Origin of the sequence: Caulobacter sp. S45 (assembly GCF_009765965.1) — a bacterium.
Lineage (GTDB): Bacteria > Pseudomonadota > Alphaproteobacteria > Caulobacterales > Caulobacteraceae > CAHJWH01.
The window spans coordinates 1,540,859-1,704,819 of sequence record NZ_LMUL01000014.1 but is presented as its reverse complement, the minus strand read 5'-3'; the positions used below and the strand labels follow the sequence as shown (position 1 = coordinate 1,704,819).

Here is a 163,961-nt window from a genome sequence, read left to right as displayed (position 1 = left end):
CCAGTATCGATGGCGTCGGTTCGATCAGGTCGGGATCGGCGGGCAGGAAGGCGCGCATCCGGTCGGCGACCAGGCCGACCACGGCCCCGCCGATGGCGACGACCAGCACCCTCGGGGCCGCCTGGGCATCGGCCGGGAAACCCAGCAGTCCCCTCAACGAGAACAGCGGCAGCAGGGTGTCGCGATAGCTGGCGACGCCGAGCACCAGGGCTTCGCTGTGGGGGACGAACGCCAGGTCGGCGGGAGCGGAGATGATCTCCCGCACCGCTTCCAGGTCCATCGCGTATTCCTGGCCGGCGACCTCGAAGGTGACGAGCTTGGCGTGGTTGGCGTCCCTCGCCTCGACCGTCGCTTCCATTCCGAGGGCTGTGGCGCTGGCGGCGCGAACCGGGCGGGCGCGCTGGGCGAAGGCCGAGGCCAGCAGCGCCTGGATGTCCAGTATCCTGGCGACGGGCTCGTCGCCCACGCCGCCGAAGGCGCCCCGCAGCTGCTCCCCCGTCTCGGCGCCGAGCCTGGCCTGAACAGTCTCCACCCGCTCGGGGTCGACCGAGACCAGGGCGTCCACGCCGTCAACGGCCAGAGCGATGGTCGTCGCCCCCGCCAGCACCAGCGTGCGCGACGCGGCGGTGGTCTCGACCTGGGGCCGTCCCAGCAGGCCGCGCAGGCTGGCCACCGGCGCCGCCAAGCCGCGCAGGTTGGCCATCCCCAGCAGGCCGGCCGGCCCCTGCGGCACGCGCGCCACCGCCGGCGTGCGGATCACCTCGATCACCTCTTCGGCCGGCAGGGCGTAGAGCCGCTGGTCCACGCGGAAGGTCAGGAACCGCCGCATCGGGCCGCCGCCGGACGCCATCCCCGGATCGGGCTCAGCCATTCCGCTGCTGTTTAAGTTCGTCGGCCAGGGCGGCGATCTCCTCGACCGCCGCGGCCAGGTCGTCGGCCCCGCGCGCCTGCTGGGAGGCGGCGGTCGCCGCCTGCCGCGCCGCCGCGCTGGCCTCTTCCGCCGCCGCCGCGATCTGGCGCGCCCCGTCCGCCGACTGTCCGGTCGCGCGCATGATCGCGTCCGCGCCTTGCAGGATGGCGACGTTGGCCGCCTTCATGGCGGCGACGTCGGCGTCGAGTTTCTCCAGCGCCGTGAAGATACTTCGGTTTGTTTCGACCTCGGCTTCGCTGGCCAGGAGCACCCGTTCGCAGTCGCGCCGCAGCGAGGCGATCTGATCCAGGACGCCGCGCACCGTATCCTTGATCCGGTCCGCACTCTCCGACGCCTCGCGCGCCAGGCTGCGGATGTCGCCGGACACGAGGGCGAAACCCCGCCCGGCGGAGCCTGCGCGCGCGGCCTCCACCGAGCCGCTCACCGCCAGCATGGTGGTCTGCACCGCCACCAAGGCGATGCCGTCGACGATCTTCTCGATCCGCCGGCCAATCCCTTCGAGGCGGACGATGGTGGCCAGGCTGATCCGGGTGACGTCGATCGCGGTGGTCACGCCGGCCAGCAGGCCTTCGACCGAGGCGCGGGTGGTGTTCAGCGCGCCCTCCATGCCGATGACCCGCTCGCCGGCGGAAACGGCGTTCGCTTGGGCGGCCTTGGCGCCGGTCTCGATCTGGGCGAGGGCGGCGGAGGTCTGCTGGGTCGCCGCCGCCTGCTGTTGCGAGCCGCGATTGATCTGTTCGACGGCGGCCATGATCTGGACGGCGGCGGCGGAAAGTTCCTGGACGGTGGCCGACAGCTCCTCGGCGGTGGCGGAGATCTGCTCCGCGGCCGAGGCGTCGGCCACGTCGCCGCCAAGTTCGTCGGTCGAGGCCGCCAGGGCCCGGGCGGCGACCTGGCCCTGCTCCAGGGACTGGGCCTGTTGCTGGATCGCGCTCTGGGCCTCGCCCGCAGCGGCCGCCTGCTCCTCGGCGGCGCTGGCGACCTCTTCGGCCCCACGCTGGGCCTCGGTAGCTGCGCGTTCGGCCTCCAGCGCTGTGGTCAAGGTGTCCTCGGCGCCTTGGGCCAGGCGCGCCATGTCGTCCCTCAGGGCGTCCAAGGTCTCGACCGCCGAGGCTCCAGTCCTGGCCTCGCCCGAGGCGGTTTCGGCGGCGGTGCGGATCGCGGTGGTCACGCCGCGCACATCGGTCTGGATCGAGTCGGCCAGGCCCTGCACGTCCTTGGCGCTTCGTTCCGAGGTCTCGGCTAGGGCGCGCACCTCTTCGGCGACCACGGCGAAGCCCAGCCCTTGATCGCCTGCCCGCGCCGCCTCGATCGCGGCGTTGAGGGCCAGCAGGTTGGTCTGGTCGGAAATCCGGCTGACGGTCTGGGTGATCTCGCCGATGTCCTGGGCCCGGCGTTCGAGCTCCGCGATGATCTCCACTGAGGCGGTCTGGCGTTCGGCGCTGCGTTCGATGGAGCGAACCGAGGTGGCGATCTGGACCGAGGTCTCGGCCAGGACGAGCTGGACGGCCTCGGTGCGCCGGCGCGACCCCTCGGCCTGGACGCGGGCGGCGGCGAGATCGGCGACGACGCTCCTGATGGCGGCAAGCTGTTCCTGGGAGCCGCCGGCCGCTTCTTCCGCGCCGGCGGCGATCTGCTCCATCGACCGGCGCAGCTCCTCGGCCGCGGCCGAGGCTTCGGCCAGCCCGCCGGCCAATTGCTCAGTGGCCGCCGCTACGCGCTCGGCGACCTTGTCGCGGCGCGGCGCCGTGGCGCTGCTGCGAGAGCGAGGGGGGCGTTTGACGAGCGGCGTCGGCGCCAGCGGTTGGCTCTTGTCCGCGCCGGCCGCGATCTTGGAGGTCTTAACCAGGGCCATGCCGTTCCCGAGATGCTGGACGCCGGACAAACCCTGGCGCGACAGGCCGCCATCTTCCAACGGGGAGCAGCCATTGGCCAGTCATGTTCGCCACGCCAGGCGATGGCGGCCGCGTCCGGGGCGGTAGAACGAGGCCGCCGGACACGCTCCGCGCCTACTCGCGCAAATAGACGATCTTGCGGCTGCGGGCGAGCATCAGGCCGAGCGCCAGACCGACGGCGACGCCGATCCCGAGCGCCACATGGGGCTGGTCGCGGACGAACTGCTCGAGATCGCTGTAGGCGTCCTGCGCCCGGTCGCGGGCCTGATCGACGACGTCCTGGGCCTGGTCGCGGGCCTTGCCGTAAGCATTCTGGACCGAGCCGGTCACTTCGTTCAGCTTGCCCTTGGCCTGGATCGCGCTATCGCCTGACAGACCGCCAACGGCGTCCTGGACGTGGCCGACGCCCTTCTTGAGCGCGCCTTCGATACGATCTTCCGACATGGTGGTATCCTTCAGAATATTGGGGTGAGAGCGGCCGATCGGTCGCGGTGCATTGGCTTTTATTGGGTGGCGGACACGATCCCCGTCGCTTCGCCGGCGTTCCACAGCACTCAACCCTATCGACGAGAGAGCGTTCCGCTTGGACACGCCCCTTCAGCCGAATAAATTGCAGCCCTCAACCGAGGACATGCACCGTCGATCAGATCGCGTGGTCGTCTGCCGCGCTGAAGGCTTCGACCTGGATCGCCGTTTCAGAGGAAAGCTCCGCTTTTCTTCGCCGACTACTCGTGGGTCTTGATGATGCGGTCGAGCACGTGGCGTGGGTCGGCGGATTCGGCCATGTCGTTCGCCTCTCGGTCCTCTCGTGTGCGCAGGATCGGGCTCTCGCGTCGCTGTTCCTCCAGCAGGCTGATCACCTTGGCGATCTTCTGCTCGCTCAGGACCGAGAGTTGCAGGGTCAGTTGCGAGCGGCGGCGGGCGAGGTGTTCCTCGCGCCGCTGGGTGGCCAGGATCAGCAGGGTGGTGAACAGGGCGACCACGGTGGCCGCCATCTCGAGCAGGGCGAAGGGCGGCGGGTCGAAGGCGTGCAGCCCCAGCGCTGGGGCTGCCATGTTGAAGGCGATCCAGGCCACGACGAACAGCAGGGCCAGGGCGAGCACCGAAGGCCGGCTGAGCGTGGTGGTGATCCAGAGGACCAGGTGCTGGAGCGGGGTGGTGTCGCGCACGTTGTCCGCATGCAGCTCCGCCATCTGCTGGACCGCCGCCTCGATGTGATCGGCCGGCGGACGGGTCGTCGGGTCCATTGTCGCGTCCTTCCGAACCGTCCTTGAACGCACCAACTCACGCGGCGTCCCATTCGGCGGCGAGAAAGACCGCTCAGGAGGGGGGCGACTGGCTCTCCGCTTTCGACCCAGCCTGGGCCAACTTCGGTTCGAGGCGGTCGAACATGTCCTTCAGGCCCTGGCCGGGCTCGATGGCCATCGTGGGCATGCCGCCGCCGGGGAACATGATCTCTTCCTTCAGCATCCGGCGGATCATCTCGAAGAACAGGTCGCTGCGGATGCGGTAGACGTCGCGGGGATTGTGGACGAAGGCGAAGCACTTGAAGTTCACCGCGCCGGGATCGACGGAGTCGATGAACACGTTGGACTTGGGCTCGGACAGCACCTCGGGATTGTCCGCGAACGTGGCCAGAATCAGCGCCTTGGCCCGGTCGGCGTCCTGGACCCGGCTGATCGCGATCAGGATCTGCACCCGGCCGCGCGCATTGCCGAGGGTCTTGTTCTGCACCGTCTTGGTGATGAAGTCGGAGTTGGGCACGATCAGGGTGGTGCGGTCGGCGGTGACGATCTCGGTCGCGCGCACCCGGATGTTCTTGATGTCGCCCTCCTGGCCGCCGAGGTTGACCCAGTCGCCGACCTTGACCGGCCGCTCGACCAGCAGGATCAGGCCGGAGACGAAGTTCTGCACCACCTGCTGCAGGCCGAAGCCGATGCCGACCGACAAGGCGCTGGCCACCAGGGCGATCTGCTGGAAGCCGAGCCCGGCGATGGCGAAGCCCCACACGATCGCCAGGCCGACGCCGATATAGCCGATGCCCTTGCTGACCGAGTTGCGGACCCCGGAGTCCCAGTCGGTCACGGGCAGGAACCGCTGGTTCAGCCAGCCCTGGACGAAGCGCACGAGGGCTATGCCCACCGCCAGGCTGGCCAGGCCGGCGGCGATCGCGGAGGGCGAGATGCTGAGCGAGCCGATGCGCAGGGGGCGACCCAGGCCGCCCAGATGCGCGAACAGGGTCTGGCCGGTATGGCCGAACGGGGTCAGGGCCAGCGTCAGGACGCTGACCAGCAGCAGCACGCTCAACCCGGCCGACAGCAGCACGCCCAGCTGGGCGATCACCGAGGCCCGCAGGTTGAAGATCCGAAACAGCGCGCGCGCCGCCCAGCCATGTGGCGAGAACAGCTCCCCACAGACCTCGTCGATGAAGCGCAGCAGCAGGTAGGTGATGGCCGCCAGCACGCCGAGCCAGAAGACCTGACCGGAAATGCGCTCGCCCAGGGTGGTGTAGCCGGCCAGCACCGCTCCCAAGGCCACCAGGATGGCGATGGTCAGGCCGAGCGACACCAGGGTCAGCCCCGAGGAACTCGCCGCGTCGGTCGAGCTTTCGCTCTCGTCCAAGGGTTTGCGACCCTGCCCCAAGGCCACCAGGATCATGCCGGCCACCGCCACATAACCCACGGTAATGACGCAATTGGCCGCCACCGTGGCGGCGATGCTGGCGCCGATGATGGTGTTGAGGTGGGTCAGCAGCAGGCCGGCGCCGGTGACCACCGCCACGATCCAGGGGAAGGCTTGGAGTCTTTTCGCCGCGTCCTCGTCGATCGGCAGCATGCGCCGGTCCGGATCGCCCGGCGCGATCAGCACCCGGCCAAGCGCGACCACTGTCGCGCCCCAGATCGCCGCCGTCACGAAGGCCTGCGCGAGGCTGTCGGCTTCACTGGACAGCACGCCCGCCCAGCGCGCCGTCAGCAACAGCACGGTCGCGGCCAGCGCCGGCAGGGCGATGTCCACCACCGTCATCCAGAGTGCATAGGCGGATCGGCGGAAGGCCTGGGCCGCCGCCCTGTGTTTCGCCCGCCTGCGCCCCAGCCCCTCCAGCAGGTGGCGCAGTGGGAACAGCAGGGCCGCCGCCAAGGCCGCCGCGACCACCAGCCCGATGGCGGCCTGCGGCTCGGGCGCGTTCCACGCCGTGGAGACTGCCTGCATCCCGCTGTTCTGCAGCCGGTCGAGATCGGGCTGGAGGGCGCTGCCGAGCGAGGTCCAGAAGTCCGGCGAGAGGGGCGAGGCGGTCTGCTCGAACAGGTTGGAGTCGAAGGTCGCGCGCCGCTTCTCCGCCGCCGCCGCATAGGCCCTGGCGGCGTTGGTCGACACCAGCCTGTCCTGTTTGACTTGGGCCTGGAGCGTGGAGCGTTGCGCCTCGAGCTCGCGTTTCTGGTGCGGGGTGGCCCGCTTGCCGGCCGTCGTCCGCGCCGGCGGGGCGAGGCGGGCGTTGAGCTTGGCGAGGTCGGCGGCCTGGTTCGCGGCGAGCCCGTCCGCCGTCTTCTGCAACGTGGCCGCCTGGACGCCGAAGGCGATCAACTGGTCGTCGCCGTCGGTGGCGGCGATCTGGGCCTGCAGGCGGGACAGCTGCTGTTGCAGGGTCTGCGCGGTGGGCGGCGGCGCAGGGGCGGGCGGTTTCGCTGGGACGGCCGCCGGTGTGGCGACCGGGGGCGGAGAGGCCTGAGCGGACGGTGGAGACGCGAGCTGGACCGCCATCGCAGCCGCAACGGGCGGGGCGGGTGTCGGGGTCGGTGTCGCAGCGGTCGCCGTCACGGGCGCTTGAATGGCGGACTGGGCCGCCAAGGGCGCGAAGAGCGAAAGGATCAGCGTCGTCGCCAGCAGCAGGCCCCGAGCCGGAAACGACCCAAAGCCCAAGCGGAGGCGTCCGTTCTTCTCTATCATCGAGTGTTCCTGCGACCGCGCCCCATGTCCAAACCGATACACCCGCCGTGAGGTTGCGGCGCCGCGAGCAACCGCAGCCTTTAAGGGGCGTTGCTGATGCGGCCGACGGCGGACCACAGATCGCCGCGGGCTGGCTGGGGCCGTCGAGATGAAGTTGAAATTCCGCACCTCCAAGGCGGGGGAAGGGCCACGCGCCGCGCCGGACAAACCCTTGCGGGTGCAACGTTCTCCCGAGCCGGCGCGGGGCTCCGGTTTCAGCGGCGGGATCACCGCCTTCGCGCTCGGCGTCCTTGTCGGCCTTGGCGCATTGTTGGCGGACTCTCTTTCGCGATCCGCAGGGGCGGGGCTGGGCCCTGCGGTAGGAAGCCATGCACCGGGACACGCCGCGACCAGACCGTCCGAGATACCGCTCAAGGGCTGGTGGCGGATTTTTGAACGCGCCTTCAAGGAGTTCAACAACGACCAGATTCCCGCCGTGGCGGCCGGGATCACCTTCTACGGCCTGTTGGCCATGTTCCCCGCCGTGGGCGCGTTCGTCTCGCTGTACGGCCTATTCGCCAATGTCGACGACGCCCGCCGCCAGGTCGTCGGCCTCTCGGGCATTCTGCCGACCGGCGCGGTCTCGGTCATCGGCGACCAGATGACCCGGCTGGCCAGCGCCAGCCACGGACGCTTGGGCGCGGCCTTCCTGGTCAGCCTGTTGCTGTCGATCTGGAGCTCCAATGCCGGGATCAAGGCGTTGTTCGCCGGCTTGAACGTGGCCTACGAGGAGACCGAACGGCGCAAGTTCTTCCTGCTCAACGCGGTGTCGCTGACGTTCACGGTCGGGGTCACGGTCTTCGCCATCATCGCGGTCTCCGCCGTGGTCGCCGTTCCCGCAGCCCTGAGCATGCTCGGGGTGAGCGGCGTCTCGGGAGTGAGCCTGTTGCGTTGGCCGGTCCTGCTGCTGGTCGTGGCCGGTCTGGTGTCGCTGCTCTACCGCTACGGCCCATGCCGCGGCCGCGCCAGGTGGCGCTGGATCACGCCCGGCGGCCTGGTGGCGGCGCTGGGTTGGATGATCATGTCCTTCCTGTTCTCCTGGTATGTCAGCAACTTCGGCAATTACGACCGGACCTACGGGCCGCTCGGCGCGGTGATCGGCTTCATGACCTGGATATGGCTGTCGATGATCGTGGTGCTGTTCGGCGCCGAGCTGAACTCGGAATTGGAGTTGCAGATCGGGGTCGCCACCGGGACGGAGCCCTAGTTCGCGCCGCGCCGCCGGTGCACGCCCTCAAGCGGCGTGCTCCAGGGCGTAGCGGCGGCAGTGCTCCAGGTAGGCCTGCTCGTGTCGCCCGGATAGCGCGACGATCCCCGACCACATCCAGGTCGGCGCGTTCAGGTCGGACGGGTTGCGCTCCAACTCCTTGAGCCAGAGTTTCCGCGTGGTCTTGTCCATCTGGCGTCCATGGGCGCGACCGACCACGTAGGCGAGATAGCGCGCGGCCTGTACGGCCTGGCTGCGGCTGAACTGGTCGAGTTCGAGCTTGAGGTCCTGGGGCATCAGTTCGCGCAGGACGACGGGGCGGCCCAGCAGATCGACCGCCATCATCCGGTCGCCCAGATTGGGGGAAAGCGCGCGGGCCCCGGCCACCACGCGTTCGCCGAAATGAGCCGTCATCTGGGCGCCCGGGGCCACGGGCGCGGCGGTGGCCACGGCCTCCTTGAGGTCGACCAGGGCGAACCTGTTCTTGTTTTCCGCACTCTTGATCTCGACCAGCACGGCGTAGCGCAGCTTGCCCAGCGAGCTGCATCCCTTCATCCAGTAGGCGGCGTCGACCACTTTCAGTTCGCTGTCGTCGGAGCGGGTGTTCAGGGTCAGGACCAGGCGGCGCACCGCCTCGACCTCGAACAGGGCGTCGATCGCCTTGCGCTCCTCGCGCGAGATGGCCCAGAACTTACGGCCGAGCGGGATTTCGGGTCTGACGTCCTCGATCCGCTCGCGGGCGAGGTGGCGCCAACGACGGCCGAGCGCGCGACGGCGCACGCTTTCGACCGCATCGGGTTCCGGCACGGAGTCGTCCGCCCCCGGTCCACGCATGGCGATGCCGTAGCCGCTGATCATTTCCTCGACCATCCGCGCGGTGGTGACGCCGGGCAGGTCCGACCCACGCGCGGCTGTCGCCAGCGACAGGCCAAGCCTCAGGAGATCATGCGCCGGATTGCCGATGACGGTCTGGTCGAGGTCGCGGATCTGGACGTCGACCCGTCCGTCCCCGTCCGCGAGCGGACCCAGGTTGCCGACATGGCAGTCGCCGCAAATCCAGATAGGCGGTCCCATCGGGATGATGGCCGCGCCGTCGGTCTCCAGCCAGGCGTAGAAGTTGTCCACGCTGCCACGCACATAGGCGTGGGCCGAGCGGGCCATCTTGAGCGTGCGCTGCTGCTCCAGCACCCGCGCACGCTTCTGGTTGCTGATCAGTTTGACGATGTCGGCCATGGAGGCGAACTCCTGAACATTGGAAGGAAGCAACGCGCGTGCGCCGGAATCGTCCGCCTCCGGAGCGGAAATCGGCGCCTGCGGTCAAGCTTTGGGTGAAGATGAGGCGTTTCGACCACGCCACTAGTGCGCGCGCCGGGCTTTCGGCTTGGTGTGGGCGGCGGCCTTCGCGGTTCTGGCCGGCTTGCGCGGGGCGGCTTCGGCCTTGGCGTCCTTGCCCTTCAGGCTGGCGCGAAGGGCGGCCATCAGGTCGATGACATTGGTGTCCTCGGGCTCTTCCGAGGCGACGGGCTTGTGGCCCTTCTGCTTCTCCGCGATCAGCGCCTTCAGCGCCTGCTCGTAGCGGTCGACGAACTTGCTGGGATCGAAGGGCCCTTCGCGCTGCTCGATGATCTTCTCGGCGATGGCGATCATGCCGGCGTCGGGCTTGGCGTCGCTGATCGGGTCGAAGATCTCGTCGGCGCTGCGCACCTCGTCCTCGGTGCGCAGCGAATAGGCCAGGATGCCCTTGCCGCGCGGCTCCAGCGCCAGGATGCGTTCGCGGGTCGACAGCACGATGCGTCCCAGCGCGATCTGGCCGGACTGTTTCAGCGCCTCGCGGATCACCCCGAACGCCTCCTGCGCCAGCTTGCCGTCGGGCGCCAGATAGTAGGGGTTGTCCCAATAGATGCGGTCGATATCGGCCTCGGGCACGAAGCGTTCGATATCGATAGTCTTGGTGCTTTCCAGCTTGACCGACTTGATCTCGTCGTCGGTGAGCAGGATGTATTTGCCTTTCTCGACCTCGTAGCCCTTGACCAGATTCGACCGCTCGACCGGCCCGGTGTCCGGGTCGGTGGTGATCATCTTGATGCGATTGTTGGTCTTGGGGTTGATCAGGTTGAAGTGGACATCCCCGCCGGCGTTGGTCGCGGTGTAGAGATGCACGGGGCATGTCACCAGCGACAGCTTCAGGTGGCCTTGCCACGTCGGACGGTACGCCATCTGACCCTCTCCCGGCGCGCCCTCATCGGCCCGCGAAGACTCGACTCAACGGCTCCGTCGTCGATTCGTTCTCTTCAGTTGCAGGGCGCGGTCTCGCCGGTCTCCAGATCGACGCGGAAGCAGTGCTCGCGGCCGCTTTCCAGGTCCCGCACGACGACGCTGAGCGCCTCGTCCCCGTCGGTCGCGAGAGGGAAGTCCTCGACGTAGGCCACCGCCGCCGCCTCGAAGCTGAGCTCGGCGACGATGCGGGCGTGATGTCGCTCGACATGGCGGGCGTGGACGCTGAAGCGGCGGGTGTCGGTCATCTCAGGTCTCCTTGGCTTACCCTTCCCCCTCGAAGGGGGAAGGGCAGGGATGGGGGTGAGCGCAGAACATGTGAGGGTGGCCGCCAGAGGCCCCCGCCTCCAAGGGCTCCGAGATAGCGCAGCGGCCACACCCTCACCCCAGCCCTCTCCCTTCGAGGGAGAGGGAGCCGCTCATCAAGGTGGCCGCTTGTGAACGCACTGCGGCCGGAAAGGATTCCGCCGAACTGGATCGTGCAACCACGTCGTTCGTTCAGGCTGTTTGGCGCTCGACCGGGGGCTGGACGGACATGGCCACGAAACTCGCCCGCTACCAGCAGATGCGGGACTTCGACCAGACAGCCGAGCCGTCGGGCAGGGACGCCAAGGTCGTGACGTCGCCGCGTCTGCGCTACGTGATCCAGAAACACGCCGCCACCCGCCTGCACTTCGACCTGAGGCTGGAGCACGACGGGGTGTTCAAGTCCTGGGCGGTGACGCGCGGGCCCTCGCTCGATCCGCACGACAAGCGGCTGGCGGTCGAGGTCGAGGACCATCCGCTCGACTATGGCGACTTCGAGGGGACCATCCCCAAGGGCCAGTACGGCGGGGGTGTGGTGCAGCTGTGGGATCGCGGCTTCTGGGCGCCGGACGCCGGGTTCGAGGACGTCGATGCGGCGCTCAGGAAGGGCGAGCTGAAGTTCGTCATGGAGGGCGAGCGGCTGCACGGCTCCTGGGTGATCGTGCGCCTGCGCGACGACGCCAAGTCCAAGCGTCACAACTGGCTGCTGATCAAGCACCGCGACGCGGCGGCGGTGGAGGGGGATGGCGGCGCGCTCGCAGCCGAGGACCGCTCCATCGCTTCGGGCCGCAGCCTGGCCGAGATCGCGGCGGGCGAGGGAAAGGGCGCGACCCCGTTCATGACCGCCGCCAAGGGGGCGTCCGACGCGGTCTGGCAAAGTCGCGACAACGCCGCTTCCACCGCCGCCGCTTCGCCAAAGCTCGCCAAGGCGCCGGCGAAGAAGATCGCTAAACCCAAGTCGGCCGCCGGCCTGCCGAAGTTCGTCGAGCCCCAGCTGTGTCGCTCTGAGGCGAAGCCGCCGACCGGAACCGGCTGGGCGCATGAAATCAAGTTCGACGGCTATCGGATGCAACTGCGCACCGCCGGTGGAAAGGCGACGCTGCTGACCCGCAAAGGGCTGGACTGGTCGGATCGGTTCCCCGCCATCGTCGCGGCCGGCGCCAGGCTCGGCGACGGTATAATCGACGGCGAGGTGGTGGCGCTGGACCATACCGGCGCACCGGACTTCGCGGCTTTGCAGGCGGCGATCTCGGAGGAACGCACCGACGACCTGATCTTCTTCGTGTTCGACCTGTTGTTCGCCGGGACGGAGGACCTGCGCCCCCTGCCGTTATCGGAGCGCAAGGCGCGGCTGGAAAAGGCGGTGGACGGGGTGTCGCCCAACCTCCGCTATGTCGATCACTTCATCACCGCCGGCGACGCGGTGCTGCGTTCGGCGTGCCGGATGGACCTGGAAGGCGTGGTCTCCAAGCGACTGGACGCGCCCTACGTTTCGGGCCGCAGCGACACCTGGATCAAATCCAAGTGCCGCCAGGGCCACGAGGTGGTGATCGGCGCCTGGACCACCACGGGCGAGGCGTTTCGCTCGCTGATCGCCGGGGTCAACCGCGACGGCGAGCTGGTCCATGTCGGGCGCATCGGCACCGGCTTCGGGCGTGACAAGGTCGAAAAGCTGCTGCCGAAGCTCAAGGCGCTGGAGACCGACGTCAGTCCATTCAAGGGAAAGGGCGCGCCGCGCAAGACCGCCAGCATCCACTGGGTGAAGCCCGAGCTGGTGGCCGAGATCGAATACGCCGGCTTCACCGGCGAGGGCGCCATCCGCCAGGCAGCCTTCAAGGGCTTGCGCGAGGACAAGCCCGCCCGCGAGGTCGCGGCCGAAACGCCTGCGCCGGCCACCGCCGAACTGAGCGAGCCGACCCCCAAGGCGGTGCGCACCGTGGCGCCGCGCGGCTCGGTTCCGGTCATGGGCGTGACCATCTCCCACGCCGACAAGACGCTGTGGCCGCACGCGAATGACGGCCAGCCCGTGACCAAGCTGGACCTCGCCAACTATTACGAGGCGGTGGGCGAGTGGATGATCGCCCACGTCCGGGGACGGCCCTGCTCGCTGATCCGCATGCCGGACGGGGTGGACGGCGAGCGGTTCTTCCAGCGCCACGCCTCACGCGGCTCGTCCTCGCTGTTCACCGAGGTCACGGTGTTCGGCGACAAGACGCCCTACCTGCAGCTCGACCGGGTCGAGGCCCTGATCGCGGCGGCCCAGTTCGGCGCGGTGGAGCTGCATCCCTGGAACAGCGAGCCGTTCAAGCCGGAACAGCCCGGCCGGTTGGTGTTCGACCTCGACCCCGCGCCCGATGTCGCCTTCACAGATGTGATCGCCGCCGCGCGCGAGATCCGCGACCGTCTTGAAGAGTTGGGCCTGGTCGGCTTCTGCAAGACCACCGGCGGCAAGGGCCTGCACGTGGTCACGCCGCTGAAGGCCGAGGGCGTCGACTGGTCCACCGCCAAGGCCTTCGCCCGCGACGTTTGCAAGGCGATGGCGGCCGACGCGCCCGACCGCTTCCTGATCACTATGGCCAAGAAGGAGCGCACCGGGCGCATCTTCCTCGACTACCTGCGCAACGACCGGATGGCGACCGCCGTCGCTCCCTTGTCGCCGCGCGGGCGGGACGGCGCGCCGGTGTCCATGCCCGTGACCTGGAGCCAAGTGAAGACGGGGCTCGATCCCGCGAAGTTCACCATCCGCACCGTACCCGCGCTCGTGCGTAAGCTGGTCGCCTGGGAGGGTTACTGCGACGGCGAACGCCCGCTGGCGCCGGCGATCAAGCGGCTGGGCAAAGTGTAGGCGACGAACGCCCGCCGCCGTTTGGGTGTGGCCGCTGTCATGACCGACACTCGGCTGGGTCGCTCTGCGTGCTTCGAGACGCGGCTATCGCCGCCCTCAGCATGACGAAGGTTATTGAACACCAAGGCTCGTCATCCTGAGGAGCCCCGAAGGGGCGTCTCGAAGGACGCAGCACGCCCTACCGCCCTATTTCGTCCCCACCACCGGCAGCCACACCGCGCTCGCCTGGGCGCCGGCGCGGAACACCCGCTCGGTCGCCGGCGCGTAGTCGGACGGCTTGGCCAGGAAGATGTTGTCCACATAGGTCTGCGGGTTGCGGTCGTAGAGCGGGAACCAGCTCGACTGAATCTGCACCATGATCCGGTGACCCGGCAGGAAGACGTGGTCGCTGTTGGGCAGGGCGAAGCGGTAGCGCTGTACTTGGTTGGCGGGGATCGGGGTCGGGTGCTCGAAGCTGTCGCGATAGCGGCCGCGGAAGATGTCCATGGCGATAGGCAGCTCGTAGCCGCCCATCTCCGGCTTGGACGGGACCTCGTCGGGATAGACGTCGATCAGCTTGACCACCCAGTCGCCGTCGGTCCCGCTGGTGGCGGCGTAGATGTCGGCGATGGTCGCGCCGCTGATGCGCACCGGGGCGGTCAGGGCGGGGGTCTGGTAGGTCAGCACGTCGGGGCGGTCGGCGACGGAGCGCTGGTCGCTGGTCAGCCAGGCCTTCCACCGGTCGCCATCGGCGAAGCGGACCGGGCGAGGCAGGTAGGGCACGGGCTTGGCGGGGTCGGAGACGTAAGAGTCAGAAGTCGTCGCCCCCGCTGCCGGGGCCTGGAACGCCAGGCCAAAATCCGCCTGCAGATAGAGCGGCGTCAGCGGGGTCGCGCAGCCGGTCTGGCAGGCCAGCGGCCAGTGGTCGAACCGGTCCCAGTGGTTCTCGCCGGTGTTGTATACCAGCACGCGCGGCGTATCGGCCTTGGGCGCGCCGGTCTTCAGGTACTGGTCGAAGAAGGGCTTGAGCACGTCGCGCCGCCACTGCAGCGCGGTGTCGCCCTCGAACGCCAGCGGCCCGAGCGTGGAGCCGTCGTAGTTGGCCCCGCTATGCCGCCACGGCCCCATCACCAGGTAGTTGGTGTCGCCGTAGCCCTTGGCGGTGAGCGCTGCGAAGGTGTGGTTGGCGCCCCACATGTCCTCCTGGTCCCAGAGGCCCTGCTCCCACATGGTCGGCACCTTGGACGGATGTTCCGCCAACAGATGATCCAGGGCCTGCCCCTGCCAGAAGCCGTCGTAGGCGGGGTGCTGCTCCATGTGCTGCAGCCAGGGGTACTCGGCGACGCCGTGGGTGCGGGCGTAGCCGTCGACCGAGCCGGCGCGGCGGAACCCCTCATAGTCGTCATAGGTCTCGCGCGGCACCGGGTCGGCCTCGCCGCGCTTGGTGGTCTGGTCGGCGATGTAGTCGAGGTTGGTCTGGCGGAAGGCGCCGTAATGGAACCAGTCGTCGCCCATCCAGCCATCGACCATCGGGCTTTCCGGCGCGGCGACCTTCAGCGCCGGGTGCGGGTCGAGCAGGGCCATCACCACGGTGTAGCCTTCGTAGGACGAGCCCAGCATGCCGACCCGGCCGTTGCTCTCGGGCGTATGTTTGACCAACCAGTCCACCGTATCCCAGGCGTCGGTGGTCTCGTCGGTCTTGGTCGGATTCAGCGGGCCGCGCGGAGGGCGGGTCATCACGTAGGCGCCTTCGGAGCCGTACTTGCCGCGGATGTCCTGGAACACCCGGATGTAGCCGTCCTTGGCGAACACCTCGTCGCCCTGAGGCAGGGCCGCCAGCAGCGACGGGCCGGGGATGCGCTCGACGCGCTTGGCGGCGTTGTAGGGGGTGCGGGTCATGATCATCGGCGCGTCGTGGGCGCCCTTGGGGATCATGATCACGGTGTAGAGCTTCACCCCGTCGCGCATCGGGATCATCACCACGCGCTTTTCGTAGTCGTAGCCCGCCGTCGGCTTGGCGAGCTTGGCTGGAATGTCGTCCAGGTACGGACCGGCGTCCTTGGCGGCGGTTTGCGCCCAAGCAGTGGACGCGAGCATGCAAAGCGCGAGCGCAGCCACGCCGCTCTTCAAGCCTAGTTTCGACACAGGTGGACCCCCGACGCTCTTCGAACGTCGCCGACCTTATAGGTTGGATGGCCGACTCCAAGTCCCTTGGGATGTAATTCCATATCGTCGCCGACCGTCCGGCCGCCCCATCTTCCGCCCTGGCCTGGGGAAGCGGCGAAGGCGGAGGAATTCAAGCGCTTCGTCCAGGACCTGGCCCCGGTTTCCACGCCGCTCCGAAGGCCAGCCAGGTCAAAGTTCGGGTTCCCGCATGCGTGACGCTTTGCCGCGTTCAAACGATGATGTACCGAGTTCGCCGGCTCGGTGGGAGATTCGTATGGCGGCGGCGGACGGCTCGGGGAGTTCGCACGACGTATTCCAGGGCGGCGGTGAACTGGGCGCGCTGATGCGCAGCCACGACTGGACGTCCACGCCTCTTGGGCCGACCCAGGACTGGCCCCGCAGCCTGCAGTCCATCGTGCGGATGATGCTGACCTCGCGCTACCAGATGTGGATGGCGTGGGGCCCCGAACTGACCTTCTTCTGCAACGACGCCTACAGTCCGACCCTGGGCGTCAAGCATCCCTGGGCGCTTGGCAAGCCCGCCAAGGCGGTCTGGGCCGAGATCTGGCCCGATATCGGGCCGCTGATCGACCATGTGCTGAAGGCGGGTGAAGCCACCTATTCCGAGGGGATGCTGCTGTTCCTGGAACGCAGCGGCTTTCCCGAAGAGACCTACCACACCTTCTCCTACAGCCCCCTGTTCGACGACGCGGGGGCCATCGCCGGCATGTTCTGCGTGGTGGTCGAGGAGACCGAGCGGGTCATCACCGAACGGCGCATGGGCACGCTGCGCGAACTGGCCTCCTCGGCGAGCCTGACCAAGACCGAGGACGAGCTGTTCCAAGCGGTGACCGAGCGACTATCCCAAAACCTCACCGACCTGCCGTTCACGCTCACCTACCTGTTCGACGAGGATGGAACGACCGCCCGCCTGGTGGCGCAGAGCGGCATAGAACCCGATCATCCGGCCGCACCGGTGCTGACCCCGCGTGATGGCCTCTGGCCCCTGCAGGGTGGTGGCGCGCGCGTCGAGGCCATCCTCGTCGGGGACCTGGCCGCGCGATTCGGCGCATTGCCGTCCGGGACGTGGGACCGGCCTCCGGAGCAGGCCCTGCTCGCGCCCATCCCCCAGCAGGCCAAGGACCAGGACCCCGCCGGCTTCCTGGTGGTGGGGCTCAACCCGTTCCGTTCGCGCGACCAGGGCTACCAGGGGTTTGTGGAATTGCTGGCCGGCCAGATCGCCGCCGCCCTGGCCGCCGCGCGCGCCTACGAGGCCGAACGCAGGCGGGCCGAAGCCCTGGCCGAGATCGACCGCGCCAAGACCGCCTTCTTCTCCAACGTCAGCCACGAATTCCGCACCCCCCTGACCCTGATGCTGGGGCCGTTGGAGGATGTGCTCGCCGGAGATGACGTCGAGACGGGCGGGACCCGGGCCCAGCTCGAGGTGGCGCATCGAAACGCCCAGCGGTTGCTGCACCTGGTCAACAGCCTGTTGGACTTCTCCCGCATCGAGGCGGGCCGGATGCAGGCGAGCTTCACGCCCACCGATCTTGCGGCGTTCAGCGCCGAGATCGCCTCCGGCTTCCGTTCAGCCATGGAGCGGGTCGGCCTCAACTTCACGATCGAGGCCGAGCCTTTGGCCCAGCCGGTCCTGGTGGATCGGGTCATGTGGGAAAAGGTCCTGCTCAACCTGCTCTCCAACGCCTTCAAGTTCACCTTCGAGGGGGGCGTCTCCATCCGCATCGCCTCCACGCCGGATGGGCGATGCGCCCAGGTGCAGGTGCAAGACACCGGCGTCGGCGTGCCCCAGCACGAGCTGACGCGCCTATTCGAACGCTTCCACCGGGTCGAGGGAACGCGGGGGCGCACCTTCGAGGGCAGCGGTATCGGCCTGGCCCTGGTTCAGGAGTTGGTCAAGCTGCACGGGGGGACGATCTCGGCTCAGAGCGCCGAGGGCGAAGGCGCGACCTTCACCATCCTGATCCCCTTCGGTGAAAATCATCTGCCTAAGGATCAAATCCAGGCGCAAGCGCCTGCGATGCCTCTGGCGAACGCCCACGTATTCGTGGAGGAGGCGCTGCGCTGGGGCCCCGTCTCCGACGATGCCGCCGCCGGGGCCGTCCAGGGCCCCCTGCCGGGCGCGGGAAAGCGCATCCTGCTGGCTGACGACAACGCAGACATGCGCGAATATGTCCGTCGCCTGCTGAACGGCCAGGGCTACGAGGTCGACGTGGTGGGCGACGGGGAGGCGGCGCTAGCCGCAGCCCAGCGGCGGGCGCCCGATCTGATGCTGTCGGACGTGATGATGCCGAAGCTCGACGGTTTCGGCCTATTGCGCGCCATCCGCAGCGAGCCCGGGCTGACCGCCCTGCCGGTGATCCTGCTGTCGGCCCGCGCCGGCGAGGAGGCGAAGGTCCAGGGTCTGGGGGCCGGCGCGGACGACTACCTGACCAAGCCCTTCACCGCGCGCGAACTGCTGGCGCGCGTCGCCGCCAACATCAAGCTGTCGGAAATCCGCAGCGAGGCCGAGAAGGCGCTGCGCGAACAGACCCGTGCGCTGACGGTGCTGAACCGGGCCGGATCGGCCGTGGCGGCGGACCTGGACCTCGGCCGGGTGGTGCAGACCGTGACCGATGCGGGGGTCGAGCTGACCGGCGCGGAGTTTGGAGCCTTCTTCTACAACGTGCTGAACGAGGCGGGCGAGCATCTGATGCTCTACTGCCTTTCCGGCGCGCCAAAGGAGGCGTTCGCCAGCTTCCCCATGCCCCGCAACACGGCGATCTTCGCGCCGACCTTCGGCGGTGAGCGGGTCATCCGCTCCGACGACATCACCCGGGACCCGCTGTACGGGCTCAACACGCCGCACAAGGGGATGCCCGAAGGCCACCTGCCGGTTCGCTCCTATCTGGCGGTGCCGGTGAAGTCGCGCAGCGGGGAGGTGCTGGGCGGCCTGTTCTTCGGCCATTCCAAGCCTTCGGTGTTCGGCGCCCAGGCCGAGGACATCATGTCCGGCCTTGCGGCGCAGGCGGCCATCTCCATCGACAACGCCCGCCTGTTCCAGGCCGCCCAGCAGGAGATATCCCAGCGCCGCGCCGCGGAAGAGGAGCTGCAATCGCTCAACCTGAGCCTGGAGGCGCGGGTGGCCGACGAGGTGGCCGAGCGGATGAAGGCGGAGGACGCGCTCCGCCAGGCCCAGAAGATGGAGGCGCTCGGCCAGCTGACCGGCGGGGTCGCGCACGACTTCAACAACCTGCTGACGGTGATCATCGGTGGGCTGGACACCATCCGCCGCATCGGGGTCCAGGATAGCGTGCGGCTCACCCGCAGCCTGGATATGGCCACCCAGAGCGCTCAGCGGGCCGCGACCCTGACCGCCCGGCTGCTTGCCTTTTCCCGCCGCCAGCCGCTGAAGCCGACCCCGCTCGACCTGAACGCGGTGGTGCGCGACAGCACCGAGCTGCTTCACCGCACGCTGGGCGAGACGATCGAGTTGGAGGGGGTGCTGGCGCCTCGCCTCTGGCCGGTGGAGCTCGACCAGAACCAGCTGGAAAGCGCCATTCTCAACCTAGCGGTCAACGCTCGCGACGCCATGCCCGAAGGCGGCAAGCTGACCATCGAGACCGGCAACACCATGCTGGACGAGAGCTACACCGCCACCGACACCGAGGTGGTGCCAGGCCAGTACGCGGTGCTGTCGATCAGCGACAACGGCGAGGGCATGTCGCGAGACATCCTGAACCGGGTGTTCGAGCCGTTCTACACCACCAAGGACGTCGGCAAGGGCACCGGGCTCGGCCTCAGCATGGTCTATGGCTTCGTCAAGCAGTCCGGCGGCCACGTCACCGTCTACAGCGAGACGGGCGAGGGCACGACGGTCAAGCTCTACTTCCCGCGTTTCCGGGGCGACCTCCCGTCCACCGAGATCGTCCAGGACCTGCGCGCGCCGGAGGGCCTCAAGGAGGAGGTCATCCTAGTGGTCGAGGACAACGAGGATGTGCGCGCCTACAGCGTGATGATCCTCAACGAGCTCGGCTACGCCGTGTTGGAGGCGGGCGACGCGGACGCCGCGCTGACCATCCTGAACCGATCCGGCAGGATCGACCTGCTGTTCACCGACGTGGTGCTGCCTGGAAGGAACGGCCGTGTGCTGGCGGATGCGGCGCGTTCAGTGCGCCCGGACCTACGGGTGCTGTTCACCACCGGCTATTCCCGCAACGCCATCGTCCACCAGGGTCGCCTGGACGCAGGCGTGCAGCTGGTCACCAAGCCGTTCACCTTCGAGCAGCTCGCGTCGCGTGTCCGCGATGTGCTGGACGGCTGAGAACGACGCGTCGGGCGTTTTTCGCCAAACGCTCCAAGCGCCGGCGGCCAGGTTATCGCCGGTCGCGGCGGAACTTGGTCGCGGCGGCCTGCAGCGAAGCGCCCCAGGCGTTGGGAATGCCCTCGTCGTCGGCCGGGGCGAAGGGCAGTTGCCCCGCGACGCCGCGCACGGCCAGCCAGAGCTGGAGATTGAAATGCTCCAGCATCCGCAGTGGTCGCCGCCGGCTGTCGGTGACGTCCCATCCCGCCAGTTCGAACGCTTCGATCTGCTCGCGGATGGGTTTGCGTTCGATCTGGTCCCAATCGGCGGGGCGCGCGACCTGTGCGGCGGCGTCCGCCGTCAGCCCGAAATTAGCCGTCGAGCATTGATCGATCTCGGCGTAGTGGGTCCGCGCATCGGGCTCCGCATACCGCGGGTTCATCAGCGCCTTCTGTTCCAAGGCCGCGATCCCCGGCAGATCGATGAGTTTTCTGGGCATGTTGCCTGTGTTCCGAAAGGGTGGGCCGGCGTTGTCGCTCGCCGCGGAGCTGTCGTTTCAAGGGAGTGAGGGCAGTCGCAGCGGGAGACGTCCTGCTCCTGCCTTCGACTCGATGGATATCACGCTTTGGGTTTGAGGTCGGGTCGCGATGCAAGGAACGCCGTGCGCTCCGCCGCCGTCAGGACCTTGGCCTTCTTCAGGCGCGACACCCTGGGGGTCGGCGGGGCGAACAGGCGGCTCGGCGGCTCGGAGCCTTGAAGCTCGGAGAGGCGCTTGGTGGGAGGCTTCATCCGTCGCTCGCGGGTTTTACGACCCGCCTTGTATCCGCGGGCTCCCCTTCATCGCAGATTCCCGTGACGTTCGCTGCAATTGCAGCGCTTGCGCCGGATCGTAGGCGCCGGGGCGAGCCTGGGGCGGCAGGTCAAGCAGGTGCGAGCCTCGCCTATCAGGCATGGCGGCGGTGCTGATCGAATTCCAGGACACGCGAATGATGTGTCACGCGACGCCGCGAACGGGCGCATTCGTGGATCTCATCGGCGAGTTCGCGGAGTGCATCCACGTTGAGCCGCTTGCAGCCGGCCAAGACGTAAACTCGAAATTCGGCCGCCTCGCGACTGTCGAACCCCATGTGCGCGTTAAGAACTGGTCCCATTGTGTCACCTCAATCAGTAGTAGAAGCAATCACAGGTCGAATGGTTGCGTTTCCTCGTCTCTAAACGTGAGCTGGTGGAGGGTTTACTATGATGAGCCCATCGATTTCGGATCGAGGCTGGCTTGATCGCGATGCTGGCGGGGACGCGCGGACGGGGCGTTGGAGCGGGCAGCGGGAATCGAACCCGCACGAGCAGCTTGGGAAGCTGCCAGGCTACCACTACATCATGCCCGCGCTCTGCGGAGGTTCTAGCGTGACGGGGCCGCCGCTGTCACCCCTTCCATCGCGACGATGGGGTGGGGGACGTCCGACTTCGTAGCTGCTAAGCGTCGCAGACGCCCGTCAGACTTGGCATGACCATGCACGATCATTCCCACGACCATGCCCATGATCACACCGATGATCACGAGGAGCACGACCACTCCGGCGGCTCGGCGCACGACCATGGGTCGCACCATGGCCACAGCCATGGCGGCGGCCATCATCACCATAGCCACGCGCCCGCCGACTTCGGGACCGCCTTCGCCATCGGCGCCATGCTGAACATCGGCTTCGTGGGCGCGGAGGCGGTGTTCGGGGTGCTCGCCCACTCGATGGCCCTGCTGGCGGATGCGGGCCACAACCTCGGCGACGTGATGGGCCTGCTGGCGGCCTGGGCGGCCAACCGGCTGGCCAAGCGCCAGCCCAGCGAGCGGTTCACCTACGGCCTGGGCTCGACCTCGGTCCTGGCCGCCCTGTCCAATGCGGTGGTGCTGCTGGTGGTCACAGGCGCGGTGGCGTGGGAGGCGGTGCGGCGGCTGGTCTCGCCGGAACAGGTGGTTGGCGGTACCGTGATGGCGGTGGCCGCGCTCGGCATGCTGGTCAACGGGGCCACCGCCATGCTGTTCGCTCGTGGCCGCAAGGGCGACCTCAATGTGCGCGCCGCCTTCATGCACCAGCTGTCCGACGCCCTGGTCGCGGCGGGGGTGGTGGTCGCGGGCGGGGTGATCCTGTTCACCCGCTGGACCTGGATCGACCCGGTGGTCAGCCTGGTCATCTCTGGCGTGATCGTCTGGGGCACCTGGGGCCTGCTGAAAGAATCGCTGAACATGGCGCTGGACGCCGTGCCGCCGGGGATCGACCCGATGCAGGTGCGCGCCTACCTGCTGGGCCTGCCGGGGGTGGAGGGCCTGCACGACCTGCACATCTGGGCCATGTCCACGACCGAGACGGCGATGACCTGCCATCTGCTGATGCCGGGCGGCCAGCCCAAGGACGCGGTGCTGGCCCAGGCCTGCGATGTGCTGAACCACCGCTTCCGCATCGGCCACGCGACGATCCAGGTCGAGACGGATGCGGCCTACGGCTGCCGGTTGGAACCGGAACACGTGGTGTAGGGCTCTCCTTGTCCCCTTGCGGGAGAAGGAAGGGGCCCGCGTGTCGATAGACGCGTGGGAAGGTTGAGGGGTCTTGCTGCGATATCAACGGCGAGCGTCCGTCGACCCCCCACCCTCCCAGCAAAGCTGGGCCCCTCCCTCTCCCGCAAGGGGAGAGGGGGAAGTCCGTTCACCCCGCCAACGCAGCTCGCACCGCATCCACGCCGGCCTGGGCCTGCGCGCCATCCGGGGCGCCGCCCTGGGCGAAGTCGGGCTTGCCGCCGCCACCCTGGCCGCCCATGGCCGGCACCGCCAGCTTGATCAGGTCCGAGGCGCTGACGCGGCCGATCAGATCGGCGGTCACGGCGATGGCGATGGCGGCCTTGCCCTCGCTGACGCCGACCACGACCACCACGCCCGAGCCGACCTGCTTGCGGAAGTCCTCGATCACCGGGCGCAGGCCCTTGCCATCGACCCCGTCGAGCACCCGGCCGATAAACTTGATCCCGCCGATGTCCTCCACCGCCGAGGTCTCGCCGCCGCTGCCGCCGCCGAGCGCCAGCTTACGCTTGGCGTCGGCCAGTTCGCGCTCCAGCCGCTTGCGCTCGGCCGTCAGGGCCTCGATGCGGGCCGGAACCTCGGCCGGCGGAACCTTGAACTGATAGGCCAGCCCCTCGGCCACGCCTGCTCGATCGAGCAGGAAGCGGCGCGCGGCCTCGCCGGTCAGGGCCTCGACCCGGCGCACGCCGGCGGCGACCCCGGTCTCGGAGACGATCTTGAACAGGGCGATGTCGCCGGTGCGCGCCACATGGGTGCCGCCGCACAGCTCCACCGAATAGGCGCCTTCGCCCGCGAGCGCGCGGCCGAGGGTGAGCACGCGCACCTCCTCGCCGTACTTCTCGCCGAACAGGGCGACCGCGCCGGCCTCGATGGCCTGCTGCGGGGCCATGCTCTCGGTCTTGGCCGGCAGGTTCTGGCGGATCACTGCGTTCACCTCGGCCTCGACCCGATCCAGTTCCTCGGGCGACAGGGCCTGGCCGTGGCTGAAGTCGAAGCGCATGCGCTCGGCGTCGACCATCTGGCCCTTCTGCGCCACGTGGCCGCCGAGCACGTTCTTCAACGCGGCATGGGCGAGGTGGGCGGCGGAGTGGTTGGCGCGGGTGCGGGTGCGGGCGTCGGCGTCGATGGCCAGCCGCACCCGGTCGCCCACCGCCAGCTTGCCGCGCTGGATGGTGAGGGTGTGGACGTAGAGATCGCCCGCCTGCTTGGCGACGGCGTCGAGCTTGCCCGCGCCGCCCGGCCACTCGATCTCGCCGACATCGGAGGCCTGGCCGCCGCTCTCGGCGTAGAAGGGCGTGCGGTCGAACAGCACCTCGACGGTCAGGGCGTCGGCGGCGCCGGCGATCTGGGCGCTATCGGCCACATCGATCTCGGCGGCCTCGCGCACCAGGGCGATCACTTCGCCTATCACCTCGGACTGTTCGTAGCCGACGAAGTCGGTCGGGCCGAGGCGGTCGCGCAGCTTGAACCATTCGGCGGTCTGGGCGCGGTCGCCTGATCCCGCCCAGTTCTCCCGCGAGCTGGCCTTCTGCTGGGCCATGGCGGCGTCGAAGCCCGTCAGGTCCACGGTCAGGCCCATGCCGCGCACCGCGTCCTGGGTCAGGTCGAGCGGGAAGCCGTAGGTGTCGTAGAGCTTGAACGCGGTCTCGCCCGACAGCACCCCGCCAGCTTCGAGCCCACGAGTCGCATCTTCAAGAAGCCCCATGCCGCGGCCGAGCGTGGTGCGGAACCGGACCTCTTCCTGGCGCAGGGTCTCGGTGATCAGCGCCTGAGCGCGCACCAGTTCGGGATAGGCCTGGCCCATCTGCTCGACCAGGGCGGGGACCAGCCGGTGCATCAGCGGGTCCTGCGCGCCCAGGATGTGGGCGTGGCGCATGGCCCGGCGCATGATCCGGCGCAGCACATAGCCCCGGCCCTCGTTGGAGGGGCTGACCCCGTCGGCGACCAGGAAGGAGGTCGAGCGCAGGTGGTCGGCGATCACCCGGTGCGACGGCAGAGCCTCGCCCTCCGCCTTCACCCCGGTCAGCTCGACCGAGGCCGCGATCAGCGCCTGGAACAGGTCGATGTCGTAGTTGTTGTGCACGCCCTGGAGCACGGCGGCCATCCGCTCCAGCCCCATTCCGGTGTCGATGGAGGGCTTGGGCAGCGGCTGGCGGGGACGGCCGTCGGCGAACTGCTCGTACTGCATGAACACCAGGTTCCAGATCTCGATGAACCGGTCCCCGTCCTCGTCCGGCGAGCCTGGCGGGCCGCCGGGGATGCCCTCGCCGTGGTCGTAGAAGATTTCCGAGCAGGGGCCGCACGGGCCGCTGTCGCCCATGGACCAGAAGTTGTCGGAGGTGGCGATGCGGATGATCCGGCTGTCGTCCAGCCCGGCGATCTTCTTCCACAGGCCGTGGGCCTCGTCGTCCTCGGCGTAGACGGTGACCAGCAGCTTGTCGGCGGGCAGGCCGAACTCCTTGGTGACCAGGTTCCAGGCCAGCTCGATCGCGCGTTCCTTGAAATAGTCGCCGAACGAGAAGTTGCCGAGCATCTCGAAGAAGGTGTGGTGGCGCGCGGTGTAGCCGACATTGTCCAGGTCGTTGTGCTTGCCGCCGGCGCGCACGGACTTCTGGGACGAGGTGGCGCGGGGGGCCGGGGGCTGTTCGGCGCCGGTGAAGTTGTTCTTGAACGGCACCATGCCCGCATTGACGAACAGCAGGGTCGGATCGTTCTGCGGCACCAGCGGCGCGGATGGGACCACCAGGTGCCCGTTAGCCTGGAAGTAGTCCAGATAGGCGCTGCGGATGTCGTTTAGGCTCTGCATGTCGTTTCCGGCTGAAGCGCGAGTTGCGCCTGATATAGAAAGGCTTAGCTGGAGAGGCCAGTGGCGCTTACGCGCAGGTGAAGGGGCGAGGGAATATGGGCGCGGGGGACCCGTCAGGCCGGCCGAGGGCGACCCACCCGCAGATGCTGAGCGCCGGCCGCCCGCAGGTGAAGGTGGTCGGGCTTCATCGGGGCCGGTTTGAGGACGTCTACCATCGGCTGCTGACGCTGAGCTGGTGGCGGTTCTTCCTGCTCTGGGTGGGTATCTACCTCGGGGTCAACTTCGTTTTCGCCGTGCTCTATTGGGTGCAGCCGGGCGGGCTGATCAATGCGCGGCCCTGGTCGTTCGAGGACGCCTTCTTCTTCAGCGTCCAAACCCTGGGCACCATCGGCTATGGGACCATGTCGCCCCACAGCACTTTCGCCAACCTGCTGGTGACGGCGGAGGCCTTCTTCAGCCTGGCGCTGACGGCGGTGGGGACCGGGCTGATCTTCGCGCGGATCTCCAGGCCCACGGCGCGGGTGATGTTCAGCCGTATCGCCGTGGTCACGCCGCGCGACGGCGTGCGGACCCTGATGTTCCGAGCTGCCAATACGCGGGTGAACCAGATCTTGGAGGCGGAGGTGAGCATCAGCCTGGCGCGCACCGTGACCACGCTGGAAGGGATCAGCTATCGCGGCTTCTACGCGTTGCAGCCGCTCCGTTCCCGTTCGCCCCTGTTCGCCCTGAGCTGGACGGTGATGCACGTGATCGATGAGACCAGCCCGCTCTACGGGGTCGACGATGCGGCCCTGCTGGCCGAGAACGCGGAACTGATCGTGGTGATTTCCGGCGTCGACGAGACCTTCGCCCAGCGCATTCACACTAGGCATTCCTATCTACCGCACGAGATACGATGGGATCGCGGCTTCGCCGACATTCTGACCATGGACGAACACGGCCACCGCGTGATTGATTACGGCCGCTTCCACGACCTCGCGCCCGAGGAAGCTCAGCGGGGGCCATCCGCTGCAGGTCTCGAAGCCGGGGCCGTCATTTCAACGAACCGACGAGACACATGACCACGTTCGACGACCGCGAGCACGCATTCGAAGCCCATTTCGCCTTCGAGCAGGAACTGGAGTTCAAGGTCCACGCCCGGCGCGACCGGCTGGTCGGGCTATGGGCCGGCGGCTTGATGGGGCTCCAGGACGGCGAGCTGGAGACCTACATCCTCAGTCTAGTGCGCGCCGACCTGCGCGATCCGGGCGACGAGGACGTCTACCGGAAGGTCCTGACCGATCTGGCCGCCAACAATGTCGACATCCACCCGCATGCGGTGCGCGAACACCTCGACCAGTGCCTGGCCCAGGCGCGCGCCGATGTCGGCGCCAACTGAGGGACCGCGCTTTCCGCGAAGTGACCGGCGGAACGATTCCGCCTAAACCCATCCAGCTTTGGAAAGCCCTTCGGGGCGTTTGCCGGCCGCGCACGGGCGCGGCTGAAAGGTAGGGACGCCGATGCGCGTAGCGATGATCGGGACGGGCTATGTGGGCCTGGTGTCGGGCGCCTGTTTCGCCGACTTCGGCCATACGGTCACCTGCATCGACAAGGATGCGGACAAGATCGCGCGCTTGGAGCGCGGCGAGATCCCGATCTTCGAGCCGGGCCTTGAGCAACTGGTGGCCTCCAACATGCGCGAGGGGCGGTTGTCGTTCGCCACCGACGCGACCCAGGCGGTGCGCGAGGCGGACGCGGTGTTCATCGCGGTGGGCACCCCTTCGCGGCGCGGCGACGGCTATGCGGACCTGTCCTATGTCCATGCGGCGGCGGAGGAGGTGGCGGGGCTGCTCGAAGGCTTCACCGTGGTGATCACCAAGTCCACCGTGCCGGTCGGCACCGGGGACGAGATCGAGGCCATCATCCGCCGCGTGCGGCCCGACGCCGACGTGGCGGTGGTCTCCAACCCGGAGTTCCTGCGCGAGGGCGCGGCGATCTCGGACTTCAAGCGGCCGGACCGGGTGGTGGTGGGCACGCTGGACGAGCGGGCCCAGGAGGTGATGCGCGGCCTGTATCGCCCGCTGTATCTGAACGAGACCCCGATCGTGTTCACCGAGCGGCGGACCTCTGAGCTGATCAAGTATGCGGCCAACGCCTTCCTGGCGATGAAGATCACCTTCATCAACGAGATCGCCGACCTGTGCGAGGCGGTGGGCGCGGACGTGCAGCAGGTCTCGCGCGGGATCGGGCTGGACGGGCGGATCGGGTCGAAATTCCTGCACGCGGGGCCGGGCTATGGCGGCTCATGCTTTCCCAAGGACACGCTCGCCCTGGTGCGCACGGCGGCCGACGCCGGCGCGCCGATCCGGCTGGTGGAGACAACAGTCGAGGTCAACGACGCGCGCAAGCTGCGCATGGCCGACAAGGTGGCCAAGGCCCTGGGCGATCAGGTGGGGGGCAAGACCGTCGCCCTGCTGGGCCTGACCTTCAAGCCGAACACCGACGATATGCGCGACGCGCCTTCGCTGGCCATCGTCCCGGCGCTGCAGGCCAAGGGTGCGCGCGTCCGCGCCTTCGATCCCGAGGGCATGAAAGAGGCTGGAAAGTTGCTGCAGGACGTGGCGTTCACGACCAACGCCTACGAGGCGGCCGAGGGCGCCGACGCGGTGGTGATCGTCACCGAGTGGGACCAGTTCCGCGCGCTCGACCTGGCGCGGCTCAAGGCCGCGATGCGGACGCCCATCCTGGTGGACCTGCGCAACATCTATCAACCCGCCGAGGTCCGCGCCGCCGGCTTCAGCTATGTCGGGGTCGGCCGAAAGGCGGACTGAGCGCGTCTTCCCAAACGGCGTTCAGGGCGTTTCCGGCGGGCCTGCGGAATCGATCAGCGCCTTCTGGCAGGCGCCGACCTCCTCGCCCTGGCCCTGATCGACACAGGTGACATAGGCCTTCACTGTCTCGCCGCCCGTTGGGCGCGGGTCGGCGGTAGGGGCGTTGGGGGGCGGTGGCGGCCCGTCGGACGTGTCGAACGCCAGATCGTATCCCACCGCTTCCCGTCCCGACAGGCCGACGAAGCCGGAGCCTTCGTGCTTGCGGAAGTGGAAGACGTAACGGGTCTTGGGCTCCAGGGTGCAACGCGTGACGAAGGTCCGGCGCCCGGGCAGCGCCCATGCACCCGCCTTGGCGCAGGGGTCGTTCTCGCCGCCCTCGATGTTCAGCTCCCAGTCGCAGGCCATGGCCGCATCGAAGCTCACCCGCACCAGCAGCGGCCCGGGGGGCGAGGTCGCGCCCTGGGCCGGAAAGCTGTCCACCACGGCGGGATCGTGATCGGCCGGATAACGGGTTTCATCGGGCTTCGGACACCAGCCGGCGGCGGTCACCGTCACGCCTGACACCGTGGTCGGCCTGTGGCCGGTGACGGTCACTCCTGGGATCGCCGTGGAGGCGCGGGTCGGCGCGTCGGCGGGCGGCGGCGGGATAAAGGGCGCATCGCCCTGCGCCGACGCAGGCCCACCGCTGGCGAGACCTATCGTCAACAGGATGCAGAGCGGCAAGGTGGGGGAGCGGATAGGCGGCATGATGCGATCGAAGCGCGGCGCTGACGCCGCATCCGAGGCCTTAACGCGTATGGAAGGTTCGAGGTTCAGCCCGCGCGCGCGCGGGCGGCGCCGGACAGCGGGCCGCCCCGTCGCCGCAGGCGGCTGCGAAGCGGGCGCAGGTGAAAAACAAGGGTCGGGATGGCCACGCTGAACAGTTCGCCGGCGAACAGCAGGTTCAGGATCAACTTGTACTGGTAGAATGAACTCCGAGACTCCGGCAGGAACATGATCGTGATGTGGGTCAGCAGTTCGCACCCGAAGCACAGCGCCAAGCTGGCCTTCCACCATCGGAAATTCCGGAAGCCGGCGTTGATCGCCAGCGACATGCCGATCGCGTCCATCAGGGCGCTGATCTCGACTCCGTCGGTGACGTTCATCCGGTGATCGACCAGGTTGAAGATCGCCCAGTACAACAACAGCATCAGTGAAAACGGCCGCACGCCTCGCCGAGGACTGGTGCGGGATAGAACGGCCACGAGGAGGGCGGCCAAGCCATAGACCGCCCCCCAACTCATTCAGGCAGCCTGCTTGGCCTGCGGTCCAACGCCTTCGGCGAAGTCGACCTGCTTGTCGCCGCCGCCGGAATCGGGAACGACCTTGCTGGTGATGCCCGGAACCGCATCTTCTGCCAGGATCAGGCAGGCGTAGAGGCGGGCGTGCAGGCGGCGGTGGGCGGCGATGAGGGCCCGGCGTTGCGGACCCTCTGGCAGGGCTTGAGCAGCGGCTTCGGCCTCGATCAGGGCCGCGCGCGCGAAGATCGCCTGTTGGACTTTATCGTTCATGGGCATCTCCTTGGCCAATATCGGCCAAGGCCGCCTATACCACAACACTATTTGGGTAGAATGATTAACGCGATTGCAACGATAGGTTTTGGGTCAAGAAGAGGTGACCGGCGCCTGTTCCGAACGCAAACCGCCTTCCATTCGCGCCACGGCGCCCGCCGCCACGGCGTTGCCGATCACGTTGGTGGCGCTGCGGCCCATGTCCATGAAGTGATCCACCCCCAGGATCAGGGCCAGTCCCGCCTCGGGAATGTGGAAGGTGTTCAGGGTCGCGGCGACCACCACCAGCACCGCGCGCGGCACCCCGGCCAGCCCCTTGCTGGTGACCATCAGCACCAGCAGCATGATCACCTGCTGCCCGAGGCTGAGATGGATGTCGTAGACCTGGGCGATGAACAGGACCGCGAATGTGCAGTAGATCATCGATCCGCACAGGTTGAACGAATAGCCCAAGGGCAGCACGAAGGCGGCGATGCGGTTGGGCACGCCGAACTCTTCCAGCACCTCCAGGGTCTGTGGAAAGGCGGCTTCGGAGGTGGAGGTGGAGAAGGCCAGCAGCACCGGCGAGCGCAGTTTGCGATACAGCTGCCCCGCCCGAGGCCCGATCACCAGCCGTCCGGCCAGCAGCAGGATCGCCCACAGCACGATCAGTCCCAGATAGAAGCTGCCGATCAGGGCGGCGTAGGTCTTCAGTATGCCCAGGCCCTGCACGGTGACGGTGGCGGCCACCGAGGCGAACACCGCCAGCGGCGCCAGCACCATGACGTAGCCGACCATCCGCAGCATGACCTGGCCGCCCTGCTCCAGGACCTTGGCGACCAGCTCCGCTCGGGGGCCCAGCGCCGCGACCGAGCAGCCGACGAACACGGCGAACACCACCACTTGCAGGATTTCGTTGTCCGCCATCGCCCGGATGCCGGAGTCGGGAACGGCGTGGTGGATGAAGTCGGCCAGGCTGGTCTGGGCGGGCTTGATCGCCGCCGCGCCCTCCACGACTAGGTGCAGCCCGGCGCCGGGGTGCAGCACGCCGGCGAACACCATTCCCAGCACCAGCGAGATCAGCGAGGCGCCCAGGAACCAGAGCAAGGTCTTGGCTCCCACCCGTCCCACCGTCGCCGGATCGCCCATGTGCGCCACGCCCGAGGCCAGGGTGGTGAACACCAGCGGCGCCATCAGCATCTTGATCAGCCGCAGGAACACGTCGGTGATCAGCGACAGGTTGGCCGCCACCGCCTTCGCCGCCGTCGGGTCGGGGATGTAGGCGTGGCAGGCGGCGCCCACCGCCAGCCCGAGCGCCAGGCCGAACAGGATGAACAGGGTGAAGTGCTTATTCATGTGTGACGATCCCTGAACGCCCGCCGCGACGGCTAGGCGTTCGCTCCGGCCGACGCCGCAATGGCGGCCGGCAGCGCCCCCTGGGCCAGGCGCATCAACAGCAGGGCCGACAGGCGCGCGCGCTCCACCAGGCTGTCCACCAGCAGATACTCCTCATCCGAATGGATCGCCCCGCCCCGCACGCCCAGGGTATCCACCACCGGCAGGCCGCAGGCGGCCAGGTTGTTGCCATCGCACACCCCGCCCGTGTCGCGCCAGCCGATGTCGAGGCCCAGGTCCGCGCCGCACGCCTTCACCAGGTCGAACAGGCGGCGCTGGTTGGCGTCGAGCGGCTTGGGCGGGCGGCCGAACCCGCCCTTCAGCGTGATCTCCACCTCGTGCTCGGCGGCGACGGCGGCGATGACCTCGGCCATGGCGGCCTCGGCCCAGCGCTGGTCCTCCACCGTGGTCGGGCGCAGGTTGAAGCGCAGGATGGCCAGGTCGGGGACGATGTTGTTCGGACCGCCGCCGTCGATGCGCGCGGGATTGGCCGACAGGGTGGGACGGCGCTTGGCGAAGGCGGCGACGCCCAGCGCCAGGTCGCCGGCGGCGACGATGGCGTTGCGGCCGTCCTGCGGGTTGCGGCCCGCGTGGGCGGCGCGGCCCTTGATCACCGCCGAGAAGTTGCCGCTGCCCTTGCGGGCGCCGGCGAGCGCGCCGTCCGGCATCGAGGGCTCGTAGGTCAGCCCGGCCTGCACGCGCCTGGCGGCCTCGACCAGCAGCGGCGCGGAGCCGGGAGACGACACCTCTTCGTCGCTGTTGAGAACCACTTCGTAGCCGAGCGCGGCTGCGAACGGCGAGGCCTCGACCGCCCGCAGGGCCGCCAGCATCACCGCGATCCCGCCCTTCATGTCGGCCATGCCGGGACCGTTGACGGTGTTGTCGTCCAGCCGGTGCACGGCCTGGAACGGATGGTCGGCGGCGAACACCGTGTCCATGTGGCCGGTCAGCAGCACGCGGATCGGCGCCTCGGGCCGCTGGATCAGGTGCAGGTTACGGCCGTGCAGCAGCGGCGTCTCGCGGCCCTGGGCGTCCACCGCCGTGGCGACCGCCGGATCGCGCAGGCTGAGATTTCCACCGAGCGGGCCGAACGCCTCGCCCAGCACCTTGGCCATGTGGGCCAGGCCTTCGAGATTGCGGCTGCCGGAGTTGATGGCGGACCAGCCCTCGACCTGCGCGAGCAAGGCGGGGCCCTGGTTGTCCAGGCTCGCCAGGACGGCGGCTTCCTCGGTGGACGGCGCGCTCACGCGGCGGGCTCCTCAGGCGGGTGGGCGGAATCGAAGACGGCTTCCGGCCTTGCTTTGGGCCAGATGCGTCCCCGTCTTTCTACAGAAATTCTAAAGGATGCGGATAGGCGGGTCATGTCAACGCGCGGGCTTGAGCGTCAGGGGCAGACCCGCGACGACCAGCACGACGGCGTCCGCCACTTCGGCGATGCGCTGGTGCAGGCGGCCCGCTTCGTCGCGATAGCGACGGCCCAGCGGGTTGTCCGGCACGATCCCCCAGCCGACCTCGTTGCTGACCAGCCACAGGTCCGCGCGGCAGGCCGCGATCGCCGCCGGCAGCGCCAGGGTGCGTTCGGGGTGGCCGGTCTCGGCCAGCATGGAGTTGGACAGCCACAGGGTCAGGCAGTCCACCACCGCCACGTCCTCCGGCCCAAGCAGGGACAGGGCGGCGGCGAGCTCGAGCGGCGCTTCGACCGTGCGCCAGAGCTCGGCGCGTTCCGAACGATGGCTGGCGATGCGCTCGGCCATCTCCGCATCGTGGGCCTGGCCTGTGGCGATGAATATGGGCGTGCAGCCACGGGCCTCCGCCGCCGCCTCGGCCGCGCGCTGGGCGTAGCCGCTCTTGCCCGAGCGTGCGCCGCCCAGCACCAATGTCGAAGCCACCGTCCCTCCGTTGACCGCCTGTAACCTTGGCTGTAGTTCTCGCTCCGCGTCAGGTTCCCCGAAAGGGGATGAATAGGGAACGAGGTTCAAAACCTCGGCTGTCCCCGCAACTGTGAGCGGCGAGCCCGCCCGTCATACGCCACTGGAGCCCTCGGGTCCTGGGAAGGCGACGGGCAAGGCTAGGACCCGCGAGCCAGGAGACCTGCCCGGCGCAGTCGTCCTTCGTCCAGCCGGGTGAGCTGTGCGATACGGGTTTTCCCGAGAGGCGGCGTTAACCGCTGCGCGTGCGCGGCTGGTTCATGCTGCGCGGAGCTTTCCGCCTCCATGGGTCGGTCACGGCGTGCGGCACGTCGTTGTCGAGGAGGCCCTGTTGCGTCGCAAGCTGTTGATCTGCCTTTCTGTTTCCGCTGCCGCCCTGGTCGCGCCCGCCGCCGTCTGGGCGCAGGCTAGCGGCCAGGCGTCCGCGCCCGATGCGGCAGGCGCCGCCGCCGCCAACGCCGTGCAGGAGGTGGTGGTCACCGCCAACCGTTCGCCCATGCCGATCGATCAGGTCGGCCAATCGGTGACGGTGCTGACCGCGCCCCAGATCAAGGCCGACCAGGAGACCATCGTCTCCGACATCCTGGCCCGCACGCCGGGCGTTAGCTTCTCGCGCAACGGCGGACCCGGCGGGACCACCTCGGTGTATATCCGAGGCGCGGAGTCCGACCAGACCGTGGTGCTGATCGACGGGGTGAAGGTCAACGACCCCTCCGACGTCGGCGCCGGCTACGACTTCTCCAACCTGCTGGCCGGCGACATCTCGCGCATCGAGATCCTGCGCGGGCCGCAATCGGCGCTCTACGGCAGCGAGGCCATCGGCGGGGTGGTCAACATCATCACCGCCGAACCGACCAAGCCGCTGGAGGGCGATGTGCAGGCCGAGGGCGGTTCGTACGGCACGGCCTATGTCCGTGGCGGGATCGGCGGCAAGGAAGACCATTACGATTGGCGGCTGGGCGCCTACTACCAATCCACCGACGGCGTGTCGGATTTTGACAAGGCGTTCGGCGGCAAGGAGGACGACGGTTTCCACACCGCCGGCGTCTCGGGCCGCTTCCGCTACGACCTCACCCCTGACCTGCAGTTCGACCAGCGCGCCTACTACACCTGGAGCCGCAACGAGTTCGACGGCTTCGACACCCCGACCTTCACCTTCGGCGACGACGCGGAGTTCGGCCGCACCCAGCAGTTGGTGGACTATACCGGGCTGAACCTGTCGCTGTTCGACGGGCGGCTGAAGAACCGACTGGCCTATGAGTACAACGGCCTGGACCGCAGGAACGAGGACCCCGACCAGGTCGGCACCAAGTTCACCTTCATCGCCCAGGGGCGCGCCAACACCATCGAATACGAGGGGACCTTCGCTATCGCCCCCGGCTATCAATTGGTGTTCGGAGCCCAGAGCGAACGCTCGACCATGAACGAGGAATCGCCCGCCTTCGACCCCGGCCCGACCAAGGCCCACGCCACTATCAACAGCGGCTACGGCCAGATCGTCGGCGAGGTGCTGCGCGGCCTGACCCTGACCGGCGGGATACGCTACGACGACCACTCCACCTTCGGCGACCATGTCACCGGCCAAGCTTCGGCGGCCTGGAAGCTGAACGAGGGGAACACCATACTGCGCGCCAGCTTCGGCCAGGGCTTCAAGGCGCCCTCGCTGTTCCAGCTCTACAGCGAGTTCGGCAACACCACGCTGCGACCGGAAGAGTCCAATGGCTGGGACGCCGGGGTCGAACAGCACTTCTTCGACGGCCGCGTCGTGGTCCAAGCCACCTATTTCGGGCGCGAGACCAAGAACCTGATCGAGTTCGTCGACTGCACCGGGATAGGCGATCCGGCCATCTGCGCCGGCCATGACGCGGCGGGCGGCGTCTACCAGAACGTGGACAAGTCCTCCGCTGAGGGCGTGGAGCTGCAGGCCGACTGGAAGGCCTCCGAGGCGTTGGATTTCAGCGCCAACTACACCTTCGACGACGCCGAGGACCGCTCGCCGGACTCGCCCACCCGTGGCGACCAATTGGCGCGGCGGCCAAAGAACACCGGCAATTTCAGCGCCACCTACCTCTGGCCGGTCAAGTTGAAGACCACCGCGGCGGTGCGCTACGCCGGGCAGAGCTTCGACGACGACGCGGACACCGTTCCGCTGAAGAGCTATACCCTGCTGGATCTGCGCGCCTCGTATCCCTTGCGCGACAACCTGGAGCTCTACGCCCGCGTGGAGAACCTCACCGACGCCCATTACGAGACCACCTTCCAGTACGGAACGCTGGGGCGGGCGGGCTATGCCGGCGTGCGGCTCAGCTTCTGAGCCGATGACGCCCCTCGCTATCCACGGGGGGCGTCTGGCGGCGGCGAGAGCGGCGTTTCCCGACGCCCCGTCGCCCTGGCTCGATCTGTCGACCGGAGTGAACCCAAGGCCCTATCCGGCCCAGCGGGCCAGCCGCGCCGCCCGCGCGCGTCTGCCTGATCTGGCGGAGACACGGGCGCTGGAGGTCGCGGCCGCCCACGCCTTCGGATGCGCGCCAGAACGGGTGCTGGCCACGCCGGGGGCCGAGGCCGCCATCCGCCTGCTGGCCTCGACGCTCGAGGTCCGTTCGGCCGCCATCGCCGGGCCGACCTATAGCGGTCACGCCGAGGCCTGGGTGGCGGCGGGCGTCGCCATAGAGATGGTCGAGCGCGTGCGGCTCGGTGAAACGGCGGCCGGGATGCTGGTCCTGGTCAACCCGAACAACCCGGATGGCGCCTCCACGCCGCGGGCCGAGGTCGCCGATCTGGCCGGGCGACGCGGAGGCTGGCTGATCGTGGACGAATCCTTCGTCGAGACCGCGCCGGACCTCAGCGTCGCCGGGATGGAGATGGAGCGGCTGGTGGTGCTGCGGTCTTTCGGGAAGTTCTACGGCCTGGCCGGTCTACGCCTGGGGTTCGTGGTGGGCGATCCGGCTTTGATCGACCGATTGCGGTCCCGGCAAGGCGAGTGGCCGGTGTCCGCCGACGCTATCGCGGCCGGTCTGGCCGCCTATCCCGATACGGCCTGGGCGGCGCGCACGCGGACGCGGCTGACGCGCGATGCGGGGCGGCTCGATCGGTTGCTGGCCGAGACGGGCTTCGAGTTGGTCGGGGGTACAACCCTGTTCCGCCTTGTCCGTGCGCCGGACGCCTCGCGCCGGTTCGAGCGGCTGGCGCGTACAGGCGTGTTGGTCCGCCCCTTCGCCTACGCCGCCGATTGGATACGCTTCGGCTTGCCGCCGGCCTGGGGGTGGCGGCGCCTTGAAACCGCATTGATGGAGAGCGCCGCATGAGCGACGACGACCGCAACGCCGAGCACACCCGCGCCATGCACGCGCTCAAGGCCGAGCGCGACGCGCTGATGGCCGAGAAGCGCGAGGGCCACGGCCTGCTGATGGTCCACACCGGCGAGGGGAAGGGCAAGTCCACCGCCGCTTTCGGCATGATCGCCCGCGCGCTCGGCTGGGGCTACAAGGTTGGCGTGGTCCAGTACATCAAGGGCAAGTGGATCACCGGCGAGCGTCAGTTCTTCGCCCGCTTCCCCGATCAGGTCCGCTATGCGGTGATGGGCGAGGGCTTCACCTGGGACGTGGCCGACCGGGAGCGCGATATCGCCGCCGCCCGCGCCGCCTGGGCGATCAGTCTGGAAATGATCGCCGATCCAGACCTGCACCTGGTGGTGCTGGACGAGTTGAACATCGCGCTGCGCTACCAATACCTGGACGTGGCCGAGGTGGTCGCCGGCCTGACCGCGCGGCCGGCCGGAAAGCATATCTGCGTCACCGGCCGCAACGCCCCGCCCGAGCTGCTGGCGGCGGCCGATCTGGTGACGGAGTTCCAGGCCGTGCGCCACCCCTTCGAGCAGGGCTTCAAGGCCCAGCGCGGGATCGACTTTTGAACCCTGCACGCGCACTTGCGGCGATTGTGGTCGTCCTCGCCCTGGCCGCACCCGCCCAGGCGGCGACGCCGCGCCGGATCGTGTCGCTGAACCCATGCCTTGACGCCATCCTGCTCGACGTGGCCGATCCCGGCCAGATCGTGGCGCTCAGTCACTATTCGCGCGATCCGGCCCAGTCCGCAGTTGCGGTGCGGGCGAAGCGCTTCCCCTTCACCTGGGGCTCGGCCGAGGAGGTGGCGGCGCTGAAGCCCGACCTGGTGCTGATGAGCGGCATGGGCGCCTCCAGCCTGCGCGGCGTGCTGCCCCGTCTGCATATCCCCTCGGCCGAGTTCACCGTGCCCTACAGCGTGGACGAGAGCCTGGCGCAGGTGCGGCGGGTGGCCATGTTGTCGGGCCATCCCGAACGGGGCGAGGCCCTGGTCGCCCGCATCGAGGCCGCCTTGGCCGCCGCGGGGCCTGCGCCTGGAACCCCGCGCCTGAGCGCGCTGCTGTTCGAGGGCCATGGCTTAGCGTCCGGGCCCCATACCCTGATGGACGAGCTGATGCGGCGCACGGGTTTCGACAACGCCACGCGGCGCTTCGGCATGACCCATTCCATAGATTTGCCGCTGGAGCGGTTGATCGCCGATCCACCGCAGGTGCTGCTGTCGGGGCGGATGGAAGCGGGCGAGCCGACCTGGGCGGACCGGGTGCTGTCCCATCCGGCGCTGGCCGCCGTCCGGAGCCGCATGAAGCGCGAGGCCCTGCCGGAGACCCTGGTCTATTGCGCCGGACCGGTGATGATCCCGACGGTCCAGGCCCTGGCCGCCGCGCGTCGCGACGCCTTGAGGACCAAGCCATGATGAGGCGTTCGCCGCTGCTGTTGAACCTGCTGTTGGTGGTGGGTCTGGTCGTACTCTCCGTCCTGTCGCTGATCGCGGGCAAGGTGTGGGTGCCGCTCGGCCATCTCGCGGCCGCCAGCGATCCGCGCTGGGCGATCATCACCGAGCTGCGCATCCCGCGCACGATCCTGGGCCTGGCGGTTGGCGCGACGCTGGGCCTGTCGGGGGCGGTCTTGCAGGGCTATACGCGCAACCCCGTGGCCGACCCCGGCCTGCTCGGCGTGTCGTCGATGGCCTCGCTGGGTGCGGTGCTGACCATCTATCTGGGCCTGACCGGGGCCGCGCCCTGGATGATGGTCGCCTTCGCCATGAGCGGGGCGGGGATCGGCGTGCTGATCCTGCTGGCCCTGGCGGGCTCGGCCGGTGGCGCGACGACCTTTCTGCTCGCGGGCATGGTGCTGAACGTCATCGCAGAGGCGGGGCTTTCCCTGGCCCTGATGCTGTCGCCGAACGCCTGGGCGACGTCGGAGATCATCACCTGGCTGCTGGGGTCGGTCGCCGACCGCAGCATGGTCGATGTCCGTATCGCCTTGCCGTTCATCGTCGTCGGTTCCGGCCTGCTGCTGACCACCGGCCGCGCGCTCGACGCCCTGACCTTGGGCGAGGCCGGCGCGCGCTCGGTCGGCGTGTCCCTGCGCCGGACCCAGGTGGTGATCGCCATCGGCGTCGGGCTCGCCTGCGGGGCCAGCGTGGCGGTGACCGGCGTCATCGGCTTCGTCGGCCTGATCGTACCGCATCTGGTTCGGCCGCTGGTCGGTTCGCGGCCGGGAGCCCTGCTGGTCCCAAGCGCCCTGGCCGGCGCGGCCCTGCTGGTCGCAGCCGACATCCTGGTGCGCCTGACGCCGGCGGCGAGCGAGGTGCGGCTGGGCGTGGCCATGGCGGTGCTGGGCGGCCCGTTCTTCCTCTGGCTGCTGCTCTCCATGCGCCGGAGGCTGGCGTGAGGTCGGTGAGCGCCATGGCGCTGGAAGCGAGGGGGCTGGCCGTACGTCTGGGCGGTCGCGCGGTCCTCGACGGCGTGGACCTGGCCTTCCAGCCCGGCAAGGTCACTGCGGTGCTGGGGCCGAACGGGGCGGGCAAGTCCACCCTGCTGAACTGCCTGGCGGGGCTGCGCCGGCCCGACGCGGGGGAAACCCACCTGGACGGCCGGCCGATCGAAACGCTCTCGGCCAAGACGCGGGCGCGTAGCCTCGGCTACCTGCCCCAGGCCCCGGAGATCGCCTGGAGCCTGGACGTGCGCACCTACGCCCGGCTCGGCCGCACCGCCTATCTGGGGGCGTTCGGGCCCACGGCGGAGGACGAGGCGGCGGTCGAACGCGCATTGATCCGTACACAGATGACTGCCTTTGCCGACCGCGACGTCACCACCCTGTCCGGCGGCGAGCGCGCTCGCGCCCTGATCGCCCGGGTGCTGGCCGGCGAGCCCCGCTGGCTGATCGCCGATGAGCCGCTCACGGGCCTGGACCCCAGCCATCAGCTCGACGCCGCCGACCTGCTGCGCGGCTTCGCGGCCGAGGGCGGGGGCGTGGTCGTCACCCTGCACGACCTGGGTTTCGCCGCTCGGGTGGCGGATCGGGCGGTGGTGCTGGTGGAGGGCAGGGTGATCGCGGACGGGCCGCCGGCCGAGGCCCTGTCTCCCGAGGTGCTGGCGCGCGCCTACGACATCGACGCCCGCTGGACGGCGGGAGCGGTCGGACCGCTGCTCGATCTGATCGGCCGGCGGTGAAGGGCGGCCGCGCCCATTGCGTGAGCCTGGCGGCGCTCGCGCTCGGGCTGGAGGCGGCGGTCGGCTATCCCGAAACGCTCAACGCGCGCCTGCCGCATCCGGTGGTCTGGATCGGGCGCGCCATCGAAGGTTTGGAGCGGCGTTGGAATCGCCCCGAGACCGGCCCCGTCCGCCGTAAGGCGCTCGGCGTCGCGACCTTAACGCTGACGGCGGGGGCGAGCGCCGGCGCGGGCTGGCTGGTGCAGCGCGCGTGCGGACGCTCGCGCCTGGGCTGGCTGGCGGCGGCGCTGCTGGCCACGCCGGGTCTGGCCCAACGCAGCTTGCACGATCACGTCGAGGCGGTGCGCCGCCCGTTGGATGCGGGCGACCTGCCCGGCGCACGCAACGCCGTGGGCCGGATCGTCGGGCGTGACGTGGCTCGCCTGGACGCTCCGGGCGTGGCGGCCGCTGCGCTGGAGAGCCTGGCGGAGAGCTTCAACGACGGGGTGGTCGCCCCGGCCCTCTGGCTGGCGCTGGGCGGCCTGCCGGGGCTCTACGCCTACAAGGCGGTGAACACCGCCGACAGCATTATCGGCCACATGGAGCCGCGCTGGCGCGACTTCGGCTGGGCGGCGGCGCGCACAGACGACCTGATGAACCTGATCCCGGCGCGCCTCGCTGGATGGCTGATCGCCTTGGCGGCAGGGCGCGGCGCCCGGACCATGGGACGCGACGCCGGGAAGCACGCCTCGCCCAACGCCGGCTGGCCCGAGGCGGCCATGGCCGGGGCGCTGGGCGTGCGGCTGGGCGGGGCGGCGGTCTACGACGGCGAGGTCATGGCGCGCCCGACCTTCGGCGACGGGCCGCCGCCGAGGGCTTCCGACCTGGCGCGGGGATTGTCGGTCTACCGCCACGCTTGCGGCCTGCTGTTGCTTGGCTGCCTGATCGGCGGCGCGGTGGCGGGGAGGCGCAGCCGATGACGGCCACGCTGATGATCCAGGGCTGCGGTTCGGACGTGGGCAAGTCGACCCTGGTCGCGGGCCTCTGCCGCCTGTTCACCGACCGTGGGCTCAGGGTGCGGCCGTTCAAGCCGCAGAACATGAGCAACAACGCCGCCGTCACCGCCGACGGCGGTGAGATTGGGCGCGCCCAGGCGCTCCAGGCCATCGCCTGCCGCACGCCACTGAGCGTGCATATGAACCCGGTGCTGCTGAAGCCTCAGAGCGACGTCGGGGCCCAGCTAGTGGTGCGTGGGCGGATGGAGGGGAACTGGACCGCTAGCGCCTTCCAGGACCGCAAGCGAAGCCTGCTGTCGACGGTGGTGGAGAGCTTCGAGCTGCTGAAGGGCGAGGCCGACCTCGTGCTGGTGGAGGGCGCGGGCAGCCCGGCGGAGATCAACCTGCGCGCCGGCGACATCGCCAACATGGGTTTCGCAAGGGTGACGGATACGCCGGTCGCCCTGGTCGGCGATATCGACCGCGGCCACGTCATCGCCGCCTTGGTCGGGGCGCACGCCGTGCTCGATCCGGGGGACCGGGCGATGATCAAAGGTTTCCTGATCAACAAGTTTCGGGGCGACCCGGCGCTGTTCGCGGACGGCCGCGCCGAGATCGTCCGCCGCACCGGCTGGCCGGACCTGGGCATGGTCCCCTGGCGGGCGGAGGCGCGGCGATTGCCGGCGGAGGACGCGGTGGTGCTGCAGGACGCCCCGTCGAGCGCTTCGGGACGGCGCGTCAAGGTGGTGGCCCTGATGCTCCCCGCCATCGCCAACTTCGACGACTTCGATGCGCTGAAGGCCGAGCCGGAGGTGGACTTCACCTTCCTGCCGCCGGGTAGAGTGTTGCCGGGCGATGTGGACCTGGTGCTGCTGCCGGGGTCGAAGGCGGTGCTGTCCGATCTCGCCCACCTGCGCGTCCAGGGCTGGGACGTCGACATCGCCGCTCATGTCCGGCGCGGAGGGCGGATGCTGGGCCTGTGCGGCGGCTACCAGATGCTGGGCCGACGGGTGGCTGATCCCCAAGGCGTCGAAGGGGCGCCCGGCGAAGCGCCTGGGCTTGGCCTGCTCGACGTGGAGACCGTGTTGGGCGGCGAGAAGACCTTGCGGCCGGCGGGGGGCTGTCTTGTCGCGAGTGGCGCGCGTTTCAGCGGCTACGAGATGCATGTGGGCGAGACCACGGGCGTCGGCGTGGCGCGGCCTTTCCTGATTTTCGAGGACGGCGGCGTCGATGGCGCGCGCTCGGTCGACGGACGGGTCTCTGGGACCTATGTCCATGGTCTGTTCGACCATGGGGACGCCCGCAAGGCCCTGCTGGCGGAGATCGGCGCGGCTTCGCACGGAGGCCATCGCCTCGAAGCGGTCGAGGCGGACCTGGACGCCCTGGCCGCCGCGCTCGGCCAAGCCCTGGATATCGAAACCCTGTCGAGGATCGCCGGCCTATGAAATTCCTGCCGCCCGCCATCGCCCCGCTCGACCCTGCGCTCGGGGCCGAGTTGCGTGCCCGCGTCGATGGCAAGGCCAAGCCGCCCGGCGCTCTTGGTCGGCTCGAGGATTTGGCCGTGCGCATCGGCCAGATCCAGGGGCGGCTCGATCCGTGCGTCGAGCGGGTGCGGGCCCATGTGTTCGCCGGCGACCACGGGATGAATGCAGAGGGGGTCTCGGCCTACCCGTCGGCGGTGACCGGCGCGATGGTGGCGACCTTCCTGGCCGGCAAGGCGAGCGTCAACGCGCTGGCCCGCGCCTGCGATGTCGAGGTGCTGGTGGTGGACGCGGGCGTGGACGGCGACCTGCCCGCCCATCCCGCGCTTTTGGACCGCAAGGTCCGCCGGGGTTCGCGCAACGCCGCCGTCGAAGCGGCCTTGTCCGAAGACGAACTGGACGCCGCCCTGGCGGCCGGCGTCACCCTGGCGGCCGATGCGGCCGGCGAGGGGATCGACGCCCTGGTCCTCGGCGAGATGGGCATCGGCAACAGCGCCAGTGCCGCCCTGCTGATGCATCGCCTGGCGCCGGCGACCCTGGTGGACTGTATCGGCGTCGGCGCCGGCCATGACGCAGAAGGGTTGGTCCGCAAGTCCGCCGTGCTGGCCCGCGCCGCCGCCCGTTGCGATTCGGGCGAGCCGCTGGAAGTGCTACGCCAGTTCGGCGGGCTGGAGATCGCCATGATGGTCGGCGCGGTGCTGGGCGGGGCGGCGGCCAGGCGCATCGTGGTGGTGGACGGCTTCATCTCTTCGGCGGCCGCCCTGACGGCGATCCGCCTGGTTCCAGAGGTGCGCGACTACTGCGTCTTCGCCCACGCCTCGGCGGAGCGGGGACACCGGCTGATGCTGGAGGCGTTGGGCGCGGAGCCGCTGCTGAACCTCGGGCTGCGGCTCGGTGAAGGCACGGGCGGCGTGTTGGCCGCGCCCCTGCTGCGGGCGGCGGCGCGGATGCTCAGCGAGGTGGCCAGCCTGGACGACGTGCTGGCCGGACGGCTGTAGGGATGAGCGGTTGAGAGGGATGTGCGTCGTTTCTGGACTGACCCCATGAACCCCATCCAGGAATGGCGGCTGTTCCTCTGCGCCCTGCAGTTCCTCACCCGCTTGCCGACGCCGCGCCTGGACGGTTTCCAGTCCGACTGGATCGGCCGGTCGGCGCGCTACTTCCCCCTGGTGGGGCAGGTGGTGGGGCTGATCTCCGCCCTTGTGTGGCTCGGCGCGAGCCGGGTGTGGGGCGGCGGCCCGGTCGCGGCCCTGCTGGCGGTGGGCGCCGGGGTGCTGGCGACCGGCGGTTTCCACGAGGATGGGCTGGCCGACACCGCCGACGGCCTGGGCGGCGGCCAGACGCCGGCGGCCCGGCTCCTAATCATGAAGGACAGCCGCGTCGGGACCTATGGCGTGCTGGCGCTGGGGCTGGTCGGGGCGTTGCGCGTGGCGGCGCTGGCCGGCGCATCGCCGGTGAGGGGCGCGCTGGCGCTGCTGGCGGCGCATGGGGCGGCCCGGGCGGCGGCGGTCGTGGCGATGGCGCTCATGCCCTATGCCGGCGACGCCTCGACCGCCAAGGCGGAAGCCTCGCCACAGTCGGCCAGCCCTGCGAACGCGGCGATCGCGGTCGGGCTCGGGCTGTGGCCGTTCGCCCTGCTGGACTGGCGCAACGGCGCGCTCGGGCTGGCGTTCGGAGCCGTGGCGGCGCTGGCGGTGATGATCCTGGCGCGACGGCTGATCGGCGGCCGCACCGGGGATGTGCTGGGCGCGGTCGAGCAGGTGTTCGAGGCCGCGGTGATGCTGGGCGCGACGGTCATGTTCGCATGACCCTGATCGTCTGTCCGCTCGACGCCGTGGCCGACCAGATCGTCCGCCACAGTCCCGCGCGCCTGATCAGCCTGCTGTCGCCGACCGGGGTGGAGCCGCCGGTCTGGTCCGGCCCGCACCTGTCGCTGCGCTTCCACGACATCGCCGAGCCCCGCGAGGGCTTCACGCCACCCGATGCGGAGATGGTGGACCGCCTGCTGGCGTTCGGCGCGGCATGGACGGAGCCGGCGCCCCTGCTGGTCCACTGCTGGCTGGGGATCAGCCGCTCGACCGCGGCCGCCTATATCCTGGCCTGCGCCTTGGACCCGTCGCGCTCCGAGCTGGAGGTCGCGCAGGTCCTTCGGGGTGCGGCTCCGCAGGCGACGCCCAATCCCTTGCTGGTTCGTCTCGCCGATGCGCGGCTAGGGCGCGAGGGGCGGATGAACGCGGCGATCACGGAGATCGGGCGCGGATGCGACGCCGATCAGGGCGCACCATTCATGCTCAAGGCGCGGTCGCGCTGAACGCGGACGACCGCAGGTCTGCTCAGAACTGGACCGAAATCTGCTGGTCCCCGCGCTGCACCACGATACGCCAGCTCTGCACGCCGTTAACGGCGGACGCGAGATCGGCCACCGTATCGATCCGCTTCCCATTGATCGAACGCACGATGTCGCCGCCCTGGAAGCCGGCCCGACCGGCGAAACCCTCGCCGGCGGAGGTCAGCAGCACGCCGGTCAGGAATGGGTCGAGCCCGTACTGGTCCGCGACCGCCGGCGACAGGTTGACCACGGTCGCGCCCTGGAACGGATTGCGGCCGGAAATGGTGCGTTCGTCGCGCGCCGGGACGGCCGGGGGCGTGGACACCACGGCGCTCAGGGAACGGGCCGCCCCGCCTCGCCGGACCTGCAGCGTCACCGTCTCGCCCGGCCTGTGGGTGGAGACCAGGTAGTTCAGCGCCGCCTGGTCGGCTACCGCCTGGCCGTCGACCGACAGCAGCAGGTCGCCCACCTGCACGCCGGCATGGGCGGCGGCGCTAGCCGGATAGACCTCGGCGATCAGCACGCCTTCCGGCTTGGCGAGGCCCAGGCTGCGCGCGCTTTCGGCGTTGACGGCGGTCGCCCGCACGCCGAGCCAGGGCCGCTGCACCGTGTGCACGCCGCCGACCGCAGACTCCACCACCCGCCGCACCAGGGCCGCCGGGATGGCGAAGCCCACGCCGCTGGACGAGCCCGAACGCGACAGGATGAAGGTGTTCAGCCCGATCAGGTTGCCGTCCATGTCCACCAGCGGGCCGCCGGAATTGCCCGGATTGATCGCCGCGTCGGTCTGCAGATAGAAGCCGCTGTCGGACGCGCCCACATCGGTTCGGGCGAGCCCGGAGATGATGCCGTTGGTCACCGTCTGGCCGACGCCGAAGGGGTCGCCGATGGCCAGCACCAGGTCGCCGACCTCGACGGTGTCGCGGTTCTCGATCGGCAGCACCGGCAGCTTCTCGTCCTTGGCCTCGATCTTCAGCACGGCGATGTCGGAGCGGGCGTCGGCCAGCAGCACCTTGGCCGGGAACTCGCGCCGGTCGGCCAGCACCACGCGCAACTGTTGGCCGCCCTCGACCACGTGGTTGTTGGTGACGATCACCCCGTCGGCGCGCACGATCACGCCCGAACCGAGCGATCCCTCCACCCGCTCGCGCGGCACCGACAAGCCGCCGAACATGCCCCAGAACGGATCGACCTGGGTGCGCACCGTGCGGGTGGAATAGACGTTCACCACCGCCGGCGCCGCGCGCTTCACGATCGGCGAGAACGACATCTTCATGGTGGCGAAGTTGGACGGCGGGGCGCGGTTGGGCGCGGCCAGCGGCGTCTCAGGCGACAGCGCCGGCGTCTGGGCCGCGCTCTTGTCGGCCGGTTGGGAGCAGGCGGCCAGTGCGAACAGCAGCGGCAGGTAGGAGCGTCGGGTCAGGCGCATGTTCGATTTCAGCTCAAAGGATCGCGGTGAAACATTTGCCGAGCTTCACGGCGCAACGATGGCGGGTTCGCCTGTGGACCGGACGCCCGCGTCGGGTCGACTGCGGCGCAGGCTCATCGCCAATACGAACGCCAGCAGCAACAGCCCGGCCGCGACGTAGAAGGGCGTGCCGGGATGAACGTGGGCGCCCGTGATGCTGTGGTGGAAGACCTGGGTGAACATCACCGGCCCGACCAGTCCGGCCATGGCCATCACCGCCGAGTTCGCGCCTTGAAGCCGGCCCTGCTCGTTGGGGCCGACGCGCCGGGTCATCATCCCCTGCACGCCGGGCTGCACCAGCCCGATCATCGAGAACACCGGCACGCCGAGGCAGAACCACAGCCCCGACGGCGCCCAGCCCCAGATCGCCATTCCGGCCGCCGCAAACAGCAGGCCAGTATAGACCGCGCCGCGCTCCTTGAAGCGCTTGGCGAAGGGCCGCACGATCCCGCCCTGGACCACGATGTTGCAGATTCCCACTCCCGCCAGCAGGGCGCCCATCATCCAGACCGCCCAGTGGTAGCGATAGTCGGCATAGAGCACCATGGTGCTCTGCAGCACCTGATGGGCCAGGAAAAACAGGAACATCACCCCCGCCAGCCCAAGCAGTCCCGGATAGGCGGCCAGCAGGCGGAAGGAGCCGAACGGGTTGGCGTTGGCCAGGCGGAACGGCGCGCGCCTCTCCTTGGGCAGGGACTCGGGCAGGACGAACAGGCCGTACATGCCGTTGGCGAAGGCCAGGCCCGCCGAAACCCAAAAGGGTAGGCGCGGGCTGACCGAGGCGCAGAGGCCGCCCAGGGTCGGGCCGAGCACGAACCCGATCCCGAAGGCTGCGCCCATCATCCCGAAAGCGGCGGCGCGCTTGTCCGGCGGGGTGACGTCGGCGATGTAGGCGTTGGCGGTGGAGAAGCTGGCGGCGGTGATCCCTGAGATCAGCCGCCCGAGGAACAGCCAGGCCAGGCTGGGGGCCAGCGCCATCAGCACGTAGTCGGCGCCGAGCCCGAAGATGGAGATCAACAGCACCGGCCGCCGCCCAAACCGGTCCGACAGCGCGCCCTGAATCGGGGAGAAGATGAACTGCATCAGCGCCCAGGCCGCACCGAACACCCCGACATAGTCGGCCGCGCGCCCGAGGTCGCCGCCGGTGAAGCCTGCGACGAGCTTTGGCAGCACCGGGACGATCACACCGATCGCCAGGATGTCGAGCAGGGCGACGATGAAGATGAAACGCACCGCCGCCCGATGGCGCCCGGGCGCGACGGGCGGGCCGCTTGCCAGGGTGGAGCCGGGCGCGGTGTGGAGGGGATCGACGTGGGCGGGGGGCGTCTCGACCATGTTCGCCTTATAAGCCGCAGCCTGTTCGCCGCGCCAGCCACGGCTTGGGGCGCGGCGGAACGATAGTCGCGCTATGGGCGCATTGGTGGGCGGCGAGGGGTTCGAACCCCCGACCTTCTGGGTGTAAACCAGACGCTCTGACCAGCTGAGCTAGCCGCCCCTCGAAGCCCCGGCCGGCGGCCAGGACCTCGTCCTCGGTTGGAGCCCCATTAAGGACTCCAGATCCAGGTTCTTGGTTCGAAGTCCTAGTTCAGCGCGCCCTTGAGGCCTTCGCCGGGACGGAACTTCACGGTCTTGGACGCGGGACGCTTCACCTGCTCGCCGGTGCGCGGGTTGCGGGCGACGCCTTCGGGACGGTCCACCGGCACGAAATTGCCGAACCCGACGATGCGCACTTCCATGCTCGCCTTCATGGCGTCGGTGATGCTGTCGATGACGGCTTCCAGGGCGTCCTTCGCCTGGTTCTTGTTCAACCCGGACTTCTCCGCGATCGACGCAACCAGTTCGGCCTTCGTCATTGTTCTCGTCTCCCAATCAGCTCTGGCGGTGGCGCAGGCCGGCCCCGCCAGCGGCGGGAGTATGGAGCGGGCGCCCCAAGGAGGTCAAAAGGGAAAAGGCGGCGCGGAGGGGTCCGCACCGCCTTATTTTACTTGATTCCGGCGATCAATGGGTGACGACGGCGTCCTGATCCAGATCGTCGACGACCGGGATCGGGCGCGCATCGTCGTCCTCTTCGGTCCAATCGATGGGCGTCAGCGGCCCGGTGAGGGCGTGCCTCAGCACCTCGTCCATGTGGGAGACCGGGATGATCTGGAGCGCCGACTTCACATTGTCGGGCACCTCGGCCAGGTCCTTCTCGTTCTCTTCCGGGATCAAGACCGTCTTCACGCCGGAGCGCAGGGCGGCCAGCAGCTTCTCCTTCAGACCCCCGATCGCCGTCACCCGGCCGCGCAGAGTCACCTCGCCGGTCATGGCGAGTTCCTTCCGGATCGGGACCCCCGTCAGCACCGAGACGATGGCCGTGGCCATGGCCGCACCGGCGGACGGGCCGTCCTTGGGCGTGGCCCCGTCGGGCACGTGGACGTGCACGTCGGTCTTCTCGAACAGGGTCGGGCGGATGCCGAAGGCCGGGGCCCGCGAGCGGACGTAGGAGTGGGCCGCCGAGATCGACTCCTTCATCACGTCCTTCAGGTTGCCGGTCACGGTCATGCGACCCTTGCCCGGCATCTTGACGGCCTCGATGGTCAGGATGTCGCCGCCGAACTCGGTCCAGGCCAGCCCGGTGACGATGCCGCGCTGGTCCTCGGTGTCGGTCTCGCCGTAGCGGTACTTCTTCACGCCCGCATACTTGGCCAGCCGCTCGGTATCGATGGTGATCGAGGTCACGTTCTCGCGGCCCAGGTCACGCACGGTCTTGCGCGCCAGCTTGCCCAGTTCACGCTCCAGCGAGCGCACCCCGGCTTCACGGGTGTAGTAGCGGATCAGCTCGCGGATGGCCTCGTCCGGCACGATCCACTCTTCCGCCGACAGCCCATGATCCTTGGCGAGCTTGGCCAGGAGGTGGCGCTTGGCGATCTCCAGCTTCTCGTCTTCGGTGTAGCCGGCGATGCGGATCACCTCCATGCGGTCCAGCAGGGGCTGGGGCATGTTCAGGCTGTTGGCGGTGGTGACGAACATCACCTGCGACAGGTCGTAGTCGACCTCCAGGTAGTGGTCGCCGAAGGTGTTGTTCTGCGCCGGGTCCAGCACTTCGAGCAGGGCCGAGGACGGGTCGCCCCGCCAGTCGGCGCCCAGCTTGTCGATCTCGTCCAGCAGGAAGAAGGGGTTGGTCGCTTTCACCTTCTTCATCGACTGGATGATCTTGCCGGGCATCGAGCCGATATAGGTCCGGCGGTGGCCGCGGATTTCCGCCTCGTCACGCACGCCGCCCAGCGACAGGCGTGCAAACTCGCGGCCCGTGGCCTTGGCGATGGACTTGCCCAGCGAGGTCTTGCCCACGCCCGGAGGTCCGACCAGGCACAGGATCGGGCCCTTCAGGTTGCCGGTGCGCGACTGGACCGCGAGATACTCCAGGATGCGTTCCTTGACCTTCTCAAGACCGTAGTGGTCCTCGTCCAGGATGCGCTCGGCCTCGAGCATGTCGACGCTCTTGGTCTTGGCCTTGCCCCAAGGGATCGACAGCAGCCAGTCCAGGTAGTTGCGCACCACCGTGGATTCGGCCGACATCGGGCTCATATTGCGCAGCTTCTTCAGCTCGCCGTCGGCCTTGATCCGCGCTTCCTTGGACAGCTTGGTCTTCTTGATACGCTTTTCCAGGTCGATCAGCTCGTCGCGCTGATCGTCCTGTTCGCCCAGCTCGCGCTGGATCGCCTTCATCTGCTCGTTCAGGTAATACTCGCGCTGCGTCTTCTCCATCTGACGCTTGACCCGCGAGCGGATCTTCTTCTCCACCTGGAGGACGGAGATTTCACCCTCCATCAGGCCGTAGACCTTCTCCAACCGCTTGGCGACGTTGAAGATTTCCAGCAGGGCCTGCTTGTCGGCGATCTTGACCGACAGATGGGCGGCGATGGAGTCCGCAAGCTTGCCGGGCTCGGCGATCTGGGGGATCGAGGCCAGGGCCTCTGGCGGCACCTTCTTGTTCAGCTTGACGTAGTTCTCGAACTGCTCGGCCACGGCGCGGCTCAGCGCCTCGGCTTCCGGCGCGTCCTCGCCGTCCTCGTCCAGACCCGCCACCTCGGCTTCGAAGAACGAATCGGTCTGGGTGAAGCGCAGCAGCGCCGCGCGGCGCTTGCCCTCGACCAGCACCTTCACCGTGCCGTCGGGAAGCTTGAGCAGTTGCAGCACGCTGGCGACCACGCCGACGTCGTAGATGGCGCCGGGCTCGGGATCGTCGTCGGCGGAATTCTTCTGGGTGGCGAGCAGGATCTGCTTGTCGCCCTTCATCACCTCTTCGAGGGCCCGCACGGACTTCTCGCGGCCGACAAACAGCGGCACGACCATGTGGGGGAACACCACGATGTCGCGCAACGGCAACACGGGCAGGGTCTGGATCTCAGACATCAATGCACTCCTTGACCGGTGCGGAACCTCGCACCCGGCCGATCGGGGTCGCCCCCGACGCCGCGTCCTTGCGCCGGCGGGAGGAAGACCCCGTCCCGCCCCGGATAGTCCGGCGACGAGAGTCGGTCTCGACCTATGTTGGACTGTGGGCTGGGGAGTTCAAGCACTGCGTCCGTCCGGCGACAGAGCGCCGCGCCGGCGCCTAGGGGGTAGGCGCGTTTGGATCGACGCATTTCATCCTCCCCTGCGTAGCGGGGGGAGGTGGCGGCGAAGCCGGCGGAGGGGGCTCGTGGAGAACTCCCTTGTAAATTAAACTAAAAACCCGGCGGCCGGCGAGCCCCCTCCACCACGCTCCGCATGGTCCCCCTCCCCCGCTACGCAGGGGAGGACAGGACCGCTGTGGAAACAGGCGCCCTACGAGGCTTTGTCGCCCCGCTTTTCGGCGTAGATCATCAGCGGCTGGGCGCGGCCTTCGACCACCTCGGCGTTGACCACCACCTCTTCGACGCCCTGGTAGGTCGGCAGCTCGAACATGGTCTCCAGCAGGATGCCTTCCATGATCGAGCGCAGGCCCCGCGCGCCGGTCTTGCGGCCGATGGCCTTCTTGGCGATCGAGTGCAGCGCGTCGGAGGTGAAGGTCAGCCCCACATTCTCCATGTCGAACAGGCGCTGGTACTGCTTGACCAGGGCGTTCTTCGGCTCGGTGAGGATCTTCACCAGGGCCGGTTCGTCCAGGTCTTCCAGGGTGGCGATCACCGGCAGGCGGCCGATGAATTCCGGGATCAGGCCGAAGCGGAGCATATCCTCCGGCTCCACGCCGCGCAGGACCTCGCCGGTGCGGCGCTCGTCGGGGTCCTTGACCACCGCGCCGAAGCCGATGGAGGTGCCCGCGCCGCGCGCGCTGATGATCTTCTCCAGCCCCGCGAAGGCGCCGCCGCAGATGAACAGGATGTTGGTGGTGTCCACCTGCAGGAACTCCTGCTGGGGATGCTTGCGGCCACCCTGGGGCGGGACCGAGGCCACCGTGCCCTCCATGATCTTCAGCAGGGCCTGCTGAACGCCCTCGCCCGACACGTCGCGGGTGATCGAGGGGTTGTCGGACTTGCGGCTGATCTTGTCGATTTCGTCGATGTAGACGATGCCGCGCTGGGCCCGCTCGACATTGTAGTCGGCCGACTGGAGCAGCTTGAGGACGATGTTCTCCACATCCTCGCCCACGTAACCGGCTTCGGTCAGGGTGGTGGCGTCGGCCATGGTGAAGGGCACGTCGATGATGCGCGCCAGCGTCTGGGCCAGCAGCGTCTTGCCCGAGCCCGTGGGGCCCACCAACAGGATGTTGGACTTGGCCAGCTCGACGTCGTTGTTCTTCTGGGCGTGGTTGAGCCGCTTGTAGTGGTTGTGCACGGCGACCGCCAAGACCTTCTTGGCGTGGTCCTGGCCGATCACATAGTCGTCGAGGACCTCGCGGATTTCCTTGGGCGTGGGGACGCCGTCCTTCGCCTTGACGAAGGTGATCTTGTGCTCCTCACGGATGATGTCCATGCAGAGTTCGACGCACTCATCGCAGATGAACACCGTCGGGCCGGCGATCAGCTTGCGCACCTCGTGCTGGCTCTTTCCGCAGAAGGAGCAGTACAGAGTGCTTTTGGAGTCGCCGCTGGCGGCCTTGGTCATTGGTGCATCTCACTCCTGGACGACGATCCGGCGCGAAGCACCGAGGCGCCGCTAGCCCGTACGATCCGATCCGAACGGGGCCGAGGCGCCAGAAACGAGGCCTCGACCTTGCAGGAATAGGACCGTGGGGCTTACGAAACTCTGACAGTCCTCAAGCCCTTCATTCGACCACACCTTCAACGCTGCGATCAAGCGTTTCATGGCGGGGCGGTGTCGCGGCTCGGACCCTTGAACATCGGGAGAGATAAGGACGTGCCCACACCCGCGCCAGAGGCCGGCGGAATCAGGCGTGAATCCGAGAGCGGCCAAGGCGCGGCGCTGGTCGCCTTCGACTTCGACGGCACGCTGACGGTGAAGGACAGCTTCAACGCCTTCCTGCTCTGGCGCACGCCCTGGACGCGGCTCCTGCTTGGCCTGTTCAGGCTCTCGCCGGCCCTGGCGGCCTATGTGCTCCATCGCGACCGGGGACGGATCAAGGCCGATGCGGTCCGGGTCCTGCTCGGCGGGGTGTCGCGCGAGCGGTTGGCCGCGGACGCCGAAGCCTTCGCCCAGGCTTTCGCCCAGCGGCTTTTTCGCCCTGACGCCCTGGCGCGCTGGGAGGCGCACGGACGCGAAGGCCGCGAGCGGGTCATCGTCACCGCATCGCCGGAGGACGTGATCGCCCCCTTCGCCCGGCGGCTCGGCGCGGATCGGCTGATCGGGACCCGGCTGCGCTTCGACGCCCGCGATCGCGTCGCCGGGGGCTTCGAGGGCCCCAATTGTCGCGGTCCCGAAAAGGTCGTGCGGCTCGAGGCCGTCTATGGCGCGGACGTGCGCCTCGCCGCCGCCTATGGCGACACCTCCGGCGACATCGAGATGCTCGCGCGCGCCGACCGGCCGTTCATGCGGCTGTTCCAGGGACGGCCGGAACGCTGACCTTCGCCCTCAACCCCTGGCGTACAAAGGCATTTCGCCCGTTTGCAAAGGGTGTTGGGCCAGGCGCGATTCGACCGCTTGCCAAACGCCGGGGTTCAACTATGTTCCGCGCCCTCGCCGGACCCCGGTCCGCGTGCGGGTGCATAGCTCAGTTGGTAGAGCAGCTGACTCTTAATCAGCGGGTCGTAGGTTCGAATCCTACTGCACCCACCAAGGTTTCCCGGACGGTTCGCCCGTCCCTCCCAAACCCCGGTGGATCAATCAAAGCCGTAGCCACACTGGCGCGGCGTCCCTGGGGCCGCTACCTCTAGATCATGCCTGATCTGTTCGAAGCCGCGGGGCTGAAGCCCGAGGCGCCGCGTCCGTTGGCCGACCGCCTGCGGCCGGCGACCCTGCAAGAGGTGGTGGGCCAGGACCACCTACTCGGGCCGGAAGGGCCGATCGGGCGCATGACCGCCGCGCACCGGCTGTCCTCGATGATCCTGTGGGGGCCGCCCGGCGTGGGCAAGACCACCCTGGCGCGGCTGCTGGCCAAGACCGCCGGTTATGAGTTCCAGCAGCTGTCCGCCGTCTTTTCAGGCGTCGCGGACCTGAAGAAGGCGTTCGAGACCGCGCGCACGCGCCGCGCCGCCGGCCAGTCCACCCTGCTGTTCGTCGACGAGATCCACCGCTTCAACCGCGCCCAGCAGGACGGCTTCCTGCCCTTCGTCGAGGAGGGCGTGGTGACCCTGGTCGGCGCCACCACCGAGAACCCCAGCTTCGAGCTGAACGGCGCGCTGCTGTCGCGCTGCCAGGTCTATGTGCTCAAGCGGCTGGACGACGCGGCGCTGGAGATCCTGCTGGCGCGGGCCGAGGCGTTCGAGCAGCGGGCCCTGCCGCTGACGCCCCCGGCGCGCGAGGCGCTGAAGGCCATGGCCGACGGCGACGGCCGCTATGTGCTGACCCTGGCCGAGGCCCTGTTCGCGATCCTGGAGGAGGAGCCGCTCGATCCCGGGGCCCTGGCCAACGTGCTCCAGCGCCGCAGCCCGGCCTACGACAAGGATCGGGAGGAGCACTACAACCTGATCTCGGCCCTGCATAAATCCATTCGCGGTTCCGACCCGGACGCGGCGCTCTACTGGCTGGCGCGGATGCTCGAAGGCGGCGAGGAACCGTTGTTCATCGCGCGCAGGCTGGTGCGCGCGGCGATGGAGGACATCGGCGAGGCCGATCCGCTGTCGCTGCTGATCGCCAACGCCGCCAAGGACGCCTACGACTTCCTCGGCAGTCCGGAGGGCGAGATCGGCCTCGCCCAGACCGTGGTCCATCTGGCGACCGCGCCCAAGTCCAACGCCGTCTACAAGGCCATCGGCGCGGCGCGGCGCGCGGCCAAGGCCACCGGCTCGCTCATGCCGCCGGCCCATATCCGCAATGCGCCGACCAAGCTGATGAAGGACCTCGGCTACGGCAAGGGCTACGCCTACGACCATGACGCGGAGGGCGGTTTCTCGGGCCAGGACTACTTCCCCGAGGGCATGGAGCGGCAGCGGTTCTACAATCCCAAGGGCGACGGGGCGGAAGCCAAGATCAAGGCGCGGCTCGAACATTGGGCGTCGGTGCGGCGCGACCGGGGCGGGGACATGGATGGGGACGGGGGCGAATGAGCGTGCGTCCGCCGCGCAAGCTCCGCGCCATCGACAAGCCTGTCTCGCTCACCCCCGAGGAGATCGCCTTTGTCCGCAGCCTGGTCATCTATGAAGACCCGGTATTGCTGGCGCTGAACAAGCCGCCGGGCCTGTCCAGCCAGGGCGGCCGGGCCCAGGTCAACACCCTGGACGAGCTGCTCTGGGCCTTCGCCAAGTCCAACGGCAATCGCCCGCGCCTGATCCACCGGCTGGATCGCGACACCTCGGGCGTGATCCTCACCGCCAAGACCAAGCCCGCCGCTGGCTTCCTCGGCAAGGCGATGATGGCGCGCAAGTTCGCCAAGACCTACGTCGCCCTGATCCCCGGCCCGTTGAGCGCGTCCGAGGGCGTGATCGACGCCCCGATGCGCCGCGACGAGGTCGGGCGCGAGGCCTATATGCGCATCTGCCCGCCCGACCACCCGGACGCCGAGCAGGCCCTGACCCGTTACCGCATCCTCGCGGAAGGGGATGGCGCGACCCTGGTGGAGCTTCGGCCCGAGACCGGGCGGATGCACCAACTGCGGGTCCATCTCGCCCATCTCGGCCGGCCGATCCTGGGGGATGTCCGCTATGGCGGCGCACTCGCCCTTGGCGGCGCGCCCGTTCCGCGTCTGATGCTGCACGCGGCCCAGCTCAGCTTTCCGCATCCGGAGGGCGCGATGAAGACCATCGCAGCGCCTTGGCCCGAAGATTTGGCCGTGCTTGCAAGACGGGCCGGTCTCGCAGGTGTGCAGGCGGACCAGTCGTAACCCTGTCATCCCGGAAAGCGTCTTGACGCTCATCCGGGACCCAGGGGCCAGTGCGCGCCGCCCCTGGGTCCCGGCTCTCCGCTCCGCTGCGGTCGGGATGACATTGGGATCGTATACGCCCTGGTGTGGCGGCGTCGGACGAGGCAAGCTCGGGCCAGGAGGACGGACCGGAACATGGCGATTGCGACGTGGCTGCCGCTGGTCGGCGTAGCGGTGGTGGCGGTCGGGTTCCTGATCCGGCTGAACCCGATGCTGGTGGTGCTGCTGGCCGCGCTGGGGGGGGGGCTGGGCGCCGGTTTCCCCATCCTCAAGGTCGTCGCCGCCCTGGGTCATGCCTTCAACGAGAACCGTTACGTCACCCTGATCTGGCTGATCCTGCCGGTGATCGGCCTGCTCGAGCGGCATGGATTGCAGGAGCGCGCGCGCCAGCGGATCGCCCGGCTCAAGGGCGCGACCACCGGGCGATTGTTGCTGGTCTACATGATGCTGCGCCAGGCGACCGCCGCGCTCGGCTTGGTCGCGCTCGGCGGCCATCCGCAGATGGTCCGGCCGATGGTGGCGCCCATGGCGGAGGGCGCGGCGGAGGCGCGGCTGGGTGTGCTGCCGGACAAGGTGCGCCACCTGATCCGCGCGCATGCGGCGGGGGTGGACAATATCGGCGTCTTCTTCGGCGAGGATATCTTCATCGCCGTGGGCTCGATCCTGCTGATCCATGGGGTGCTGCAGGGCGCGGGGATCGAGGTCGATCCGCTGAAGCTCTCCGGATGGGCCGCGCCGTCGGCGGCGGCGGCGCTGATCGTGCACGGCGCGCGGCTGCTGCGGCTGGACCGCAAGCTCGCGCGCCAGGTCGCCGAGGCGCGCGCCGCTAACCGCACCTCCCTCGAGGCGCAGGAAGCGCCTTGATCCGTCTGGACGCCGCCTATCTGACGATGGGGCTGTTGTTGGCGGCCTACGCCCTGCTGGGGGCGCTGGATCGCGGCAAGCCCAACCGCTGGCGCAACAGCCTGTTCTTCGCCTTGCTGGCCGCGAGCTTCCTGATCGGCGACCGCCTGGGCGACCTGGTCAACGGGTTGCTGGTGATCGGGCTGGTCGCCCTGGCCGCGATCGGCCGTCGTGCGCCGACCGTGCGTGCGGCCGGCGACGAGCCGCTGAGGCTCGCGGGCGCACTTCGCTACAAGGACCGCCTGTTCCTCCTCGCCCTGATCACGCCGGCGGTGGCGCTGGGGGGCGCGGTCCTGCTCAAGGGCGCGCGGATCGGGTCTCAGCCCCTGTTCGATCCCAAGCAGATCACCGTGATCTCGCTGGCGCTCGGCGTGGTCATCGCCTTCCTGGCCTCCCTGATCGTGCTGCGCGAGCGGCCGGTGCGGGGCGTGCAGGAGGGACGCCGGCTGATGGAGTCGGTGGGCTGGGCGGCGATCCTGCCGCAGATGCTGGCGGCGCTTGGGGCGGTGTTCGCGCTGGCGGGGGTGGGCCATTCGGTGGCTGTGCTGCTGGGCCAGGTGCTGCCGGTGGACAATCGTTTCGCCGTGGTCTGCGCCTATACCTGCGGCATGGCCCTGTTCACCGTGATGGTGGGCAACGCCTTCGCCGCCTTTCCGGTGATGACCGCCGCCATCGGCCTGCCGCTGATCGTGCAGCGGTTCCATGGGGACCCGGCGATCATGGGGGCGATCGGCATGCTGTCGGGCTTCTGCGGCACCCTGCTGACCCCGATGGCGGCCAACTTCAACCTGGTGCCGGTGGCGCTGCTGGAGCTTCCCGACCGCTGGGCGGTGATCCGCGCCCAGGCGCCCACCGCGCTCGTCATGCTCGCGGTGAACACCGGCTTGATGTACGCCCTGGTCTTTCGTTTCTGAGCATCGCCTCCAATCATAAGCTCCGGTCCCCAAACCCCCGGTCAAAAGCCAATGCCACACCGTCACGACCTGACCCCCGAGATCGCCGACACCTTCGCCCGCATCGCGCTCAGCCATGTGGCGCGGGAGTATCCGAACAAGCTCGACCATGTGATGGGCGGCGAGGGGGACGCGCAGAGCCCGCGCGCCCTGCATCCGATCTTCTTCGGCAGCTACGACTGGCATTCCTGCGTGCACGGCTACTGGCTGATGGCGCGGCTCTACCGCCAGTTCCCGGACGCGGCCTTCACCGGCGACGTGGCCGCCCAGTTCGACGAAGCCATCACCGCCGACAATGTGGCCGGCGAGTTGGCCTACCTGAAGCGGCCCAACAGCACAGGCTTCGAGCGACCCTACGGCTGGGCATGGCTGCTGATGCTGGCCGCCGAGCTGAAGCGGCACGACAGCCGCGAGGCGCATCGCTGGTCCGAGATCCTGACGCCCCTGGCCGAGGCCTTCTCGGACCGGTTCAAGGCCTTCCTGCCCAAGGCCGACTATCCGATCCGCGGCGGGGCCCACCACAATACCGCCTTCGCCCTGCTGCTGGCGGCGATCTATGCCGAGATCGCCGAGGACGGAGAACTCGACGCCCTCATCCGTGGCAAGGCCAACCTCTGGTACGGTGAGGATCGCGACGCCCAGGCCTGGGAGCCGTCCGGCGACGATTTCCTCTCGGGGACCCTGATCGAGGCCCAGCTGATGCGACGGGTGCTGAAGTTCGACGCCTTCCGGGCGTGGTTCTCCCACTTCCTGCCGCACCTGGCGGAGGGACGGCCGGAAACCCTGTTCGAGCCGGTGGAGGTCAGCGACCGCAGCGACGGCAAGATCGCCCACCTGGACGGACTGAACCTCAGCCGGGCCTGGGCCTGGCGTAGCCTCGCCCCGGCGCTGGACGGCCCGTCGGCCGAGCGCGCCGTCACCGCCGCGCGCCTGCACATGGCCGCCAGTCTGCCGCATGTGACCGGCGACTATCTGGGCGAGCACTGGCTGGCCACCTACGCCTTGCTGGCGCTGGACGGGGCGGTTTGAGTGGCTGAGCTTGAGTCGGCCCGCAAGGCGGCGGGCTGGGAATTCTGGATCGATCGCGGCGGCACCTTCACCGACGTGGTCGCGCGCCGGCCGGACGGGACCTTGCTGACCGAGAAGCTGCTGTCGGAGAACCCGGAGCGCTACCGCGACGCGGCGGTGGAGGCGATCCGCCGCCTACTGGATGCGAAGACCGGCCCGATCCCCGGTGAGGCCGTCGACGCCGTCAAGATGGGCACCACGGTGGCCACCAACGCCCTACTGGAGCGCCGAGGCGAGCCGACCCTCCTGGCGATCACCGCCGGCCTGCGCGACCAGCTGCGGATCGGCTATCAGAACCGGGCGAAGATCTTCGCCCGCAAGATCGAGCGGCCGGAGCCGCTGTACGATCGCGTGATCGAAATCGAGGAACGGGTCGGCGCCGACGGATCGGTGCTGAAGCCGCTCGACCTGCAACGCGCTCGTACGGAGCTCCAGGCCGCTTATGACGCGGGCCTGCGCGCGGTCGCCATCGTGCTGATGCACGGCTACCGCTACGCCGACCACGAGCGGCAGGTGGCCGAGCTGGCGCGCGAGATCGGCTTTGCTCAGGTCTCCGTCAGCCACGAGGTCAGCGCCTTGATGAAGCTGGTGGCGCGGGGCGACACCACGGTGGTGGACGCCTACCTGTCGCCGGTGTTGCGCCGCTATGTCGACCAGGTGGCGGGCGAGCTGGGCCATGACGTGCGGCTGTTGTTCATGCAGTCCAGCGGCGGCCTGGTGGACGCCCACAGCTTCCGGGGTCGCGACGCGGTGCTGTCGGGGCCGGCCGGCGGCATCGTCGGCATGGTGAGGACGGCGGAGCAGGCGGGCTTCGAGCGGGTGATCGGCTTCGACATGGGCGGCACCTCCACCGACGTGTCCCACTATGCCGGCGAGTACGAGCGCACCTACGAGGGCGAGGTCGCGGGCGTTCGCCTGCGCGCGCCGATGATGCGCATCCATACCGTGGCGGCGGGCGGCGGCTCGATCTGCAGCTTCGACGGCGCGCGGTTCCGGGTCGGGCCGGCGTCGGCCGGGGCCAATCCGGGGCCGGCCTGTTACCGCCGCGGCGGCCCGCTGACCGTGACCGACTGCAACGTCGCGCTCGGCCGCATCCAGCCGGACGTCTTCCCCAAGGTGTTCGGCCCGAACGGCGATCAACCCATCGACGTCGAGGCCTCGCGCGCGCGCCTGAAGGCCGTGGCCGACGAGGTGGCCCGCGCCACCGGTCGGGCGACGTCGCCCCAGGAGGTGGCGGAAGGCTTCCTCACCATCGCCATCGACAACATGGCCGGGGCGATCAAGCAGATCTCGGTGCAGCGGGGCTATGACCTACAGGGCTACGTCTTGGCGTGTTTCGGCGGCGCCGGGGGGCAGCATGCCTGCCGCGTGGCCGAGGCGCTGGGGATCGAGCGGGTGATGATCCACCGCTTCGGGGGCGTGCTCTCGGCCTACGGCATGGGCCTGGCCGACCTGAGGGTGCTGCGCGAGACCACGGTGGAGGCGCGGCTCGATCCCGCGACGCACGAAGCCCTGTCTGTCCGCGCGGGCGTCTTGGCGACGGACGCCGAGACCGCCCTGCGCACCCAGGGAACCCCGCTGGCGCGCGTGGAGACCCTGCGCCGCGCCCTGCTCAAGTACGAGGGGACCGACGCCTCGCTCCAGGTCGCCTTCGGTGCGCCGGACGAGATGCACGCCGCCTTCCAGGACGCGCACCGCCAACGCTTCGGCTTCGTCGCCGACAAGGCGCTGGTGGTCGAGGCGCTGTCGGCGGAGGCGATCGGTTCAACCGACGCCGGCGCGGTTAGCGTTCCGGCGCCTGTCGGGGTGGGCGAGGTCGAGTCCCTCGCGCAGGCGCAGGTGTGGATCGATGGACAAGCCCATGCGACGCCAGTGTTCGACCGTGACGTTCTGCCTGAAGGCTGGCGCGTCGAAGGACCGGCTATCGTCGTGGACGCGGTGCAGACCGCCCTGGTCGAACCGGGCTGGTCGGTACGGGTAGACGCCGAGGCTAATTTGATCCTGGAAACCGTTTCCCTGCCCCTCGAAGGGGGAAAGGCAGGGGAGGGGGTGAGTCTACAGCTTGAGGGGGATGATCTGCAGAGGCGTCGCGCCCTCCAACACTCTTCGCCCGAGCTGTCTGCGCACACCCCCAACCCTGCCCTTCCCCCTTCGAGGGGGAAGGAAGGGGCTTGTGTCGACCCCGTGCGCCTCGAAGTCTTCGCCAACCTGTTCATGTCGGTGGCGGAGCAGATGGGCTTCGCGCTGCAGAACACCGCCTACTCGGTCAACATCAAGGAGCGGCTCGACTTCTCCTGCGCCCTGTTCGACCGCACCGGCGCCCTGATCGCCAACGCTCCGCACATTCCGGTCCACCTCGGCAGCATGGGCGAGGGGGTGAAGACCCTGATCGCCACACGGGGCGAAAGGCGCGACGGCCGGGGCATGAAGCCCGGTGACGTCTATGTGCTCAACGCCCCCTATAACGGCGGCACGCACCTGCCCGACATCACCGTGGTGATGCCGGTGTTCGGCGAGGACGACGCTGTGGGCGCGCACGGACCGCTCTACTTCGTCGCCGCGCGTGGGCACCATGCGGACATCGGCGGGATCACGCCGGGCTCCATGCCGGCTTCCAGCCGCACGGTCGAGGAGGAGGGCGTGCTGATCGACGACGTCCTGCTGGTCGACGCCGGGCGGTTCCTGGAGGACGAGATGCGGGCCCTGCTCGCCTCCGGCCGCTGGCCCGCGCGCAATCCCGACCAGAACATCGGCGACCTGAAGGCCCAGGTGGCCGCCTGCGTGCGTGGCGCACGCGAGCTGCACACGGTGGCGCGCCGTTACGGCCACGCGACGGTCGACGCCTATATGGGCCACGTCCAGGACAATGCCGAGGCGGCGGTGCGCGCGGCCATCGGCGCGCTGCAGGACGGCGCGTTCGCCTACGAGATGGACGGCGGGGCCGTGGTGCGGGTGAAGGTGTCGGTGGACCACGCGGCCCGTTCGGCGGTGGTCGATTTCACCGGCACCAGCCCCCAGCTCGACACCAACTTCAACGCGCCGTTCGCGGTGTGCCGGGCGGCGGTGCTGTATGTGTTCCGCACCCTGGTCGACAGCGATATGCCGCTGAACGACGGTTGCCTGCGCCCGATCGAGATCATCGCGCCGGAGGGCAGTATGGTCCGGCCACGTTATCCGGCGGCGGTGGTGGCGGGCAATGTCGAGACCTGCCAGGTGATCACCGACGCCCTCTACGGCGCGCTGGGGGTGCAGGCGGCCGCCCAGGGCACCATGAACAACTTCACCTTCGGCGACGAGCGCCGGCAGTACTACGAGACCATCTGCGGTGGCTCGGGCGCGGGTCCCGACTATCACGGAGTGGACGCCATTCACACCCACATGACCAACAGCCGCCTCACCGACCCCGAGGTGTTGGAGCACCGCTTCCCGGTCGTGGTGGAACAGTTCGCGATTCGCGCTGGAACGGGCGGCGCCGGCGCCCATCACGGCGGCGCGGGCGTGACCCGCAAGCTGCGCTTCCTGCAGCCGATGACCGCGAGCCTGTTGTCGAATCGCCGGCGTGTCCCGCCGTTCGGCCTCAAGGGAGGTGAATCGGGCGCGCTAGGCGCTGGACGGGTCGAGCGGGCCTCGGGCGAAGTGATCCAGCTTGGCCCGACCGAGAGCGTGGACCTGTCCGCAGGCGATGCTTTCGTGATCGACACGCCGGGCGGGGGCGGCTACGGAACGCCTAACGAATGATCAATGCTTCGTTACTGCAGTGCAGCACGGCTCGACTCGGAACGAGGTGCGGTCCAGGTTCATTTCAGCTCCATGACCGTGAGTGTAGAGGTTGAGAGGCGATGACGGACATTGTCCTGACACTGCCTATCGAGGCCGGCGAGGAAGCCCAGCTGTTCGGCAGCTTCCTGAACCGCTTCATGGAGAGCCGCTCGTCGGAGGCGGAGCGCATGGCCCAGTGGAGCGATGCGCCCTATCTGATGGTGCGTTCCGATCCCGGCGACGGGTGGGACACCAAGGTGGTCACCTTCCAACAGCGCAGCGTCGCCTCCGCCTTTTCCGCCGGCTGGGCCAAGGCGCGCAGCATCGCCCAGGGTCGCCCGCTCTCCTGACAGTCGAGGTCCGTCGCCGCCTGCGGGCGCGCGATGGCGAGGCCGCATGTCCAAGCTGAAAGGCGTCCGGATCGCCGTTGTCGGCGGTGGGGTGTTCGGTCTGATGACCGCCATCGCCGCTGCGCGACGCGGGGCCGAGGTGCGCCTCCATGAGCCGGCGCCGACGGGCCATAACGCCTCCGCCATAGCGGCCGGCATGCTGTCGCCGGCCTTCGAGGCCTTGGAAAGCGGCTCCGATCCGAGGCTGTTCGCGATCCTGAACCAAGGGCTGGACGCTTGGCGCGCCTTGGGGGCGCCGTGGGTCGACGGCGATGCGCTGGGGTCGGGCGCGATCTATGCCGGTTTCGGCGACGTGCAGGACATTTCCGATGTCGCCGACGCCCTGGAGACGCTGGGGATCGAGCATCGTATCCTGAGCGGAGAGGCGGCGCGCGCGCTCCAGCCAAGCCTTTCCCGTCGCGTCTCGTCGGCCCTGATCGTCCCCATGGAGGGTCGCGTGGACCCCGCGCAATGCCTGCCGGCGATGGCGCGGGAACTCCATCAGTTAGGGGGGCGAATCCTGCCTGAAGCGGTTCCTGTCGGCGTGGGTTTCGAGCTTTGGCGCAAACAGGCCGACGCGGTGGTGATTGCGGCCGGATATGCGTCCGCCGCCTGGGCCGGACAGGCTCCGGCCCTCGTGGGATTGCAGCCGATCAAGGGCCATATCCTGCACTTTTCCGGCGGTCCAAAAGCGGGGCCGGTTGTTCGCAACGGCGAGGATTATGTTGCGCCGCAGCGCGGAGGCGCCGTTTTTGGAGCCACCATGCAAACCGATTGCGCGGACGTCGGGATCGAGCCGGAACAGGTCCAGGCGCTGCACGCCAGAGCGGTGGAGCTGATCCCCGGACTGGCGGAGGTCCCGTTCAGCGCGCGCGCGGGGGTCCGCGCGGCCACGCGCGACGGATCACCGCTGGCGGGGGCGTTGGGCGGCGGACTGTTCGCCGCCACGGGCGCGCGGCGAAACGGCTGGCTGTTGGCGCCCCTGGTGGCGGAGACTGCGGTCGCGGCGATCGCCGGAGAGGCCACACCCCACGCCGCGGCCTTCGACCCGCTTCGGTTCGGCTAGGCCCCTATACGGCCTGCGGGCCACGCTCCCCGGTGCGGATACGGATCACGTCCTCCAGGTTGGTGACGAAAATCTTGCCGTCGCCGATCCGCCCCGTGCGGGCGGCGTTGATCAGGGCTTCGAGCACCGCCTCGACCTGGTCGTCGGTCACCACCACCTCGATCTTCATCTTCGGCAGGAAGTCCACCACGTATTCGGCCCCGCGATAGAGCTCCGTATGGCCCTTCTGCCGGCCGTAGCCCTTGGCCTCCAGCACCGTCATGCCCTGGACACCCATGTCCTGTAGCGCTTCCTTCACTTCGTCCAATTTGAAGGGCTTGATGACGGCTTCGATCTTTTTCATGTCGCTTAACCCGTAGAAGGCGCGTTTCGTCCCGGTTCGGGGTTTAGCACCCGTCAGGCGGGCGACATAGCGGGGCGCTTTGAGGAATCCGGGGGCAAGGCTGGTGGACGGTATGATCGGACGCGAAATCCTTACGGTGGCCGAGATGGGCGAGGCCGACCGGCGGGCCGAGGCGGATGGAACCCCGGTTTCGGTGCTGATGGAACGCGCGGGGCAGGCGGTGGCTGTGGCCGTGCGCGAGCGCTTCCCGGACGGGACGGTGCTGGTGCTGTGCGGGCCCGGCGACAATGGCGGCGACGGCTTTGTCGCCGCGCGCCTGCTGGCGGAGGGAGGACGGTCGGTGAGGGTCGCCGCCTCCGGCGATATCGCCCGGATGAAGGGCGCGGCGGGCGAAGCGGCCCGGGCGTGGACGGGCCCGGTCTCCCGTCTATCCGAAATAACGCTGGACGGTGTGGCGGTGGTGGTCGACGCGCTGTTTGGGGCCGGCCTGCATCGCCCGCTGACGGCCCAGCCGCTGGCTGCATTGAAGCAGGTTGAGGCGAAGGGCCTGCCGATCGTGGCGGTGGACCTGCCCTCGGGCTTGTCGGGCGACACGGCCCAGCCGCTCGGGTTCGCCCCGTGCGCAACCATGACCGTCACCTTCCACCGCAAGAAACTCGCCCACGTGCTCGATCCCGGCAAGGGCTACTGCGGCGAGGTTAGGGTCTGCGATATCGGCCTGGAACCGCCAGCGCCGGGCGCGGGACGGCTGAACGAGAACGGCCCCTCGCTGTGGCTGAAGTATTTCCCCTGGCCCAAGTCGAGCACCCACAAGGCCGAGCGCGGCCGGATGATGGTGGTCAGCGGCCATGCCTGGAACACCGGCGCGGCCCGGCTGGCGGCGCGTGGGGGCCTGCGGATCGGGGCCGGGCTGGTGACCTTGCTCTCGCCGCTGGACGCCCTGATGTCCAACGCCGCCCACCTGGAAGCGCTGATGCTCAAGCCGTTCGAGAGCGATGCGGAGCTGCACGAACTGGCCGACGACGCCGACGTGGTGGTGATCGGGCCGGCGGCCGGCGTCACGCCGGAGACGCGGCTCAACTTCATGGCCCTGGCGCGCACGGGCGCGGCCCTGGTGGTGGACGCCGACGTGTTCACCGTGTTCCGCGATTCGCCCGACGACTTCTTCGCCGCCCTGGACCGCGACGATGTGCTGACCCCCCATCCCGGCGAGTTCGAACGCGTCTTCCCCGGCCTGCTGAAGAAGAGTCCCAACCGGGTGGAGGCCGCGCGCCGAGCGGCGGAGATCGCCGGGGCCGTGGTGCTGCTCAAGGGCGACGACACCGTCATCGCCGCGCCCAACGGCCGGGCGGTGGTCAACACCAACGCCACGCCCTGGCTGGCCACGGCCGGATCGGGCGACGTGCTGGCGGGATTGACCGCGGGCCTGATCGCCCAGGGCATGGAAAGCTTCGAGGCGGCCTGCGCCGCGGCCTGGATCCATGCCGAGGCCGGGCGAGGCTTTGGACCGGGCCTGATCTCGGAGGACCTGCCCGAGCGTGCGCCCGGTGTATTGGCGGAGTTGTTGCGTATGGCGGTGGAGGGCGGGGCCCCCGATCTTCGTCGGCTGATGGCGGCCGACCAAGCCTAGCGCGAAGGGGCGCCGTGGTGCGGACGGCGGGAATCGAACCCGCACTCCCGATGGGAAACAGATTTTAAGTCTGCTGCGTCTACCGGTTTCGCCACGTCCGCGGGCGCTTTCGATCCGCCAATTTGCAACGTGAAGCCCGCAAAGGCCAGGGACGGCGCAAAAGTCTCGACGGCCTTAACCGCGTTTAAGGATTTCCGAGCGCCTTTCTCTTCCTTCGATGGGACGAATCCGGAGGGAGCTGTCCATGAGCGCACGACGTGGCGCCGCGCTCGCCGTTGGCGCGGGCTTCGCGGCCCTTACCTTTTCGGGATTGGCCTTTTCGGGAACGGCGTACGCCGCATCCTGCAATTGCGCCCCGCCGCCGCCGAGCTGCAACTGTTCGGTCCCCACCACCCATCAGATCAACGTTCCCGGCGTCACCATCACGCCGCCCTCGATCTATGTGAACGCGGCCAACATCGTCGTCGCCGCGCCGAACGTGGAGGTCCAGGCCGGTTCAGTCTCTGTGGCCAACGCCAGCGCCAGCGCTTCCAGCACGGCGACCAGTTCCGCCTCCAGCGTTTCCAGCGCCAACGCCCAGGCCAACGCGCTCGGCGCGATCTACAACGCCGGCGGAGGCGGATCGAGCTGGTCCACCTCCGACAGCGCCACCGGCTACATCCCCAACCTCCAGGTCGAGGGCGTGGAGAGCGGCGAGGCCAGGCGCATCTGCACCGAGATGCGCGCGGTGGAGACCATGGTGGCGGTCCAGGCCGTCTGCCTGGACGACAAGCAGATCCCCCATCCCGCGTCCCAGCTCAATCCCGACCGCGACGTGGCGCCCGGGTTCGAGGGCGAGGTCTACCGCTGCATCGCCGGCGCCCGGATGCAGTACACGCTGGCCGAATTCCACGGTCAGGCCAACTTCGACCATGGCCAGACCATCACCTGCCAGAAGGGCGAGGCCCTGTACCACTCCGCCGGCGCCGGTCTGGCCTGCCGGCCCCAGCGCGCCGCGCGCGACTGCAACGAACGTTCCTTGCTGCGTCGCTTCGGGGCCGGGATCAAGGTGCTGAAGCTCGCCCGCGCCCAGCAGTGCGCCGCCTACCGCACCGAGACCGCCAAGGCCTCGACCACGAGCACCATGGTGCTGGATGGCGGCGTCGGCGGCGTGGTGCACTAGGCGGCCCCACCTCCCTTTCAGGACAACTCTATGCGGCCCGCACGAACCGTGCGGCGAAGAACCCGTCCCCGTCGACACCCTGGTCCGGGCGACCGGGCAGCAGGCGTACGTCGCCCAACGCGGTGATCGCGGCCTCGCCTAGCCCGGCTTCACCGGCGGCCACCGGCAGCCGCTGGAACTCCTTGTGGCGGCGCAGGAAGTCGGAGGCCTGGGTCTCGCCCTCCTCGGGTTCGAGCGAGCAGACGCAATAGACCAGCCGCCCGCCCGGCTTCACCCTGGCCGCGGTCGCGTCCAGCAGCCGATGCTGCAACACCGACAGCTTGCCGATGTCGGTGGGACCGGCGCCCCACAGCACGTCGGGGTGGCGGCGGAAGGTGCCGGTGGCGCTGCACGGCGCGTCCAGCAGCACCGCGTCGAAGGTCCGCGTGTCGGGCCAGGCCAGGGCGTCGGCGGCGACCGCAGCCGCGGTCAGTCCCGCGCGGGCCAGGTTCTCGGTCAGGCGCACCAGGCGGACGTCGGAACGGTCCACCGCCGTCACCTTGGCGCCGGCGGCGGCGAGCTGCAGGGTCTTGCCCCCGGGCGCGGCGCAGAGGTCGAGCGCGGTTTGGCCGGGCTGGATCGCCAGCAGGCGCGCGGGCACGGCGGCGGCGGCGTCCTGCACCCACCAGCGGCCGTTGTCGTAGTCCGGCCATTCGCTCAGCTCTCCCTTGCGGCGCACGCGCACCGAGCCGCCGACGGTCTCGCCCTCCAGCGCCTCGGCCAGGGCTTTGAGGTCGGCGGGATCGCGCGGGGTGATGTCGGTCGCGGGCTCCTGGGCGATGGCGGCGGCGATCCGCAGCGCGGCCTCCTCCCCAAAGGCGGCGCGCCAGCGGGCCAGCAGCCAGGGCGGCGCCAGGGCCTCGATCGAGGTCTGCGGCGTCCCGTCGCGGATCAGCCCGCGCAGTACGGCGTTGATCAGGCCCTTGAACGGGCGGGTGGTTTGATGGAGCGCGGCCTGGTCGACGGTGGTCGAGACGGCGGCGTGGGCGGCGACGTCCATGAACAGCACCTGGGCCACGCCCAGCCGCAACAGCCAGCGCACCGCCTCGGGCGGCGGCTTCTGCAGGCGGGCGTCCAGCACCGCGTCGATCGGGCCGAGCTGGCGCAGGGTGGTGGCGGCGAGCGCCCGGGCGAAGGCGCGCTCACGCGGCGGCAGGGCGGAGAAGGGCGGACGGCCCAGCGCTTCGTCGAAGCCGCCACGACGGACCAGGGCGGCCTCGACCAGACTGAGCGCGGCGATGCGCGACGCCATGCCTTCGGCATCCTCGGACGGCGTCGTGGTTTTGGCGCTGGCGTAGCGCGGCCTGCGGGGCGGAGGCTTCGCAGATCGGGGCCGGTCGGCCTGGGATTTCGTGTCCATCACGCCTAGATCATCCACTCGAGCGTCCGCTGCAAGTCGGTCGCTGTTCCGAGGCCGCCATGACCGATCCCGATCTTCCCGATTCCGCGCCTTCCGAGGTCGAGGGCGCAGCTCCCGGCAAGGTGCTGTCCGACGCCGCCCGCCGCGCCCTGGCCGAGGCCGCCGAACGCCGCGCTCAGGCGGAAACCGCCCTTCCGGCGGAGGATGGCGGCCCTCGCGGCCTGGAGCCGACCCGCTATGGCGACTGGGAGCGCAAGGGCGTGGCGGTGGATTTCTAGACCCCGCCGCGGCGTCCGAAGCTGGCCATGCTGCTGAACACGCCGTCCTGGCGGATCAGGCCGTGCATCAAGGCGGCGGCGAGGTGGGCCAGGAAGACCGCGAACAGAGCCAGCGCCAGCCAGGTGTGGGCCTGGCGGAGCAGACCGTAGAGGAACAGGTCGTGAGGGAGGATGGGCGGCAGGTGGAAGCCGCTCGCCATCACGATCGGATAGCCCCCCGCCGACAGCATGCCCCAGCCCACCAGCGGCATGGCGATCATCAACGCGTACAGAGCCAGATGCGAACCGTGCGCGGCTAGCTTCTGGATCATGGGCAGGTCGGCCGGCAGCGGCGGCGGCTTGTTGGTGAAGCGGACCACGAGCCTGAGAATGGCGAACGCCAGGATGGCGATGCCGAGCGGGCGGTGGATGGCGATCAGGCGCGAATACAGCTCGCCGACCGTGGACACCATGCCGATGCCGATGAACAGCATGGCCAGGATCATCACCGCCATGATCCAGTGGATGACGCGCGCGGCCAGGGCGAAGCGGGGCATGGTCGGGCTCATTGGGCGGCTCCGGCGGGGACCGAGGGCGGGGCCGAGGCCTGGGCGCCGGGATGGGGCCCTTCGGCGGCGCGCCGGGCGAAGGACTTGGAATAGGCGGCCGACCGGGCAGGCAGCAGCGGATCGTCGGAGATCGCGATCCCTTTGGGCAGGATGGTCGGGTCGTAGGTGATGTCGCGGCACCCGCCGACTTCTTCCGGCTGAGTGGCGTTCAGCGTCAGGGTCCCGACCTCGACCTGCTGGTCGGCGCCGGACCACTGCTTGGTGGCGTCGTCGACCGCGTCGTTCGGGCCGGCGAGCGTGACCACCATGCGCCAGTGCAGCGGCCCCTTTGCCAGGCGGGTGCGCAGTTCGTCGAACAGCAGGTTGTCCGGGACCGTCTTGAGCTTGTCCTTGTCCAGCACCCCGCCGGTCTGCTCGGGAACCATGGCCCAGCGCACCAGCCGTGCCTGGCCCTGACCGTCGACGAAGCGAAAGGCGTTGATGCTGTAATAGTCCCCGGCTGCGAAACTGTCGGGCAGGGGCCACGCCTTCATGAACTTCAAATAGGCCGCGATCTCCGGATGGGCCGCGAGCAGCGCCTTCATCTTCGCCGGATCGGGCTTGCCGGTCTTGGGATCGGGCGTGCCGGCGATCTGCAGCTGGGTGAACGCCTGGGGGGTGGAGACCGGGAAGATCGGCGTGTGGTCCATGCCGATGCGCCAGATCTCGCCGTCGGGCTGGGTCAGGCTCAGCGCCATGCTGTGGAACACCACGCGTCCGTCGCCGGCGAAGGGGTCGCCGCCGGCGAGCGCGAAGCGGCCCACCACCGGGGTGCGCAGCTTGCCGAACGCCTGGGCGCTCGAGAGGAACCGGCCCGCGCCGTTGCCGTCGAAATAGCCAGTGACGCAGACGCCCTTGGCGTGGGCGCGTCTCCAGCCGGGGTGGCGACCGCCGGCGTTGGCCTCAAGCGCGTTGATGATGGTCTTGGACTTCAGCCGCGCCGGACCGATCCAGCCGCCGGTATAGGCGAAGGCGCCCGCCACGCCGGCGACGATCACACCGATCAGGGCGAACCGGCCCAAGGTCGAAGGGCGACCTGCGCCCGAAGCGGGGGGCGGTCTCGTCCCTGGACCCTGGTCTTCGGACACGGCGGACTCCTGGAATGATGGAACGGCGAAAGGCTTGGACATATGCCGCCGGCCGATCGGCTCGGGCCACAAAAATTTCCCGGAAGGCCAATTTCAATAATTCATCGAATTATATGGTTGATATAAGCATATCGTTGCGTTGGACCGATTGTTTCGAGCGGGGCAGGTTCTCCCTCAGGCTAGAGGAACTGCGGCTGTGTCGTCCCCAGACGTCCATTTTGAAGAGATTGCTCGGCACAGGCGGATCGCTGCGGCGGGCAATCGATCCATGGCCATGCTGGTGCGCCTGGCCCCTGGCGTCCTGCTCTGCGGGGTCGTGAGCCTCCTCGCCGTCGGGCTCCAGGCCGTCGAGATCAAGCTTGCCGGCCGGGCCTGGCTCGAAGCGCTGGTCCTGGCCATCCTGCTTGGAACGGCTGTTCGCACCGCATGGAAGCCCGGCGCCCGCTGGTGTCCGGGCATAAGCTTCAGCGCCAAGATCCTGCTCGAGGTGGCGGTCGTGCTGCTGGGCGCCTCCATCAGCGCCGCCACCCTGGCCTCGGCGGGCCTGCCCCTGCTGGCGGGCGTGGCGGTCGTCGTCGCACTGGCGATCTCGGTCAGCTATGGCCTGGGCCGCCTGATCGGCCTGCCCCACCGGATGGCGACGCTGATCGCGTGCGGCAATTCCATCTGCGGCAACTCCGCCATCGCCGCCGTCGCCCCGGTGATCGGCGCGGATGGGGACGACGTGGCGACCTCCATCGCCTTCACCGCCGTCCTGGGTGTCGGCGTGGTGCTGATCCTGCCCGTCTTGGCGGGACTGCTGCACATGCACGCCCTGCCGTTCGGCGTCCTGGCCGGCCTGACCGTCTATGCGGTGCCCCAGGTGCTGGCGGCCACCGCGCCGGTCAGCGCCCTATCAGTGCAGATGGGCACGCTGGTGAAGCTGGTGCGGGTGCTGATGCTGGGGCCGGTCTGCGTGGTCCTGGCCCTGATCACCGCCGGCCGCAACGAAGGCGGTGCAACGCGGCGCGGCCTGCCGCCGCTGCATCACCTGGTGCCCTGGTTCATCATCGGCTTCCTGGGGCTGATGGGCGCGCGTTCGGCCGGCCTGATCCCGGTCGAAGTGCTCAAGCCTGCCGCGTCGATGGCCAATATCCTGACGGTGCTGTCCATGGCGGCGCTTGGCCTGGGCGTGGACGTGAGGGTGGTCGCCCGCGCCGGCGCCAGGGTGGTCAGCGTGGTGGTGCTGTCGCTGCTGCTGCTCGGCGGGGTGGCGTTCGCGCTGATCCGCCTGATCGGGTTGTCCTAGGGATCGGCGAAAATTTGCGGCCGGGCGTAACCTTCGCGCCCTGGACGACGTATCTTCCTCTGCGGGGGCGAGGAGTTCGTAGATGGATCGCAGATCGTTGCTTCTGACGGGTGTGGCCGCGCTTGGCGGCGTCGCCCTGTTCGCCCGCCACGGCGCCCGCGCCGCGCCGGTGCATTATCCGGTCGAGTTCACGCCCGCCCAGTGGCGCGCCAAGCTCAACGCCGACCAGTTCGCCGTGCTGCGCGAGCAGGCCACCGAGCGGCCGGGATCGAGCCCGCTGCTGAACGAACATCGGCACGGCGTGTTCGCCTGCGCCGGCTGTTCGCAGAAGCTGTTCGACTCCAAGACCAAGTTCGAGAGCGGCACCGGCTGGCCCAGCTTCTACGCCCCCCTGCCGCATGCGGTGCTGACCGCGTCGGACTCCAGCCTGATCGAGCTGCGCACCGAGGTGCACTGCATCACCTGCGGCGGCCACCTCGGCCACGTGTTCGACGACGGGCCGCAACCGACCGGGCTGCGCTACTGCATGAACGGCGACGCGATGAAGTTCCTGCCAGCCTGAGCCGAGGCCTCAATCCGCTTCGTCCTCTCCGGCGGCGGCGGCTTGGCGACGGTGCAGCAGGCTGCCGGCGATGGCGACCAGGATCGTCACGCCGGTGGCCGCGCCGGACAGGACCAGCAAGGGTGTGACCAGGCTGATTGCGGCGAGTGCAACCAGTAGGGCCAGTCCTATCAGGTGCGAGGGCGCGAACCGCGGCGACAGCAGGCGGCGGAACAGGCCGTTGCCCAGCAGGTAGAGCGCCGGTCCACCCAGCACCACGGCCGCGGTCCCGAGGTCCGCGCGCGCCCAGGGATGGTCCAGCACCCGCTCGTCCGCCACCGCCGCCACGATGATCCCGCCCACCAGGGCGGCGTGGACATAGGTGTAGGCCACGCGCGCGATCCGGCCCGGGTCCTTATGGGCGGCGAACAGGCGGCTGGTGCGCTCGGCGGCGGTGTCGAAATAGATCCACCACATGGCCGTCGCCAGCAGGAAGGCGCTGAGGAAGGCTGCGACGGTTGCGTCGGTCCAGTGCAGTTCGAAGAAGGCGGCGCCGGTGACGGTGACCGACTCGCCCAGGGCGATCAGCACGAAGGCGGAGCATCGCTCGGCCAGATGGCCGCCGTCGATATCCCAGTCCTGGGTGGTTGAGCGGCCCCATCCCGGCGTCCAGAACCCCGCCGCAGGAGAGACGAGGTCGATCCCCAGCGCCAACAGCCACAGGCCGAGCCGCATCGAGCCCTCGCTGAACCCGCCCCACAGCCACAACACCCCCGTCGTCGCCAGCCAGACGGTGATGCGCTGGAAGTTGCGGTAATTTCTCGGGCTGTAATCGTGCAGCGCCCACAGCATGAACAGGCTGCGGCCCACCTGCATGGCCACATAGGCGCCCGCGAACGCCAGTCCCCGGCGCTCGAACGCATGGGGCAGGGCGGTGGACAGCACCATCGCCGCCAGCATCATCGCCAGCAACAGCAGCCGGACCGAGCGCCGTTCCGGGTCCAGCCAGTTGGTCACCCAGGACGTGTACATCCACACCCACCAGACGCCTGCGAACAGCATGGTCGTCTGCAGCACGCCCATCGGCGTGAAGTGGGCCAGCAGGGTGTGGGAGAGCTGGGTGACGGCGAAGACGAACACCAGGTCGAAGAACAGCTCGATCTGGGTGACCCGCGCCGCGACCGTCTCGTCCCTGCGCCGCAGCAGGTTGGTGCGCGCGAACAGATGCAAACCCAGGGCCTCCGAAGTCTTCGAACCGATGGTGCGTCAAGCCTGATCGATAAGAAAGGGCATGGTTAAGGTTCGCTTACGGGTTGAAGGGAGATCACGAAGCATTGAGGATATGCTTTACACCGTGTTCACCTTCTTGGGGTCGCCTGCATGTCGAAAGCCTGGACACTCCCGATCCTCGGCGCGGCCGTCCTGGCCGTGCAGGCGCCGCTGATCGCCGGGGCCCAGACCCTGGCCGGCGCGCCTCAGATGTACGATGCGCCTCCGGGCTATGGTTCCCAGTCCGACGCCGGGCCGCCGGATGTGGCTCCCACGCCCATGCACGATCATGGGCCCCGTCACGCGCTTCGCGAGGCGGCGGCCGACCATCCCAAGGAATGCTACGCCCATGTGCGGATGGGAGCCTCGTATGCGGCCCCGCCGACAGGACCCGAGTACGTCTGGCGTCTGGCGCCCGCCCCTCCGGGCGCGCCGGGCCCGGTCTGGTGCCTGGTGGTGCAGCCCTTCCCCAACACGCCCGTCATGATCGCGCCCGAGCGGATGGGCTGGATTCGCGTCCTGTGCGCGGATCAGGTCACCCCGGACCGGGTCTCGGTGATCCAGCACCGACTGCAGGCGCAGGGCATGTACGCTGGCGGTTTCGACGGCCGTTACGACATGGCGACGGCCCAGGCCGTGGCCCGTTTCCAGCACGAGCGCCACATCGCCGACGACGGCTATCTGGGGTATCGCACCGTGGCCGCCCTGGACGCCCCTACGCCGCCGCCACGTCCGGTCTACTGGCGTCGGCCCACCACCTTCGACACCGGGGTGTTGAGCTGGTCGGCCAAGGTGCAGCGCTTCTGATCGCAAACGCCTGATCGAACGCGGATCGGGAGCGGCTTTCCTCGTTCGACATCCCCGCCTAAACAGCGGCCATGAACATCCATGGCCGCCCCATGCGCACCATCTGGCCCGCCGCCGACGGCTCGGGCGAGGTGGAGATCATCGACCAGACCCGCCTGCCGTATGAGATCGCCGTCGTGCGGCTGCGCACGCTGGACGACGCGGTGCGGGCGATCGTTGACATGCAGGTGCGCGGCGCGCCGCTGATCGGTGTGGCGGCGGCCTACGGCCTTTGCCTTGCCTTGCGGGAAGATGCTTCCGACGCGGGTCTTGAGATCGCGCGGAGCCGGCTGATCGCCGCGCGCCCCACCGCCGTCAATCTCGCCTGGGCCGTTCAGGAGATGCTGGCCGTCGTGCTCAGTCATCCCCTCGGCGAACGGTTGGAAGCGGCCTGGGTCCGCGCCGCCGAGATGGCGGATGAGGATGTGGCGACCTGCCAGGCCATCGGTCGGCACGGCGCAGCCCTGATCGCGGATCGTGCGGAGCGCCGGCGTGGCGCGCGAGTGAACATCCTGACCCACTGCAACGCGGGCTGGCTGGCGACGGTGGACTGGGGCACGGCCCTGGCCCCGATCTACACCGCCCACCGCGCAGGCATCGACCTACATGTCTGGGTCGACGAGACCCGGCCGCGCAACCAGGGCGCCAGCCTCACCGCCTTCGAGCTGGGCCAGGAGGGCGTGCCCCATACCATCATCGCCGACAATGTCGGCGGCCATCTGATGCAGCATGGGCAGGTCGACCTCTGCATCGTCGGTTCCGACCGCACCACGCGCACGGGCGACGTCTGCAACAAGATCGGCACCTATCTGAAGGCCCTGGCGGCCAAGGACAACGGCGTGCCCTTCTATGCGGCGCTGCCGGCGTCCACCCTCGACTGGACCCTGACCGACGGGGTGGCCCAGATTCCGATCGAACAGCGCGACGCCCGGGAGGTCACGCACATGACCGGCCGCGGTGTATCTGGCGAGCTGATGACGGTGGAGATCGGGGCTCCCGGCAGTCCTGCCGCCAACTACGCATTCGACGTCACCCCGGCGCGCCTGATCACCGGCATCGTCACCGAGCGTGGGATGGCGCGGGCCAGCGAGGCCGGGCTGCTGGGTCTGTATCCCGAACGCGCGCCGCTGGACTGAGTGCAAAGCCCGGCGGCCAAGCGTTGCCGGCTGCCTTGCAAATCCGATCCGGACAAAAAAAGAGCCCGGCCGAAGCCGGGCTCTCCTAGACGATAGTTAGATCCGCTTACTGAGCGGGTTGGCTCGGCACGATCGTGATGGTCGTGCGACGGTTCAAGGGTTCCTTCACCCCATCCGGCGTCGGCACGGCCAGATCGGTCTTGCCGACCCAGCTCACGTTCAGCGCACCTTGCTGCACGCCCAGGCCCACCAGCGCGTCGGCCACGGCCTTCGCACGGCGCTCCGAGAGGCGCAGGTTGTACTTCACAGAGCCCGACGTGTCGGTGTGACCGACCACGGTGACCTGAGCCGTACCGCCCTGTTGAGCGTATTGAGCCGCTTGCTGCACAACCGCCTGCGCGTCGCTCGTGAGGACCGACTGATCGAAGGGGAAGTACACCACGAATTCCTTCGTCTCGGCCACCGGAGGCGGCGGGGGAGGCGGAGGAGGAGGAGGCGGGGGCGGCGGGGGAGGCGGCGGGGGCGGCGGCGGCGGGGGCGGGGGGGGAGCCGGGTCCGCACCGAGCGCGTAACGCACGCCGACGGTCACAGTCTGGTCGTGGTAGTGGCCACGGAAGGTGCCGGGCTGGAGCGAGCCGGACCCAGTGGAACCCCACTTCAGGTCGGCCGTGTCGAGCCAGGTGTACTTCAGGTCCACGTTCATGCGGTGGGTCGCATGGTAGCTCAGGCCGGCGAAGGCCTGATAGGCGAACCCAACGTCGGTGTCGTTGATCGAAAGGGTCTGGTTCGGGCCTGGAGCCGTACCACCGGAGAACTGACCGGAGTCCTTGATGTCCAGACGGGCGACGCCGACGCCGGCGCCGATGAACGGATGGACGATGAAGGTGGGGAACGCGTCGTAGATGGCGTTGCCGAAGAAGGTGGCGACGTTGGCGTGGCCATAGGTCTTCAGGCAGGTCGAGGTGCTGCCGGTTCCGCAGATGCCGATCGGCTGGGCGCGGTCGGCCGAACCGATGACGCTGCGCAGGTCGGAGTCACGATAGCCGCCTTCCAGTTCCACCCGCCAGTTGGGGGTGAACTGATAGCCGACGCGACCGAAAGCCGCCCAGCTGCCGCCCTTGGAGGGCGAATACTTCCAGCCGTAGGGCGAGCCGTCGGGTGCATTGTTGCTGGAGGAGGTGCCGATACCGCCGTTGTTGATTTCATGCCAGCCGCCGTCGACGCCGACATAGAAGCCGTTCGGCGGCGGAGCGACTTGGGCTCCCATGTTCAGGAAGTCGAACGATTGGGCGTTTGCGCCCCCCGCTGCGGCGAGGACCGCGGCCAGGGCGGCTCCCGCCATAAGTGTGGTTTTCATAATCAAGAGCCCTCTTTTGCCCTTAGCGACGGCCGGCGCACCGACCCGTTGAGTCCTATAGCAATTGCCGAACGACGACACAGTGCCGCATCGGCAACACAGCCAATGCTTTCACGCCGGACATACTCCGGTGAGCGCATTGAGGTCTGCTTAACGACCGTTACGAATCGCTGGGATTCGTTAGGCCGTAAAGTGTTTCAGAGACGCCGAAGGCCTATCCCGAAGGGCGCGGCCGCCGGCTGCCGGAATGTTTTGTTCCCGCCTCCCCTATCCCCTTACGCTCGCCAAATGCGCGGTCTAGCTTCGAAGTTCCGCGCTATCTTGGTCTGTAGGCGGCTGCGGCATTTTGGCAACGAAATTATGACGTCCAAACGTCATATTTCGCGGGCGCCTGCGGAATCACGTGTCCTTGCCCGAAGCCACAGCACGCCGAGCAAATCAAGCACCGAAGCGCGTAAGCGCCCGAAATTGGTATATTTTGATTGGCCGGTCGTTCGCGGGCGATGGCCCACATCCTCGAATTCGATGTCGAAACCTTCCCGCAGGAATAAGGCGGGGAGGAAGCGGTGCATGTGATCGAAATAAGGCAGACGTAGGAACGCGTCCCGCCGGAACGCCTTCAAGCCGCAACCGGTGTCTTCGGCCTGATCGCGCAATAGGCGACGGCGGAGTCCGTTGGCGAGCCGCGAGCCGATCCGCTTGGCGGCGCTGTCCTGCCGCTTGGCTCGGCGACCGCCAACCATCGCCAGCGCGACAGGCGCATCCATTAGCCGGCGCACCAGCCTCGGACCATCGGCGGGATCGTTCTGACCATCGCCGTCGAGCGTCATGATGATGGGCGCGCGCGCCGCCAGGACGCCGGTGCGGATGGCCCGGCTCTGTCCGGCGTTGCGGCCGTGGCTGAGGATGCGAAGCTGGGGTAGGGCCGTGCGCAGGGCCGAGAGGCGCTGGACGGTCTCGTCGCTGCTGGCGTCGTCCACGAAGACGATCTCGTGCGCCACGCCCTGGAAGGCGACGGCGATTTCGCGGGCGAGTTCGGCGGCGGCCCCCTGTTCGTTGAACACGGGGACGACCACGCTGATGTGGGGGATGGCGGAGGGTTCGGTGGCGATCACGCGCGCTCTTAGCCATTTTTCGGTGTGGGCGGGAGAGCCCCATCGCCACACGCATGCTATGTTGTGCGGGTCATGGTGAACTTGACCGGCGTGGACCGTCCCATATTGGCGCCCCCGCACGGCGAAGCGACTGGTTCGCCGGTGACGGAGGCGCTTGCTCCACGCGTCCTGGGTCCCCTGCTCGCCGCCCTGATCGTATTGCTGGCCGCCCTTCCGGGGCTGGTGCGGATGCCGACGCTGGACCGGGACGAGGCGCGGTTCGCCCAATCCACCGCCCAGATGCTGGAGAGCGGCGACGTCGTCGATCCGCGATTCCAGGACGAGGCGCGCGACAAGAAGCCGGTCGGGATCAACTGGCTCCAGGCTGGCGCGGTCAGGCTGACCTCCTCGGAGGAGGCTCGGGAAATCTGGGCCTATCGTCTGCCCTCGCTGCTGGGCGGCATGGCGGCGGCGGCGGCGTGCGCCTGGGGCGCGCGCGCCTTTTTCAAGCCCTGGCGCGCGGCGAGCGCCGGCGTGGCGCTCGGCTGCGGTTTCCTCCTGACCAGCGAAGCCTTCACCGCTAAGACCGACGCGATCCTGTGCGCGGCCGTCGCCTTGAGCATGGCCGCCTTCGCCCGAATCTACATGGCCGCACGCCGGGGGGAGACGGCGGATCGCCGGACGCGCGCGGTGTTCTGGCTCGGACTGGGCGTGGGCCTGATGGTGAAGGGCCCGGTGGCGCCCCTGGTGGTGATCCTGGCGGGGCTCGCGCTCTGGGTGGCGGATCGCGGAGCGCCCTGGATGCGGCGCATGTCGTGGCGATGGGGGCTGCTGTTCCTGTTGGCGCTCGCAGGGCCTTGGGCGGCGGCGATCACGGTGAGCGGCGATGGCGCGTTCTGGACGCGCGCGATGGGCGGCGACGTTCTCCACAAGCTGACCGGCGCCCGCGAGGGGCATCGCGGGGCGCCCGGCTATTATCTGCTGCTGGCGCCGGTGCTGATGTTTCCAGCCACCGCCCTGATCCCGGCCGCCCTGGCCTATGGCTGGGGGCGTCATAAGGCTCCGGCGGCGCGGTTCGCCCTGGCGTGGCTGGTTCCCGCGTGGCTGCTGTTCGAGGCGGCCCCGACCAAGCTCCCGCACTACGCCCTGCCGCTCTACGGCGGCTTCGCCCTGCTGGCGGCGGGCGCGCTCGGTCATCCGATGGGACGGCTGACGCGGTGGGGCGGCGCTGGGCTCAGCCTGCTGGCGTCGGCGGCCATCGCGACCCTGACCGTCACCGCCACCTCCCGTTTCGGCGGCGCCGCAGCCGCGCCGGTCGCCGCTCTTGCGGTGTTGCTGACTGTGGGCGCGGGCGTTTCGGCGGCGATCGGCGTGATCGTCGGCGGTCCGGGCTCGGACCTGGGGAGGCGGCTATCCTTCCTGTGCGCGGCGACGGGGATGGGGATCGCGGCGCATGTGACGCTGTCGGCCGGACTGCTGCCGATGCTGTCGCCCCTATGGCCCTCTCGGGCGGCGGCCGAGATGGTGTCGCGCCATGGCGTCGATCCGCGCAACGGCGTCACCCCGGGTCCGGTGGCGGTGGCGGGCTATGCCGAGCCCAGCCTGGTGTTCGCCCTGGGCACCGATACCGATCTGGGCGATGGATCGGACGCCGCCCTGGCGGTGGAGACGGGTCGGCCGGCTCTGGTCGAGGGGCGTCAGCTCCAGCCGTTCCTGGATCGGTTGCGCAGAGATCGCATCGTCGCCGATCGGCTCGGGCAGGTCGGCGGATTCGACTATTCGAACGGGAAGGCCGTTTCCCTATCGCTCTGGCTCAAGCGCCGTTAGCGCGGCGTGACTCCATCATCCTGGACAAGCGCTGACGCGCTTTCCGGGATGATGGACGAAGAGACGATCCGCCTACTGGCAGGCGAGGCATTCCTCGTAGTCGGTGCGGGCTTCGTCGCGGATGGTGATCTCCACGGTCTCGCCGCCGGCGAAGGACGCGCGCTGCACCGACTTGGAGCGCAGGTAGTAGAGCGACTTGCAGCCGCGCTCCCACGCCGTCCAGTGCAGCATGTGCAGGTCCCATTTGTCGATGTCGCCCGGCAGGAAGACGTTCACCGACTGGGACTGGCAGATTTCCGGCGTGCGGTCGGCGGCCAGCTCGATGATCCAGCGCTGATCCAGTTCGAAGGCGGTCTTGTAGATGTCTTTCTCGTCGGCGGTGAGGAACTCCAGGTGCTGGACCGAGCCCTCGTTCTCCAGGATCGAACTCCACACCGCGTCGGTGTTCTGGCCCTTCTGGTCCAGCACGCCTTCCAGGTAGGGGTTCTTGACCGCGAACGAGCCCGACAGGGTCTTGTGGGTGTAGATGTTGGCCGGGATCGGCTCGATGCCGGCGGAGGTCCCGCCGCAGATGATCGAGATCGAGGCGGTCGGGGCGATGGCCAGCTTGTGGGAGAACCGCTCCATCACGCCCTTCTCGGCGGCGTCGGGGCAGGGGCCGCGCTCCTCGGCCAGCTTGCGCGAGGCGGCGTCGGCCTGGCGGCGCAGGGTCTTGAAGATGCGCATGTTCCAGGACTTGGCCATGGCGCTTTCGAACGGCACGTTCTGGGCCTGCAGAAAGCTGTGGAAACCCATCAGCCCCAGGCCCACCGACCGCTCACGCTCGGCGGCGTAGACCGCTGCGGTCATCGCGTCGGGCGCGGACTCGATGAAGTCCTGCAGCACGTTGTCGAGGAACCGCATTACGTCCTCGATGAAGGTGGGGTGGTCGCGCCACTCCATGAACTTCTCGGCGTTGACCGAGGACAGACAGCACACCGCGGTGCGGTCCTGGCCCAGGTGGTCGCGGCCGGTGTGGAGCATGATCTCCGAGCACAGGTTGGACTGGCGCACCTTCAGGCCCAGCTCGCGCTGGTGGGCGGGCATGGCCCGGTTCACCGTGTCGGAGAAGATCAGGTAGGGCTCGCCGGTCTGCAGCCGGATCTCCAGGATCTTCTGCCACAGCGAACGGGCGTCGACCTCGCGCACCGGCTCGCCGTTCTTGGGGCTGAGCAGGGCGAACTTGGTCCCGTCGCGCACCGCCTCCATGAAGGCGTCGCTGATCGAAATGCCGTGGTGCAGGTTGAGCGACTTGCGGTTGAAGTCGCCCGACGGCTTGCGGATTTCGAGGAACTCCTCGATCTCGGGATGGTGGATGTCCAGATAGACCGCCGCCGACCCGCGGCGCAGCGAGCCCTGGCTGATCGCCAGCGTCAGGCTGTCCATCACCCGGATGAAGGGGATGATGCCCGAGGTCTGGCCCGCGCCCTTAACCTTCTCGCCGATGGAGCGCACGCCGCCCCAATAGGTGCCGATGCCGCCGCCGTTGGAGGCCAGGGCCACGTTCTCGTTCCAGACGGTGACGATGCCGTCCAGCGAGTCGGGCACCGCGTTCAGGAAGCAGGAGATCGGCAGGCCCCGGTCCGCGCCGCCGTTCGACAGCACGGGGGTGGCGGGCATGAACCAGAGGGTGGAGATGTAGTCGTAGACCCGTTGGGCGTGGTCGGCGTCGTCGGCGTAGGCGGTGGCCACCCGGGCGAACATGTCCTGGTAGCTTTCGCCCGCTAGCAGGTAGCGGTCCTGAAGCGTGGTCTTGCCGAAATCGGTCAGCAGCGAATCGCGCGAGCGGTCCACCACCACCTTGCGCACCAGGGTGAGCTTGGGGCGGGGCTTGCCACGAGCGGTCACGCCCCGGACCAGGCCCTTGCCTACAACCGCTGCTGCCGCCTCACCCATCGAGCTAACCCCTACATCTTGTGTTCGACGCTAATCACACCCCTAAACTGAGGGGAGGTCAACGTATCTTAGATGGGTGTTCGGATCGAAATTTCTGCATCTGGAGGCTTGCGGTTTACCCCCTCCTAACCCTTTCGCCGTGGCCCGGCGATTCGAGATCGGTGGCGCAAACGTTGCATGGCCGAGGGGTTTGGCTTACGGCATGGGCCGTCATTGGGGAGTAGCCGCCCGCGGATTCAGCGGGAGGCGCGTCAACAGACTTGGCGAAGGCGGGGCGACCCGCGACGCCATGGCGCGCCCAGGCCGAGAGATCGGTTTGGCGAGACCTTTGGCTTTCCACGTGCGACCGGCGGGGTCGCGAGCGTGGGACGCCATTGGTTTGCATTCGCGGCCCCGCAGTACGACCTCATGTCCACCACCTTCCTCGAAGCCGGCGCAATCTCCACCGGTCTCGTCGCCCTGGCCGAGGTCGGCGATCGCACCCAGATCCTGGGGGTGATGCTGGTGTGCCGTTTCCGGCGGCCCTGGCTGATCCTGGCCGGCGTGCTGGCCGCCAGCCTGGCCAACCACCTGCTGGCGGCGACGCTCGGCGTCGTGGCGGGCCATTGGCTTCAGGGTCCTTGGATGCGCTGGGTGCTGGGCCTGTCCTTTATCGGTTTCGCGATCTGGAGCCTGCTGCCGGAAAAGCATGAGGAAGGAGAGCCTGAGGTCCGCTCCAAGCGCGGGGTCTTCCTGACCACGGTGGTCGCCTTCTTCCTGATGGAGATGGGCGATCGCACCCAGATCGCCACCGCGGCCCTGGCGGCGCGGTTCGCGGCGGTGATCCCGGTGGCGATGGGCTCGACGCTCGGCATGATGATCGCCAACGCGCCGTCGGTGCTGCTCGGCCACGTGGCGGGCAATAGCCTGCCCATGAAGGGGCTGAAGGTCGGCGCGGCGATCCTGTCGGCGGCGGTGGGGGTGTGGACCCTGGCGGCGGGCTGAAGCTTGGGCCATATGCGGGAAATGCGTTTCAAGATCGAGCACCGCATCGGCGTCCAGCGTCCGGCCGAACAGATATGGGCGGCGATCTACGACCTGGAGGCGTGGAAGGACTGGAATCCCATGTACCCCCAGGCGTCGGGACGGCTGCTGATCAGCGCGCCCCTGACCCTGACCGAGAAGGTCGGCGAGGCGAGCGAGACCTATCAGGCGGTCGTGGGCGACTGGGTGCCCCACGCCCAGCTGGTCTGGGTGCGCAAGTCCCACAACGGCCTGCTCACCCACGTTCGCTACCTGGAGATCGAGAAGCTGAGCGAACAGGGCTGCATCTTCTCCAATGGCGTGCTGTTCCAGGGCCTGACGGCCGGCGTGCTGGTGTCCAAGGCGCGGCGGCGCGCGCTGCGGCGGGCGTTCGCAGGGCTCGGCGAGGCGGTGAAGGCCCGCACCGAGGCCGGCCACGGCGAGGACACGGAGGCGTGGCGGCGATGATCGACGATCTCTACAGCGGCCGCATCCTGGCGCTGGCCGCCAACATGCCCCGCGCGGGACGTCTCGCCCATCCGCAGGCCAGCGTGGAAAGGGTCTCGCGCCTATGCGGCAGCCGGGTGACCGTCGACGTGGTGGTCGAGGACGGCCGGGTGAGCGACTTCGCCCAGGACGTGCGCGCCTGCGCGCTCGGCCAGGCCGCCGCCGCCATCCTGGGCGACAAAGTGATCGGCGCCTCCGTCGCGGAGATCGTCCGAGGCCGCGACGCCCTGCTGGCCATGCTGAAGACGGGCGCGCCGCCGCCGGAGGGCCGTTTCGCCGACCTGGGGGTGCTGGCCCAGGTGAAGGACTTCCCTGCGCGTCACGCCTCCACCCTGCTGGCTTTCGAGGCGACGGTGGAGGCGACCGAGCGCGCTATGCGGGCGGTTTCAGCCGAGGGTTGATATCGCTGCGCCGGATAACCTCTCCGGTGGCGGCTTTTTTGTTCCCGTGTTACCCAACGCCCTCGCCGCCAACGGACGGGAGCCGTGTTTGGCCGGAGCCTACCCGCGATTGATCCGAGCCGCCCTGAGCGTCTACAAGGCGGCTGTGTCGCCCTGGCTCGGCGCGCGCTGCCGGTTCATGCCGACCTGTTCGGAATACGCTGCGGCCGTGCTGATCTCTCATGGGCCGGTGCGGGGCGGCTGGCTGGCGGCGCGGCGGGTCTGCCGTTGCCACCCCTTCGGTGGAGAGGGGTACGATCCTCCGCCGGAACCCGTCGATAAGGCCGAGCGCGCCCGGACGCGCCTGAAGTGTGAAGCATGATCCAACTGCAATTCCCCGACGGCGCCGTCAAAGACTTCCCGGAAGCGACCACCGGCCGCCAGATCGCCGAAGGACTATCCATGTCCCTGGCCAAGAAGGCGGCGCTGATCCGCCTGGACGGGGTGATGCTGGACCTGGATCGCCCGCTCGAGCATGGCGGCAAGCTGGAGATCCTGACCCGCGACCATCCCGACGTGCTGGAGACGATCCGCCACGATGCTTCCCACGTGATGGCGCAAGCCGTGCAGGAACTGTTCCCAGGAACCCAGGTCACGATCGGTCCGGCCATCGAGGACGGCTTCTACTACGATTTCGCGCGCGACGAGCCGTTCAGCCTGGACGACCTGCCCAGGATCGAAGCCAAGATGCGCGAGATCGTCGCCCGCAACGAGCCGATCAAGCGCGAGGTCTGGGACCGCGACGAGGCCATCGCCCACTTCAAGGACATCGGTGAAGCCTATAAGGCCGAGATCATCTCCGACCTGCCCGAGAGCGAGACGATCACCGTCTATCGCCAGGGCGCGTGGAAGGACCTGTGCCTGGGTCCGCACCTGCCCTCCACGGGCATGGTGGGCAAGGCGTTCAAGCTGACCAAGCTGGCCGGCGCCTACTGGCGGGGCGATCACCGCAACGCCCAGCTGCAGCGCATCTACGGCACCGCCTGGGCCAGCGAAGCGGACCTGGAGGCCTATCTCCATCGCATCGAGGAGGCGGAGCGCCGCGACCACCGCCGTGTCGGCCGCGCCATGGACCTGTTCCACATGCAGGAAGAGGGCCGGGGCATGGTGTTCTGGCACACCAAGGGCTGGACCCTGTGGCGGACGCTCGAGGCCTATATGCGTCGTCGTCTCGACGCGGCGGGCTACGGCGAGGTGAAGACGCCTCAGGTGCTGGACCGCACCTTCTGGGAGAAGTCGGGTCACTGGGAAAAATACCGACCCAACATGTTTGTCTGCGAGACTGAGGAGGGCGAGGTGCTCTCCCTCAAGCCGATGAACTGTCCCGGCCACGTGCAGATCTTCAACATGGGTCAGAAGTCCTATCGCGACCTGCCCATGCGCATGGCCGAGTTCGGCGCCTGCCACCGCTACGAGCCGTCCGGGTCGCTGCACGGGCTGATGCGGGTGCGCGGCTTCACCCAGGACGACGCCCACATCTTCTGTCGCGAGGACCAGATCGAGGAGGAGACGGAGAAGTTCGTCCGCCTGACCCATCTGATCCACGGCGATCTTGGCATGAAGACCGACCACGTGGCCCTGGCCACGCGACCGCCGATGCGTGCGGGATCGGACGCGTTCTGGGACAAGGCCGAAGGCCAGCTGCTGAGCGCCTCGCGCAAGGCGGGGGTCGAGCCGGTGATCGCCGAGGGCGACGGCGCCTTCTACGCACCCAAGCTCGACTTCATCGTGAAGGACGCGATCGGCCGCACCTGGACCTGCGGCACGCTGCAGCTCGACTATGTGCTGCCCGAGCGGCTGGGGGCCGAGTACGTGGCCGAGGATGGCTCCAAGCAGCGTCCGGTCATGCTGCATCGGGCGATCCTGGGCTCGTTCGAACGCTTCATCGGCATCCTGATCGAGAACTATGGCGGCGCCTTCCCGCTTTGGCTGGCGCCGGTGCAGGTGGTCGTGGCCACCATCACCTCGGACGCCGCCGACTATGCGCAGCGTGCGGCCGAGCGGTTGCGTTCGGCGGGCTTGCGCGTGGAAGTGGATGTTCGTAACGAGAAGATCAACTACAAGGTCCGCGAGCACAGCTTGGCCAAGGTTCCAGTGATCGCGGTGGTCGGCCGCAAGGAGGCGGAGACCGGGCAGTTGGCCCTGCGCCGCCTGGGCTCCGATCGCCAGGCGATCGTCACCCTGGACGAAGCGGCCGAGGGCCTGTCCCAGGAGGCCTTGCCGCCTGACCTGGCGCGCCCGGCGGCGCCCGCGGCTCCGGCGCTGAACCTGGAGGAGGCATGAACACCTACGTCCGTCCCCTCAATGGCGGTCTGATCAATCGCGCCCGCATCCTGGCCGCGCCGGTGGCGGTCGAGGTGTCGGTGATCATGGTGGTCTACCACACCGGTCCCGCACTCGAGGAAAGCGTGGCCACGGTGCTGGCCGACCCGGCGGTGGAGGAGTTCATCGTCATCGACAACGGCTCATCGCCCATGGAAGAGGCGGTGCTGGACGCTGCGGCCGCGCGTGACGAGCGCATGGTGCTGAGGCGCGGCCACGGCAATGTGGGTTTCGCGCGGGCCTGCAACATGGGCGCGGAGATCGCCTGCGGTCGGGTCCTGGTGATCCTCAATCCCGACGCCTTCCTGCAGCCGGGCTGTGTCGAGGGCCTGACGGCGGCGCTCGATGCGACGCCTTCGCCGCGCATCGTCGGCGCCCGGATCATGAACACCGACGGCACCGAACAGCGCGGCGCCCGGCGCGGCGAGGTGACGCCCGTCACCACGCTGCTCAGCCTGACGCGATTGGCGCACCTCGGCCTCTTCCGTGGCTTCGAGATCCACCACGAGCACGATCCCGAGCCCGGTCAGCTGCTGGCGGTCCCCACGATCTCGGGCGCCTGCTTCGCGATGACCCATGACGATTATTCCGGCATGGGCGGCTTCGACGAAGGCTATTTCCTGCATGTCGAGGACGTGGACCTGTGCTGGCGGGTGCGCCAGAGCGGTGGTCGGGTGATGTTCAATCCGGCCGCGCGGGTGATCCATCTCGGTTCCACCAGCCGCACCTCGCCGGTGAAGGTGGAGTTCTTCAAGGGCCTGGGCCTGGTGCGCTATTTCCGCAAGCGCGCCGATAACAAGCGCCGGGCGTTCCTGGCTATCGCGCTGGCGCCGTTGATCATGCTGGTCTCTGTCACGCGACCCATGTTCCGCCGCCGGCCGCATTAGGCCGCCGTCGACCGCCGTCAGCGACCTGCTGAAGCCGGCCCTTACACCGGATCGGGCAGACCGGTGCGCGGGTCGCGCGGGCGGGGATGGAAGTTGCGGCCGAGGAAAATGAACACCTCGCGTGGGTGTTTGGGATCGGTCCACACCTTCCAGGCCCCCAGCACCTGGGTCGAGCCGAAGTCGCGCATGGCTTCGTTGCGGTACTTGGCGGCGTCCTGGTGGATGGAGTCGCTGACGTCCACGAACAACACCCGGTCGCCCTGGGTCAGCGGGGCGGAGGTCTCGGCCTCGTTATGGGGCCGGCTCTCGCGCACCCACATCTTCATCGGCGTCGCATCCTCGGCCATGGCGCGGCGGCGATAATAGGCCAGCGAATTGTAGGTGAAGCGGTCGTCCACCGCGATGCTGGAGACCGGGCCCGTGCGCGCCGCCTGGGCGTCTACCAGGGCGGCGACGGCTTCCCAGCCCCGCGCGCGTTTGAAGCTGTTGGCCAGGCCGACCCGGTTGGCCAGGGCCGGCGAGGTGGCGGCGGCGAAGAACAGGATCACGATCGCGCCCTGGCTGACCACCGCGGCGCCCAGCGTCCGCCAGGCCCCCCAGCGCACCAGCCAGGCGGCGGTCAGGGCCGCGCCGGGCACATAGGCCACCGCCGCCCAGTTGGCGTTGGCCCGCGCCACCAGCGACTCGGCCAGGATGATCGTCAGCGCCGGCAGCGTCAGGATCAGCAGCATCCTGTCCGCGCGCTCTTCGGGTCGCCGGCGCACCCACAGCACCACCCCCACGACCAGGGCGATGAAGGGGATCGGCCCGAACACGCCGAGTTGCGACAGCAGGAAGCCCGGCGCCTGGCGGGGGTCGAACTTGCTGGGGCGGTGCTGGTGCGGCGGCGCGACCGCCGGCCGGTGGGCCGAGCCCGTAGCCGCTTCGTGGCTCCAGGCGGCGTCGGCGGCGGTGTGCGCCACGGTTTGGAAGCCGTGGGCCGCGTTCCAGATCAGGTTCGGCGATAGCACCAGCAGCGCCAACCCGACCAAGGCGGCCACCTCGATCGGCCGCCAGCGTCGACGTACGGACGAGATCAGGGCGGCGTGCAGGCCAAGCCCGATGACCAGGTAGAGCACCGCGTACTTGGACAGGCCCGCCAGGCCGATGCAGACGCCCAGCGCCGCGGCCCAGCGCACGCGCGCCGAGGCGCGCGGCGCGGTCAGCCATCCCGAATAGGCCCACAGTCCCAGGGCGCAGAAGGCCATCAGGGGCGCATCCGTCGCCACCACCGCAGCCGAAAGTTGCACGCCCGGCATCAGGCTGTAGAGGACCGCCGCCCAGAACCCGGTCCAGCCGCCGTAGAGCCGCGCGCAGGTTCTTTGCAGCGCGATCGCGGCGACGGCGTGGGACACCGGCGCGACCAGCCGCACGAACGCTTCACGATCGCCGCCCAGCGTGGTGGCGGCGCGGATCAGCCAGGCGATCATCGGCGGTTTGGAGAAATAGCCGAAGTCCAGGTGGCGCGACCACAGCCAGTACTGGGACTCTTCGGGGTAGAGTTCGACGGGGCTCAGAAACAGGCCGGCGATGCGGAGCGCGGTGAGCGCGCCCACGAACGCCAGGGTCCAGACGAGCACGCGCCGCTCAAGCGACGGTTCGCGAGGCGCCGCCTCCAACCTGTCCACCACACCAAATCTCCAGCGCCCTTCGAGCCAGGCAGATAGCCGGCTGTCGGTGGCGCGAGCAAGGCGACACGGCCGTCGCTGCGTGCGGCGTCATGTTCCCGGTTGTAACGAGTTTGTCGCAGGCGTGTCACGGGCGCGTTCAATTGAGTGAATATTGAGGCGGATACGAGCGGGTGCGTCTGTTTTGAAACCTGCCGGGTGCGAGGGGAAATTTTATGTCGACTATGAAACGGCTCGTCGCGGGGGCGGCGACGACGGTGCTGGCCTGCGCCTTCCTTGCTACGGCCGCCTCTGCGCAGGACATCACCGGCGGCATCAGTGGCAAGATCACCGACGACGCCGGCAAGCCGCTGGCCAATGTGCCGGTGACGATTGTCTTCAAGGGCACCAACGCCACCCTGAAGACCACCACGGGGAGCGACGGCTTCTACAGCCTGCGCAACCTCCAGGTCGGCGGACCCTACGAGGTCACCGCCGGCGACACCGCCCACCAGACCAAGACCACCGAGGTTCCGGGCATCGGCGTCGGCGACCCCTACCAGCTGAACCTGACGCTCGAGGGCGCCGGCGCCGAGGTGCAGACGGTGACGGTGCACGCCTCGCGCATCGGCGGCGCCAACATCACCCAGACGGGTCCGCGCTCGACCTTCTCCGCCAACGACATCCAGCAGCTTCCGTCCTTCACCCGCGACCTGAAGGACACCGCCCGCCTCAATCCGTTCGTCACCGTCGACCCGACCAACTCGAACGCGCTCTATATCGCAGGCAACAACAACAAGGTCAGCACCGTCTACCTGGACGGCGTGCGCCAGTCGGACAACTTCGGCCTGGGCAACAGCGGCTATCCCACCCAGCGCTCGCCCTTCTCGATCGACATCGTTCAGTCGTTCAACGTCGAGGTCGCCCCCTATGACGTGAAGTACGGCGACTTCCAGGGCGGCCTGCTGAACGTCGTCACCAAGTCGGGCACCAACGAGTTCCACGGCAGCGCCTTCTACGAGTACGACTCCAGCGAGCTGGGCGAGGGCCAGGTCATCGGCGCCAACGCCGTCCACCAGCCGGCCTGCGCCAACGGCGCGGCGAGCGGCACGGGCTGCGGCGATCGCATCGTGACGACCAAGTTCCAGGACAAGAATTACGGCGGCTACCTGAGCGGCCCGATCATCCCCGACAAGTTGTTTTTCTTTGTCGACTACGAAGAGTACCAGTCGCCGAAGCTGATCAACCTGACCCCGTCAGACGTGCAGGGCCCCAACCCGGTCAAGGGCATCACCTCGGGCAACGTCAACCAGATCTCCAGCATCCTGCAGAACGCCTACGGCTACAATGCGGGCACCTTCGGCGCTTCGACGCCGATCGACAACAAGGACTACTTCGCGCGCCTGGACGCCAACCTGACGGACACGCAGCACCTATTCGTCACCTACCAGCGCACCGACGGTTCGTCGCTGAACGCGCCGAACGGCAGCACCGCCGGCACGCTGGGTCTGTCGTCGGACTACTATCTGCTCGAGCAGAACCTCGAGACCTACACCGCCGACCTGACCTCCCACTGGACCGACAAGCTCTCGACCGAGGTCGAATACACCCACCAGACCATCGCCACGCCCAGCGTGCTCGAAGGCGGTCCCTTCGCCATGTTCCGCGTAGTGCCGAGCGGCGCCGAGAGCAGTTCCAACCAGGGTGTGGTCATCGGCCCGGACCTGTCGCGCCAGGCCAACAATCTCAGCGTAACCGACCAGCAGATCAAGGCGCGGGTCAACTACACCCTGGGCGAGCACGTGCTGACGCTCGGATATGAGCACGAGGACGTGACCTCGTCCGACCTGTTCGTGCAGAACGCCACCGGCGTCTACACCTTCGACAGCACCTGTGGCGCCGGCAACGGCATCCTGAACCTGCAGAACCACCAGGCCTGCTCGTTCACCTACGCCAACGCCTTCGACAATAACCCGCTGACCGCGGCGCAGACGGTGAAGGACACCACCGACACGCTGTACCTGCAGGACGAGTTCCACCCCTTCGCCAACCTGACCGTGAAGGGCGGCCTGCGCTTCGAGTACTACAGCACCGGCGACAAGCCGCTGCTCAACCCGACCTTCCAGCAGACCTACGGCTTCCCCAACAACGGCACCATCGATGGCGAGAACATCCTGATGCCGCGCGTGGGCTTCAACTGGAAGCCGGATCCGACCCTGACCATCTACGGCGGCGCGGGCCTGTTCTCGGGCGGCAACCCGATCGTCTACACCTACGACAGCTACAACAACCCGGGCAATCTGATCGGGACCGTCAACGTCACCTGCGGCTCGGCCACCGCGCCGGCCTCGCCGGCTGCGACGGCGCAGTGTTCTTCGCTGCTCTCCAACGTCACCGGCAAGACCATCCCGGCCGCGGCCCAGCAGTTGGTGACCCAGCAGGCCAACGCCGGCCAGGGCGTGACCAACTCGATCGACCCGAACCTGAAGCCGTTCGCCGAGTGGAAGGCTTCGATCGGCGCGATCAAGACCTTCGATCTCGACAAGTATCATCTGGGCCACGACTGGCGCCTGCACCTGGACTATCTCTACCAGAAGACCCAGTACGCCCCGAACTGGGTGGACCTGAGCGAGACCCACAACGTCATCGGCACGGCTCCCGACGGGCGCCCGGTCTACAACCCGAACCGCTTCACCACCGCGCGTCCGACCGGCTACGACATCGAACTGGTCGACACCAACAAGGGCTTCGGCCACGTGGTGGCCGTGGGCATGGGCAAGACCTTCGCCGACCTGGGCCTCGATTTCGACTACACCTTCACGTGGCAGAACGTGAAGGACGTCAGCCCGGCGACCAGCTCGGTTGCGCTGTCGAACTACAAGCAGAACGCCACGGCCGATCCGAACAACCCCTCGCTGTCTACCTCGGCCTACGAGATCAAGTGGGAAAACAAGCTCTCAGTGAGCTGGTCGCACAAGTTCTTCGGCGATTTCGCCACCAAGGCGTCTCTGTACATGGAGTACCGCGCGGGCCTGCCGTTCAGCTACACCTTCTCCAGCACCACTTCGTCCTCGGCGGCGGTCGACAACCTGTTCGGCCAGAGCGGGGCGGCGGCGAGCGGCGGCGGCCAGCTGCTCTACGTGCCGAAGGCGGACTCGTCCGGCAACATCACCGCGACTTCCGACCCGAAGGTCACTTACGGGCCGGGCTTCAACGTGGCGCAGTTCAACACCTTCCTGCACCAGAGCGGCCTGATCAAGTACGACGGCCAGATTGCGCCGCGGAACGCCTTCACCGCCAGCGCAGTGACCACGGCCGATCTTCGCATCGAGCAGGAACTGCCGGCTTTCCTGCCGCACAAGGACTCCAAGCTGATCGGCTATCTGGACATCATCAACGTCCCGAACCTGCTGAACAAGAACTGGGGCACGATCTACCAGACCAGCTTCCCGGGCTTCCAAAGCCCGATCTCGGCCCAGAACTGTCAGGCGGCCCTGTCGAAGCTGAACCATTGCACGGCCGGCGTCGGCAATTTCTACGAGTACGACACCGCCAAGGCGGTTTCGCCCTCGGTGCAGACGCCCTTCGCGCCGGCGATCCCGACCTGGGCCATCCGCCTGGGCGTCCGCTACACCTTCTGATCCTGTCCACCTTCCTGTCCTTGGGGGCGGCCTTCGGGCCGCCCTTCTTGTTTGTGGATGGCGCCGTCGTGTCGCGCGCAGCTTGACGCCCGGCCCCGACTGCCCCAACTGCGGCGCGTCCGCCGCCTTGGACTTTCCAGGAAACTCTATGATCGCCCTGCAGACCCCGGCCGAATGGTCCCCGCACCGCGCCATGTGGCTGGGCTTCCCCAGTCACCCGGAGCTGTGGGAGGACGACCTTGCGCCGGCGCAAGCCGAGGTGGCGGCTCTGGCGCGTGCGCTGGCCGGTCCCGGCGCCGAGCGGGTGCGGATGATGGTGCGGGGCGAAGAAGCCGAAGCCGCCGCCCGCGCCCTGCTGGGCAAGGGCTCGGGCGTGGAGATCGTGCGGGCCCAGTTCGGCGACATCTGGATGCGCGACACCGGCCCGATCTTCGTCAAGGACGGCGAGGAGACGGTGGCCTCCGCCTTCCGCTTCAACGGCTGGGGCGGCAAGTACCAGCTCGACGACGACGACCTGGTGGCCGAGCAGATCGCCGCCGCCTCCGGGACGCGGCGAACCGAAAACGACTTCGTGCTCGAGGGTGGGGCGGTGGACGGCGACGGGGCGGGCGCGATCCTGTCGACCCGCCAGTGCCTGCTCAACCCCAACCGCAATCCGGGCTGGACCCAGGCCAAGGCCGAAGCGGCGCTGGCCTCGGCGCTGGGCGTGAAGAAGGTGCTGTGGCTGGGCGAAGGCCTAGCCAACGACCACACCGACGGCCACGTCGACAACCTGGCCCGCTTCGTGGCGCCGGGCGTGGTCGCCAGCCCCGTCGCCTACGGCCGCGACGACCCCAACATCGACGTCTACGCCGAGACCGCCCGGTGTCTGGCCAGCATGACCGATGCGCGCGGCGTGGCGCTGCAGGTGATGCGCATTCCGTCTCCCGGCCGCATCCTGGACCTGGACGGCGACGTGGTGCCGGCCTCGCACATGAACTTCATCATCGCCAACGAGGCGGTGATCATGCCGGTCTATGAGGAACGCGCCAGCCCGCTGGCGCTCGACGCCCTGCGCGCGGCCTTCCCCGAACGCGAGGTGATCGGCCTGTCGTCGCGCGCCATCCTGACCGGCGGCGGGTCGTTCCACTGCATCACCCAGCAGGAGCCCGCCTGATGGCCCGCACGCTTTCGGTCGGCCTTATCCAGACCGCCTATGGCCTGGACATGGCCGACAACATCGCCCGCACCGTCGACTTCGTGCGGCTGGCGGCGGATCGCGGCGCCCAGGTGATCCTGCCGTCCGAGCTGTTCCAGGGGCCGTACTTCTGCGTCACCCAGGAGGAGAAGTGGTTCGCCACCGCCCATCCCTGGCGCGAGCACCCCTGTGTGCTGGCCCTGGCGCCGGTGGCGGCGGAGCTGGGGGTGGCGATCCCGGTCTCGATCTACGAGTGCGACGGGCCGCACTACTTCAACAGCCTGGTGATGCTGGACGCCGACGGCTCGCCGCTGGGCGTGTACCGCAAGAGCCACATCCCCGACGGGCCGGGCTATCAGGAGAAGTACTATTTCCGTCCGGGGGACACGGGCTTCAAGGTCTGGGACACCCGCTTCGGCCGCATCGGCACGGGCATCTGCTGGGACCAGTGGTATCCCGAGGCCGCGCGCGCCATGACCCTGATGGGCGCCGAGGTGCTGTTCTATCCGACCGCCATCGGCTCGGAGCCGCACGATTCCAGCCTGGACACCCGCGATCCCTGGCGGCGCGTGATGCAGGGGCATGCGGTCGCCAACGTCATCCCGGTGGTCGCCGGCAACCGCATCGGCACCGAGCCGGGGCCGACCGGCGGCCAGACCTTCTACGGCTCGTCCTTCATCGCCGACCATCGCGGCGACCTGCTCCAGGCGTTCGAGCGCGAGGACGAGGGCGTGCTGGTGCAGGGCTTCGACCTGGACTTCCTGCGCACCCACCGCGCCGCCTGGGGCTTCTTCCGCGACCGCCGCACCGATCTGTACGAGGCCCTAGGGCCGCGCCGCACGTTCGAAGGGGCTGGACGTTAAGGCTTCTCCTCCCCTGCGCAGCGGAGGATGAGGGCTGATCGAGTGAAAAGCGAGGAGAGGAAAGGAGCCGCGTCCGCCGTAGGCTGGGCCCACAGCGGACGCGAGGGACTTTGGACCTCCATCCAAGACCTGTAGATTGGCCCCAATCGGCACTGTGGCCTAATCACCATGGCGTGAAGCGCGGGAGACGCACTCTGTGAGAACTTTCCATCCGCCACGACGTGTCCTGCTCGGCCCCGGCCCGTCCGAGGTGTCGTCGCGGGTGCTGCTGGCGGGCGCGCGGCCGACCATCGGCCACCTCGATCCGGCCTTCATCGGCCTGATGGACGAGATCAAGGGCGGCCTCACCCGTCTGTTCCGCGCGCCGCAGCACGCCTGCCTCCCGTTGCCGGGTCCGGGCACGGCGGGCATGGAGGCGGCGATCATGAACCTGCTCGAACCCGGCCAGGCGATCGTGGTGGCGGTCAACGGCGTGTTCGGGCGTCGCATGGGCGAGATGGCCGAGCGCGCCGGGGCCGAGGTGATCCGGGTCGAGCACGCCATGGGCGAGCCGGTCGACCCTGCCCGCGTCGAGGCCGCCCTATGGGCGCGCGGGGCTAAGGCCCTGGCCTTCGTGCATGCGGAGACCTCCACCGGCGTGGTCAGCGATCCCGGCCCGCTCTGCGCCCTGGCGCGCGAGCATGGGGCGCTGAGCATCGTGGACTGCGTCACCTCGCTGGGCGGCATACCCGTCGATGCGGCGGGGTGGGGAGCCGATGTGCTCTATTCCGGCACGCAGAAGTGTCTCTCAGCCCCGCCGGGCCTGTCGCCCTTTGCGCTCGGACCGCGCGCGCGGGAGGCGGTAGCGGCGCGCAAGACCCGCGCCCGGACCTGGCTCTACGACTTCGACCTGCTGATGGGCTACTGGAGCGGGACGGGCGGGCGCAGTTACCATCACACCGCACCGATCAACGCCCTTTATAGCCTGCACGAGGCTCTGGTCGCGCTCGAGGAGGAGGGGGTGGAACAGGCTTTCGCCCGTCACCGCCGGGTGCACGAGGGGTTCGTCGCTGGGGTGGAGGCGCTCGGCCTGCGCCTGCCGGTGGCGCCGGCGGCGCGCCTGCCGCAGCTCAATGTGGTCGAGGCTCCGCTCGGGGTGGACGAAGCCCGGGCGCGCGCCTTGATGCTCGATCGTTTCGGCGTAGAGATCGGCGGCGGGCTGGGCGACTGGGCCGGCCGGGTCTGGCGGGTTGGGCTGATGGGCGCCTCCGCGACGCCGGGCCACGTGCGCCTGTTCCTGGAGGCTATGGCCAGCGCCCTCAACGCCCAGGGGCACGCGAGCAATGTGCAGGTGGCGCTGGACGCGGCGGACGCTCGATTCGGCCCCGTCTAGCGTTCAGCCGGCCGCGAGGCGAAGCAATCCCGCCACGCCGACGACGCACAGCACCGTGGAGAGCGCCGCTACGGCGGCGTAGATGGCGGGGCGCTGGGCGCGGCGTCTGAGCCTGTCGATAGCCATGCGCCGTCATAGAGCCGATCACGCGGCGTTTGAAAGGGCTTTGACAGGTTCCGTTTCCGCCCGCGGCCTGGCGGAAGGTGAGGTGACGCCAAATTTTGACTCATCTGCTAAATAGATCATCCGGATCGGCGGGCGATATCGCGACGCCTTGGCGCCCGAATATGAGAGCGGGCGCGCAAGCTTGACCTTTCCGGCCGTTTCCATCCCTGTGCTCAGCTCTTCAATGCCGGGAACGATAGGATTCACCGTGGGCGCAATCCGCAGTGCGCTCTCACTCCGGTAGGCTAAGCCCCCTATTCTGTTGCTATAATCCCACAGCGCGGGCGAGCGGCTGGTGCGAAATGGGACTAAATTGACGAAAATGGCAAAATATGGTAATTGCTTAGATGGTTTTCACGGGAAGTTGTTTTCTGGCCGTTGACTTGGCCTACGTTTTCCCCTCATGTCCTAATTGTGAAGGCAGCAAACGCCCAGACGTTTGGCCCTTCCGGCGTTTCGGGGAGGAAACGCCCCTTAATTTCAAAAGCCTTGGCCCGCCGCAAAGTCCCCTGCGGCGGGTTTCGGTTTTTCGGCTTCCAAATCAAATAAAATTGACGCGGTAGGCAAAACGAATTCATCGATGATGAACGGTCGCCGTCCGGTCGTGCGCGCCGACCCGAGCGTCCGGCGCTGAAGCTGCTCGTTAGACGCGCTTCGCCGCCAGCACGGCGTTCAGTCCCCCGAAAGCGAACGAGCTGGATATCAGCGCATCGCCGTTGAACGGGGTGGGCTCCAGCGCCAGGGGCACGTCGCAGTCGGGGTCGCGCTCCAACCAGTTCAGCACCGGCGGCGCCAGGCGGTTGCGCATCGCCATCAGTCCGATCAGGAATTCGAGCGCGCCGCCCCCGCCGATCAGGTGGCCATGGGTGGATTTGGTGGCGATGACCAGCTTGTCCCGCATCTCCGCGCCATAGGCCGCCTTCATCCCGGCGGTCTCCGCCTTGTCGTTCAGCACGGTGCCGGTGCCGTGGCTGGAGATCAGCGTCGGGGCGTCCAGCGGAATGCCCGCATCGGCATGGGCGGCGCGCAACGCCGCCTCCGAGCCGGCGGGATTGGGCATGGTCAGGTGGTGGGCGTCCGAAGACGCGCCCATCCCGGCCAGTTCGCCATAGATGGTCGCGCCGCGGGCGCGAGCGTGCTCGTAGGACTCCAGCACCAGCATGGCGGCGCCTTCGCCCAGCACCAGGCCCTTGCGTCCGGCCGAAAAGGGCCGGCAGGTGTCCGGAGCCATGGCCCGCAGCGCCGTCCAGCTCAGCCACGAACCCAGGGTCAACGCCGCCTCGCCGCCGCCGACCAGGGCCACGTCGGTGCGGCCGGCGCGGATCATGTGCATGGCCTCGCCGATGGCGTGGGCGGAGGACGAGCAGGCGCTCGATATGGTGAAGGCCAGTCCGCGCACCCCGAACATCATGGAGAGCTGGGCGGCGGGCGCGCTGATCATCGACTTGGGGATGGTCAGCGGATGCACCGAGCCGAGCTTGCGGTCGTAGATGCGGCTGAAGCCCTCCTCGAAGGTGGCGTTGCCGCCGCTGCCGGCGCCGAACAGGATGGCGGTGCGGGTGTCCAGCACCGGATCGTCGACCAGGCCCGCATCGCTCAGCGCTTCCAGCGCGGCGACGGCGGCGAAGGCGGCCAGGGGGTCGAGGCTGGCCATCGCCTTGGCGCCGAACCGCGCCGCCACGCCGGACAGGTCCAGGCCGTTCACGGGCGCGGCCGGCCCCTGGAACTGCAGCCCCGGATGATCGCCGTAGCTCTTGGAAAATGGGACGATGCCCGAGCGCCCTTCGATCAGGGCGGCCCAGGTCGGATTCACCCCCTGGCCCAGCGCGGAGACGCAGCCCAGGCCCGTGATGACGACGCGCATCCTAGGAGCCGACGGCCCCGGCGGCGGGCGGTTGGCTCTTGGCCACCACCATGTCCACGAAGTCCTGCACCGTCTTGCAGTCGGCGAAGTCGGTCTGCTCCACCACCAGCTCGAACTGGTCCTCCAGCGCGAAGGTGACGCTGATCATGTCCAGGGAGGCGATATCGAGCTGTTCCAGGGTGGCGGCAGGGTCGAGCTTCTCCCGGTCGATCGGCACCTCCTGGGAGATGACGTCCAGCACCTGATCCGCCGTTACCGTCATGGATGCGTCCTTCAGCGGCCCCGCCGGCAATGGCCGGCGGCGAGCCTTGTAGCCTGTAACATAGGCGAAATGAATCCAAGGCGGCAGGGCTGAGGACGCAGTCGTGATCGAAAGCCGCCCAGGCCCTGGGCAGGTGTGCGATGACACGAGCGCAAACGCGTTCTATGGCTTGGCCGTGAGCCCGATCGCACCCGCCCTGACCGCCGAGCCCAAAGCGTCCGTGACGCTGGCGGCGCTGAGCCTGCTGTTCTTCGTGGTCACCGCAGGCACGTTCAGCTCGCTGGGCGTGGTGCTGCCCGACATGGTGCGCACGCTGAACTGGACCTGGACCCAGGCCGGGCTGGGCTTCACCATCCTGGCGGTGGTCTGCGGGCTGGCCAGCTACGCCCCCACCCTGGTGATCCGCACGCTCGGCGTGCGCGCCACCCTGGCGCTGGGCGGCGCGGTGATGGCGGCGGGGTTCGCCTGCCTGTATTTCGCGCACGGCGTGGGGCTCTACTACCTTGGCGCGGGGCTGGAGGGCCTGGGCTTCGCGCTCACCGCCATCATCCCCGGCGCCTATGTGCTGGCGCGCAGTTTTCGGCACGTGTCGGCCGCGCTCGGGGTCTATTTCACCGTCGGCGGCCTCGGCGGCGTCGCCGGTCCCTGGCTGTATTTCCTGGTGCGCGCAGCGTCGGGCGACTGGCGCGCCTACTGGCTGACCCTGGCCATCGCCTGCCTGTTCCTAGGGCCGCTGGCGGCGCTCAGCGTGCGCGACCTGGACGTGGGCGAGAGCCAACCCTCCTCGGTCGAGGCGACGGCCGCGCCTCGACCGCCGATCTTCCGCACCGCCTATGACTGGACCGTGCGCCAGGCGCTGGGCACCTGGCAGTTCTGGGTGATCGTGGCCGCCTACACCACCAACCTGCTGGTCGAGGTCACGGTCAACAGCGCCTCGGTGGCGCACCTGACTGGGCGCGGCGTGGCGGCCGACGTGGCCGGCGCGGTGCTCAGCCTCCAGGCCCTGGTCAGCGTGGTCGCGCGTGGCATCGGCGGGGGGCTCGGCGAGCGGGTCGATCCGCGCAAGCTGACCGCCATCGCGCTGGGCCTGCTGGCGGTGGGCGTCGGCGCGCTGGCCCTGGCCCACGGCGGTGGGATGATCGGGGCCTACGCGCTCCTGGTGGGGGCGGGCTACGGGCTGAACTACCTGGCGGCGACGGTGCTGCTGCTGAACTATTTCGGGCGGGGCAAGAACCTGGAACTGTTCTCCACCATGTGCCTGATCTCCACCGTGGCCGCCTTCGGCCCGGTCCTGGCCGGCCGCATCAAGGACGCCACCGGCGACTTCGCCCCCGCCTTCTGGGTGATCGCTGGGGTGTCCGCGCTCGTGCTGGTGGCGATGGCGGCGATGCGACCGCCGAAGCCGCCGGTGGTGAGCAAGGCAGCGGTTTAGCGGCGGCTATAACAGAGTCCGGACTCGAGCGGTATAAGGCCGCTTAATCCGCCGATCCGCTTGCCGCGTTGTAAGTGGCCGTCCAAAGCCTATCGAAAGCCGGGCTCATACACTGACGTTCAGGTGCATGTCCCATGTGTCCGCCAAGTCGAACAGACAATGAAATGATGGAGTCCGCTATAGGGGGTCTCATTGCAAATCTTTGACCCTGCTTACGAGCTTGCTCGTCTTCATCATCGCAAGCCTTCGACCTAAGTCCTTCCGCCAAGCTAATCTCAATAACATTTCTTAGAGTATTTAATTCGTCCGAACCGAGCTGGCGTTTTGTTTCAACCCAATCGGGTTGCTCACCGCTTCTGACTGAACCGAATTTACTACTCCGCTTCACCGCGTCGCCGGTTTCCAGATCGATCGAAATCTCCAAACCGGCAGTCGTCAAACCACCGACGGTAAGATTTATGTAATCGCCTTGGCTTTTATGGACGACCATATTGTGCTTGCCTCAATCTTTCGGACGCACGAACAATCTCATCACATTCCTATGTTCGTCTAGATCGCGGGAGGCAAATTTCCTGTAACATCCGTTGGAGCGTCATCCCTGAGCTTCGCCTGCATTAAGCCAGAGAGGGCGTAGCAAAACCGCCGCGCGCGCCCTCCCATCCCACCATCGTTCATGAGTGATTAAAGCCGTCCCCTCATGGTGGCGCAGGGCTGTGTCGCGCCCTTAGGATCGCCGCCTTGCGTAACCTGATCGCCGCCGTCGAGCGGATCGATCCCTTGACCGTCTCCGGCCGCGTCGCGGCGGTGAACGGGCTGCTGATCGAGGCCAAGGGGGGGCTGACCCGCCTGCCCATCGGCGCGCGCGCCGACATCGAGCGCCCGCGCGACCAGTGGCTACCGGCCGAGGTCGTGGGCTTTCGCGACACCCGCGCCCTGCTGATGCCGTTCGGCCCGGTCGAGGGCGTGGCGCCGGGGGCCGAGATCCGCATCCGCCCCGAGGGCGACACCGTGCGCCCGACGCTGGCCTGGCGCGGCCGCATCATCGACGCCTTCGGCGACCCCATCGACGGCAAGGGACCGCTGCCCCAGGGCCAGGTGGCCTATTCCCTGCGCGCGCCGCCGCCGGCCGCCCATGCGCGCGGCCGGGTGGGCGAGCGGCTGGACCTGGGCGTGCGCGCCATGGACGTGTTCACCACCTGCTGCCGGGGCCAGCGGCTCGGCGTGTTCGCCGGCTCTGGCGTCGGCAAGTCGGTGCTGCTGTCGATGCTGGCGCGCGAGGCCACCTGCGATGCGGTGGTGGTCGGGCTGATCGGCGAGCGGGGCCGCGAAGTCCGCGAATTCATCGAGGAGACGCTCGGCGAGGCGGGCCTGTCGCGCGCCATCGTGGTGGTCGCCACCTCCGACGAACCGGCCCTGAAGCGCCGCCAGGCCGCCTACCTGACGCTGGCCATCGCCGAGTTCCTGCGCGACCAGGACCTGGAGGTGCTGTGCATGATGGACAGCGTCACCCGCTTCGCCATGGCCCAGCGCGAGATCGGCCTGGCCGCCGGCGAACCGCCGACCACCAAGGGCTACACCCCCACCGTCTTCACCGAACTGCCCAAGCTGTTGGAGCGCGCCGGTCCTGGACCGGTCCGCCCGGACGGCACCATGGCGGGGCCGATCACCGGCATCTTCACCGTGCTGGTGGACGGGGACGACCACAACGAGCCGATCGCCGACGCGGTGCGCGGTATCCTGGACGGTCACATCGTCATGGAACGGACGATCGCCGAACGCGGGCGCTTTCCGGCCATCAACGTGTTGAAGTCGATCAGCCGCACCATGCCCGGCTGCCAGACCCTGCCCGAGCGCGAGGTCGTCAAGGGCGCGCGCCAGGTAATGGCCGCCTACGCCAACATGGAGGAGCTGATCCGCATCGGGGCCTACCGCGCCGGCTCCGACCCGATCATCGACCGCGCCATCGTGCTCAACCCGGCGCTGGAAGCCTTCCTGACCCAGAACAAGGACGAGGCCTGTTCGCTGGCCCAGTCCTTCGCCCAGCTCCACGCCATCCTGGAAAGTTCAGCCCCCATGCCCGGTAGCCTCGCATGAGCTGGAGGGAGTCGCTGATCCGGCTGGCCGATCTCGAGATCGAGACCCTGCAGAAGCGGTTGAAGTATATCGCCGACCGCAGGTTCGCCCTCGAACTGGTGCTGGAAAGTCTGCAGGTGGAGGGCCGCCAGGAAAGCGTCCACGCCACCAACGACGCCCAGGCCGGCTGGTATCTGGTCGGCTATCGCGAGGCGCTGAAGCAGCGCCAGGCCAAGGCTCAGGCCGACCTGAACGTCTGCATCATGGAAGAGCAGGGCGCGCGCGACGCGCTGGGCCGCGCTTTCGAGGAGCAGAAGAAATACGAGAACCTGGCCGAGGCCGCGCGCAAGGCCGCCGCCGGCGTCGCCGCCAAGCGCGAGACCGCCGCCCTGGACGAGATCGCGTTGCGGCGCACAGGCACGCGGTGACCCAAGGCGCGGCGAACCGGCCGCACCGCCGCGCCCTGTTGGCGGCGGGCGGGGCGCTGGCCCTGTCGGGCTGCGGGCGCGGTCAGGCCGAGGCGTCCGGCGCCACGCTTTATGATGTTCCCCGTCCCGATCCGCCGCCGGCGCTAAAGGAGCTGGCTGGCTTTCCCCTCGGGACCTGCGTCTCCACCGGTCTGATCGACGATCCGGACTGGGCGACGCTCGCCACCCGCCAATGCTCCCAGGTCACCGCCGAGTGGGAGATGAAGATGGAGTCGATCCTCAAGGACGACGGGACCTTCGACTTCACCCGCGCCGACAGGATCGCCGCCTTCGCCCAGCGCGAGGACCTGCGCCTGTTCGGCCATACCCTGGTCTGGTACGCCCAGGACCCGCCGGCCCTGAAGCGGATCGACGGTGACAAGCGGGCCTTCGACAACGCGGTGCGCAACTACATCCTCGCCGTGGTAGGCCGCTATCGCGGGCAGGCGGTCGCCTGGGACGTGGTCAACGAGGCGGTGACCGAGCACGGCGAGGGCCTGCGCGACTGCATCTACAGCCGCAACCTCGGCCAGGAGGACTACATGCTCCTGGCCTTCCAGTACGCCCGCGAGGCCGACCCCCAGGCGGTGCTGTTGATCAACGACTACAATCTTGAGGTCACGCCGGCCAAGCGTGCGACCTTCATGCGGCTGGTCGAGCGGCTGCTTAAGCGCGGCGCCCCCATCGGCGGGATCGGCACCCAGACCCATATCGACATCCACCTGCCGCCCGGCGCCGGCCGCACCGCCATCCGCGAACTGGCGAGTTTCGGCCTGCCGATCCACGTCTCGGAGCTGGACGTGTCGCTGCGCGGCGACCGGATGGACTTACGCCCGCGCGAGCAGAAGCTGGCGGCCCAGGCCGGGCGCTACGCCGAGGTGATGGGCGCGTTCCTCGACCTGCCGCCGCGCCAGCGCTTCGCCTTCACCACCTGGGGCCTGCGCGACAAGGACAGTTGGCTGCGTCGCTCCCCGAACGCCGGCGACGGGACCGACGCGCCCCTGACCTTCGACGACCATGGTCATGCCAAGCCCGGTTTCTGGGCGCTGGCCGACGCGCTGCAAACACGTCGCTGAGCCGAGACCGGGCGTGCATCGCGCCTGCCGCCTCGTTATGCTGGCGCGAAATACAGCGATGCGGAGTCGTCATGTCGGGCAATCTGAAAGCGATGTTGGCCGGGCTGGCCCTGGCCCTCGGCCTGGGTGCGGCCGTTCCGGCGGTCGCCGCGCCGGACCAGATCACCGTGTTCGCCGCCGCGTCGCTGAAGAACAGTCTGGACGAGGCCGACGCCGCCTATACCAAGCGCACCGGCGCGGTGATCCACGCCTCCTACGCCGCCTCCTCGGTGCTCTCGCGCCAGATCGGCCAGGGCGCGCCGGCCGACGTGTTCATCTCCGCCGACAGCGACTGGATGGACGCGCTCGCCAAACAGGACCAGATCAAGCCGGCTTCGCGCCGCGATCTGCTGACCAACCACCTGGCCCTGATCGCGCCGGCCGCCTCGACGGTGAAGTTGAAGATCGGGCGCGGGATGCCGCTGGTCCAGGCGCTGGGCGACGGCAAGCTGGCCATGGCCGGGGCGGACGTGCCGGCGGGGCGCTACGGCAAGACGGCGCTGACGGCGCTGGGCGTGTGGCCCCAGGTCGAGGCCAAGGTGGTCTACGGCGAAAGCGTGCGCGCGGCCCTTACCTTCGTCGACCGGGGCGAGGCGCCACTCGGCGTCGTCTACGACACCGACGCCAAGATCGATCCGGGCGTGCGGATCGTGGGCCTGTTCCCCGAGGACACCCACCCGCTCATTCGCTACCCCATCGCCCTGACCAAGGGCGCGAACGGCGCCGCCGACGCCTATGTCCGCTTCCTGGAGGGCCCCGAAGCGGCGGCGGTGTTCCACAAGTACGGCTTCGTCTCGCTGGCGAAGTAGTGCTCGCCATCGGATGACAGCAGGCGGCCAACTGTGCGAGGTTCGGCCGCCATGACCTCCGACTCCCTGCTCTACGCCGCCCTGCAGATGCGGCGCGGCGACGACTCCCGCGTGGGCGCGGAGCGGATCGCGCTGTTGAAGGCCATCCACGAGCACGGCTCGATCTCGGCTGGCGGGCGGGCGGTGGGGATCACCTACCGTTCGGCCTGGGATGCGGTGCAGGCGCTGAACAACCTGTTCGACCGGCCATTGGTGGTGGGCCAGACCGGCGGTCGCCAGGGCGGCGGCGCCGTTCTAACCCCGGCGGGCGAGGCGGTCATCGCGGGATTCGAGCATCTGAACACCGCCCTGCAGACGGTTATGGCCCAACTTCAGTCCGCCGTTTCGGGGCATAGCGAGCCCCACCTCGACACCTTCCTTTGGAGCCTCGGCATGAAGACCAGCGCGCGCAACGCCTTTCGCGGAACGGTGTCCAGCATCACCCAGGGGGCGGTGAACTGCGAGGTGACGCTGAAGATCAGCGATACGGTCCAGATCGTTTCCCTGGTCACCAAGGCCAGCGTGGAGGAGCTGGGGCTCGAGGTCGGCAAGCCGGCGGTGGCGCTGGTGAAGTCGAGCTTCGTGATCCTGGCGCCGGGCGCCGAGCCGCTGATCACCTCCGCCCGCAACTGCCTGACCGGGGTGGTGCTGCGCCACGAGACCGGGGCGGTGAACGACGAGGTCGTGCTGGAGCTTGACGTCGGCAAGACCCTGACCGCCACCATCACCCGCGAGAGCGGCGAGAGCCTGCCGTTCAAGGTCGGCGACAAGGCCCAGGCCCTGATCAAGGCCTCCCACGTGATCCTGGCGGTGGAGTAGACTTTTTCCCCTCTCCCCTTGCGGGAGAGGGAGGGACCCATTGCCTAGCAATGGGAGGGTGAGGGGTCGCGCCGCCTAAGTCGCCGATGTTCAGAGACCCCTCATCCTTCCCAGCTTTGCTGGGTCCCCTCCTTCTCCCGCAAGGAGAGAAGGAGTTTAAGCCTACGCCTTCACCACACCCCGCCGGATCTGGTCGAGCTCGATGGACTCGAACAGGGCCTGGAAGTTGCCGTTGCCGAAGCCCTGGTTGCCCTTGCGCTGGATGATCTCGAAGAAGATCGGACCGAACAGGTTCTCGGTGAAGATCTGCAGCAGCAGCCCCTCGCCGTGCACGTCGCCGTCGATCAGGATGCGGTTCCTGCGCATCCGCTCCATGTCCTCGCCGTGGCCGGGCACGCGCTCGTCGACCAGTTCGTAATAGGTGTCGATGGTGTCCTGCAGCCGGACGCCGCGCGCGCGCAGCCGCTCGACGGTGTCGAAGATGTCGGGCGTGGTCAGGGCCAGGTGCTGGATGCCCTCGCCGTTGTATTCGCGGATGAACTCCTCGATCTGGGAGTTCTCGTCCTGGCTTTCGTTCAGCGGGATGCGGATGGCCTTGTCGGGCGCGATCATCGCCTGGCTGAACAGGGCGGTCGCCTTGCCCTTGATGTCGAAGTACTTCTGCTCCTCGAAGCCGAAGATCCGGCTGTAGAAGCCGGACCACACCCGCATCTGGCCACGCTTCACGTTGTGGGTCAGGTGGTCGAGGATATCCAGGCCGACGCTGTTCTCAGCTTCCGCCGCGGCTGCGCCCGGGACCTGCTCCCAGCCGTCGTAGATCGAGCCCTTCGCGCCGTAGCGGTCGATTAGATACAGCAGGCTGCCGCCGATCCCCTCCACGACCTTGGCGTCTGCGCCCAGGGCGCTCGACCCCGCATCCGCCGGCCTGGCCCCACGGGCGATGGCTTCGGCGTAGGCGGCTTCGGCGTCATGCACCCGGAAGGCCATGCCGTTGGCGGAGGGGCCGTGGGCGGCGCGGAAAGCGGCGGCCTGACCGGACGGCGCGCGGTTGACGAGCAGGTTGATCCCCCCCTGCTTGTAGCGGACCACATCGCGTTCAGGATGGCGCGAAGCCGCCACGAAGCCGAGCTGCTCCAACAGCGCGATCATGCGGTCGGGCTGGGGGCTGGTGAATTCGACGAACTCGAAACCGTCTAGGCCGAGGGGATTGTCGTTGTGGTCCATGCGAAGGCGTCTCCGGGGGTGTCGGCGCAGCATGAGCGCGCACGAATTTGCGCCACTATAACCCGAAGAAGCGGGGTTTATGCCCCTGTCGCAGGAAAAAACATCGTGACCTGCCCCGTCAGCCGCCCTTAGCCAACCAACCCGCCAGCCGTTCCAGCCCCTCGTCCAGCGCGGGTGCGGCGGCGGCGAAGCACCAGCGCAGCCAGCCTTCGCCTCGCGAGCCGAATGCGCCGCCGGGCGCCAGGCCCAATCCGGCCTCCGTGATCAGGCGCTTGGCCAGCGGCACGGACGGCCCTTGGCCCTCGATGCGGAAGAAGGCGTACATCGCCCCCTCAGGCGTCGGCGCCTCGATCCCCGGCAGGGTGCGCAGCCCGGCGATCAACCGGTCACGCTTGGCCAGCAGGTCGGCGCGCAGCTCGGCGATGTGGGGCTCGCCCTCGCGAAGAGCCGCCTCGCCGCCGGCCTGGACGAAGTCGGGCGCGCAGGAGGTGTTGAACTCCAGCAGCTTGCCGATATCGGTATGCAGGCTCTCCGGCGCGGCGATCCAGCCCAACCGCCAGCCGGTCATCAGCCAGGCCTTGGAGAAGCTGTTGGTGCTGATCAGCCGGTCGTCGGGCTCGGCCAGGGGCATGAAGGAGGGCGCATTCGCCGTCGTGGGGTCGAAGGTCAGCCGCTCGTAGACGTCGTCGGCCAGCAGCCAGACGCCCAGCCGGCGGCAATGCGCCAACAGCGGCGCGCGCAGCTCCGCCGGCAAGACCCAGCCGGTCGGGTTGTTGGGAGAGTTCAGCAGCACCAGCCGCGTCTCAGGCGTGATCGCCTCCAGCAGCCGGTCGAAGTCCAGCGCCCAGACGCCGTTTCGAGGTTCCAGCCCGACCTCGACCACCTCGGCGTTGAGGACGCGGGGTATCTCGAACAGGTTGGGCCAGACCGGCGTGACCACCACTACCCGGTCGCCCGGGTCCAGCACCGCCTGCATCGACACCATCAGCGCCGAGACGCCCGAGCTGGTGATCGAGAGCCGCTCGGGCGTGATCTCGCGGCCGTGAAGGCGCCCGAGATAGTCCGACAGCGCGGCGCGCAGTTCCGGTCGGCCCTGGTTGTGGGTGTAGAAGGTGCGCCCCGCCGCCAGGGCCTCGGTTGCGGCCTGGCGGATGTAGTCGGGGGTCGCGCGGTCGCTCTCGCCGAACCAGAAGCGCAGCACGCCTGCCTGGCCGAACCCGGCGTTGGCCACCTCGCGCACCTGGGAGGCGGCGAGGGCCTGGACACGGGGGCGGGCGAGGGGCGCTGACATGGGTGGCCCCATAGCGCCGTTCGCAATCAAACGCATCCCTCCCCCTCAAGAGGGAGGGTAGGGCGGGGGTGTGGCCACCATGGGTTCAGACGAAATCGAAGAGGCCTGGCCTCAACTGTCCTTCCAGATACGGCCTGCACTCACCCCCAACCCCGCCCTTCCCCCTTCGAGGGGGAAGGGAGAGCGCATGGACATCAGGCCAGCAGGTTTTCCATGCCGAGCGATTCCGCCACGGCGCGGCAGGTCAGCTTGCCGCCCTTGACGTTGAGGCCGGCGGCGAAGCCCGCATCCTCGGCGAAGGCGGCGTCCATGCCCTTGTCCGCCAACTTCATCACGTAGGGCGCGGTCGCGGCGCCCAGCGCATAGGTGGAGGTGATGGGCGCGGCGCCCGGCATGTTGGCCACGCAGTAGTGCACCACGCCGTCGACCACGAAGGTCGGCTCGGCATGGGTGGTGGCCCGGCTGGTCTCGAAACAGCCGCCCTGGTCGATGGAGATGTCCACCAGGACCGAGCCCTTCTTCATGATCGCCAGGTCCGCGCGGCGCACCAGCTTGGGGGCGGCGGCGCCGGCCACCAGCACGGCGCCGATCACCAGGTCTGCATCCTTCAGGCCAGCGAGGATGGCGTCGCGGGCGGAGAACTGGGTCTTCAGCCGGCCGCCGAACTGGGCGTCGAGCTGGGCCAGGCGTGAGGGGTTGATGTCGTACAGGGTCACGTCGGCGCCCAGGCCCACGGCCATCTGCGCCGCGTGTTCGCCCGAGACGCCCCCGCCCAGGATCATCACCTTGGCCGGAGCCACGCCCGGCACGCCGCCGAGCAGCAGGCCGCGTCCCCCGGCGGGCTGAAGCAGGGCGCCCGCGCCGACCTGGACCGACATGCGGCCGGCGACCTGGCTCATCGGCGCCAGCAGCGGCAGGCGGCCGGCCTTATCGGTGATGGTCTCATAGGCGATGCAGGTCGCGCCGGAGGCCAGCAGGCCCTTGGTCTGCTCGGGATCGGGCGCTAGGTGCAGGTAGGTGAACAGCACATGGTGCGGCTTCAGGCGGGCGATCTCGACCGGCTGGGGCTCCTTCACCTTGATGATCAGCTCGGCGGAGTCGAACACCGCCTGGGCGCTGTCGACCACCTTGGCGCCGGCGGCGCGGTAGTCCTCGTCGCTCAGGCTCACGCCCGCGCCGGCATGGGTTTCCACAAACACTTCGTGGCCGTTCTCGACCAGGGCGTGGACGACGCCGGGGGTCAGGCCCACCCGGCTCTCCTGGCTCTTGATCTCCTTGGGTACGCCGATCCTCATCGCATCCTCCTGCGGGTAGTCGTTGGCTGCAGTGTAGCTTTTCCGACGCGCCGACTTTGGTCTAAATCAAGCTTGTCGGGCCTGCGGATTCGCAGATGCTGCGATCGGAGGCGCCGATGAAGACGAAATCCACCGATGTCGAGGCTATGGCGACAAACGGCCTGGACGTGCGCGATCGCCAGCTCCTGCGCCTGCTGCAGCAGGACGGGCGCACCACCAACGCCGAACTGGCCCAGGCGGTGGGCATGTCGGACTCCGCCTGCCTGCGGCGGGTGAAGCTGCTGGAGAGCCGCGGGCTGATCGAGCGGTTCGCCGCCGTGATCGACCAGCGCGCGGCGGGTTTCCCGCTCAGCGTCTTCGTCACCGTCACCCTGGCCGCCCAGTCGGGAGACAGCCTGCAGGCGTTCGAGCGCGCCATCGCCGACATCCCCGAGGTGATGGAGTGCTACCTGATGACCGGAAGCGCGGATTATCTGCTGCGGCTCGTGGCGCGCGACATCGACGACCTGGAGCGTATCCACGCCACTCGCCTGACCCGGTTGGCCGGCGTGGTGCGGGTCAATTCCAGCATTGCGCTCCGCGCGGTGGTGAAGCGGGGCGTGCTGCCGCTGTAACCCTCGCGCTTGGCGGAAAGCCTTGCTAGCCTCGCTCCATGTCGAGCGCGCCGCCCGTTCTGCACACCGAACGCCTCGTGATGCGCATGCACACGACCGACGACTTCGAGGACAGCGCCGCCATGTGGGGCGATCCCGTAGTGGCGCGTTTCATCGGTGGGCGGCCGTTCTCGCGCGAGGAGGTCTGGTCCCGCCTGCTACGTTATGTGGGGCACTGGGCGGTGCTGGGCTTCGGCTACTGGTGCGTGCGCGAAGCCCAGGGCGGCCGGTTCGTGGGCGAGGTCGGTTTCGCGGACCTGGAGCGCACCCTGGAACCCGGCTTCGACGGCGCGCCCGAGATCGGCTGGGCGCTGGCGTCGGGCGTTCATGGCCAGGGCTATGCGCGGGAGGCGGCGGACGCAGCCATGGCCTGGGGCGACGTGCATTTCGGAAATGTGCGCACCGTCTGCATGATCGACCCGACCAATGCGCCGTCGATCCGACTGGCGGACAAGCTGGGCTATGTCCCCTACGCCCACACCACCTACAAGGACCACGCCACCATCCTGTTCGAGCGTGGCCCGCGATGACAGCGCCCATCGCCACCATCGGCTATGAGAAGGCCCCGCTGGCCGAGGTGATCGGCCGGATGAAGGCGGCGCGGGTGGGATTGCTGATCGACGTGCGGGCGGTGGCGGCCTCGCGCCGGCCGGGCTTCTCCAAGACTCTGCTGTCGGGCAGCGTCCGCGACGAGGGGATCGGCTATCTGCACCTGCGCGACCTTGGCACGCCCAAGTCCGGCCGGGTTGCGGCGCGGGCTGGGAGAGTGGCGGAGATGCAGGCCATCTTCGCTGAGCACATGCAGACGGCGACCGCGCTGGGCGCGCTGGAGGAGGCGGTGCGGCGCAGCGGCGAAGAGCGGGTCTGTCTGCTCTGCTACGAGGCTGAGGCCGCCTGCTGTCATCGCAAGATCGTGGCGGAGCTGATGGCCGAGCGCACGGGCGCCGAGATCGTGCACCTGTGATCCCTCCAGGGAATGTTCTCCCTCTCCCTCGAAGGGAGAGGGCGGGGTGAGGGTGTGGCCGCCAAGGCTTAGGATGGGCTGAGGAGGCGGCGCCTCAAAAGACCATTCCGCACCCGCCTGCACTCACCCCCATCCTGGCCTTCCCCCTTCGAGGGGGAAGGAACTCAGATTTCGCCCACCACCTCCACCACCGCCGAGGTCAGCCGGTCCAGCTCGTCCATGCCGATGTTCAACGCCGGCGTCAGGTAGACGATGTCGCCGAAGGGCCGCACCCAGACGCCACGCTCGACGAACGCCCGCTTCAGCGCCTCGCGGTCTGGCGCCGCGGTGAACTGAACCACTCCGATGGCGCCCAACGTGCGCACGTCCGCCACACCTGCCACGCCCCGGCAAGGCTCCAGCCCCGCCGCCAGCCGTTCGGAAATCGCCGCCACCTGCGCCAACCGGGGCTCGGTCTCGAACAGGTCCAGCGATGCGTTGGCCGCAGCACAGGCCAGCGGATTGGCCATGAAGGTCGGGCCGTGCATCAGGGCGAAGGCGGGGTCGTCGGACCAGAAGGCGTCGAACACCTCGTCGGTCGCCACCGTGGCCGCCAGGGCCATGGTCCCGCCGGTCAGCGCCTTGGACAGGCAGACGATGTCGGGGACCACGCCGGCCTGCTCGCAAGCGAACATCGTCCCCGTGCGCGCGAAGCCGGTGAAGATCTCGTCGGCGATCAGCGGCAGGCCGTGGCGACGCGCCGCCTCGGCGACGCGCGCCAGGGTGTCGGGCGTATGGAAACGCATCCCGCCCGCGCCCTGGACCAGCGGTTCCACGATCACCGCGGCCAGGGTGTCCCTATGAGCGGCCAGGAGGTCGTCCAGCGCCTGAATGGTTTCTGCGGTACGCGGCAGATCGGCAAAGAGCTGGGCGGGCAGGGCGGCGCCGAAGCGGGCGTGCATGCCCTCGTCCGGGTCGCAGACCGACATCGCGCCCAGCGTGTCGCCATGATAACCCTCGCGGAAGGCCAGGAAGCGGGTGCGGCCCTCCACGCCCCGATTGCGCCAGAGCTGCAGCGCCATCTTCATCGCCACCTCCACCGCCACCGACCCGCTGTCGGTGAAGAAGACGTGGTTCAGCGCGCCTGGCAGCAGGACCGCCAGCCGATGCGCCAACCGCTCGGCCGGGGCGTGGGTCAGGCCGCCGAACATCACGTGCGGCATCTCGTGGAGCTGGCGTTCGACCGCCGCGCGGATGTGGGGGTGGTTGTAGCCGTGGCAGGCGGTCCACCACGAGGCTATGCCGTCGATCAGTATTCGGCCGTCGGCCAGTTCGATCCGTGCGCCCTCGGTGCGCACCGCCTCCAGCGGTGCGGAGGCCGTCTTCATCTGGGTGTAGGGCCGCCACAGGGCCTGGTCCGGTCTCGCCATGCCTGCTCATAGCCCTGAGCGCCGCCCGGTGAAATCGTCGCGCCTCTTGTGCGGGAGGTGGGGGACGTCGCATGTGACACGCTGCACAGAAGGATTCTCCCCGTCTTGACCGCCCGCCTGCACGCCCTGCCCAACGGTATCCGCATCGTCTGCGATCCCATGGAGGGGCTACAGAGCCTGGCCCTTTCGGTGGTGATCCGGGGCGGGGCGCGCTGGGAGGCGGCTGAGCACAACGGCTGGTCGCACCTGCTGGAGCACATGGTGTTCAAGGGAGCGGGCGAGCGTTCGTCCCAGGACATCGTCGAGGCGGTCGAGGCCGAGGGCGGCCAGATCAACGCCGCCACCGGCTATGAGCGCACCAGCTTCCAGGTCCGCTGCCTCAAGGGCGGCCTGCCGCTAGCCATGGACGTGCTGAGCGACCTGGTTCGTCGCCCGACCCTGATGGAAGCCGACCTGGAGCAGGAGAAGGGCGTCATCGGCCAGGAGATCGCCGAGGCCGCCGACGCGCCCGACGACCGGGTGTTCGATCTGGCCCAGGCCCACGCCTTCGCCGGCCAGGCGCTGGGCCGCCCGATCCTGGGCTTTCCGGAGAGCATCGGGACCGCAACGCCCGAGACTCTGCGCGCCTATCACGCCGGCCTCTACGACCCCGCCCGCATCGTGGTCAGCGCGGCTGGCGCGGTGGACGAGGACGAACTGCTGGCCCTGGCCGAGGCGGCCTTCGGCGACGCCCGCTCAGTGGGGAGCGCGGCCGAGCCGAAGGCGGGCGCCTTCGCCGGCGGGGTGGAGCTGGAGACCCGCAAGCTCGAACAGGCGCATCTTGTGCTGTTGCTGGAGGGCGTCAGCGCGCGTGATCCCGACTATTTCGCCATGCGGGTGTTCGCCGAGGCGCTCGGCGGGGGCATGGCTTCGCGCCTGTTCCAGGTGGTGCGCGAGACGCGGGGCCTGGCCTACGCCATCGACGCCTATTGCGAGAACTTCGAGGATGTCGGGCTGTTCGGCGTCTACGCCGGGACCTCGGCCGCCGATGCGACCGAAGCGGCGCGGTTGAGCGCGGAGCAGATCGTCGCCCTGGCCGAGGCGCCCAGCGACAGCGAGCTTTCACGCGCCAAGGCCCAGCTCAAGTCCTCCCTGTTCATGGCCCGCGAATCCCCGCTGTCGCGCGCCGAGCAGGCCGCCGGCCAGTTGCACCTGTTCGACCGGCTGTTCGCGCCGGAAGACCTGGCCCAGGCGATCGATGCGGTGAGCGCGGAAGACCTGCGCCGGGTCGGCGGACGCCTGATCGCCAGCCGTTCGGCGGCGGCAGTGCTGGGGCCCAAGCGGGCGGGGGCTGCGGCCGAGGCGTTTCGAGCGCGGCTGCGGGGATGAGCGGCCGATAGGCGGCTCTAGCCCTTCAACGCCTCGGGCACATAGGTCTGAGCCAGAGCCAGGGATTCCGGAATGCCGATGTCGATGAAGGGCGCGTCGTAGATCCGGCCGCCGACCCGGCCCGCCGCCACCAGCCCCGGCAGCACGTCGCGCTCCAGCGACAGCGGCCCGGGCGCCAGGTTTTCGACCACCGACCGGCGTATCCAGTAGACGCCGCCGTTGATCAGCCCGGCCGTGGGCTCGGCGCTCGAAGCTTTTTCCGCAAAGCCCGTCACCCGATCCCCGTCGAGCCGCACCGAGCCGTAGCGGCCAGCGTCAGGTTCACGCCGCAGCGCCAGCCGCATCAGCGTGTCCGGGCTGTCGGGGCGCGCCAGATCGGTCAGGTCGATGCGGAACAGGCTGTCGCCGTTCAGCAGCAGGAAATCCTCGGCCAAGTGCGCGCGGGCATGGACCAGGGCGCCGGCGGTGCCGAGCGGTTCGGGCTCCACCGAATGGGTCAGGGTCATGCCCAGGTCCGCCAGCCGCGCCATCGCCGCCTCGATTTGGGCGGCGCGGTAGCCGGACAGCAGTACGATGTCGCGCACGCCCTGGCGTAGGGTCTCGTCGACCAGCCAGTCCAGGAAGGGTCGGCCGGCGACCTCGACCAGGGGCTTGGGCGTGGCGCGGGTGAGTTCGCCAAGCCGCGTTCCCAGGCCGCCGACCAGGAACACGGCCTGTCGGGGCGGCGCGCGGTCAGACGCCATAATGGGCCTTGTACCAGTGGACGAAGCGCGGGACGCCCTCCTCGAGCATCACCTTGGGCCGGTAGCCGCAGAGCGCGTTGAGCTTGGAGATGTCGGCGAAGGTGGTGGGCACGTCGCCGGGCTGCATCGGCAGCATCTCTTTTACGGCCGTGCGCCCAAGCGCCTTTTCCAGCGCCTCGATCATGTCGATCAGCACCACCGGGCGGTTGTCGCCAATGTTGAACAACCTGGCCTCGCCGGGCGCGGCGGGATGGCCGAGCACGCCCAGCACCCCGTCGACGATGTCGTCGATATAGGTGAAGTCGCGCAGCATCCGGCCGTCGTTGAACACTTGGATCGGCTCGCCCGCCAGGATGGCGCGGGTGAATAGGAAGGCGGCCATGTCCGGCCGGCCCCAAGGCCCGTAGACGGTGAAGAAGCGCAGCCCCGTCTGGGCCAGGCCGAACAGCTTGGAATAGCTGGCGCTCATCAGCTCGCCCGCACGCTTGGTGGCGGCGTAGAGCGAGACGGGATTGTCGACCGGATCGTCCTCGCGGAAACCCTGTTCGGCCCCGCGTTCGCCGTAGACTGAGCTGGAGGAGGCGTAGACCAGGTGCTTCACCGCCGGCGCGTGACGGCAGGCCTCCAGCACCGAAAGATGGCCGGCGACGTTGGCGCGCTCGTAGGCGAAGGGGTTCTCGATCGAATGCCTCACCCCCGCCTGGGCGGCGAGGTGGACGACGCGATCCGCGCCGCTGTCGCGCACCAGGGCCGCGAAAGGCTCGGCCTCGGCCACGTCCAGGCGGACCATGCGAAAGCCCGGCCGGCTCGAAAGACGCGCGGTACGGGCCTCCTTCAGGCCGACATCGTAATAGGCGTTGAAGCTGTCGACACCCGTCACCTCTTCGCCGAGGTCCAGCAGCCGCTCGGACAGAGCCGCGCCGATGAAGCCGGCCGCCCCCGTCACGATGATCATTCCACCGCTCCCGCACACCTAGTTCGCCGGGGGCTTATACCCGCAGCCGGCCCGTGCGCATCAGCGGATCGGGCCGGCGTGCGGGCTTTTCGTCGCGCGCCGGCCGAGATTTTTGGCTTAGCGGCGACGCCCGTGGCCGCCGCCGCTGCTGGAGCCGCCGCCGACTCCGCCGCAACCGCAGCCGGACTTGCCGCCGCCGCTATGGCCGCCGCCGCCGACTCCGCCGCCATGACCGCCCCAGCCGCCCATGCTCAGGCTCATGCCGCCGCCATTGCCGGCGTGGCCGCCACCGGAACCGCTGTGGCCGACGCCACCGCTCATGCCGCCGCTCCAGCCGCCGCCCATGCCGCCACCGTTGCCGGCGTGACCGCCGCCGGAACCGCTTTGGCCGCCCCAACCGCTCGTGCCGCCACTATTGCCGCCGCCGTAGCCGCCACTGGAGCCGCCCTGGCCGCCCCACCCGCTCATGCCGCCGCCATAACCGCTTCCGCCGCCGCTCTTGCCGCCGCCGCCTTCGTCGCAGCCGCAGTCGCTTCCGCCACCCTTGCCGCCGCCGCCATGTTGATAGCCGCCGCCGCCATGGCCGTGGCCATGCGAACCGCCGCCGCCGATCACGATCACCTGCGTGCTCGAAGAAGAGGTCGCGGACGCGGAAGCCGACGCCGATGCGGAAGCCCCGGCGTTCGCCCGGGCGTTGATCGAGGCGTTAACATAGGCTGCGCCGATGTTCTGGGACCAGGCGCTGACCTGGTCGAAGGCGCTCTCTCCCGAGCCACCACCGCCGCCACCGCCGCCGCCCATCGAATCAGGGCCGGCCCCACCGCCGCCGGAGAAGAAGCCTTCGCCGAATGCGGGGGCCTCTTCCTCGACGATCACAGGCGCCGGTGCAGGGGCCGGTTGGGCGCAGACGTCGCAGGGCCCCTGCGCGTCCACATAGCCCACACCGTATCCGTAGCGGTTGGCGGGTCCGTAACCGGCCGATTGCTGTGCGCGCTGATAGACCCGCGTCGGCGCCGGGCGAGCGACGTAGCGTTGGTCCTGAACGGCGTAACCCGCGGCGTAGCCGGCTTCGGTCGCTTCGGCGTATCCGGGCGCCGGGCGCATGGCGTATGCGGGCGGCGGGACGACGGCGTAACCCGAAGGCGGAACCACCGCATAGGCCGGGGACGCCGGCGTCCAGGCGCCGCATTCCTGACCGGGTTCGCAGGCGAGCGCCGAGGTTGCGGCTAGGCCAGTCAGTCCCACGGCGAGAGCCATCACGCGGAAAACCATAGAAATCGCTCCGTTTTGGCACATGACCCGGAGGCGGGCGCCTTGTTGGGGAGCGCTGTCTCAAGACCCGCGCCAGTTCGCGGTCGGCGCGAATCGGCGGTCTGCGAATCGGCGGTCTGGGGAAACTTCGGCAAACCGTGTTAAGCTTGGCGGGCTTCGACACGCCGGACTCCGGGGGAGCCGTGCGGCCAAGCGGATGAATGGAGATGCACATGAAGGCGAAGATCGCGGGCCTGGCCCTGGCGGGTATCCTGGCGAGCACGGCGGGTTCGGCTAGCGCGGGCTGCCTCGGCGGCGCCGTCGTCGGCGGCGTGGCCGGCCACGTTGCGGGCCACCACACCCTGCTGGGCGCGGCGGCGGGCTGCGCCGTCGGGCACCACATGGCGGTGATGAAGAAGCGCCGTATGCGCGCCGCGCGTTACGGCCACTAAGAGGATCAGCGCGTCGGGCGCTTCGGCGTCCTTCGAACGGTGATCACGCTTTGAGTTTCAGGCCCGGCCCGGTTCTCCGGCCCGGGCCTTTTGCTGTCCGGTCTGGTCCAGGTCCGCGACGGCGCGCCTCAGGGCGGTCGAGGATTGGAAGTTCAGCGGGGCGCGGAGATAGGTCCAGGCCGGCGTGTGCGCCGTCGCCAGCAAGGCCGCCTCCCGCGAAGGGCGGCGGGCGTGGGCGAAACGGCGTGCGGCGGGCGCGGAGCGGCTCTGCAGCATCGAATCGGGGCGCGACACCACCGCCATGGGCGTGGTGCGCATGATGTCGGCCCAGCCGCGCCAGCGATGGAAGTTGGCCATGTTGTCGGCGCCCATGATCCAGACGAAATGCACGCCGGGAAAACGACCCTTGAGCTTGCGCAGGGTGTCGATGGTATAGGTCGAGCCGAACCGGCTCTCCACGTCGGTCACGATCATCGACGGCCCCCGCGCCATGCCGCGCGCGCTGGCCATGCGGGCGGCGAGCGTCACGCCGTGGGAGCTCTTCAGCGGGTTCTGCGGCGACACCAGCCAGATCACCCGGTCGAGCCCGAGCCGCGTCAGGGCGGTCTGGGCCACGTGGGCGTGACCCTCATGGGCGGGATTGAACGAGCCGCCGAACACGCCCACGCGCATGCCCGGCTTGAGGTCGAAGCCCAGCTTCAGCGCGCCGGGCGTCCCCGCGGCGCCGATCCGCCTCGCCGGCCCCGCCAGCCACATGCGCGCTTCGCCCTTACGGCTGCCAGGGACCAGCGGCCTCGGCGGCCGCCGCGGCGTCTTCCTCGGAGGGGCGGATACGGGCCAGGGCCGCGCGCAGCAGGACTGTCACCCCCTCGCCGGATACGCCTGAGACCAGCAGTGGCTTCTTGCCGGTGACCGCCTCCAGCTCCGCTAGCCGCTCGGCCCGGGTTTCGGGGTCGAGCGCATCGATCTTGTTCAGGGCCACGATCTCGGGCTTCTCGGACAGGCCGGCTCCGTAGGTCTCCAGTTCGTGGCGGATCTGGGTGTAGGCGAGGCCGATGTCCTCCTGTGTGCCGTCGATCAGGTGGATCAGCACCTTGCAGCGCTCCACGTGGCCGAGGAAGCGGGTGCCCAGGCCCAGTCCCTCGGATGCGCCCTCGATCAGGCCGGGGATGTCGGCGATGACGAACCGCTCCTGGGTCGACAGATCCACCACGCCCAGGTTGGGGGTCAGGGTGGTGAAGGGATAGTCGGCGATCTTAGGCTTGGCGGCGCTGACGGCCGCAAGGAAGGTGGACTTGCCGGCGTTGGGCAGGCCGATCAGGCCGGCGTCCGCGATCAGCTTCAGCCGCAACCAGACCCAGCGCTCTATGCCCTCCTGTCCGGGCATGGCGAAGCGGGGGGCCTGGTTGATCGGCCCCTTGAAGTGGATGTTGCCGAAGCCGCCGTTGCCGCCCTTGCACAGGCGCAGCCGCGCGCCGGCCTCGTCCAGGTCGGCGATCAGGGTCTCGTTGTCCTCTTCCAGCACCTGGGTGCCGACGGGGACCTTCAGCACCACGTCCTCACCGCCGAGCCCGCTGCGCTGGCGGCCCATGCCGTGGACGCCGGTGCCGGCCTTGAAGTGCTGCTGGTAGCGGTAGTCGATCAGGGTGTTCAGCCCCTCGACCGCCTCGACCCAGATGTCGCCACCCCGTCCACCGTCGCCGCCGTCTGGACCGCCGTACTCGATGAACTTCTCACGCCGGAACGACACGGCTCCCCCGCCGCCGTCGCCCGAGCGCACGAAGACTTTGCACTGGTCGAGGAATTTCATCGAAGGGACACTGGATTCCGGCGTTTAAGAGTGCGTCGGCCCGACTAGCCGCAAGAATGGCGTCGAGGCTACAACTGCATGTTCCGCGTCTACATACCGGTAAGTCGGCCAAATGGCACGATCTACACGGTAGATACGGACAATCTGGCGCGCAGCACCGGATTAGCTCACCACGCTCCGATCTTCTCCGCCTCTCCGTGCGAGATCGGGTGGTGCGCCTTTCGGTGGTCCTCTTCGGCCAGGAAGCGGGCGGCCTCGAGCGCGGCCATGCAGCCCATGCCGGCGGCGGTGACCGCCTGGCGGTAGACGTGGTCGGTGACGTCGCCGGCGGCGTACACGCCCTGGATCGCGGTCGCGGTCGTGCCGGGGATCACCTTCAGGTAGCCGCTCTCGTCGGCCTCGAGCTGACCCTTGAACAGGCTGGAGGCGGGGGCATGGCCGATGGCGACGAACACGCCGTCGGTCTTCAGCTCCGAGCAGGCGCCGGTCTTGACGTTGCGCAGGCGCACGCCACTGACCGTCGGCGGGGTCCCGTCGCCCAGGATCTCCTCGACGGCGGTGTCCCAGATCACCTCGACCTTGGGGTTGGCGAACAGGCGCTCCTGGAGGATGCGCTCGGCGCGGAATTCGTCGCGGCGATGCACCAGCGTCACCTTGGAGGCGAAGGTGGTGAGGAACAGGGCCTCCTCCACCGCGGTGTTGCCGCCGCCCACCACCACGACCTCCTTGGCGCGATAGAAGAAGCCGTCGCAGGTGGCGCAGGCCGAGACCCCGAAGCCCCGGTAACGCTGCTCGCTTTCCAGCCCCAGCCACTTGGCCTGGGCGCCGGTGGAGATGATCAGCGTCTCGGCCAGGATGGTCGACCCGCTGTCGAGCTCGATACGGAACGGGCGCTTGGACAGGTCGACCCGGGCGACCAGGTCGTCGAGGAATTCGGTGCCCACGTGCTCGGCTTGGGCGCGCATCTGCTCCATCAGCCAGGGGCCTTGGATCACCTCGGCGAAGCCCGGATAGTTCTCGACATCGGTGGTGATGGTGAGCTGGCCGCCCGGCTCCAGGCCGGCGATCAGCACGGGGTTCAGCAGCGCGCGCGCGGAATAGATGGCGGCGGTGAGGCCGGCGGGGCCGGAGCCGATGATGGCGACGCGAACGGTTCTGGGCTCGGACATGGGAGGCTCTTCGGAGGTTCTTCGGTGACGGCGGATTATATGTAGGGACGATTCGGCCGGCAGGACGCATTGCACGCTCGCGCGTGCGCTGCTAGCCAATCGTACGTGGCCGTCCCTGATGGGATGAGGCGTTAGGGGGACCAGGGCCGCCATGAGCTTGTACGCGACCTCCGGCCGGCGCAAGCGTAGCGCCGTGTTCGATCTCCTGTCCCTCGACCGGCTGCTGACCGGCCCGGTCATCCATATGATCTACTGGGGCGGCCTGGCCCTGATCCTGCTGTTCGGCTTCGGCGCGGTCGGCGCCTCGGCGGGCCTGGCCCTGCGCGAACTCAGCTTCGAAGGGTTGCTGGTGGCCATTCCGGCCCTGGTGGCGGGCCTGCTGATCATGGCGGTGCTGGCCCTGTTGTGGCGTGGCGCATGCGAGTTCTTCGTCGCCGTCTTCAGCATTGCCGAGAACCTGAACATCATGCGCGCCCAGGCCGAGCGCGAAGGCGCCCAACAGACGCCTCCCGCAAGCGGGCCGATGAACCTGGGCGATTAGGTCCGGTTTCACCATGGCCCAGGTCGTTCCCGCCTGGGCGGTATGGGCCCTGGGATCGGCGGCGTTCGCGGCGCTGACCGCGATCTTCGGCAAGATCGGGGTCGAGGGGATCGATTCCAACCTCGCCACCTTCATCCGCGTCATCGTGATCCTGGGCATGACGGGCGCCATCGTCACGGCGACGGGCGGCTGGCGACCGGTCGGGACGATCGGCGGGCGGACCTGGGTGTTCCTGATCCTGTCGGCGCTCGCCACCGGCGGCTCCTGGCTCTGCTACTACCGCGCGCTGAAGCTCGGCCCGGCGTCGGGCGTCGCGCCCATCGACAAGCTGAGCGTGGCCCTGGTGGCCATCTTCGCCGCCACGGTGCTGGGCGAGCGGCTGTCGGGCAAGAACTGGCTGGGCGTCGCGTTGGTGAGCGCGGGCGCCTTGTTGCTGGCCATCAAGGGCTGAGGCCAAGCCGCGGCGTCAGGCCTTGAAACGTTGCCGGATCTTCTGGCCCAGCATCGGGGCCAGGGCGCCGATGATCCCCGCCGCGTCCGCTATCCAATCCAGGTAGGTCGTGCGCGCGTGCAGCGGCGAGAACGAGCGGATCATCTCGAAGCAGAATGCGAAGATGGCGATGCGCACACCCAGGCCGATGATGGTCTTGCGCTTGATCGCCAGCGCGGCCGTCAGCGACAGCACGTAGAAGGCGACGAAGTGCTGGGCGTGATACGAATAGAACAGGCGCGGCGGCGTCAGCAGCGAGGCCGTGATCAGGATGCCGACGGCCACCAGCAGCCCGACCCTCGCCAGGACGGCGATGGGGTGGGTTTCGGTGAGCGTGTCGTCGTCCATATCTTCCACCTGACGAGGCCTTAAGCTGCGGCTCGCCGTCTTTGCGGCGGCGGCGCGGGCGTCTCGGCAAGGCGGAAGCGTTGCGTCAGCTCTGTCAGGCGGTCGGTTTCGCGGGCGAGGTCATGACTGGCGGCGGTGGACTGCTCGACCATGGCGGCGTTCTGCTGGGTCAGGCGATCCATGTCGTTGATGGCGGTGTTCACCTGCTCCAGTCCCGCGGCCTGTTCGCGCGCCGAGCCGGCGATGCTGGATACGACCGAGTCGATCTCCACCACCTGGCCGGCGATGGCCGACAAGGCCTTCCCGGTGCGCCCTACCGCGTCCGAACCCTGTTCGACATGGCGCGAAGACGATGCGATCAGGGCGTTCACCTCCTTGGCGGCGTCGGCGGAGCGTTGGGCCAGCGCGCGCACTTCGCTGGCCACCACGGCGAAGCCCAGACCCATGTCGCCGGCCCGGGCGGCTTCCACACCCGCGTTCAGGGCCAGCAGCTTGGTCTGGAAGGCGATCTCGTCCATCACGCCGATGATCGCCTCGATCTGGCGCGAGGAGGTCTGGATCAACCCCATGGCCTCGACCGCCTCGGCCATGGTGGCGCTGCTTTGCTCGGCCCGACGGCGGGTGTCGGCGACCAGGGTGCTGGCGGTGCGTGCGCCGTCGGCGGTGGTCTTCACCGTGGCGGTGATCTGGTCGAGGGCGGCGGCGGTCTGTTCCAGGCTGGCGGCTTGGTTCTCCGTACGCTGGGAAAGCGAATCCGCCGCCTGCTGGATTTCGCTCGCGCTCTGACGCAGGGTCAGACATCCTTCGGTGACGCCGCCCACTGTCTCGCGCAGGGCCGCGATGGCGGAGTTGAAGTCGGCGCGGAGCGCTGTGTACTCGCTGGGGAACGTCTGTTTCACGTCGCAGTCGAGATCGCCCTGCGACAGGCGCTTCAACGCGGTGGACATCGCCTGAACCACCTCGCGCTGGCGGGCGACGTCGATCTGGCGCGCCCCGTCCTGCTGGCGGCGCAGGTCCTCCGAGGCCTGGCGTCCGGAGAGGGCTTCGCGCTCGGCTTCGGCCTGGGCGGCGGCGGCGGCGCGGAAGGTGGTCGCCGCCCTGGAAATCTGAGCCAGCGGATCGCGGAGCGCCGGGCTCGGTTGGGCCACGAAGTCGGCTTTCTTCACGCCGACGTACAGGACCCCGATCACTTCGCCGTCGGCCAGGATCGGTTCGTAGATGGAGAAGTGGGCTTCGCCGAGGATATCCGCCTCGCCGCGATAGCCCTTGGTCTGGCCCAGGACGGCGTCGTGGACCGCGCCCGCCGCCAGCCGGGTTCCCACGGCCCGTGTCCCGTCCGGCTTGACCACATTGGTCGAGACCCGCAGATCGCCGAGAAACACCGTCGCTGTTCCCCCGGCGACGCTGCGGACGTGGTCCACGGCGGTGAAATCGCCATTCAACAGGTGATCGCCGAAATACAGCTTGTCGCCGACCCGGCGCGGGTCGCCATGGCGCGACAGGGTTTCACGCAGAAGGCGCAGATTGCGGTCGAGGCTGTTCTGGGCGCGCGAGAAGGTCTCGTGCTGGACCAGTTCACGCGAAATCTCGGTGATCTCGGCGGATATGCGCGTCAGCGGCGCGAGGCTCAGGTGGATCGCCAGCAGCGCGACACCGCCGCCCAACGCTATTCCGCCGACGGCCCACGCTGTCAATTCCAGCAGGCCAGCCCCGCCCACCGCCACGCGCGCCAAGGGAAGCAGTGCGGCGAGCGTTACGGCGACCAGGCTGGCGGCGGCGATGCGAAAGGCGAGGGCGGAGCCGTGCATGGACAGAGAAACCTGCAAAGAGGTCTCCAACCTGCCAGACCCGAGTTTTTTTCCAGTTACTTTTGATTGAGCGCTCGCCTTAAGGGCCAGCTTGCGTTTCGGCGACCGCGATCGCCAGGGCGGTGGGGTCGCCCCCACCGCTTGGATTGAGCGCGTCGCCTACGCGAACGACGGCTTAGCAGTAGCCGCCGTTGTAATAGCCGTAGCGGTTATAGCGGGAATCCCACCGATAATGGCGGTGGTTGCGGCAATAATAGGGATGGCCGCCATAGTTGCCCAGTACGGCGCCGAGCGCCAGGCCCGCGCCGATGCCAAGACCCCGGTCGCCGCCACCATGACCGCCGCCACCACGACCACCGCCAAAGCCGCCGCCGTGGTTTCCACCGCCGCCATGGCCGCCGCCGCCGTTTCCACCACCACCGTGGTTCCCGCCACCGCCGTGATTTCCACCGCCACCGCCACCGTGGTTCCCGCCACCGCCGTGATTTCCACCGCCGCCACCATGACCGCCGCCGCCCTTGTCCTGGGCGAAGGCGAGGGTGGAGACGCCACCGCTAAGGAGGGTCAGCGCCGCGACGGCGGCCGTTAAGGTTTTGGAGGTCATCGCCCGTTTCCTGATCAACTTATCCGTTGGGAACGTGCTGACACCCGTTTGGCTCCTCCGAATGGTCAAGCTTTTTATGCGGCTCGACGATCAGGCCGGCGTCGGTGTCTCCACCGATAGCTGGTTGCGCTGCAGGGGCAGGTGTTGGGGATAGTGTTCCTGGAGGAAGGCGATCATCTTCTCGCGCACCTCGCATCGCAGGTCGAAGGTCTGGCCGGCGTTGCGGGCGCTGACCAGGCAGCGCACCTGCATCGTCCGTTCGCTGAAGTCGGTGACCGCCAGATTGACCACCTGCTTGTCCCAGAGCAGCGATCCGGCGGCGATCTCGCCCAGCTTGTCGCGCAACACCTGCACGGGCGTGGCGTAGTCCACATACAGCATCACCGTCCCGATCAGCGAGGCGGAGTCGCGGGTCCAGTTCTGAAACGGCTTCTGGATGAAGTAGGTCAGCGGCAGCACCATCCGCCGCCAGTCCCACAGGCGCACCACCACGTAGGTGGTGGTGATCTCCTCGATCCAGCCCCACTCGTTCTCCACGATCACCGCATCGTCGAGCCGGATCGGCTGGGTCATGGCGATCTGCACGCCGGCGAAGATGTTGGTCAGGAAGGGCTGCAACGCCAGGCCGGCGATGATGCCGGCGGCGCCGGCCGAGGCCAGCAGGCTGACGCCCCATTGGCGCACCTCCGGCACCGTCGTCAGGGCGAAGGCCAGGGTCAACACCCACAGCAGCGACTGCAGCACCCGCTCCAGGATCAGGGCCTGGGTCCGGTGCTTGCGCGCCAGCAGGTTATCCTCGACGTCGATCCTGTAGCGCTTCAGGTACAGGACGGATGCCGCCTGCATGACGCTGGTGGCGATCCAGCCGAGCAGGATCACGAAGGCGATCGCCAGGACCTGGCGCACCAGAGGTCCGGCATTGCGGGTGATCGGCGCTAGCGAGGTTCCGATCGATGCGGCGACGATGATCACCGCCAGCGCCACCGGTCCCCGGGTCCGCGCGCTCAAGGCCCGCCAGAATGGCGGTCCTTTGCGGGCGAACCGTTGGATGAGACGATAACCGACCCACTGCACCGCCCACCCCGCCGCCAGGCTGAGGCCGATAATCAGGATCGTCGCGGCCCAGGGCGGCATCCAGCCCAGGCCGAACAGCAGGTCGGCGCGTACCTTACCTAGGGGCGGCACGACGGCTCCGCCCACAAGCGCGATTCACCGCCTCGGTGCGGTCACTGGCCGACGCGCAGGCCCTCGATCGAGCTGCGGAGGAATTCGGCGGATTGCTTGGTGGAGCAGCGGATGACGGCCTTGCCCAGAAAGGGGCGGTGGACTTCCACACCCTCGATCTTGCTCGTCTCGATCAGCTCGTAGACGTCGCCGATCAGGTTCTCTTGGGCGTCCAGGGTGTACATATCGCTCTCCGTCCGGCGGGCGCGAGGCCCGGTGATGCTGCATTGCAGCAATGCCTGGGGGGGGCGCAAGTTCCGTGAAGCGGGGGCGGAGAGGCGAGTGAGCGCAAGCGGCCGTTCCGGCGACCGGATACGCTCACTCCGAGGATGCATGGCGTTAGAAGCGGTAGGTCATCCCGGCGGAAACCTGGGGATAGTACTGAAACACCCGCCCGTCCTGGCGGATGTCGTGCTCGGCTTGGGCGATGTCGGGTGCGACCAGGCTGGGGACCTGGGTCACCAGGCCGCTGGTGGGCGCCAGCGAGACGTCGGGTGCATGGCTGAAGGCCACGCCCGCGATCAGCTTGAAGCCGATGTGCGAGCGGGTGGTGAAGGTGTTGTCGAAGCCGACGCCCACGAACGGGGCCGGGCTGGACAGCGTGGCCTCGCCGCCGACCGTGCCGAGTTGCGCCGGGGGGACCGGGATATGGCTGATGGTCAGCGAGGTGCGGTAGACGGCGCCGAGGTCGACCCTGCGCGCGCCCGCCACCGCGCCGACGCTGACGGTGAAGGGGTTGGCGAAGGGGTGCAGGTCCAGGAAGCCGCCGCCCTGGGATAAGTCGAACTTGCCTTTATAATGCAGGTCGCCGGCGTTCCCGGCGTAGTTGAAGTCGAGCCAGGTCCCGCGTCCACGCAGGACGACGAAGCGGTTCAGTGAATATTGCAGATCCCCGCCCACGCCATCTGAGCCGACGCTGACGCCCACGGCGAAACGGTCCGGCGAGAGCATCTGCGCCTGACATGTCTGCGCCGAGCCGGCGAATACAGCCATCGGAACTATAAATGATGCGATGTTGAATTTTGAAATAAGCACTACGCCCCTCACATATCGGAAGAATTGGATGGGGCGGGTTTAAAGAATTCGCATTAACGGCGATTTATGGCCAAGCTTTCTTCCTTCGTCCGCTGTGCGGCATCTTGTCGGAGGTGGTCGGCGGCGTCCCGATGCGGAGGGTTTAGCGCTGCGATCCGCTCTTGGACCCCACGCCTGCCAAATCGCGCTGGACCTGGGCGAGTTTGGCGGCGGTGATCTTGCCGTTCGACAGGGGGGCGAGGGCCTTGAGGCTCATAGTCTTGAACATCGCATACTCGGGGCGTTCGAGCAGTCCGGGCAGATCGTGTTGCAAGACGGCCTTCCCCGCCGGATCGGCCGCGACCGCGCCGATCGGCATGTTGATCGACAGGCCCTTGCCCGCCTTGGCGACATGTGGGTCCGTGGTCCCGACGGCCGTCTTTACACTTTCCGGCGGAGGTTGGATTTGAGTGGCGCAGCCGCCCAGCACCAAGCCCGTGGCCATGATCGCGGCGACACAGGCCGCTGGGGACCGGGCTCTGACAGTCACATCCGTGTTCATGAATCCAGACTCGCCGAACGAACGCTTACAGGCAAAAAATTGTCGCGAAACGCCGCGCGCGCAACGCCGATCTTTGTTCCACCGACTCAAACCGCCGCCACGCCTTAGCGACCGGCTGAACCGAAGAACATGTGCATCAGGATGCGCCCGGCCCAGCCCGCGAGCGGGGGCGCGACGAACAGCAGAAACGCGCAGATCGCCAGGCCGCGCCAGCTGTTGATGATCGGCTCGCGCCGGCCGCGCTTGAAGATCGGCTCGCGTGCGGGCCGCACCTTCTGCGTATTTTCCCAGGGGCCTTGCACGACGCGCGATTCCCCGTCGATCACCTGCGCGTCTCTCGTGCGCTTGGGCCAGAGGCTCTTGGCGGACATCGTGGTTCCCCGTTGTTGGAACGCCATGCTTATTACGCTTTCACCCGCCTTAGCCACGGGTCGCGAGCGGCTTTCGCCGAGGAAAGCGCGCCATCCGCCGCTTTCGACATCGGCTCGGAGCCTTATAGGCCGGCGATCACCGCGCCGCCCAGACGTCCACACCGCGAACCACCATCTTCTCGCTGGTCAGGCTGTGATCGGGCCAGCCCGGCCAGGAACCGCCGACGTTCAGATCGATCAGCAGATACATCGGCAGGGTGTAGTCCGCGGGAGTCGGCGCCTGGCCCACCAGCTTGCGGTCCAGATAGTAGGCGATCGTCTCCGGTCCCCAGAGCACGCCGTAGCGATGGAAACCGCGGGTGCAATCGGCCGGCGTCACCACCTGGACCTGCGTTCCCTTGCCCGATGCGGCGCTGTGGGCGGTCCAATAATAATGTCCATTGCCGACGGCCTCGGGCCAGTCGATCTCCCCGTGCAGCGGCCACGCGCCGGAGGTCGGCATGAGCCAGATGCCCGGCCATGTCCCCTTCTCGCAGGTCGGGATGTCGGCGTTCACTTCGAAATAGCCGTAGAGTTGGCTGAAGGTGAACTTGGTGTTCAAGATGCCTGACCGCCACGACCTGCCGAAGGGCTGGCCCTGCTTGGTGGCGTTGATCGTCAATCCCTTGGCGTCGATGGTGAAGGGCGTCGGTCCATTGCCGTCGGTGGTGTCGCCCAACCAGGTCGTGGACGTCATGGTGCGCGAGTAGGGGCTGGGCGGGGTTTGTTCCCCTTTGAGGATGGTGCGCCAACGGTGAAGCGGGCGGGAGGCGGCGGTCGCGTCCGGCCCCGCGTCCAGCTTGGCGAAGGTCTCCTTGAAGGTTTCCTTGCCCAGCGTGCTGGGGTCCATGGTCGCGGGCGGCGCGGCGGTGGCCGATGACGCGACGAGACACAGGCCCGCAACGAGAAGAGCTGTCGATTTCATGGTGTCACCGAGATGCCTGCAAGCGACCATAGGCGACATGTTAGGCGGGAATGGGTCCGCGAGGTAGGCGTCCCCGAAGCGGTCCGTCTGCGAGGGCTGTCATCACCCTGCGGCCGCCAAGGGCGGCTCTTCGTAACGGGAACGGTCGGGCGGATCATCCAAGATCCATCTGATATATAATAGAAAGGGCGGGTCATGAGACCCGCCCTTAAAATCATCTCGGCAGTACAGGTGGAAATCCAGCGCTCGATGAGCGAGGTTCCAATCTGGACTTAGGAGTAGAAGTTGAAATCGCCGGTGGACTTGGCGAGGTGGTTGCCGTCGGTCGACTCGATGGCGACAGTGAAGTTGTCGCCGGTCGCCGCGTCATGGATGGTGTAGTAGGCCAGACCGGCGACCTTGGTCGAGTCGACGATGTTGGTCACGCCGCTGCCGGCCGAGAAGCCGGTGAAGGCGATGAAGTCGTTGTTGGTCGCCGACCAGCCGCCCGCGCCGCCGAAGTCATAGATGACGTCCGAGCCGCCAGCTTCCAGGCTCTTCAGCGAGATGACGAAGGCGTCGTTGCCCGCGCCGCCGACGGTGGATTGGACCGACGCGGTGTTGTCGCCGATCATTTCGTTCGAGCCTGCGCCCGCAACCAGGACGTCGGCGCCCGAGCCGCCGACCATGTGGTTGTTGCCCGCGCCGCCGATGAGCGTGTCGTTGCCCGCGCCGCCCGAGAGGGAGTTGGTGCCAGCGCTACCCACAAGGGTGTCGTTGCCGGCAGTTCCGGTGAGAGTGGTCATGTGGAAACCCCTGAGATCGATTGATGGATACGCTTCACTGGAAACAGCACCCGTTTACCGAAAACTCAGGTTAACGAGGCGTTAGGTAAGGCTTAAGGCCACAGTTGTTCAGGGCCGTCAATACCAATCTCGTCGTAGGGTTTCTTGTAATCGGCGGTTCGAGCCGCGATTGGCCTGCCCTTTAACAAGAGCAAATCGGGCGTCGGGAAGAGTCGCCGAGGCCGTTTGCCTCGTTTATTCACCCATAAGGGGTTTTTTAACCGTAATCGTTAAGGTTGAGTTTGCTCTCCGGGGCGTCGTGAATTCACATAAGGCACTGATAAAATATAATAATATGGAAAATACCTGAGCTTGTCGGCCAATTTGGTGGGTGTGCTGTGCATCTAGCGAAAATTTCAGGTGTAGTTCAGATGACACAAATGGCCACCAATCACGTCGATGCAGCCCCAATTTAAGCTTGAGCGTGGGCGACGGCTCCTAGCCAGCTGTAGCGAAATGTTAATACAGCCTCCGGTGCTCGCGAACGGCCACGGCCAAGCCCCAGGCGTTTGGGCAGCCTGCGCAGCGGACCCCTTGGGCCGTCGATGGGCTAAGCGTCTCATATGCGCCTGACAATCTGCCGATCGCGAACCCTTGAAGCGCGAGCGCGGCCCGCGCCGATCGCACGCCTCCGGAAAGACGGAATCCGCTTTCGCGCGTTCCACAGTCCCGCGAGGCCACCTGCAAAGGAAGAACATGAAAACGCTAATTGGAGCGCTCGCCCTTACGGCGGCGATCGTCGCCGGGCCGGTCCTGGCGCAGGATACCGATGGGCCGCCACCCTCGGCTCCCCCCGCCTTGGCCTCCGTGCCCACCATAGACGTGATCCATTCGCGCGAGGCGCGTGACGGGGCCCGCATCCAGCAGGCCGTGGACGCGGGCGATCTCTCTCCGGGCGAGGCGCACCGCATCGGTGAAGAGCTGCGCAATATCAGAACGCAGGAAGCGGAGCTCGCCCAGCGGGACGGCGCGGACCTGAACGCGACCGATCGTCAGTTCATCAATGATCGCCTCGACCAGCTCGGCCGGTCGATCCACTGGATTCGTGTCCGCGAACAAGACCGTTGGTGAACCGAGGGGCGGTCGCCATGGCCGCCCCGTCGCCTTTGCTCAGCCTCCGTCGTCAGCCGGACAGGTGGCCATCATCGGAAGGGATCGACGCGTGTCTGCTCCGAGCCGAACGCGGCGCCTCCTAAGAGGCGAGTAATGTTGCAGGTTTAGAAATAATGTGGCCACAATTGCCGTATTGGGCCGCTAGAGCCCATTGGGACGAAACAAGATGGACATCGTATGGGCGATCGGCGCGGGCGGGGCGCTTTACTTCCTGGCCGCCTTCATCATCTCGGGCGTCGCGGGGCGACCTTAGTCCGCGATACGCGCAAGGGGGCCGCCGCGGCGGGGCGGGCCGGGGGGGCATCCGCTTGAGAGCCAACCTTCTTCAGCGCCGGGGATAGATGGTGCGCTGTCCTTCTCGCGTCCTTGCAGGGTGGGGCGAGCTAGCTTTCCATTAAGGCCAAGCCGGTAGGGTTAGCCGGCACCATTCGTCAGGAGGCCCTCTCATGTTGGGCTTGTTGGGCCGTCGGGGACCCCCGAAGAGCAAGCGATTAGCCCCGCGTCGCCCGCGCGATGCATCCATCTACGTGTTTGATAGAAACCGGTTCGTGGGTCAGGCCGCCCTGCTCGACGACTCGGATCTCGGCGTGCGGCTGCGATCGCATACCCCTGGCGTCCTCGAAGGGGCCGACTTCATCCTCGACGCCGACCGTGCAACCGTGCTCGAGCTTCAACTGGCGTGGCGACGAGGGAACGAGGCGGGCTACCAGATCGTCTCCCAGGCCCATCTCCGGGGATTTATCGCCAACCCCGCCATCGAACATATCACGACATTCTGGAGCCAGATCGCGCTGAACCATGGCGTCGCTGCGCCCAGGGGGGTCTTTGGGAGAGCGTCTCCGACGACGTTCGGCTCCACCGGCCGTACACCGCGATAAGCCGTTCGCCCTTGCTCAGCCGCCGATCGTAGCTGTCCTGGCCCTGTTGCGTTCCGTTTGGCTCCGCAAGGCGGTGATCAAGAGCACAAGGGGCCCGCCGGCGGCGATGAGGTTGTTCGCGATGAGGTGAAGCAGACCGACGACGTGCTGCGCCTGATAAAGGGACGCGTGGATGAAAAACAGCACGGCCTCGAACGCGATCATGAGCCAGATCCACGCCTTGTTGTAGCGCACCGCAAACCAGAGCAGCCCCACCCCATAAGCGAAATCGCCGATAAGGACGGGCTCGAACACTCGGCCGGTGAGGAACTGCACCGCTGTGACCGCCACCCAGATGACCAGCATCAGGATGGCGGCGTTCCGTTCCGGTTTCGCGCCGATCCTAATGGTGATGGCGCACCCGACGACGGCCCAGGCGCAGCCAAGTAGGACCCGAATTTCCCCAGGGGTGATCGTCAACGCCCGCGTACCTTTTTGCCTCGGCCACTCATAGGGGGAGCGGACGCCGCCCACTAGGTGGGCCGGTGTCGCTCCGCGAAGGCGGTGGTGGACAGGCTGAGCCGTTTAGGACGTGCTGTTCGATATCGTTGAAACCGTGTTCCGGTCCGTCCCGTCCTCATTCGCTGGCCGGGTATCGCCGGCCTGGTCGACGAGGCGCTGAGCTTCGTCCGAAAGGTTTGCGGCCGGCCCGGTCGAGGGCGCCGTCGCCGAGTCGGCGTCCACCGGCAAGCGCGCTGAGCTCGCGACGTGGGCAGGTGGGGAGAGGGTGGGCTTTTGCCTTAGCAGCTTGGGGAATTGGTCTAGGCCGCCATCCTCCAGCGCGTGGGGGCTCGAAATCCTCACCGACCCGTCCGGCTGCTGTTGGGACGTGTAGGAGATTTGCTGCACGGCCAACGGATCGCTCTGCACCGGGGGTGAGATCAGGTGGGCGGTCGCCTGGCAGTGCGCTGTCCCGGTGCTCTGGTCGTAACCGGTCAGGGTGATGTCGCTGAGCGTGATCCGAGCCGCCTGCGCGCGCTGGAGGTATCGCCGGCCGGGGTGGTCTTGGGGCGGCAGCAGCGATTGCTTCAGTTGGGCCAACGTCACGTCCGAACCGCAAGCGGCGGTCGTGTCCATTCGGGGAGCCGTTTCCTCCCGATGGCAGCCGGCGCAGATCAGCGGCGCCGTTAGGAGGAAAAGTGCAAACGCCCGCGGTCTCATTTCAGCCAGCTCCCGTCTCGCCGCTTCCCAGCCGAGCTCTGTTCGTCAGCTCTCGCCGATCTCTCCGCGAACCACGCCCACTGTAGACATCAATCCGACCGCGAGCCGACGATAGTTTCGCCCTAGTAGGCGAAGAACGGCCCGGCCGTGGTCCCCACGCTGCGCCCCTCGATGACGGTGTAGAGGTTGCGGCCGTAGAAGAACGGCAGCCCAAAGTCGAAGCTGCTCGGGATCACATCGGCAAAAGCGAACGTGGCCGGATTACCTCCCAGCCCGGGCAGGACGGAATTGCTCCCCGACAGCAGGGTCTGGGCGTTGTTGAGGCTGAACGCGGCGGAGGCGGTGACGCCATTCTGTCCCTGGAGCGTGGGGCTCAGCGGGGTCGCCGCGGTGGGGCAGTAATAGCCGTTGAAGTCCTTGCCCGAGCACGCCGGCAACGTGCTGTCCTGGAAGAGATAGAGGCTGCTGCCGCTGTCGATGAAGCTCTGGGGCAGGGTCTGACCATTGTAGATGGCGGTGAGCAGTCCTGACCCAAAGGGTCCCGTCAAACCCGTCGCGGTCAGCACCGTTGCGGACCCGAGCCCGTTATTGGTCTGGGTGCCGACGCCGAAATACAGCGTGCCGGTCAGTGTGGCCTCGCCCGTGGCGGGCGACGCCGGCAGGCTGATGATGGTCCCGTTGTTGTCCACGCTCATGGCGGCGACGGGGTTGGGTACCTGCTGGAACGGCGCGGCGGCGGAATCCGCACGAGTGATGGTCGCGCCACACTGGGGATTGGGGCATTCGAAGTAGGTCGCCGGGCCGGTCTCGATCGCCCCGGTGCAGCCGGACCCGCAGTCGGTGATGCTGGCCCCGATACCCAGGATGCCGTTAGCGCCCATGGCCTTGACCGTGTCCATATTGGTCCCCCCGCCCGAGGAGCATGAGGCCGGCACGGTGGCGAAGGCGCCCGTGTCCCCGACCACCTCCAGCGGCATGTTGGCGACCTGCTCCCCGCCGATCTGGAAATCGGCCTGCCGCACCGACCCGAAGGCGTAGCCGTCGACGAACTGGTAGCATTCCCCGACCGGGAAGCTGTTGGCGTCCGTCATGTTGGGCAGGGCCGACAGCACCGCCGGGGTCAGCACCGGCTGGAGGAGGCGCAGGCCCACCGATCCGGTGTCCACCAGCACGTGGTCGATCGTCTGGCAGTTGGTCGTGCCGGGCGCGCAGATCGTCACCGTGGCGAAGAGCGCGTTGGCCGCGATGAACCCGTCCGGTCCCGTCGCCAGCGCTGCGGGGCCCTGGTCCACGGTTATGCTGGTGAAGTTGCTCAAGGGCGGGGGCGGGGGCGGGGCTGTGTTGGTCCCGGCGGTCGCGCCGCTGGAGCCGCCGCCGTGGCCGCCGCAGGCGGTCAGCAGGATGAGGAGCGCGCCGAGGGCGCAGAGCGTCCTGGTCATGGCCATCTCCTAACGCATGTCCTTGCCGGAGAAGCCCGCCGGAACCTGTTGCGGAAGATAGGCCGAGCCCCAGAAGGCGCCCGGGTGGCCGCCGGTGTGGACCACCAGGTCGGCGCGGTTCACGGCTAGAGGCATCCTATGCACGCGCGGGCGGCGCGTTGCGATATCGGCCTGCATCGTATCGAAGCCGTCGCCCAGAAGTTGACGCAAATCCGGGCGACCGGCCCCACGCCAAGAGACGGCGAAGACCACCCCGTCTTCGCGCGTGAACTCCCGCACAACCGCGCCGCTGGGCAATGTCAGGGTGTGCAAGGTGTAGGCCGACGTCGTGGTCGAGCTCATCTGCGCGCCGAAACGAGCGCGATCCATTTCCACGGTCTCCCGGGTCCGGCCGAGGGAAGCATGGGCCATGGGCGCGGAGACCAGCCAGATCGTCCCGGCGAGGATCGCCATGGCCTTGCGGACACGGTCGGCCCCAAGCGGTCGCCCGGGTTCGGATATCGACAAAGCCGCTCTCCCCTCACGCCACATAGATCAAGCGACCCGCGCCCTAGCCCGGCCGCATCCGCGACCGCAAGCTGCCGAATCGATGATAATGGCCGTCAGCCCGACCGCCAACCCGGGCGCATGTCTAACGTGGATTCAACCGGTGCGCGTCTCGATACGAAGCTCCACGCGCGATCCCAACGGGCTCCACGTGCCGCACCGCATGTAATCGACGTTAACGGGCCGCTAACCAGGAACCCTGGCGGGGCGTTAGGAGATAATTATCCGACGCAGCACGGATCGAGTCATGCCCGCCTCCGCCCTGAACCACTCCGAAGTGATCGCTTTGTGGACGACAACCTTCGGCGAGCCTCCCGCAATTCAGGCCGGCGCAGGACTTCTTATTCGAATTCTATGCGAGCTCGCCCCGGAAGCTGCGAAGACGTGCGCAATCGGCGCGCTGGAGCCCGTGCTTCAGGAGGCTCGTGAGCTTCGGCTCGAGGTCGCAGGGGGGACGCAGCATCTCTCGGCGGATCGCCCATCACGGCGCTGGCTTGGCCAAGAAGCCGTCGGGGCCGCTACGCCTTCATATCCAGCACACGGCCGAGCATCTGGTCGGCCGTGTTGACGACCTGGGCCGACGCTTCGAAGTCGAACTTGGAGGTGATCTGGTCGACGGCGTTGGATGCAGGATCGCCCTGGCCGGTCACGGTGTCCTGAGCCGAGGATTCGAACCGCTGGGCGGCTGAGATCATTCCGCTCGTGCCGATAGAGATGGCGTCCATGGCGTGCTCCTCGCCCGCTCCTACTGCTGGCGGCGTTAAGGCCTCGCGCACAAGGATGGTTACGACCCAAAGGGCGCGGGCCTCGGCGACCTGTGTCTATGACGGACGCCGTTTGCGCCGCTGGGATCGTCGGCGTGAACGCCAGAAGGAACGCCCCGCCCACGAATAAAGGCTCGGAGACGGCGCGGCTCTACTGAATCGACGTGTTCGACTGGACCGGGGGGCCAAGAGAACCTTGGTCATCAGGATTCCAGCGACGGCGACCGCGATGGCGAGCGTCGCCCAGGGGTTGCCGAAGGTCAGCTGCGCCCCCGCTATCGTGGCGGCCACTAGGCCGATCTTGAACAGGACCCCTCGCATTCTGGGCGCAATCGGTGAACGGAAGATTCAGTTCCCATCCGGGGTCCCCTCTAAGGCAATCAAATCAAATTGTTATTCGATGGCGCCGATGAATCATTCCCGTGCCAAGGGCTTAAGGCCGCCCGAGCAGCGGGAAGGATGAGGCGGGCTGGCCGACTTCACCGACAGGCGCATCGCCCAGCTACGGATCTTGGCCGGCGGGCGTCCTTGAACACTGCTACCAGATCATCAGCCGAAATAGGCGGCTTGGTCGCCAGCGAACTGGCTGAGCGGGATGTGGAAATCCGCACTTTTCGGGAGGTTGGGTGGTGCCGCCTAGGTGACTCGAACACCTGACCTACGCATTACGAAGAACTGAACTGTAAAAATATCCCTTATAAAACAATATGTTATTGCGATCTTACTTGAGAAAAATCGGAGGTTTATTTGTGATATCTCCGCATATTCTATTTCATCCATGGCGGGCATTCGAGATTTTTCATGAAAATCCCAAATTCGCTCATCGAAAACTCGTAAGTCGGCCTGCGAAAATTGGAAAGCTCAACCCAATCTCCCCTTTTTAGAGCGGTGCGGCATTTGTTCAAGCCGCCGGTTCGGAGCTGATAAATCTGATTTGCGCCGCCCCCGATGCTGCCCCCAAATAGCGATTTGACAGGGAGGGGACGTCAAACAGCCTTGCCAAAAGCGTGAATTTCACCTATAATATCTGATGGTTGGCGCTACACTACAACTGTGCCCATCCCATAAAATCTTTGTTCTACCTATGCCCTCGGCAACCGTCGGGGATAAGTCATAACTGCGTCGCAGCATTCCGTTCCCAAAGGTCTCTCGTTCCTCCCTCTCCGGGGCTTTCGATTAAGTTCGAGAGCCTTGATAATAGAGTTATGTCTAAAGGATAGTATTGGAGCCATCCGGAGAAGCCCGAAGGGCCGAGCGGGAGCGAAGCGACCGTTCGTCGGTGGCGGCGTTTTGTCCCGACACGGGATTGTCCGAAGTTTCGTTCTCGCCGATTCAGGCTCCGGTCGGTCTGGCGGAGGCAAGTTGAGGTGGGCTGCGATCTTTAGTTGAAGCCGTAGGGCTTCCAACGGAGCGCCGACTCCAGGCATACAGCTTCGGTGAACCTGGATCGCGATAATATGGGGGCCGCTCAAACAGCGGCAGAGGCGCACGCCTTCATTGAGGCGTTTGCGAAGGTGACGGTTAACTACGTCAAGAACGTGCTCGGCGCTCCGCTCGCCGAAGCGGCCCAGGCGGAAGAGGTCTTCGATCCCGATTGGGACGATGCGACCAAGCTCGTGGAAAGTGGGCTCGCTTCGGCGGTCATCGATGACGAGGCGAGGGCGGGAAGGCGTTACCTTCACATTGACGTCGCGGCGTCGCCGAAGGGCTTTCGGGCGCGGCAGCTCTTCCTTGGACTCACAGGCCTTTCCGACAAGCAGCAACGCATCCTATTTCCTTGCCTTCGCTCCCGAACGCCGAACGAACGAGAGCAATTAACCGCGGAGGTTGCGCGCCTTAATGCGTGGCTCGATGACATGCGCAGCGGTGGCTTCGATCTCGCAGCCTTTGTCACCTATCAGCGAAGCATCGGTATCCACGGCCAAACTCAAAACTTGAGCGGTGCGATTGGCGCCGCAGGTGCGGCGATAGCGTTCGTCGACGCTATCCGAGAGCTCCAGCCTGATGCCATCGTTGATACGGTTGGTGAATTACCACCCGGCACAGTTCGAACGCCGAGGGAGGTTGATGATTGGCTTCGAGGTGGTCCGAACCGGACCACTCGAGCGCTGCTGCTCCGCAACGGACGCGCCGTTGTGTTTGCTAGCAGTAAGGACGCCAATATTTTCGAACCCCTTGGGCGGGAGGGCTTCGCGGATGCACAGGACGCTTTGACGCGGTTCAACGCCGTCGCGAAGGACCAACGCCAACGTGCGCAAAAGCTGCATGAGCACGCCGTGGGCGAAGTGAAGACGGCTACCGATCCCGCGAACCTACACGAGCGTATGGGCCTAGCCTCCAGGGAGACGCAGACGGAGCTGAGGACCGATCGTTTCCTTATGATGGCCTTGTTGAACCGTGAAATTCTGAGCGGCGGGACCCAGCGGCGCGTTATGAACAACCGCGATCTGACCCGCTTCACCCACGTCTTCAACCTCCACCACTGCTGGGGATGGGATGGCGGCCGTGAGAGAAATCCGGAGCACTGGGACTTCTTCAAAGCGAACGTCAAATTGTGGTGCGGGCTTTAGGCCGCCGAGCGCATCCCTGACCGGCGCAGATCCTCCAGATGGAGCGAGGTATTCGGCATCACCCATTCTTCCGGGCTCGGTTTGCGGCCAGTGATCGTCCATTGAACGCACGCAGCGATTTGCCAAGCAATCAGCGGCGGCACAGCGTCACCGATTGCACGATAACGGTTGGCGACGGACTTGACCGGGAACTGATAGGAAAAGGGAAAGCCTTGAAGCGTGGCCATCTCGCGTACCGTAAGTAGGCGATCAGCTTTTGGGTGTGCATATCGTCCATTTCCCACGTGCGCACATTCACGCTTGATCGTGGGGGCGGGACGGTCCCACCACATTCGCCCATAGACGTCCGGATGTGAGCCGAGGTCTCGGACTTGCCATCGCCGCAAACAGTCCGGCGTGAGCAGGTGGCGTGTCGTTGGGCTCTTTGCGACATCGGCCCAGCCACCCCCATCGTGGGGGGTCGCTGCCAAACGCGCTCTTACGAGTTGGCCCATGCCGGGGGCCGCTGCCCCGGTAGCGTCTCGGGGATGGTCTTGGAGCCATGCGTCCAACCTACCCAGTGCAGTCCGCACGGTAACGGCCGCAGAGTCGATCTCCCACCCATCCCACAGGTCCTCTAATGTTCGTGCGGGGCCCACCCGTGAGGCGATGATCAGGGCGCGCTCGCGAACTTGGGAAAGGCCAAACCGGCTTAGGAAGTGGACGTCCGCCCTGACGTCGTAGCCAAGGCGTTCCAATCGAAGGCGAAGTCGATCCCAATGTTGGGGGTGGTTGCCGGTGATCAGCTCGCGCGCATTCTCCATGACGAAAACTTCGGGCATGAATGCCTCGACATAGTCGCCTGACCGGCCGACGAGCGTATTACGGCTACGGTCGGCTAGGTGGTTTTCGGGATTGGCGCGAGAAAAGTCCGTGCACGGGGCGCACGATATGAGGCAGCCGATCTTGCCGCGTGTCAGGCCAAATCGACCTAGAAGCTCATTGGGGTCGAGCTTCAAAAGGTCGTCCGAGATTGGGCGCAGTCCATGATTGGCTTCGTATATATCGTTGCAGCGGGTCTCGCCGGCCCCCTTACCCGAGGGCTTGGCGACCTCTAAGTCTACCGCGCCCCCGAGACGCCATCCGGATCGGTTGGAGAAGCCGGCGCTCATGCCGCCGCCGCACGAAAAAAGGTCGACAACGGTGCGGCGCGGCAATCCTGACATCCGACTCATGGCGTAAAATCCCCCGCCCCTTTGCTTAGCAGCATGTTCGAGTCGAGGGAACGTGTTCTCTATTCGTTCCGAGGCTTCACGAGCGGCGGTCCCAGAAAATCTTCCAGGCGAATTCGGAGTTGATCGTGATTCGTGAGTTCGCACTCCCACAGCACGAGGGAGGTCCAACCGTGTTCCTGAAGAGCTAGCGCGTTCCGATTGTCCCGATCGATGTTAGTTTGGAGCTTGGATGCCCACCAATCGCGGCGGCTCGTTGGGATGGTCGCTTTTGAGCACCGCGGGTCGGGGTGCTGGTGCCAGAAGCAGCCGCGAACATCGATCACCTTTCGTTTCGCCGAAAAAGAAATGTCGGGGCGGCCTGGCAGGTCCGCGCGGTGCAGGCGAAAGCGGTAGCCCAAGGAGTGGAGGAGGCGGCGCACCACCAGTTCCGGTTTCGTGTTGGTCGAGCGCACGCTGCTCATGATGCGCGACCGGACGTCTGGAGGAACCGTGTCCATCGGCCTTCCGCCGCTTCGGATGAATGATGCGCGTCGCATACAGATATACAAACGGCAAGGGCGTGAACAAGCCTTCCCCCGTGCCGTCCGGAGTGAAGCGTTCGCTTTCGTCGATGGCTAAGGGAGGCCGATCTCCTCGACCCAATGGCTCAGGGAGGGGGCCCATTTGTGCCGAAGCTCGAAACGGCTGAATGAGCGCTATAATTCGTTGAGGCCGAGGCTCAGTCGTAGGACCCTTTGAGGGCTTGCCGTTCGCTTAATATTGCACTGTATCGATGGAGGAATATTACCTCTTCGTTTCCAATTAGCGGTGTGTCAATATTGGAAAACGTTCTTCCCTTAATAACGTCAAGTATACGCATATCTTTAAGTTCGTAGGTTGTTATGCTTTGTGACATCGCCCAAAGGCCAAGCCTGGCCGCTTCCTCAGATAGTGAAGGGTCTTCACAAAAATATGGGTAAACCACGCGATGGCCGTCCTCGCCAATTGTAAAAGACAATGTGTTTTCGACTTTGATGGTGCCTAAGCCTTTTGCTTCGTAGCGGGATTTGATGTGGTCATCTATTGTTGTGAACGCTTCGTTTCTCTGGCGGCGATTCTCCTCCCACCAAAGTAAAAAGCCGTCGCGTAACATTGTATACAGTCGGTCGCGTCTTCCATTAGAGGAGATTCTGGATGCGGTGGAAGCGCGTAAATCTACTTCGCCGGAAATGTGATTTTTGGCATCGGCCCAAAAAGGCCCATAAAAATCGCCACCTTTGCTGCTGCTATAACCGCTTGCCTTCTTTCGTTCATCCCGAATGTCGCTCCGTAACATCGAAATGCGGTCAGCCTTGGTCGCGTACATCGCGTTGAGGAGCTTCCCCAGACCAATCAGTTCGAACGACATCTAGAGCGTTCCATCTCACGAGGATTGGGCGACCGATCAAGCCCTCCGAATCATCAACCCTGGGGGTGAGTCTGGCTATTGAGTCAATTGGGGGTGGTTGAGTTGGCTTATGGCCAGCGGTCTTACCTTGGCTAATTAGCTCAGTCGGTGTGGTGCCGAGCGCCTCGGCAAGCCGTCCGATCACTTCCACGGTTGTGTTGGCGGTACCCGCTTCGATCCGTCCTAGATAGGCAGGTGAGACTGATACCTTTTGAGCGAGAGCCACCAACGTCATCCCGCCCTCCAAGCGTCGCCGCCGGATATTGACGGCGATCATCCGCTTGAGCGCCTCAGCGCTGGGCCGAATGGTTTTGCGACGTGGCATGACGAGGAGCCCCGGGTCTCGGGCGACCGCCGCCCTCAGCGGGATTCCGCCTCCTCGTCGGGGATGATGAGGTCAACCGGCGTGGTGTCGAGCGCCTGGGCCAGTTCGTAAAGCGTGACGACCGTGGGGTTCCGTTGGCCCCGCTCAAGGTCGCTGAGGTATTGCTGCGAGAACCCCGAGCGCACAGCGAACTGCTCCTGGGTCAGGCCCCGGTCGAGCCTGAACCGTTTGACGTTTCGCCCCACCAGACGCCGCATATCCATGCGGGCACCGTTGACGGCTGAGCTTCGCCGAGTTTATCACACATAGTATGTACGGTTGAGCTGGTGACCTTTCCCGTCGCATCCCGGACGGGGGCTCGCCGAGCCGTTGGCTTGGCGTTTCACCAACTCTAACCTCAAGTGGGGGCGCCTTTTGAATCCGTTTTCTGAGTTCTTTGGCAGGTATGCCGACTTCGACGGCCGTACGAGTCGCAAAGCGTTTTGGATCACCGCGCTGGCGCTCTCGGCCCTGTTCATCCTTGTGGCGGGTGTTTGTAGCGCAGTTGCGGGCGGCTCCCCGGCGAAGCCGTCTCCAATGGTGGGCGTTTTGATACTGGCCACAGCCTGTCCGTTCCTTGCCCTGGCGGTTCGCCGATTACATGACAGCGGCCGCTCGGGCTGGTGGCAACTGCTTCAACTCACCGGGATCGGCTCCCTTGTGCTGCTGATCTGGCAGCTACAACGAGGGACTACGGGCGAGAATCGGTTCGGCCGTGATCCGCTGTTGGCGGTGAACGCCTCGCCGCCGTCCGGCGCCGGTTCAAATGGGGCGGAGCAGACCTACGGCTCTGGACCGTCGCAGGGCTTTCCCGGCGGCCCGCCCAAGCGCTCCAAGACCGGTTTGATCGTCGGATTGGCGATGTTGGCGGTCATGGTGGTCGGGACGCTGGCCTACATCGGTGGAAGAGCAGGTCCCTCGAGCGGGGCAGGGCAAAGCGCCGTTGTCGCCCCGGCTAAGATCGGACAGCCGGTCCCACTCGACAACGTGGAGGTTACGGTCACGGGTATCGACCAAACCTCCAACGTGGGTGGAGAGATCGTCCGTGAGCAAGCGGCCGATGGCGGTGTGCTGGTGGTGGTGAACTACTCGGTGAAGAACACTTCCGGGAAGCCCGTCGGCGCCAGCGATATGCCGGACATCAGGCTGCGCGATCCCAGCGGCACAATCTACAAACCCGACACCGGCAAGACGGCGGCTTACGCTTCCACCGCCAACCTGACGTTCAAAGCCTTCAGCGACCTCAATCCCGGCTTGAGCGTCACCGACGCGGAAGTGTTCGAAGTCTCCAAGACGGCGTTCGATCCGACGAAGTGGGTGGTGGTGGTGGGCGATAGGGCCGTCAGTATGGTCGAGCCGTCGGCTGCGGCTGCGGCTGCGGCTGCGGCTGCGCCCACGCCCGTTGCAACACCTGCGGCTGACGTTCCAGACACCAACACGATCGCTCAGAGCACGTCACCCGACGAGGCTACGCCCACGACAGCGAACTTCGGCGGCGATCCTAACTTCTCAGCCTACCCAGCATTGCCTTTCACCGGGACGGCGAGGTTTCCCGACTTTGGCGGGGCGGATCGTGAGTACGCCATGTTCCGCACTCGCATTGTGGACAGTGTGAGGGCCGGCCCCAATTTCGCAGGGTCGTATGCGATCGCGGCTTTCGGCTGCGGTTCGGATTGCATGACCGGGTTCGTCACGGATCTTCGAACGGGACGAGTAGCGCCCCTTCCCATTAGCGGGGAGGAATATCCGGGCCTTCGCTTCGATGGAAAGCCCGACAGCCGACTGCTGGAGACGTGGTGGCAATCCGGTAACGACACCTCGCATCCGGTCTGCACCCGCCAGCTGTTTGTCTTCAACGGTGAGACCTTCGCACCGCAGCCGAAAATCGAAGTTCCTGGAACCTGCCCCTGATTGGCGATGGGCCCGGTGGATCGCCGCCGGGCTCTATTCCCTACGCAAGGAGGTCTACATGAGTGACGACGCTGCCCGTACGGGCGACTTGCCGTCGGAGGATAAGGATTTTCCGGCCCTGTTCGCCACCATCCATCACCGCGGCGAGAGCCGACCCGATGGCTTCACAGCGGACGAAATCACCGAATTGAATGAGCTGGCGAATGGTTTGTCGCCCCCGCGCCGCTAATGGCTTACGCCAAAGGGACATGTGGCGATTGCGGGCGGATTGCAGGCAGGAACGAGCTGTACCGCTGGAGCCGGGAGGAGAAGACGGGGCGCATCTCCGGAACGGCAGGCGCCGCGTTCGGGACGACCCGCATCCGACGAGCAGGCGGACGTTCCTCGACCTGGTTTCGCAGAACCGTTCGGTTTTCAGGGGGGCGAACCCTGTATCGTGTCCGTACCTACATGCTCTGCGGCGACTGTTACGCCGAAAGCTTGCGCAATCAGCGCCGCGCCAAGGCCAATCGCCAGCGAATAACCCTGGCTGTGGGTGTCTTGGTGATGGGCCTGTTTTGGACGGCTGCCGTCGTTAGCGCTCATAATCGAGCCGTCTATCTGGCGTCGCATCCATCGATCCCAACGGCTGTGGCGTTCCGGGCCTATCGTTCTCGATGGCGCGAGCGCTCGGAGTCTCCGCCGCAAACGTCGGATCGCCAAGGCCACGGGTATCACCACCACTCGAACAGGCCGCGAACGGAAGTTAAGGGCGGCTACTTCAGGGTGCACTGTCGTGTTGCTCGTGCCGATGGTCGGCATCGGACTGATCGGTGTCGCGGTCCTTCTGCGATGAAGCTTCTGCTCGGCTCGCCGCAACGGGCCGCCTTCGAATCCGATAGCGGCTGAAAGCGCCACCTCTATAGTCCAGCTAATGTCGTTCACCGATCCCGACGCCGCACTTCAGGCCGTTCGCGCTGATTATGAGGCTCGGCCGCCGTTGGCGCAGGCCTGTCAGCTCGGCGACCTCATGATCCTCAAGCCCGACGGTGCTCGACCCGACCCGGGCCTACTGTGGATTATGGGCTTCAACGGCGGGGAAACCGAGGGAGCCAAGGACGGGGCTGGCGACACGCAGTCAGCTCGCAAATGGTTCAAGCTGTGTGGTGAAGCGGCGAGCGCGGTCGGCTCTCCTGCCTATATAATCGGGGAGCGGACTCACTGGGGAAGTCCAACCGTCCGCGACCTCGTCCAGCGGGTTGGCTCCGCCGAACGGTTCCGTGCCCTCCTGAAGCTTCACGCGGCGGCCAATCTGGCGTTGCTTCATGCCTACCGTCCACGCGTCGTCTGGATGACGGGGCTATCCTCATACGCCACAGAAGCGGTGGAAGATTACGGCCTTATGCCTAAGGGCGAGCCCGCGCCGCGAGATAAACGGGGACGGCTCTGGCAGGAATACGTGGGTGCTGACGGCGTGCCGTGGCTGGCTACTATCCACCCAACGGGCGCGCGCATAAGCGCGGGGGAGTTTCAGCGCGTAAAGGCCAAGCTTGCCGCATTAAGCGCAGGATTGCCTTAGCCGCGAACGGTCGGTCATGACGGCTGAGATGGGCGCGCCCTCGGCGACGCATCCTCTCGCCGTACCGATAAGGCCGAGCAGATGCTTGCGTTGTCTGCTTCGTGAGAATTGTGGAAGGCGCTCCCATCACAACGGGAGACATCACATGGGCGTTTTGGACAAGCTCACCCTCACCGACACCGCCAAGTCGAAGGGCTACGACCCCATCCGGGTCCGTCGTCGCAAACTGGCTGCGGCGATCCAAGACCAGCTCGGGTTGCTGAGCGCTGAGGCGGAAGGCGGCGTCTACCGCAAGACCGTTCGCCACCGGGTTCGGGACCTGGAAACCGACGTGCTTGTGGAGACCGAACAGCAGCGCCGGGTCTCGCCGTGGTGGTGGACCGACGACAACGGCATGACCAATCTGGCGATCCGCTACGGCTCGACGGTGCTCAAGCTGAAGGGCGGTAAGACGACCGTCGTTCTGAAGTCGCACGACGAACTAAGCGGCATTCTGGCCGGGCTCAAAACGGATGTGCTCGCTGGACGCTTTGACGAGGTTCTGGCCCAGGCGGCGGCCGAATTGCGGGAGCGGTTTGGGACGGAAGAGGGCCAAGCCTAACGAGCTGGCCAAGATGATCGATAGGGGCATGACTCGATGGCCTTCCGGACGAAGTTCGAGTCATGCCCATCCTGCGTCAGAAGCGAGTCCATCAGGCGGACAAGGCGAAGCGCAGCTCGGCCGACTCTGGGGCGCCCTTCCCTGAGGAGCCGGGAATTTACGCCGTAGAACGAAATTTCGGGTTCACTGCGGGGATCGGCCGGCCGGCCCGGAAATTCCGTTCTCCGGCGATCCTAGCGCGATTACGCCGCCATCTCGTCCGGCGGTCTCTCCCGATCCCTCAATCGGCGGCCAACAATCTCGACGGCATCCGCATGCTGTGGATACGGTCGATGTTCATCTCGGCCTGAAGCGGCTTGGCGTAGAAGCGATCGATCATCTCAACGCTGGTCCGGCAGGCCCGAGCCAGGGTGAGCAGGTCGACGTCGCCGAACAGCAGCCGAAACATGATGGCGGTGTGTCGTAACGAGTAGATCGTACGAGGCTCGCCCTGGGGGTTTGTCTCCAGGCCGGCTTCCTTCAGGGCCAAGCCGAACTGGCGGCGCATGATCTCCATAGCGAACTTGCGGCTTCCCGAGCGCTCGGGGAGGAACACGTAATCGTCCGGCTTGGATCGGCCGGTCTCAGCGTGACGAGCTTTCAAGCGTCGGTAGATCGTCACCGCCGATGGCATGGTGACGACTGGGCCCAACGTGGTCTTCGACACCGTCGAGGTCAGCTTCAGATACTCCGTGCCGTCGACCGTCTTCTTGATCTCCCCATCCTTGTGGCGGAGCGCGAAGGCGTCGCCGGGGCGAAGGAAAGAGTTAACCATGAAGGTGGTGAAATCGCGTAGTTCGACCGTAAGAGGCCACGCCCGCACCTTGATGGGCGGAGACGCCTTTTCCAGCTTCTTCATGGTGCTGAGGAGCTTGCGGTATTCCTCCCATGTGAAGCCGGGCCGAGGACAATCCTTCTGCTTCAGGCGAGGCATCCGGATCGGCGTGGAGATGATGTCTTCGTCCAGGGCCAATTTCAGGACTACGCTGACAAACGACATGACCGCAAGAACTGAGCCTACCGCGAGTTCGCGCTCTTCGATGAGCCAAGCCTCAAATTCTTTCAACTTCCGGTGGTTCACGGCTGTGACGAGTGTCTTTCCAAAAAAAGGGCGGACATATCCTTCCAGTCGCTGAGTGTAGTTGTCGAGTAAATTTTTAGGTCGTGAGCCTGCCTTCACGGCGATTTCAGCATCTTTGATGAGCATCTCCGCAACGGAGGCGACGGTGTGTTTAGGTTTTGCCAAGCGAATAATCCCGTAATGTGAGTGTTAAAATGGCTCGCATCGCGCCAAAATATTTTTGAAAATGCGATTAATGTTTATTATCCCTGCTTAGATGAATAAACGGCACAGATAATCTCGTTTAATTTTCCTTACATGTGCAAATGACTTGTTCAAAAGATTGGTGGCTGGTTCGCCTGGCTGCATAGCAAATCGTAGCGAGCCAGAGCATACTTGCTTCTGGTTGATGGGAATTTATGGATCGAAAGTGAAGTTTGGTTGAGCTGGTGTCGATAATTGACAGACTCAACTTTTCGACAGCAGGCGTCTTAAATCGCAAAAGGTGGGGCGCGTGGCCTTACCCGGCGGGATCGACCGCTACGCGCCAATGAGCGGACGTTGGGTCCCTTTCGGAAACGCGACATTCACGGGGAAAATTGGCGGCTTGCCGTTGACGTCCTTAGTCGTCGCGGACCGTCGCCAGCCTAACCGCCCCCACTTGGACGAAAGTACTTCAATGAATAGCCGTCGACCGCCGTGCGCCGCACCGTAATGCCCGCCTTCGTTAGCCGTTGGGTCACTAACTGGCGGTCCTCGGCCCTCATTCGCATGCCGAGATAGACGGTTTCGCATGCCGAGATAGACGGTCGCAGCCGCGCGTCCGCCATACCGCGCCTCGCCCGGGTGTGGCGAGAAGAGGCGCCATTCGCGTTCATAGGCCCACCTCACGTTCTTGGTGGAGAGGATCGCCCTCGCCCGCAAATCAGGGTCGTGCATAGCGCTGAGATTTAGATAATGTGGCCTGTCACCGTATGCGACACGGGCCAACGCGTGGTCATCCAGCAAGCGGGCGAGTGGATAGGCAATGCAGATGCCGCGGAATCCGTCAGCATAATGCGCCCACATCAGCTCGTTGTCCCAGGTCTCTGACAGGGAGGCGATCCCCAGCCCGAGCTTCTCAAGGCGAACCATTTCAGAAAACTCATCATAGCCGGAGTCCTCGCGCACGCGCGCGTTGGACCGGTAGAAGCCCTCCATTGGGTCATTCATCTGGTTGAACGTCCCGCACCAGATGTAGTCTCGCTCGATCGCGCGCAGCTCGCGCTCAAGCCGCGCCCGGTCGGCAACGCCGTCGCCATCGGCACCGCGGGGCCTAAGAGAACGGTACCGGTACAGCCAGGTCGGCTTAGCGTAGGTCTCGATCGTCGCCATCCGCCCCCCTCTTCAAAGTTGCGAGACGCCATCCAGACCGTGGGCCTGCGCCGATGGGTCAGTAGTCGTAGATCACGCCGATGATCGGCCTCGCGTAGGCCATCACCGGGAGGTCCGGCGCCCCGTCCACGGCCTCGGTCGCGATGACTGCTGAGTCCCCGAGCCCGCCGATCGTCTCGAACTGGCGGAGGTAAGGAAGGGAGGACGACACCGGCGAGCCCACGCGCTTGAGGATGCTCGTGCCATCGTCCAAGGTCAGGGCGACGATCCGGCCTTCGATCCTCGCCAACTCGGCGGCGGTCAATACGCCTCCGCCCAGGATCACCTGACCCGGGAGCGCCAGCGGCACCGCGCTATCCTCTCTCACTCGGTACGCAATCTCCACTCTCGCCAGGATCGGATCACCCAAGATCTCAGTCGCCTCCTCGCGCCCTTCGGGCGGCGGAAGGTGGCCGAAGAGCGCGCCGACTACGCGGTGGGTGTCGATGCCGTGGTCCTCGAACGCAAGCGTGGGGCGGCTGCGGCGCGGATCAGTCGCCTCCGCCGCAAGGGAGAAACCCTCGCCGTTGCGGGGACGTAGCAGGCGCCGCGCGAATGCCTGCGGCCCGCGCCGCGCGACGACGAGGCTATGGTCGCGCACCGTGGTCGCGTCTGCCTCAACGATGGCAACTGACCCGGCGGGAACCGCGAACCCCATTGTATCGTGACGAATGTAGAAAAGTGCCTTGTCGTCGAACCAAGCGCTGGAAAAGAGTTCGTCACCGGCTTGCTGGCTTCCGCCTGAGGGGAGGTGCCCGGCGAACGCGGCGATGTCCTGGCTCACCGGCACGTTGAACACCGGCGCGCGCACCGGGACGAGCGCCGCAACGTTGGTTAGTGCCTCGGCCGTGAGGGGCTCGCGCCAGCGATAGCGCCTGAACTCGCCGTGCACCCGCTCAATGCCGACACGAAGGCGCTTTAGGTCAGCGTCCAAGCCCGCCACGTCGACATAGCTGATCGACGCCTTGTCGTGGTGTGACTGGTTCAGGATGCGCCGCGCCTCCGCTCCAGGAGCCATGCCCGGATCGTTGCAGAAAGAAGCGAGGATCGGACTCTTGAACAGCTCGTTCGAGCGCCCGGAGACGAGCGCGCGCAGGCGGTCGAACAACGGGACGAGCGTCGGGGCGCGGGTAGGCGCGGAGTGCGCGGGGTAAGCCGGATCGTCGAACAGGTCGCCGAGGCGCGCCTCGATGAAAATCCGCGCCTCGTTCACATAGTCCTGGGCTTGCGATGCCCCATCCGGGTTGGCGACGAATGCTTGGCGCTTGCGGTCGAGCTCATCCACTGCAGGCGACGTTTCAAGGGTAGCCCTTGAAACGTTGACGGGATGTACCGCGTGGTGAGCGATGAGGTCGGCGGCACGCGCCTCTTGGACCACAGTGCGAGCGAAGCTGCGATCATGCGTCGTAGCGATGATCTGGGCACCGTCAGTCGCGAGCTGGCAAATTGCCCGCGCAAGACGCTGGCGATTGTCATAGTCGAGAAGGTCCTGAGGGTCGTCTAGCACTAACGTCGTCAGCCCACCGCTGGTCGCGAGCACGTGCTCGCGAAAGGCGAGGTAGAAGCCCATCAGCGCCGCACGCAGCGCCGAAGCGTTCGAGACGTGCTGGGCCGGCGCCTGCACCGTGCCGCGGCCAACATGAATTTCGATCACGCCCTGCGCACTCATTCCCGACGCCCGCGGGCGTGGTGAGAAGGATGTGGCGTTCTGGTAGATCTGGTTCCGCCAGTATTCGGCTCGGTCGTGCAGCTGCCCCCTCATTGGCTCGACCTCGTTTCAAGCCGGCGGCGTCGATGAGGGCGTCCTCCATCCGTACCTCGACGGCTGTCAGAGCGCCGTTGGGAAGGTGGAACTGCACCCTTGCATTGGTCTCGGCGAATGGGACCGTCCGTGTTGTGATGGGACCGGTATCGGTGCGGATGTAGGGGACGCCGTTCCGGCTCCTGGCCCAACCCTCCTGGTCCAACGATTTCCAGAGGTCCAATCTCGAGGCGTAGTTTGCGACGAGATGGGCGTAGGCCGCGAAGGTGTCCCGGTACACGGTCGTCCCCAGGATCGGTTCAAGCGGCTCCGGTTTGCGGCAGAGGTTATTAGCCCCAAAAGTTGCGACGCCCATCAGAACGCCCTCGCCGGGACGGTCGGAATGTTGGTGTTGGCGAGGTCCACGCTGTCGATGGACGCAAGGTTCCAGAGCCGCTTCTGAACGTAGGACTGGACGCCTTCGAAGCCCTCGATTCGCTGGGTGTCCTGACCGTCCATCTGACCGCCATGGTCCATGCTGCACCAGGTGGTCTTGATGAGGGCTTCGACGGAGGTCCACTTCGTATGGGCCTTGTACGCTAACGAGCCGTCAGGAACGCCGACGAGGCAGTGGGCGTGGAGCTGCTCGGCGAACGTTTCCTCGAAGACGATGAAGGTCGCCAGGAACAGCGCCTTATGGCGAGTGTAGCCGGTGCCGAACAGCTCCCGGTTCACACGGTGGAGCATCCGACCGATGGCGGCGCTGAACTCGAACTGGGTCAAGCGGCGCTTGGTCGTGAGCGTGACGAAGTAGCGATCCGGGCAGGCTTCGATATAGCCGGTGACGGTCGGGAGGAGGCTGGCGTGCTTCGAATCGAAGCGCCAGCTCGCAGGGGCTGGGGTGGTTGCAGGCATGTTGGAGGACGGCGTAGGCAAGGGAAAATCCAGGTGTCGATTAAAAATGGCTTGGGTTGAAAATGGGGAAGGGGCTCAGCCCTGAGCGGCTGTTGGCTTCGGGGCTGTCTCGCAAATCGGGGCGTGAACGAAGGCCGCCGCTGCGACGGTCTGGGTGACGGCCCGCGGCAAGACGATGAAGGTCGAACCGAAAGGCGGGGAGCCGGTAGAGATTGTCAGCTCGGCTGTGAAGTGAGTGGAGGCGGTGGAGGTGGCCATAGGACGGAGTCCGATTGTGATGTGAAATGAGTGGAGGAAAAGGGGGGAAGGGCCGCAGTCGGATTCCGACTGACGGTTGATTTGATTGATTAAATTGTGGGTGTGAGCCCGCATTATAGCCGAGCTTGGCTCTAGCTCAAAACGCCAGCAGCCTGACCTTGTCGAGTGCAAACGTTTGGTGTTGTAAAAAGGCTGCACTCGTCGCCGCTTTTAGGACGGCACTTCGTCGAGCGAGTGAGGGCTTTCGTGCTTCGCGGGCTTTATGCCGCCAATTCAGATCGGCCTACTGAGATACCCCGAACTCGCCGAAGGCGGGGGCTTAAGGGTGTGAATATTAAATAAAATCAAGCAATTAGACAATGGTGCCGCTTACAGGACTCGAACCTGTGACCCCCTCATTACGAATTAGCCTCGGACGACGCAGAGCACCTTGGAAAGAGACCTTATAAGCCTGAATTCACTAATGAATTCAAAGGTGCGACTTTGAGTGGCTTGAAAGGGGTTGGAGGGCGTTAGACGCACACGCCCTACTAACGCCCTACTAAATCCCGGACCCCAACGGCATGGCCCACATGTGGCCAAACCCTATCTGATCGGCCGAACAGCGCCGGACTGAGTGGCGCGCGTACGACGGGCTGAGGAATTGTGCATATTGCGCGGAACATAATGGGAACATGCGCTCTCCCAAGCTTTAGGAGACGCCGATGACCCAGGCTAACCGCCTCTTCCGCTTGAACGACCATCCTGCCGGCATGGGGTTGAGTTGCGACGGGGCCGGGCTGGCGCTCGCGGGCGTACCCCTTCTGAGCAAGAGCGCTGCAGGTTTTGCGCCCCGCTCCCGCGAAGATCGACGCCCTGCTGTCCCAGGCCAATGCGGGACGGGACGAGCCGATCACCCTTTCCGCCTCCGGCCTGGCCTCCGTCGCCGAAGCGTTGAACCGGCGCGACCTCGCCAAGGCCAGGATGACCGCGGTGTTCATGAAGGTTCCGGACCTCGACGCCGACAGCGCCGTGCGCCTGATCCTGGCCGAGGACGCCCTGCTGAAATATAGCCCCGACCAGCCGCGCGACGATCATGGCCGGTGGGCGGCGGATGGGGGCGCGCCGACGCCCTCGAGCAGGCCGCGTCTTCGCTTGAGGGGCGGGGTTCACCGCCCGAACCGGAGGGACATGTCCCGAAAACTTCACCCGCGAACGGAACGCCGCCCGCGCCCCAGAAGACTCCATCGGCCACCGCCCCGCAGCAGAAGGCAGGCTTTCGTCCGGGCGCCCTCTCGGCGCGCTACGAGTCGAACGGCGACCCTGGCGCCATCTCGACCGGGAAGGGCGATCCCGGCTCGGTCTCCTACGAAGCCTATCAAATCAAGAAGGCGAACGTCGCCGCCTTCGTGGCTCACGAGGGCGCGAAATGGCCGGAACTCCAAGGCAAGACGCCCGGCTCGGCCGGGTTCGGAACCGCCTGGAAAGCTGTCGCGGCGAAGGATCCGAAAGGGTTCGAAGCCGCCCAGTACGCCTACATCGCCCGCACCCACTATCAGCCCCAGCTCGACCTCGTGCGACAGGCCACAGGCGTGGACGTCCCCGACCGTAGCCATGCCTTGCAGGACGTCGTCTGGTCGAGCGCGGTGCAGCATGGCCCGGCAAGCCACATCGTTTCGGGCGCGATCCATACTGCAGAGGCGCACGGGAGCCAGCCGACCGACTCCGGGTTCGACGCGGCGGTTATAAACGCCGTCTACGATGAGCGGGGTCGCGCCAGACCGGATGGGGTGCTGGTGCATTTCCACCGCAGCAGCTCGGGGGAACAACGTGGTATTGCAGCCCGATTCCGATCAGAGCGTAGACGGGCTTTGGCCGGATTGACCTCTGAAGGGCAATGAGGGGGAGGGCATATGAAAGCGATAGCGTGGGCGTTCGCCGGGACAATCCTGTTGGCGACGAGTTGGGCGGGAGCGGCGGGCGCCACCTCTCCGGACTACGACAAATGTGTCGATAAGACCGAGGGGGTCACGTCCGCCATGCGCGACTGCGCCACCATCGAAGGCGACCGGCAGGATCGCGAGCTGAACGCGCTCTACAAGCAGGCGATGGGCCTTCGCGATGCAGCGGCCCGGGAACAGTTGCGCTTGCAGGAGCGCGCCTGGCTCAAGATGCGCAGCGCCCAGTGCCACAAGGTCCTGATGGAGAACGACGGCACCGGCGCGTTGCTTGATTCAGACGGCTGCTGGCTAGACCTCACCGACAAGCGCATCGCCGAGCTACGGGCCTTGGCCAACGGGCGTCCCTGAACACCGCCAATGTGGTCCTGTAACCGGCTCATCACGGGTGTGGGTGATCGCGCGTAGCCACGCGTTGCAGGACATCGTCTCCACCGATCCGGGGCTTCGACGCGGCGGTGATCGCGGCGGTCTATGACGAGCGGGGCCGGACTAGATTCGATGGGGCGTTCGTGCTTTCCACCGCAGCAGCAGGTTGCATCACGGCTCACCGCCCGCTTTGTCTATGAGCGGAGGCAAGTTCTGGCTGATCTGGCCAGAAGATCGTTGAGGGAGTTGGAGGGGGATGAACGCAGCGCTGTGGGCGTTCGGCGGCATGGTCCTGCTGGCGACGATGGGGGCGGGGGGCGGTGCAGAAGCGAACTCACCAGCCTATGATAAATGCATCGATCGGAGCGAAGGGGTCACCTCCGCCATGCGCGACTGCGCCGGTGTGGAATCGAGCCGTCAGGATCGAGAGCTGAACGCCATCTACAAGCAGGCGATGGCCAGCCGCGACACGGCGGGTCGCGAGCAGTTGCGGACGCAGGAGCGGGCGTGGCTCAAAACGCGGGACGCCCGCTGCGAGTTGAGCGCGCAGCCGGACGCGGAGGGTACGTTGGGGCTGATCGAGGCGGACGACTGCTGGATCGACCTCACCGACAAGCGCATCACCGCGCTGCGGGCTTTGGCCGGCGGCCGCCCTTAACCCGAAAAGTGGTGCCGCCTAGGTGACTCGAACACCTGACCTACGCATTACGAATGCGCCGCTCTACCGGCTGAGCTAAGGCGGCCTAACACCGACGGTTGGGGCCGGGGCTTGGGGCGATCTCCATAGCTTCCAAATCGGTGGAAGCCAAGGCGGTCGATGTCACGCCTTGCCCGATGCGGCGTTCAGCGCCTGGACTACGACGCCGGGGGTAAGCAGCTGGGGCAGGAGCTGGGGCTTGGTCCCGCTGGCGCCGTAGACCAGATACAGCGGCACGCCCGAGCGGCCCTGTTCGGCCAGGGCGTGCTCGATGGCGGGGTCGCGGCGGGTCCAGTCGGCCTTGAGATAGACCGCGCCGGTGCGGGTGAAGGCGTCGGCGACCGAGCGGGTGGCCAGGGCCGTGCGCTCGTTGACCTGGCAGGTGACGCACCAGGCGGCGGTGAAGTCGACGAACACCGGTTTGCCAGCGGCCTGCAAGGTGGCCACGCGCTCGGGCGACCAGGGCTGGGTCGGCAGGGCGGACGAGGCGACCGCGCCACCGGTGTCGGCCGAGGCCGGCGCGGCGGGGACTGCGGTGGGACCGAAGCCGATGGCGGCGACGGCGGCGATCAGGGCGGTGGCGGCGAAGGCGCGCGGCGCCAGCGGGTGGCCGGTGCGCTGGCTCACCCCCCAGCAGAAGGCGGCGAAGGCCAGCAGCAGGGCGGCGGCGAACAGCAGGGGCAGGGCGGCGACGCCCACCTGGAGGCTGAACACCCAGACCAGCCACGCGGCCGCGCCGTACATCGGGAAGGCCAGGACCTTCTTCAGGCCCTCCATCCAGGCGCCGGGCGGCGGCAGGCGGCGGAACAGGCCCGGCGCGAAGGACAGGGCGGTGAACGGCGCGCCGAGGCCGAGGCCGAGCGCCAGGAACACTAGCAGGGCGACCGCCGGCGGCTGAACCAGGGCCCAGCCGATGGCCGGGGCCATGAAGGGCGCCGTGCAGGGCGCGGCCACGACCACGGCCAGCACGCCGGTCAGCACCGCGCCGGCGAGACCGCCCTTGGAAGCCGCCTGGGCGCCGACGCCCTGGGCGGACAGGCCGATCTCGAACACGCCGGACAGGTTCAATCCAGCCCCGAACATCACCAGGGCCAGGACCGAGACGACGATGGGCGATTGCAGCTGGAAGCCCCAGCCCACCGCCTGGCCGCCGGCACGCGCGGCGATCAGCAGGGCGGCGAGGCCGACGAAGGTCCCGACCGTTCCGAAGAGGAAGGCCAGGCCTTCCTTGCGGGCGTGGGCGGGGGATTCCAGGTGGCGGGCGATGGCGGCCGCCTTCATCGACAGGACGGGGAAGACGCAGGGCATCAGGTTGAGGATCAGGCCGCCGACGAAGGCCAGGCCGACCGCCGCCAGCACGCCCATGTCGGCCGGCTTGCCAGCGTCTTCGCCGTGGCCGCCGACGGGTGGCGGGGTGGTGACGACGGGCGGGGCGAGACCCACCGCGCCGGCCAGAGGCGCGCCCGGGGTGGCGTCGACCTCAAAGGACTTCGCGCCGAACGACACCACGCCCTGTAGGCGGGCGGGGGGCTTGCCGTGGCTGAAGCCGTAGCCGGCGGGCAGGGTCAGGGCCACGCCCTGTGTTCCCCGCTCGGCCAGCTGCGGCTTGGCCTGGTCGATCACTGTGCCGTCATAGGGATAGAAGTAGGCATGGGCGACGTCGGCCCCGCGCACGGGCGCGCCGGTCACCGACAGCTTCACTTGGCCGCCCTGGACGGTGAAGCGGGCCTGCAGGCCGTCGGCCTTGGGCGCGTCGGCCAGGGTCTGCTCGATGGCGCGGCCGAAACGGGGTTCGAGCGTGGGCGTAGTGGCGGCGATGGGCACGTCGACGGCCACCGTCCCGCTCTCGGGGATGCAGACGTCCTTGCAGACCAGCCACGCGACCTGGGCCTTGAGGCTGGCGACCGAACCGGGCTTGGCGTCGGCGGGGACCTGAACGGGGACCGGCAGCAGCACTTGGTCGGCGTAGACATAGGCCATGATCGGCCCGTTCAGGAATTGCTCGGGCGCGGGCCAGACGATGTCGCCGGCATGCCACTTGGTGGGGAGAGTCCAGGCGATGGTCGTGGCCTGGCCGGCGTCGCCGGGATTGCGCCAGTAGGTGTGCCAGCCGGCGGCGATCTTCTGGCGCAGCGCGACATAGAGCACCCCGCCGGGGGCGGCGGCCGTCGTTTCCGGGATCAGCTCCGCCTGGACGTGAGGGGTGCGCACCACGACGGCGGGGGCGGCCGAGGCGGCGCCCGCGACCAGCAGCCCCGCCGCCCAGAGGCTCGTGGCTAAGGCGGCGACCTTGGCGAAAGCGCGCATTCTTGTCAGAGCTCCGAAACCCAAGGGCCTAAATCGTCTGGCGTGGCCAGGCTTGCAAGCTTACGCCTCGACAACGTCGCCATCCTGGCCATGATCATTCGCATCTTAGCTTGCCGAGGTTACGTGCCAGCACATTTCGACGATATCGAGGTCGGCCAGGTCATATCCCTCGGAGTCATGGCCATAGATGGGCGCTCGCTGCAAAGCTTCTGCGAGCATATGGCGCCGGGCTGGGCCAAGGCGGACGGGGCGCCGGACGCCTTCCTCTACGCGGTGTGGGCGCGCCTGGATTCCGAGGCGGCCCAGGGCTGGCCCCAGACCAAGCGGCTCGGCGTCGATGCGTTGCGCTGGATGCGTAATCCGCCGGAGGGCGAACTTTTGCGTGGGCGGATGACCGTCCTGGCCAAGGACCCGGTCGGGCCTGAGAAGGGCATCGTCATCGCCCAGCACGACCTGTTGGACGAGGCGGGGCGGCTGGTGTTCTCGTGCCTGACCCGTTCGGTGTTCGCTTCGCGGGGATAGGGCGCGCGGACGCCATCTGCGTCCTTCGAGACGCCCTTCGGGGCTCCTCAGGATGACGAACGTACGTGGATTGCAATAACCTTCGTCATGCTTAGGAGCGGAGCGCGTCTCGAAGCACGCACTCCGTGTCAGCCTACGCCATGTACTCCGCCACCCGCTCCATCCGCTTCAGGGTGGGGAAACTTAGGCGCGCGCGGTCGGTCAGGTGCGGCACGCGGCGCACGTCGAGCGTCTCGGCGAGGCGGCGCAGATAGAGCCACTCCTCCTTGGTCCTCAGGTCGAAGGCGGCGTACTCGCGCTGGCCGTCGCTGAATTCGCGGTCGGAGACGACTGCCTCCGCATGGCGGACCCAGGGCGCGTCGGCCTGGCTGACGTCGAAGCCGGAGCCCCGGTGCATGGGCAGCTTGGCCCGCGCCGCGATCTCGCGCGGGAGCTGGCCCGGGTGCAGGTCGAACAGGCGGCGCAGCGGTTGCTTGCCCATGGGACCGGTGCTCGTCTCGCGCACCAGGGCCGCAGGGTCCAGGTTCAGGGCGTAGGCGATCACCGCCGGGTCCAGGAACGGCTCGCGCACCTCGACCCCGAAGCGCATCCCGCAACGATCCACCCGCTGCAGGTTGGAGCGGTGCATGCCGGCCAGCAGCTGCTCGCGCACCGGATCGCCGTATTCGGCGCCCTCGGCGTAGGCGGCTTCCAACGGGACATAGCCCGCGAACAACTCATCGGCGCCCTCGCCGCACAGGGCGACGCGGAAGCCGTCCGCCTGGGCTCGCCGCGACAGCAGATAGCCGCAGAGCGCGTCGCGCACTACGCTGGGCTCGAAGCTCTCCACGGTGGAAACTACGTCTCCGATCAGGCCGATGGCGTGGTCGGGCTCCATCGGCACCAGCCGCATGTCGTAGCCGGTCATGTCGGCGTAGCGGGCGGCGTAGGCGTAGTCGGGCGCGTCGTAGCCGCCGAGGAAATAGCCTGGCGCCTCGGGGCGATGGCGGGCGGCGTAGTGGGCGATGAGCGTGCTGTCGATCCCGCCGCTGAAGAAGGTGGCGAAGGGCAGGCCGGGCGGGATGCGGGTGCGCACCGCGTCTTCCAGCAGCCGATCCAGCGTCTCGGGGCGGTCGGCGGCGGGGGCGATCGCCGGGTCGGGCGCGAGGCGGGCGAACGGGGTGAACAGCGTGCGCGACAGGGCGTGGCCCGGCGGCAGCAGCAGGACCTCGCCAGTTTCGCTGGCGGCCAGCAGAGGGCGGATTTCCGAGCAGAACAGGAAGCCCCGCGCCGACTGGATCAGATAGAGCGGCTTGACCCCCAGCGGGTCGCGCGCGGCCAGGAACTCGCCGGTCTTCAGGTCGAAGGCGACGAAGGCGTACATGCCCACCAGCCGCTGCAGCGCGCCGCCGCCCCAGACCCGCAGCGCATTGGCCAGCACCTCGGTATCGGAGGCGGTGTGGAACACCACGCCCAGGCCCTCCAACTCACGCCGCAGAGCCTCGTGGTTGTAGATTTCGCCGTTGAACGAGACCAGGAAGCGGTTGTCGAAGGCGAACTGCGGCTGCACGCCACCTTCGGCGTCGACGATGCGCAGGCGCCGCGTGCCCATGGCCGTGTCCGGCGCCGGCGACAGCACCGGATCGTCCACATCACCCCGATGGACGAGGCTTCCGATCATCTTACGGACCACGGCCTCGGCGTCGTCCCAGTCGATCGCCACGGCGATACCGCACATCGGCGCTGCTCCCATCTCGAGTGGAGCGATCAGGGTTAACGGGAAGATGGTTAACGGCTTACTTGCGAGTGAGCGCGCCCTCTCGCCCTTGCCCCGCGCGCCACATCGGGGCAGGTGACGGCCCATGCCCGTTTCCACCGCCTATCGCCCCGATCCCCAGTTCGTGAAGCTCGGCCCGGAGTTCGCCGATCCGGTGGCGCCGGCGGCCTTCCCGCAGGCGACGCTGCGCTACCGCAACGGCCGCTGGGCGGCGCATGTGGGCCTGGACACCCTGACGCCGGACGAGTGGCTGAACGCCTTCGCCCGCTTCCAGCCGCTGCCGGACAACCAGCCCCAGCCCTTGGCGACGCGCTATCACGGCCACCAGTTCCAGACCTACAATCCCGACATCGGCGACGGCCGGGGCTTCCTGTTCGCCCAGCTGCGCGAGGACGGCGAGGCGACCGGCCGGCTGCTGGACCTCGGCACCAAGGGCTCGGGCCAGACGCCCTATTCGCGTTTCGGCGACGGCCGGCTGACGTTGAAGGGTGGGGTGCGCGAGGTGCTGGCCACCGAACTGCTTGAGGCGCTGGGCGTGCCCACCTCCAAGTCGTTCTCGCTGGTGGAGACCGGCGAACAGCTCGAACGTCCCGACGAGCCGTCGCCGACGCGGTCCTCGGTGCTGACCCGGTTGTCGTGGAGCAATGTGCGGTTCGGCACTTTCCAGCGCCACGCCTATCTCGACCGGCGCGACCTGGTCGGCGAGCTGATCGAGCATGTGATCGCGCTCTACTATCCCGAGGTCGGGGGCGTCGACATCGCGGAGAAGGCGTCCAGCCTCCTGCGCGCGGTGATCGTGCGCACCGCTCACATGACCGCGCGCTGGATGGCGGCGGGGTTCGTGCACGGGGTGCTGAACACCGACAACATGAACATCAACGGCGAGAGCTTCGACTACGGTCCCTACCGCTTCCTGCCCAAGAACGACCCGAACTTCACCGCGGCCTATTTCGACCATCAGGGCCTGTACGCCTTCGGCCGCCAGCCTCAGGCGGTGTTCTGGAACCTGCAGCAGCTCGCCGGCTGCTTCGCCCTGGTGTGCGAGCAGGAGCCGCTGGTCGAGGCGCTGAACACCTTCGGCACGCTTTACCGCGACGGCCTGGCCGAGGCGATCGTGCGTCGGCTGGGGTTGAAGCCGCTGGCTCCGCCCGACAACGGGGTGCTGGCGGCGGTGGCGTTCAAGGCCCTGGCCGAAGGTGGCGAGGCGCTGCGCTGGGAGCCGTTCTTCTTCGACTGGTTCGGCGGACTGGCCTCCGCCCCGCGTGCGCTGCAAGGGCCGCGCCTGGGGCTCTACGACACCGAGGCGTTCCGCGCCTTCCGCACCGGGCTGGAGGCGTTCGAGACCGAGCGGCCCGAGCGACTGCAGCACGCCTATTTCGCCAACCCCGAGCCGCAGGAGCTGCTCTACGAGGAGATCGAGGCGATCTGGGTCGACATCGCCGAGCGCGACGACTGGACGGCGTTCGAGGCCAAGGTCGCCGGGATCGGGGAAGCGCGTGAGGCCCTGGCTTTTACAAGCTGAGCCATTGGAACCGCCCCTGGAAGCCCTACGTTGGTGACGTAAATCCCGCTGCGCTTGCGCAGCGCCCTTAGCCTGCCTGGAGAAAACCCATGCCCGACGGCGCCGTCGATGTCGCTCAACCCGACTACAAGATTAAGCCCAATGAGATCCAAGCCTTCGGCACCCTGAAGGACCTGCCGATCGCGCTGGAAGCCAATGCGCGCGCCAAGAGCGTCGGCGCGCTGAACCAGCTGCTGGTCGACACCATCACCATCCGCGACATGTACAAGAAGCACCACTGGCAGGTGTCGGGTGTGACCTTCTACCAAATCCACCTGCTGTTCGATAAGCACTTCGAAGAGCAGTCGGCCTTCGTCGACGACATCGCCGAGCGCATCCAGTCGCTGGGCGGCCTGGCCTATGCGATGGCCGCCGACGTCGCTGAGAACACCAAGATCCCGCGCCCGCCCAAGGGTCGCGAGGACGTCCCCACCCAGATCTCGCGCCTGCTCGAGGCCCACGAGATCATGTTGCGCGAATGCCGCGAATATGCGTCGGAAGCGACCTCCTACGGCGACGACGGCACCAACGACCTGATTGTCTCCAGCCTGATCCGCACCCACGAGATGCAGGTCTGGTTCCTGGCCGAACACCTGGCGGCCACGCCCCTGCTGGCCAAGGATCGCTAAAGCTTCGAGCTCTCCGTAGGAGACGCCGGAAGATCGGGAAGGGCCTGGCGGCGACGTCAGGCCCTTTCTTCGTTCACCAGCTTGCCGATAGCGTCGAGGTAGCGGACGAAGGCGTCCTGGCCCTCCGCTGTAATGCGGATGCGGGTCAGCGGCTTGCGGCCGGAAAAGCTCTTCTCCACCCCGACATAACCCGCCTCCTCCAGCTTGCGCAGGTGGGCCGACAGGTTGCCGTCGGTGAGCTGTAGCCGGGCCTTCAGGGTGGTGAACTCCGCCTGCTCCGCCGAGGAGAGGTAGGCCATAATCCCCAGCCGCACCCGGCCGTGGATCACCTCGTCGATCTGGTCGATGTCGAAGCCGTCCATGATCGCGGCCTCAGACCACGTTGGACGGTTCGCCGCGCATTAGCAGCCAGCCGGGGAGCGCCACCAGCAGAAGCAGGGCCAGGGCGGTGGCCGGAAAGGCCAGCAGGCTAGGGGCGGCGAAGCCGATCACGACGGCCGCAAGGAAGCAGCCGGCAGCGACCCTGCCGATCCATTTTAGCTCGCTCATCGCCGCCGCGACGGTCCAGGCCGCACCGTAGAAGGCGATCATCACCGAAGGATAGATGTCGAATACGGCGTAGCTGCGGGTTTCTACAGCCACGATCCAGAAGGCGGCGAACAGCGCCAGCATGGCGTAGCCCAGGCCCCGCCAGACAGCCTGGACCGCCCGGTTCGTCACCGCCGTCGCGCCCGGCCGGATCCCATCCCGCTGACACGCACGGAACCACGCGTACGGGACATAGAGGCCGACCGCTACGACCCAGACCCAGATTTGCGACCATTGGGGCAGGGCCAGCATGCGCGCCGCGATCGCCCAGCAGACCAGGCTCGCCAGGGCGAAAACCAGGCCGGCGACGAGTAGGCTGCGCCCGATCAGCAGCGGGGCGCGTCGGCCTTCCTGGGCCAGGGCGCGCATAAAGGCGAGGTCTTCGCGGATCGCCTGGACGTCGTGGACCATGGGGAAGCTCCTCCAAATCCGTGATGGCATCCTATGGCAAATAACTTTGCATGTCAAAGTTCTTTTGAAGCGTCAGTGTAGCGGCCGTGCGGCCCCGGTTTCGCTGGTGGAGGCCGGAGGGCATCGCCGTGATGTTCCAGCCGCGCCGACTCTGATCTAAGCAGGCGGCCATGCTGATCGCGCTCTCGCCCGCCAAGACCCTCGACTTCAGCCCCGTCGGCCGGGAGCTGTCCACGACCAAGCCGGCCCTGGCCAGGGACACCGCCGAACTGGTCGCCGTCGCCAAGACCTTGGGCCGCGCCGACCTGAGGCGGCTGATGGGCATCTCCGACAAGCTGGCCGACCTGAACGTCGAGCGGTTCAAGGCCTTCAAAACCACCCGCGCCGCCGAGACCGTCCCCGCCGCCCTGGCCTTCGCCGGCGACGTCTATACCGGACTGAAGGCGCGCGAGCTGGACGCCGAGGCGCTGGACTGGGCGCAGGACCGCCTGCGCATCCTGTCGGGGCTCTACGGCGTGCTGCGGCCGCTCGACCTGATCCAGCCCTACCGGCTGGAGATGGGGATTCGGCTAGCCAACCCGCGCGGGGAAAGCCTTTACGCCTTCTGGGGCGACCGCATCGCCAAGGCGCTGAACGCGGCGGCCAAGGGGCACGCCGACCGCACCCTGGTGAACCTCGCCAGCCAGGAATATTTCGGCGGGGTGGATCGCAAGGCGCTGAAGATTCCGGTGCTCACCTGCCAGTTCAAGGAGCGGAAAGGCGACGAGGTGAAGATCGTCTCGTTCTTCGCCAAGCGCGCGCGGGGGGCCATGGCCCGCTACATCATCGACCGGCGGATCGAGCACGTGGCCGACTTGAGGGGCTTCGATCGCGACGGCTACGTCTTTTCGCCGGCCCATTCCGACGAGGCCGAATGGGTGTTCGTGCGGGATTCCGAGTAATCTCCTCTCCCGCTCACAGGGGAGGAGAAGCCTGGGCGCTTGTCCTGCACGAGCCAGGGCGGATAAGGTCGCGCCATGATCGAAGAGCTTGTCGAGCAATCCGCCGTCCATGCGGGCCTCAGCCAGGATCAGGCGCGTAGCGCCCTGTCCGGCGCCCTGTACCTGATCCAGAAGCATGGCGAGCCGGCCAAGGTGGCGGACCTGTTCGCCGCCATCCCCGGCTCCTCGGAACTGGCCGACGCCGGTGCGGCGCTGACCGCCAACAAGGGCGGCGGCCTGATGGCCGGGCTGATGAGCAAGGCCGGCGGCTCCAGCGGGGCGGTGATGTCGGACGCCATGGCCATGAACCAGCAGCTCACCCGCAAGGGCGTGACCATCTCCGACATGCAGAAGATCCTGCCCCTGGCCATGACCTGGGTGAAGCAGAAGACCGGCGAGGACAAGCTGCGCGGCGTGTTCAGCACCATTCCAGGCCTCGGCCCGCTGCTGATCGGGCAGGCCTGAGCCGAACGGCGTTTTCCGGCCCGTTGCGGCGGCTGGGGGATCGAAAGCCGGCGATCATGGCCTAGGATGGCGTGAGGTCGGGGGAGGGGTCGCGTGTCGAAGGAACTGGAATTCGCCGCCGCGGACTCCGTCGCCGCCCTGACCCGGCGGGGCAGGGCGGCAAAGCCGTCGCACACCCATACCGAATGCCTGAACTGCGACGCGCCGCTGCAGGGCCCCTACTGCTATGACTGCGGCCAGAACGCCGACGACCATCACCGCTCGATCGTCCATCTGATCTGGGAGGCGATCGAGGGCTTCACCCACCTGGACGGCCGGCTGGCGCGGACCCTGCCCGCCCTGCTGCTGCGACCCGGCAAGCTCGCCCGCGACCATATCGAGGGACGGCGCACCCGCCACGTCCCGCCCTTCCGCCTGTTCCTGATCTGCCTGCTGCTGTTCATGTTCGCCCTCGAGGCGGTGGTGCATCGCGAGATCGGCGAGGGTCGCCACACCCCCGCCCAGAACGCCGCCGCCGGCGCCAGCATGCAGAAGGCGCGAACCAGTCTCGCCAGGACGGTCGTCACCCACGCCGCCGACAAGGTGGAGCATGTCTCCAAGGGTTCCGTGAAAGTAGAAGTGATGGACAGCGCCCAAATCCAGTCGACCCTGGCGCGCAACCCACCGCACGATCCGCTTGGCCGATGGATGAGCGAACACATCGGGCGCGCCGTCCAGAACCACGAATTCTACCTGATGCTGGTGTTCGAATGGGCGCATCGGCTGGCGGTGCTGATGCTGCCGATCCTGGCCGGGCTGTTGACCGTGCTCTACGTCTACAAGCGGCAGTTCTACGTCTACGACCACCTGGTGGTGTCGATGCAGTACATGTCGTTCTGCTTTCTGCTATGGGCGTTCGTGGCGATCTTGCCCAAGCCGCTGAACGGGTGGCTGTTCTGGCCGGCGCTGGCGTGGACGCCGGTGAACCTGTTCATGACGCTGCGCGGCGCCTACGGGTCGAGCCGGGTCGGGGCGGCGGGCAAGGCGCTGTTCCTCTGGCTGGCGACGCTGTTCCTGTTCAGCGTGCTGCTCGTCGGCCTGCTCGCCCTGGCCCTGAACCAGGTCTGACGCGCCGAGTCGCATTCCGTATCGGCTCCGGCGCGCCTATCTAGGCCCGGTGGTGTTGCATCTGATCAAACTCGTCGTCGGCCTGGACACGATCGAGGAGCTGGAAGCCTGGCGCAAACAGGCCGAGAGCCGCGAGCCGGTGTGGAAGGTGCGCACGCGCCAGACCCCCAAGCGGGCCGACGAACTGGTGGATGGCGGCTCGATCTACCGGGTGTTCAAGGGCGCCATCCTGTGCCGCCAGACCATCCTGGCCGTGGACACGGTGGGCGAGGGCCGCGAGAGCCGCTGCGAGATCACCGTCTCCGAGGATGTCGTGCGGGTCGCTCCGGTGGCGCGGCGGCCGTTCCAGGGCTGGCGCTATTTCGAGCACAAGGACGCGCCGCCCGACTTGACCGGCATCGATCCGGAGCTGGCCGTGCCTCTCGACCTGGCGCGTCAGCTTCGCGAACTTGGCGCCTGGTGAGCTCTGGTATGGTTAACCGACCCTTAAGCCGCGTTGACCGGCAAGGGTGTAACGTAGGACTCTAGCGGCGGCCCGGGTGTGTTTCGGGCGCGATTCGGAGGCTGACATGGCCGAAGCCCACGTCATCGTCGTTGGCAACGAAAAAGGCGGCGCCGGCAAGTCCACGGTGGCCATGCACCTGGTCACAGCCCTGCTGCACGGCGGCGCCAAGGTGGCGGCGCTGGATATCGATCTGCGCCAGCAGTCGATGAACCGCTTCTTCGCCAACCGGAAGGCGTGGGGCGCGGCCAACGGCGTGGACCTGCCTCATCCCATCGGCCGCCGCCTGTCGCAGGACGACGAGGCCCTGGCCCGCCGCGACCCCGAAGAGGCGGTGAACCGCTTCGAGGAGGTGTTCAGCCTGGCGCGCGAGGAGGCGGAGTTCGTGGTGATCGACACCCCCGGCTCCGACAACCTGCTGATGCGTGCGGCCCACGCCCGCGCCGACAAGATCGTCACCCCGATCAACGACAGCTTCGTGGACTTCGACATGCTGGGCCACCTGGACCCGGTGTCGATGGAGCTGACCAAGCCCAGCCTCTATTCCGAGACGGTGTGGGAGAGCCGCAAGCGGCGGATGGTGCAGGAGCGCCGCTCCATCGACTGGCTCGTTCTGCGCAACCGCCTGGCCACCAACGAGAGCCGCAACCGCAAGCGGCTGGACGAGCGGGTGCAGACTCTGAGCAAGCGGGTCGGCTTCCGGGTCGGGCCGGGTCTGCGCGACCGGGTGATCTATCGCGAGCTGTTCCCCTTCGGCCTGACCATCGCCGACCTATCGTCCACCGTGCGCCCGGTGGCGGTGTCGCTGAGCCACGTCGCCGCGCGGCAGGAACTGCGCGCCATCATGTCGGCCATGGGGCTGGAAAGCGACGCCGAGGACAACGTCTACCTGCCCGGTCAGGACGGTGGCGCCGACCTGGACCTGGACGTGCGGGAGGAAGTCGAGGCGTGATCCTCCTCGTCCTGGGGCTCGTCCTGCTGGCGGTCATATTCGGCGGGCGCAGACTTGGGGCCGGGATCGGGGGCGTCCTGAAGGTCTGGCGGCCGACGGCGGGGCTGGCGTCGATCATGGTGCTGATCGGCGCCCTGGCGCTGGGGCTTCGTGAAGATTGGCTGCCGGCGGCCGGACTGGCCGCTGTAGGGGCGTTCCTGGCGATCAGCGCGCGCCATCGCAAAAGCCACGCGCCGAAACCGACGCCCACCTCGCGCATGAGCCCGGACGAAGCCCGCGCCATCCTGGGGGTGGAGCCCGACGCCAGCGTGGCCGCCGTCCAGGCCGCCTACCGTCGCCTGATCCGCATGGCCCACCCCGACCAGGGCGGCACCCGTGGCCTGGCCGCCCAGCTCAACCTGGCGCGCGACGTGCTGATGGGGCGGTAGGGGAATACGGGAGGGAGGCTGGCGGCGTCCACGCCGCCTTCAGACCCCCAGCACCACCGCTTCGGTATAGGCCAGATCGTTCGGCCGGGGCCGATTGGGGCCGAGGTAGTAGCGGGGCCAGCGGTCCTTGAGGAACTTGCCGGTCAGGCCCGGCGCCGGCCCATCGCTGTCGATCATGGTCAGGACGGAGCGCCGCCTCAGCAGATAGCGGCCCACCGGGCCGGCCAGCCGCACGAAATCATCGGTGTCGCGGCAATAGACGAGTTGGGCGTAGGACAGCGGGGTGCGTCTCAGTCCTCGCAGGGAAAACACGAAGGGGATCAGGCCGTCGGGCGTCTCGCACACCAGGCTGAGGCAGCCATAGGCGGCATGGTCGGTCAGCAGGGTCGCTTCCGCCGCGTCTTGCAGTCGGTCCGCGTCCTCGCCGCGGTAGGCGCGCACGCGCACGCCGCTTCCC

Annotated in this window: 152 protein-coding genes, 5 tRNA genes, 1 pseudogene and 2 riboswitches; of the genes and pseudogenes, 79 read left to right on the top strand and 79 right to left on the bottom strand. The window is 67.7% G+C overall.

Features of this window, described 5'->3' with window-relative positions; all coding sequences use genetic code 11:
- The 6 genes and pseudogenes from GSQ87_RS14970 to GSQ87_RS14950 all read right to left on the bottom strand — a co-directional run.
- Positions 1 to 871 (bottom strand): chemotaxis protein CheW (locus GSQ87_RS14970; protein ID WP_174241445.1); only part of this gene is annotated, 871 nt, incomplete at its 3' end.
- Positions 864 to 2,006, bottom strand: a complete 1,143-nt coding sequence (locus GSQ87_RS23175; protein WP_371416702.1) for a methyl-accepting chemotaxis protein — start codon at positions 2,004 to 2,006, stop codon at positions 864 to 866. The genes GSQ87_RS14970 and GSQ87_RS23175, both read right to left, overlap by 8 nt.
- A pseudogene (locus tag GSQ87_RS23170) lies at positions 1,995 to 2,573 on the bottom strand (methyl-accepting chemotaxis protein); the annotation flags it as partial. The pseudogene GSQ87_RS23170 and the gene GSQ87_RS23175, both read right to left, overlap by 12 nt.
- 367 nt (positions 2,574 to 2,940) lie before the next feature.
- Positions 2,941 to 3,270: a CsbD family protein gene (locus GSQ87_RS14960; protein ID WP_158916163.1), complete on the bottom strand. Its 330-nt coding sequence runs from the start codon at positions 3,268 to 3,270 to the stop codon at positions 2,941 to 2,943.
- A 281-nt stretch (positions 3,271 to 3,551) separates the two neighbouring features.
- Positions 3,552 to 4,073 carry a DUF1003 domain-containing protein gene (locus GSQ87_RS14955; RefSeq protein ID WP_158916162.1) on the bottom strand — a complete coding sequence of 174 codons (522 nt, stop codon included), beginning with the start codon at positions 4,071 to 4,073 and terminating at the stop codon, positions 3,552 to 3,554.
- A 73-nt stretch (positions 4,074 to 4,146) separates the two neighbouring features.
- Entirely contained in the window at positions 4,147 to 6,771 is a 2,625-nt protein-coding gene (locus GSQ87_RS14950) for a DUF3772 domain-containing protein (protein WP_158916161.1), read from the bottom strand.
- Between the two features lie 148 nt (positions 6,772 to 6,919).
- Here GSQ87_RS14950 and GSQ87_RS14945 point away from each other — a divergent pair, with 148 nt between their 5' ends.
- Entirely contained in the window at positions 6,920 to 8,017 is a 1,098-nt protein-coding gene (locus GSQ87_RS14945) for a YihY/virulence factor BrkB family protein (RefSeq protein ID WP_158916160.1), read from the top strand.
- Positions 8,018 to 8,044: 27 nt separating this feature from the next.
- On the opposite strand, the gene GSQ87_RS14940 is transcribed toward GSQ87_RS14945, so the two are convergent.
- From GSQ87_RS14940 to GSQ87_RS14930, 3 genes are all read right to left on the bottom strand, one after another.
- Positions 8,045 to 9,250: a DUF2252 family protein gene (locus GSQ87_RS14940; RefSeq protein ID WP_158916159.1), complete on the bottom strand. Its 1,206-nt coding sequence runs from the start codon at positions 9,248 to 9,250 to the stop codon at positions 8,045 to 8,047.
- 123 nt (positions 9,251 to 9,373) lie between these two features.
- Positions 9,374 to 10,234 carry a Ku protein gene (locus tag GSQ87_RS14935; protein WP_158916158.1) on the bottom strand — a complete coding sequence of 287 codons (861 nt, stop codon included), beginning with the start codon at positions 10,232 to 10,234 and terminating at the stop codon, positions 9,374 to 9,376.
- A 74-nt stretch (positions 10,235 to 10,308) separates the two neighbouring features.
- Positions 10,309 to 10,539 (bottom strand): DUF5961 family protein, encoded by a 231-nt coding sequence (locus GSQ87_RS14930; protein ID WP_158916157.1) that lies wholly within the window; start codon positions 10,537 to 10,539, stop codon positions 10,309 to 10,311.
- A gap of 287 nt (positions 10,540 to 10,826) precedes the next feature.
- Between GSQ87_RS14930 and ligD the strand changes: the two genes are divergently transcribed.
- Positions 10,827 to 13,442 carry a DNA ligase D gene (gene ligD, locus GSQ87_RS14925; protein WP_158916156.1) on the top strand — a complete coding sequence of 872 codons (2,616 nt, stop codon included), beginning with the start codon at positions 10,827 to 10,829 and terminating at the stop codon, positions 13,440 to 13,442.
- Between the two features lie 186 nt (positions 13,443 to 13,628).
- On the opposite strand, the gene GSQ87_RS14920 is transcribed toward ligD, so the two are convergent.
- On the bottom strand, positions 13,629 to 15,518 hold the full coding sequence (locus tag GSQ87_RS14920; RefSeq protein ID WP_158916155.1) for a CocE/NonD family hydrolase: 1,890 nt from the start codon (positions 15,516 to 15,518) through the stop codon (positions 13,629 to 13,631).
- Between the two features lie 343 nt (positions 15,519 to 15,861).
- Here GSQ87_RS14920 and GSQ87_RS14915 point away from each other — a divergent pair, with 343 nt between their 5' ends.
- Entirely contained in the window at positions 15,862 to 19,908 is a 4,047-nt protein-coding gene (locus tag GSQ87_RS14915; protein WP_158916154.1) for an ATP-binding protein, read from the top strand.
- 52 nt (positions 19,909 to 19,960) lie between these two features.
- On the opposite strand, the gene GSQ87_RS14910 is transcribed toward GSQ87_RS14915, so the two are convergent.
- From GSQ87_RS14910 to GSQ87_RS14905, 3 genes are all read right to left on the bottom strand, one after another.
- Positions 19,961 to 20,386, bottom strand: coding sequence for a hypothetical protein (locus GSQ87_RS14910; protein WP_158916153.1), 426 nt, complete (start codon positions 20,384 to 20,386; stop codon positions 19,961 to 19,963).
- Positions 20,387 to 20,505: 119 nt separating this feature from the next.
- Complete coding sequence (locus GSQ87_RS22355) at positions 20,506 to 20,676, bottom strand: hypothetical protein (protein WP_174241444.1); 171 nt, start codon at positions 20,674 to 20,676, stop codon at positions 20,506 to 20,508.
- 522 nt (positions 20,677 to 21,198) lie between these two features.
- Positions 21,199 to 21,272, bottom strand: a tRNA-Gly gene (locus GSQ87_RS14905).
- A 119-nt stretch (positions 21,273 to 21,391) separates the two neighbouring features.
- On the opposite strand from GSQ87_RS14905, the gene GSQ87_RS14900 reads away from it, so the two are divergent.
- Entirely contained in the window at positions 21,392 to 22,414 is a 1,023-nt protein-coding gene (locus GSQ87_RS14900) for a cation diffusion facilitator family transporter (RefSeq protein ID WP_158916152.1), read from the top strand.
- Positions 22,415 to 22,583: 169 nt separating this feature from the next.
- Here the strand turns inward: GSQ87_RS14900 and alaS are convergent, their stop codons facing one another.
- Positions 22,584 to 25,259 (bottom strand): alanine--tRNA ligase, encoded by a 2,676-nt coding sequence (gene alaS / locus GSQ87_RS14895; RefSeq protein WP_158916151.1) that lies wholly within the window; start codon positions 25,257 to 25,259, stop codon positions 22,584 to 22,586.
- Positions 25,260 to 25,354: 95 nt separating this feature from the next.
- On the opposite strand from alaS, the gene GSQ87_RS14890 reads away from it, so the two are divergent.
- The 3 genes from GSQ87_RS14890 (at position 25,355) to GSQ87_RS14880 (ending at position 28,069) form a co-directional block, all read left to right on the top strand.
- On the top strand, positions 25,355 to 26,320 hold the full coding sequence (locus GSQ87_RS14890) for an ion channel (RefSeq protein WP_216839338.1): 966 nt from the start codon (positions 25,355 to 25,357) through the stop codon (positions 26,318 to 26,320).
- A complete protein-coding gene (locus tag GSQ87_RS14885) occupies positions 26,317 to 26,637 on the top strand; it encodes a DUF1476 domain-containing protein (RefSeq protein WP_158916150.1) in 321 nt (106 codons plus the stop codon). The genes GSQ87_RS14890 and GSQ87_RS14885 overlap by 4 nt, the downstream gene beginning before the upstream one ends.
- Before the next feature lie 121 nt (positions 26,638 to 26,758).
- Positions 26,759 to 28,069, top strand: coding sequence for a UDP-glucose/GDP-mannose dehydrogenase family protein (locus tag GSQ87_RS14880; RefSeq protein ID WP_158916149.1), 1,311 nt, complete (start codon positions 26,759 to 26,761; stop codon positions 28,067 to 28,069).
- Between the two features lie 21 nt (positions 28,070 to 28,090).
- On the opposite strand, the gene GSQ87_RS14875 is transcribed toward GSQ87_RS14880, so the two are convergent.
- From GSQ87_RS14875 to cobU, 6 genes are all read right to left on the bottom strand, one after another.
- Positions 28,091 to 28,816: a hypothetical protein gene (locus tag GSQ87_RS14875; RefSeq protein ID WP_158916148.1), complete on the bottom strand. Its 726-nt coding sequence runs from the start codon at positions 28,814 to 28,816 to the stop codon at positions 28,091 to 28,093.
- 65 nt (positions 28,817 to 28,881) lie between these two features.
- Positions 28,882 to 29,259, bottom strand: coding sequence for a hypothetical protein (locus GSQ87_RS14870; protein ID WP_216839336.1), 378 nt, complete (start codon positions 29,257 to 29,259; stop codon positions 28,882 to 28,884).
- 93 nt (positions 29,260 to 29,352) lie between these two features.
- Positions 29,353 to 29,619 carry a hypothetical protein gene (locus tag GSQ87_RS14865; protein WP_158916146.1) on the bottom strand — a complete coding sequence of 89 codons (267 nt, stop codon included), beginning with the start codon at positions 29,617 to 29,619 and terminating at the stop codon, positions 29,353 to 29,355.
- A 93-nt stretch (positions 29,620 to 29,712) separates the two neighbouring features.
- On the bottom strand, positions 29,713 to 30,954 hold the full coding sequence (locus GSQ87_RS14860; protein ID WP_158916145.1) for a dicarboxylate/amino acid:cation symporter: 1,242 nt from the start codon (positions 30,952 to 30,954) through the stop codon (positions 29,713 to 29,715).
- Between the two features lie 32 nt (positions 30,955 to 30,986).
- Positions 30,987 to 32,240, bottom strand: coding sequence for a hydrolase (locus tag GSQ87_RS14855; protein ID WP_158916144.1), 1,254 nt, complete (start codon positions 32,238 to 32,240; stop codon positions 30,987 to 30,989).
- Positions 32,241 to 32,357: 117 nt separating this feature from the next.
- Positions 32,358 to 32,882: a bifunctional adenosylcobinamide kinase/adenosylcobinamide-phosphate guanylyltransferase gene (gene cobU / locus GSQ87_RS14850; RefSeq protein WP_158916143.1), complete on the bottom strand. Its 525-nt coding sequence runs from the start codon at positions 32,880 to 32,882 to the stop codon at positions 32,358 to 32,360.
- Between the two features lie 34 nt (positions 32,883 to 32,916).
- Positions 32,917 to 33,107, top strand: a riboswitch (cobalamin riboswitch).
- A 115-nt stretch (positions 33,108 to 33,222) separates the two neighbouring features.
- Between cobU and GSQ87_RS14845 the strand changes: the two genes are divergently transcribed.
- From GSQ87_RS14845 to GSQ87_RS14795, 11 genes are read left to right on the top strand one after another with little or no spacing between them, the layout of a single operon-like run.
- Positions 33,223 to 35,235, top strand: a complete 2,013-nt coding sequence (locus tag GSQ87_RS14845; protein WP_254062998.1) for a TonB-dependent siderophore receptor — start codon at positions 33,223 to 33,225, stop codon at positions 35,233 to 35,235.
- 4 nt (positions 35,236 to 35,239) lie between these two features.
- Positions 35,240 to 36,226: a threonine-phosphate decarboxylase CobD gene (gene cobD, locus GSQ87_RS14840; RefSeq protein WP_158916142.1), complete on the top strand. Its 987-nt coding sequence runs from the start codon at positions 35,240 to 35,242 to the stop codon at positions 36,224 to 36,226.
- Complete coding sequence (gene cobO, locus GSQ87_RS14835; protein ID WP_158916141.1) at positions 36,223 to 36,831, top strand: cob(I)yrinic acid a,c-diamide adenosyltransferase; 609 nt, start codon at positions 36,223 to 36,225, stop codon at positions 36,829 to 36,831. The genes cobD and cobO overlap by 4 nt, the downstream gene beginning before the upstream one ends.
- Positions 36,828 to 37,673, top strand: a complete 846-nt coding sequence (locus GSQ87_RS14830) for an ABC transporter substrate-binding protein (protein ID WP_158916140.1) — start codon at positions 36,828 to 36,830, stop codon at positions 37,671 to 37,673. Before cobO ends, GSQ87_RS14830 begins: the two co-directional genes overlap by 4 nt.
- Complete coding sequence (locus tag GSQ87_RS14825) at positions 37,673 to 38,653, top strand: iron ABC transporter permease (protein ID WP_254062996.1); 981 nt, start codon at positions 37,673 to 37,675, stop codon at positions 38,651 to 38,653. The genes GSQ87_RS14830 and GSQ87_RS14825 overlap by 1 nt, the downstream gene beginning before the upstream one ends.
- A complete protein-coding gene (locus GSQ87_RS14820) occupies positions 38,650 to 39,435 on the top strand; it encodes an ABC transporter ATP-binding protein (RefSeq protein ID WP_254062994.1) in 786 nt (261 codons plus the stop codon). Before GSQ87_RS14825 ends, GSQ87_RS14820 begins: the two co-directional genes overlap by 4 nt.
- Complete coding sequence (gene cbiB, locus GSQ87_RS14815) at positions 39,432 to 40,394, top strand: adenosylcobinamide-phosphate synthase CbiB (protein WP_254062992.1); 963 nt, start codon at positions 39,432 to 39,434, stop codon at positions 40,392 to 40,394. The genes GSQ87_RS14820 and cbiB overlap by 4 nt, the downstream gene beginning before the upstream one ends.
- A complete protein-coding gene (locus GSQ87_RS14810; RefSeq protein WP_158916138.1) occupies positions 40,391 to 41,854 on the top strand; it encodes a cobyric acid synthase in 1,464 nt (487 codons plus the stop codon). Before cbiB ends, GSQ87_RS14810 begins: the two co-directional genes overlap by 4 nt.
- Entirely contained in the window at positions 41,851 to 42,888 is a 1,038-nt protein-coding gene (cobT, locus tag GSQ87_RS14805) for a nicotinate-nucleotide--dimethylbenzimidazole phosphoribosyltransferase (RefSeq protein ID WP_158916137.1), read from the top strand. The genes GSQ87_RS14810 and cobT overlap by 4 nt, the downstream gene beginning before the upstream one ends.
- Before the next feature lie 45 nt (positions 42,889 to 42,933).
- Positions 42,934 to 43,698, top strand: coding sequence for an adenosylcobinamide-GDP ribazoletransferase (gene cobS, locus GSQ87_RS14800; protein WP_158916136.1), 765 nt, complete (start codon positions 42,934 to 42,936; stop codon positions 43,696 to 43,698).
- Positions 43,695 to 44,201, top strand: coding sequence for a tyrosine phosphatase family protein (locus tag GSQ87_RS14795; RefSeq protein WP_158916135.1), 507 nt, complete (start codon positions 43,695 to 43,697; stop codon positions 44,199 to 44,201). The genes cobS and GSQ87_RS14795 overlap by 4 nt, the downstream gene beginning before the upstream one ends.
- 22 nt (positions 44,202 to 44,223) lie before the next feature.
- Here the strand turns inward: GSQ87_RS14795 and GSQ87_RS14790 are convergent, their stop codons facing one another.
- The 6 genes from GSQ87_RS14790 to clpX form a co-directional block, all read right to left on the bottom strand.
- On the bottom strand, positions 44,224 to 45,648 hold the full coding sequence (locus tag GSQ87_RS14790) for a Do family serine endopeptidase (protein WP_158916134.1): 1,425 nt from the start codon (positions 45,646 to 45,648) through the stop codon (positions 44,224 to 44,226).
- Positions 45,649 to 45,693: 45 nt separating this feature from the next.
- Positions 45,694 to 47,022 (bottom strand): TCR/Tet family MFS transporter, encoded by a 1,329-nt coding sequence (locus GSQ87_RS14785; RefSeq protein ID WP_158916133.1) that lies wholly within the window; start codon positions 47,020 to 47,022, stop codon positions 45,694 to 45,696.
- A gap of 83 nt (positions 47,023 to 47,105) precedes the next feature.
- A tRNA-Val gene (locus tag GSQ87_RS14780) sits at positions 47,106 to 47,182 on the bottom strand.
- 85 nt (positions 47,183 to 47,267) lie between these two features.
- Positions 47,268 to 47,540: an HU family DNA-binding protein gene (locus GSQ87_RS14775; RefSeq protein WP_158916132.1), complete on the bottom strand. Its 273-nt coding sequence runs from the start codon at positions 47,538 to 47,540 to the stop codon at positions 47,268 to 47,270.
- 145 nt (positions 47,541 to 47,685) lie between these two features.
- Positions 47,686 to 50,085 (bottom strand): endopeptidase La, encoded by a 2,400-nt coding sequence (gene lon, locus GSQ87_RS14770; protein WP_158916131.1) that lies wholly within the window; start codon positions 50,083 to 50,085, stop codon positions 47,686 to 47,688.
- A gap of 414 nt (positions 50,086 to 50,499) precedes the next feature.
- Positions 50,500 to 51,759, bottom strand: a complete 1,260-nt coding sequence (clpX, locus tag GSQ87_RS14765; protein ID WP_158916130.1) for an ATP-dependent Clp protease ATP-binding subunit ClpX — start codon at positions 51,757 to 51,759, stop codon at positions 50,500 to 50,502.
- A gap of 252 nt (positions 51,760 to 52,011) precedes the next feature.
- On the opposite strand from clpX, the gene GSQ87_RS14760 reads away from it, so the two are divergent.
- The 10 genes from GSQ87_RS14760 (at position 52,012) to GSQ87_RS14715 (ending at position 63,267) form a co-directional block, all read left to right on the top strand.
- The gene (locus tag GSQ87_RS14760) at positions 52,012 to 52,674 is read left to right on the top strand and encodes an HAD-IB family hydrolase (protein ID WP_174241443.1); all 663 of its coding nucleotides are present in this window, start codon (positions 52,012 to 52,014) and stop codon (positions 52,672 to 52,674) included.
- 137 nt (positions 52,675 to 52,811) lie between these two features.
- Positions 52,812 to 52,887: transfer RNA gene (locus GSQ87_RS14755), tRNA-Lys, on the top strand.
- A 101-nt stretch (positions 52,888 to 52,988) separates the two neighbouring features.
- Positions 52,989 to 54,317, top strand: coding sequence for a replication-associated recombination protein A (locus GSQ87_RS14750; protein WP_158916129.1), 1,329 nt, complete (start codon positions 52,989 to 52,991; stop codon positions 54,315 to 54,317).
- On the top strand, positions 54,314 to 55,090 hold the full coding sequence (locus GSQ87_RS14745) for an RluA family pseudouridine synthase (RefSeq protein ID WP_158916128.1): 777 nt from the start codon (positions 54,314 to 54,316) through the stop codon (positions 55,088 to 55,090). The genes GSQ87_RS14750 and GSQ87_RS14745 overlap by 4 nt, the downstream gene beginning before the upstream one ends.
- A gap of 174 nt (positions 55,091 to 55,264) precedes the next feature.
- On the top strand, positions 55,265 to 55,993 hold the full coding sequence (locus GSQ87_RS14740; protein ID WP_158916127.1) for a DUF969 domain-containing protein: 729 nt from the start codon (positions 55,265 to 55,267) through the stop codon (positions 55,991 to 55,993).
- The gene (locus GSQ87_RS14735; protein ID WP_254062991.1) at positions 55,990 to 56,946 is read left to right on the top strand and encodes a DUF979 domain-containing protein; all 957 of its coding nucleotides are present in this window, start codon (positions 55,990 to 55,992) and stop codon (positions 56,944 to 56,946) included. The genes GSQ87_RS14740 and GSQ87_RS14735 overlap by 4 nt, the downstream gene beginning before the upstream one ends.
- Before the next feature lie 51 nt (positions 56,947 to 56,997).
- Positions 56,998 to 58,014, top strand: a complete 1,017-nt coding sequence (locus GSQ87_RS14730) for a DUF2891 domain-containing protein (RefSeq protein ID WP_158916126.1) — start codon at positions 56,998 to 57,000, stop codon at positions 58,012 to 58,014.
- Positions 58,015 to 61,791: a hydantoinase B/oxoprolinase family protein gene (locus GSQ87_RS14725; RefSeq protein ID WP_158916125.1), complete on the top strand. Its 3,777-nt coding sequence runs from the start codon at positions 58,015 to 58,017 to the stop codon at positions 61,789 to 61,791.
- 101 nt (positions 61,792 to 61,892) lie between these two features.
- Entirely contained in the window at positions 61,893 to 62,162 is a 270-nt protein-coding gene (locus GSQ87_RS14720; protein WP_158916124.1) for a hypothetical protein, read from the top strand.
- Positions 62,163 to 62,208: 46 nt separating this feature from the next.
- Positions 62,209 to 63,267: an FAD-binding oxidoreductase gene (locus GSQ87_RS14715; RefSeq protein ID WP_158916123.1), complete on the top strand. Its 1,059-nt coding sequence runs from the start codon at positions 62,209 to 62,211 to the stop codon at positions 63,265 to 63,267.
- 4 nt (positions 63,268 to 63,271) lie between these two features.
- Here GSQ87_RS14715 and GSQ87_RS14710 read toward each other — a convergent pair whose 3' ends face one another.
- On the bottom strand, positions 63,272 to 63,610 hold the full coding sequence (locus GSQ87_RS14710; protein WP_158916122.1) for a P-II family nitrogen regulator: 339 nt from the start codon (positions 63,608 to 63,610) through the stop codon (positions 63,272 to 63,274).
- Between the two features lie 112 nt (positions 63,611 to 63,722).
- On the opposite strand from GSQ87_RS14710, the gene GSQ87_RS14705 reads away from it, so the two are divergent.
- Positions 63,723 to 65,240, top strand: a complete 1,518-nt coding sequence (locus GSQ87_RS14705; RefSeq protein WP_254062989.1) for an NAD(P)H-hydrate dehydratase — start codon at positions 63,723 to 63,725, stop codon at positions 65,238 to 65,240.
- Between the two features lie 15 nt (positions 65,241 to 65,255).
- On the opposite strand, the gene GSQ87_RS14700 is transcribed toward GSQ87_RS14705, so the two are convergent.
- Positions 65,256 to 65,341, bottom strand: a tRNA-Leu gene (locus GSQ87_RS14700).
- A gap of 143 nt (positions 65,342 to 65,484) precedes the next feature.
- Here GSQ87_RS14700 and GSQ87_RS14695 point away from each other — a divergent pair.
- The gene (locus GSQ87_RS14695) at positions 65,485 to 66,402 is read left to right on the top strand and encodes a hypothetical protein (protein WP_158916121.1); all 918 of its coding nucleotides are present in this window, start codon (positions 65,485 to 65,487) and stop codon (positions 66,400 to 66,402) included.
- 28 nt (positions 66,403 to 66,430) lie between these two features.
- Here the strand turns inward: GSQ87_RS14695 and GSQ87_RS14690 are convergent, their stop codons facing one another.
- The gene (locus tag GSQ87_RS14690; protein WP_254062987.1) at positions 66,431 to 67,693 is read right to left on the bottom strand and encodes an RsmB/NOP family class I SAM-dependent RNA methyltransferase; all 1,263 of its coding nucleotides are present in this window, start codon (positions 67,691 to 67,693) and stop codon (positions 66,431 to 66,433) included.
- Positions 67,694 to 67,860: 167 nt separating this feature from the next.
- On the opposite strand from GSQ87_RS14690, the gene GSQ87_RS14685 reads away from it, so the two are divergent.
- On the top strand, positions 67,861 to 68,079 hold the full coding sequence (locus GSQ87_RS14685; protein WP_158916119.1) for a DUF1674 domain-containing protein: 219 nt from the start codon (positions 67,861 to 67,863) through the stop codon (positions 68,077 to 68,079).
- On the opposite strand, the gene GSQ87_RS14680 is transcribed toward GSQ87_RS14685, so the two are convergent.
- Together GSQ87_RS14680 and GSQ87_RS14675 are read right to left on the bottom strand one after the other, a co-directional pair.
- Positions 68,076 to 68,627, bottom strand: coding sequence for a cytochrome b (locus GSQ87_RS14680; protein ID WP_158916118.1), 552 nt, complete (start codon positions 68,625 to 68,627; stop codon positions 68,076 to 68,078). The two genes, GSQ87_RS14685 and GSQ87_RS14680, sit on opposite strands and share 4 nt — an antisense overlap.
- Complete coding sequence (locus GSQ87_RS14675; RefSeq protein WP_254062985.1) at positions 68,624 to 69,754, bottom strand: catalase family peroxidase; 1,131 nt, start codon at positions 69,752 to 69,754, stop codon at positions 68,624 to 68,626. Before GSQ87_RS14675 ends, GSQ87_RS14680 begins: the two co-directional genes overlap by 4 nt.
- A 268-nt stretch (positions 69,755 to 70,022) precedes the next feature.
- Here GSQ87_RS14675 and GSQ87_RS14670 point away from each other — a divergent pair, with 268 nt between their 5' ends.
- Complete coding sequence (locus GSQ87_RS14670) at positions 70,023 to 71,042, top strand: YeiH family protein (protein ID WP_158916116.1); 1,020 nt, start codon at positions 70,023 to 70,025, stop codon at positions 71,040 to 71,042.
- 82 nt (positions 71,043 to 71,124) lie between these two features.
- A complete protein-coding gene (msrB, locus tag GSQ87_RS14665; protein ID WP_158916115.1) occupies positions 71,125 to 71,604 on the top strand; it encodes a peptide-methionine (R)-S-oxide reductase MsrB in 480 nt (159 codons plus the stop codon).
- A gap of 9 nt (positions 71,605 to 71,613) precedes the next feature.
- On the opposite strand, the gene GSQ87_RS14660 is transcribed toward msrB, so the two are convergent.
- Complete coding sequence (locus tag GSQ87_RS14660) at positions 71,614 to 72,813, bottom strand: low temperature requirement protein A (protein ID WP_254062983.1); 1,200 nt, start codon at positions 72,811 to 72,813, stop codon at positions 71,614 to 71,616.
- A gap of 150 nt (positions 72,814 to 72,963) precedes the next feature.
- Here GSQ87_RS14660 and GSQ87_RS14655 point away from each other — a divergent pair, with 150 nt between their 5' ends.
- Both GSQ87_RS14655 and mtnA read left to right on the top strand, forming a co-directional pair.
- The gene (locus GSQ87_RS14655; RefSeq protein WP_158916114.1) at positions 72,964 to 73,659 is read left to right on the top strand and encodes a peptidoglycan-binding protein; all 696 of its coding nucleotides are present in this window, start codon (positions 72,964 to 72,966) and stop codon (positions 73,657 to 73,659) included.
- 71 nt (positions 73,660 to 73,730) lie between these two features.
- Entirely contained in the window at positions 73,731 to 74,834 is a 1,104-nt protein-coding gene (mtnA, locus tag GSQ87_RS14650) for an S-methyl-5-thioribose-1-phosphate isomerase (RefSeq protein ID WP_158916113.1), read from the top strand.
- Between the two features lie 106 nt (positions 74,835 to 74,940).
- Here the strand turns inward: mtnA and GSQ87_RS23000 are convergent, their stop codons facing one another.
- Together GSQ87_RS23000 and GSQ87_RS14640 are read right to left on the bottom strand one after the other, a co-directional pair.
- Positions 74,941 to 76,191: an OmpA family protein gene (locus tag GSQ87_RS23000; protein ID WP_158916112.1), complete on the bottom strand. Its 1,251-nt coding sequence runs from the start codon at positions 76,189 to 76,191 to the stop codon at positions 74,941 to 74,943.
- A gap of 374 nt (positions 76,192 to 76,565) precedes the next feature.
- Positions 76,566 to 77,303, bottom strand: coding sequence for a glycosyltransferase family 2 protein (locus GSQ87_RS14640; RefSeq protein ID WP_158917715.1), 738 nt, complete (start codon positions 77,301 to 77,303; stop codon positions 76,566 to 76,568).
- 75 nt (positions 77,304 to 77,378) lie between these two features.
- On the opposite strand from GSQ87_RS14640, the gene GSQ87_RS14635 reads away from it, so the two are divergent.
- Complete coding sequence (locus GSQ87_RS14635; protein WP_158916111.1) at positions 77,379 to 79,112, top strand: glycosyltransferase family 39 protein; 1,734 nt, start codon at positions 77,379 to 77,381, stop codon at positions 79,110 to 79,112.
- A gap of 72 nt (positions 79,113 to 79,184) precedes the next feature.
- Here the strand turns inward: GSQ87_RS14635 and GSQ87_RS14630 are convergent, their stop codons facing one another.
- Positions 79,185 to 81,047, bottom strand: coding sequence for a ribonucleoside-diphosphate reductase subunit alpha (locus tag GSQ87_RS14630; RefSeq protein ID WP_158916110.1), 1,863 nt, complete (start codon positions 81,045 to 81,047; stop codon positions 79,185 to 79,187).
- Positions 81,048 to 81,248: 201 nt separating this feature from the next.
- Positions 81,249 to 81,365: riboswitch (yybP-ykoY riboswitch) on the top strand.
- Positions 81,366 to 81,455: 90 nt separating this feature from the next.
- Between GSQ87_RS14630 and GSQ87_RS14625 the strand changes: the two genes are divergently transcribed.
- From GSQ87_RS14625 to GSQ87_RS14600, 6 genes are all read left to right on the top strand, one after another.
- A complete protein-coding gene (locus GSQ87_RS14625; protein ID WP_158916109.1) occupies positions 81,456 to 82,031 on the top strand; it encodes a TMEM165/GDT1 family protein in 576 nt (191 codons plus the stop codon).
- 12 nt (positions 82,032 to 82,043) lie between these two features.
- A complete protein-coding gene (locus GSQ87_RS14620; protein ID WP_158916108.1) occupies positions 82,044 to 82,517 on the top strand; it encodes an SRPBCC family protein in 474 nt (157 codons plus the stop codon).
- Complete coding sequence (locus GSQ87_RS14615; protein WP_158917713.1) at positions 82,514 to 82,957, top strand: iron-sulfur cluster assembly scaffold protein; 444 nt, start codon at positions 82,514 to 82,516, stop codon at positions 82,955 to 82,957. Before GSQ87_RS14620 ends, GSQ87_RS14615 begins: the two co-directional genes overlap by 4 nt.
- 88 nt (positions 82,958 to 83,045) lie before the next feature.
- Positions 83,046 to 83,318, top strand: coding sequence for a membrane protein insertion efficiency factor YidD (gene yidD / locus GSQ87_RS14610; RefSeq protein WP_158916107.1), 273 nt, complete (start codon positions 83,046 to 83,048; stop codon positions 83,316 to 83,318).
- A complete protein-coding gene (thrS, locus tag GSQ87_RS14605; protein ID WP_158916106.1) occupies positions 83,315 to 85,279 on the top strand; it encodes a threonine--tRNA ligase in 1,965 nt (654 codons plus the stop codon). Before yidD ends, thrS begins: the two co-directional genes overlap by 4 nt.
- On the top strand, positions 85,276 to 86,205 hold the full coding sequence (locus GSQ87_RS14600; RefSeq protein ID WP_158916105.1) for a glycosyltransferase family 2 protein: 930 nt from the start codon (positions 85,276 to 85,278) through the stop codon (positions 86,203 to 86,205). The genes thrS and GSQ87_RS14600 overlap by 4 nt, the downstream gene beginning before the upstream one ends.
- A 41-nt stretch (positions 86,206 to 86,246) precedes the next feature.
- On the opposite strand, the gene GSQ87_RS14595 is transcribed toward GSQ87_RS14600, so the two are convergent.
- Entirely contained in the window at positions 86,247 to 87,875 is a 1,629-nt protein-coding gene (locus GSQ87_RS14595; RefSeq protein ID WP_158916104.1) for a glycosyltransferase family 39 protein, read from the bottom strand.
- A gap of 212 nt (positions 87,876 to 88,087) precedes the next feature.
- Here GSQ87_RS14595 and GSQ87_RS14590 point away from each other — a divergent pair, with 212 nt between their 5' ends.
- From GSQ87_RS14590 to GSQ87_RS14575, 4 genes are all read left to right on the top strand, one after another.
- A complete protein-coding gene (locus GSQ87_RS14590; protein WP_158916103.1) occupies positions 88,088 to 91,492 on the top strand; it encodes a carboxypeptidase regulatory-like domain-containing protein in 3,405 nt (1,134 codons plus the stop codon).
- A gap of 148 nt (positions 91,493 to 91,640) precedes the next feature.
- Positions 91,641 to 92,648, top strand: coding sequence for an agmatine deiminase family protein (locus GSQ87_RS14585; protein ID WP_158916102.1), 1,008 nt, complete (start codon positions 91,641 to 91,643; stop codon positions 92,646 to 92,648).
- Positions 92,648 to 93,532: an N-carbamoylputrescine amidase gene (aguB, locus tag GSQ87_RS14580; RefSeq protein ID WP_158916101.1), complete on the top strand. Its 885-nt coding sequence runs from the start codon at positions 92,648 to 92,650 to the stop codon at positions 93,530 to 93,532. The genes GSQ87_RS14585 and aguB overlap by 1 nt, the downstream gene beginning before the upstream one ends.
- Before the next feature lie 196 nt (positions 93,533 to 93,728).
- Entirely contained in the window at positions 93,729 to 94,904 is a 1,176-nt protein-coding gene (locus GSQ87_RS14575) for an alanine--glyoxylate aminotransferase family protein (protein WP_158916100.1), read from the top strand.
- Positions 94,905 to 94,907: 3 nt separating this feature from the next.
- On the opposite strand, the gene GSQ87_RS22950 is transcribed toward GSQ87_RS14575, so the two are convergent.
- The 3 genes from GSQ87_RS22950 to GSQ87_RS14565 form a co-directional block, all read right to left on the bottom strand.
- Positions 94,908 to 95,030: a hypothetical protein gene (locus tag GSQ87_RS22950; RefSeq protein WP_256375888.1), complete on the bottom strand. Its 123-nt coding sequence runs from the start codon at positions 95,028 to 95,030 to the stop codon at positions 94,908 to 94,910.
- Positions 95,031 to 95,712: 682 nt separating this feature from the next.
- Positions 95,713 to 96,933 (bottom strand): beta-ketoacyl synthase, encoded by a 1,221-nt coding sequence (locus tag GSQ87_RS14570; RefSeq protein WP_158916099.1) that lies wholly within the window; start codon positions 96,931 to 96,933, stop codon positions 95,713 to 95,715.
- Position 96,934: 1 nt separating this feature from the next.
- Positions 96,935 to 97,195 carry an acyl carrier protein gene (locus tag GSQ87_RS14565; protein ID WP_158916098.1) on the bottom strand — a complete coding sequence of 87 codons (261 nt, stop codon included), beginning with the start codon at positions 97,193 to 97,195 and terminating at the stop codon, positions 96,935 to 96,937.
- Positions 97,196 to 97,370: 175 nt separating this feature from the next.
- Between GSQ87_RS14565 and GSQ87_RS14560 the strand changes: the two genes are divergently transcribed.
- A complete protein-coding gene (locus tag GSQ87_RS14560; protein WP_254062982.1) occupies positions 97,371 to 98,627 on the top strand; it encodes a CynX/NimT family MFS transporter in 1,257 nt (418 codons plus the stop codon).
- Positions 98,628 to 98,670: 43 nt separating this feature from the next.
- Here the strand turns inward: GSQ87_RS14560 and GSQ87_RS14555 are convergent, their stop codons facing one another.
- Positions 98,671 to 99,117: a hypothetical protein gene (locus GSQ87_RS14555; RefSeq protein ID WP_158916097.1), complete on the bottom strand. Its 447-nt coding sequence runs from the start codon at positions 99,115 to 99,117 to the stop codon at positions 98,671 to 98,673.
- Positions 99,118 to 99,365: 248 nt separating this feature from the next.
- Here GSQ87_RS14555 and fliI point away from each other — a divergent pair, with 248 nt between their 5' ends.
- From fliI to GSQ87_RS14530, 5 genes are all read left to right on the top strand, one after another.
- Positions 99,366 to 100,721, top strand: coding sequence for a flagellar protein export ATPase FliI (gene fliI / locus GSQ87_RS14550; RefSeq protein ID WP_158916096.1), 1,356 nt, complete (start codon positions 99,366 to 99,368; stop codon positions 100,719 to 100,721).
- Positions 100,718 to 101,128, top strand: a complete 411-nt coding sequence (locus GSQ87_RS14545; RefSeq protein ID WP_158916095.1) for a flagellar export protein FliJ — start codon at positions 100,718 to 100,720, stop codon at positions 101,126 to 101,128. The genes fliI and GSQ87_RS14545 overlap by 4 nt, the downstream gene beginning before the upstream one ends.
- Positions 101,125 to 102,243, top strand: coding sequence for an endo-1,4-beta-xylanase (locus tag GSQ87_RS14540; protein WP_158916094.1), 1,119 nt, complete (start codon positions 101,125 to 101,127; stop codon positions 102,241 to 102,243). Before GSQ87_RS14545 ends, GSQ87_RS14540 begins: the two co-directional genes overlap by 4 nt.
- Positions 102,244 to 102,314: 71 nt before the next feature.
- Entirely contained in the window at positions 102,315 to 103,091 is a 777-nt protein-coding gene (gene modA / locus GSQ87_RS14535; protein ID WP_216839334.1) for a molybdate ABC transporter substrate-binding protein, read from the top strand.
- Positions 103,092 to 103,142: 51 nt separating this feature from the next.
- Complete coding sequence (locus tag GSQ87_RS14530) at positions 103,143 to 103,949, top strand: TOBE domain-containing protein (protein ID WP_158916093.1); 807 nt, start codon at positions 103,143 to 103,145, stop codon at positions 103,947 to 103,949.
- 162 nt (positions 103,950 to 104,111) lie between these two features.
- On the opposite strand, the gene hppD is transcribed toward GSQ87_RS14530, so the two are convergent.
- The 3 genes from hppD to ald form a co-directional block, all read right to left on the bottom strand.
- Complete coding sequence (gene hppD, locus GSQ87_RS14525; protein WP_371416672.1) at positions 104,112 to 105,173, bottom strand: 4-hydroxyphenylpyruvate dioxygenase; 1,062 nt, start codon at positions 105,171 to 105,173, stop codon at positions 104,112 to 104,114.
- Positions 105,174 to 105,291: 118 nt separating this feature from the next.
- On the bottom strand, positions 105,292 to 106,464 hold the full coding sequence (locus tag GSQ87_RS14520; RefSeq protein ID WP_254062980.1) for a pyridoxal phosphate-dependent aminotransferase: 1,173 nt from the start codon (positions 106,462 to 106,464) through the stop codon (positions 105,292 to 105,294).
- Positions 106,465 to 106,658: 194 nt separating this feature from the next.
- On the bottom strand, positions 106,659 to 107,759 hold the full coding sequence (gene ald / locus GSQ87_RS14515; RefSeq protein ID WP_158916091.1) for an alanine dehydrogenase: 1,101 nt from the start codon (positions 107,757 to 107,759) through the stop codon (positions 106,659 to 106,661).
- A gap of 116 nt (positions 107,760 to 107,875) precedes the next feature.
- Here ald and GSQ87_RS14510 point away from each other — a divergent pair, with 116 nt between their 5' ends.
- From GSQ87_RS14510 to GSQ87_RS14500, 3 genes are read left to right on the top strand one after another with little or no spacing between them, the layout of a single operon-like run.
- The gene (locus tag GSQ87_RS14510) at positions 107,876 to 108,373 is read left to right on the top strand and encodes an Lrp/AsnC family transcriptional regulator (protein ID WP_174241441.1); all 498 of its coding nucleotides are present in this window, start codon (positions 107,876 to 107,878) and stop codon (positions 108,371 to 108,373) included.
- A gap of 38 nt (positions 108,374 to 108,411) precedes the next feature.
- Positions 108,412 to 108,942, top strand: a complete 531-nt coding sequence (locus tag GSQ87_RS14505) for a GNAT family N-acetyltransferase (protein WP_158916090.1) — start codon at positions 108,412 to 108,414, stop codon at positions 108,940 to 108,942.
- Complete coding sequence (locus tag GSQ87_RS14500; RefSeq protein ID WP_158916089.1) at positions 108,939 to 109,376, top strand: DUF488 family protein; 438 nt, start codon at positions 108,939 to 108,941, stop codon at positions 109,374 to 109,376. The genes GSQ87_RS14505 and GSQ87_RS14500 overlap by 4 nt, the downstream gene beginning before the upstream one ends.
- Before the next feature lie 164 nt (positions 109,377 to 109,540).
- Here the strand turns inward: GSQ87_RS14500 and GSQ87_RS14495 are convergent, their stop codons facing one another.
- Complete coding sequence (locus tag GSQ87_RS14495; RefSeq protein WP_158916088.1) at positions 109,541 to 110,785, bottom strand: adenosylmethionine--8-amino-7-oxononanoate transaminase; 1,245 nt, start codon at positions 110,783 to 110,785, stop codon at positions 109,541 to 109,543.
- Between the two features lie 105 nt (positions 110,786 to 110,890).
- Between GSQ87_RS14495 and GSQ87_RS14490 the strand changes: the two genes are divergently transcribed.
- Positions 110,891 to 112,153: a pitrilysin family protein gene (locus tag GSQ87_RS14490; protein ID WP_158916087.1), complete on the top strand. Its 1,263-nt coding sequence runs from the start codon at positions 110,891 to 110,893 to the stop codon at positions 112,151 to 112,153.
- A 17-nt stretch (positions 112,154 to 112,170) separates the two neighbouring features.
- On the opposite strand, the gene GSQ87_RS14485 is transcribed toward GSQ87_RS14490, so the two are convergent.
- The 3 genes from GSQ87_RS14485 to GSQ87_RS22995 all read right to left on the bottom strand — a co-directional run bounded on the left by GSQ87_RS14485 (position 112,171) and on the right by GSQ87_RS22995 (position 115,123).
- A complete protein-coding gene (locus tag GSQ87_RS14485; protein WP_158916086.1) occupies positions 112,171 to 112,896 on the bottom strand; it encodes a nucleotidyltransferase family protein in 726 nt (241 codons plus the stop codon).
- Entirely contained in the window at positions 112,886 to 113,851 is a 966-nt protein-coding gene (locus tag GSQ87_RS14480; RefSeq protein WP_158916085.1) for an NAD-dependent epimerase/dehydratase family protein, read from the bottom strand. The genes GSQ87_RS14485 and GSQ87_RS14480 overlap by 11 nt, the downstream gene beginning before the upstream one ends.
- 117 nt (positions 113,852 to 113,968) lie before the next feature.
- Complete coding sequence (locus GSQ87_RS22995; RefSeq protein ID WP_158916084.1) at positions 113,969 to 115,123, bottom strand: hypothetical protein; 1,155 nt, start codon at positions 115,121 to 115,123, stop codon at positions 113,969 to 113,971.
- 212 nt (positions 115,124 to 115,335) lie between these two features.
- Here GSQ87_RS22995 and GSQ87_RS14470 point away from each other — a divergent pair, with 212 nt between their 5' ends.
- Positions 115,336 to 115,554: a hypothetical protein gene (locus GSQ87_RS14470; RefSeq protein WP_158916083.1), complete on the top strand. Its 219-nt coding sequence runs from the start codon at positions 115,336 to 115,338 to the stop codon at positions 115,552 to 115,554.
- Between the two features lie 57 nt (positions 115,555 to 115,611).
- Here GSQ87_RS14470 and GSQ87_RS14465 read toward each other — a convergent pair whose 3' ends face one another.
- From GSQ87_RS14465 to trxB, 3 genes are all read right to left on the bottom strand, one after another.
- Entirely contained in the window at positions 115,612 to 116,310 is a 699-nt protein-coding gene (locus tag GSQ87_RS14465) for a nicotinate-nucleotide adenylyltransferase (protein ID WP_158916082.1), read from the bottom strand.
- Positions 116,311 to 116,323: 13 nt separating this feature from the next.
- On the bottom strand, positions 116,324 to 117,364 hold the full coding sequence (gene obgE / locus GSQ87_RS14460; protein ID WP_158916081.1) for a GTPase ObgE: 1,041 nt from the start codon (positions 117,362 to 117,364) through the stop codon (positions 116,324 to 116,326).
- Between the two features lie 167 nt (positions 117,365 to 117,531).
- Positions 117,532 to 118,533, bottom strand: coding sequence for a thioredoxin-disulfide reductase (trxB, locus tag GSQ87_RS14455; RefSeq protein ID WP_158916080.1), 1,002 nt, complete (start codon positions 118,531 to 118,533; stop codon positions 117,532 to 117,534).
- 151 nt (positions 118,534 to 118,684) lie between these two features.
- Here trxB and GSQ87_RS14450 point away from each other — a divergent pair, with 151 nt between their 5' ends.
- Entirely contained in the window at positions 118,685 to 119,074 is a 390-nt protein-coding gene (locus GSQ87_RS14450; RefSeq protein ID WP_158916079.1) for a DUF4282 domain-containing protein, read from the top strand.
- A 13-nt stretch (positions 119,075 to 119,087) separates the two neighbouring features.
- Positions 119,088 to 119,525, top strand: a complete 438-nt coding sequence (locus GSQ87_RS14445) for an EamA family transporter (protein WP_158916078.1) — start codon at positions 119,088 to 119,090, stop codon at positions 119,523 to 119,525.
- 15 nt (positions 119,526 to 119,540) lie between these two features.
- Here GSQ87_RS14445 and GSQ87_RS14440 read toward each other — a convergent pair whose 3' ends face one another.
- Both GSQ87_RS14440 and GSQ87_RS14435 read right to left on the bottom strand, forming a co-directional pair.
- A complete protein-coding gene (locus GSQ87_RS14440) occupies positions 119,541 to 119,912 on the bottom strand; it encodes a hypothetical protein (protein ID WP_158916077.1) in 372 nt (123 codons plus the stop codon).
- A 20-nt stretch (positions 119,913 to 119,932) separates the two neighbouring features.
- Positions 119,933 to 121,738 carry a methyl-accepting chemotaxis protein gene (locus GSQ87_RS14435; protein WP_158916076.1) on the bottom strand — a complete coding sequence of 602 codons (1,806 nt, stop codon included), beginning with the start codon at positions 121,736 to 121,738 and terminating at the stop codon, positions 119,933 to 119,935.
- Between the two features lie 241 nt (positions 121,739 to 121,979).
- Here GSQ87_RS14435 and GSQ87_RS22350 point away from each other — a divergent pair, with 241 nt between their 5' ends.
- Positions 121,980 to 122,309 carry a hypothetical protein gene (locus GSQ87_RS22350; protein WP_174241411.1) on the top strand — a complete coding sequence of 110 codons (330 nt, stop codon included), beginning with the start codon at positions 121,980 to 121,982 and terminating at the stop codon, positions 122,307 to 122,309.
- Between the two features lie 105 nt (positions 122,310 to 122,414).
- On the opposite strand, the gene GSQ87_RS14425 is transcribed toward GSQ87_RS22350, so the two are convergent.
- From GSQ87_RS14425 to GSQ87_RS14395, 7 genes are all read right to left on the bottom strand, one after another.
- A complete protein-coding gene (locus tag GSQ87_RS14425; protein ID WP_254062971.1) occupies positions 122,415 to 123,509 on the bottom strand; it encodes a mechanosensitive ion channel family protein in 1,095 nt (364 codons plus the stop codon).
- 41 nt (positions 123,510 to 123,550) lie between these two features.
- A complete protein-coding gene (locus GSQ87_RS14420) occupies positions 123,551 to 123,733 on the bottom strand; it encodes a hypothetical protein (RefSeq protein ID WP_158916075.1) in 183 nt (60 codons plus the stop codon).
- Positions 123,734 to 123,887: 154 nt separating this feature from the next.
- Entirely contained in the window at positions 123,888 to 124,541 is a 654-nt protein-coding gene (locus GSQ87_RS14415) for a hypothetical protein (protein WP_158916074.1), read from the bottom strand.
- Between the two features lie 184 nt (positions 124,542 to 124,725).
- Complete coding sequence (locus tag GSQ87_RS14410) at positions 124,726 to 125,112, bottom strand: hypothetical protein (protein WP_216839332.1); 387 nt, start codon at positions 125,110 to 125,112, stop codon at positions 124,726 to 124,728.
- Between the two features lie 116 nt (positions 125,113 to 125,228).
- The gene (locus GSQ87_RS14405; protein WP_158916072.1) at positions 125,229 to 125,495 is read right to left on the bottom strand and encodes a hypothetical protein; all 267 of its coding nucleotides are present in this window, start codon (positions 125,493 to 125,495) and stop codon (positions 125,229 to 125,231) included.
- 136 nt (positions 125,496 to 125,631) lie between these two features.
- The gene (locus GSQ87_RS14400) at positions 125,632 to 126,459 is read right to left on the bottom strand and encodes a family 16 glycosylhydrolase (protein ID WP_158916071.1); all 828 of its coding nucleotides are present in this window, start codon (positions 126,457 to 126,459) and stop codon (positions 125,632 to 125,634) included.
- Between the two features lie 272 nt (positions 126,460 to 126,731).
- Positions 126,732 to 127,244 carry a calcium-binding protein gene (locus GSQ87_RS14395; RefSeq protein ID WP_158916070.1) on the bottom strand — a complete coding sequence of 171 codons (513 nt, stop codon included), beginning with the start codon at positions 127,242 to 127,244 and terminating at the stop codon, positions 126,732 to 126,734.
- 633 nt (positions 127,245 to 127,877) lie between these two features.
- On the opposite strand from GSQ87_RS14395, the gene GSQ87_RS14390 reads away from it, so the two are divergent.
- Together GSQ87_RS14390 and GSQ87_RS14385 are read left to right on the top strand one after the other, a co-directional pair.
- The gene (locus GSQ87_RS14390; protein ID WP_158916069.1) at positions 127,878 to 128,354 is read left to right on the top strand and encodes a hypothetical protein; all 477 of its coding nucleotides are present in this window, start codon (positions 127,878 to 127,880) and stop codon (positions 128,352 to 128,354) included.
- A gap of 590 nt (positions 128,355 to 128,944) precedes the next feature.
- Complete coding sequence (locus tag GSQ87_RS14385) at positions 128,945 to 129,274, top strand: hypothetical protein (RefSeq protein ID WP_158916068.1); 330 nt, start codon at positions 128,945 to 128,947, stop codon at positions 129,272 to 129,274.
- Positions 129,275 to 129,289: 15 nt separating this feature from the next.
- On the opposite strand, the gene GSQ87_RS14380 is transcribed toward GSQ87_RS14385, so the two are convergent.
- From GSQ87_RS14380 to GSQ87_RS14360, 5 genes are all read right to left on the bottom strand, one after another.
- On the bottom strand, positions 129,290 to 129,733 hold the full coding sequence (locus GSQ87_RS14380; protein ID WP_158916067.1) for a hypothetical protein: 444 nt from the start codon (positions 129,731 to 129,733) through the stop codon (positions 129,290 to 129,292).
- 105 nt (positions 129,734 to 129,838) lie between these two features.
- Positions 129,839 to 130,390, bottom strand: a complete 552-nt coding sequence (locus GSQ87_RS14375; protein ID WP_158916066.1) for a hypothetical protein — start codon at positions 130,388 to 130,390, stop codon at positions 129,839 to 129,841.
- Between the two features lie 206 nt (positions 130,391 to 130,596).
- Positions 130,597 to 131,913, bottom strand: a complete 1,317-nt coding sequence (locus GSQ87_RS14370) for a DUF3443 family protein (RefSeq protein WP_216839330.1) — start codon at positions 131,911 to 131,913, stop codon at positions 130,597 to 130,599.
- A gap of 9 nt (positions 131,914 to 131,922) precedes the next feature.
- Positions 131,923 to 132,420: a DUF2844 domain-containing protein gene (locus GSQ87_RS14365; RefSeq protein WP_216839327.1), complete on the bottom strand. Its 498-nt coding sequence runs from the start codon at positions 132,418 to 132,420 to the stop codon at positions 131,923 to 131,925.
- A 557-nt stretch (positions 132,421 to 132,977) separates the two neighbouring features.
- A complete protein-coding gene (locus tag GSQ87_RS14360; RefSeq protein WP_158916064.1) occupies positions 132,978 to 133,184 on the bottom strand; it encodes a flagellar basal body rod C-terminal domain-containing protein in 207 nt (68 codons plus the stop codon).
- A 1,475-nt stretch (positions 133,185 to 134,659) separates the two neighbouring features.
- On the opposite strand from GSQ87_RS14360, the gene GSQ87_RS14355 reads away from it, so the two are divergent.
- Positions 134,660 to 135,793 (top strand): hypothetical protein, encoded by a 1,134-nt coding sequence (locus tag GSQ87_RS14355; RefSeq protein WP_158916063.1) that lies wholly within the window; start codon positions 134,660 to 134,662, stop codon positions 135,791 to 135,793.
- Here the strand turns inward: GSQ87_RS14355 and GSQ87_RS14350 are convergent.
- The 5 genes from GSQ87_RS14350 to GSQ87_RS14330 all read right to left on the bottom strand — a co-directional run bounded on the left by GSQ87_RS14350 (position 135,790) and on the right by GSQ87_RS14330 (position 139,021).
- A complete protein-coding gene (locus GSQ87_RS14350) occupies positions 135,790 to 136,998 on the bottom strand; it encodes a DNA cytosine methyltransferase (protein ID WP_158917699.1) in 1,209 nt (402 codons plus the stop codon). The two genes, GSQ87_RS14355 and GSQ87_RS14350, sit on opposite strands and share 4 nt — an antisense overlap.
- Positions 136,999 to 137,066: 68 nt before the next feature.
- Positions 137,067 to 137,504, bottom strand: coding sequence for a very short patch repair endonuclease (locus tag GSQ87_RS14345; RefSeq protein WP_158916062.1), 438 nt, complete (start codon positions 137,502 to 137,504; stop codon positions 137,067 to 137,069).
- A gap of 221 nt (positions 137,505 to 137,725) precedes the next feature.
- Positions 137,726 to 138,394: a hypothetical protein gene (locus tag GSQ87_RS14340; RefSeq protein ID WP_158916061.1), complete on the bottom strand. Its 669-nt coding sequence runs from the start codon at positions 138,392 to 138,394 to the stop codon at positions 137,726 to 137,728.
- Positions 138,333 to 138,710, bottom strand: a complete 378-nt coding sequence (locus GSQ87_RS23165) for a helix-turn-helix transcriptional regulator (RefSeq protein ID WP_158916060.1) — start codon at positions 138,708 to 138,710, stop codon at positions 138,333 to 138,335. Before GSQ87_RS23165 ends, GSQ87_RS14340 begins: the two co-directional genes overlap by 62 nt.
- An 83-nt stretch (positions 138,711 to 138,793) precedes the next feature.
- Positions 138,794 to 139,021: a helix-turn-helix domain-containing protein gene (locus GSQ87_RS14330; protein WP_158916059.1), complete on the bottom strand. Its 228-nt coding sequence runs from the start codon at positions 139,019 to 139,021 to the stop codon at positions 138,794 to 138,796.
- Positions 139,022 to 139,172: 151 nt separating this feature from the next.
- Between GSQ87_RS14330 and GSQ87_RS14325 the strand changes: the two genes are divergently transcribed.
- From GSQ87_RS14325 to GSQ87_RS14310, 4 genes are all read left to right on the top strand, one after another.
- Positions 139,173 to 140,708 (top strand): DUF805 domain-containing protein, encoded by a 1,536-nt coding sequence (locus GSQ87_RS14325; protein WP_158916058.1) that lies wholly within the window; start codon positions 139,173 to 139,175, stop codon positions 140,706 to 140,708.
- A gap of 58 nt (positions 140,709 to 140,766) precedes the next feature.
- The gene (locus tag GSQ87_RS14320) at positions 140,767 to 140,937 is read left to right on the top strand and encodes a hypothetical protein (protein ID WP_158916057.1); all 171 of its coding nucleotides are present in this window, start codon (positions 140,767 to 140,769) and stop codon (positions 140,935 to 140,937) included.
- A 684-nt stretch (positions 140,938 to 141,621) separates the two neighbouring features.
- Positions 141,622 to 142,266: a hypothetical protein gene (locus GSQ87_RS14315; RefSeq protein ID WP_158916056.1), complete on the top strand. Its 645-nt coding sequence runs from the start codon at positions 141,622 to 141,624 to the stop codon at positions 142,264 to 142,266.
- A 145-nt stretch (positions 142,267 to 142,411) separates the two neighbouring features.
- Positions 142,412 to 142,867 (top strand): hypothetical protein, encoded by a 456-nt coding sequence (locus GSQ87_RS14310; protein WP_216839323.1) that lies wholly within the window; start codon positions 142,412 to 142,414, stop codon positions 142,865 to 142,867.
- A 280-nt stretch (positions 142,868 to 143,147) separates the two neighbouring features.
- Here GSQ87_RS14310 and GSQ87_RS14305 read toward each other — a convergent pair whose 3' ends face one another.
- The 4 genes from GSQ87_RS14305 to GSQ87_RS14290 all read right to left on the bottom strand — a co-directional run bounded on the left by GSQ87_RS14305 (position 143,148) and on the right by GSQ87_RS14290 (position 148,056).
- Complete coding sequence (locus tag GSQ87_RS14305) at positions 143,148 to 144,152, bottom strand: hypothetical protein (protein WP_158916054.1); 1,005 nt, start codon at positions 144,150 to 144,152, stop codon at positions 143,148 to 143,150.
- Between the two features lie 354 nt (positions 144,153 to 144,506).
- Entirely contained in the window at positions 144,507 to 145,340 is an 834-nt protein-coding gene (locus GSQ87_RS14300) for a DUF2971 domain-containing protein (protein WP_158916053.1), read from the bottom strand.
- Positions 145,341 to 145,398: 58 nt separating this feature from the next.
- Positions 145,399 to 147,048: an ABC transporter ATP-binding protein gene (locus tag GSQ87_RS14295; protein WP_158916052.1), complete on the bottom strand. Its 1,650-nt coding sequence runs from the start codon at positions 147,046 to 147,048 to the stop codon at positions 145,399 to 145,401.
- A gap of 447 nt (positions 147,049 to 147,495) precedes the next feature.
- Positions 147,496 to 148,056 (bottom strand): hypothetical protein, encoded by a 561-nt coding sequence (locus tag GSQ87_RS14290; RefSeq protein WP_158916051.1) that lies wholly within the window; start codon positions 148,054 to 148,056, stop codon positions 147,496 to 147,498.
- 1,319 nt (positions 148,057 to 149,375) lie between these two features.
- Here GSQ87_RS14290 and GSQ87_RS14285 point away from each other — a divergent pair.
- The 3 genes from GSQ87_RS14285 (at position 149,376) to GSQ87_RS14275 (ending at position 151,257) form a co-directional block, all read left to right on the top strand.
- Complete coding sequence (locus GSQ87_RS14285; RefSeq protein ID WP_158916050.1) at positions 149,376 to 150,173, top strand: hypothetical protein; 798 nt, start codon at positions 149,376 to 149,378, stop codon at positions 150,171 to 150,173.
- A 12-nt stretch (positions 150,174 to 150,185) separates the two neighbouring features.
- Positions 150,186 to 150,581, top strand: coding sequence for a lysozyme inhibitor LprI family protein (locus GSQ87_RS14280; protein WP_158916049.1), 396 nt, complete (start codon positions 150,186 to 150,188; stop codon positions 150,579 to 150,581).
- Between the two features lie 274 nt (positions 150,582 to 150,855).
- Entirely contained in the window at positions 150,856 to 151,257 is a 402-nt protein-coding gene (locus tag GSQ87_RS14275; protein ID WP_158916048.1) for a lysozyme inhibitor LprI family protein, read from the top strand.
- Positions 151,258 to 151,266: 9 nt separating this feature from the next.
- Here the strand turns inward: GSQ87_RS14275 and GSQ87_RS14270 are convergent.
- Both GSQ87_RS14270 and GSQ87_RS14265 read right to left on the bottom strand, forming a co-directional pair.
- Positions 151,267 to 151,342 (bottom strand) — tRNA-Thr (locus GSQ87_RS14270).
- A 77-nt stretch (positions 151,343 to 151,419) separates the two neighbouring features.
- Positions 151,420 to 153,603, bottom strand: coding sequence for a protein-disulfide reductase DsbD (locus tag GSQ87_RS14265; RefSeq protein ID WP_158916047.1), 2,184 nt, complete (start codon positions 153,601 to 153,603; stop codon positions 151,420 to 151,422).
- A gap of 123 nt (positions 153,604 to 153,726) precedes the next feature.
- On the opposite strand from GSQ87_RS14265, the gene GSQ87_RS14260 reads away from it, so the two are divergent.
- Positions 153,727 to 154,125 (top strand): acyl dehydratase, encoded by a 399-nt coding sequence (locus tag GSQ87_RS14260; RefSeq protein ID WP_158916046.1) that lies wholly within the window; start codon positions 153,727 to 153,729, stop codon positions 154,123 to 154,125.
- A gap of 133 nt (positions 154,126 to 154,258) precedes the next feature.
- On the opposite strand, the gene GSQ87_RS14255 is transcribed toward GSQ87_RS14260, so the two are convergent.
- On the bottom strand, positions 154,259 to 155,842 hold the full coding sequence (locus GSQ87_RS14255; protein ID WP_158916045.1) for an asparagine synthetase B: 1,584 nt from the start codon (positions 155,840 to 155,842) through the stop codon (positions 154,259 to 154,261).
- 124 nt (positions 155,843 to 155,966) lie between these two features.
- Here GSQ87_RS14255 and GSQ87_RS14250 point away from each other — a divergent pair, with 124 nt between their 5' ends.
- Positions 155,967 to 157,403, top strand: a complete 1,437-nt coding sequence (locus GSQ87_RS14250; RefSeq protein WP_158916044.1) for a protein adenylyltransferase SelO — start codon at positions 155,967 to 155,969, stop codon at positions 157,401 to 157,403.
- Between the two features lie 89 nt (positions 157,404 to 157,492).
- The gene (locus GSQ87_RS14245; protein WP_158916043.1) at positions 157,493 to 158,071 is read left to right on the top strand and encodes a Dps family protein; all 579 of its coding nucleotides are present in this window, start codon (positions 157,493 to 157,495) and stop codon (positions 158,069 to 158,071) included.
- A 56-nt stretch (positions 158,072 to 158,127) separates the two neighbouring features.
- On the opposite strand, the gene GSQ87_RS14240 is transcribed toward GSQ87_RS14245, so the two are convergent.
- Together GSQ87_RS14240 and GSQ87_RS14235 are read right to left on the bottom strand one after the other, a co-directional pair.
- Entirely contained in the window at positions 158,128 to 158,433 is a 306-nt protein-coding gene (locus tag GSQ87_RS14240) for a winged helix-turn-helix domain-containing protein (RefSeq protein WP_371416671.1), read from the bottom strand.
- 10 nt (positions 158,434 to 158,443) lie between these two features.
- Complete coding sequence (locus GSQ87_RS14235) at positions 158,444 to 159,070, bottom strand: hypothetical protein (RefSeq protein ID WP_158916042.1); 627 nt, start codon at positions 159,068 to 159,070, stop codon at positions 158,444 to 158,446.
- Positions 159,071 to 159,240: 170 nt separating this feature from the next.
- On the opposite strand from GSQ87_RS14235, the gene yaaA reads away from it, so the two are divergent.
- The 6 genes from yaaA to GSQ87_RS14205 all read left to right on the top strand — a co-directional run bounded on the left by yaaA (position 159,241) and on the right by GSQ87_RS14205 (position 163,504).
- Complete coding sequence (yaaA, locus tag GSQ87_RS14230) at positions 159,241 to 160,011, top strand: peroxide stress protein YaaA (protein WP_158916041.1); 771 nt, start codon at positions 159,241 to 159,243, stop codon at positions 160,009 to 160,011.
- A 75-nt stretch (positions 160,012 to 160,086) separates the two neighbouring features.
- Positions 160,087 to 160,515, top strand: a complete 429-nt coding sequence (locus GSQ87_RS14225; protein ID WP_158916040.1) for a DUF2780 domain-containing protein — start codon at positions 160,087 to 160,089, stop codon at positions 160,513 to 160,515.
- Between the two features lie 93 nt (positions 160,516 to 160,608).
- Positions 160,609 to 161,622 (top strand): DUF3667 domain-containing protein, encoded by a 1,014-nt coding sequence (locus GSQ87_RS14220; RefSeq protein ID WP_158916039.1) that lies wholly within the window; start codon positions 160,609 to 160,611, stop codon positions 161,620 to 161,622.
- Between the two features lie 49 nt (positions 161,623 to 161,671).
- Positions 161,672 to 162,085, top strand: coding sequence for a DUF1489 family protein (locus tag GSQ87_RS14215; RefSeq protein WP_158916038.1), 414 nt, complete (start codon positions 161,672 to 161,674; stop codon positions 162,083 to 162,085).
- 106 nt (positions 162,086 to 162,191) lie between these two features.
- Positions 162,192 to 163,076, top strand: a complete 885-nt coding sequence (locus GSQ87_RS14210; protein ID WP_158916037.1) for a division plane positioning ATPase MipZ — start codon at positions 162,192 to 162,194, stop codon at positions 163,074 to 163,076.
- Complete coding sequence (locus tag GSQ87_RS14205; RefSeq protein ID WP_158916036.1) at positions 163,073 to 163,504, top strand: molecular chaperone DnaJ; 432 nt, start codon at positions 163,073 to 163,075, stop codon at positions 163,502 to 163,504. Before GSQ87_RS14210 ends, GSQ87_RS14205 begins: the two co-directional genes overlap by 4 nt.
- 39 nt (positions 163,505 to 163,543) lie before the next feature.
- On the opposite strand, the gene GSQ87_RS14200 is transcribed toward GSQ87_RS14205, so the two are convergent.
- On the bottom strand, positions 163,544 to 163,961 hold a 418-nt coding region (locus tag GSQ87_RS14200; RefSeq protein WP_216839322.1), incomplete at its 5' end, for a hypothetical protein.

Bases quoted from the DNA above. Each gene is read 5' to 3' on its own strand.
- GSQ87_RS23175 (WP_371416702.1), bottom strand. From the start codon at position 2,006: ATGGCGCGCCTGGCCCAAGGCGCCGAGGACACCTTGACCACAGCGCTG.
- GSQ87_RS14960 (WP_158916163.1), bottom strand. From the start codon at position 3,270: ATGTCGGAAGATCGTATCGAAGGCGCGCTCAAGAAGGGCGTCGGCCAC.
- GSQ87_RS14955 (WP_158916162.1), bottom strand. From the start codon at position 4,073: ATGGACCCGACGACCCGTCCGCCGGCCGATCACATCGAGGCGGCGGTC.
- GSQ87_RS14950 (WP_158916161.1), bottom strand. From the start codon at position 6,771: ATGATAGAGAAGAACGGACGCCTCCGCTTGGGCTTTGGGTCGTTTCCG.
- GSQ87_RS14945 (WP_158916160.1), top strand. From the start codon at position 6,920: ATGAAGTTGAAATTCCGCACCTCCAAGGCGGGGGAAGGGCCACGCGCC.
- GSQ87_RS14940 (WP_158916159.1), bottom strand. From the start codon at position 9,250: ATGGCCGACATCGTCAAACTGATCAGCAACCAGAAGCGTGCGCGGGTG.
- GSQ87_RS14935 (WP_158916158.1), bottom strand. From the start codon at position 10,234: ATGGCGTACCGTCCGACGTGGCAAGGCCACCTGAAGCTGTCGCTGGTG.
- GSQ87_RS14930 (WP_158916157.1), bottom strand. From the start codon at position 10,539: ATGACCGACACCCGCCGCTTCAGCGTCCACGCCCGCCATGTCGAGCGA.
- ligD (WP_158916156.1), top strand. From the start codon at position 10,827: ATGGCCACGAAACTCGCCCGCTACCAGCAGATGCGGGACTTCGACCAG.
- GSQ87_RS14920 (WP_158916155.1), bottom strand. From the start codon at position 15,518: ATGCTCGCGTCCACTGCTTGGGCGCAAACCGCCGCCAAGGACGCCGGT.
- GSQ87_RS14915 (WP_158916154.1), top strand. From the start codon at position 15,862: ATGGCGGCGGCGGACGGCTCGGGGAGTTCGCACGACGTATTCCAGGGC.
- GSQ87_RS14910 (WP_158916153.1), bottom strand. From the start codon at position 20,386: ATGCCCAGAAAACTCATCGATCTGCCGGGGATCGCGGCCTTGGAACAG.
- GSQ87_RS22355 (WP_174241444.1), bottom strand. From the start codon at position 20,676: ATGAAGCCTCCCACCAAGCGCCTCTCCGAGCTTCAAGGCTCCGAGCCG.
- GSQ87_RS14900 (WP_158916152.1), top strand. From the start codon at position 21,392: ATGACCATGCACGATCATTCCCACGACCATGCCCATGATCACACCGAT.
- alaS (WP_158916151.1), bottom strand. From the start codon at position 25,259: ATGCAGAGCCTAAACGACATCCGCAGCGCCTATCTGGACTACTTCCAG.
- GSQ87_RS14890 (WP_216839338.1), top strand. From the start codon at position 25,355: ATGGGCGCGGGGGACCCGTCAGGCCGGCCGAGGGCGACCCACCCGCAG.
- GSQ87_RS14885 (WP_158916150.1), top strand. From the start codon at position 26,317: ATGACCACGTTCGACGACCGCGAGCACGCATTCGAAGCCCATTTCGCC.
- GSQ87_RS14880 (WP_158916149.1), top strand. From the start codon at position 26,759: ATGCGCGTAGCGATGATCGGGACGGGCTATGTGGGCCTGGTGTCGGGC.
- GSQ87_RS14875 (WP_158916148.1), bottom strand. From the start codon at position 28,816: ATGCCGCCTATCCGCTCCCCCACCTTGCCGCTCTGCATCCTGTTGACG.
- GSQ87_RS14870 (WP_216839336.1), bottom strand. From the start codon at position 29,259: ATGCTGTTGTTGTACTGGGCGATCTTCAACCTGGTCGATCACCGGATG.
- GSQ87_RS14865 (WP_158916146.1), bottom strand. From the start codon at position 29,619: ATGAACGATAAAGTCCAACAGGCGATCTTCGCGCGCGCGGCCCTGATC.
- GSQ87_RS14860 (WP_158916145.1), bottom strand. From the start codon at position 30,954: ATGAATAAGCACTTCACCCTGTTCATCCTGTTCGGCCTGGCGCTCGGG.
- cobD (WP_158916142.1), top strand. From the start codon at position 35,240: ATGACGCCCCTCGCTATCCACGGGGGGCGTCTGGCGGCGGCGAGAGCG.
- cobO (WP_158916141.1), top strand. From the start codon at position 36,223: ATGAGCGACGACGACCGCAACGCCGAGCACACCCGCGCCATGCACGCG.
- GSQ87_RS14825 (WP_254062996.1), top strand. From the start codon at position 37,673: ATGAGGCGTTCGCCGCTGCTGTTGAACCTGCTGTTGGTGGTGGGTCTG.
- GSQ87_RS14810 (WP_158916138.1), top strand. From the start codon at position 40,391: ATGACGGCCACGCTGATGATCCAGGGCTGCGGTTCGGACGTGGGCAAG.
- cobT (WP_158916137.1), top strand. From the start codon at position 41,851: ATGAAATTCCTGCCGCCCGCCATCGCCCCGCTCGACCCTGCGCTCGGG.
- cobS (WP_158916136.1), top strand. From the start codon at position 42,934: ATGAACCCCATCCAGGAATGGCGGCTGTTCCTCTGCGCCCTGCAGTTC.
- GSQ87_RS14795 (WP_158916135.1), top strand. From the start codon at position 43,695: ATGACCCTGATCGTCTGTCCGCTCGACGCCGTGGCCGACCAGATCGTC.
- GSQ87_RS14790 (WP_158916134.1), bottom strand. From the start codon at position 45,648: ATGCGCCTGACCCGACGCTCCTACCTGCCGCTGCTGTTCGCACTGGCC.
- GSQ87_RS14785 (WP_158916133.1), bottom strand. From the start codon at position 47,022: ATGGTCGAGACGCCCCCCGCCCACGTCGATCCCCTCCACACCGCGCCC.
- GSQ87_RS14775 (WP_158916132.1), bottom strand. From the start codon at position 47,540: ATGACGAAGGCCGAACTGGTTGCGTCGATCGCGGAGAAGTCCGGGTTG.
- lon (WP_158916131.1), bottom strand. From the start codon at position 50,085: ATGTCTGAGATCCAGACCCTGCCCGTGTTGCCGTTGCGCGACATCGTG.
- clpX (WP_158916130.1), bottom strand. From the start codon at position 51,759: ATGACCAAGGCCGCCAGCGGCGACTCCAAAAGCACTCTGTACTGCTCC.
- GSQ87_RS14750 (WP_158916129.1), top strand. From the start codon at position 52,989: ATGCCTGATCTGTTCGAAGCCGCGGGGCTGAAGCCCGAGGCGCCGCGT.
- GSQ87_RS14745 (WP_158916128.1), top strand. From the start codon at position 54,314: ATGAGCGTGCGTCCGCCGCGCAAGCTCCGCGCCATCGACAAGCCTGTC.
- GSQ87_RS14740 (WP_158916127.1), top strand. From the start codon at position 55,265: ATGGCGATTGCGACGTGGCTGCCGCTGGTCGGCGTAGCGGTGGTGGCG.
- GSQ87_RS14730 (WP_158916126.1), top strand. From the start codon at position 56,998: ATGCCACACCGTCACGACCTGACCCCCGAGATCGCCGACACCTTCGCC.
- GSQ87_RS14720 (WP_158916124.1), top strand. From the start codon at position 61,893: ATGACGGACATTGTCCTGACACTGCCTATCGAGGCCGGCGAGGAAGCC.
- GSQ87_RS14715 (WP_158916123.1), top strand. From the start codon at position 62,209: ATGTCCAAGCTGAAAGGCGTCCGGATCGCCGTTGTCGGCGGTGGGGTG.
- GSQ87_RS14710 (WP_158916122.1), bottom strand. From the start codon at position 63,610: ATGAAAAAGATCGAAGCCGTCATCAAGCCCTTCAAATTGGACGAAGTG.
- GSQ87_RS14705 (WP_254062989.1), top strand. From the start codon at position 63,723: ATGATCGGACGCGAAATCCTTACGGTGGCCGAGATGGGCGAGGCCGAC.
- GSQ87_RS14695 (WP_158916121.1), top strand. From the start codon at position 65,485: ATGAGCGCACGACGTGGCGCCGCGCTCGCCGTTGGCGCGGGCTTCGCG.
- GSQ87_RS14690 (WP_254062987.1), bottom strand. From the start codon at position 67,693: ATGGCGTCGCGCATCGCCGCGCTCAGTCTGGTCGAGGCCGCCCTGGTC.
- GSQ87_RS14685 (WP_158916119.1), top strand. From the start codon at position 67,861: ATGACCGATCCCGATCTTCCCGATTCCGCGCCTTCCGAGGTCGAGGGC.
- GSQ87_RS14680 (WP_158916118.1), bottom strand. From the start codon at position 68,627: ATGAGCCCGACCATGCCCCGCTTCGCCCTGGCCGCGCGCGTCATCCAC.
- GSQ87_RS14670 (WP_158916116.1), top strand. From the start codon at position 70,023: ATGGCCATGCTGGTGCGCCTGGCCCCTGGCGTCCTGCTCTGCGGGGTC.
- msrB (WP_158916115.1), top strand. From the start codon at position 71,125: ATGGATCGCAGATCGTTGCTTCTGACGGGTGTGGCCGCGCTTGGCGGC.
- GSQ87_RS14655 (WP_158916114.1), top strand. From the start codon at position 72,964: ATGTCGAAAGCCTGGACACTCCCGATCCTCGGCGCGGCCGTCCTGGCC.
- mtnA (WP_158916113.1), top strand. From the start codon at position 73,731: ATGAACATCCATGGCCGCCCCATGCGCACCATCTGGCCCGCCGCCGAC.
- GSQ87_RS23000 (WP_158916112.1), bottom strand. From the start codon at position 76,191: ATGAAAACCACACTTATGGCGGGAGCCGCCCTGGCCGCGGTCCTCGCC.
- GSQ87_RS14635 (WP_158916111.1), top strand. From the start codon at position 77,379: ATGGTGAACTTGACCGGCGTGGACCGTCCCATATTGGCGCCCCCGCAC.
- GSQ87_RS14630 (WP_158916110.1), bottom strand. From the start codon at position 81,047: ATGGGTGAGGCGGCAGCAGCGGTTGTAGGCAAGGGCCTGGTCCGGGGC.
- GSQ87_RS14625 (WP_158916109.1), top strand. From the start codon at position 81,456: ATGTCCACCACCTTCCTCGAAGCCGGCGCAATCTCCACCGGTCTCGTC.
- GSQ87_RS14620 (WP_158916108.1), top strand. From the start codon at position 82,044: ATGCGGGAAATGCGTTTCAAGATCGAGCACCGCATCGGCGTCCAGCGT.
- GSQ87_RS14615 (WP_158917713.1), top strand. From the start codon at position 82,514: ATGATCGACGATCTCTACAGCGGCCGCATCCTGGCGCTGGCCGCCAAC.
- thrS (WP_158916106.1), top strand. From the start codon at position 83,315: ATGATCCAACTGCAATTCCCCGACGGCGCCGTCAAAGACTTCCCGGAA.
- GSQ87_RS14600 (WP_158916105.1), top strand. From the start codon at position 85,276: ATGAACACCTACGTCCGTCCCCTCAATGGCGGTCTGATCAATCGCGCC.
- GSQ87_RS14590 (WP_158916103.1), top strand. From the start codon at position 88,088: ATGTCGACTATGAAACGGCTCGTCGCGGGGGCGGCGACGACGGTGCTG.
- GSQ87_RS14585 (WP_158916102.1), top strand. From the start codon at position 91,641: ATGATCGCCCTGCAGACCCCGGCCGAATGGTCCCCGCACCGCGCCATG.
- aguB (WP_158916101.1), top strand. From the start codon at position 92,648: ATGGCCCGCACGCTTTCGGTCGGCCTTATCCAGACCGCCTATGGCCTG.
- GSQ87_RS22950 (WP_256375888.1), bottom strand. From the start codon at position 95,030: ATGGCTATCGACAGGCTCAGACGCCGCGCCCAGCGCCCCGCCATCTAC.
- GSQ87_RS14570 (WP_158916099.1), bottom strand. From the start codon at position 96,933: ATGCGCGTCGTCATCACGGGCCTGGGCTGCGTCTCCGCGCTGGGCCAG.
- GSQ87_RS14565 (WP_158916098.1), bottom strand. From the start codon at position 97,195: ATGACGGTAACGGCGGATCAGGTGCTGGACGTCATCTCCCAGGAGGTG.
- GSQ87_RS14555 (WP_158916097.1), bottom strand. From the start codon at position 99,117: ATGGTCGTCCATAAAAGCCAAGGCGATTACATAAATCTTACCGTCGGT.
- GSQ87_RS14545 (WP_158916095.1), top strand. From the start codon at position 100,718: ATGAGCTGGAGGGAGTCGCTGATCCGGCTGGCCGATCTCGAGATCGAG.
- modA (WP_216839334.1), top strand. From the start codon at position 102,315: ATGTCGGGCAATCTGAAAGCGATGTTGGCCGGGCTGGCCCTGGCCCTC.
- GSQ87_RS14530 (WP_158916093.1), top strand. From the start codon at position 103,143: ATGACCTCCGACTCCCTGCTCTACGCCGCCCTGCAGATGCGGCGCGGC.
- hppD (WP_371416672.1), bottom strand. From the start codon at position 105,173: ATGGACCACAACGACAATCCCCTCGGCCTAGACGGTTTCGAGTTCGTC.
- GSQ87_RS14520 (WP_254062980.1), bottom strand. From the start codon at position 106,464: ATGTCAGCGCCCCTCGCCCGCCCCCGTGTCCAGGCCCTCGCCGCCTCC.
- ald (WP_158916091.1), bottom strand. From the start codon at position 107,759: ATGAGGATCGGCGTACCCAAGGAGATCAAGAGCCAGGAGAGCCGGGTG.
- GSQ87_RS14510 (WP_174241441.1), top strand. From the start codon at position 107,876: ATGAAGACGAAATCCACCGATGTCGAGGCTATGGCGACAAACGGCCTG.
- GSQ87_RS14505 (WP_158916090.1), top strand. From the start codon at position 108,412: ATGTCGAGCGCGCCGCCCGTTCTGCACACCGAACGCCTCGTGATGCGC.
- GSQ87_RS14500 (WP_158916089.1), top strand. From the start codon at position 108,939: ATGACAGCGCCCATCGCCACCATCGGCTATGAGAAGGCCCCGCTGGCC.
- GSQ87_RS14495 (WP_158916088.1), bottom strand. From the start codon at position 110,785: ATGGCGAGACCGGACCAGGCCCTGTGGCGGCCCTACACCCAGATGAAG.
- GSQ87_RS14485 (WP_158916086.1), bottom strand. From the start codon at position 112,896: ATGGCGTCTGACCGCGCGCCGCCCCGACAGGCCGTGTTCCTGGTCGGC.
- GSQ87_RS14480 (WP_158916085.1), bottom strand. From the start codon at position 113,851: ATGATCATCGTGACGGGGGCGGCCGGCTTCATCGGCGCGGCTCTGTCC.
- GSQ87_RS22995 (WP_158916084.1), bottom strand. From the start codon at position 115,123: ATGGTTTTCCGCGTGATGGCTCTCGCCGTGGGACTGACTGGCCTAGCC.
- GSQ87_RS14470 (WP_158916083.1), top strand. From the start codon at position 115,336: ATGAAGGCGAAGATCGCGGGCCTGGCCCTGGCGGGTATCCTGGCGAGC.
- GSQ87_RS14465 (WP_158916082.1), bottom strand. From the start codon at position 116,310: ATGTGGCTGGCGGGGCCGGCGAGGCGGATCGGCGCCGCGGGGACGCCC.
- obgE (WP_158916081.1), bottom strand. From the start codon at position 117,364: ATGAAATTCCTCGACCAGTGCAAAGTCTTCGTGCGCTCGGGCGACGGC.
- trxB (WP_158916080.1), bottom strand. From the start codon at position 118,533: ATGTCCGAGCCCAGAACCGTTCGCGTCGCCATCATCGGCTCCGGCCCC.
- GSQ87_RS14450 (WP_158916079.1), top strand. From the start codon at position 118,685: ATGAGCTTGTACGCGACCTCCGGCCGGCGCAAGCGTAGCGCCGTGTTC.
- GSQ87_RS14445 (WP_158916078.1), top strand. From the start codon at position 119,088: ATGGCCCAGGTCGTTCCCGCCTGGGCGGTATGGGCCCTGGGATCGGCG.
- GSQ87_RS14440 (WP_158916077.1), bottom strand. From the start codon at position 119,912: ATGGACGACGACACGCTCACCGAAACCCACCCCATCGCCGTCCTGGCG.
- GSQ87_RS22350 (WP_174241411.1), top strand. From the start codon at position 121,980: ATGGCCGCCATAGTTGCCCAGTACGGCGCCGAGCGCCAGGCCCGCGCC.
- GSQ87_RS14420 (WP_158916075.1), bottom strand. From the start codon at position 123,733: ATGTACACCCTGGACGCCCAAGAGAACCTGATCGGCGACGTCTACGAG.
- GSQ87_RS14415 (WP_158916074.1), bottom strand. From the start codon at position 124,541: ATGGCTGTATTCGCCGGCTCGGCGCAGACATGTCAGGCGCAGATGCTC.
- GSQ87_RS14405 (WP_158916072.1), bottom strand. From the start codon at position 125,495: ATGTCCGCCAAGAGCCTCTGGCCCAAGCGCACGAGAGACGCGCAGGTG.
- GSQ87_RS14400 (WP_158916071.1), bottom strand. From the start codon at position 126,459: ATGAAATCGACAGCTCTTCTCGTTGCGGGCCTGTGTCTCGTCGCGTCA.
- GSQ87_RS14395 (WP_158916070.1), bottom strand. From the start codon at position 127,244: ATGACCACTCTCACCGGAACTGCCGGCAACGACACCCTTGTGGGTAGC.
- GSQ87_RS14375 (WP_158916066.1), bottom strand. From the start codon at position 130,390: ATGGACACGACCGCCGCTTGCGGTTCGGACGTGACGTTGGCCCAACTG.
- GSQ87_RS14370 (WP_216839330.1), bottom strand. From the start codon at position 131,913: ATGACCAGGACGCTCTGCGCCCTCGGCGCGCTCCTCATCCTGCTGACC.
- GSQ87_RS14360 (WP_158916064.1), bottom strand. From the start codon at position 133,184: ATGGACGCCATCTCTATCGGCACGAGCGGAATGATCTCAGCCGCCCAG.
- GSQ87_RS14350 (WP_158917699.1), bottom strand. From the start codon at position 136,998: ATGTCAGGATTGCCGCGCCGCACCGTTGTCGACCTTTTTTCGTGCGGC.
- GSQ87_RS14345 (WP_158916062.1), bottom strand. From the start codon at position 137,504: ATGGACACGGTTCCTCCAGACGTCCGGTCGCGCATCATGAGCAGCGTG.
- GSQ87_RS14340 (WP_158916061.1), bottom strand. From the start codon at position 138,394: ATGTCGTTCGAACTGATTGGTCTGGGGAAGCTCCTCAACGCGATGTAC.
- GSQ87_RS23165 (WP_158916060.1), bottom strand. From the start codon at position 138,710: ATGATCGCCGTCAATATCCGGCGGCGACGCTTGGAGGGCGGGATGACG.
- GSQ87_RS14330 (WP_158916059.1), bottom strand. From the start codon at position 139,021: ATGGATATGCGGCGTCTGGTGGGGCGAAACGTCAAACGGTTCAGGCTC.
- GSQ87_RS14320 (WP_158916057.1), top strand. From the start codon at position 140,767: ATGAGTGACGACGCTGCCCGTACGGGCGACTTGCCGTCGGAGGATAAG.
- GSQ87_RS14315 (WP_158916056.1), top strand. From the start codon at position 141,622: ATGTCGTTCACCGATCCCGACGCCGCACTTCAGGCCGTTCGCGCTGAT.
- GSQ87_RS14310 (WP_216839323.1), top strand. From the start codon at position 142,412: ATGGGCGTTTTGGACAAGCTCACCCTCACCGACACCGCCAAGTCGAAG.
- GSQ87_RS14300 (WP_158916053.1), bottom strand. From the start codon at position 145,340: ATGGCGACGATCGAGACCTACGCTAAGCCGACCTGGCTGTACCGGTAC.
- GSQ87_RS14295 (WP_158916052.1), bottom strand. From the start codon at position 147,048: ATGAGTGCGCAGGGCGTGATCGAAATTCATGTTGGCCGCGGCACGGTG.
- GSQ87_RS14280 (WP_158916049.1), top strand. From the start codon at position 150,186: ATGAAAGCGATAGCGTGGGCGTTCGCCGGGACAATCCTGTTGGCGACG.
- GSQ87_RS14275 (WP_158916048.1), top strand. From the start codon at position 150,856: ATGAACGCAGCGCTGTGGGCGTTCGGCGGCATGGTCCTGCTGGCGACG.
- GSQ87_RS14265 (WP_158916047.1), bottom strand. From the start codon at position 153,603: ATGCGCGCTTTCGCCAAGGTCGCCGCCTTAGCCACGAGCCTCTGGGCG.
- GSQ87_RS14255 (WP_158916045.1), bottom strand. From the start codon at position 155,842: ATGTGCGGTATCGCCGTGGCGATCGACTGGGACGACGCCGAGGCCGTG.
- GSQ87_RS14250 (WP_158916044.1), top strand. From the start codon at position 155,967: ATGCCCGTTTCCACCGCCTATCGCCCCGATCCCCAGTTCGTGAAGCTC.
- GSQ87_RS14245 (WP_158916043.1), top strand. From the start codon at position 157,493: ATGCCCGACGGCGCCGTCGATGTCGCTCAACCCGACTACAAGATTAAG.
- GSQ87_RS14240 (WP_371416671.1), bottom strand. From the start codon at position 158,433: ATGGACGGCTTCGACATCGACCAGATCGACGAGGTGATCCACGGCCGG.
- GSQ87_RS14235 (WP_158916042.1), bottom strand. From the start codon at position 159,070: ATGGTCCACGACGTCCAGGCGATCCGCGAAGACCTCGCCTTTATGCGC.
- yaaA (WP_158916041.1), top strand. From the start codon at position 159,241: ATGCTGATCGCGCTCTCGCCCGCCAAGACCCTCGACTTCAGCCCCGTC.
- GSQ87_RS14225 (WP_158916040.1), top strand. From the start codon at position 160,087: ATGATCGAAGAGCTTGTCGAGCAATCCGCCGTCCATGCGGGCCTCAGC.
- GSQ87_RS14210 (WP_158916037.1), top strand. From the start codon at position 162,192: ATGGCCGAAGCCCACGTCATCGTCGTTGGCAACGAAAAAGGCGGCGCC.